The sequence below is a fragment of the Vagococcus sp. AM17-17 genome (assembly GCF_003471765.1).
Classification (GTDB): Bacteria; Bacillota; Bacilli; order Lactobacillales; family Vagococcaceae; genus Vagococcus; species Vagococcus teuberi.
The window spans coordinates 230686-461371 of sequence record NZ_QRJY01000001.1 but is presented as its reverse complement, the minus strand read 5'-3'; the positions used below and the strand labels follow the sequence as shown (position 1 = coordinate 461371).

The following is a 230686-nucleotide window of genomic DNA, read 5'->3' as shown; positions in this document are numbered from 1 at the left end:
GTTATCACAAGATTGGGATGCGATTTTATTAGATTTAATGTTACCTGAGTTAAATGGTTTAGAAGTCTGTCGTCGAATTCGTCAGGTGAAAAATACGCCTATTATTATGATGACAGCAAGAGATTCGGTCATTGACAGAGTATCTGGTTTAGATCATGGAGCAGATGACTACATTGTTAAACCGTTTGCTATAGAAGAGTTACTAGCACGATTGCGAGCGTTACTTCGCCGAATTGATATCGAAGGTGATAAAAATGTGACGAAACAAACGACATTATCTTATCGGAACTTAACAATTGAAAAAGAAAATAGGGTGGTTCGCCGAGGTGACGATATCATTGAACTAACTAAAAGAGAATACGAATTATTACTTATTTTAATGGAAAATGTTAATGTCGTACTTTCTAGAGATGTGTTATTAAATAAAGTATGGGGCTATGAAATTGAAGTAGAAACAAATGTTGTAGATGTCTACATTCGTTATTTAAGAAATAAAATTGATGTTCCAGGTGAAGATAGTTATATCCAAACTGTTCGTGGAACTGGGTATGTAATGAGATCGTGATAAATAAGCTTAAAAGAAAATTTAATTGGCCCACTAAATTTTCTTGGAAATCAATTACGTTGAAATGGACCATTCTAACATCATTAGTGATATCAATTTTATTTGCTGTGTTTGCAGTTATTTCTTATCAAATTAGTTCACGATTAATGATTCAGCAAGAAGAGCTGACCTTTAATCGAACAATATCTGAGGTAACTAGCCGATTATCTAGAGGAACAGAGCCATTAAGTTTTAATAGCTCTGTTTTTTATCTAAAAGAATCAACTGAAGAATATGTCGGTGAGGGGTATTATGGTGCTAATACGTTAGAATCAACTATGATGAATTTAAATAGTTTCATTTCAGAACTCTCACGACCAGAAATGGATTTAAAAGTTTACAATGCAGATGGTGATTTAGTATTTGAAACAAAAAATCGCTATGTACCATTCGATAAAAAAGCTCAATCTGAAACGACAATCAAAACTTATGAATATGTTACAGGTTTGGTTTTATTAAAGCCAGTTTATTCTAATCAAACAGGTAAACTGATGGGTTATGCGCAAGGTTTTTATGATTTAGGATTTTACTACAAATATCGCAAAGAATTACTTAAAAATCTCGTAATTATCGGTATTTGCGGCTTATTAGTTAGTGTGATGATGAGCTTTTTATTATCAAGCTATTTTACAAGCCCTCTTAGAAAAATGGTAAGAACGCTAAATAATATTGAAACGGCACATAAGACCGGTCTTCGAATGCCAGTACCAAAATCACATGATGAAATTTATGATTTAGCTAAAGCCTTTAATGATATGATTGAACGCATGGAGCGATTTATTACGCAACAACAGCAGTTTGTTGAAGATGTCTCACATGAATTAAGAACACCAGTAGCAGTCATAGAAGGACATTTGAATTTACTAAACAGATGGGGAAAAGATGATCCTGAAGTGCTGGAAGAGTCGTTGAGTGCCTCACTACAAGAAATCACTCGTATGAAAAGTTTGGTACAAGAGATGCTCGATTTATCAAGAGCTGAGCAATCTGAGTTTCATTATAAAAATGAAACGTGTTTAGCAAAAGAAACAATCCAAACAACGGTAAATAATTTTCAAATGCTTTATCCTGAATTTGTTTTTAATCTAGATGACGATGATTTAGATAATTCGGTTGAAATTAAAATGTATCGTAATCACTTTGAACAAATACTGATTATTTTATTAGATAATGCGGTGAAATATTCGAGAGATAGAAAAGAAGTGATTATCTCTGCATCAAAATCTTATCAAAATATTGACTTAATGATTCAAGATTTTGGAGAGGGGATTTCTGAAGAGGAAATTGAAAAAGTGTTTAATCGTTTTTACCGAGTGGATAAAGCAAGAGCAAGACACACAGGTGGTAATGGTTTAGGACTATCTATTGCTCAACAGCTTATAGAAAATTATAATGGAACAATTAACGTAAAGAGTCATGTGGGGTTAGGTACGGCATTTTATTTATCTATTCCATATGTAGTCAAACAAAAAAATCCACAAATACCAACTGTTACAGAATAAAAAAGTATCTATCAAGGTCTGCTACTAAAAGCGAGATTAAGATAGATACTTTTTATTTTCATTATCGTAATAAAGAAAGAAAATCGTCATTGGATATTTTTTGATCAAAATCAAACCCATCAACAATTAAAGTTGGAACAAAGTGCACATTGGCGTTTACAGCTTCTTCCATAACGTCTTGTAACATTTTATCATTATGTTGCTTAGTTAAGCCGAGAGTTGTCTCAGCAAACGCTCGTACTTCTTCTGGTGAACCAAGAATTCCCCATTGACTTTGAGTATTGTAGATATCAGTGATGATTTTAATTGCCTGGTCATTATTGGGCACATACTCATGCATCACATTACCTAATGATAAACTAGCAGAATCTTTATTAAAAAGTTTAATCACGTAATGTAGATTATCGTTTTTCACTTCTTTTGAGAGTAAATCTAATTTTTCATCCCACCATTGTTTACAAAATGGGCAACGTAGATTAACAAATTCAAACAACAAATTTGGTGCATCAGCTTTACCAATTTTGATTCCAACAGAGCTAGTTACTTTTGTTGTGTCGATTTTTGTTGTCCCCATTGACTTATCTCCTTATTTTAAGGCAGCACTGTTAACCATTACTTCATCAATCAAGCCGTATTCTTTTGCTTCTTCAGCTGACATGAAGTTATCACGGTCAGTATCTCTTTCGATGATTTGAAGTGGTTGTCCAGTGTTCTCCGATAAGATTTTATTTAATCTTTCTCTTGTATTAAGGATGTGACGAGCTGCAATTTCGATTTCTGTCGCTTGACCTTGAGCTCCTCCAAGAGGTTGATGAATCATGATTTCTGCGTTTGGTAATGCAAATCGTTTACCTTTTGTTCCAGACGATAATAGAAAACTTCCCATTGAGGCTGCCATACCTAAAACAATGGTTTGTATATCAGATTTGACAAAGTTCATTGTGTCATAAATGGCAAGACCTGCTGAAACACTTCCACCTGGCGAGTTGATGTAAAGATAAATATCTTTTTCTGGATCTTGAGCATCTAAAAATAATAACTGTGCAATGACACTATTTGCAACGTTATCATCAATAGGACCGCTTAACATAATAATACGATCTTTTAGTAAACGAGAATAGATGTCATAAGCACGTTCACCTCTAGCAGATTGTTCGATAACTGTTGGTATTAAATTCATATAAATTCCTCCTAATAGTAACGCTACTAGACATATTTTAACATACTCTTTTTAATCTACCTAGAATTTAGCGTAAAAATGGTCAATAAAGGTCAAAAAAATAAAAAGTAAAGAAAAAGGACATTTGTCCCCGAAATAATATGCTAAACTATGATATACTTTTCTTAAAAAGAAAGTAACACGCCCTAAGGGAATCGAACCCCCGTCTCAAGAACCGGAATCTTGCGTGATATCCACTACACTAAGGGCGCATCTACTTTTATTAGTTTACCAAAAATATCTTAAATAGCAAGATGAAAAGGAGGAAAGGTTAATGAAGTTTACTCAGAATTTTAGACAAGCTCAAGCTCAAGTTCAAACTCAAAAATTAGCTATGACCCAACAACTTCAACAATCAATTAAGATGTTACAGTTTGGTACTGATGACCTCCTGTCTTTTTTAAATGATAAAATGTTAGAAAATCCGCTAATTGATGTATCCGTTTCCGATATGGATACTCAGTATTTAGAAAGCAGTCACTATAATAAGTTGCAAGATAATGACACAACAGATTGGATAAATCAAATACCAGAAAATGAGCAATCGCTATTTCATTATTTGATTGAGCAAATTCATCTTAATTATCGAGATACGCCACTTAGGAAAATTAGTTTATTTTTAATTGAGTTCATAGATACGAATGGTTATTTGACAATTTCTATAGAAGAAGCGATGGCTATAAATCGTGTCAGTTATATTGAAGTATTAGATGCATTGACTTTAATACAAATGCTAGAACCAGCCGGAGTTGGTGCACGGAACTTGCAAGAGTGTTTAATGTTGCAAACAGAGCGAGATGATGAAGCACCTAATCAAGCTTACCTTGTATTAGAAGAATATTTTGATGATTTAGCAAATAGAAAATGGCAACGAATTGAAAAAAAATTAGGTCTCTCATTAAAAGAAATACAAGAAATATTTGATTATATTCAAAAGTTACATCCCAATCCCGCAGCAATATTTAGTAGTGATGAGGACAGTTTAATTTATCCGGATTTAGTTGTAAAAGTGGATAAAGAAACGGATACTATTACTATTTCATCTACTAAAGCAGGGAAGCCAGAAGTCAACTTTCAATCAAACTACTTTGAACGAATGTCGCGTCAAGGAGACAAAGAAGTTGAAAAGTATTTAAATGAAAAAAAAGCAGAATATGAATGGCTAAAAAAATCTCTTGAACAACGTGGGGATACTATTTTAAGAGTCGGGAAAGAAATTGTTAAAAGACAATCCAACTTTTTTCTAAAAGATAGTCACCCGCTTACACCCATGAAGCTAAAAGAGATCGCAAACGACCTATCACTTCATGAGTCAACTATCAGTCGAGCTGTAAATGGAAAATACTTAACGACAGAATATGGTGTGTTTGAATTAAGAAGTTTCTTTACTACAGGATTAGAACGAAAGAATTCTTCTGACGTGATCGCAACTAGTGACATAAAAGAAACAATAAAAGAGTTAATAGAGGATGAAAACAAAGCGAAACCGCTTTCAGATCAAAAATTAGTAGACCTGTTGAAAGAAAAAAACATTGATATTTCCAGACGTACAGTAGCCAAGTATCGTGAAGAATTAGGAATACAATCGTCAACAAAGAGAAAAAGATTTGATTATTAAACAAAAACTTGAGTGTCAGGCTTGTATTATTTAGTTATACTTGTTATTATAAGCATGTAAGGGTTGAACGAAATCATGAGTTATTTTGCATCAACCCTATCAAAATACAGCATGTGGGTCATAAAAAGTCTATCATGGACTGAATTTGTCCCTGTACTTAAGGAGTATAATCTATGAGCGATGATTTTGATATTATTGAACAGATTGCTCCTGACATGATTCAAGTGATTGAACAACGATTTCGTATTTTGCGAAATATATATTGGAATCAACCAGTTGGACGCAGAAAATTATCTGAAAAGGTAAATTTAACTGAGAGAATACTTCGAAGTGAAACAGAGGTACTAAAACAACTCAGATTAATCGAGGTCTCTAAAATTGGAATGTCGCTTACTGAAAAAGGATTAAGTCTTTATAGTGATTTAGAAATAGTCATGGCAGAGCAGACGGGCAATCGTGTCCTTGAGAAAAAACTTGCTAGTAAACTTGATATTGAAAGGTGCTTAATAACACCAGGAGATAGTGATGTTGAAAGTAAAGTACTAGAAAAATTCGGAGAGTTAATCTCTGATATTCTTTCAACTCGTTTACCAGATGGTGAAAATATTATCGCCGTCATGGGAGGAACGACAATGGCAACAGTGAGCCAATGCATGTACCGACTAGAAACACCAGAAAGACACAATATATTTGTTCCTGCAAGAGGTGGGATTGGTGAAACCATTCAAACTCAAGCAAATTCAATAAGTGCAACTATGGCAGAGCAAACAGGTGGCGAGTTTAAAGTGTTGTATGTGCCAGAACAAGTGAGTTCTGAGACGTATGAATTACTTCTTCATGAGCCGACTGTTCAACGCGTATTAGAGTTGATATCTAAGTCAAACGTTGTGATTCACAGTATTGGACGTGCACTTCATATGGCAAAACGTCGTAACATGAGTGCAAGTGATTTAGCAATGCTTTCTAATAAAGGAGCGGTCGCTGAATCATTTGGTTACTTCTTTAATAAAGACGGAGAGGTCGTCTATAAAATACCTCGAATCGGTCTTCAAATGAAAGATCTTCAAGAGATACCGTATGTCATTGCAGTTGCTGGCGGGAAAACAAAAGCCAAAGCAATTGAAGCATACATCAAAAATGCTCCTAAACAGACGTGGTTAATCACAGATGAAGGAGCGGCAAAGCAGATTTTAAAAGAGGAAACTCTTTAAAATAAATAAATTTTTTCGATTTTCTAAAGGAGGAAATCTCACATGACAGTTAAAGTAGGTATTAATGGTTTTGGACGTATTGGACGCTTAGCATTCCGTCGTATCCAAGAAGTTGAAGGATTAGAAGTTGTAGCAATCAATGACTTAACAGATGCACAAATGTTGGCTCATTTATTAAAATATGATACAACTCAAGGACGTTTCAATGGTGACGTTGAAGTCCATGACGGATTTTTCAAAGTAAACGGAAAAGAAGTTAAAGTTACTGCTAATTCTAACCCAGCTGAATTACCATGGGGTGAATTAGGCGTAGACATCGTTTTAGAATGTACTGGATTCTTTACATCTAAAGAAAAAGCAGAATTACATTTACAAGCTGGTGCTAAACGTGTTGTTATCTCTGCTCCTGGTGGAAATGACGTTCCAACAATCGTTTATAACACTAACCATGAAATTTTAACTGGAAAAGAAACGGTTATTTCTGGCGCTTCATGTACAACAAACTGTCTTGCTCCAATGGCAGATGCTTTAAACAAAAACTTTGGTATTGTTGAAGGATTAATGACAACAATTCACGCTTACACTGGTGACCAAATGACATTAGATGGACCACATCCAAAAGGTGATTTCCGTCGTGCTCGTGCAGCTGCTGAAAACATCGTACCTAACACAACTGGTGCTGCTAAAGCAATCGGTTTAGTTATTCCAGAATTAAATGGAAAATTAGACGGAGCTGCTCAACGTGTTCCTGTTGCAACTGGTTCTTTAACTGAATTAGTAACAGTTTTAGACAAACAAGTTACGGTTGAAGAAGTTAACGAAGCAATGGAAAAAGCTGCTAACGAATCTTACGGTTACACAATCGACCCAATCGTATCTTCTGATATCGTTGGTATGACTTATGGATCATTATTTGATGCAACTCAAACTAAAGTAATGACAGTTGGCGACAAACAGTTAGTTAAAACTGTTGCTTGGTATGATAACGAAATGTCATACACAGCTCAATTAGTTCGTACTTTACAATATTTCGCATCATTAGCTTAATTTTAATACACCCTATCAAGATTATCGAAGCGGGGAAGCAATCGCGCTTTCTCGCTTTTTTTGTTAATTCATAAGGAGGCGTCAACAAGCATGGCAAAAAGAACAGTTGAAGATTTAGATTTAAACGGTAAAAAGGTCTTAATACGTGTTGATTTTAATGTTCCAATTAAAGATGGAAAAATTACAAATGATAACCGTATTGTTGCAGCTTTGCCAACAATTAATTATGTTATCGAGCATGGTGGAAAAGCAATTCTTTTCTCTCATTTAGGTCGTGTAAAAACTGAAGAGGACAAAGAAGGTAAATCATTACAACCAGTTGCTGCTCGCCTTTCAGAATTACTAGATAAACCAGTTTCTTTCGTTCCTGAAACTCGTGGAGCTGAGCTTGAAAAAGCTATTAGCGAAATGAAAGATGGAGATGTGTTAGTTGTTGAAAACACTCGTTTTGAAGATATTGATGGCAAAAAAGAAAGCAAAAATGATCCAGAATTAGGTAAATACTGGGCTTCTTTAGGCGATTTATTTGTAAATGACGCGTTTGGTACAGCTCATAGAGCACATGCTTCAAACGTTGGAATTGCATCTAACTTACCTTCAGCTGCAGGTTACTTAATGGAAAAAGAAATCAAATTTATCGGTGGAGCTGTTGACGAACCTAAACGTCCATTCGTGGCAATTTTGGGTGGAGCAAAAGTATCTGATAAAATTGGTGTTATCGAAAACTTAATTGACAAAGCTGATAAAATCCTTATCGGCGGTGGGATGACTTATACATTCTACAAAGCCCAAGGGAAAAACATTGGTAAATCAATTTGTGAACCAGATAAAGTTGATTTAGCAAAAGAATTGTTAGAAAAAGCAGCTGGAAAAATTATTTTACCAGTGGATACAGTCTGTGCAGCAGACTTTGATAATGATGCGCCAACTGAAATTCATGAAGGAAATATTCCAGATGACTTAGAAGGATTAGATATTGGTCCAAAAACAATTGAATTATTCACTAAAGAATTACAAGGTGCTAAAACAGTTGTATGGAATGGCCCAATGGGAGTCTTTGAATTACCTACATTTGCTAAAGGTACAATTGGCGTATGTGAAGCTATTGCAAACTTAAAAGATGCTACTACAATTATTGGTGGTGGAGATTCAGCAGCTGCTGCAATCCAATTAGGTTTTGCTGATAAATTTACACATATCTCAACTGGTGGTGGCGCATCACTTGAATACCTTGAAGGTAAAAAATTACCAGGTGTAGAATCTATTTCAGATAAATAAGACTAATGAGGAGTCGAGAACATGCGTAAACCAATTATTGCAGGAAACTGGAAAATGAATAAAACTGTTTCAGAAGCACGTGACTTTGCTGAAGCAGTAAAAAATAAAATCCCTAGTAACGATGTAGTGGATTCAGTTATTGGCGCACCAACTTTATTCTTAACAGATTTAGTTGACACTGCTAAAGGAACTGATTTAAAAATTGCTGCTCAAAACTGTTACTTTGAAGACAACGGAGCGTTCACTGGTGAAACGTCTCCAGCAGCTCTAGAAAATTTAGGTGTTGACTATGTGATTATTGGTCACTCTGAACGTCGTGAGTATTTCCACGAAACAGATGAAGACATCAATAAAAAAGCTAAAGCAATCATCGCACACAACATGACACCAATCGTTTGTTGTGGTGAATCTTTAGAAACTTATGAAGCAGGTAAAACTGCTGAATGGATTAAAGGACAAATTACAGCAGCATTAGAAGGTTTAACAGCTGAACAAGTATCTAACTTAGTTATTGCTTATGAACCAATTTGGGCTATTGGGACTGGTAAATCTGCTGACGCAACGATCGCTGATGATATCTGTGGTGTTGTTCGTCAAACAGTTGCAGATCTTTATTCAGAAGACGTAGCTGGAAAAGTTCGTATTCAATATGGTGGATCAGTTAAACCTGAAAATATCGCTGAATACATGGCTAAAGAAAATGTTGACGGAGCACTTGTAGGTGGCGCAAGCTTACAACCTGATTCATTCTTAGCATTATTGGAGGCATTAAACTAATATGGAAAAAGCACCAGTAGCAATTATTATATTAGATGGTTATGGTAAACGTGATGAAGTTACAGGTAATGCTGTTGCACAAGCGAATACACCTAACTTTGATCGTTATTGGAATAACTATCCTCACAACACACTAAAAGCATCTGGTTTAGATGTAGGATTACCTGATGGTCAAATGGGAAACTCTGAAGTTGGACACACTAATATTGGTGCGGGCCGTATAGTTTATCAAAGTTTAACTCGTATCGACAAAGCAATCGAAGACAAAGAGTTTCAAACAAATGTTGCCCTAAATAGTGGGATTCAACATGCGTTAGACAATGATTCTGCGCTTCATTTATTTGGTCTATTATCTGATGGTGGAGTACATAGTCATCAAAACCATTTATATGCCCTGTTAAAAATGGCAAAAGATAACGGCGTAAAAGAAACTTACGTACATGCTTTCTTAGATGGTCGTGACGTAGCCCCAACTTCAGCTTATGGTTATATGGAAGAATTACTTAAAGTCATGAAAGAATTAGATTATGGAAAAGTTGCGACAGTTTCTGGACGTTTCTATGCAATGGATAGAGATAAACGTTGGGAACGTGTGTCAAAAGCTTATGAAGCAATTGTAGATGGTATTGGCGTGAAAGCGACTGATCCATTGCAAGCTATCCAAGAATCTTATGACAATGAAGTAAATGATGAGTTCTTAGTGCCAGTTGTAATCGAAGAAAATGGTAAACCTGTTGGACAAGTAAAAGACAATGACTCTGTTATTTTCTTTAACTTCAGACCAGACCGTGCGATTCAACTATCAAATGCTTTTACTGATAAAGAGTGGGAACATTTTGAACGTAAAAATCATCCCGAAAATGTTAAATTTGTGACAATGACTTTATATAATCCAAGTATTGTAGCAGAAGTGGCATTTCCTCCAATCGAAATGAAAAATGTCATTGGTGAAGTATTATCAGATGCAGGATTAAAACAATTAAGAATTGCTGAAACTGAAAAATACCCACACGTAACATTCTTCATGAACGGTGGACGTAACGAAGAATTTCCAGGAGAAAGTCGTATTTTAATCAACTCACCTAAAGTTGAAACATATGATTTGAAACCTGAAATGAGTGCTTATGAAGTAACAGATGCGTTACTTGCCGATATTAAAGCAGATAAACATGATGCGATTATCTTAAACTTTGCTAACCCTGACATGGTAGGTCATTCAGGTATTTTAGAAGCAGCGATTAAAGCAATTGAAGCTGTGGACGAATGTTTAGGTAAAGTAGTAGATGCAATTATTGCTAAAGGTGGATCTGCTATCATATTTGCCGATCACGGTAACTCAGAAACAATGACAACACCAGAAGGAAAACCACATACAGCTCATACGACTGTACCAGTTCCTGTTATTGTTACAAAAGCTGGCGCAACTCTTAGAGATGGCGGTCGTTTAGCAGATGTGGCTCCTACAATGCTAGATCTTTTAGGTATTGAAAAACCTGAAGAGATGACAGGTGAGTCATTAATTAAATAATTCACGGGTTTTTAATTGAAAGTATTCGTGAAAATGGTACAATGATTATGGAAGATTCCTTCCATAGCTATAAAAACAATATTCCTAAAGGAGAGAAATGTTAATGTCAATTATTACAGATATTTATGCTCGCGAAGTCTTAGATTCACGTGGTAACCCAACTATTGAAGTAGAAGTTTATACAGAAAGTGGTGCTTTTGGTCGCGGTATGGTACCTTCTGGTGCTTCAACTGGTGAACACGAAGCTGTTGAATTACGTGATGGAGATAAATCTCGTTATTTAGGTAAAGGTGTTTTAAAAGCTGTTGATAACGTAAATAACATCATCGCAGAACAATTAATTGGATATGACGTAAGAGACCAAATGGGAATTGACCGTCGTATGATCGAATTAGATGGAACTCCAAACAAAGGTAAATTAGGAGCTAACGCTATTTTAGGTGTATCAATTGCATGTGCTCGCGCTGCAGCTGACTACTTAGAAGTACCTTTATACCATTACTTAGGAGGATTTAATACTAAAGTATTACCTACTCCAATGATGAACATCATCAATGGTGGTTCTCACTCTGATGCACCAATTGCTTTCCAAGAATTTATGATTGTACCTGTAGGAGCTCCTACATTTAAAGAAGCTTTACGTTGGGGTGCTGAAGTATTCCACGCATTAGCTAAAATCTTAAAATCTCGTGGATTAGAAACTTCTGTAGGTGATGAAGGTGGATTTGCACCTCGTTTTGAAGGAACAGAAGACGGTGTTGAAACAATTTTAGAAGCAATTAAATCTGCTGGATTTGTACCAGGAAAAGACATTATGATTGGATTTGACTGTGCATCTTCAGAATTCTACGAAAATGGCGTATATGACTATACTAAATTTGAAGGCGAAGGTGCTGCAAAACGTACTGCTGCTGAACAAGTAGATTATTTAGAAGAATTAGTTAACAAATACCCAATCATCACTATTGAAGATGGTATGGATGAAAACGACTGGGATGGTTGGAAACTATTGACTGAACGCTTAGGCGAAAAAGTTCAATTAGTTGGTGACGATTTATTCGTTACAAACACTGAAATCCTTTCTCGTGGTATCGAAATGGGCGTAAGTAACTCAATCTTAATCAAAGTTAACCAAATTGGTACATTAACTGAAACATTTGATGCTATCGAAATGGCTAAAGAAGCTGGATTCACAGCTGTTGTATCTCATCGTTCTGGTGAAACAGAAGATTCTACAATCTCTGATATCGCAGTTGCAACTAACGCTGGACAAATCAAAACTGGTTCTCTTTCTCGTACTGACCGTATTGCTAAATACAACCAATTATTACGTATTGAAGACCAATTAGGTGAAGTAGCTGAATATAAAGGTTTAGCTTCATTCTACAACTTAAAAAACAAATAATTAACGTTTAAATATAGCTTATTCTAATGGAATTAAAACTGTTCGGACGTAGAGCACCCTCTAGGAAATTGGAGGGTGTTTTTATTTCTAAAAAAATATTGTTTAAGTACATAACTATTCTGTTAGGTTATAAAGATTATTTTTCAAGAATTAAAATTTTAAAGCTTAGTTTTTAACTATTAGTATATATAATTGATTAAATAGGAGTAGTAAGGGAGGAATGGGAAATGGATTATTATATTTTTTCAGATGAGTCAAATCATGATAATTCGATTAGTAAGAAAAAAGGAATAGAGTATGATGTTTTGAACATTGATAAACCAAATTTATCTCGTGAATATGCAAGGGCTTATTTGATTATTGAATCGCAAAATATAGATAATTTTAGTACTAAGTTTATTGATAGTGAAAATACTCTAAGAAATCCTAAACGAGAAAATAATTATTTTGAAATTAAGGCAAAAGATTGCTTGAAGATTAGTGGTAGTAATAGCGTTAATAAAGTAGAAGAAAAATACGTTAAGCACTTAATAAACTGTTTTAATTTAATAAGTGAATGTAATAGTACCCTTGTACTAGTTAATTATAACAAAATTGAATATGTTATAAATTCATCGATAGATATTAATATATCAAGATTACAAAAGATACATAAATTACTAAATGAAGAAACAGTAAAATATTCTTATGCTAAATATTTTCAAAATCATTACTCTGATAGTCTTTTAGACATAATGTTTAGTGAAAGAAATGATCAAACTAATTATAGATTAAAAAGAGAATTAGGTATAATAAATAAGGGTTTATATAATTACCCTTTAAAAAAAATGAATACAAGGTTGGAAAAAATTTAGTAAAATTGATAGATGAATCATTTGTTTCTTTTAATACAAAAAACTACTATAGTTGGGATTATGAATTAGAAACAGATTTAATTCTAAATAAAATTGAAAATGATACTCGAAATAATTATTCTTTTATTTTTGATGAAGGTACAAAAGCTTCAAAAATATTGAAGAGCAAGTTAGATAAGCAAAATGTACAAGTAATTGAATCAGATTCTAAAAAGGATACGATGATACGATTTGTTGATTGGATGGCAACGTTTTTTGGGAAATTATCTCGTTCATATTCAAACTCTATGAAGATGGATATAAAAAATGATAGAATTATATCTCTGAATACAGTTGCAGATATTGAAAGTAACTGGTTTGATTTAGATGAAATTCAATTTAGTTTGATTAAGCTAATTGGAAAGTTAATAAAAAATAAAAATATTATTTTTTTACAAGGAGTATTAGCAGATAATTCTATAGGATTAAAGAATTATATAGAGTATATCTCTTCATATAAATCATACAATGAATTTAATCAAAAAGATTTGTATGTTCGTGGAAAAGAGAATAATGAACGTCTTGGACAAAATTGGAAAGATTATTACTTAGATAAAAATATTTTATTTGCTGAAGAGGAAACAACAAGTGGGATGACTACAGAATTTTTCAAAAAGAATCCTTTAAATAGAAAATAAACTTTACAGAAAAAAGAAAGTGAGGGAATTAAAGGACCTCCTCTATGGAACTAGAGGTTGTTTTTTTGTTTTGTAACAAAATAATATACATCGTTATATCATTTCATTAAATCATAATAGATACTATGATATACTCATCGTGGATATTAAATTTACGGAGGGTATTATGGATAATAATTCAAACGATATGAATCGATTGCTACAAGAGTTAGCAAATCAAAAAAATAAAGATAGAAAATATCTCTTAAAAATAGAAATAGCAAAGGCGACTGATAGAAGTGTGAAGTTAGCCTTACAAGAGATATTAGATGATATTGAGAAAAAAAAAAAGACCAGCCGTATCATTGGGGTCATTGTCTTAGTTGTTATAATCGGTGCTGTTTTATTTGTATTAGGGACACGAGAATTTAATTCAAAGAATACGGATAAATCACCAATCACGTCATCAAGTTCTAGCGAAGTAGTATATTCAAGTCAAAGTGATTCAACAGAGATAAAAGAAAGTCGCAAGAAAGAAGTCAGTCTAACAAATCATCAAGTAGAAGAATGGGTTAGTGCAGTGTGGGATAAAAGACATCAAAACTATCCTGATTTGAAAGATAAGCGACTGAATATTAGAACTGATGATACAGACAAACTTGTCTACATTGATGTATTACCACCAAGAGATAAAGAGGTAGATAAATATTCTGTTTTTCGTATCAATGCAAAAGGTGAGTTAGAAGAATCAGGCTATTTTAATCAAAATGGAGGAATTAATAATTGGGTGGTTGTTTCAAGAGAATTTATGGATACATCAGAGGTTGATGTTAAACCAAAAATCACAGTTGATCAAAGTAGTTCTAAACAAAGTATTACCTCTGATGAAGCAATAAAATGGGTACAAGATTATTTAAGATCACAGGCTACAGAGCCTCTAGATTTTGAGGAAGTAACTTTTGACACGCAACAAAGTAGTGAGGGATTAACAGAAATCATGATGTACACTTGGAATCCGGCACATACAGCAAAAACTTTTGTCGCTGTATACAGAGTGAATGCTGATGGTAAACTTGAAGAAGGTTCAATATATGGACATGATGACTGGCATGTTGTCAGCGATGAATTTATTAAATAATAAAGAAAGACGAGTCACCTATTTTTTAGGTGGCTTTTATTTATATGGAAAACCATGATAAAATTTACCATAACAACCCAGTGAGTAAGTGGAGGATTTTATGACCATTATAGATGACTTATCCAGATTAACGCATGTTACGCCAAATGAAAAAGCATTAGTAAGCTATATTTTAGCTAATACACAAGACGTTCTAAACTATTCTCCCAAAGAGTTAGCTGATGAGGATTTTGTGTCTATTGCAACGGTTTATCGTTTACTAAAAAAAATAGATCAACCTGGTTTCAATGAATTTAAAGTTGCTTTAGCACAGTCTTTGTCTACAGAACGAGTTGAGTTAACTGACGTAAATATCGACTACCCAATTAAAGAATTAGAAACAACAGATTCCATGATTAATGCTATGGAAAAGTTATATCAAAAAACGCTTTTAGAAACAAAAAAGGTGTGTAATGCTTCTTCTTTGAAAGAAGCCGTAGATTTAGTAATGCAAGCAAAACAAGTTGATGTTTACACATCAGCTGGTAATTTATATTTTGCACAGAATCTTCAGTTTCAATTACAAGAGATTGGTTATGTGATACAAGTACCACAAGAAGATTATCTCCAACGTTTATATGCAGCTAATAGCACATCAGACCATGTAGCATTAGTGATTTCTTATGGTGGTAGAGGACACACGACTCGAGCAGTTGTAGATTTACTAGTGAAAAATCAAACACCGATTATTTTAGTCACCTCAACACAATCAAATCCTTTAACCACGTTTGCAGATATTAAATTATATATGAGTTCAGTCGAAAATCATTACAATAAATTATCCTCTTTTTCGACACGTTTTTCTTTATTGATGGTACTTGACTTACTTTATGCTGAAATATTTAGTCGAGAGTATGATAAAAATTTAGAGTATAAAGTAACTAATTATCAGAAAATGAATGGTGAATTGAAATAGATGTTTCAATATAAGTTAAGCTTTTTAGTTGAAATTGATAACAATGTTCCAACTTGTTTCATAAAGCCTCTTACGTAAAAAAATCGTGGTAGTATTTAATTATAAGGAGATGAGTTTTATGAAAACAATTGTATTAGATATAGATGGAACATTATTAACCACACAAAAAACTATTACGGAAGCAACGAAAAATTGTTTGATTGACTTGCAACAAAAAGGAAATAAATTGATTTTGGCATCAGGTAGACCAACTACAGGGATGCTACAATTATCTGACGAGTTAAAAATGGCTGAATATGATGGATTAATTGTATCTTATAATGGTTCAAAAGTGATTGATTGCCATACAAATATGGAATTATTTAATCAGGCAATGAGTATTGAAGAGGGAAAAGCGGTCTTAGAACACATGAAACAGTTTAAAGTGTCACCTATGATAGATAAAGATGATTACATGTTTGTGAATGATGTTTTTGGGTGCGTGATTGATTATAAAGATGCACCATTTAATGTTATTGAATATGAATCTCGTGGTGGTCATTATAAATTGTGTGAAAAAGATGATTTGGCTGAGTTTCTAGATTATCGAATTAATAAAATTTTGACAGCAGGAGAACCTAATTATTTAGCTGAAAATTATAAAAAAATGATGGAATCTTTCAAAGATACATTAAATTGTGTCTTTACGGCAGATTTTTATTTTGAATTTACGGCAAAAGGTATCGATAAAGCAAAGGCTTTGGATACTGTTTTACGCCCATTAGGAATTTTTCCAGAAGATGTCATTGCTTTTGGTGATGGTCATAATGATAGGACTATGCTTGAATACGCAGGTGTTGGAGTAGCAATGGAAAATGCGGTGAAAGAGTTGAAAGATTCTTCAGACATTACCACAAAATCAAATGATGAAGATGGTATTGTCCATTTTTTTAATGAATTATTTGGTTAGGCAGATAAATAGATAAGGTTTGCATAGTATGATACACTTTCTTTATAATTACTTTTAGTAAGTGAAAAGAGAGGTGTCGTGTATGACAAAAGGTAAACCCCGTTATTTATTGCAACACATAATAATTAAGTCGATATAGCAAAAGTATCGATAAATGCTGGAGTGGATGTTAACAAATAAGTTATATACTGTAGCAAAAGGTAAAGCAGAAATCTTATATCTTGCAACACGCAACGTCTAATTAGATAGTTTATAACCGTTTTGGTGGCAATGTGATTATTTCAGTGGCTGAAAAAGGCCATCTTGAAAATGTTAAACTATTGCTTAAATATGGAAAAATGGAGATCAATCATTAGAATGACTAAGGATACATAGCTTTAATAGAAGCAGCCGCGCTAAAATATGGTTCAAAAGTCTATAAACAAATCGTTTCTGAACTGTTAACAAATGGAGTTTGTAAAACATTAAAAGATAATTTACAACGAATAGCAGAAGATATGCATCACAACTATGTTACGAAATTATTGAAACAGTATTAAAAATGTTATTAAAATGACCGTTTAAGTGCTACTATTTTGCCCTTATAATGGTTATTTTGTTTGAGAATGATAAATTTAAAAAAAATATCTCTTAATCGTCCCTTTTTTTTTTTAAAGAGTTTTATTTTTCATAAACAAATGATAGAATGTATAAGATGACCTTATTATGTAAGATGTCAGTACTTCTAGGAGAATAAGGATGAGAGGGTAGGAAAGAATTCATGGCTAATTTTTTAAAGCAATTAATTGAAAATGATAAAAAAGATTTAAAACGCTTAGGTCATATGGCTGATAAAATTGATAAACTAGCACCACAAATGTCAGAGTTATCAGATGAAGAATTAAAACAAAAAACTGAGGAATTTAAAGCACGTTATGCTAAAGGCGAAACACTAGATGATTTACTTTTTGAAGCTTTTGCCGTAGTAAGAGAAGCAGCAAAACGTGTATTGGGACTATTTCCATATAAAGTACAGATGATGGGGGGGATTGTCTTACACGAAGGCGGTATTCCAGAGATGAAAACTGGTGAAGGTAAAACATTGACTGCCACTATGCCTGTATATTTAAATGCATTATCTGGTGAAGGGGTGCATGTTGTAACTGTAAATGAGTACTTATCAACACGTGATGCGAGTGAAATGGGTGAATTATATAATTTCCTTGGATTAACAGTTGGTTTAAATATTAATTCAAAATCTTCTGACGAAAAACGTGTGGCCTACGCCTGTGACATCACTTACTCAACAAACAATGAATTAGGATTCGACTATTTAAGAGATAACATGGTTGTCTATAAAGAACAAATGGTTCAACGGCCATTAAACTTTGCAGTAGTGGATGAGGTCGATTCAATCTTAATTGATGAGGCAAGAACACCATTGATTATTTCTGGACAAGCAGAAAAATCAACGGCTTATTATACAAGAGTTGATAACTTCATTAAAACATTAGTTGAAGAAGAAGACTATAAAATTGATGTTCAATCTAAAACAATTAGTCTAACTGAGCAAGGGATTACTAAAGCAGAAAAAAACTTTGATGTAAGTAACTTATACGATATTGAAAACACATCATTAACTCATTATATTGATCAATCACTTCGTGCAAACTACATTATGTTACGAGATATTGATTATGTGGTACAAGAAGGAAAAGTACTGATTGTTGATCAATTCACAGGTCGTATCATGGATGGTCGTCGTTATTCGGATGGTCTTCATCAAGCAATTGAAGCTAAAGAAGGCGTTGAAATTGAAGATGAAACAAAAACAATGGCGAATATTACATTCCAAAACTACTTCCGTATGTATAAAAAGTTATCAGGAATGACTGGTACGGCGAAAACAGAGGAAGAAGAGTTTAGAGAAATCTATAACATGCAAGTTATTCAGATTCCGACAAACAAACCAATTATTCGTGATGATAGAGCGGATTTATTATATCCAACTTTATCAAGCAAATTCCAAGCTGTAGTAAAAGATATTAAAGAGCGTCATGAAAATGGTCAACCAGTCTTAGTCGGTACTGTAGCGGTTGAAACATCAGAATTATTATCTGATTTATTAACAAAAGAAAAAGTACCTCATCAAGTCTTAAACGCGAAAAACCACTTTAAAGAAGCGGAAATCATTATGAATGCTGGTCAAAAAGGCGCAGTAACAATCGCGACAAACATGGCTGGACGTGGTACGGATATTCGTTTAGGAGCAGGGGTTCGTGAAGCAGGAGGACTTGCTGTTATTGGTACAGAACGTCATGAATCTCGTCGTATTGATAACCAGTTACGTGGACGTGCGGGTCGTCAAGGAGATCCGGGTATGTCTCAGTTCTATTTATCATTAGAAGATGATTTAATGAAACGTTTTGGTTCTGAAAGAATTAAAGTATTCTTGGATCGCATGAAATTAGAAGACGAAGATGCCGTTATTCAAAGTAAAATGTTATCAAAACAAGTAGAATCAGCGCAAAAACGTGTTGAAGGGAATAACTACGATACACGTAAAAACGTCTTACAATACGATGATGTTATGCGTGAACAACGTGAAGTTATCTATAAACAACGTCGTGAAGTAATCATGTCAGATGTTGACTTAGAACCAGTATTATTAGGAATGGTTGAGAGAACAATTGGTCGTTATGTTGATGGTCACACTCAAGGAGAGAAAAAAAATTGGAATCTTGAAGGTCTAGTTGATTTTGTTGGTTCAACAATCACTCATGAAGATGCGATTAGTTTTGCTGACTTTGAAAATAAAACACCTGAAGAGATGAAAGCATTTATCTATGATAAAGCCAAAGCTATTTACGAAGAAAAAGCTGAAATCTTAAGCAGTGAAGAACAACTGATAGAATTCCAAAAAGTTGTTATTCTAAGAGTAGTTGATACAAAATGGACTGACCATATAGATGCAATGGATCAATTGAGAGAATCAATTGGCTTACGTGCATACGGTCAAAATAATCCATTGGTTGATTACCAAACAGAAGGATATGACATGTTCAACAATATGGTTGGGTCTATCGAGTATGAAGTAACACGTTTGTTCATGAAATCAGAAATTAGACAAAATGTTCAACGTGAACAAGTTGCTCAAGGTGAAGCGGTAAAACCAACTGCTGAACAAGGTCAAGTATCTAACGATGAGAAGAAACAACCGATTCGTGTTGACGAAAAAATTGGACGCAATGATTTATGTCCATGTGGTAGTGGCAAGAAGTATAAAAATTGCCATGGTAAACCATCATAATAAATCAAGGAGCGACTTAGTTTAACTGAGTCGCTTCAATTGTTTACAAAATAAGGAGATTATTTTATGGAAATAAGCGATATAAAAAATGAATTAAGTAAAATAGAGACAAAAATTACTAATTTTAGGGGGTCTCTTTGACTTAGAATCACTTGAGGAACAAATTGCTGAAGGTGAATATGAGATGGCGACTCCTGGTTTTTGGGATGATAACGAATCAGCTCAAGTTGTTATAGATAAAGTCAATCAGTTAAAATCACAATATGATACTTTTAAAAATACAGAAGAAGCCTATGAAGAATTAGAACTTTTACTTGAAATGGTTGAAGATGAAAATGATAGTGAGATGCAAAAAGAATTAGAAGAAAAATTAAATCAAACGATTCAAATTGTTGAAGACTACGAGTTATCTCAATTATTAAATGGTGAGTACGATCAGAATAATGCTGTATTAGAGCTACATCCAGGAGCAGGTGGCACTGAATCACAAGACTGGGGTAGTATGCTTCTTAGAATGTATACTAGGTGGTCTGAATCAAAAGGTTTTCAAGTAGAAACACTTGATTATCAAGCTGGTGATGAAGCTGGTATTAAAAGTGTTACGTTATTGATTAAAGGATACAATGCTTATGGCTATTTAAAATCAGAAAAAGGGGTACATCGTTTGGTGCGTATCTCGCCATTTGATTCAAACTCCAGACGACATACGTCATTTTGTTCAGTAGATGTGATGCCAGAATTAGCGAATGATATCAATATTGAAGTGAAACCGGATGATATTAAAGTTGATACATTTAGAGCAAGTGGAGCAGGTGGCCAGCACATAAACAAGACTGATTCAGCCGTTCGTATTACACATATTCCAACTGGATTTGTGGTTTCTAGTCAGGCTCAACGTTCCCAATTAAAAAATAGAGAACAAGCAATGAGCATGTTAAAAGCAAAATTATACCAATTAGAAATAGAAAAACAGGAACAAGAAGCTGCGGCAATAAAGGGCGAGCAACTAGAAATCGGCTGGGGATCGCAAATACGTTCATATGTGTTTCATCCATACTCTATGGTAAAAGATCATCGAACAAATTATGAAGTTGGAAATACGCAACCAATAATGGATGGTGATATAGATGGATTTATTGATGCTTACCTACGTTGGAAGTTGTAATACTTTATTTGACAGTTAACAAGTAATTGATATATATTTGTAATCAAATTCCAAAGAAGACATGTTATACTGTATGAGAATAAGATTATGTCGTTTAAAATAACAGGTTGGAGAGATAAATCTATGATAGAAATGAAAAAAGTAACAAAAAAATACTCCAATGGGACAACAGCCATTCGTAACTTATCTATCACTATCAATCAAGGTGAGTTTGTATATGTCGTTGGTCCAAGCGGGGCAGGTAAATCAACTTTTATTAAATTGATGTACCGAGAAGAAGTCGCGACAAAAGGGACACTTAATGTGTGTGGCTATGATTTATTAACAATAAAAAATCGAAATGTACCTTACTTACGTCGCGAAATAGGTATCGTGTTTCAAGATTATAAATTATTACCACAAAAAACAGTCTATGAAAATGTTGCCTATGCTATGCAAGTAATCGGTAAAAAACCGCGTGAAGTAAAACGCCGTGTTTTAGAAGTACTAGACTTAGTTGGGTTAAAGCATAAAGTACGTGTGTTCCCAGATGAATTATCAGGTGGGGAACAACAACGTGTGGCGATTGCTAGGGCCATCGTTAATACACCTAAAGTATTAATTGCTGATGAACCAACAGGGAACCTTGACCCAGAAAATTCTTGGGAAATTATGGAATTATTAGAAAGAATCAATAATCAAGGGACTACGGTCGTCATGGCTACGCACAATAGCACTATCGTAAATGAAATCCGTCATCGCGTGTTGGCTATAGAAAATGGACGTATTACAAGAGACCAAGATGAGGGGGATTATGGCTACGATGATTAGTAATTTTTTTAGACATTTAGGCAGTGCGTTAAAAAATTTAAAAAGAAATGGCTGGATGACAATAGCATCAGTTAGTGCTGTAACCGTAACGTTAACACTTGTAGGAATATTTTTGGGTGTCATATTAAATGTGGCGAAAATTGCCGATGATATCAAAGATAATGTCGATGTATCAGTTTTTGTTGATATTGGAACTCCTGATAATGAAGTGAAGGAATTAAGTAATAAATTAAAAGATATCAAGGGTGTGTCTAAAGTAACATTTTCGAGCAAGCAAGATGAATATAAAAAGTTAGTTGATAAATTAGGTGATACGTGGAAATTGTTTGGAGAAGATGAAAATCCGCTATATGATGTGTATATTTTAACTGCAAAAGATGCTGAGGATATCCCATCTATTCAAAAAGCGGCAGCAGCATTACCTAGTGTATCAAAAGCGGATTACGGTGGTCGAAATTCCGATAAGTTATTTAAATTATCTAAAGACATTAGACTTTGGGGAACAATTGCAGCTGTTTTCTTACTAGGTGTAGCAGTCTTCTTAATTTCTAATACCATTCGAATTACCATTATTTCAAGAAAACGTGAGATTCAAATTATGCGTTTAGTTGGAGCTAAGAATAGTTATATAAGAGGGCCATTCTTTTTAGAAGGAGCATTTATTGGTATTTTAGGTTCCGTTATCCCAGTTCTATTAGTAACATTCGCTTACCCAAGAGTTTATGTCATCTTTACGAAAAGTATGATTGCTAATGCTTCCTATGACTTAATTGCGCCAGGTAACTTAATTTGGCAATTAAATACTTTATTAATAGTTGTTGGTGTAGTGATAGGGTCAATTGGATCGGTTATGTCAATGAGACGCTTTTTAAAAGTGTAATAGTAAAATTGTGAGAATAAGGAATGTGTTCCTTATTCTCTTTTTTGTACATTTTATTCACGAATGATACACCAGGTATGCTATAATGTAGAATAGAGAATATAGAAGGAGTGATGTATATGACTGATCACCAGACTGATAGTTTACAATTAGTAGTCATTACTGGAATGAGTGGTGCAGGTAAAACTGTAGCGGTACAAAGTTTTGAAGATATGGGTTACTTTTGTATCGACAACTTACCACCAACGTTAATTCCAAAGTTTTGGGAATTGATTAAAGAGTCAGGTAAAATCACTAAAATTGCATTAGTTATTGATTTAAGATCTCGAGCGTTTTTTGAAGAAATTCAAAGCATGCTAGTTGAAATAGAGAATACAAAATTAGTTGATACGACCGTGATGTTTTTGGATGCGTCAGACCAAGAGTTAGTATCACGATATAAAGAAACAAGAAGAGCCCATCCTCTTGCAATGGATGGTTTAGTAACAGATGGAATCAAAAAAGAGCGTGCCCTTTTAGAAGAGTTAAAAGGGGAAGCACAACTTGTCATAGATACAACTGAACTAGCACCAAGAGAGTTAAGAGAACAAATCATGCAAAACTTTAAAAATCATGATTCTGATACCTTTAGAGTAGAAATGGTCTCTTTTGGTTTTAAATATGGTTTGCCTATTGATGCTGACATTGTCATGGATGTTAGATTTTTACCAAACCCACATTATGTTGAGGAGCTAAGACCGTTAACTGGAAAAGATAAGCCAGTGTATGATTATGTCATGAGTTCAGAGATGACAGAATCTTTCTATAAAAAATACGAAGATTTAATTTTAGATATATTACCAGGATACATTAAAGAAGGAAAAATGAGTTTGACGATAGCGATTGGTTGTACAGGAGGTCAACATCGTTCAGTTGCCTTAACCGAGCGATTAGGAAGCAAAATTTCGGAAAACTATAAGACTAATATTACCCACAGAGATATGATGAAACGTAAGGAATCAATCAATCGTTCATGAAAACGTATCGCATAAGAAAACCTAAAATTGTTGTGATTGGTGGGGGAACGGGCTTACCAGTCATATTACATGGTTTGAGAGATCAAAGTGCTGATATTACAGCAATTGTGACCGTAGCAGATGATGGTGGAAGTAGTGGGCTTCTACGTCAAAGCATTAATATGAGTCCTCCTGGCGATTTGAGAAATGTTCTTGTAGCTCTATCTGATATGCCACAAATGTATGAAGATATTTTTCAGTATCGATTTAAAGAAGAAGATAATTTTTTAGCGAATCATACGATAGGAAATCTAATTATCGCTGCGATGTCTGAGATGAAAAATAGTACATATGAAGCAATTCAGTTATTAAGTAAATTTATGCATGTTGACGGACATATTTATCCAGCAAGTGAGCAGTCAATGACGCTTCATGCTAAATTTTCAGATGGCAGTAATGCTACAGGTGAGAGTGTTATTGCAAAAGAAAGAAAGAAAATAGATTACGTGTACGTAACCAATACAGCAGATGGTAAACCAGTAAAACCTGCTAGAAAAGTTATTTCAAGTATTCGTGAAGCAGATATGATTGTTCTTGGACCGGGTAGTTTATTTACGAGTATTTTACCTAACTTAATGATTAAAGAACTTGGCGAAGCTGTATGTAAGTCTGAAGCTGAAGTCGTTTATATTTGCAACATTATGACGCAAAAAGGAGAAACAGAGCATTTTTCTGATGCGGAACATGTAAAAGTATTACATAATCATTTAGGAAAACAATTTATTGATACTGTGTTAGTTAATACAGAACCAATACCTGAAGATTATATTGATCCTGATGTATATGATGAGTATTTATTACAGGTAAAACATGATTTTAAAGGATTGCGTGATGAAGGATGTCGCGTGATTTCTGCTGACTTTTTAGAATTAAAAGACGGCGGCGTTTTCCATGACCGAGCAAAAGTTGTAGATGAGCTGTTTCGTTTGGTTTTTGGAGCTAAATATTAGAAGAATGGGGTGGTCAACATGTCTTTTGCATCGGATGTTAAAAAAGAACTGACAACACTAGAAGTTCATAAAGAACATGCAAAAGCGGAATTGGCAGCTTTAATTCGAATGAATGGTTCGGTGACATTAGCCAACCGACAATTTGTGTTAAATGTACAGACTGAAAATGCGGCAATAGCTAGACGTATTTATACATTATTAAAAGATCACTATGAAGTAAATAGTGAATTATTAGTACGTCGTAAAATGAAACTGAAAAAGAATAATGTGTATATTGTTCGATTGAAACAAGGGACAAAAGAAATATTAAATGATTTAGAAATCATGGATGGTGTGATGTTTAACACACATGTTTCAGATAATATTATGGGCAATGAACAAAAAATGCGATCTTATCTTCGTGGTGCATTTTTAGCTGGTGGTTCTGTTAATAATCCTGAGACAAGTCGCTATCACTTAGAAATTTATTCGATGTATGAAGAACAATGTCTTGATTTGTGTGAAATGCTAAAGTTTTACGGCTTGAATGGCCGTGTCGTTGAAAGACGTACTGGGTTTATTACTTATTTAAAAGGGGCAGAAGAAATTGCTGATTTCTTAGTCTTAGTTGGTGCGACTAATGCCATGCTTAAATTTGAAGATGTCCGTATTGTTCGTGATCTACGCAACTCAGTGAATCGCTTGATGAATTGCGAAAATGCCAATATGAACAAAACAGCAGATGCGGCAAAACGCCAAATCGAAAACATAAAACTTATTAAAGATACAGTTGGTTTAGAGCAATTACCAGAAAAATTACGTGAAGTGGCTGAAGTAAGACTTGAAAATCCTGAAATTAGTTTGAAAGAACTGGGAGAGATGATTCCTTCTGGTCCAATCACTAAATCTGGTATCAATCATCGTATTCGAAAAATTAATGAATTTGCGAATACTTTAGTTGAAACGACTTAAATAAGTAACCAATGGGATAGCCTTATCTGTAAAATAAATAATGTTATTTACGGATAGGGTTTTTTTATGTTTTTTTCCTCTAAATATCTTTAATTAAATATGGTATAATGTGAAAGTGATTGTATGATATGAATCAGTTGGAGGAGGGGCGATATGGAAATCGAAAAAACAAATCGAATGAATGCTTTATTTGAGTTTTATTCAACTCTTTTAACTGAAAAACAAATGAATTATATTGAATTATATTATGCTGATGATTTTTCTCTAGGGGAAATTGCGGAAGAATATGATGTAAGTAGGCAAGCTGTCTATGACAATATAAAACGTACTGAAAAATTGCTAGAAACATATGAGAAAAAATTACATTTATATTCAAATTATGTGGTTAGACAAGAGATGATTGATGAAATTAAATCATTACTTAAAGAGTCTTATCCCGAAACAGAGAAAATTAAAGCATTATTAGATAATATTCAAGAAATAGAAGAAGAGTAGGAGTTTTAAATATGGCTTTTGAGAGTTTAACAGATCGCTTACAAGTAGCGATGAGCAAATTAAAGAAAAAAGGGACGGTAAAAGAAGAAGACGTTAAAGATATGATGCGCGAGATACGTCTTGCGCTACTTGAAGCCGACGTTAACTTACAAGTCGTTCGTGGATTTGTTAAAAGTGTTGGTGAACGAGCTGTCGGAGTTGAAATTCTAGAGTCTCTTAATCCAACGCAACAAATCGTAAAAGTAGTTGATGAAGAATTAACGAAAGTGTTAGGTTCTGAAGCAGTTGGTTTAAATAAATCACCAAAAATTCCAACAATTGTTATGATGGTTGGGTTACAAGGTGCTGGTAAAACAACTTTTACAGGTAAAATTTCAAACTTTCTGAAACAAAATGAAAAAGCCAGACCTTTACTAATTGCAGCTGACGTGTATCGTCCAGCCGCCGTTGATCAATTAAAAGTAATTGGTCAACAACTTGATATTCCTGTTTTTGAAATGGGAACTGACGTTGACCCAGTGGAGATTGTTCGCCAAGGTTTAGAACAAGCAAAAGAGAATAAAAACGACTATGTATTTATTGATACGGCAGGTCGTTTGCATATTGATGAAACTTTAATGGATGAGTTGAAACGTATAAAAGATTTTGCTCAACCAAACGACATCTTGCTAACAGTTGATGCGATGACTGGTCAAGATGCCGTAACAGTTGCTCAAAGTTTTGACGAGCAGCTAGATGTTACAGGGGTTGTGTTAACAAAACTTGATGGGGATACTCGTGGTGGTGCGGCACTCTCAATTCGAGCTATTACAGGAAAACCAATTAAATTTATAGGTACTGGTGAAAAATTAACAGATATCGAAGTATTCCATCCAGATAGAATGTCTAGTCGTATTCTTGGTATGGGGGATATGCTTACTCTAATTGAAAAAGCTCAAAAAGAATATGATGAAGAAAAAGCAGAAGAACTAGCGCAAAAAATGCGTGAAAATAACTTTGATTTTAATGATTTTATCGAGCAATTAGACCAAGTGATGGGCATGGGACCATTAGAAGATTTGATTAAAATGATTCCTGGAATGAACAATGTACCAGGTCTTGATCAATTACAAGTTGATCCAAAAGATGTGGCTCGTAAAAAAGCCATTGTATACTCAATGACTCCTGAAGAAAGAGAAAATCCAGATTTATTAAACCCAAGTCGTAGAAGACGTATAGCGGCAGGTTCTGGTAACTCAGTTGTTGAAGTAAATAGAATGATTAAACAATTTAATGAATCACGTAAAATGATGCAACAAATGACTAAAGGTAATATGCCAGCTGGACTTGAGAATATGATGGGTGGCGGAGTCAAAGGCAAGCTTGGTAAAATGGCCATGAACAAAATGATGAAAAAGAACAAGAAAAAAATGAAAAACAAGAACAAAAAGAAAAAGAAAAAATAAAAGAAGGTCGTGTAGTGCACCCAAAAAGATAGATTAAAAAGTCTAACTTTTAGGGTATGCAACACTAAGAGCCTTCTTTTTTTATTTAAACAAAATTGTTTTTATACGAAATGAAAATAGGGTGTTTGAAACTATTCATAACTTAATAACGTTTATTTGTAGTAAGAAATAATTCAAATCGATAAACTGTACTTATATAAATGAATGAGGTGAACAGAATGAAGGATGCTACTTATTGGGCAAATGAAGTAAAAGAAAAACGAGTTTCAGTAGATGAATTACTGAATGAAACGTATAAAAAGGCGTTAGAAAACAACGAGTTGAATTGTTTTGTAGATCTTGATTTAGATAGAATAAAGGATAATCTTACAAGAACAGATTATAATGGAGCGTTCTATGGCGTTCCATTTCCTTTAAAAAATATCGGGCAGCAAAAAAAAGACTGGTTAAACACATCAGGTTCAAAATTATTTTTGAATAATCGATCGCATTTAACGGATAACTATGTCAGTCAAATAGAATCTGCTGGATTTATTCCATTTGGTGTTACAAATGCCCCTGAGTTTGGATTTAAAAATGTAACAGATCCAGAATGTCATGGCGTAACAAAAAACGCATGGAATAAGGATTATCATGCAGGGGGAAGCAGTGGAGGAGCAGCATCAGCTGTCGCATCTGGTATTGTTCCAATTGCTGGAGCAAGTGATGGTGGAGGGTCTATTCGAATTCCTGCAAGTTTTTCCGGTTTATTAGGATTAAAACCAAGTCGTGGGGTTATCACAACCGGCCCAAACGAATGGCGTGCATGGCAAGGGGCTTCTGTTAATTTTGTACTAGGTGTATCTGTAAGAGATGCAAGAAGTCTGTTGTCTATCTTGAAACCTAGACAGCAAGTGTCTCCTTTTTTATTCCCACAAGAAAACGGTCATGATACAAAACATTTAAAAATTGCTGTTTGTTTTGATTCACCAGTAGGAAATCAAGTATCAGATGAGGCTAAAAAAGCAGTAAAAAAAGCTATTCGTTTTTTTGAAAAAGAAGGCCATACTGTTACAGAAATAAACTACCCAATCAATGGTGAGCAGTTGATTAGAAGTTATTACACGATGAATGGTGGGGAAACTGCTGCAATGATGTCATCAATTGAAAATAATTTAAAACGTAATCTAACGATGAATGATATGGAATTAATGACTTGGACATTGTATCAATATGGTCAGAAATTATCCGCTTCAGATTATGTGCAAAGTTTTTATCCATGGGATGATTCGACTAAAATAATGGAAGAATTGTTTACTGAATATGACGTGTTTTTATCGCCTAGTGCTACAACTACAGCACCCAAAATAACTGATGATTTACAAAGTGGTACTATTCGTAAAAGTATGTACGCAGCAAACGAATTAGATAAGCATGAATTAGCTAACTTAGTATATGATATGTTTGATAAAAGCTTGCAAATAACACCATATACTCAACTTGCTAATCTGACTGGTCAACCAGCGATTAATTTACCTGTATATATAGCAGATAATGGGTTACCAATTGGTGTTCAGTTAATGTCAGCTAAAGGAAATGATGGTCTGTTATTAGATATAGCAGAAAGATTTGAATTAGAAGAGCAATTTATCCTACCAGCTTATTATAGATAAATAAAAAACTGACTAGTGAGAACTACATCTCGTTAGTCAGTCTTTGTTGATCGAGTAATTGATAATTATTATGATGTTCTTGGTATAAAGCTTTTCTTTTTTCTTCAGCACTGATATTTAATGCAATACCGACAAGTATGGATAGGGTCATTAGGTTTGAACCACCGTAACTCATAAATGGAAACGGTACACCAGTCATTGGCATGATACTTAAAATACCGCCTAAATTGACAAATAGTTGAAGCAAGATAGCCGTACTAATCCCAATACACGCTAGAGAGTTAAACGCATTGGTTGATTTAATTCCAATAGATAAAATTCTGAGAATTAAATAAAATAAAATCATCAGGATAATGATACTAGCAATTAACCCAAGTTCTTCCATAGTAATAGAAAAGATAAAGTCAGTTTCAGCTACTGGTAAAAATCCTTTTTTCTGAATACTTTTTCCTAAGCCTTTACCAAACCAACCGCCATTGTAGATAGCAAAGTATGAATTGACTAGCTGAAATCCATTATTTAACTTATCTTCAAAAGGATTACTCATGACAGAAAATCGTTTGTAGACGTGAGAAAAACGCTCAGGAATTAACATCCCGCCATTAAACATGACGATTTGCCAAACAAGTCCAATGAAAACAACTAGGCCACCAAAACTTAAGAAAGTATATCCCCAAGGAATTCCACTTGCTAATATTAATATGGAAAACAGGAAGAAGATAATTGCAGCTCCACCAACGTTTGGTTGGATAAAAACTAGCAGAATCATGCCACCGATAATGGCTGTTGGCACCAAGACTGACTTAAAAAAATTTTGATTAATTGACTTTTGTCGTTTTGAAAAAATAAATGAACAATATAAAATGGTGGAAATCATGACAAATTCAGACGGTTGAAAACTAAAACTTCCAATTGAAATCCATCGCTGTGCTCCACTAATGGTTTGTCCCAGGCCTAAAATACTTGTAGCAACCAATAAAATGTAGGTGATAGCTAACATAATTTTTTGAAAGACATCGGTTTGATAGACTCGTAATTTGGTTTTATAAATAATGGCTATAAGGATAAGTGAAATAATAAAAAAGATACCTTGCTTTGTTGCAATGGAAAAAATACTTTTTCCTTGTTGGTTTAATTTATAAGAACTAGCACTAAAAATCATCATAATGCCAATAATGTTAAGAATCATATATGGAATTAAAATTTTAAAATCAATAAATTGTAGTTTTTTCCTCATGGAGTTGTCCCCTCTATTGCAATTACATTTTGATACATACTAATTAGTATAACAAAAAATAACATTAAAAAAAGATGATTTAACAAAATATCATAATTTTATCAAACTTTTAAAGAGTTATTAGTCACTAGATAAAGTCTATCTGAAAACAAAGAAAAATGGTATGATAAGGTGTTGATTATTAAGGAGTGAAGTATGTGAGAAAAAAGATTGAAATGAATCCATTAACGAGTATTTCGATTCTATCTATTTCGTTTATTTTAACAAGTGGTGTATCAATAAATGGGACTCTCCCTTTTATCAAAAAATCGTTAGAATTAAGTCAAGTAAAAGCAGAGCTACTCAGTACAATACCAAGTATCACAGTTATTATATTTATTTTACTGTCTTCCAGTATCTCAAAAAAAATTGGCATGAAAAAAACAGTCGTTGTTGGCTTATTATTAGTTTGTACAGGTGGTGTATTACCAAAATTCACACCAAATAGTTATGCATTAATATTTTTAGGTAGATTATTATTAGGTGCTGGTTTTGGGATGTACAATGCATTATCTGTCAGTTTTATAAATGGTTTATATAATGGTAGAAAACGATCAGAGCTTTTAGGCATTAGAAATGCTGTTGAAGGGCTAGGTCAAATGATTCTAACCTTTATTGCAGGAATTCTTATCACAAGTAATTGGACAAATGCATATTTAATTTATTTTTTAAGTTTACCTATCGCTGTTTTATTTTACCGATTTGTTCCGGACATTGCGTCACAGACAAAAAAAGAAAAGGATGCATTCAAGCTGACAGTTCCACTTCTTCTTACAGCATTATTTGCGTCAAGTTTAGTGATGAATTCAATTGCAGTAGCAGTAAGATTTCCATCATTAGCTATAGAAATTAAAGGAGAGCAAGTTAATACAAGTTTATACCTTTCTATCATGCCGATTTTAGGAATTATTGCTGGATTTCTTTTTGAAAAAGTTATTCGTCGCTTTTCATTTAATATAATTTATTTGGCATTAGGAATTAATATATTGTTTAACTTATTGGTTTATTTATCAGATATATCGTTTACATTGTTATTGATTGGTTTGTTTATATCTAGTGTCCCTGTCGCTTGGGTTTTACCATACATTTTTAATCATATTGAACAAATAGCAAAGGACATGGATATTAATCAATCAACTTCTGTTATTTTTATTGGCTGTAATTTAGGTGTTTTATCAGCTCCAGTTATCATGAGTCTATTGAATTCATTGTTTCATTCGATAGATTTAAAATTTCCATTTCTTTGCTTTACCATAATCTATACTTTAGTTTTTGTATTGATTCGTTTTAAACATAACAAGATTGAGAAATTCATGAGTTAATAATGAGAATTTATTCGTCTAAGCTTTTAACTGTAAAAACTGCTTTATAATGAGTCTAGAAAATAGATGAGGTGACATGATGAAAAGAGTTCTTGTTTTACACACAGGTGGTACGATATCTATGACCCAAGGGGATAGTGGTGGGGTTGGTCTATCTGATAAGCATCCATTAGGAGATAAATTTTTACCTTTACCAAAGAACATTGAATTGGTAACAGAAGAAATATTTAATCTCCCTTCACCACATATCACACCTAAAGAGATGTTGATTTTAAAAGAACGCATAGAGCAAGCTGAGTCACAAGATTTTGTTGGAGTAGTGATAACTCATGGGACTGATACACTAGAAGAAACAGCTTATTTTCTTGAATTAACTTTAAAAAATCATTTAGCAATGGTTTTAACAGGTGCGATGAGAAGTAGTAATGAAATTGGATCAGATGGATTGTACAATTTTCGTCAAGCAATAATTACAGCTTCACATGAATCTGCTCGTGATAAAGGCGTGTTGGTTGTAATGAATGATGAAATTCACGAGGCAAGATTTGTTACAAAGACTCATACAACAAGTGTTGATACTTTTCGAGCACCGACTTTTGGACCGATTGGAATATTATCTAAGAACAAACCAATATTCTTAAAAGATGTTAAAGAAGAAGAAGCATATTCAATTAGAACAGTTGAGGGAACCATACCGATTGTCAAAGCCTATGCTGGGATGGATGGGACTTTGTTCCATTTATTATCAGAGACAGAGATTGATGGGGTCATCATTGAGGCACTTGGTGCTGGGAATTTACCTCCAGAAGTTTTACCTAGTTTAGAAAAATTACTAGAAAAGGGTGTTCCGGTTGCTCTTGTATCCCGCTGTTCTAACGGAATTGCAGAAGATATTTATAGTTATGTTGGTGGTGGTGTTGAACTTAAACGTATGGGCGTGATGTTTGTTAGAGGGATTACTGGACCTAAAGCTCGTCTAAGATTACTTGTTGGTTTAAATGCAAAACTGAACAAAGAAAGTTTAAAACATTATATGACTGAAATTTAACATTTTAAAAGTGTTTAATTATAAGTTCTAAAAGAACTATCATAATTAGGCACTTTTTATTTTATGTATATGTTTTTAAAAAAGGTACATTATGTTATAATTTAGTTGCGTAAAAGTAATAAGAAAATGACAATATGAGGTGATTTCATACAAAATATTAAGAAATATAAGTTCAAAAAAACAAACGATTTATTTTTGTGTGGTTATTTATAGTATTTTTTCATAAAAATACCTATAAAAGTTTGTGAAATAAATGCCCTATAAATAGTCAGATTGCACAAATATAGCCACAGATATGTAAGACCACACAATGAAAACGTTTTTTCTTTTGTGTATTATTTGAGTATAAATAAATTTATCAAGGAGGACGTTATGGAAACGGGAAAGAAGGGTATCGCGTTACTTGAAAAAGGGATTGACGTTTCAACCGGTGAAGTCGAAAAGATTTCACAAAGAGGATACAACGAAGACTTGTTACCTAAGACAGAGGATCAACGTTCAATGAGTTGGAAAAACTATTTTACACTTTGGATGGGATCGGTTCATAATATTCCTAATTATGCAGCAGTTGGCGGTTTTTTATTTTTAGGCTTATCGCCTGCTAATATTATGTTTGCATTAGTGTTAAGTAGTTTAGTCGTTGCTGGACTAATGATTTTAAATGGAAAAGCCGGAGCAAAATACGGTATCCCATTTTCAATGCATTTACGATCTACTTATGGGACTCTAGGGGCTAAACTTCCCGGATCTTTAAGAGGGATTGTAGCAGCAATTGCTTGGTTTGGATTACAAAATTATACAGCATCATTGGCATTATTAATTCTTATAGGTAAGTTTTGGCCTGGTTTTTTAACTCTTGGAGGAAATTTTAACTTCTTTGGTATTGGTTTGCCAGGATTAATTGCTTTTACTATATTTTGGGGGATAAATGTATTAATTGGTTTAGGTGGAGGGAAAGTCTTAAATAAATTTACAGCTATACTAAATCCTCTTATCTATATTGTGTTTATCGGCATGACAGTTTGGGCAATAAATGCAGCCGGTGGATTTGGCAATATTTTAGCCTATAGACCTAATTTAGAAGGTGTTACAACGTATTCTCCAATACTTGTTTATCTAATGATAATTAATTCAGTTGTTGCAGTTTGGGCAGCACCAAGTTCAAGTGTTGCAGATTTTACTCAAAATACTAAATCAATGAAAGACCAAGTATTTGGTCAAGGATTAGGTTTATTCATTGGCTATGTTATTTTTGCTGTATCAAGTGTGTCAATTTTAATAGGAGGCTCAATTTATTACGGTGTTGAAGAATGGAATGTTTTAAACATTGTAAATAATTGGGGGAATTTACCAGCAGTGATTTTATGTATTATCGTGTTGTTGATGACGACTATTTCAACAAATGCAACAGGTAATATTGTACCAGCAGCTTATCAATTGTCCGCTCTGTTTCCGAAAAAAATCAATTACAAAAAAGGTGTGTTAATCGCAGGAGTGATTAGTTATGTGATTATGCCTTGGAAATTAATGGAAAACCAAGAAAGTATTTATACGTTTTTAAACATGATTGGTGCGGTTATTGGACCAGTTGTTGGAGTCATGTTAGCTCAATATTATTTTGTTGCAAAACAAAAAATTAATTTAGATGATTTGTATATGGATGAAGAAAATAATAAAAGTAATAATGCGTATTATGGTGTCAATAAAGCAGCGTATATTGCGACTATTATAGCTTTAGTTGTTTCAATCAGTGGTGAATTTATTTCATCATTGAAAATGGTTTCAAGTCTATCATTCATAATAGGATGTGGATTGTCATTTGCTATATATTTATTATTAAAACTAAAAAAATAGGAGGAATTAAAAATGACTTTTGATTTATTAATTAAAAATGGTTTGGTTATTTTAACTAGTGGAGAAGTGAAAACCGATGTAGCAGTAAAGGATGGTAAAATTGTAGCTATTGGATCTCGGTTGGGTGAAGCTAAAGAAGAAATTGATGCAACTGGTTTAATTGTTAGTCCAGGAATGGTGGATGCACATGTCCATATCACTGATCCAGGTGGTGGTTACCGCGATTTATGGGAAGGTTATGTAACAGGAACTAAAGCATGTGCTAAAGGTGGTGTAACATCATTCATGGAAATGCCGTTAAACCAAGTTCCAGCAACTGTTGACAAAGAGTCATTACAAATAAAATATGATGCAGGTAAAGGAAAACTATTATCAGACGTAGGCTCATTTGGTGGATTAGTTCCTTACAATCTTGAAGGAGGAATTCAAGAATTAGATGAGGGTGGTGTAGCAGCTTACAAATGTTTCATGGCAACATGTGGAGATAGAACAATTGATGGTGACTTCATGAATGTTGATGATTACTCATTATATGAAGGAATGAAGCAAGTTGCTAAGACTGGTAAAGTATTAGCTATCCATGCTGAAAATGCAGCGATCACTGATAAATTAGGAGATATTGCATACAAAAACGGAGAAACAACATTAGCAGCTTACGTTGCAACTCGTCCTGTATTTACTGAAGTTGAACCAATTCGTCGTGCGATTTTATTTGCTAAAGAAACAGGTTGTCGTATTCATATTTGTCATATTGCTTGTCCAGAAGGTGTAGAAGAAGTTGTTAAAGCACAAGCTGACGGTGTGGATGTAACGTGTGAAACATGTACACATTATCTATACTTCACAACAGATGAATTAGACGCGATTGGTCCTGTTGTAAAATGTTCACCACCAATCCGTGATAAAAAAGCTCAAGATGGTTTATGGGAATATGTAGCAAATGGAGGATTATCATTTGTTACATCAGACCACTCACCATGTACACCAGATTTAAAAGATAAAGAAAACGCATTTGAAGCTTGGGGAGGAATTTCAGGCGTACAAAACAATGTGGATGTATTATTTGATGAAGGTGTCCAAAAACGTGATTTACCATTAACAACATTCGCTAATATCATTGCAACTAATCCAGCTAAACGTTTTGGTTTGGATGAAAAAGGTGAAATTGCAATTGGTAAAGATGCAGACTTTGTTCTAATTAAACCTAATGCACCATACACATTAAAAGCAGAAGATTTGGAGTATAGAAATAAAATCAGCCCATATATTGGAAGAACAATTGGAGCACAAGTCGACACAACTATTTTAAGAGGTCATACAATTTATTCACAAAAAAATGGTGTGAATGATGAGGCAATTGGAGTATTTATCAAGAAATAGTTTTTTAGAAAATAGAGTCTAGTAATAGATTCTATTTTCTTCGTTAGTTTTGGACAAACGGGAATTATCATTTGGTTAAGAGTAACCAATGTAAATGGTCAAATAGTGTAATAAGATAAGAATATATCGTAATAAAGATTAGAAGGAGGTTTTTGAGTGACGATGCGTACAAACAATTCATCAAGAACAATTCTTCAACCATATTGGAAACAAGTTATATTAATCTCAACTTTAGGATGGATAGTGGTTTGGATTAATCGAACGGCTTTAACACCAATCTATCCTCAATTGAGTATTTTCTTTGACAATGCAAGTGATGCACAAATAGGAGCTATTTCAAGTTTCTATTTTTTAGGTTACGTGTTAATGCAAATACCTTCAGGCTTATTGGTTGATAAGTTCGGTAAGAAAACGGTTTTGATTCCAGGATTTATATTATTCGCGATAGGAACATTACTTTTAGCTACGTCAAATTCATTAAATATCATGTATTTGGGAAACGTTTTAGCAGGTGTTGGTAGCGGGACATTCTATGGAGTGGCGTTCTCTTTAACCAATGAATATGTTCCTTATCAATACCGAAGTATTGCTACAGCAATTGTGAATTGCGGAACGGCGATTGGTAGTGGTATTGGGATGATTGCATCAAGCTACTTTATCTCGCAAAAAGGAATGGATTGGCAAATAATTGAGTATGTTTCTTTAGGTACTATTTTAGCGATGATCATACTATTTCTTTTGTTCTTAAATCGAGACGTCAAACAAAAAAGAATAGATGATACCGTTGTGCCATTAGAAAATAAAATGACGTTTAAAAAGTTAATGGCACCTAAAATGCTAGGAGCGTATACTGTTTATTTTTCAACATGTTATGCTTATTATCTTGTAAATACTTGGTTACCTAATTTTTTAGAAACAGAACGAGGGTTTACAGGAGCAACAATTGGACTTGCTACATCATTAATTTTCATATCGTCTGTACCAGGAGCGTTGATTTTTAGTCGATTGGCAGATAAATATAGTAATCGTAAAATAGATTTAGTGGTTTTTTTAGAAATTATGGCTGCTATCACACTATGTTTAACAGTTATGACAGGAAATAAAATAGTATTACTAATTGGTTTAATACTATATGGTTTTTTTGGGAAAGTGGCGGTTGAACCAATTATTATTTCTTGGCTAGGGGAAAATGTTTCTGTAAAAGGTTTAGCAACAACACTGGGTGTTTTTAATTTTCTTGGAATGAGCTCATCTGTAATAGCTCCTTCCCTTACTGGTGTCATATCAGATACAACAGGTTCGAAAATCACTGCCTTTTATTTATCTATTGTCATATTAATAATAGGTACTGTTTTCTTTTATATAGTCAATCGAAAAAGTAGCAATAATAAGAAAGGATGAAAAATAATGACAGATTTGCAACAAGAAATAGATCAAGAGATTACATGGTTGTCATCTATCGGACTTGACGACAAACAAGGAACAACACGTTTACTTTATGACAATCACTGGGTAGCTGCCCAACATGGTTTAAAAGAAAAATTTGAACAAGAAGGTTTAGAAACATCTTTTGATGTAGTTGGAAATTTATCTGGAAAACTAGTTGGAAGTAAATATCCAAATGAAGTGGTTCTGACAGGATCTCATGTTGACACAGTAGTTAATGGAGGAGCCCTAGATGGACAATTTGGTATTATCGCATCATTTATCGCAATAAAACACTTGAAAGAAAAATACGGTCAGCCATTAAGAAGCTTAGAAGTAATCGCAATGGCTGAAGAAGAAGGTAGTCGCTTCCCATTTGCTTTTTGGGGAAGTAAAAACATTTTTGGGTTAGTTGATCCAGAAGAAGTAAAAGATTCGGTTGATTCAGAGGGCATTGTTTTTGCTCAAGCGATGGAAGACGCGGGATTTGATTTTCCAGAGAAAAAACAACCCGTTCGCGATGATATTCATGCCTTTGTTGAGATTCATATCGAACAAGGAAATGTTCTTGAAAATACGGGTAAACAAGTAGCAGTAGTTGATAGTATTGTTGGACAAAAGCGTTATGACATCACGTTAAAAGGTCAAGCGAATCATGCTGGAACAACACCAATGGGTTACCGAAAAGATACTGTTTATGCAATGAGTAAAATGATTAGTGAAGGCATTGATGATGCTAAAAAAGAAGGCGATCCACTTGTTTTAACATTTGGACATGTTGCGGTTAAACCGAATACTGTAAACGTTGTCCCAGGTGAAGCATTCTTTACAATGGATTGTCGTCATACTGATGGTGGAGCTTTAGATAAATTCACCTCTAATTTAGTGAAAAGGTTTAAAGAAATTGCCAAAGAGTGTGATGTTGAGATTGAAATTGATAATTGGATGGATGAAGAACCAGTTCCTATGTCAAAAGAAATCGTATCACTGTTACAGGAAGCGTGTGCTGAGGCTAATCTAAACTATACAACAATGCATAGTGGGGCAGGACATGATTCACAAATTTTTGCTCAACATGTTCCAACAGCTATGTTATTTGTTCCGAGTATTAATGGCGTGAGCCATAATCCTGATGAATCAACTAAATTAGAAGATTTAACTGAGGGAGTAAAAGCATTAATTGCTTCATTATATAAATTGGCATATCAAGAATAAAAATTGTGAAAGAGGTTATTGATTATGGGTTATCGTACAAATGAGTTGGGGTATCCAACAGATTTATTGCATTCAAGAGCAGTTGTGGAAAGAGGAAACTTTGCGTTGCTTCCACCACAAGGATTAGTTAAAAATATGTTACCAAACTTTGATGACTGTGAAATGACGATCTTAGCCACACCAAAACTTGGAGCAGAATTTGTTGACTATCTATGTCGTGTGCTACCTGGTGGAGGTAATAAAGCAGGATTTGGTGAAAAAGGAATTGAAATATTTTTATATGTTTTAGATGGTGAATTAACGGTTAGTGACGGAGAAAAAACATACGATTTAACAACTGGTGGATATATTTATGTACCAGAAGATAAAACATTAACATTTGAAAATAAAAGCCAAAAACCAACTGAAACATTCCTGTATAAAAAACGTTATCAATTTGTAGAAGGTCTTAAAGCTTATACTTATGTGGGTAATTCAAATGATGTTGAGGGTGTCGATTATGAAGATATGACGGATGTTGATTTTAAAACATTATTACCATCAGATTTAGATTTTGACATGAACTTTCATATCTTAAGCTTTGCAACAGGTGGATCTCATGGCTATATCGAAACACATTATCAAGAACATGGTGCACTTCTTTTAAGTGGAGAGGGTATGTACAACTTGGATAACTACTGGATTCCAGTAAAAGAAGGCGACTATATCTTTATGGGTGCTTATAACTTACAAGCATGTTATTCAGTTGGTCGTAATGCACCACTTAGCTATTTATATTCTAAAGATTGTAATCGTGATGTAGATATTTAAAAAGGGAGGATAACAATTAATGAGTGAAGAATTAGTTTATTTAAAAGCAAAAGACCTCCAAGATTTAATGCAAGTGAAATTTGAGCGTGCAGGTTTATTACCTGAACACGCTCAAGAAGTTGCAAAACATTTGACTTATGCAGATTCAAGAGGTGTTCATTCACATGGAGCCGTTCGTGTTGAATATTATTCAGAACGAATTGCCAAAGGTGGAACAACAATAACACCAAACTTTTCTTTTGAAAAAACAGGACCTAGTACTGGTGTATTTCACGCTGATAATGCGATTGGACATGTGGCAGCAAGAAAAGCGTTAGATTATGCGATTGATATGGCAAAAGAAAACGGTGTTGCTGTAGTCGGTGTATCACAGATGGGACATAGTGGTATGTTATCTTACTATGTTGATATAGCCGCACAACAAGATTTGGTTGCGCTTGCTGTTTGTCAGTCAGATCCTATGTCAGTACCATTTGGTGGAACTAAACCATATTTTGGAACAAATCCAATTGCATTTAGTGCACCAACTAACGGTGAACGTCCAATTATTTTTGATATGGCGACGACCGTTCAAGCATGGGGTAAAATTTTAGATGCACGAAGTAAAGACAATGAAATTCCACCGACATGGGCAGTAGATGAAACTGGGGCTCCTACAACAGATCCACATAAAGTAAGAGGATTGTTACCAATTTCTGGTCCAAAAGGTTACGGATTAATGATGATGGTTGATATTTTATCAGGATCGTTATTAGGATTACCATTTGGTCAACATGTTAGCTCGATGTATGCTGATTTGACAGCTGGTCGAAATCTTGGTCAATTATTTATTTTAATTAACCCTAGTTATTTTACAGATTTAGACAAATTTAAAGCGAATTTATCAAAAATGATTGATGAGTTACATGAGAATAGTCCTGCACCTGGATTTGATCAAGTGTATTATCCTGGAGAATTGTCAGAAATTCGTCATAACAAACATGAAGAAACTGGTATTCCGATTCCAACAGGGATTTATAACTATTTACAAAGTGAAGTTGTTCATAACAATCAATATGATAACTCTGATGCATTTGCAGAGAAATAATTTAATGGAGGGAAGATAATGCTACAAACAATTATCAAGAAAAATAGCTATCAAGATTCAGTAGTATTAATGTTATTAACAAGTAAATTAAATCAATTAGATGAAGTATTACGTGTATCAATTATGATGGGAACACCATCAAATATTGATATTTTTAGGGCAAGTGGGTTTGATACACCAGAATTATCAGACGCTTCTTCTAATGACATGGTAATCATGCTTGAAGTTTCAAGTGAAGATGATAAAGAAAAAGTATTATCAATCATCGACGAAGAGTTAAGTAGCACACAAGATAGTAGTGGAGAGGTAGAAGAAATAATTAATTCTTGGGCAAAAGCCATGAAGAAAGCACCAGATGTATCTGTAGCACTAATCTCTGTTCCTGGAGAATATGCTGCTCTTGAAATAGAACAAGCCCTAGATAACGACTTACATGCATTTGTATTTAGTGATAACGTGGCGATTGAAGATGAAAGACGCCTAAAAGAAAAAGCTCATGATAAAGGATTATTAGTTATGGGACCAGATTGTGGAACTGGCGTTATTCACAGTATTCCTCTAGCTTTTACTAATAATATTCGTAAAGGAAAAATTGGTGTTATTGGAGCTTCAGGAACTGGTATTCAAGAGGTGACAACACTTATTCACCGTTACGGTCAAGGCGTAACAAACGCAATTGGTACGGGTGGACGTGATTTATCTACTGAAGTTGGTGCGATTTCAATGTTAGATAGCATCGTTGCTTTAAATGATAATCCAGATACTGAAGTTATTGTGGTTATTTCCAAACCACCTGCTAAAGAAGTGGAAGAAAAAGTATTAAACGTTTTAAGAAAAGTAGATAAACCAGTTGTCACTTTATTTTTAGGAACAAAACCAACATTTCATGAAGAAAATCTTTATCATGCCTATACTTTAGAAGAAACAGCACAATTAAGTGCTAAACTATTAGCTAAAGAAGAGGTTGTGTACACACCTTCTCCTATTATTACCTTAGAAAATAAACCTACTGGAAAAGGTATTAAAGGATTTTATTCTGGTGGAACACTAGCTTATGAAGCAGCTTTCTTATTAGAAGATGCTTTGGGTATTGAACACGGTTCTTCACCTGAAGGATTTACTTTAAAAACTGATTTACATGAAGTTATTGACTTAGGTGACGACATGTATACAAAAGGTAAACCGCATCCAATGATTGACCCAGAAATCAGAATCAATAAAATTAAATCAGTAGTAGAAGATGCTGATACAGGCGTTGTTGTGTTCGATGTAGTTCTAGGTTATGGAGCACATGACGATATGGCAAGTGCTTTGAAACCAGCAATTGTTGAAGCACAAAAAGAATTAGAAAAACAAAATAGACAAGTTAATTTTGTAAGTGTTCTTGTTGGAACTGATGAAGATCCTCAAGGAATGGATGAACAAAAACGTATTCTAGAAGAAATTGGTGTCACAGTTTGTGAAAATAACGTACAAGCGATTCGCACAGCATTAAATCAAGTTGGCGCTACTCTAGATTTATTAGAAAAAGATGTGAAACCAAAACAAGTGAGTGATTTAGAAAAATTACCCGAAACATCAGCTAAATTAGCAGAATTATTAACAGAAGACCCTAAAATTATCAATGTAGGTTTACAAAGCTTTACTAAATCAATTATTGATAATAAAGCAGATGTCGTGCAATTTGATTGGCGACCAACGGCAGGTGGAAATGTTGAATTACAAAAAGTTCTTTATTTCTTAAATCACTATACTTTTTAATAGGAGGATAAAAGATGTCATTTAAAACAATCGACGAAGCAAATCAAGCAGTCATTGATAAAATTGTACAATCAGCACCATTTTTATTAGATGTAGTACCAGCAAAAAGTGTTATCAAAGAATTAGAAGGTCACATGTTATTACATGCAGGACCACCTATTGCATGGGAAGATATGACTGATCCAATGCAAGGTTCATGTGTGGGCGCTGTTTTATTTGAAGAATGGGCAGATAATGAAGCAGATGCTCGTAAAATGTTAGCAGATGGAGAAATTACCTTTGCACCATGTCATCATTACGATGCTGTGGGTCCAATGGGCGGTATTACTTCTGGTAACATGCCTGTATTAGTTGTAGAAAATAAAACAGATGGAAATCGTGCTTATTGTACGATGAACGAAGGAATCGGAGCAGTGTTACGTTTCGGTGCTTACTCTGATGAAGTCATTACACGTTTACGTTGGATGAGAGATACATTGGGACCAGTGCTCAGCCAAGCATTGCAAACAATGGACGATGGTTTAAACATCAACGTTTTAGTAGCAAAAGCTATTGCTATGGGGGATGAATTCCATCAACGTAATATTGCTGCATCTCTTGCTTTTTACAAAGAAGTGGGACCCATTATTACACGTTTATCAATTGACGAAACTAAAAAAGAAGAAGTGTCACAGTTTTTAGCTGACACAGATCAGTTCTTCCTAAATATCATGATGGCTGCAGCAAAAGCTGTGATGGATGGAGCAAGAATGATTGAAGAAGGAACCGTTGTTACAGCTATGTGCCGTAACGGAAAAGATTTTGGTATCAGAATTAGTGGTATGGGTGACGAATGGTTTACTGGACCAGTTAACACACCTCAAGGATTATACTTTGCAGGATATAGCGGAAAAGATGCTAATACAGATATTGGTGATTCTGCGATTACTGAAACATTCGGTGTCGGTGGGATGGCAATGATTGCTGCTCCAGCCGTAACACGATTTGTTGGTTCAGGTGGTTTCTATGATGCACTCAATACGTCGAATGAAATGTCTGAGATTTGTATTAGTCAAAATACAAACTACCCTGTACCAACTTGGGACTTTAGAGGAATTTGTTTAGGGATTGATGCAAGGTTAGTTGTTGAATCAGGTGTTACACCTGTAATCAACACAGGGATTGCTCATAAACAAGCGGGGATTGGTCAAATTGGTGCGGGAACTGTACGTCCACCATTGACATGCTTTGAAAAAGCAATCACAGCTTATGCTAAGAAACTAGGAATGTCTAATTAATGAGTGCTTACACGTTCTCAAGTGATTATCATGGGGAAAAAGTAGAGACATTGTTATCAGATAGCTCTAAAGACGTGTCATTTCATAGTGAATTTAAATCGGGTGTGAATGTGAAAGTAGGAAATGACTTATTGTATATCAGTTATCCCTACTTTCAAATACCACCATTTGGATTGATGTTAAGAAAAGAAGTAATGGATTATATCAAACCGTTATTTAAAGAAGCTAAACTCTCGTTTCATCAAGGAAGATTAGTCATTGGCGATTTTCAATTAACGATAGAAAATAGTAGAGAAGCATCAAATTATATTCAAAAAAAGGAATTAAAAACAGATTTATTTTTAGAACCATTAGAAGTTTATGTCAAACAGTCACCATTAATAGAATACTCATTAAATGAAAACTTAGAGAAACTTGTAAAGGAGTTAATTGGATTTGGTAAAGGTTTAACACCATCTGGAGATGATTTCATAGTTGGGTTACTTGCTTTAAACAGTCGAATAAATTTTTTACCATCATCTATCTTTTCTGTGATTGAAAAAAAAATTAACGATAAACAAACGACAGATGTTTCTATTGCTTATTTGAAAAGTGCTTTAGAAGGTCAGTATAGTACAGCAGTTGTCGAAGTTATGAATGAATTAGACAATCCTGTGCGATTATCAAAAGCATTAGAATTACTAGCACAAACGGGACACACATCAGGAAAAGATACCATTTATGGGATGTACTATGGATTAACATTAATCCAAAAATAGGAGGAAATTATGGGGAAAAAAGTTGTATTAGCTTTAGGCGGAAACGCGATTTTGCAACCAGGACAAGTTGGAAATTATGATGTTCAAAAAGCAAACGTAGAAACAAGTGCGAAAAGTATTGCTAAAGTGGTAAATGAAGGACATAATGTTGTGGTGGTTCATGGTAACGGACCGCAAGTTGGTCAAATATTACGTCAAAATGAATTATCCAAAGAAGAAGTACCTGAGCAACCGCTACCAGTTTGTAGTGCAGAATCGCAAGGTTTTATTGGATACATGATGCAAGAATCATTAAAAAATATGTTGCCTACTAAACAAGTTGTTACATTATTAACAATGACAGAAGTTGATAAAAATGATGAGGCATTTAATCATCCAACAAAACCAATAGGATCTTTTTATAGTAAAGAGGAAAGTGTTGAACTAGAAAAAAGTAAGGGATGGGTTATGGGAGAAGATGCCGGACGCGGTTATCGTCGATTAGTACCATCGCCTGAACCAAAAAGTATTGTGGAAGTAGATACTATCAAAACATTGATTGATAATGGAACGCTTGTTATTTCAACTGGTGGGGGAGGCATCCCTGTTGTTAGAGATAAAGATAATCAATTATCAGGGGTTGCTGCAGTCATTGATAAAGATTCTTCGGCACTAAAATTATCAGAAGAATTAGATGCTGATGTATTAATGATACTGACTGATGTGCCAAATGTTTATATCAATTATGGTAAACCAAATCAAGAAAAATTAACGATGTTATCAATTGAAAAAGCACAACAATATTTTGACGAAGGTCATTTCTCAGTTGGAAGTATGGGACCTAAAATGCAAGCATGTATTGAGTTTGCAAAACTAGGTAAAACAGCTATTATTTGTTCATTAGAAGATGCTGCACAAGCTTTAGCAGGTAATGCTGGAACACAAGTAATAGGAAAATAAAAAAGGGCTCTATGTCAAATAGGACTGATGAGTTAAATTGGTAAGATGATGATTGTGAGAGCAATCTCACAATCATTATCTTTTTTGTATGTTTTGAAAACCACCTGCTATGCGGGTGGTTCTAGAGAGTTTTCAGCGTGGTATTAAAAAATCCCCTACAATGATAAGATAAATTAAGTTTCTCGACCACAATATATCAATCATATAGGAGGTTCCTTATGAAAAAGGACAATCAAATTTTATCACACACAACATGGAAATGTCAGTATCATATCTTTTTTGGACCTAATTACAGACGACAAATTATTTACGGAAAATATAAACAGAGTATCGGAGAAATTCTGAGATTATTATGTGAGAGAAAAGGTATTGAAATAATAGAAACCAACGCATGTAAAGATAATGTTCATATGTTAGTGAGTATTCCGCCAAAATTGAGTGTTTCAGGATTTATAGGCTACTTAAAAGGAAAAAGTAGCCTCATGATTTTCGATAGACATGCTAATTTGAAATATAGATATGGTAACAGAAAATTTTGGTGTCGAGGTTATTATGTTGATGCAATAGGGCGAAACAAGAAACAAATAGAGAAATACATAAGAAATCAAATTCAAGAAGATTATTTAGCAGATCAATTAACATTATTTGAGGAGTATGATCCGTTCACAGGAGAGAAAAATAAAAAGAAATAAGTAATCCTTTTAGGATTCGTGAGTAAATGTGGTGCATAAGGGAAACCGCTTCAGTGAGCCTTTCAGACTCAGGCCGGTAATAGAGGCTTTCAGCCGAAGAACAAACCTCCAGTTCTCACTGGAGGTTTTGATTTAATTATTTTATTTTTATAAGGCCGTTTATCAAGAAAATCCTTATTCTCATATTGTGAAATGATTTGAATCCGTATGACACTCGTTTTAGTGTTTTTATATGAGTATTCTTGGCTTCAATTTTTCCATTGGAAAAATCATAAAGAAGGGCATTACGAATACCTATTTCATAGGCAAGTAAGTTCTCTAATTTGTCTTTAAATAGCTTATCTAAGTTATTAGGTAAGTTTTTTAACAGGTCAAAAAACGATTGACCGTCTTTATTTCTAAAATGATACGTTAGTAGTTGGAAAATATCATAAGCCTCTTTTAGATTCGTAGAAAATGAGAGTAGTCGATCAATCATCATTGATTCCGTTAAAAGAGGGTACTTTGGAGAAGAGAAACTTCTCCAGGTTTTAAATTCAGAAATAGAGATATTTTGTTGATTTTTTAAAAGGAATTTCCAATTTGATTTTAGTTTATTAGCCTCTGATTTTTTCTTTTGGCGAATCAATACTTTCATTTCCCGTACCCTAAATTAATTAAAAGCAGTATTTAAATGCTTTATAACATGGAATCGATCGATGATGATATTAGCAGTTGGAAAGCCTCTTTTAGTCAATTGAAAATAAGCATAATTCATATCAGTGACTAAAAACTTTACTTTTTTTCGTTCCTCCAAAGGCGTACGATTAAAATAAATAGTAAGTTTATTTAATGTCCGACTAGGTAGTATATCAACTAATTCTCCTGTTTTTCCATCATTATCAATAACGGCTGAGCGACAATTTTTACAAGCCAAAGGCATAGGGGAATAAGTCCCTTTAATAATTAAAGTGTTCCTTCCATTAATGTTAGCTCCTTCTGTACTAGTTAAATCCAAATGATTATCTGTTATTCTTAGCATTTTTTTGATATTATTATTCATGACATGTCGTCCTTTCTACCTAATGTTTTTGTTTGGTACTTAAATTTTACTAGATAGACGATATGTTTTTAAATAAAATAAACTAAAAAGGGCTGATGAATCGAATTTTGATTCATCAGTCCTTTAAATTATAGAGCCATAAAAATGCCGTCACCGATTTCGTGACGATGTTTTTTTATTTTTGTAAACAGATAAGCCAATTCATTAATTGATGGTAGGCTTTTTTTGTTTGTACATCATCCACTAATCGATCAAAATCATGAGGTAAACCGTTAAGAGTATATATATCAGATTTAGTGGCTAAGTCATGTAGATAGATAGATTGTGTATAAGGAACATCTTGATCGTCTTTACTTACAGCAATAAATAAAGGTGGTAAAGTACGGATGTCATCGTCCGTTAACGAATAGTTTTCTATATTTGATACTTGAGCAAGTATTTTGCTAACCCAAATACCACGTTGGCGATAAGATAGGTAAATAGGAAATCTTTGCTCGATGGGTGCATTAAATAAAGGCTGTTTTTGGATAAGAGGGGCAATCATGACATCATCTAATAAAGGATATTGTACATAAAAATCACTTGGTTTTTTAAGTTCTTTATCCATTAGTGAATAGTATCCATAAAAAGAAATAATTGCTTTGGGTCTAATATCTAAAAACTTAGCACTCAAAATCAATGACAGATACGCACCAGCTGAACGACCAAATAAAATAAAATCATCATTAGTTGTAAACTTTGATATTCCCCAATTAATGCCATCTAGTAAACTATTAATCAATGTTTCTAGCGAGCTTTCAGGGATTAATGGATAGTCAAGAGCTAGTATATTAAATCCTAATTGCGTAAATTTTTCAATATGAACTAATGGCAAATCATCTTTTGAACCATAGATTAGTCCGCCACCATGAATATAAATAATAAGTGGATTGTCTTTATTTTGTTTTGTACTTTTATGAAATGTGGCATCTATTTGATTGTTTTCTCTGTCAGTATAAGAATAAACCGTCATATTTTCAACTCCTTTATATAAGATTATATTAAAAAAAGAAAATAATCTTTGGTCGAAAAGTCCAAAGGTTACTTTCTTTTTGTGCACGAATTAAGGTTCAGTTAGCTTCAAAGCTAAACGTAACTTAAAGCTATTTTCAGGAGTATCAATTTTACAATCAAGAAGTTCTTCAATGTTGTCAATACGATATTTTACTGTGTTTCTATGGATAAATAACTCGTTGGCAGTTTTCGTAATTTCACATTGATTATCAAGGAATGCCTTTAGTGTTTTTCTTAATTCGATATCCATTTCACTTTGCGGATAACTTAGTATTTTTAAACAATCTTGACTGAAATATTTTGCTTCTTCTTTTTCTATATTTTCTAGTAAACGTGTGATTCCTTTGGGTTTGTATACGGAAACCATTTCTTTATTATTAAATTCGGTTCGCTCTTTGTCAATGATTTTTGCTTCATTTAATGATTTTGCTAGGTAATCAAGGTGTGAATACGGTTGTCCGCAATTGAATAATACGTTGATAGGTAGTTTTTTTTGAATTAAATGATTAAGCGTTTCTAATTTTTCTTTTAAAGCAGATGGACTGATTTCTTTTTGCAATAAGATAATACTGTTATTGATTATTTTATCTAGAAATACTACGGAACCTGGCAGTTCTTTGACCATATGAGTATCTAACCACTCATAAGTTAATTTTAGTTTTTCTTCATATCGTCTAGATGTATAGACCATGTTAGATGTTTCTTGGACGCGAACGTAAACCACTTGGTAGAAAGGAGATAATTTTATACCAAAATTGGATTCATATTTGAACCATTCTTTTTCGTTAAATAAGCTTCTTTCTTGTCTATCAATGAGTGTTGAGAGATAGTCACTTTTTCTAAGTTTGTTGACTTCATATAGCTTATCATTTTTTAAAATAGTAAAACTTAATACCATTAGACCTTGGTCAATGGCAAATTCTGTTACAGGGTATAAAATATTTTTCGGAAATAAAATAACTAAATAATATGGAAAATAAGTGTGACTTTTTATTGGATACACCGCGATATCCAGTTGATTAACATTTGGAGTATTAATAATAATCGTCGTATTTTTATCACATTGAAATACATCTTTTTCTGATAGGATTTTAATGATGTCTCCAGGAGAATCCTGTAATTTATTCCAATTATCAGAAATGGCAATGTTTTCTTTAAAAGGATTTAATAGCATAATCGGTGTATTTGTTAATTCACCAAATTCTTTTATAATGCGTTGTAATGTCGCGTCATTTAGAAATAAAGTAGAGAATTTACGTTGTATATCAAGAGCATATGCAATTTCGGCTTCTTTTGTTTCACTTAGATAACTCATTATTTCTTTCAATATCGTTCCTAAAGGCTTTGTTGAGGGACATTGTAATATTGGAACGTCTCGTGTATTAGCATAATCGATGATATCTTGAGGTATGCTATTTAAGAATCGCCCTACTTTAATACATAAGCCCGCACATTGTATAATGGAAAGAGAATCTATTAATTGATACAATTCATTTTCTTTATCTTTATAATACATACCAGTAGTTAAAATTAATGTTTGACTAGAAATATAGTTTGCTATATCAGGTGTTTCTGTTATTTCAACATTATTAATCCCTTTTTTTAAATTGGTTTTTTTAGTTAATAAAATTAAATCATTAAACCGTGGAACAGATAGAACTTGTTCTAGCGTTTTCATAAACTGTACCTCCCAATAGCTATTATAGAGAGTTTTATATGAAAAAAAAAGAAAAAGTCTATTTTTGTGCATTTCGTATAACGTATATTTTATTTTGTTCATAATGTATAATGGAATTGTAATAGCAATAGTTCATAATAAAATAAAGGAGAGATAATTATGAGACAACCATTAAATCATCCAATGAGAACCATTATGACACCAGGACCTGTAGAGGCTTATCCATCTGTTTTAAGAACAATGGCAACGCCAATTTTAGGTCAATTTGATCCTGCTTTTGTAGCAATTATGAATGAAGTCAAAGATATGATTAGAGAGACATTTCAAACCACAAATGAAGAGGCCTTTGTGGTGGATGGGACAAGTCGCTCTGGCATAGAAGCAGCATTGATATCGCTAATTAGCCCAGGTGATAAGGTATTGGTACCAGCATATGGGCGTTTTGCTTATTTATTAATCGAAATCTGTGAAAGAGCACAAGCAGACGTTGTGATTATGGAAAAATCATGGGATGGCGTTTTTTCAGAAGAAGAAATAATTGAAGCAGTAAAAAAACATCAACCCAAAATTTTAGCTATGATTCATGGAGAAACAGCTAACGGTCAAATGCAACCTTTAAGTAAAATTGGCGAGTATTGTCAGAACAATAATGTCTTTTTTGTAGTAGACGTTGTAGCGACTTATAGTGGTGTGGAGATAAAAGTTGATGACTGGGGTATTGATATGGCTATTGCTGGGACACAAAAATGTCTAAGTGTGCCATCTGGTTTATCACTTATCACCTATAGTGATCGAGTGAAAAAGGAAATTAATAAACGCTATCAAAAAGAGCTTGGGCTAGGAGATAATTGCAGAAATGATAATCCAATCTCAAGCAACTATCTTGATTTAACTCAGCTTCAAAGGTATTGGAATAAGGACCGCATCAATCATCATACGGAAGCTACTAGCATGATTTATGCATTGCATGAAGGATTACGTCTATATTGTAATGAGGGATTAAGAGAACGCGCTAGACGTCATGAAATTCATGATAGAGCAATCATTGAAGGTATTAAAGCAATGGGGCTTGAGTTATATGGTGATGAAACAACTAAAATGCCAACGGTAACACCTGTCATCATTCCAGAAGGAGTAGATGGTGAGTCTGTGAGACAAATGATGTTAGATGATTTTGGGGTTGAAATTGCCTCTTCATTTGGTCCATTAGCTGGTAAAGTATGGCGAATTGGAAACATGGGATTTAGCAGCCGTAAAGAAAATGTCTTACAAGTGTTAACAGCATTAGAAGCAGCATTAATTCATCATAATGTATCAATTAATCAGGGTGCAGCAGCTCAAAAAGCATTAAATATTTATCATGAATTAGGAATTTAACAGTGTGACTCTTTATCACAAAAAATGTGGTAAAGAGTTTTTTATATAGAAAGTATGATTAACATGATGTTTTGGTAAATATTTTAGGTAAAAACAATGTCTGTTGATTTTTAACTATGTTATAATGGCTAGGTTAAAAAAATTTTAAGGAGTTTTAATTATGAAAAAGTTAAAAGTACAAGATTTAATATTAATAGGGATATATGCGACAGTTTATTTTTTTACGGTCTTTATTGCCACTATGTTAATGAGGTTTACTGTGCCTGTGTTTCATAGTCTATTAATTCCTAGTATGTCAGCATTGATATCTGGTACTCTATATATTATAGTTGTAAATAAAGTTCCCAAATTTGGAGCTATTACATTAGTTGGATCGGTCATGGCGGTCTTTTTCTTTGCTTTTGGGTATTTTCCGCTGGCTTTTTTACCAAGCTTTATTTTTCCATTATTGGCTGATTTTGTGCAAACTAAAACAAAGATTTTAGATAGTTTAAAATTAATGATTAGTTATATAATTTTTAGTTTTGGCTTAACAGGTCCAATTTTGCCATTATGGTTTATGAAAGATGCTTATAGCGAGTCTTTATTAAATAAAGGAAAAGACATGAGTTATGTGAATAGTGTATTTGAAGGTGTAAGTACTGCAAGTTTCTTTATCTCAATGCTTTTAGTTATTATTACTAGTATAATAGGTTTGAAAATCGGGAAAATTATTTATACGAAACACTTTGCTAAGTAAAAAATAAACGAGAGGGGTGAGTTGGCTTTGGAAAATAGATATGTCACGTTTGATCCAAGGAGTAAACTAGTTACAGTCCTTTTTGCTAGTGTGTTACTAATTTCTCGTGCCAATCCATCCATGGAGTTTGTTTTTATAGTATTTATTACATTTTTGTTAAGTATTAGTGGATCGTTTAAAAAAGGCTTTATAATATTAATTAGTTATATGTTCCTAAACTTTTTAACAATGACAGTGTTTCATGAGATTAATGGTATTATCACAGCGATTGTGTCATTTGTCTTAGTGGTATATAAAAGTTTACTCCCATCTATAGCAGCAGGGATATTTGCGACACAACATACTTCTGTGGGCGAATGGGTTTCGGCGATGAAAAAATGGCACATTCCAAACTTTATTGTTATACCATTTATTGTTATTTGTCGTTTTTTTCCGATACTTCGTTCTGATGTGAAGTCGATTCGCCAAGCTATGAAGTTTAGAGGGATTGACTTATCTTTTCCAGAAGTAATACATCATCCTATTCAAGCGATGGAGTATTTTTTAGTCCCTATTTTAAAGCAAGTTGAGTATACCGCTCAAGACTTATCTGCAGCCGCACTTGTGAGGGGGTTAGGTTTTGAAGGGAAACATACAAGTGTAATTCCTATTAAATTAAAAATACAAGACTATTTACTACTTGCTAGTTTGTTGGTATTGTTATTAGGTGAGGGTGGTGGTGTTTTTTGATTCAACTCAATCAGGTAACTCTTATAAGAGATAAAAAAAAAGTATTGGATAATATCAATTTAACCGTAACATCTGGAGAGTTAGTTATACTGACAGGTGAAAGTGGCAGCGGGAAAAGTTCTTTAATTAGTGTATTAAATGGCTTGATCCCTGAATTGTATGATGGAGAGATATTTGGTCAGTTAACAGTGTTGGATACTCGACTGCCGCCTATTGACTTTAATAAGTACGTTAAAGACATAGGTGTCGTATTTCAAAATCCTAAAACGCAATTTTTTACGACGTCAGTATTAAGTGAGTTAGCTTTCTCCATGGAAAATTACGGATTTTCTGCAGAAGATATAAATACAAGAATGAACGATGTTATCGAATTGTTCCATTTAGAAGACTTAATTGGTAAAAAAGTAACAGAGTTATCTGGTGGACAAAAACAACGTATTGCATTTGCAGCTGCCTGTATGTTACCGCATCGTTTTTTTTTATTGGATGAACCATCAAGTAATCTGGATTATGTAACAATCAAACAATTATCAACTTATATTAAGTTATTAAAACAGCGTGGCTGTACGTTGATTATATCTGAACACAGGTTATTTTACCTATCTGAACTGGCAGATAGATATGTTATTTTAAAAAAAGGTAAAATAACATATGATTTATCTGCTGCTCAATTTAAGGCGCAATTTCCGATAATTCAAGAAGAGATGGGATTAAGGAGTTTACAAGAACCAAAATTATTTAAATCATTTATTAAAAAGATAGAGCAAGATGACGCTAGTCGAGTACTTCAAATTAAAGATTTAACTTACCAGTACAGTAACCGAAAATCAGTTCTTAATATTCCTTCTCTTGATATTTGTATAGATAACATAGTTGGATTAGTTGGACAAAATGGTTCTGGAAAAACAACCTTTGTACAATTGTTATCAGGTTTGCTTATAGATAAAAGTTACAGTTTTTCTATTATGGGAGCCAACTTATCTGCTAAAGAGCGTATTAAGCGGAGTTTTATAGTGATGCAAGATGTTAATCTCCAATTATTTTTTGAAACAGTCGAAAAAGAATTACTAGTTCAATCGAAAAGAACAGAATTATTTGATGATGTAGTGGATGCTCTTAATTTAAGAAGGTTATTGAGTAGTCATCCACAAAATCTTTCTGGTGGAGAAAAACAACGATTAGCCATTGCTAGTGCCATACTATCTGGAAAAGAGTGGTTGATTTTAGATGAACCAACAAGTGGTTTGGATTATCAAAATATGTTAGCAGTTAGTAAGTTACTAAAAAAGGTTCAATCACTTGGTATATTTGTCCTTGTAATCAGTCATGATAATGAATTTCTCTCACAAACAGCATCATGTATTTTGAAAATGGACAACGGTGGGGTTATAAGCTGATTTAATAGTCGTTTTTTTGAAAGGAGTGTACTCATTGTTAAATATAACAGTTTTTTTCTATGTCATTTTTTTGATCGTCCCTTTGATATGTTTTTTTTATTTAAATTATTTTCGCCCAACAAGTTTATGGAATGGTTTTTTCTTTCTTGTATCTACGGCGACCTTATATTTTCTATTTATTTTATTAATAGAAAATATAAGTCAAAACCTTGCTTTAGTTTTTTTAATTCCAGCTATATTGGTTATAATATTTATAAGTGTACTAGGTTTGAGTACTAGTATAGTAGGATTATTTTGGAATGAAAAAATTCTTTTAAAAAGAGAAGGGAAATCATTAAGTAATTTGGTTCCGTTGATTGTTGCGTTATGTTTATTAGGGATTCAAGTTCTAATAATTATTGTCACATTTTATTCGCAAAATATATTTTTGACAACTTTATTAAGTTTTACTACAGTTACTTTATCGTATTTAATCTTTTTATTTATTATGTATGCAACAACAACTGTTTTATATAATCATTTTCCTATTTGGAAAAAAGTAGATTATATTATTATTTTAGGAGCTGGATTGATTGATGGTGAACGAGTAACACCATTGTTAGCGAGTCGGATTGACAGAGGTGTTAGCTTATATTTACAGCAAAAAAGAAATTATGGCCATAAACCTACGATTATTTTATCAGGTGGTCAAGGAAAAGACGAAAAAATATCGGAAGCACAAGCGATGAGTCATTATTTAGATTCTTTACCTGTCGTTATTGAAAAAGTATATCTTGAAGAACAATCAACAAATACCAAAGAAAATATTCTATTTTCGGAAAAATTGGCGAGTGCTGTGGATGGTATAAATGATTTTAAAGATAAAAATATTGTGATTTCGACCAATAATTATCATCTCTTAAGAGCTGGTAAAATAGCGTCACATTTAGGTATCCATGCGAGAGGTGTTGGTTCTAAAACGAAATTATATTATTTACCGACAGCCTTTATTCGTGAATACGTGGGTTATCTTGTGATGACAAAGAAAAAACATTTTTTCTTTATTGGATTATTTTTTATAAGTGTATTGATTATATTATTTATTCACGTTATTTTTGGATAATTAAAGGCTCTACGTCAAATGATGTGGATGAATAAAATTAAGTGTACTTAAGCAACGAAAGCCGATTAGCTTTTGTTGCTTATTTATTTGTTTTTGAAACTGAGTAGTATTCTATATTTATAGTTTTGGAAATTTCTGTATCCATACGCTATTCGTTTAATTAACTTGATTTTATTAATTGATCCTTCTGGAGTTATTCTATTGCTACGTTTTTTTTGATATTGGGTTTTAATTTATAATAAGTGCTAAGTATTATTTCATAAATAGGTATAATGATACTATTTTTTATTAAAAAATATCGTTTTATGAAGTGTGGTATACTAGTTAGTATAGAAGGGAATGATTTTATTTGTCTAATCTATTAGTTTCTATTGGTTCAACGATTGAAAGCTCAACTGTCCACCATAAAAAGGTAGTAAGAACGGTAGAGTTGATTTTAAAGCACACAGTATTAATACGAGATGAGTTTGATGAAACCCATTTAGTACTGATTGAAACGCTCGCGAAACACGGTCTTGATGTGGATGATGAAACCTCTATATATAAAACTAAATATAGTAGAAGATAATCGTGATGAAAATGCATAAAAAAATAAGCATCTACCATTAATCTAAAGTTAAAAGGTAAATGCTCTTTCAGTACGAACTGGCTTCATCCATTAGGTCGTTACTCCTTATGCAATTTTTTGTAATTCATGTACTGCATTTTGAATAGTAGTACCTGTTGCAACTTTTGATTCATCATCTTTAAGAAAAACGATAAATAAGTTTAAGTCAGTATCTAGTGTTACACGGTACTCTATTGTTGTGTTATTGAATGTCATATAGCATTCTCCTTTCTTTTGTGTAACGAAAGGCAACTAAAACGTTCATAACGAAATTCCATTGTTAATTATAACATTTAAAAAATATATATGCAAATGAAATCTCATTTGGTTAGTAAAATAATAGAAGCACTAATGAAATGACTCATCAGTGCTTCCTATTATTTTTTATTTTGTTTTCCTTGGTTACGTCCAGTATTACGATTGTTTAGCTTATTTTTAGGAGCATTTTGTTTAACTGTTGTGTTCTTAACAGTCGGCTTAACGATTTTTACTGGATTTTGTTCAAAATGTTCGGCAATTTCACGTTTGACTTTTGGCTTGTGATAGAGATTGGTAATAAGAGATTGTATACAACTAAAAATACCACCAATAACCCAATACAATGTCACACCAGCAGGAGCTTTGAATGAGAAGAAAATAATCATAAGAGGAGACAGATACGTCATCATTCGCATTTGTTTTCTCTGTTCATCACTCATCCCAATCATGCTGATATAACTCTGTAAGAAATAACTAATACCCGCTAAAGCGACTAGTATTAAACTTGGTTTTCCAAGATTGATACCAAAGAAAATCGATTCTGAGATTCCAGGAGTTACTTTGGCTGCGAAAAATAATGCCGTAAAGATAGGCATCTGAATGAGTAATGGTAAACAACCAATTCCTCCCATAATGTTAATATCATTATCTTTATAAAATTGTTGAAGTTCTTGTTGAGCTGCCATTTTATCTTCAGGAGTTGTGGCAGTTTTCATTTTCTCATTGATTACATCCATATGAGGTTTGATTGCTGCCATCTTTTCCTGTTGAATCATAGATTTTTTCATTTGGTTTAAACCAAGTGGTAAAATAATCAATCGAACAATCATGGTTAGTAAAATGATTGACCAACCAAAACCTAATCCCCAGTTTTCGGCAAAAAAAGTAATTAAGTGACTCATTGGTTTTACTAATAAATTATAGATGATCCCTTCACCAGTGGGAGTACCGGTAGAATCAGTTTTGACACATCCGGATAAAAAAATTAGCATTCCGAAAAGACCAGAACCGATCATCCAACGTTTTAAATTTTTCATTTATTTCTTCCTTTACTATGATCTACGTTTATCTACACAAGCAATACTATAACGAATTTTGGGACATAATTCAATTAATTTATGGAAAGAAATTAAGAATAAACCACGTTAAATCGTTTATGCTCTGTAAACGTTGGATTAAAGTCGATTGAGTAATTTGTAACGTTTCCCATTGGTGCAGGAGATTTTTTTACTTCTTCAATAAACTGTTGAACGGCTAGTTTATCACCATTTGCTTCAATATACACACCACCATCATCGAGGTTTTTAACAATACCATGTACGCCTAGTTCATCGGCGACTATTTTAGTCATATACCGAAAAGCCACTCCTTGTACTCGACCATAAACTGTCATCGATATTTTCATAACATCACATCCTTAATGTTTTCTTAACTTTATTATACAGTTTTTACATGGAAATGAGTGAATGAAATAAAAAATCTGATATAATAAAGCAAGTATTGAGAGGAATGAACTAATCATGATGAAACGAATTGAATCATTGACTAATCAATGGGTAAAAGACACGAAAAAATTACATAAAAAAAAATACCGAGATTTAACCAATCAGTTTATTATAGAAGGGGAACACTCTGTCCAAGAAGCGATTGAAAGTCATGCTGATATTGATGTGATTGTGACGACTGATGAGGGGATAGAAACATATCAATCACTATTGGATGACATCAATGAAGATAATCTGGTGATTGTACCAGATGCTATTTTAAAACAACTTTCAGAATTGCCAACACCACAAAAAATTATAGCAGTAATGAATAAACAAGAAGAGTCACAAAGTTTAGGACGAAAAATGTTAGTACTTGATACTGTTCAAGATCCAGGTAACGTTGGAACGATGATTAGAACAGCTGACGCCGCAGGATATGATCAAGTGATACTTGGAGAAGGGTGTGCCGATGTTTATCAATCAAAAGTTCAGCGAGCATTACAAGGAAGCCAATTTCATGTATCTATTTTGACTAATGTGAACTTAATTCAGTGGATAAACGAAGTCAAAGAGAAAAATATTGTGACAATCGCTACTGCGCTAGATGAAACGGCAATGTCATATACAGAAATTGGCGAGCAATCCTCCGTTGCTATTGTGATGGGGAATGAGGGACAAGGCGTGTCACAAAATATATTAACACTTGTCGATAAAAAAGTTTATATACCTATGAAAGGAAAAGCCGAATCTTTAAATGTGGCTGTAGCTGCTGGAATTGTGATGTTTGGAATATAAATTGTTATAAATTTATTAAAGTGACGATTTTTGATATAATTTTTGGAAATTTACTGATATATTGTTATCATTAATACATAAAAAGTTAATGTTTAAGAAAGAAAGTGATGAAAAATGTCATTAAATTGGCAAGAAGATCATGATTATTTAGAGCTTGTAAAAGATCTTATCTATACAGATGACGTTCAAAGTTTAAAAGAATACACACAACACCATTACTCAAATCGTTTGGAACACTCGATTCAAGTATCATATAAAAGCTATCGTTTAGCCAAAAAATGGGGTGGAAATGTCAGAGCCACTGCTAGGGCAGGGTTACTTCATGATTTATTTTTTTATGATTGGCGTCAAACAAAAATGGGAGAAGGTTCGCATGCTTACGTTCATCCAAGAATTGCTTTAGAGAATGCCAAGAAATTAACAGATATTTCTCCATTAGAAGAAGATATTATTGTTAAACACATGTTTGGAGCGACGATTGCGCCACCTAAGTATAAAGAAAGTTATATTGTGACATTAGTAGATAAGTACTGTGCGTGTGAAGAAGTCATTAAACCATTGTTTAAAAAAGTTAAAGTAAAAGCAGTTGAATATTCAAAAGTAGTACATTTTTGAGCTGACAGATAGTATTTGTCAGCTTATTGTTTTATACTATAATTATGGACGAAATGTTATTATAAGGGGGCAGTGTATGAATTCCTGTAAAAAGAGACAATTTGAGTTATGTCCAAAATTCGAAAAGACATTTGATATGCTGGGGAAAAAGTGGAATGGGTTAATTATCGACGTGTTATTGGAAGATGGTACGCAACGTTTTGTTGAGCTCGCTAATAAAATACCAGAAGTCAGTGATCGTGTTTTAGTTGAACGATTAAAAGAGTTAGAAGAAAAAGGTATCGTGATGAGACGAGAGCATCCTGTTGAAAAAAAACGCATTGACTATTCTTTAACAGAAAAAGGTGAGTCCCTTCGCCCAGTGATGGTGGAAGTACAAAAGTGGGGAGAAAAGTGGATGTAAGAATCATCTTGACGAGGCATTTTATTTCTTGTACACTTTAGCTATATAGTAAAAAACGTTTATGGAAACGAGTAATTTAGTATTTTTCTCGCTCAGGGAGGTTTGCCAAAGACTGAAAGCAAACTGTGAAAAAGCTAGACGAAGTTCACTTCCTTAGTTGTTTGGTTATCAAACCGGTGATTATTATCATCGTTAACAAATAAAGATGCTTTAAGCATAAAAATTGGATGGTACCACGAGACATCGTTCCTTTTATAAGGAATGGTGTCTTTTTTTGTTGGATTAAGAAAGGATGAAAAAAATGGAAATCAAAGAAAGATTGGAATCACTACGTAAAGATTTTATCGAAAAAATTGCGCAAGTGGAAACATTAGATCATTTAAATAATATACGGGTTGAGGTAATGGGTAAAAAGGGAAGTATGACTGAAATACTTCGTGGAATGAAAGATTTATCAAATGAAGAGCGACCAGTTGTGGGAAGTTTGGCTAATGAAATTAGAGATGTATTATCAACACAAATTGATGAGAAAAAACAAGAACTTGAAGAAGAAGCACTTAATCAAGCATTATTAAATGAAACAATTGATGTCACATTACCAGGTAAAGTGTCAAGTACTGGTACGCCGCATATTTTAACGCAAGTGATGCAAGAAATTGAAGATGTCTTTTTAGGTCTAGGTTATGAAATTATTGAAGGATATGAAGTTGAAAAAGATTACTATAACTTTGAGCGAATGAACTTACCTAAAGATCACCCAGCTCGTGATATGCAAGATTCTTTTTATATTACAGATGATATGTTATTACGTACGCATACCTCACCTATTCAAGCACGTACGATGGAAAAACATGATTTTTCAAAAGCACCACTTCGTATGATTAGTCCGGGGAAAGTTTACCGACGTGATAGTGATGATGCGACACATAGTCATCAATTCCATCAGATTGAAGGATTGGTTGTTGATAAACACATCACAATGGCAGACTTAAAAGGAACGCTTGAAGTGTTACTTAAAAAATTATTCGGGGAAGATCGTAATATTCGTCTAAGACCAAGTTACTTCCCATTTACGGAGCCTTCAGTTGAGGTGGATATTAGCTGTTTCAAATGTGGCGGTAAAGGCTGTAACGTATGTAAACACACTGGCTGGATTGAAATTTTAGGTGCAGGTGTTGTACATCCAAGCGTCCTTGAAATGTCAGGTGTTGATTCAAACGAGTACAGTGGATTTGCTTTTGGATTAGGACCTGATAGAGTCGCAATGTTGAAATATGGTGTCAATGATATCCGTTATTTCTATCAAAATGACGTCAGATTCTTAGAACAATTTAAGGTAAAGGGGTAGAGATAAATGTTAGTATCATATAAATGGTTACAAGAATTAGTTGATATAAAAGATATTGATGTAAATCAATTAGCAGATAAAATGTCTCGTTCAGGTATTGAAGTAGAAGATGTCGTGATTCCTGAAGAAGGACTGAAAAAAATTGTTGTTGGAGACGTTAAAGAATGTGTTCCTCATCCAGATAGTGATCACTTATCAATTTGCCAAGTAGATGTTGGTGAAGAAGAGTTGTATCAAATTGTTTGTGGTGCGCCAAATATAACGGCAGGCAAAAAAGTGATTGTGGCTTTACCAAACTCACGTATTACTGGAAATGTCAAAATTAAAAAAGGTAAAATGCGTGGTGAAGTGTCTTTAGGTATGATTTGTTCATTACAAGAATTAGGTTACTCAGACAGTGTGGTTCCTAAAGAATATGCTGAAGGAATTTATTTCTTACCAGAAGATGCAGTACCAGGTCAACCAGTATTCCCATATTTGGAAATGGATGATGCGATTATTGAATTATCTGTCACACCAAACAGAGCCGATGCTTTAAGCATGCTAGGGGTGGCTTATGAAGTAGCCGCGATTTATGACAAAGATATCACGTTACCAACAGTGACAATCAATGAAAATCCAGATGAACCAGTTGAACGTTATGTATCAATCAGATTGGAAGATGAAGAAGATGTGCCATCATATGGAATGAAAATTATCAAAGATGTCACAATTAAAGAAAGCCCAATGTGGTTACAAACTCGTTTGATGAATGAAGGAATTCGTCCGATTAATAATATTGTCGATGTAACAAACTATACTTTATTATTATTTGGTCAACCACAACATGCGTTTGATTACGATAAGCTTGATTCAAAAGAAATCTATGTTCGCCGTGCAACAGACAAGGAAGAGTTGACAACCTTAGACGGAGTTGAAAGAGAATTAACTACTGAAGATTTAGTGATTACAAATGGTAAAAAAGCCATCGCTTTAGCTGGTGTAATGGGTGGAGAAAATACCGAAATCACAAATAATACCACAACGATTGCGTTAGAAACAGCTGTTTTTAATCCAACTCGCGTTCGTCGTACAGCAAGAAGACTAGCTTTATCAAGTGAATCGAGCCGTCGTTTTGAGCGTGGAATTAACTGGTCAGTGATTCGTCAAGCTAGTGAATTTTCTGCCAGCTTAATGGCTGAACTTGGTGGCGGGTCGATTGTGACAGGAGAAGCTCTTGTTGAATCAAGTGTTCCAACAGAACCAACTGTTTCAATCACCTTAGACAAAATTAACCATTCACTAGGAACTGAGTTATCAGCAATGGATGTAGAAAAAATCTTCTTACAATTAGGATTTGATGTGTCATTAAGTGGTGAAATATTTGATGTCACAATCCCATTAAGACGTTGGGACATTAAGATTCCAGCAGATTTGATTGAAGAAGTTGCTCGTATTTACGGCTATGACAACTTACCATCTACTTTGCCAAGTGGTGCCTCTTTACCAGGTAAATTATCATTTAAACAACAAATGATTCGTCATATCAGATCATTACTTGAAGGAAAAGGACTAACTGAAGCGGTTAGTTATGCATTGACTTCTCCAGAGTCTGCTACCCAATTCAAATTAGATACAGATAACTCAGAAGACATTGTTGAACTTAATTTTCCGATGAGTGAAGAGCATTCAGTCTTACGTCAAAGTTTAGTTAATGGATTGTTAAAAGATGTCTCTTATAATGTCGCGAGAAAAGCAAGTGGTGTAGCATTTTACGAAGTTGGTCATGTCTTTAATTGGTATGACAAATCAGATTTACCAAAAGAAACAACTCATTTGGGTATGGCTATGACAGGTGTTTCTCGTAAGAAAGACTGGAAAGAATCACAAGAAGTGGTTGATTTTTATACAATAAAAGGTATTGTCGAATCGTTAATTAGTTTCTTAGGACTTGAAAACGAAGTGGTTTATCAACCAAATCAAACACTAAAAGAGATGCATCCAGGACGCACAGCAGATATTTTAGTAGGTGAAACTCGCGTTGGATTTGTTGGACAAATCCATCCTAAACTTTCTAAAGATATGGATTTAAAAGAAACATATGTTGTTGAAATTGACTTAGATAAACTATTTGATTTTGTACCAGAAGATAATGAATACAAAGAAGTTGGTAAATACCCATCAATCAAACGTGATATTGCATTGTTAGTTGATGAAACAGTGTCACATCAACAAATTGTGGATGTTATTGAAGCAAATGGTGGTAAAAACTTAAGATCTATTCATCTATTTGATTTATTCAAAGGAGAAAAATTGGGTAAAGGGAAAAAATCTCTTGCGTATTCTCTTGTATTCCAAAATGATGACTCAACCTTAGTTGAAGATGAAGTAGTTTCTGTTATGAACAAAATAGAAAAAGCGTTAGTTAATGAGTTAAACATTGAAGTAAGATAATATGAAAACAGTTAGTATGTGATAATAATCATGTGCTAATTGTTTTTTTATTTAAAAGGAAAGAAAAATGAATGAAAGTTTGGTATTATAGACAGGAGAATATATTAAAGGAGATTAGGATGGGATTAAAAAAGTATTTGAGAAGATTATTTGTGGGAGTAGTCTTTTTTAGTTTTGTATTTGCAACAAAATCTTCAGCTGAAGAGATGCCAAATATGATGGATTTAATCAAAGAGTCAGGCTTTACGGTAAATGAACTCGATAAACCTAAAGGAGCCGTTTTGATAGATGCGAATACGGGTCAATTTTTGTGGGGAGAAAACCCTGATGCACCACACAATCCGGCCAGTATCATGAAGCTAATGGTTGTCTATTTAGTGTATCAAGCGATAGAAGAAGGAAGACTCTCACTTGATACAGAGGTAGAAGCAACTGAGCGTTATGTTGCGATTTCACAAATTTACCAACTAAGTAACAATAAAATACAGTTAGGTGTATCATATCCTGTTAAAGAATTATTAAAAATGGCAGTAGTACCATCTTCTAATGTTGCAACGGTGATGTTAGCAGACTTGGTTGAACCAAATGCCGTATTAATGTTACAAAAAATGAATGACACTGCTAAAGAATTGGGTATGACAAACACTAAAATAGTAAATATTACTGGAGCGGAAATTAGTGCATTTCAAGGGATGTATGCAGCAGAAGGGGTAGATACATCAACTCTTCAAACAACGGCGTCTAATGTGACAACTGCTAGAGACCTTGCGACATTTACTTACTTTTTATTGACGAAATACCCAGATATATTAACGATAACAAATACGCCAAAAGTAACGACGATGAGTGGAACACCTTATGAAGAAACATTTGATACCTATAATTATTCCCTACCTGGTTTAGAGTATTCCTATGAAGGGGTGGATGGTTTGAAAACAGGGTCAAGCCCGACAGGTGGATTTAATATAGACATGACAGCCAAAAAAGGGGATTTACGCCTTATCGCGATTGTTTTAGGTGTGGGAGATTGGGCAGATCAAACGGGAGAATACAAACGCCATCCCTTTGCTAATGCAATGCTAAATTACGGTTTCAACCATTATGAATACAAAGAATTATTAACAAGTGGCGAGCATGAAATTGATGACAAAACGATTACAATAGAATCACCGTTACTCGATACAGTCAAAAAAGAAGAAGCCTACACACTTAAACTTAATGATGATGGAAAAATTGTGGTAGAAAATGGCCTAGAAAGAGTTTCAGATACCATTCCACAAATTGCAGTGACATACAAAGAAAAAGAAGAACAAAATCCCGTGAAAAAAGTGTTAACTAATTCATCAGTAAACGAAATTACCTCATCAAGTTTTGTTAAAAAAATGTTAAAACACTGGAAATTAATCGCAGGCTTAATTGGTGGTTTAATTTTTTTACTATTTTTAATAATATGGTATATTAGAAAAAGAAACCGACGAAAAAGATTAGAAGCGAGAAATAGATATCGCCGAAGAAGATAAGTTGTCGGTAAAAATGAGGGAGGATGTAATGATGACAGAACAGACTTACTATACTCTAAAAGACGGTAATAAAATACCAGTAATAGGTTTTGGAACATGGCAAGCAGAAAATGGGGATATTGCTAAACAAGCAGTTAAGTCGGCACTAGAATCAGGGTATCGCCATATTGATACAGCCATGATATATGGTAATGAAACCAGTGTTGGTGAAGCGATTAAAGAAAGTGGCATCCCACGTGACGAGTTATTTGTTACCACGAAACTATGGAATCATGATCATTCATATGATAAAGCCAAACAAGCGATTAATGAGTCTCTTGAAAGATTAGGATTAGATTATTTAGATTTATATTTGATTCATTGGCCAAATCCAATTGATTATCGTGACAACTGGAAAGAAGCAAATGCGGGTTCATGGAAAGCCATGGAAGAGGCAGTGGATGAAGGGAAGATTAAAAGTATTGGCGTATCTAACTTTTTAATTCATCATTTGAAAGCACTAGAAGAAACGGCTGTAATTCAACCAGTGATTAATCAAATCTATTTAAATCCAAGTGATCAACAACATGAAATCGTGGATTATTGTAGAAACAATGGGATTATTTTAGAAGCTTATAGCCCTCTTGGTACAGGAGATATTTTTAAATTAAAAGAGTTAGAAAGAATTGCAGACACACATAATAAGACTGTCGCTCAAGTTGTGTTGCGTTGGTCGTTACAAAAGGGATTTTTACCATTACCAAAATCAGTAACACCAAGTCGCATTAAAGAGAATATTGAGTTGTTTGACTTTGAGTTATCAGAATTTGATATGGGATTAATTGATGCACTACAAGGAAAAGCTGGTTCTGCAAGAAATCCGGATGAAGTTACCTTTTAAAAGGCTCTCTAGTGAAGAGCCTTTTTCTTCATTTAGTAAGAAAACAAAAAGATTGGGAGAGATTGATGGAAAAATTAATAAAAATCATATCGAATAGGGCAGTCCTAATAGTCTTATTAATCTTGATACAATTGGGCGTATTATTTGCTATTGTGTTTAGATTTCAGAATTACTTTGTCTATTTTTATACATTCTATTTGCTTATTTCTAGTGCGGTTATCATAAAAATAATCAATAGTCGAAGTAATCCAGCCTATAAAATTGCTTGGATTATTCCTATCATGTTAATACCAATTTTTGGGACAGTCATTTATTTAGTGTTTGGTCGTGTTCGTTTCAGTAATAAAGAAAAAATGAAGATGGCAATGGTTCAAGAACGAGAGCGAATGGCTAACGAGAGTACTGTTGCTAAAACGACGATAGATGATGGGAACCCAAATGCTATTATTCAGTCTAATTATCTTAGCAAACATGGTGAGGCTTCTTTATTTGAGCATACGACAAGTGAGTATTATCCGTTGGGGGAGGAAGCTTTCAAAGCGATGATTGAAGACCTTGAAAAGGCTGAGAAGTATATTTTTATGGAGTATTTTATTGTTCATGAAGGTGAGATGTGGGATACAATACTTGAAATTATGGTTAGAAAAGCAAAAGAAGGCGTAGATGTGCGTTTCATTTATGATGATTTTGGTTGCTTGTTTACTCTACCTCATGGTTATGATAAAAAGTTACGCGAGCAAGGCATTAAATGTTGTGTGTTTAATCCATTTATTCCAGTATTGTCGCCAATTTTTAACAATCGCAATCACCGAAAAATTACCGTGATTGATGGAAAAGTTGCTTATACAGGTGGCATTAACTTAGCAGATGAATATATCAATAGGATAGAAAGATTTGGTCATTGGAAAGATAATTCGATTAAAGTTGAAGGTGAAGCAGCTTGGGGCTTTTCTCTTTTATTCTTATCAATGTGGGATTTTGTGAATTCAACCGAAAGCAACATTGAAGAGTTTATTCCAGAATATGCTCCTGGAGAATTACCAGAGAATGATGGTTATTATCAACCATATGTGGATTCACCTTTTGATAGAGAAACAGTCGGGATGAACGTGTATTTAAATTTGATTAATCGTGCGACTGAATATGTTTATTTTACAACACCTTACTTGGTGATTGATAATTTATTAATGGAAGCGTTATGTAATGCTGCTAAGGGTGGCGTTGATGTTAGAATCATAACCCCTCATATACCGGATAAATGGTATGTTCATGCTGTGACGAAATCCAACTATGCACAATTAATCGAAGCAGGTGTCAAAATATATGAATACACACCAGGTTTTATTCATTCGAAAACGTGTGTTGTAGATGGACTTTATGCAACAGTTGGAACGGTGAATTTAGATTACCGTAGTTTGTTCTTGCATTTTGAATGTGGTGTGTGGATGTATAAAACAAATGGCGTTGATGCTGTGTTACAGGATCATATGGAGATTGAAAAACTAAGTCAACAAATTTCATTGGAGCAAGCAAAAAATGTGTCGTTTCCAAAAAAAGTAGTGCGAGCATGTTTATCTGTTTTTGCCCCACTATTGTAAGAAATTAGAGAGATAAAAAATGAAAGAGTGAAAAAAATGCAAGCAGTTTATTTAGATCATGCCGCAACAACACCAATGGCTCCAGAAGTCATAGAAGAGATGACACGAGTGATGTCAACTATATATGGTAATCCTTCAAGTGTGCACCAATTTGGTCGCCAAGCTGAGTTTGAATTAGATATGGCAAGAGATGTCGTTGCCGCTTCGATTGGTGCACAATCACGCGAAATCGTTTTTAATGGTGGTGGTTCTGAAGGTGATAATACAGTGTTGTTGGATATTTCTAGACAAATGAAACACAAGGGAAATCATATTATCACAACAAATGTGGAACATTCAGCAGTAATCAAACCACTTGAAACATTAGAAAACATGGGATTTGAGATTACTTATTTACCAGTTGATTCAACAGGACATATTAGTGTGACACAATTAGCATCAGCTATTAAACCTGAAACCATCCTCGTTTCAGTGATGTATGGTAATAATGAAATTGGAACGCTTAATCCGATAAAAGAAATAGGTCAATTACTTTTTGATCAAGATATTTTATTTCATACAGATGCGGTTCAAGCATTTGGAACAGAAATAATCAATGTCGATGATTTAAAGGTTGATTACTTAACTATTTCAGCTCACAAAATTAATGGGCCTAAAGGTGTTGGATTTACTTATATTCGTTCAGGTCAACCAACTCCTGTATTGATACAAGGTGGCGATCAAGAAGAAAAAAGACGTGCTGGGACTGAAAATTTAGCGGGAATAGTCGGTTTAAAAAGGGCTGTATCACTTCTTACAGCTGAGAAAAAAGCTGAAAATAAAGAACGATATAATCAATTCGAACGTCTTATTTTAGAAGCGTTAGATGAGCAACAGATAGAGTATCAGATAAATGGAGACAGAGAAAATAAATTACCTCATATTTTAAATATTTGGTTTAAAAATGTTCCTAATAACATTTTGTTATCTCGTTTAGACTTAGCTGGTTTTGCCATATCAATTGGATCTGCTTGTAGTGCAGGAGATGTAAAACCATCACGCATTATTCAAGCCATTTATTCAAACGACAGTAAAGCAACTAAAGAATCAGTCAGAATTAGTTTTGGCTATGGGGTGACAGAAATGCAAATTATTGAATTTGCACAAACCTTAGTATCAACGGTTCAATCAATTTTAAAAAAATAGTTGGTATTTGTAAACAGATTCATTATAATGAGGGTATCAAGTTTATAGGGGGATAAGTATGTCATTCTTAGAAAAAGCAACAGTGGAAGGATGCCCACAGTTGTACAAAATAAATCCAAAGGCAAGAGCCTATACGTTTAAAGATTATGGTTTCCAAGCAACACCTTCAGGAAATTTACAATTGGTGAGACCATTAGATATCACACCTCAAGCAAAACAAAGTCCAAAGTTAAAAATAACAGTGGCAAAAGACTTGAAAACATTAAAAATGTCTTTGACAACGCCAAATGGATTAAAATCGATTAATATTTTTAAATCAGATGATCAAAAAGATAAACAAGAGCAATTTTATTATATCATGGATGATTTAATGTCATTTGATTGTATCGAAAAAGCTTAAACCCAAAGAAAAGAATTGTCTTATGGCAGTTCTTTTTTTGTGTCAAAGAGATGATTTTATTAAGCAAAAACGCTATAATGTAATAACTGAAAAAAATACGACCTTCAAATCGTAGTAGATTTTCAGAATCTATAAAAAGAAATGATGGTGATGAGTTTGACAGATAACAGTCAAATTAAAGTAGTAGTCGGTATGAGTGGTGGCGTGGATTCATCTGTAACTGCCCTAATACTAAAAGAACAAGGGTATGATGTAGTTGGAGTCTTTATGAAAAATTGGGACGATACGGATGAAAATGGTGTCTGTACGGCAACTGAAGATTACAAAGACGTGGCGAAAGTAGCGAATCAAATAGGTATCCCGTATTATTCTGTGAATTTTGAAAAAGAATATTGGGACCGTGTATTTGAATACTTTTTAGCTGAATATAAACGTGGTAGAACACCAAATCCTGATGTCATGTGTAACAAAGAAATTAAATTTAAAGCCTTTCTAGATTATGCCATGCAACTTGGTGCTGATTACGTGGCGACAGGTCACTATGCTCAAGTGGTTCGTGATGATACAGGAACATCTCAAATGTTACGTGGGGTAGACCAAAATAAAGATCAAACGTACTTTTTAAGTCAACTTTCTCAAGAACAATTATCTAAAACAATGTTTCCACTTGGACATATGGAGAAAAAAGAAGTTCGTGAGATTGCCGAAAAAGCTGGACTTGCAACTGCTAAAAAGAAGGATTCAACAGGTGTTTGTTTTATTGGTGAAAAGAATTTCAAAGAATTTCTTGGGAAATATTTACCAGCACAACCTGGAAAAATGATCACGTTAGATGGTGATATTAAAGGTGATCATGCTGGATTAATGTACTATACCATTGGTCAAAGACAAGGATTAGGAATCGGTGGAGGTCAAGGTGAATCGAGTGAACCGTGGTTTGTTGTGGGGAAAGATTTATCAACAAATACTTTATATGTAGGACAAGGATTTCATCATGAAAATTTGTATTCAACACACCTTGAAGCAAGTGAAGTACATTTTACTGTTGATACACCGAAACCAAAAGAATTTAGATGTACAGCTAAGTTTAGATATAGACAACAAGATATTGGTGTACGTGTTGTATTGTCAGATGATCAAACGCAAGCAACCGTTTATTTTGATGAACCAGTGAGAGCAATTACACCTGGACAAGCCGTTGTTTTTTATGATGGGATGGAATGTTTAGGTGGCGGATTAATCGATGTGGCGTTTTATGAAGATAAACAACGTCAGTACATTTAATTAAAAAAGGTGTTGACAGAACGTTTTTAATACGATATAGTTCTGTGTGTAAGAAAAATAGATTAGTTAGGTGAGGCTCCTATACAAACATAGGCTACTGCCCAAAAATGTCGAGAGACGCCAATGGGTATAACAGAGATGATCGATATAAGGTTTTCTTTAACGTAGCTAAAGTTCTTTGTAACTTTTACGTTGTATAGTGCTAAAACTCAACGATTGGATCTCACAAGTTTATTAAATGTGTCTTTATGCCTTTCGTCGAGTTTTGGACGGAAGGTTTTTTGCGTTTTCTAATCAATCAAAGGAGGGGTAACTGTTTTTTTAAAACTATTATTCTTATAAAAAATAACAAACAAAGGAGATGGAAACACATGGAAGATAGTAGTCACGGTCGAAGTTACAAGGGTCATGAAGAGTGGGAAATAAAAAAAGTTTATTATTATCTATCTGTTTCTACCTCAGAGAGATAAGTTGATAGCTTGTAACCACTTCTCAAAAGGACCCAATAAAAAGGGGGAATACACATGATTCATACAAATATGAGTGGCATACTCTTTTTTATGATCGGGTGTTTCTTATGGACACAACACGTGGGAAAGAAGGTTACAACAATGGAAAAAAAAGAAGTAGCAAACTACAAATTTTTTGCACAAACTAGTATTGATAAATTATTTTCAACATTTAAAACAAGTCTTAGTGGTATAAATAACAATGAGGCAGAAGTATTAAGAGATGAGTACGGTGAAAATGTTATTTCACATAAAAAGAAAACACCCTTTATTATTGAAGTGTTAAAAGCATATTTTACACCGTTTACTACCGTATTATTAGCTTTAGCTATTATTTCGTTTATTACAGATTATGTGATTGTTCCAGCTGATGAAAAAGATTTAACTGGCGTATTGATTATTGTAGCAATGGTGTTGTTAAGTGGCACAATGACACTTGTTCAGTCAGTTAAGTCAAATAATGCGGCTGAAAAATTAAGTAATATGGTAAAAGTCACAGCGACAGTTCTTAGAAAAGGTGAAGAAGTTGAGTTACCTATTGAAGAAATTGTGTGTGGCGACATTATTAAATTATCAGCAGGAGATATGTTACCAGCAGACGTTAGATTGATTCGTACAAAAGACTTGTTCGTCTCGCAAGCTGCTATGACTGGTGAAAGTTATCCTGTTGAAAAAAAAGACACATTTACTATGAGAAACAAAGACACAGAAACAGATTATGAAAATATTGCATTTATGGGAAGTAACGTAGTAAGTGGTAGTGCAATAGGTTTAGTTATTGCTGTTGGAAATGGCACATTATTTGGTCAAATCGCGAAAGATGTGTCCGAAAAACACACGATTACTAGTTTTGATGTGGGGATTTCAAAAACATCTTGGTTATTAATTCGTTTCATGTTGGTCATGGCACCAACTGTATTCCTGATTAATGGTTTAACAAAAGGTGATTGGTTAGAAGCATTTCTTTTTGGTCTATCTGTTGCAGTAGGATTAACACCTGAAATGCTACCAATGATTGTGACAACGAACCTTGTAAAAGGTGCGTCAACAATGGCGAAAAAAGGCACTATCATTAAAAATTTAAACTCTATTCAAAACTTTGGTGCAATTGATGTATTGTGTACGGATAAAACAGGAACCTTGACACAAGACAAGATCATTTTAGAGTATCATTTAGATGTTGATGGAAAAGAAGACGACAGAGTATTAAGACATGCATTCTTTAACAGTTATTATCAAACAGGTTTAAAAAACTTAATGGATAAAGCAATTATAGAATCAGCTGAAGAAGAGTTAAATATGAATGTCAATGCGTATAAAAAAGTTGATGAAATTCCATTTGATTTCCAACGTCGTCGTATGAGTGTGGTGATTGAAGATGCGTTTGGAAAAACTCAAATGATTACAAAAGGTGCCGTTGAAGAAATGCTTGACGTATCAAGTTATGTTGACTACCGTGGTAGTGTGGTTCCTTTAACAGAAGAAATCAAATCAACTATTTTAAAAACAGTTGATGAGTTAAATGAAGATGGATTACGTGTGATTGCGGTTTCTCAAAAAACAAATCCAAGTGTAGTTGGTGAGTTTTCTGTCAAAGACGAAAGCGACATGGTATTAATTGGGTACCTTGCATTCCTCGATCCACCAAAAGAAACAACGAAAGACGCTTTAAAAGCATTAAAAGAACATGGTGTCGGTGTTAAAGTATTAACAGGGGACAATGCTTTAGTCACTAAATCTGTGTGTAAACAAGTCGGATTAGAAGATGAGGAGTTAATTACAGGCTCTGAGATTTCTCGCATGAATGATGTGGAATTAAAAGTCATTGCAGAAAAATACAATATTTTTGTTAAATTAACACCGTCTCAAAAAACACGTTTAGTAAAAGTATTACGTGATGCAGGTCACACTGTTGGCTTTATGGGTGATGGTATCAATGATGCACCTGCTATGAAAGAAGCTGATGTGGGTATTTCAGTAGATACAGCCGTTGATATTGCTAAAGAAAGTGCTGACGTGATTCTGTTAGAAAAAGATTTAATGGTGTTAGAACGAGGTATTTTAGCAGGACGTACAACGTTTGGTAACATTATGAAATATGTCAAAATGACAGCAAGTTCAAACTTCGGTAATATGTTCTCAGTTGTTGTGGCAAGTATTTTCTTACCATTTTTACCAATGTTGCCAATTCAACTGCTATTCTTGAATTTAATTTACGATATTTCTTGTATGTCAATTCCATGGGATAATATGGATGCCGATTATTTAGAAGAACCTAAAAAATGGGATGCAAGCCGTATTGGGTCATTTATGAAGTGGCTTGGACCTACAAGTTCAGTGTTTGATATTACTACGTATGCTTTAATGTATTTTGTCATTTGTCCAGCAGTAGTGGGTGGATCATATCACACATTAGGAGCTGAACAACAAGCATTGTTTATCGCAGTATTCCATGCTGGTTGGTTTGTTGAGTCATTATGGTCTCAAACATTAGTTATTCATACATTAAGAACACCAAAATTACCATTTATTCAAAGTAGAGCATCATTTATTTTAACAACGATTACGTCTATCGGTATTGCAATTGGTTCATTCTTACCATTTACAGCGTTTGGTCAAGATTTAGGATTGATGCCATTACCAGGGCAATACTGGATTTATTTAGCACTGACTATCGTTGCATATCTAATGCTTGTAATGGTTGTTAAGAAAATCTATGTAAACCGTTTTGGTGAGTTATTATAATAGAAATTTAAAAAGAAACGAGTGAGAACTTGTTTCTTTTTTTTTAACAAGATAAAATAGATAAGTCGTAAGATTTGTCAATTTAGACATTTTCACATAGTCTATAAGTAAAGTGTAAAAGAAGGGCGGACAAATAGATGTATCAAGTTATTCAGACTTATAGTGAAGATGAGCCTTGGTGGTTTTTTGAAAAATGGGAAAAAAATATAAAATCAGAAGAGGTTTTTGATAAATTTCATGATGCAGAAAAAGCATTTATGAAACAATATGATCAATTAAAACAAAACTACGAAGAAGTAAAATGCAAAGATCCTTATTTAGTCGCTTTTTGGAACGATGAAGAATACGTATATTGTGAAGACTGTGATGAAGATTTACAAGCATACAGAGGATTAATGCTGGTAAGTGAGTACAAAAAATTAGATTTAGGAGATAATAACTCAGATGAAGCAACTGGTAATAGCAGAAAAACCAAGTGTTGCCAGAGATTTAGCCAAAGTGCTAGGGGCAACCAAGAAAACTAAAAATTATATCGAGGGCGATAAATATATCGTGACTTGGGCTTTAGGTCATTTGCTTGGCTTAAAGATGCCTGAAGATTATAACAAAGATTGGGCAGAGTGGAACATGAATACCTTACCAATGATTCCTGAACGAGTAGGGATAAAACCACTACCTAAAACACGTCCACAATTAAAAGCAATTAGTCAATTAGCTAATCGCAAAGATGTATCTGAAGCCATTATCGCAACTGATGCAGGACGTGAAGGAGAGCTAGTTGCACGCTGGATTTTACAATATGTCAAGTTCAAAAAGCCAGTGAAACGTTTATGGATTTCTTCTCAAACAGATAAAGCCATTAAACAAGGATTTAAACAATTAAGACCAAGTAAAGAGTATGATAATTTATATTATTCAGCTGTGGCTCGTGCCGAGGCTGATTGGTTGGTTGGGTTAAATGTGACACGAGCGTTAACTGTAAAATACAAAGACAGTTTATCAGCAGGACGCGTTCAAACACCGACTCTTGCGATGGTTAGACAACAAGAAGAGGTCATTGAGAAATTTAGACCGGAAACCTATTTTACGCTAGACGCTGAATATGATGGTGTCATAGGACATTTGCAATTAAAAAATCCTAGACAGTATAAAGAGAGACAAGCATTAGAAGATTTAGTCGCATCATTTGATGGAAAATCGTTAATAGTTGAAGAGATTCAAGTGAAGGAAAAAACAGAGTACGCACCACTTCCTTATGATTTAACAGAAATTCAGCGTGAAGCAAACCAACGTTACCAATATTCTGCTAAAAAAACACTGTCAATTATTCAACGTTTATATGAAACGCATAAAATTGTCACGTATCCACGAACTGATTCGAAACATTTGACGACCGACATGAAATCAACGATGAAAGAACGTTTGACTGCTGTTACTCAAATGTCACCAGAATTAGTGAAACGACTTGTTAAAGATGGTGCAGTAGTAAAACAGCAAAAAGTGTTCCAAAATGCAAAGGTAACTGATCATCATGGATTGATTCCAACAGAACAATCGGCTCGCCTAGAAAAATTAGACAACGATGAGTTGAAAATCTATCGCATGATTGTAGAACGTTTCTTAGGTTTATTTTTACCGCCGTATAAAGTATCTATTGAAACAATTACAGCTAAAGTAGACCAATCAACCTTTGTTTTTAAGCAACAACGTGTCCTTGAAACTGGATGGAAACAAGTTGAAGAAGCAGCTAAACAATCTGTTGTCTTTAAAAAAGGAACAGCAATCAAAGTAGTTTATAAGATTAATAAACAACTGACAACTCCACCAAATCCATTATCAGAGGGAACGTTACTTGGAAAAATGGAAAAACATAATTTAGGAACACCCGCAACACGTGCCGAAATTATTGAAAAATTAATCAGTTCAGATTTAATTGAACGTCAAACCAATCGTATAGTGGTTACAGCAAAAGGAAAACAACTATTACAATTAGTGAATCCATCACTTGTCACACCAGAGCTGACACAACAATGGGAGCTTTCTTTAGAAAAAATTGCGAATGGTGATCTTAAACATCAAGTATTTATAAAAGACATTGAAAAAGAAACCACTCGATTAGTTAAAGAAATTAAAATGAGTGAAGAAAAGTATGTCGATCATTCATTAACCAATAAAACCTGTCCTGATTGTGGTAGCCAATTAAAAGAAAAAAATACAAGAGATGGCAAAATCTATGTATGTAGCAGTGAGACTTGTCATTACAAACGACGTAAAGATCCAAAAGTATCCAATAAGCGTTGCCCGCAATGTAAAAAGAAAATGATGATATTAGAAAATAAAAATGGATCATATTTCAAGTGCGGTGGCTGTCAATACACAGAAAAAATGCAAAGTGGCTCAAAAGGTAAAAAAAAAATCTCGAAACATGAAGAGCGAAAATTGATTAAAAGATATAATCAAGCAGAAGAGATGGAAAGCCCACTTGCGGCAGCTTTAAAAGCAGCAATGAAAGAAGACTAGTAAAAAAAGGAATGTCACAAGGTTTATCACCTTACTGTCATTCCTTTTTATTATATGTTTAATACTTTATTTAAGAAGTCTTTTGTACGGTCATTTTGAGGATTTTCAAAGACTTGTTCAGGTGAACCATCCTCTAAGAAATTACCCCCATCAATAAACATCACACGATTTGCCACTTCTTTAGCAAATCCCATTTCATGAGTGACAATCACCATTGTCATTCCTTGCTCAGCTAAATCTTTCATAACGTTTAGTACGTCTCCTACCATTTCTGGGTCAAGTGCGGAGGTTGGCTCATCAAAGAGCATAATATCAGGATTCATGGCTAATGCTCTGGCAATGGCAACACGCTGTTTTTGTCCTCCTGATAAAGAGTCTGGGTAGCTATCTTTTTTATCAGCTAAGCCAACTGATTCAAGTAAACTAATTGCTTTTTCATTTGCTTCAGCTTTAGATAATTTACCCAAGTCAACAGGAGCGAGGGTCACATTTTCTAAAATGGTTAAATGAGGAAATAGATTGAAATGTTGGAAGACCATTCCAATATGTTGACGAACTTTATTGATGTTAGTATTTTTGTCAGTCAAATTAGTTCCATCCACGATAATATTTCCACTCGTAATTTCTTCTAATTGATTTAAGCAACGAAGAAACGTGCTTTTACCAGAACCTGATGGGCCAATGATACAGACCACATCGCCTTTTTTGATAGAAACATTAATATCGTTTAATACAGTGTGTTCATCATATTTTTTTACTAAGTGCTCAACTAATATTTTTTCAGCCAATTAGTTCACCTTCTTTTCTAAAACTTTTGCTAATTTTGTTAATGCTGTAATCAAAATCAAATAAATCAATGCGATAGTAAAGTAAACCATCGTACTTTGTAAGTTTCGTGCCACAATAATTTTACCTGATTGAAGTAATTCAATTAAACCAATTGATGATAGAATGGTTGTATCTTTTAGAGATATAACAAATTGGTTAACAAATGATGGAATCATGATTTTAATGGCTTGAGGTAAGATAATCTTTTGCATTGCACGATGATACGAAAGACCTAAACTTCTAGAGGCTTCCATTTGACCCTTAGGAACAGCATTTATCCCACCACGTACGATTTCTGATAGATAGGCACTTGAGTTTAATGTTAGTGTGATGATACCAGCTAAGAAGACAGGAATATTAAAACCTAAAATCCCTGGCATACCAAAGTAAATGAAGAAAGCTAGCACCATAAGTGGAATACCACGAATAATATCCACATAGATTGTTGCGATAAGACGCAGCACTTTTGATGGTGAAACACTAAATAAACCAATTAAGATACCGATAATAAGTGCTAAAACAAATGATACTAGAGTTAACTTAATTGTCATCCATAGTCCATCGAGTAAACTTTTCCAGTTGTTTTTTAAGAAACCAGCAAAACTTGTTTCGTCAACAGCGGTTTCTTCTGTACTTGTATCTTTACCAGTTGAAATATATTTATTGATAATTTTGTCGTACTCGCCAGACGCTTTTAAATTCTTAAGACCAGCGTTGAATTTTTCCAATAATTCTTGATTCTGCCCTTTTTTAACGGCAAATCCATAGGCACTACCAGTCTCTTTTTCACCAACTAATTGAAGAGCTTGCCCATTTGTAATGGCATATCCTAAAACAGGGTAATCATCAAATATTGCAACAGCTTCGCCATTTTCTAATGATTTATACAGTCCAGTGGCGTCATCAAAGTTTTTGATTGTATAACCATATTTTTTTTGATTCTTTTCTAAGAAAGTCGCACTTTCAGTTCCAACTTTTGCAGCGACTGTTTTTCCTTTTAAATCGTCATAACTTTTGATTGAGTTATTTCCTTCTTTAACAGCCATTGAAATACCGCTATCAAAATAAGGATCAGAAAAATCAAATGATTTTTTTCGTTCCTCGGTAATGCTCATACCAGCAACCATACCATCCGCTTGATTTGATTGGACAGCTTGTACCGCACTATCAAATCCTAAAGGTTTTAAATCCACTTTGAATCCTTGATCTTTCGCGATAGCATTGATTAAATCAACGTCAATCCCAATATATGTTCCGCTTGAATTTTGGTATTCAAAAGGAGCGAAGGTTAAATCAGTCCCAATTGTGTATGTTTGTTCTTCTGCTTTGACATTGACTCCAAAAACTAAAACAACTAAAGAGGCAAGTAAAGCTATGAATGAAAATAAAGAATATTTATTTTTCATAAAGTTTCTCCTTTTTTTCTATTTTTTTTATTATAATTTAAAAAAACAGAAAAACACAAATTTTATGTCAGATTATCTTACATGAAATTTGTGTTTTTACAAAAAAATACCAAAAAACGGTTTAATTTTTACACTAATACCTATATACAACTTCTGCACCAAATGGCATCAGTGCTAATTTTGCCAATTTAAAAGATTGTTTTCCAAAAGGAATCCCAATAATGGTGATGCATAAAAGTATACCGCTAGTAACGTGGACAATGGCTAATGGAAGTCCTGATATGATAAGCCAAAGTATATCAACAACAAATGAGATACCACTTCCATTGTAAACAATGTCTTTTCCAAAAGGCCAAAATGAAAGACCAGCAATTTTAAAGCATTGAAGTCCTATTGGAATCCCAATAATAGTAATACACCACGCGCACCCAGCGATAAACCAAGAAATTCCACCAGCAAATCCTCCAAAAATTATCCAAATAATGTTTCCTAAAAAAGTCATTGTCATTCTTCTTTCTAAAATATGATAGATTAATAAAAGCATTTCATTCATCATTCTGATAGAATGTAGTTAGTTGATTATAACATAGACATATAATGTATACAAAAGGGGAAATGATAGTGGAAAATATCTTTATGACATTTATAACCTATTCCATTGTAGGATGGCTGTGGGAAAGTGTTTATTGTTCGTTAAAAGCACGACATTTTGTGTATCGTGGCTTCTTATTAGGCCCATATTGTCCTGTTTATGGGTTTGGTGTGACAGCTGTTTTATTACTTGTCCCAGACAAATCAGGTACACTTTTAAATCTTTATTTTAATTCTGTTGTGATTGTGACTATTATTGAATTTATAACAAGTTGGTTACTAGAAAAATTATTTAATATGTCATTGTGGGATTATAAAAATGTTCCCTTTAATATTGAAGGACGAGTAGCTGTCCCAGTTTCAATGTTCTGGGGAGTGGGATGTTTGTTCCTAATTAAAGTGATTAATCCAGTCATACAAGATGGCATTACAAACTTTATAAATGCAACTAACAATATTGGACCCATTATTTTATTTGTTTTATTTACGGTAGATGTTATCTCAACATTAATTTTTACAGCGACTACCAAAAAAGAAGTTGCTTCATCAATTGATACGAGTGATAAGGAAAATGCTGGTATTAAAGAATATCGTTTAAAACACTTATTTGAAAACAAAGAATCAGACCATAATAGATTGATAGTTTTACAAGACTTGAAAAACAAACCACTGAAATTAAAACATCACAATTTAAATCGTTTGCTTAAAAACTATCCAAATTTAAAATTAAAAAAATAGGGTTAGGCCTATTTTTTTTTTGTTTCTCATAAATGAAGTGGCTATGTTATAATGGTTCTATTACATAAAAAGAGGTATGGTATGAATAACAATGATCGGTTAACGCGTTTAAGATACGCACTTGATATTAAAGATAATGATATGGTCGAGCTTTTTTCTTTAGGTGGCGTGACTGTTACAAAAGAAGAGTATTTATCAATGTTAAATAAAATAGATGACGACTTATATGAAAATATGTTAGAAGATGAAATGTTTGAGAGATTTTTAAATGGCATGATTATTTCACAGCGTGGTAAAAAAGATGATGACAAGGTAGTCTATGAATTGCATGAAGGAAACGCAAATAATGTCTTTTTAAAGAAAATAAAAATTGCCTTGTCTCTTACAACTGATGATATGCTTCATTATTTAGATGAGGCAGGAGTAAGTGTTTCTAAAAGTGAATTAAGTGCTTTTTTAAGAAAAGAAGGACATCGAAATTACAAAGTATGTGGAGACAACTACACAAGACATTTTTTAAAAGGCTTAATGACTGATTATAGATAATGATTATTTTAGGAGGTGACTTATGCGTTTTGTCATTGATGGGGATGGGTCTCCGGTAAAAAATGAAGTGATCCAATTAGGAGAAACGTATCAAATTCCTGTTGTTATCGTGACAAGTATTGATCACTACACAAATAAAATTTATCCAGACTTTATTGAGTTTATTTACGTAGATAAAGGAAGTGACAGTGCTGATTATCGTATCGTAAAAGAAGTAGAGGATCATGATATTATTATTACTCAAGATTATGGTTTGGCTTCTCTTTTACTAACAAAACCAGTGCGAGTATTTCATCATAGCGGACAAGAGTATACAACACGTACGATTGATACGTTACTTAATCAACGTTTTATAGGTAGTCAAATGCGTAAAGCAGGAAAGAAAACAAAAGGTCCTAAAGCATTTACCCAAAAAGATAAAGAGATATTTATTGGGAAAATGTTGGATATTATTAAGAGCAAAAATAACCTTGGCTAAAAAGTTAAGGTTATTTTTTATTTTATGAATATATTTTTGTACTTTGTAAAAAGAATTGAGAATTAACATAATGATAGATTGTTTTAGAAAAATCAAATGCTTCCCCTGACGATAAGTAAAATAACTCATCAATTAATAATCCTGGATCCCCCTCATTTAATTCTAATAAGTCACTTTCATCTTTATTTAATTTTATGACATGGATATATTTATCAGAGAAGCTAATATTCAATTTCAAAGCTGTTTTACAGTAATCAAAAATAGAATGCTCTGCTATTTCAACATTTAAGTAAGGGATGATTGTTTTATTGTAATAGGATTCTTCTATACAGAGAACTTGAGAATTAATATATCGTATTCTTTTAACATAATAAACACTCTCTTTATCATCTAAACTTAAATGCTCTCTAACTTCCAATGGCGGAATTACTTCACTAAGTTCTAATACTTTAGATGTAATATCAAATTCACCTAAATCAGCTGTAAATCCTTGATTTTCACTGAAATTAATATAACCTTTTCTTTTTTTTCTCCTAACAAATACACCACTACCTTGTATTTGGTAGATAATTCCTCGTTTTTCTAATAAATCCAATGCTTTAACAATAGTACTTTTACTGACGTGATAAGTCTCTATCAATTCTTTAAAGTTTGGTAACCTACTACCATGGTTTAAGTTATTTTCAACAATTGATTCCTCAATTAATAATGCAATTTTTTCGTATTTTAACATCATAATAATCCCCTCATTTATATCTCTTAAGTTTTGTTACGATAGTTTTCTTTATTTTATCACAAAAAAATAAAAAAGATAGGTATTGACAAATTGTGCATGCACAATTATTATTTATATATAAAGTTTAGAGAGGAAGGCGAATCATGAGTAAAGTGAGAGACTATTCAAAGTTGGCACAAGATATTGTTGAAATACTTGGTAAAGATAATATTTTAAATGCTACACGTTGTGCAACAAGATTAAGATTGGTGTTAAAAGATATTCCAACTGATGCAAAAGAAAAAATTTCAACATTACCTGGTGTTATATCGGTCGTCATAAATAATGGACAATTTCAAATAGTGATTGGTCCACACGTAGGGGAAGTGTATGATGCGTTTACTGAATTAGTAAATGTTGATATAACTGAGGAAGAACCAAAAGGAAGTATTCTAAATCGTATTATTGCTACAATGTCTGCTGTATTTGCACCGTTTGTTTATATTTTAGCGGCAGCAGGTATTCTACAAGGTGCACTTATCTTGATTAATTTAGCTTATCCTGCCTTTGCGTCAACTGATACTTATCGTGTTTTTAGTTTCATTTCTTGGGCACCGTTTACATTCTTACCAATTTTTATCGCAATTACGGCATCCAAGCATTTTAAAGTAAATACATATATTGCTGTCGCGATATCAATGGCACTTGTGTCACCTGATTGGACAACAATGGCATCAGAGATTGCTTCAGGAAAGCATTTAACATTTTTTAACATTCCATTAAGTGAAACAGTCTATACATCATCAGTTTTACCGCCACTTATTATGGTTTGGTTGTTGTCTTATTTAGAAAAATTTGTAGAAAAAAGATTGCCTGGAGTGGTTAAGCCATTACTTACTCCATTGATTTGTATGGTTATCATGGTTCCTGTGACTATTTTAGTATTTGGTCCGGCATCAGCTTTCCTCGCAAACGGTATCGCAAATGGTTATAACAGTCTAGTACAAGTTGCACCACCTCTAGCAGGTGCATTAATTGGTGGATTCTGGCAAGTAGTTGTTATTTTTGGGGTTCATTGGGGTATTACACCAGTTGTTATGGCAAACTTTGATATGTATGGAAGAGATTCATTCCAAGCGTTTCAAACCATTGCAGTCGTAGCACAAGTAGGAGCAGTTTTAGGTGTATTCTTGAAAACTAGAAACAAAGAACTTAAAGGAGTTTCTTTATCAGCCTTTATTACAGGTTTGTTCGGTATAACAGAGCCAGCCATTTACGGGGTAACACTTCGATTTAAAAAACCATTTATTTTTGGGTGTATATCCGGGGCAATCGGTGCGATAGTTGCTAGTTTCTTCAATCCATACTATTTTGCTTACGCTGGGTTACCAAGTTTATTAACGGTTGTTAATGGAATTAATAGTGAGTTTCCAACTTCATTCATTGGCATCGTAATTGGATGTCTGATTGCACTTGTTGGTTCAGCAGCTTTAGTAATGATTTTCGGATTTGGTGAAACAAATGAAACAGATAAAGAGTTAAGTGAAGACATTGAAGGAAAAGTAAAAAAAGCGCCATTAGTTAATTATGATATGCCAACACCAATTATTGGAGAAGTCATAGCATTAACTGATGTACCAGACGAAGTATTTGCTAGTGGTGCGATGGGATCTGGAGTTGCCGTTAAGCCAACTGATAATAAAGTTTATGCTCCATTTGATGGTGTTGTAACGATGGTAATTGATTCAAAACATGCCATTGGTTTAACGAGCGATACTGGAATCGAATTATTGGTTCATGTTGGATTGGATACAGTTAAATTGGAAGGAAAACCATTTAAATGTCATGTTATTCAAGGTCAATCTGTTAAAAAAGGTGACCTGTTATTAGAATTTAATGCAGAAGAAATCGAAGAAGCAGGTTATTCATTAATTACGCCAGTTATTATTACGAATTCTTTTGAATTTAAATCTATTCAAATAGAGGAAAATAATATAGTCAATGTGAACGATAGTCTTTTAAAATTTAATTAGAGGTGATAAAAATGGATAAAAACTTTTTATGGGGTGGCGCATTAGCTGCTCATCAATTCGAAGGCGGATGGAATCAAGATGGAAAAGGACCAAGTGTTATTGATGTTATGACAGCAGGCGCACATGGTGTACCAAGAGAAATTACAGAAACAATTGAGGTAGATAAATTCTATCCAAACCATGAAGCAATTGATTTTTACAATAGGTATAAAGAAGACGTAGCATTGTTTGCTGAAATGGGATTAAAGTGTTTAAGAACATCCATTGCGTGGTCACGTATCTTTCCAAATGGAGATGAAGACACACCAAATGAAGCTGGGTTACAATTTTATGATGATTTATTTGACGAGTTATTAAAAAATGGTATCGAGCCAGTTATTACATTGTCCCATTTTGAAATGCCATTGCATTTAGCTAAAGAATATGGTGGATTTAGAAATCGTAAAGTGATCGACTTTTTTGAAAAATTTGCGATTACATGTTTTGAGCGTTATAAGAATAAAGTAAAATACTGGATGACTTTTAATGAAATCAATAACCAAATGGATACTAATAATCCTATCTTTTTATGGACTAACTCTGGTGTAAGTGTGGCAGAGGGTGAAAATGCAAAAGAAGTCATGTATCAAGTTGCTCATAACGAATTAGTTGCTAGTGCTAAAGCAGTTATTGCTGGTAAAAAAATAAATCCTAATTTTGAAATAGGTTGCATGGTCTCTCATGTTCCAATCTATCCCTATTCATGTAATCCAGCTGATATTATGGCAGCTGAAGAAGCGATGCGTCAACGATTCTTTTTTGCTGATGTTCATGTACGTGGCTACTATCCAAGTTATGCCATGAAAGAATTTGAACGTGAAGGATATAATCTGGATATTCGCCCAGAAGATTTAGAAATATTAGCTAAGGGAACAGTTGATTATGTTGGTTTAAGTTATTATATGTCAACAGTTGTTAAAGCTGATGTGAATAACGATAACTTAGGTAATGTGGTGAATGGTGGATTACCAAATAGTGTAGAAAATCCATATATCGAAACAAGTGATTGGGGATGGACAATTGATCCTGAAGGCTTGCGTTATGGTTTGAATCGCTTGTATGATCGCTACCAAATCCCATTATTTATCGTAGAGAATGGGTTTGGCGCAATTGATGAACTAACTGAAACAAATGAAGTTCACGATCAAAATAGAATTGATTACTTAGTGAAACATATTGAAGCTATTAAAACAGCGATTGATTATGATGGCGTAGAAATCATGGGTTATACACCTTGGGGGATTATTGATTTAGTATCCTTCACAACTGGTGAGATGAAAAAACGCTACGGAATGATTTATGTTGACCGTGATAATGAAGGAAATGGTTCGATGAATCGTTATAAAAAAGATTCGTTTGATTGGTATAAAAAAGTGATTGAAACAAATGGAGAAGAGCTTTAAATATATAAAACTATTAGTCTGTACTGGCTAATAGTTTTTTTAATAGCTATTAATTAACCTATTTTTTAAAGTGTGTTATCCTACTATATAAGAAGAGCTTCGTATAGGAGGAAAAAACATGGGAGACAATAAATCTGCCAAAACAAATCAGTCTGAAACCACATTTATTAAGTATATCAGTTGGATTGCAACCATTACAGCAATTCTAATGTATGTATCGTACATCCCACAAATAAGTAATAATTTAGCTGGAGACAAAGGTAGTCCTGTTCAACCCTTAGTTGCAGCAATTAACTGCTCACTTTGGGCGATTTACGGATTTAAAAAAACGCCACGAGATTGGCCGATTGTACTAGCAAATTTTCCGGGAGTCATTTTTGGGATAATTACTTTTTTAACCGCTTTGTAGTAAAAAAACGATTATTAAACCAAAAAATTTGAAAATTGACGTAAATTTGCCTTGAAATAGTTATAATATGAAAGAGTCTATGACTTAAGTAGTATTATATTGTTTCAGGGGGTTGGATCAATGGATATTTTAGAGATTACAAGTATCATTGGGACGATTGCTTTTTCGTTTTCTGGAGCACTTGTTGCCATAGAAGAAAAATATGATTTATTAGGGATTGCAGTATTAGGATTTGTCACGGCATTTGGTGGCGGTGCTTTAAGAAATTTGATTTTAGGATTATCAATGGATATTTTTTGGAGTCAGACAACACTGTTTTATGTGTCATTTGCAACAATTGGCATTGTTTATTTATTTCCGAAAAGGCTATCATCAATGAAAATGTTAGAACTTATTTCTGATGCAATCGGGCTAGCGGCATTTAGTATTCAAGGGGCTTTGTATGGATTAGGAATTAATGGTCATATAGGTCCTGTTATTATGGCGGCGTTATTGACAGGTACAGGAGGAGGATTAATACGAGATCTTCTTGCGGGAAAAAAACCAAGTGTCTTATGTGCTGAAATATATGGTAGCTGGTCGATTTTAATAGCAATCGCTCTTTATGTTTATCGTCCAACGCACTCATTAGTATATCTTTTTATCATTGTGTTAACAGTGTTACTAAGAGTTGTTGGGTTAACATATGATTGGAATTTACCGAAGTCTAAATTTAATAAACATGATGATGACAATAGCCACCCAACTCTAAAAATTGACTTATAAAACGTTGCGTGATATATTTTACAGATAATATAGACTAAAGACGTTATATAGAATCATAAAGTGTTAAGTTGAAAACAATTGATTGATTTTTCAATTGTTTTCTTTTTTTATGATGATTTTAGTAAAAAGGAGAGTCAAAAGTGAGTATTTTAGAGATTGATGACTTAAAGTATGAATTACCAGATAAGATGCTTTATGAAAATGGATCACTTCGTTTAAATAAGGGTGAACATCTTGGTTTAACAGGAAAAAATGGGGCAGGAAAATCAACTTTATTAAAAATAATTCAAGGTGAGATTATGCCTGATGAAGGTCGAATTGTTTGGCAAAATAATATGACGATTTCCTATTTGGAGCAACAATTAACCTATAGTGAAGGTGACACAATGTTTGATTATTTAAAGCAAGCATTTAGTCATTTATATAAAATGAGTGATGAAATCCAACAGATGTATGAAGAGTATGCCACAACGTATGATGATGAGTTACTTGAAATAATTGGGAAAAAACAAGAAAAACTTGAAGCCAGTGACTTTTATTCAATAGAAACACAAATCGAACAAGTTGCAAATGGACTAGGATTGACTGCAATTGGTTTAGATAAAGAAGTGGCTAAGTTAAGTGGTGGGCAACGTTCGAAAGTCAGTTTGGCAAAATTATTACTAGAAAAAGCAGACGTCTTTTTACTAGATGAGCCGACAAACTACCTAGATGTTTCACATATTGACTGGCTATCAGATTATTTAAATCAATTAGATAGTACCTATATCGTGATTTCTCATGATAGAGACTTTTTAAATAAAGTAACGACATGTATTTGTGATATTGATTACCATACGTTGACAAAATACAATGGTAATCTAGAAGCTGCGATGAAACAAAAACAAGCAAAAGCAGAACAACATCAAAGAGATTATGAAAAACAACAAAAAGAAATTGATAAATTGGAAGCTTATGTAAGAAAGTACAAAGCCGGAAGTCGTTCGAATATGGCAAAAAGTCGTGAGAAACAATTAAATAAAATTGATAGACTAGCTGCGCCACCAAGTGGTAAACCAGGTAAATTTGAATTTCCGTATGAAATGAGTCATAGTCATTTAGTTCTTGAAACAAATGATTTATCAGTAGGATATGAGTTTCCTTTATTAGAAGACATTAATTTCAGACTTCATAAGGGTGAGAAAATTGCGATTAAAGGATTTAATGGGATTGGTAAATCAACCTTATTAAAAACGTTAATCGGTGAGATAGATAAGCTATCGGGAACGATTGAAATTAGTCGTGACGTGAAGATTAATTACTTTTCACAAGATTTAAATTGGGAACACCCAAACCAGTCAGCAATTGATTGGTTACAAGTTGTTCATCCAAAACTATCTAATAAAGAAGTGCGTCGTGTTCTTTCTAAAAGTGGCATTAATGATGATAATATGAGTAAACCGTTATCCCAACTTAGTGGGGGAGAGCAGTGTAAAGTGAAATTGTGTCACTTGACTTTAATTAAGAGTAACTTATTAGTACTTGACGAACCAACAAACCATTTGGATCAACAAAGCAAAGATGCATTAAAAGAAACACTGAATCAATTTGAAGGAACTGTGTTACTTGTTTCTCACGAAATGGACTTTTTAGAAGATTTAGTAGATCAAGTTTATGATGTTGCGTTAGGAAAAATGATTTAAAAAGGAAGGCTTCGAGAAATCGAGGTCTTTTTTTATGCACAAAATTGTATTTTTTACTAATATTTGTACGGTTTTTGTTTTATCCAAGTGAAATAATTAATTAACAATACATTAAAATACGGTTAGTGTTTGAAATAACTAGTTTATAAACGTTGTATTAACAAAGTTTATAGAACCTATAAATAAAACCAATAGTAAGATAAAAAACAACAAATTGTATGCGTTTACATTAGTTGGTACAGTATGAGTGTAGTCACAAAGAAATAAATGAGGTGAATAAAAATGATAACAGTATCAATCGCCGGTGGTTCCCAACCAGAGATTTTAACGTTGGTAAACGAAGCGAAAAATCGTTTTAAAGAAAGTCTGAATTTTGTTGTGTTTGACCAAACAGAAGATATAGGAAATTCAGATACGTGGGAATATGTCCACTGTAAAGACGAGGCTGAAATAGTTCAAAAGGCAGTGCAATATGTAGCTGATGGACATGCTCAAATTCTCCTCAAAGGTATTATTCAAACACATACATTATTAAAAGAATTACTAAAAAAAGAGTATGGCTTAAAAACGCAATCTGTTTTATCACACGTTGCCATGGTAACAGTTCCTTCCAAAGATAAAATATTTCTGTTAACTGATTGTGCGATGAATATCACGCCAGACACTCAAACAATGATTGAAATTGTTGAAAATGTGAAATCTGTTGCACACAAAATCGGATTAGATCATCCGAAAATCGCGTTACTAAGTGCGGCGGAAAATTACAATCCAAAAATGCCATCATCGGTATTAGCGACTGAAGTAACTGAAGCATTTAAAGACGAAAAAAATGCCGCAATATTTGGACCAATTTCATTTGACTTAGCCATATCTAAAGAAGCAGTTGAACACAAACGATTCGTTGGACCAATTATGGGGGATGCGGATGTATTGGTTGTGCCACAAATAGATACAGGAAATAGTTTGTATAAATCACTCACACTATTTGCTGATGCTACAGTCGGTGGAACAATCGTCGGGACAAAAGTTCCAGTGGTATTGACTTCAAGAAGTGATACAACGGCAAGTAAACTTGATTCTTTAGAGTTTGCCATGAAACAAATTTAGAAAAGAGGTTTTTTGATGGAACATATATTAGTTATTAATCCTGGATCGACATCGACTAAGTTAGCTATTTTTTCAAATCATGAACAAATTGCAGAAGAAACGATTCGTCATACAGTCGAAGAAATTTCGCAGTTTGAAAATGTGATTAGTCAAACGGATTTTAGAGCAGAATTAATAAAAGAATTTATCACAAAACAACAAGTAGAAGACAGTTTAGTTGCTGTCGTTGGTCGTGGTGGGTTATTAAAACCAATACCAGGTGGCACGTATAAAGTAAACGAGGCTCTATTAAGTGACTTGATAGCTGAAAAATATAACACACATGCCTCTAACTTAGGGGCTATCTTAGCCAATGAGTTTGCAAAAGAATACGACATTCCAGCATTTATCGTAGACCCAGTAGTAGTCGACGAAATGGAACCGATTGCAAAGGTGTCAGGACTAAAAGGAATTAATCGTAGAAGTGTTACACATGCCCTAAATCAAAAAGCTGTTGCTCGTGTGACAGCAGAAGAATTAGGTAAAGAATATGAAACTTCATCTATGATTGTCGCTCATTTAGGCGGTGGGATTAGTGTTGGTGCTCATAAAAATGGGAAGATGATTGATGCTGTAAACGGCTTAGATGGTGAAGGTCCTTTTTCACCAGAAAGAAGTGGGGAATTACCACTAGTTGATTTTGCCAATCTGATTGTTGAAGAAAATCTAACATTAGCTGATGTGAAAAAAATGATAGCAGGTAACAGTGGGCTGAAATCATATCTTGGGGAAACTGATTTAAGAGAAGTCGAAAAACGTATTAAAGCTGGCGATACTGAAGCAGCATTTTACGAAGAAGCCATGTCTTATCAAGTAGCTAAAAGTATTGCGGAAATGTCTGTTGTACTAAAAGGTGAAGTAGATAGCATCATCTTAACAGGCGGTGCCGTTTATTCAGACTCAATTCGTAAGCAAATTACTTCTCGTGTTGAATGGATTGCACCAGTTAAAGCTTTCCCAGGTGAGATGGAAATGCAAGCTCTATATGAAGGAGCATGGCGTGTACTAAAAGGAAAAGAAGAAGCAAAAGACTACGCTTTAGTGTAACAAATAGAAGGAGTGAAAAAGATGGCAGAACAAACAGACTTACTAATTTTAGGTGGCGGAACTGGTGGTTACGTTGCAGCAATTAGAGCAGCACAAAAAGGGTTGGATGTCACGATTGTTGAAAAAAGTAAATTAGGTGGAACATGTCTACATAAAGGATGTATCCCAACAAAAGCATTATTAAGAAGTGCAGAAGTATTTGACACAATCAAAGATGCACAGGAGTTTGGTATTGAGAATGTAAAAGACTTTTCTGTCGACTTTAAAAAAGTACAAGAAAGAAAACAAGGAATCATTAATCAACTTCATCAAGGTGTCGAAGGATTAATGAAAAAAAATAAAATCCGAGTTCTTGAAGGTGAAGGGGCAATTTTAGGGCCATCTATCTTCTCACCAGTTTCTGGAGCGGTTGCTGTGACATTTCATGATAAATCAAAAGAAGAAGAAATCATCGTCCCTAAAAATGTCATTATCGCGACAGGTTCATCACCGAAAACTTTACCTAATTTGCCATTAGATGAAGAATTCATTCTTTCATCAGACGGAATGTTAGAAATTGAAACATTGCCTAAATCAATTGCGATTGTTGGTGGTGGTGTGATTGGTGTTGAATGGGCGTCTCTATTAAATAGTTTAGGCGTTGAAGTAACCATTATTGAATTCTTAGATCGCTTGTTAATTAATGAAAGCCCAACCATTTCAAAAGAATTGAAGAAAAGTCTAGAAAAACGTGGTATTAAAGTACTTCTAAGTAGCAAAGTATCTAAAGCAGACATCAAAGGTAAAGAAGTTGTGGTCGATATAGAAGGCCAAGATAGTTTAACAGTTGACAAAGTCATGGTTGCTATCGGACGCAAGCCGAATGTAAATGGTATTGGCTTACAAAACACATCAGTTAAGTTTGATGATAAAGGCATTCAAGTGAATGAGTTCTACCAAACAACTGAAGATCATATTTACGCAGTAGGAGATTGTATTGATACACTTCAATTAGCACACGTTGCAATGAAAGAAGGAGAAATTGCAGTTAGTCACCTTCTAGAAGAAGACGTTGACACAATCAACTACACAAATGTTCCACGTTGTGTTTATACAAATCCAGAAATCGCAAGTGTTGGGTACTCAAAAGATAATGTCCCAGAAGGTGTGAAAGCAAAAGTTGGAACATTTAGTTTTGCTGGAAACGGAAAAGCACTTGTTTATGGTGGTGAAGGTGGATTTGTTGAAGTTATAAGAGATGAAGAAACGGATGATTTATTAGGTGTATCCATTATTGGTCCACATGCAACAGATTTAATTTCTGAAGCAAGTACTTCTATTTATTTGGATGCAACACCAATTGAATTAGGGGAGGCGATTCATCCACATCCAACATTGTCAGAAGCAATTCAAGAAGCAGCACTCGATACATATAAAAAAGCAATTCATAAATAAAGGAAAGGTTGATGAAAAATGAAAACGTTAAAAAAATCAGGTTTAAGTAAAGAAGAAATGATACAAGCTTATTACGAGGTTAAAAGAGGTCGTCGTTTAGATGAACGTTTATGGCAATTAACTCGTATTGGTAAAACGTCATTTAACATTTCAGGACAAGGAGCAGAAGTTGCTCAAGTTGCAATGGCTATGGCTTTTGAACATGATAAAGATATTTTCTTACCATATTACCGTGATATGACTGCTTGTTTAGTATGGGGGATGACTTCTAAAGACATTATCTTAGGTTCATTTGGTAAAGATGCAGACCCTTCTTCACATGGTCGTCAAATGCCTAACCACTATGGTTCAAAAGAACATAACATTGTGTCATTTGCTTCTACTGTAAGTACACAAATGCCTTTAGCAACTGGTGTAGCATATGCAGCGCAATTAGAAGGAAAAGACTATATTGCTTTAACAACAACAGGGGAAGGGTCAGCTAACCAAGGTGAAGTACAAGAAGCAATGAACTTTGCTGGAGTTAAGAAATTACCAGTTATCTTCGTGGTAGAAAATAATAACTATGCGATTAGTGTTCCGATTGAAGAACAATATGCTAACGAGAACATGTCTGATCGTGCTCATGGCTATGGATTTGAAGGAATCACTGTTGATGGAAATGACTTTACAGAAGTTTACTTAACATTTAAAAAAGCAGTTAAAGATGCTCGTAGTGGTAAAGGTCCAAAATTAATCGAATTGAAAGTATACCGTTTAACTTCTCACTCTGCAGATGATGATCAAACGATTTACCGTTCTAAAGAAGACATCGAAAAAATGAAAGAAAGTGACCCAATTGATGTATTTGAAAAACAGTTAATCGACGAAGGTTACTTAACTCAAGCAGAGATGGATAAAATGGATGAAGAAATTCGCGCTGAAATCGACAAAGCAACTGACGAAGCAGAAGCAATGCCAGATCCAGCTCCAGAATCATTATTAGACGAAGTATACGCGAAATAATTTTAGGAAAAAGAGAGGAATGAATGACAATGGCTGAAATGACATATTTAGAGGCAATTAATTTAGGAATATCTGAAGAAATGGCTCGTGACGAAAAAGTTGTAATCTTTGGTGAAGACGTAGGTGGAGATAAAGGTGGCGTGTTTGGTGTAACAAAAGGTTTAGCAGCCAAATATGGAGATAACCGCTGTTTTAACACACCATTAACTGAAGGCTTGATTGGTGGATTAGCTGTTGGTTTAGGTGTTATGGGATACCGTGCAATTGGAGAATTCCAATTTGCTGACTACATTTTACCTGCTACAAACCAAATTTTATCTGAAGCAAGAACAATGCGTTACCGTACTAAAGGTGATTGGACAGCGCCAATTGTTTACCGTACGCCTTATGGTGGGGGAGTTCGTGGTGGATTATATCACTCTCAGTCAACTGAAAAAATCTTTGCAGGTCAACCAGGATTACGAGTGGTAACACCATCAAATCCATATGATGCAAAAGGAATGATTAAGGCTGCAATTCGTTCAGACGATCCAGTTATCTTCTACGAACACAAGCGTCTATATCGTTTGTTAAAAGCGGAAGTTCCAACTGATGATTATATTGTACCAATTGACAAAGCAAACGTTGTTCGTGAAGGTAGCGACATCACAGTAATTAGTTATGGAATGATGTTACAATACGCTATTTCTGCAGCTGAAAAACTTGCCAAAGAAGGCATTGATGCAGAAGTTGTTGATGTTCGCTCATTGTATCCGTTAGATAGAGAAACACTAGTTAATGCAGCTAAGAAAACTGGAAAAATTTTATTAGTAACAGAAGACAACAAAGAAGGAAGTATCATGAGTGAAATCGCAGCAATGATTTCTGAAGATGCGTTATTTGATTTAGATGCACCAATCAAACGTTTAGCTGGTCCTGATGCACCAAGTATGGGATACTCTTTAACATTAGAACGTGAATTCTTGGTAAATGAAGACCAAGTAATCGAAGCAATGATAGAATTGGCAGAGTATTAAAAATTTAGGAGGAAGTTAGTTATGGCTATTAAAGAAATTAAAATGCCCAATTTAGGGGAAAGTGTTACGGAAGCAAGTGTTGTTTCATGGATTGTTAAACCAGGTGACACAGTAAAAAGATATGACCCATTAATGGAAGTTGTATCAGACAAAGTAACGACTGAAATTCCTTCAGACTTTGCTGGTGTTGTGAAAGAAACATTAGTTGAATTAGATGTAGATGTTCCAATCGGTACCTCTTTAATGACGCTTGAAGTTGAAGGCGAAGATGATTCAACACAAGAAGTTGAAGAAGTGAAAGAGGAAGTAAAAGAAGAAGTAATCGCATCTTCACCTGAGCCAAAAGCGAAAAAATCTGTTAATAAAGCAGCAGGACGTTTCTCTCCGGCGGTGGTTCGTTTAGCGCAAGAAAAAGGCATTGATTTAAATGACGTTGAAGGTACTGGAAAAGATGGACGTATCACTCGTAAAGATATTATGAACTTTGATCCAGCTAAAGTAGTTAAATCAGAGCCAGTTGTTGAAGAAACAGTTATTAAAGTTGAAGAAACAACAACAGCACCAAAATCAGAAACAACAGCACCAGTTGCAACATCAACTGCTTCTCAAGACGTTGTACCGGCTGATGGTGTAAGAAAAGCAATCGCTAAGAAAATGGTACAAAGTGTTAATGAAATTCCTCATGCTTGGATCATGGTCGAAGCTGATGTAACAAATATTGTTAATTTACGTAACAAAACAAAAGATGAGTTCAAGAAAAATGAAGGGATGTCTTTAAGCTTCTTCCCATTCTTTGCTAAAGCTGTTGTACAAGCAATGAAGAAAAATCCAAAAATCAACACATCTTGGGATAATGGAAACATTGTTTACCATAAAGACATTAACTTATCAATTGCTGTGACAACTGACGAGCATTTATATGTTCCAGTAATTCACAATGCTGATAATTTATCTCTAGCTGGTATTGCCAAAGAAATTAACCGTCTAGCAACTGATGTAAGAGATGGCAAATTGCAAGGAAAAGATATGCAAGGTGGCACATTTACATTGAACAATACTGGTACTTTAGGATCAGTTCAATCAATGGGAATCATCAATCACCCACAAGCAGCTATCTTACAAGTTGAATCAATTAATAAACGTATTGTTCCAACTAAAGATGGTGGATTCAAAACAGCAGATATGGTTAACCTATGTCTGTCAATCGACCACAGAATTTTAGATGGACAACAAGCAGGTCAATTCTTAAGAGATGTGAAAGAAAACCTAGCTAACTTCTCATCTGCATCTGATATCTACTAAAAAACTATCATTATCTATTAAACTGTCATGTAAAGAATTAGATTTCTCAATTTACTTTGGGAAATCTCCTTCTTTCTTTAAGTAAGTGCAATCATTCTCAAACTAATTTAAAAATAATACTAATAGGAGTTTTTGATATGACAAAAACAGAAGAAACAAAATTAACCCCACGCCTATTTCTTAATAAGGTTTTAGCAGGTACAGCTCAAGGTACGATTATTGCCTTGATTCCAAACGCGGTATTAGGAGCAATTTTAAAATATTTCTCACAATATGACATTATACAAATGATTATCCATGCAGGACTTATTTTCCAATTAGCGACACCACTAATTATTGGGGCGTTAATTGCTCATCAATTTGGTCTTAGTCCGGCAAAAATGATGATAGCAGGTGGTGCAGCATTTGCTGGATCAGGTGTGATTAAATTTAATACTGAAGTGAGTTCGTATGTTGGAGCTGGAACAGGTGACATCATTAATATTATGATTACAGCTTCTGTTGCTGTTTTAATGATGCTATATATTGGAAGTAAATTTGGTTCTGTTGAAATTATTGCGATGCCTATTGTTGTAGGGATTGGTGCTGGTTTAATTGGTATGTTAACTTATCCATTCGTGACACAAATCACTGTAGCAATTGGAAAATTAATTAATAACTTTACTGATTTCCAACCAATCGTGATGAGTATTTTAATTGCGTGTTCTTTTGCGGCACTGATTATTTCACCAATCACAACAGTCGGAATTGGTTTAGCCATTGGATTAAACGGCGTATCAGCCGGTGCAGCCGCTATGGGAATAGCAGCTACAACGATTGTATTAGTTATCAATTCATGGAAGATTAATGAGTCAGGTGTGACATTAGCTATTGCATTAGGTGGAATGAAAATGATGATGCCTAACCTATTTAAATACCCAATCATATTAGTGCCAGTATTATTTACAGCGGTGATTTCAGCAATCCCAGTTGCATTATTAAATGTATCTGGTACACCACAATCAGCTGGTTTTGGTTTAGTTGGTCTTGTTGGACCATTAGCATCACTTGATTCAGGGTTAAACATATTCCTATTAATTATTTGCTGGTTCTTAGTTCCAATTGCTGCTGGATTGTTATCTAAATTTATCTTTGAAAAAGTTTTAAAACTTTATGATAGCAAAGTAGTCTTTGCTTACCAAGGTTAGTTTTGCTTAATTGCTTGTATGAAGTCTTCTATATCAGAAGTGATATTAAAGTCTTTTCTTAAAGCAATACCAATTGGAAAATGAGCATATCTATCTTTAAGAGGAATCCACTTAACATTGTCACTTTTTCCAACAATTTCATATTCAATTGGTAACAAGCAGATGGAGTCGTTTTTTTGCAAACTATGGATTAAAACTTGCAGATCATCATTTTGCAAAATAATGTTAGGTTCGTATCCAAAGAAACGACTTCTTTCTAGTAGTAAACGGCCAATCATATACTTCGTTGATAGAGATGAAAAACGTTGGCCTTTTAAGTCATTGAACGTCAATTCATGTTTCTTAGATAATGGATTATTTTCAGGAACAACGACATAAACGTTATAACCTTTTGTTGTTGTTTCTAATGGCTCTATATTTATTTGTTCTGGATGATTATTTGGAAAAGAGATTAAACCAATATCAATTTCCTTATTTTTAAGTTTAGTTTGTAATTCAGGTGATCCATCTTGAATGATATTTAAATCTATGTATGGATGCGTTTGCAAAAATGTTGAAATTTCTTTCATAAACTGTACAGAGAATAGGGTCGTTAAACCAATCTTGATTCGTTTTTGTTCAGTTCGATCATTCATTTGATGAATGTCTTCAATCAATTGGTCGAACTGTTCAACGATATCAACCCCTTTTTCATATAAGTAAGCCCCAGAAGTTGTTAATTGGAAGGGTTCATCAGTATGAACAAATAATGATGTATTTAATTCGCTTTCAAGTTTTTTTATAGAAAGTGACAAAGTTGGTTGTGTGACAAATAAGTTTCTTGCCGCACTTGATAAGTTACGGGTTTGTGTAATCTCAATAAAATACTTTAATTGTTGAATATTCATAGTTGGACCTCTTTTCAAAATAGTGTTCATATTATTAAGTATACGTTTATTATATTAAATAAATAATACAAAACAATACATTTGTAAACGATTTATACTTATAATAACATAAAGATTGAAAAATATTAATAAGAATAATTGGAGGAATTATAGATGAATATAGTTATTGCAGGTGCTGGAGCAATGGGAAGTCGTTTTGGTATTATGTTAAAACAGGCAGGAGAAAATGTGATCTTAGTTGACGGTTGGCAACAACACATTGACGAGATTAACCAAAATGGATTAAAAGCTAATTTTAATGGTCAAGATGTAACAGAATTCATTCCTGCATATAATCAAAATGATTTATCAGATGTTGATTTCTCAGCAGATTTAGTTATTTTATTTACAAAAGCAATGCAACTAGATAACATGCTTCAATCACTTGATAACATGTTAGGCAAAGATACAATTGTACTATGCTTATTAAATGGTGTCGGTCATGAAGATGTGATTAAAAAATATGTTGATTATGACAATATTCTACTAGGTAATACAATGTGGACAGCTGGAATGGAAGGTCCTGGTAAAGTGACTCTCTTTGGTAATGGAAGTGTTGACTTACAAAACTTAGGTGAAGGCAAAGAAGATGTGGCACAAAAAGTAGCTGATGTGTTAACGAATGCTGATTTAAATGCACGCGTATCTTCAGATATTCTAACGTCAATTTATCGTAAAGCTTGTGTGAATGGTACGATGAATGGTTTATGTACAATCCTTGACTCAAATATGGCAGACTTTGGTGATACATCAGTTGCTAAACCAATTGTACAAAAAATTGTATCTGAATTCTTAGCTGTAGCAAGAGCAGAAAATGTCTTTTTAGATGAAGAAGCAGTGATCGAACAAATCAATGGTTGTTTTAACAGAGAAACAATTGGATTGCATCACCCATCAATGTATCAAGATTTGATTATTAATAATCGTTTAACTGAAATTGATTACATCAATGGTGCGATTGTACGTAAAGGTAAAGAATACGGTATTCCAACCCCTTACTGTGAGTTTTTAACGCAATTAATTCACTCGAAAGAAGAAATCGTAGAAGCAAAATAAAATATAATGCATCCTAAACTTTTAGTATAATATAAAGGACTGATAAATCAGATTTTGATTCATCAGTCCTTTATCATCTCATAGAGCCATATAAATAATTCAGATTATATCTTGATGCGTGTTTATTTTAGCTTTATTAACAATATACTATTTTGTTTTAAAGTCTGATTTTAACAGACTGTATTTATTCATCGTCACAAATTTGTTTTGTCTAAATAGATCTTCTCGCTCAATACCATCTAAGTAAAATCCTACCTTTTTAGCAACTAAGTTACTTGCCGTATTTGTTTCCTCAGCAAGAATAATCAATTTGTTAAGTTTTAATTTATCGAATGCTAGTTGGCAAATTTTATTTACGCAGTCACTGGTAATATTATTTCTCGTGTAATCTTTATCTAACCAATAGCCAATTTCAGCTTTTTTATGTGTCATATCAATATTATGTAAATCAATACAACCGATTATTTTATCATTATCAGTTATAAAAAAGACATTTTCTTTTCCTTGTGCTTCCTGGGAAATAGATCGTTTTATAAAATTCTCGCTATCTTTTACTTCTTTAGTAAGACTAACAAAATCTAAAAATTCAGCTAAATGTTCACTATTTTTTTGAACTAAATTGAAAAATTCGTTAGACATATTGATTTCTGGTTTGACTAAACTAACTTTATGGTTAACAGGTAACTTGAAATATAGCATAGGCACCACGTCCTTTTCTTTTTTGTCATTATACCATAAGTTTTATTTAACAAATAAATAACTAGCTGATGATTTATAGAGATTAAATTCTTTATTATTTTATTAAGAAACTAATATATTAATAGTAAAAAAAAACTTAATTAACGAATGGTTTATCCTTGTAAAACGCTTATAAACAGATAGTTCGTTTTATAACTGAACGTTTTTAGGTATAAAAGCTAGTTTCGTTAAACTTTACATATATTTTACATAAACTTTACAAATGGAATTTATACTTTGATTAGTCAGTAAAATAACTGACAAAGAAAAGGAGAGAAAGAAATGAGAAAGTCTAGGTTCACTTCGCGTTTGTTACTAGTTCTAGCAAGCGCAATGTTTGTTTCTGTTTCAGTTGGAGCTGAAACAGCACTTGATAAAGCACCGGAGATAAACGCTTCAAGTGTGGCAATCAATCATAAGAAAGTGTTGTTTGATAACACACATGGTCAAACAGCAGGAGCGGCAGATTGGGTAATTGATGGTGCTTTTTCTGATTTTGCAAACGCTTTAGCAAATAAAGGGTGTTTTGTGAAAGAATTAAGAAAAACAACCCCTATTACTTTAGATGACTTAAAAGAATATGATGTCTTTGTTTTACCTGAAGCTAATATTCCTTATAAAGTTGGTGAACAACAAGCTATCGCAGATTACGTGAGCCAAGGCGGGGCAGTATTTTATATAGCTGATCACTATAACGCCGATCGAAATAAAAATCGTATTGATTCAAGTGAGGCTTTTAATGGTTATCGTCGTGGAGCATATCATGATATGACAAAAGACATGAGTGCAGAAGAAAAAAATTCTGACACAATGAAAGATGTTAAAAGTAGTGATTGGTTAAGTGATACGTTTGGTATTCGTTTTAGATATAATGCTTTAGATAATATAGATAACAACAAACAAGAGTGGATTATTGAAGAGGCATTTGGTATTACAAAAGATGTGAAAAAGGTTGGTTTGCATGCTGGAAGTACGCTAGCCATTACAGATAATACAAGAGCAAAAGGTTTAGTCTACCCACCAAAAGGCTTAACAAGTGCTCATAAATGGGGACACGCAGTTGACGATGGTGTTTATAATGGTGGTGGTATTGAAGAAGGTCCATATATTGCTATTAGTAAACGTGATAATGGTAAAGCGGCCTTTTTAGGCGATACATCATTAGTTGAAGATGCTTCTCCAAAATATTTAAGAGAAGAAAACGGTAAATCGAAAAAAACATATGATGGGTTTAAAGAAGCAGATGATGCCAAAGTTTTAATGCAGTTGGTTGATTGGTTAGCTGAAAAAGAAACATATAAAAACTTTACTCAAAGTGATATTGTTTTATCAGAAATGACTAAGATACATGACTATGAACAACCAGAAAAAACGACTGAACCCCAAAATGAACCATGGGCGGCTCCACAAGCTGGATATAAATGGTTTGATTCTTCGACGTTTGCACCTGGAAGTTTTGGTTCAGCTGATAAAGCACCAGCACAACCAAGAACAACCGTTGTCTTTACAGATAAACCTGTTGCTAATCAATTAAACAAAGCGACAATCACGATGGAAGGTTTAACACCAAATTCAGAAGTTAAAGATTATCAGTTTGGTGTTTATACACCAATAGCTCAGAATGGGTTTGAACTTGGAAATCAAGTAGCTAAAACAAAAATTGCTGACGGACAACTAAGTGAAAAAATTGGTTATTCTGATAAGTTCTCAGTGAAAGCTGATAGTAAAGGAACAGCAAGCGTTGAGGTTTCTTATTTTGTTGAATTTGACGGAGAGTATAATTTCCGAGTAAAACTTGGTAAAAACAATGTTCTAACTCAAAGTATCAGAATAGAAAAAGAGTCGGACACGCCACCAACGCCAGAAGATAAACCATCACTTGATTATAGTATTATTGGACAAATTACGTTCAATAAATCTGATGGTGTAGTGAAACCAGTTGACCCTGAAAATCCTAATGACACCTTAACACCAGTCAATCCTGATGGAACAGATACTAAATCAGGAACAGGTGGATTATTATCAATTGATTATGCATCTAATTTTTCTTTCGGTCAGCCAATGATTGAAACAACATTAAAAAATTACGGTGCATTTGCACAACGCTTTAAAAGTAGTGATGTATTAAGAGGTAATTACGTACAAGTCAGTGATAAACGTGGCACACAAGCTGGATGGGTGTTACAAATTGCACAGGATAATCAATTTAAATCATCTAGCAATGATGAATTAACGGGTGCAAAATTAGTACTTGGTAATGGAAATATCCAATCTCCAAATATGTTACAAGAAGGTTTTGATGTAAAAACAATGCCAGTACATACTGCATCATCTCTAAAAGCAACTGACTCCAGCTTAACAGGTGGGCTTGAATTAATTCCAGGGCAAAGTCATATCGTCTTAAAAGCTGATAAAGGTCAAGGTATGGGAACATGGGTACTTTCTTACGGACAGTCGAAAGATGGAAATATTGGGTTGTTAAACGATAACAAACCACATAAATCATCTGTTATCTTAAGTGTGCCAAGTACAGCTAATCCTAAAGAAGCGTTGTATGAATCAAGTATTACTTATAAATTATCAATGGTGCCAACACCATAATGATACTATAATTCGATGGAGTAAGATTATTCTTATTCCATCGAATTTAAGTTTATTGTAAGGAGAGTTTTAATGAAACATGTACTAAAAAAAATCTTTGTCTTGCTATTATTTTTTATGATTACGTTGTCTTTTTATGACACAACAGAGGCAAATCAGGTAGGGTTCTCCGTTGATCCAAAGTTTCCTTCCAATCAATTAGATAAAGATAGTGGGTATTTTCATATTCAGTTAAAACCAGGGAATAAACAGCAATTAAGTATCGAATTAAAAAATTACACTGACAAAGAAATTACTTTAAAAACAACAGTTGCAAGTGCCACTACTAATGTAAATGGAGTGGTTGACTATACACCAACTACTAACAAAACGGACAATAGTTTACCAGTTGATTTATCAAAGTTAATAAAAATTGATAAGGAGATTGTATTAGCAGCTAATGAAACAAAACAAGTACCTGTGTTTGTTTCAATGACCAATGAATTTGTTCCAGGTGTGATTGCTAGTGGGATTTCATTTGAAGAGATTAATTCAACCAATCAAAAATCATTGACAAACCAAACAACGGTGAATAATAAATTTTCGTATGTCTTAGCGTTGTTAATGCAACAAGAAGCAAGTTTGGATGTTCAACCTGAACTTAATCTTGGTAAAGTGATGGCAAAGGGTATAAATACCAAAACAAGTATTTCAGCCTATATTAGAAACGTTGCTCCTGCGTATTTGAATCAAGTGAAAATTGAAAGTACTCTAACAAAAAAAGGTGAGGACAAACCTTTTTATCAATACAAAAAAGAAAATATGCAACTTTCACCAAACTCAGTTTTTGAATTTCCAACATTTTTGAATGGTAAAAAACTAGAAAGTGGTGAGTATACGTATAAAGCAGTGATTTCAGGTGTGACGGCAGAATTAAACAATGAAGAAAGAGAAAAATTGACATGGGAATTAGAAGACGTGTTTCATGTTGAGAAAAAGCGAGCGAAAGAATTAAACGATCATGATTATCAAGTTGACACAACTAAAAAGACATCAACAAAATGGTTAATGTTAGCAATTGTTCTAAATATCGTTTTAATTACTTCTTTTGTTAGTTATATTTTCTTTAAAAAGAAAATATCGTCAAATTAGCATAAAATCGTTCTTATTTTTCCTTTTAATGTGGTAGGATACGTTAAAGACGATATAAAGTTTAAGAGGAGAAAAGAAATGAGATTATGGCATGAACGAATCATTCCCAAATTGCCAAGACAACAATTATTAGGGCAACATAGAGAGTGTTGTGCGTTAAGAGGAAAAGGATGGGGAAAACCTCATTCGACTGTTAACTATGTTTTTGATTATTCACCTTATAAATTGTTTCAATATCATTGGTTAATCATGGAAGAAATGAAACATCGAGGATACAAACCTGATGAAAGTTGGGAAAGCCCACTTTATCGCGGTAAATCAATAGAAGCATATACTTTTCTACCAGAAGTAGAGCTTGAAACGCCTATTTACCCGGAACACAACGAAGACTATTTGAAAGAATGTCTTGATAATCTGGCACAAAAAGATGTTTATCTATAAAAAAGAATCGACTAAGATTTTTCTTAGTTGATTCTTTTTATTGTTTTGAGTCCATTCCAAATATCAGACCTAAAGCTAACATGGTTGATACAAGAGCAGTTCCACCTTGACTTAAAAACGGTAGAGGAATACCTGTTAATGGAAGTAATCCAATTGATGCTCCAATGTTCTCAACAGTTTGAAAAACTAACATGAATACTATGCCGACGCATATGTAAATATTAAAGGTTGAGTTACTTCGAATACCTGTATAGAAAATTTGGAAAAATAGATAGAAGTACAATAGTATTACTGCGGTTGCACCGACAAATCCGTATGCCTCTCCGATAAAGGTAAAGATCATATCAGATTCTCTAACGGGAACATAAACTTGTACCCCTGTCGTTCCAGTTCCAAACATCCCACCTGAGCCAATAGCAAGTAATCCTTGTACTTGTTGATACGCAATAGACGTTGCATACTCAAAAGGATCTACCCACGCTCTAATACGGTTTAATTGGTATTCTTTGAAATGCAGTGAAGATAGAATCGATTGTCCGAACTCAGTGAATACTAAAAAGATAAGTGTTCCACCTAGTAAAGCAGAAATCCCACCTAATACGGCGACAATACGCCAATTAATTCCAGATGCTATTATTAGTGCACCCAGAACGCAAATAAACACAAGACTTGTACCAAAATCTTTTTGGACAAACATTAAAAAGAAAAGGGGTAACGAATATAAAAAGAGTTTTTTTACCATATTAATATCGCTATGTAAGTCTTTAACAGGAACATTTTTATTATATTTTACCAACTCTTTTGACATAAACAGGATATAGGCTGTTTTAGCAATTTCTGATGGTTGGAATTGAAATCCGAAAATATCCAACCAACGTTTGGTGTTTGTTAACTCATACATATGTGGATCATAGAAAAAATACAGTGACCCCATCAATAGAAGAGAAAAAACATAAAACCAAGGGACGGCCTTCCAAATAAAGTCTCTCTTAATGTACTTAACGCTAAACATTAAAACAGTCCCTAATCCAACAAAGGTGAGCTGTTTAAGTGCTTGTTTTACCGGATTATTTTGATCATAGTACGCTACCCAATACTGAACCCAAATACTTAAAATAAGCATTAAAAAAATTGGCAGTAATAAGGCGTAATTAAAATTATTTTTTTGTTGATATTCTCGTCGCTTCATGCCATCATCTTGTCCTTTATTAAGTTATATTAATTTATGAAATGATTCATACTTGTAATAAGCTACCACTTTTGATTTGATTAGTATATAGTAAAAGTGAAATTAAATGAATTTTTAACTTTTTCATTGTTATTTGGTCGAAGTTGTTGATAAAAGTTCTTGTTATTTTAATAGTTAAGACGAATAAATAGACAACGAAAAAAGAAAAGGTTAAAGTATGAATAGAAAACGATAGGGGGTATTAATTATGTATGATGTAATTATTATTGGGGCTGGACCAGGAGGGATGACTTCTGCTTTGTATGCGTCACGTTCTGGATTGTCTGTTTTAGTCATAGAACGCGGAGCTCCTGGAGGACAATTAATGAATACTGATGAGGTTGAAAACTATCCGGGATTCAACTTGATATCAGGCCCAGATTTAGCATTAAAAATGTTTGAAAACTCGTCAAATTTTGGTGCAGAACATGTTTATGGTAATGTGGTAAATATTGAAAACAGTGGTGATGTAAAAAAAGTTGTGTGTGATGATGCAACTTATGAAGGTAAAACAGTGATTATCGCCTCAGGTAGTGAACATCGTAAAATCAATATTCCAGGAGAAGAAGAGTATTCAGGTCGTGGTGTTTCTTATTGTGCGGTTTGTGATGGGGCATTCTTTAGAGATCGTCATTTAGTGGTAATTGGCGGAGGAGATTCTGCAATTGAAGAAGGAATGTATTTAACACAATTTGCCAGTAAAGTAACAATTGTGCATAGAAGAGATAAATTAAGAGCACAGAAAATATTACAAGACCGCGCATTTAAAAATGAAAAAATTGAGTTTATGTGGAATAAAGTACCAATTGAAATTAATGGAAATGATACAAGTGTTCAATCAATCAAATTAGAAGACACTAAAACAGGTGAAGTAGAAGACTTGCTAGCAGATGGTGTGTTTATCTATATTGGTCTTGATCCATTAACGGACTTTGTTAAAGATTTAGGTATTACTACTGAACATGGATGGATTAAAACAGATGCCCATATGTCTACAGATATCCCTGGTATCTATGCTATTGGAGATGTTCGTGATACAGTTCTAAGACAAATAGCTACAGCTGTTGGTGATGGAAGTATCGCTGGTCAAGAAGTTTATAACTATTTAAGTAGTCTAGATGATTAAGTAATAGAATAAATAAGATTCCCTTTGATAGAAGTAAAAGTATCAAAGGGATTTTTTATCGTATATATTTCACTAGTTTTTTGTAATTTTCAAAACTTTTCATGAAAACGACTATAAACCGCTTGCAAAGTGAATAGTTTTCTGATAATCTATGTGTGACTTATAAAATGACAGTATTCTATTAAAGGAGAACATAGACATGGAAAAACAAACCATCACAATTTATGATGTGGCAAGAGAAGCAGCTGTTTCTATGGCGACGGTATCTCGTGTCGTTAATGGAAACCCAAATGTAAAACCAGCAACTAGAAAAAAAGTTCTTGAAGTAATTGAGAGACTTGACTATAGACCAAATGCTGTAGCAAGAGGATTAGCAAGTAAGAAAACAACAACAGTGGGTGTTATTATCCCTGATGTAAGTAATGCTTATTTTGCCTCATTAGCTCGAGGTATTGATGACGTGGCAACAATGTATAAATACAATATTATCTTAGCTAACTCTGATGGCAATGATGTAAAAGAAGTAAACGTATTGAATACATTACTAGCTAAACAAGTAGATGGTATTATCTTCATGGGACATCATTTAACTGAACAAATTAGAGGAGAATTTTCTCGCTCGAAAACACCAGTTGTGTTAGCTGGCTCAATTGATCCGGATAATCAAGTTGGCTCAGTTAACATTGATTATGAAGCAGCAACAAAAGATGCCACAACTCAACTCATTCAATCAGGAAATAAAAAAGTAGCCTTTATTTCTGGTTCTTTATTAGATCCAATTAATGGTATCCAACGCTTAAAAGGATATAAAGATGCGTTGAAAGAAAATAACGTAGACTTTAATGAAGGGTTAGTATTTGAAGCTGAATACAACTATAAAGCAGGCCTTGCGTTGTATGAACGTGTTGTGAATAGTGGAGCAACTGCAGCTGTTGTAGCTGATGATGAATTAGCAGTTGGTTTATTAAATAGTTTAACTGATAATGGTGTAAAAGTTCCGGAAGAATTTGAAATCATTACAAGTAATAACTCACTATTTACAGATATTGCTCGTCCAAGTGTGACAAGTATTTCTCAACCTTTATATGATATTGGTGCGGTATCTATGCGTCTATTAACAAAATTAATGAACAAAGAAGATATTGATGAAAAAAATATTGTTTTACCTTATGGATTAATTCAAAAAGGTTCAACTAAATAAAAAAGCACTGACCAAAATGTCTTAAAATAGAAAAATCCCATGCAATTAGGTTATTAAAACATTGATTGCATGGGATTTCTGTTTCATTAAAGCAGTGATTTTCCTTTAGGTCATCTGTTTTCTAAGTATAAAGATAGACAGAAAAGAAAATGAATATAGCACCTGCTAACACGAATAAGTGCCAGATAACGTGCATAAATTTTAAATGTTGTTTGCTATAGAAAAAAGTTCCAGCAGTATAAGATACCCCACCTAGTACCAATAATAGGAGGCCGTTAAATCCAAGTCCTTCATATAGTGGTTTGATGGCAATGACACATAACCAACCCATCAATATATAAAGAAAATAATCTGCTTTTCCTCGCTTTTGTAGGAAGATAGATTTATAAACAATTCCTGATATGGCAAGTACCCATATAATGATAAACATCGTCCAGCCAAGCGTTCCACCAATCGTAACTAAACTATAGGGAGTATAACTTCCTGCAATTAATAAATAAATTGAACTGTGATCAAACACTTGAAAAACTTTTTTAGCTTTAGTAAAAATTAAACTATGAAATAAAGTTGAAAATAAAAATAGAAGGATCATAGATGCACCAAAGATAGAGTAAGAAACAATACGAATTGGTGAATTCATTTGAACACCCTTTATAATAAGTAAAACAAGGCCAGCAATACTAAGGCCAGTCCCAATACCGTGAGTGATAGCATTGAATACCTCGTTTACAATTAGGTATTTTTTTGAAAAAGATGGATTGTGCATACTGTATACGTCCTTTCGTTTTTTAGTGAAAAATATTTTTTTTTCTGTTATACTAAATAAACAGAAAACATTAAATTAATTGTACATGAATATTGTTGGTTTTGAAAGAGGTTTGATGATGACAAAAATTAAAATAGTGACAGACTCATCTTGTATTATTCCAGAAGAGAGACTAAAACAAATTGATATCCACACCATTAGTTTATCAATCATGATTGATGGTGTCATTTATGCAAATCAAAATGAACTAGATCCTTTTGAGTTTATGACGATGATGTCTAATTCGAAAACATTGCCAAAAACAAGTCAACCGCCTATTGGTGAATTTGTTGAATTATACGACAAATTAGGAGAAGACGGCAGTGATATTATTTCCATCCATTTGACTGAGAAATTGAGTGGTACAGTCAATACTGCAAGACAAGCAGCTCAATTATCTAAATCAAATGTTACAGTGATTGATAGTGATTATATTGATCAAGGACTGGGCTTCCAAGTCTATCAAGCAGCTAAAATGGCAAAAGAAGGCACATACAACGTTGATGAGATTGTAAAAGCTGTTGAACATGTGAAGGATAATACACAGTTGTATATTGGTGTTGCCACACTTGAAAACCTTGTAAAAGGTGGACGTATTGGAAAACTAGTTGGAGCAGTATCAGGTTTTCTTAATATGAAACTTTTAATGCAATTAAAAAATGGTGAGTTAGAAGTTGTCAGTAAAGGACGAGGAAATAAGACGTTTATTAAGTGGGCAAAAGAACTAGAAAAGAAACTTTCTAGCATGTCTGTTGAGTACTTAGGTATGTCAGAGGCATCAGGAGTTGAAATATGTGAGGAAATGAAAACAATTTTTAAACAAGCGTTACCAAATTTAACCCTTCCAATTGTACATACCACACCACTTGTTGCGACACATACTGGTAAAGGTGCATTTGCGGTTATGTTTTACACAGATTAAGATAACGATAGCAGATCAACAATGGTCTGCTTTTTTGAATGAGGGATTAGGATGAAGCATTTTACGCATCAATTGAAATATGTAATGTTTTTTGTGGTAATGGTTATTATTTTTAGCATACTTGGATTAGTCTTAGTTCCAAGAGCCGATAATATCCATCTAAATAATGAAACGAAAGAAACGGAAAAGCGTATTGAAATGATTCGCTTAAGTGCAGTAGGGGATTCTTTAACAGAAGGGATTGGCGATACGACAAAGTCAGGAGGATACCTACCTTTACTTCAAAAAAATTTAGCAGATATGTATCCCGTTGATGTGTTTCAAATTGAAAACTTCGGAAAATCTGGTGATCGAAGTGACCAAATACTGAAGCGTCTAAAAAAGAATGAAGAAATGCAACAGTCTGTTCAACAAGCTAATGCTATTCTCTTGACTGTTGGAGGTAATGATTTACTGCAAGCTATACAACCTAAAATATTTAGTAAAATGACAACGAAACGTTTGGAAAGTGAAAAAGAAACATATTATGGTAGACTAGAAAAATTGTATGCTGAACTTAGGAAACTTAATCCTGATGCTCCGATTTATCAATTAGGTATTTACAATCCATTTTACTTAAATTTTTCAGATATTACAGAACTTCAGGAAATGGTTGATTTTTGGAATAAAAGCTCACAAAATTTTGTAAACGAGCAAGAAAATGCTTATTTTGTGCCTATAAATGATGATATTTATCAGGGAATTCCAGAAATTGAAAAAAGTGATGATAAAAAGAAAGAATTAAAGTCAAGTGATAGTTCATCTCTTAATGATTTGATCTCCTCCGAAGATACATTTCATCCAAATAATTTAGGTTATCAAATTATTGCCAATGCATTCGAATTAAAAATGTCAGCAACGAAGAATAAATGGTTAAAGTAGGAGATGTGTGTTCAGTGATAAATAAACAAACAGATAAAAAAAAGGTAAAAATAAATAATTTTTTTCATAATCCTTGGAAGATAGCTTTTTTAGTTCTTTTATCCATCGTGTTGGCTTTTGTGTTAGTTATTGGGTACCGTGTTAGTACACCTAGAGTGACCTATGATTCTAAAACTGAAATAAAAACTAATTTTAAGGATCCAATTTTGGAAGTATCTATGACTAAGGATCAAGTGAGTCGAGCTATCAATTTTTATATCAAAGATTTATTTGATGATTCAGGTGTTGATTACGTTTTTCACCTTGATAAAGATGCCTTGATTGATGGAACTTTTTCATTGCTTGGACATGATACTCACTTTTATTTATATTTTGAGCCATTTGTTCTAGCGAATGGCGATATTCAACTTAAAGCAAAAGATTTAACTGTTGGCACTTTAAATGTCCCAATATCTGCTATGATAAGCTATATCTCCCATTCAGTTGATTTTCCTAAATGGATAGAAATAAATGCTGATGAAAAGAATGTAGTGTTACATTTACAGCAACTAAAATTAGCAAATGGAATGCGTGTAAAAGCTGAACAAATTAATCTAATAAATGATCAAATTCGCTTTAATCTCTATCTATCTGAGAACAATAAGAAATAAAGGAGACGTTTATGAGTTTTTATCATTATGTCCAAATTCATCGAGGTAAATTAGAACCATCAGATATTTCAATGCTGGCGGAAAATATATTTGAAGATTTACAGTTTCCAAAGCAAGAAACCACGTATCATAAATTATCTGATTACCTAGAAACAAATGCTTATTATGTTACAAATATGGATGTGTTTGATGAACTCTGGGAAATGTATGTGGAAGCAACTAGATAAGGATGTGTGTAAATGACAGGAAATAAACAAAAAAAAGGAACGATATCTATCACAAAATATATCGTGACAAACATTATTGTCGCTCTTTTAGCAGTTGGTGGAACGGTATTTATATATGAATCAAAAAATGGTATCTCTTCTTCATCACAGCAAGATCAGTTAGATAACTTAGCTGATTTGGCAACACTAATTGAGCAAGGTTATATCAAAGATACCGATTCGAAAAAATTATATGAGGGTGCAATGAAGGGAATGGTCGCAGCTATTGATGACCCTTATTCAACTTATTTTACTGCCGAAGAGGCAAAAGGATTTGAAGAAGATATCAATGGTAATTTTGAAGGAATTGGTGCTGTCATGACCATGACGAATGACTTACCAACTGTAGCAGAACCACCTATTAAAGATTCCCCAGCTGAAAAGGCAAAACTTCAAGTTGGTGATGTTATTTTAAAAGTTGATGGAAAAAGTATTGAAGGACAAAGTTTAAGTGACGTTGTTAAAAAAGTAAGAGGTGAAAAAGGAAGCAGCGTTAAGTTAGATATTAAACGTGGCTCTGAAACATTTCCTGTAACGATTACTCGTGATGTTATTCCAGTTGATTCTGTAACAGGTAATATTGATGAGAAGAACAAAGATATTGGGTATATAAATATCAGCAGTTTTAATTCGACAACGTCTGAAGAATTTGACAAGATGGTAACAAAATTAAGAAAAGATGGTGCAAAAACGTTTGTCATTGATGTTAGAGGCAATCCTGGTGGGATGTTAGATCAGGTAGAAAAAATAACAAGTCGATTCTTAAAAGATGGTAAACCAATTGTTAAATTTGAGAGCAAACTTGAAGATGATGAAGAACACGTAGCCAGTAAAAAATTAGATAGTGGCGAAAAAATCACTGAACCAACTGTGTTACTAGTGGATGAAAATAGTGCTAGTGCTTCTGAAATTATGGCTGGAGCATTTATTGATTCAGCTAATATTGAGGTAATAGGGACTAAAACATTTGGTAAAGGAACGGTTCAAACTGTCATTCCGATGAACGACGGTGGAGAAATTAAATTAACCATTAAAAAATGGCTAACACCAAAAGGTAAGTGGATCCATAAAAAAGGGGTCGAACCAACTATTAAGGTAGACAAACCAGACTATATTCAACACAAATTGATTGATGCCACATTAGATTATAAACTTGGTGCAGTGAACGAAAATGTCAAAGTCATTAATGAGTACTTAAAAGTTTTAGGTTACGATGTTGATGTAATTGACACTTACAGTGAGAAAACAGAAGCAGCAGTCAAAGCTTTCCAAGAAAAGAATAGACTAGACGTAACAGGAAAAGCTGATGAAAAAACAATTAATGTATTAGAAAAACAAATTGTAGAATATTGGAAACTACATGATAATCAATATGACAAAGCTGTTGAAACGTTAGTAAAAGAAAGGACTAGTGAAAACTAGTCTTTTTTCAGGCAAACGAGAAAAATCATAAATTGTTATGGTATTTTAGGTAAAATTTTTATATCATAGACTTTGGAAAGGTAGGTGGGACTTTGGAGAAAAAGATAGTTGAGACCATTTGGCATTGGCTAAAGATGTTTGTTTTATGTACTGTTGTGATATTTATTATGCAAGCATTTATTTTTGTGCCGCTAGAAGTAACAGGAAACTCGATGTCCCCTACTTTAAAAGAGCATGATTTTGTGGTCGTTGAAAATATTTCAAGAGTCAAGCGATTTGATATTATTGTGTTTCACGCACCTGATGGGAATACATATGTTAAGAGAGTCATCGGACTTCCAGGAGATCGTATTTCTTATAAAAAAGATAGTCTTTATATAAACAACCAATTGATAGATGAGCCCTTTCTAAAAGACATTAAAAAAAAGAAAAATGAATATGTTTTAACTGCTGATTTTGACACAAGCGAGTTATTAGGTGTTAAGACGATTCCAAAAGATCAGTACTTTGTGATGGGAGATAATAGACGGGTGAGTAAAGATAGTCGCTCATTTGGCACCATATCATCTTACTCTATCATTGGTAAAGCGAGATTAGTCTATTATCCAATTCAGGATATGAAAATTATTAAACATTAAAGGAGTAATAGTATGACAATTCAATGGTTTCCAGGTCATATGGCCAAAGCCAGACGTGAAGTGGCGGAAAAGTTAAAATTAGTTGATATAGTATTGGAGATTGTTGACGCGAGACTTCCTATTTCAAGTAGAAATCCTATGTTGGATTCGTTAATTCAGCAAAAACCACGCTTGATGCTATTAAATAAGTCTGATTTAGCAGACGTCAAAGAAACACAAAGATGGCATGACTATTTTGCCTCTCAAGGAATTCATTGTTTAGCAATTAATGCGAATCAAGGAAAAGGGATTAATAAAATCACACCAAAAGTGAAAGAAATACTAGCTGAAAAAATCGAAAGACAAGCTGCTCGTGGAATGAAACATAGGCCAGTTCGTGCAATGTGTATTGGGATTCCCAATGTTGGTAAATCAACGTTATTAAATCGCTTGGCTAACAAAAATATGGCAAAAACTGGTAATACACCTGGTGTGACAAAAGGGCAACAATGGCTTAAAACTGGAAAAGATTTAGAACTCTTAGATACGCCAGGAATTTTATGGCCAAAATTTGAAGACAAAGAAATTGGTAAAAAATTAGCTTTAACAGGAGCTATAAAAGACGCATTGCTACACATGGACGACTTGGCTTTATATGGTATCGAGTTTTTTAAAGAGTATTACCCAGAGCAATTAGCCGAGCGTTATAAACTAACAGATGAAGACATGACATTAAATAACGTAGATATGTTGATGTTAATCACAAAAAAACGAGGTTTCCAAGAAGATTATGAACGTGGAAGCGTGATGATAGTTCAAGAAGTACGTGATGGTAGACTTGGCAAATACACACTAGACAGAGTTGAGGACATGACTCATGAGTGAAACGATTCAATCCATAAAAGAAAAATTTTCTCATGTTACTAATTTTTCAGATAACTTATTCGAAGAATATTCATCAGACGAACGAAAAGGTGTACAAAAGATTATTGAACAAACAAAAAAACGATTAGAAAAAGAAGAGTCTCTTAGAATAAAATTTGAAGAGATGACGTCTTATGAAAAACGAGCTCGAAATAACGGGTATCAAACAATTGTTGGAATTGATGAAGTTGGTCGAGGGCCTTTAGCAGGACCTGTAGTCGCAGCAGCAGTAGTCTTACCAACTGATTTTGATGGTGTTGGAATCAATGATTCAAAACAATTGTCCCTGAAAAAACGTGAAGAATTTTTTGATAAAATTATGGCAGATGCTTTGTCTGTCGGAATTGGTATTATAGATGAGGAAACGATAGACCGCGTTAATATCTATGAAGCCACAAAACTAGCTATGGTTGCTGCAATCAATCAATTGGATGTGTCACCTGATTATTTATTAATTGATGCGATGACTTTACCAGTTGATATTGCACAAGAAAGCATCATAAAAGGAGATGCTAATAGCATCTCAATTGCTAGTGCGAGTATTATCGCGAAAGTGACACGTGATAGAATGATGGTAGAATACGATAAAGAATTTCCTGGTTATGGCTTTGCTAATAATGCTGGTTATGGAACAAAAGAGCATTTAGACCAATTGAAAACCAATGGAATCACGAGAATTCATCGAAAATCATTTGAACCAATTAAAAGCATGATAAAATAAATAAAAGCTCTTTTGCGTATGTTAATTAAAAACATATAGCAAAGGAGTTTTTTATGCGTCAATTAATTATATTTCGTTTAAAACACGTCAAAGGGATTGGCAATATTGGAAGGTTAAGGTTGTTAAATTATTTACTAGAAAATAACGAAGATGTTTGTTTTCAAACTATGATTCATTTAGCTAAAGTAAAACCAACACATCGGTCAATTTTTATTGAAAGCTTTAAAGAAAGTCAAAAAATAACCTCTCAAGACTTAGATTATTTTTTGGAACAATATGGTTTGTTAACTTATTTAGATGAGGATTATCCAAAACTATTATCTGAAATCTACAATCCGCCAATTGCGCTATTTTATAAAGGAAGAAAAGAATTATTAAAAACTAAAATGATTTCAATTATTGGGTCAAGAGAACAAACAAATTTTGGAAAAAGTATCATTGAAACCATGGTTCCACCTATTGTCGATGAAGGGATTACTGTAGTGAGTGGTTTGGCAAAAGGCAATGATACCTGTGCACAAAAATTGGCTATTAGAAGACAAGGAAATACTATTGGAGTTTTAGGATTTGGTCTTGATAGAGTTTATCCTAAAGAAAACTTTCGCTTACAAGAATACATGTATGACCATCAACTTGTCGTGACTGAATATTTATCTCATGAAGCACCACTAGCGTATCATTTTCCTGAAAGAAATCGAATTATTGCAGGACTGTCTTCTGCGACACTTGTTGTCGAGGCGAAGAAAAAGAGTGGGACTTTTATTACCGCACACCTTGCACTAGAGGAAGGGAGAAATGTTTTTGCTATTCCAAATAGTCCGTTAGTAAAAGAATCTGAAGGGTGTTTGTCGTTGATTCAAGATGGGGCAAAATGCATCAGTCATGTGAAAGATATTTTAGAAGAAATGTAGAAATCCTTGACAAATACTATATCAATAGATAATATGATAAACGATTGCCGAAATGGTATATATAGAGAAGTATAAATTGTAAAAAAAGAGAGGAAGAGGGGCATGAGTTACAAATATTTAGTGATTGTGGAATCCCCTGCTAAAGCTAAAACGATCGAGAAATATCTCGGTAAAAATTATAAAGTCGTAGCAAGCGTTGGGCATATTAGAGATTTGCCTAAAAGTAAAATGGGTATTGATATAGAAAATAATTTTGAACCTCACTACATAAACATTCGAGGAAAAGGACCTGTTATTAAGGATTTAAAAAAACATGCAAAAAAAGCTCAAAAAGTTTATCTCGCAGCCGATCCGGACCGCGAGGGGGAAGCGATTGCATGGCATTTGGCTCATATATTAGAGTTAGATTTAGAAGATAATAATCGAGTGGTGTTTAACGAGATTACTAAAGAAGCGGTAAAGCAAGCGTTTAAAGAACCACGGAAAATAAATATTGATTTGGTTGATGCACAACAAGCTAGACGTATATTAGACCGCTTAGTTGGTTACTCAATTAGTCCTTTACTATGGAAGAAAGTTAAAAAAGGATTGAGTGCAGGTCGTGTGCAATCTGTTGCCCTAAAAATGATAATTGACCGTGAAGAAGAAATTAGAAACTTTAAACCTGAAGAGTACTGGAGTATCCCAGGAACATTTTTAAAAAATAAGGCAAAATTCTCTGCTAACTTTTACGGTGTCGACGGCAAAAAAGTAAAATTATCTACTGAAAAAGATGTTAAAGAAGTCACTGAAAAGTTAACTGGAAGAGATTATGACGTCGTAAAAGTAACCAAAAAGGAACGTAAACGAAATCCAGCGAATCCTTTTACAACAAGTAGTTTGCAACAAGAAGCTGCTCGTAAATTAAATTTTAGAACTAGAAAAACAATGATGGTAGCGCAACAACTTTACGAAGGAATTAAATTAGGTAAAGGACAAGGAACAGTCGGTTTGATTACTTATATGAGAACGGACTCAACTCGATTATCAGACACAGCAAAAAATGAAGCATATGATTTCATTGTGAAAAAATATGGTCAAGAGTTCTTTGATTCAAAGAAAAAACCTGCTAAAAAAGCAGAAGGCGCGCAAGACGCACATGAGGCAATTCGTCCATCAAGTGTGATGCGTACACCTGAATCAATTAAAGACTACTTGGATAAAGACCAATTTAAATTGTATTCATTAATCTGGTCACGTATGATAGCAAGTTTAATGTCACCAGCAGTTATGGATACGATGCGTGTTGATTTAGCGCAAAATGGTGTGACGTTTGTTGCAAACGGATCGAAAGTTAAATTCCCTGGATTTATGAAAGTCTATGTTGAGGGAAAAGATGAAGGCAAAGAAGAAAAAGATAATATTCTTCCTGAGTTAGAAGTTGGCGATGTTGTCAAATCTGTTGATATCGAACCAAAACAACATTTTACTCAACCGCCAGCACGATACAGTGAAGCAACACTAGTTAAAACATTGGAAGAGCAAGGTGTGGGACGTCCATCAACATACGCACCAACGCTTGAAACGATTCAACGTCGTTACTATGTAAAATTAAATGCTAGACGCTTTGAGCCAACTGAGCTTGGTGAAATTGTGAATACGATTATGTGTGAGTACTTCCCACAAATTGTTGATACAACCTTTACCGCTGAGATGGAAAAAGAACTCGATGCGATAGCTGAACATAAAGAAAAATGGGTCGATGTTATCAGTCGTTTCTATCACCCATTTGAAAAAGAGTTGGCTACAGCAGAAGAAAAAATGGAGAAAATCCAAATTAAAGATGAGCCGGCCGGTTTTGACTGTGAAGAATGTGGCTCACCAATGGTTATAAAACTAGGTAAATATGGAAAGTTTTATGCATGTAGTAATTTCCCTGATTGTCGAAATACAAAAGCCATTGTGAAAAAAATCGGCGTGACATGTCCAACTTGTAAAAAAGGTGATGTCATCGAGAAGAAAACGAAAAAGAATCGTATTTTTTATGGATGCGACCGATACCCTGATTGTGAATTTACATCATGGGATAAACCAATCGGACGCGACTGTCCTAAGTGTAATCACTATCTTGTACAGAAAAAAGTTCGTGGTGGTATGCAAATTATTTGTAGTAACTGCGACTATCAAGAAGACGTGCAAAAATAAAGATAGGTTTCTTTTTATAAATTGTGTATAATGCTTAGGAGGACAAGAGAACTCACTCTTGTCCTCTACTTAATTACTGAGAAAGAGGTAACTAAATGACAGAGAATAGAGTAACGGTTATTGGGGCAGGACTAGCTGGAAGTGAAGCGGCATGGCAAGCAGCAGAGTCAGGAGCCCAAGTTGATTTATATGAAATGAGAAAAATAAAAAAAACACCAGCACACCACACAGATCAATTTGCTGAATTAGTTTGTACGAATTCATTAAGAGCAAATGGTATTACAAATGCTGCTGGTTTATTAAAAGAAGAGATGAGACAATTTGGTTCAGTTATTATCGCTGCTGCGGATAAAACTCAAGTTCCTGCTGGTGGTGCCTTAGCTGTTGACAGAGAAAGTTTTTCTGAAGAAGTAACAAAACAAGTATCAAATCATCCAAATATTACTGTTCATCATGAAGAAATTACTGAAATTCCAACTGAAGGCATTACAGTGATTGCGACTGGTCCTTTAACAAGTGAGCCTTTAGCGGAAAGTATCAAAGAATTTACTGAGTCAGAAGGATTATATTTTTATGATGCAGCAGCACCAATCATAGAAAAATCGTCTATTGATATGGATAAAGTGTATTTAAAATCTCGCTATGATAAAGGTGAAGCAGCTTACCTTAATTGTCCTATGACAAAGGATGAGTTCTATGCGTTTAGAGAAGCGCTGGTTAATGCAGAAGTAGCGCCTTTAAAATCATTCGAAAAAGAAAAATTCTTTGAAGGATGTATGCCAATTGAGGTTATGGCAAATCGTGGTGAAAAAACAATGACATTTGGTCCGTTGAAACCAGTTGGATTAGAAGATCCAAAAACAGGTAAACGTCCGTATGCAGTTGTTCAACTTCGTCAAGATAACGCAGCAGCATCACTGTATAATATTGTTGGATTCCAAACGCATTTAAAATGGGGCGAACAAAAACGTATTATTCAAATGATTCCAGGATTAGAAAATGCAGAAATCGTAAGATATGGTGTGATGCATCGAAATACATTTATGAATTCACCTGAATTACTTGATCCAACTTACCAATCACGTAAGAAACCAACGTTATTCTTTGCTGGTCAAATGACTGGTGTAGAAGGTTATGTTGAAAGTGCAGCAAGTGGTATCTTAGCAGGACGAAATGCTGCAAGACTTGCCCAAGGTAAAGAACCAATCGTACTACCACAAGAAACAGCGATTGGTGGTATGGCACACTATATCACACATACATCTGGTAAACATTTCCAACCGATGAATGTAAACTTTGGTTTATTCCCAGAGTTACCAGAGAGAATTCGTGATAAAAAAGAACGTTACACACAAATTGCTAATAGAGCACTTGAAGCGACGAAAGAGTCGTTAACATTATTTGAGAAATAGTATGTCATTTGACATGCTATTTTTTTATGGTTTGTTTAAAAATTTGTATAAATTACTTAAAACATATAAATATATTGGTAAAAAAAAAATTTGTATGTTACATTAATTTTATAATTTGTAATGAAAGGGGTTGATTTCGATTGATCACTTAGTGTTATTTTTAAGATATTTAGTAGATGAGCGACATTATTCATTACAAACAAAACACGCCTATGAGGATGATGTCACACATTTTTTTGAGTTTTTGGAAGAAACAGGAAATTCTGACTATTTAAACATCACGTTTCAAGATGCTCGAGTGTATCTAGCTTATCTTCATGATAAAGAATATAGTCGTAATACAATTAGTCGGAAAATTTCGAGTCTTCGGTCATATTATCATTTCTTAATAAAAAATGAGTGGATGACAGACAATCCTTTTAGCTACATACAGATGAAAAAAAAGCAAAGTAAGTTACCAAGCTTTTTATATGAAAAAGAATTGGCTATCTTATTTGAATCGGTTTCTGGTGAAGCACCATTAGATAAACGTAATCGAGCGATTTTAGAGTTACTTTATGCTACAGGAATTAGGGTGTCCGAGTGTGTGTCGATTGAATTACGTGATATAGATATGGAAAATTCAATTGTGTTAATAAATGGTAAAGGTGGCAAGCAACGTTATGTGCCGTTTGGTTCGTTTTGTCACGATGCTATTTCTGATTACCTATCAACTACACGTAAAGACTTGATGGAAAAATATCACGAAGAACATGATATTTTATTTATTAATCATCGAGGACAGCCACTAACAGCAAAAGGCGTTCAATATATTTTAGATAATTTAATTAAAAAAAGTAGCTTAACAACGAATATTCATCCGCATATTTTTAGGCATACATTTGCCACACATTTATTAGATAATGGAGCTGATATGAGAACGGTCCAAGAGTTATTGGGTCATTCAAGTTTATCCTCCACACAGATATATACGCATGTGACAACTAGTGCGTTACAAAAGAATTATCGGAATTTTCATCCGAGAGCTTAATTTAGAATAGGAGAAAAAATTATGGGATATACAACATTTCATTCAACAACAATTTGTGCAGTAGAAAAAGACGGAAAATTCGCAATGGCTGGTGATGGCCAAGTAACAATGGGCGAATCAGTCGTGATGAAAGGGACTGCCAGAAAAGTTAGACGTATCTATAACGATGAAGTGGTCGTAGGATTTGCCGGTAGTGTGGCAGATGCGTTTAACCTTGAAGGGAAATTTGAAGAAAAATTAAATCAATATAAAGGGAATTTAATGCGTGCGGCTGTGGAACTTGCGATGCAATGGAGAAGTGATCGTGCGATGCAAAAATTAGAAGCGATGCTAATCGTAATGAATGATAAAGAGATGCTAGTAGTGTCAGGTACAGGTGAAGTAATCGCACCAGATGACGGTATTTTAGCGATAGGTTCTGGTGGTAACTATGCATTAGCTGCTGCAAGAGCACTTAAACGAGATGGCCGTGAAGATTTAACGGCTGGTGACATCGCAAAAGCTGCGCTAAATGTCGCAGGAGATATTTGTGTTTACACAAACCACAACATTATTGTAGAAGAAATATAGGAGATGACTTTAATGAGTACAGTAACAAAAACACCAAGACAAATTGTAGAAGAATTAGACCAATATATTATTGGACAAAATAAAGCAAAAAAATCTGTAGCGGTGGCATTACGTAATCGTTATCGCCGTATGCAATTAGACGAAGTGATGCAACAAGATATCACGCCTAAAAACTTGCTAATGATTGGACCAACTGGTGTAGGTAAAACAGAAATCGCAAGACGACTTGCTAAAATTGTTAATGCACCATTTGTAAAAGTTGAGGCAACGAAATTTACAGAAGTCGGGTACGTTGGTCGTGATGTTGAGTCAATGGTTCGTGATTTAGTTGAAGCAAGTATTACCATTGTGAAAAAAGACCAATACAGCCAAGTATATTCACAAGCTAAAAAAGCTGCGGAAGATAGATTGGTTAAATTATTAGTACCTGGTATCAAAAAAGAAAAACGTCAATCAACGAACCAATTTGATATGATGATGCAAATGATGAATGGTTTCCAACAAAACAATGACGAAGAAAAAGAAGAAGTGACTGATTCTATCAGAGTAAGCCGTGAAACAGTTCAATCTCAACTTGAAAAAGGTCAACTTGAAGATAGAGAAATCACGATTGAAGTCGAAGAGAAAAAACAAACACCAACCATGAATAATGGATTAGAACAAATGGGAATTGATTTAGGAGACGCCCTAAATTCATTAACACCTAAGAAAAAAATTAAACGCTCAGTGACTGTGAAGGAAGCACGTGAAATCTTAATTAATGAAGAATCTGAAAAATTAGTCAATAGTGCTGACATTCATAGTGAAGCAATTAAACTTGCTCAAAATCATGGGATTATTTTTATTGATGAGTTTGATAAAATTACATCTAAATCTGAAAGTAATGGTCAAGTTTCTCGAGAAGGTGTCCAACGTGATATTTTACCAATCGTTGAAGGCTCAATTGTTAATACTAAATATGGTACGATTGAAACAGATCATATTCTATTTATCGCTTCAGGAGCATTCCATTTAAGTAAACCAAGTGATTTAATTCCTGAATTACAAGGACGTTTCCCAATTCGTGTTGAATTAGATGATTTAACAGCGGAAGATTTTGTTCGTATCTTAACTGAACCAAACAACGCGTTAATCAAACAATATATTGCGTTACTTAAAACAGAAAATATTGATGTAACATTCACCAAAGAAGCAATCGAACGTTTATCTAATATAGCGTATAATGTGAATAGTGAGACAGATAATATTGGAGCACGACGTTTACACACTATTTTAGAAAAACTGTTAGAAGATTTATTATTTGAATCTCCTGATATGTCGATGGGTGAAATTACAATTACTGAGCAATACGTAAATGAAAAACTTGGAGAAATATCTGAAGATGAGGATTTAAGTCGTTATATTTTATAAGAATCGTTTAGGAGTGGTGGTATGAATGATTTATTGCAAAAAACACGTATGATAAATGAATTGCTACAAAAAGAAAATACCATTCAAGAAGAAAAAGAACTACCTTATTTACAAATGGCACAAGTATTATCGGATATTATGGAGTGTAATACCTATATTTTGTCAAAAGATGGTGAATTATTAGGATATTCTGTGGTACATGATTTTAATAATGAACGCATAAATCAGATGATTTCAAATCATCAATTTCCACATTCTTATACGACATTGTTAAAAGATATTCAGCAAACGGTGGAAAATATTCCGATTGAAGAAGAGTTAACCACGTTTCCATTTGAATTAAAAGCGGAGTTGACCAATGCCTATACAACACTTGTTCCAATTTTTGGGGCAGGTGCTAGGCTTGGCACAATTCTTTTAGGGCGTATTAATAAAAAATTTAATACTGAAGATTTTATTCTTTGTGAGTATAGTGCAACAGTGGTTGGAATGCAGATGCTTTATCAAAAATCTGGTGATATCGAAAAACAAGTGCGTGAAACAAGTATGGTTCAAATGGCGCTTAAATCATTGTCATTCAGTGAATTAAAAGCCATTAAAGCTATTTTTGAAGAACTAGATGGTGATGAAGGCATTTTAACGACATCAAGTGTTGCTGATAGAATCGGTATTACACGTTCTGTGATTGTAAATGCACTAAGAAAACTTGAATCTGGTGGGGTTATTGAGACACGTTCTCTTGGAATGAAGGGTACGTTTATCAAAATAACAAATCAACAGTTAATTGACCTACTTGATAAAGAAACGGTCGTTTAGGAGGTTTTTCATGACGATATATTTAGAATCAGATACGGCTAAAGTCAGCATAAATGAATTTGGAGCCGAATTATCAAGTTTTATTTTAAAAGAAACAGGTGTTGAGTATATTTGGCAAGCTAATCCAAACTATTGGGGACGTCATGCACCAGTATTGTTTCCGATTGTTGGCAGATTGAAAAAGAATACATACACATATAAAAGTCAACCATATTGTATGAATCAACATGGATTTGCTCGAGATATGACGTTTGATGTCATTGAACAAGACGCTTCTTCTGTTGTCTTTGAATTAAAAAGTAATCAAGAAACATTAGAAAAATACCCATTTGAGTTTCGTTTGTTGATTGGCTATAAACTTGTAGATAATGAGCTAACAACAAGTTATGAAGTATCTACACTTTCTGATGAGATGTATTTTTCAATCGGGGCCCATCCAGCATTTAATGTTCCATTAATTGAAGGAACAACAATCGAAGATTATTATTTGCATTTTTATCCGTTGAAATCAAGAATTAAAATTCCGCTAGAAGGTGCTTATATTAATAGTGAGAGTAAAACGTTAGCACAGACAAACACATCGATTCAGCTAAATCACGGATTGTTTAAAGAAGATGCACAGATTTTAGAAACAAAAGGGAAAAACACTTTTTCAATTTTATCTGAGAAGCATCCTCATGGGGTAAGAGTTAGTTATGAGGATTTTCCATTTGTTGGCTTTTGGAGCCCGAATACAGTTGACGCACCATTTATTTGTATAGAACCTTGGTGTGGTATTGCAGATGATGTTTCAGCTTCAGGTGCCATTGAAGAAAAAATAGGGATAAATAAATTATCAAAAGGTGACATATTTAATCGAAGTTATACAATTGAAATTATATAAAAAACAAGACGAGAACCGTCTTGTTTTTTTAACCAAAATAACTGGTATCTTCAATATTTAATTCACTTAATATAATAGAAGCTGTTTCTTCGATAGAAAGTTGAGCCACATTGATAACGACGCATCCGAGTTTTTTATATAAATCATTAGCAAATTCTAACTCACGTTTAATTTTATCAATATCAGAATAGGCCGTGTCGGGATTTAATCCATATGATTTCATTCGTTCACGTCGAATACGATTTAAGACTTTTGGATTATTTGTTAGACCAACAATTTTTTTGGGGTCAACTTCCCAAAGTTGTGGTGGAATGTGAGCTTCTGGAATGAGTGGCAAATTAGCCACTTTCAAGTTTTTATTTGCTAAAAATAAACTTAGTGGTGTTTTTGACGTACGTGACACCCCTAAAAGAAGAATATCTGCTTCTAAAAAACCTTTAGGATTTTTACCATCGTCATATTTAACGGCAAATTCCATCGCACTAATTCGTTCGAAGTAATTTTTACTTAAAAAATGCATTGCACCAGGCAAACGACTTGGTTCTAATCCCGTTCTATTTGATAACTCATCAACTAGTCCAGATAATACATCAATGGTAAATAAATTATGCTCTTTTCCGTAGTTGTTGGCTATGTTAACTAAATCTTTTGAAACAAGTGTATGTAAGACAATAGCATTCACTGCTTTTGCTTCTTCGAGTGCTTGTATTAGTTCATCTTCATGATAGATGAAAGCTCTTTTGACAATTTGGATTTTTATTTGAGCATCTTCATATTGCGCCATTGATGCTTGTGCTAACTTTGACGCAGTTTCACCGGCAGAATCAGAAATAATAAATATACTAATGCGTTGATCTGTCATAAATGATTCACATCCTTAATGTTTTTACTTTACTTAAATTATAGCATATAATATAACTCAAACGATGATTATTATGAAGAGAGGGAAAAGATTTTGACAAAAGAATTAGATCACGCAATCGCAATAATGAAAGACAATGGACTGAAATATACAAAAAAACGTTCGGATATACTTTCTTTTCTTATTAATGAAAATCGTTATGTAGCAGCTCTTGATGTGTTTAATTTTATGAACGATAAATACAAAGGAGTCAGCTATGATACTATTTACAGAAATTTAAGAGACTTTGCAGATTTGAATATTTTAGAAGAAACAGATTTACAAGGTGAGAAGAGATACCGATTCCATTGTGATGTTCACGGCGAACACCATCATCATTTTATTTGCACCTCGTGTGGAGCGACGCGTGAAATTCATATGTGCCCGATGGATATGTTTAAAGAGCAATTACCAGGATGCTCAATTGAAGGGCATCGGTTTGAAATACTAGGTAAATGCGAGAATTGTTTAAAAAATTAACATTAGGTAGTTGACGAGAAAAACTCAATTAGATATAATATATTGTGAACAGTTTTTTGTTTAATATTACTTTATATAAAAAACGGTTACCAAAAGTTTGGAGGGAGGGATTTATATGTCAAAAACTGTTGTTCGTAAAAACGAATCATTAGATGACGCTCTTCGTCGCTTCAAACGTTCCGTTTCAAAAACTGGTACTTTACAAGAGTACCGCAAGCGTGAATATTACGAAAAACCAAGTGTTAAACGTAAGAAAAAGTCTGAAGCTGCAAGAAAACGTAAAAAATACTAGTTTTAATGAATGGATCTGATATTATGACTCTACTCGATAGGTTAAATAATGATATCAAAGTAGCGATGAAAGCAAAAGATAAAGAAACCTTATCCGTTTTAAGAATGATGAAATCTTCTATTCAAAATGAGGAGATTAAAAAAGGTGAGTCTTTATCATCAGATGAAGAATTAACTGTATTATCTAGAGAGATGAAACAACGTAAAGATTCTCTTCAGGAATTTAAAGATGCCAAGCGTGATGATTTGGTTGAAAAAGTTTCTGCCGAAATTAAAATTGTAGATAGATATATGCCTGAACAATTTTCAGAAGATGAATTGCGTTCAATTATTGAGTCTGCAATAGATGAAACGGACGCGTCATCAATGAAGGACTTTGGTAAGGTTATGGGGATTGTCATGCCAAAAACTAAGGGGAAAGCTGATGGACAAAAAGTTAATTCTTTAGTAAAAGAAAGTTTAGCTAGTCTGTAAACATGTCTTTATTGGTCATTTTAATTTTTCGTTACTTATTTTTGAAAAATTAAAATGTTAAAATTCGGAATCTAGAAAATTAGATGGATGAGTCAAGACTAAAAGATGATAAATTTGAACGTAAATTCAAATTTATCATCTTTTTTCGATTTTTTTGGCTCTTTGTCAACTACTGTTGGTAAGAATTGATGGTTTTAAAGTTTGTATCAAAGATTAGAAGAAATATTTCATTAAACAGATAGTATCCTAAAAAAGAGGCTAACTTAAAAGTAATTATTAAATGAAAATCACTAAACTAGCAATATAGAAATCCCATGAAGTCAGTTTTTAATAAACTAATGTCATGGAATTTTCTTATTGTACGATTTTTGGAATCAGTGTCTAAAAATGATAGAGTCTATTTGTTAAACTAATTTTTGAGCTTCTCTTACGCGTTCATTTAAATCAATGGTTTCGCCAGCTTTTTTCTTATCATAAAATTCAGCTGTGGCTGCAAATAAAAGATCGGCTGCAGAGTTAAGAGCTGTTTCAACAGAATCTTGCACCACACCAATGATGAACCCAATCCCAACAACTTGCATGGCAATATCATTTGAGATATTAAACAAACTACATGCTAGAGGGATAAGTAATAAACTTCCGCCTGCAATACCAGATACACCAGTTGATGAAATGGCTGCTAATAAACAAAGTAGAAAAGCAAGAGGAAACGGAACATCCATCCCCATTGTATAAGCAGTGGCTAGTGTCATAATTGAAATGGTAATGGCAGCACCCCCACTGTTAGCAGTTGCTCCAAGAGGAATAGAGATAGAGTATGACTCTTTATCTAATCCTAATTTCTCACACAATTCCATATTGATTGGAATATTTACCACTGAACTACGCGTGAAGAAGGCAGGGATACCACTTTCCTTCATACAGAACATCGTTAAAGGATACGGATTTTGTTTTAATAGTAAGAATACCATCAGTGGGTACACGATGAATGACACAAACAACATCGTTCCAACTAATAATAAAATTAACTTACCGTACTCAGCTAAACCTTTGATTCCGATTTCTGAAATAGAGTTAAATACCAACCCAACAATCCCAAGTGGAGCAAATTGAATAATGATTTGAATCACTTTAGAAATCGTTCCAGAAATATCCGCGATCACATTTTTAGTTGTTTCAGAAGCACTTCTCATACATGCCCCAATGACCGCTCCCCAGAATAGTAATGATAAATAATTTCCTTCAATAATTGCTTGAACAGGATTCATTACTGCCCCAATAATAATGTCAGACAAAATCTTCCATAAATCATCAGGCGCTTGTTGATCAACGACCACATCAGGTAATACTAGTTTAACTGGGAATAACTCAGAAGTAAATACAGCGATTAAAGCCGCAATAAAAGTGGCACTTAAATATAAAATAATGACGGTTTTCATATGCGTTTTGATGCCTTTTTGATGCTTAGATAATGATTCGATGATTAGAAAAAATACCAATAATGGCGCAATTGCTTTCAATGCTCCGATAAAGAGATCACCTAATATTTTAATCCAAGTCCAGGAAGGTACCAACATCCCTAAAATTGCTCCGACGACAATGCCGATACAGATTTTCTGGATTAATGATAATTCTCTAATCTTTTTCATAGCGTTCTCTCCTTTTTGTAATATTAATATAATATACTTTAAAAATTCACAAAAAGAAATACCCCTTTTTAAAATAATTTAAATTTTTTTAAAGGTGATTTTTTGATGTGTCATGTTATCAGTACCAATCTATCTTAATCAGCTTGATTTATTAAAGTTTATCAGAGTAAAGAGAGGACTTTGTTCAATTAGATTAGTGATTTAATTTTAAAAAAATTTTTTCGATTTTCAGAAAAAAGATTGTGATTTGATCAAAAAGAACCAAAAGGGAAGAGATGAACGTATGTTTGTTTGAAATTTTAAAAGGACAAGAAAAACTGAGATAAATATAGTATAATGTGAATGATGAATTAAAGGAGAGAGATTATGGCAAAAAAGAAAACAAAAAGAGCTCCTACTAAAAAGCAACAAGCACAACAAGAGCGAACAACCTATTTCTTAATCGGTCTGTCATTTATCGTATTTGGTATTTTAGGAGGATTAAGATTAGGATTTTTAGGGATGCTGATGACTAATGTGTTTCGTTTTTTTGTTGGGAACATGCACTTAGTAATGGCTCTTTATTTAATAGTATATGGTGCCCTATTGATGTTGATGGGCAAAGACCCAAAGTTTAAACGAAAAAGTCTAGTAGTGGGATTACTGGTATTTTTCTTAGGGTTACTATTATTCTTAGAGATTGGTTTGTTCAAACAAATCAGTCGTGACACAAATATTTTAGGGATGACGTGGCAAAAAATATCTTCAGACATAAAAGCAAGCAGTGTGACGCAATCAGTTGGTGGAGGGATGATTGGCGCCTTACTTTACACAGTGACTTACTTTTTAGTGTCAAAAGCAGGTTCATACGTCGTCGCTGTTTTAGCAATGATTGCTGGAGGATTGTTGGTATCAAATATTGGTATTTCTCAAGTTGCTGATAAGGTGGTTGAGTTTGGTACAAACTTTTTTCATTCGCTTAAAGAAAAAAAGGTAGAGCGAGATGAAAAAAAAAAACTGAATGAGAAAAATCGATCAAAAGTTTCTGAAAATCGTGTCCGAGAATCAACAGAGCATGAGAAAAAAGAACAAGAACTCGTTGTCAATGAAGACGACGAAGTGGAGAAAGAACAGTTAACACTTGAGATTGATAGTTATCAAGATCATTATAAAAAACGCGATCAACAAACTGTTGAAAGACCTAAGAAAGAACCAAAACAAAAAACTGATGACGTGGAAAAAGACCAACCCTTGTTTTTTGACTTGCCTGAAGGGGAAGAAAACGAAGATTATGAGTTACCGCCAGTTGAGTTATTAAATGATATTCCATTAACTGACCAGAGTGCTGAATACAAATTAGTTGAAAAAAACGTCAAAGTGTTAGAACAAACTTTCGATAGTTTTGGCGTAGATGCAAAAGTGGTTCGTGCAAGTCTTGGACCATCTGTGACGAAGTTCGAAATTCAGCCGGCTGTGGGGGTTAAAGTAAGTAAAATTGTGGGACTAACAGATGACTTAGCACTGGCACTTGCTGCTAAAGATATCCGAATGGAAGCACCAATTCCTGGAAAATCATTGATTGGGATTGAAGTGCCAAACCAAACAACTAGTATGGTATCATTTCGTGACGTGGTCGAATCTGAAAACAATCATGATGATTTATTACTTGAAGTGCCACTTGGTCGAAGTATTTCCGGTGAAGTGATGACGGCAGATTTAACGAAGATGCCCCATCTATTGATAGCTGGTTCAACAGGTAGTGGAAAATCGGTGTGTATTAACACGATTATTTCCAGTATTTTAATGAAAGCTAAACCACATCAAGTTAAAATGATGATGATTGATCCAAAGATGGTGGAATTAAATGTCTATAATGGTGTGCCCCATTTGTTGACACCTGTTGTGACAAATCCTAGAAAAGCCGCGCAAGCTTTGCAAAAAGTTGTGGAAGAGATGGAAAGACGTTACGAACTGTTTGCTAGTTTTGGTGTACGAAACATGAATGGCTACAATGATATGGTCAAAAAACATAACCAAGCAACCGGAGAAAATAAATCTAGTTTACCTTATATTGTGGTAATCGTTGACGAGTTAGCTGACTTGATGATGGTCGCAAGTAATGAAGTCGAAGATGCTATTATTCGTCTAGCGCAAATGGCAAGGGCAGCAGGAATTCATATGATACTTGCCACTCAGCGACCTAGTGTGGACGTTATTACAGGGATTATTAAAGCGAATGTTCCGTCACGTATTGCATTTGCTGTATCAAGTGGGATTGATTCACGTACGATTATTGATAGCAACGGTGCGGAAAAATTGCTTGGACGTGGAGACATGTTGTTTGTTCCAATGGGAGAAAATAAACCCATTCGTGTTCAAGGTGCGTTTATTTCAGATGATGAAGTCGAACACATTGTGGAGTTTGTGACAAATCAACAAGGAGCAGACTATCAAGAACACATGATGCCGTCTGAAAGTCCAACAAGTAGTGCATCAACTGAAGAATTGGACGAATACTTTGATGAAGCAAAAGCGCTAATCATTGAAATGCAAACAGCTAGTATCTCGCTACTTCAAAGACGATTTAGAATTGGGTATAACCGAGCAGCACGATTAATTGACGAACTAGAAGAACATGGTGTTGTCGGCGCTTCAGAAGGTAGTAAACCAAGAAAAGTCTTAATGACATATAGTGATGATGAGGTAATAGAAGAATAAAACAAAACTCCCTTATTCGGCTAAACGAGTAAGGGGATTCTATATTGACTATGAAAAAAGAAAATAATTTATGTTAAAATAGGTTGTTTTATTGTATCATGAACTTTGGGTGTCTTTTTAAAATAAATTTAGCTTGATAGTTATTTGGTTGAAATAGACTTTATAAATCGTTTGAGATATGATATCAAAGGTATAATACTAATAGAAGAGATTGTTCATGTGAAGAGAATTACGATATGCATTCCTATGTATAATGAGGCAGCAAATTTAAATGAGTTGTATACTCAATTAAATGCATTATCAAATCAATATACAAGGAATTATGAATTTGAGTTTTTATTCGTTAACGATGGGAGTGTTGATCAGTCCATTGAAATTATAAAGACTCTTTCTAATAGCGATAGTCGAGTTAAATGTGTTGACTTATCAAGAAACTTTGGAAAAGAAATAGCTATGTTAGCAGGGTTTGATCATGCAACTGGTGATGCAATTATCATTATGGACGCAGATTTGCAACATCCGCCAAGCACTATACCTAAAATGATCACTGAATGGGAAAAAGGTTATCAAGATGTGTACGGTAAGAGAGTGACAAGACATGGCGAATCTTTTTTCAAAAAAGAATTTTCAAAGCTTTATTATAAAATACTGACACATTTTTCTTCTGTTCCAGTGATTCCAGCAGTTGGGGATTTTAGGTTATTAGATAGGAAATGTATTGATAGCATCAAAATAATAAGAGAAACACAACGATATACTAAAGGTATTTATATGTGGATTGGATTTAAAAAGAAAGAAGTAACATTTGAAGCTAATGAACGATTTGCAGGCGAAACAAAATGGCAATTCAAATCGCTAGTTAAATTAGCTATCGATGGTATTATATCGGATTCAGTTGTACCATTAAAGCTTTCTTTATATTCAGGAATTATTATTGCATTGTTTTCGTTCTTATATTTGATATATATGTTAATTACTACGATATTATATGGTAGTACTACACCGGGATTCCCTACACTAACTATATTGCTTTTATTTTTAAGTGGGACTCAATTATTTTTTATTGGAATCATTGGAGAATACATTGGGAAAATATTTATTGAAGTAAAAAGACGTCCACCATACTTAGTTCAAGAATTTATTTCAAAAGAAGAAACACATAAACATATAGAAAGAAATGAGGAAACGAATATTGAAGATTAACTATAAAAAAATTAGTCCGATTATCAGCATATTGGTGATTGCAGCAGCAGCATTTTTAATGTATAAACTGAATGTTCTTACGACATTTAGGTCAGATGATTTTAATTACCATTATTCCTTTGCAGATGGAACAAGAATTAGTAGTTTTATGGAGGTTGTAAAATCTCAAGCAGCTCACTACAAAGTTATGAATGGACGCATACCAGCTCATTTTTTAATGCAGTTTTTCACAATATATGGAAAACCAGTTTTTAACGTCGTAAATACAATAGTTTACATATTTTTTATCTTATTAGTGTTATACATGATTAAGAAAAGTTGGAAAGTTAATCCGTTAACGTTTATGACAATGTTTGTAGTAATGTGGTTTTATTTACCGGCTTTTGGTTCAACTGTTTTATGGATGGATGGTTCATTTAATTATCTTTGGACGACTGTCATTTGTTTATTAGTTTTTTTACCGTATCGTAATCCTAAGTTGTTTGATTATAAAGTCAATCAATTTATTTTCCCCATTGTTGGATTAATCGCCGGATGGTGTAGTGAAACGACATCGGCAGGAATCGTATTCTTCCAATTTTGGTTTATTCTATACTGGATGTATAAAAAGCGTCCACATGTCATTCCATATATTATTACCATGTTGACTTCTTTTGCTGGATATTGTTTGATGACTTTCGCTCCAGGTCAAATGCAAAGATTAGACCGAGTAAGTGGAGGAGAAATTCCTATTTTAAAAAATATGTATCATTTCATCGTTACGATGGGAACTAGATACTATATTGAAATATTTGTCTTTATATTATTAATAAGTATTTCAATATTTTTAAACCGAAATAAAGAATTAAATTACTTGGCTGTTTTATTTTTTATGACAGCTGTTCTTGCTGCTTGTACATTAATTATGGCAGGGATTCAAAATATTAATGAAAGAACATACTTTGGTATCGAAACGTTGATAGTCATTGCTATGGGAATATTAATTAAAAATATTTTTGAAGATCAACTATCTACATTCCAAAAAATGAATTTAGCCTATGTCATTATTCTTGTACCACTGTTTTTAATTAATTATCGTGCAGCGTATGTTGATGTTAGACGAACTCATAATGAATATACAAAACGTGAAGCATACATTGAAGAATTAAAGTCAAAAGGTGAAAAAGAATTGAACTTAAAAGCGATTAATAGTACAAATGATCATAGTCCATATTATTTGACACCTGATTTAAGTCCAAATCCAAATCATTGGCAAAACGTGACGAAGTCGAAATACTATGACGTAGATAAAATTAACAAAATCAACTAACAAAAACTCCCTTATTCGGTTAAACGAGTAAGGGAGTTTTTGTATTTAATCCACCAAATAGATGGATGTATCAAAGTATTGTTCGATAAAACGGACTTTGTCACTTAGTTCTTCTGTTGTATATGTTTCACCAGGAGCGGAGATAATCCATTTGGTTTCATTGTTGTCATGTCGTTTAACGATTGCAATCAAGACACCTTCAAATGATTCAATCGGTCCATTGACTGTGTTTGAGATGACATAAGCATCTTGTTCTTCACCATCTCCGGCAATAATATTTTCGACATGGCCATAATTTATCGGATAAACAGTCCCTTGCTCATTCTTGTAGCCAATGGGTCTATCTATGGTTACGTTTATTAAGCGACTCATTATTACTCTCCTTTTTTCATAAATTGTAATCTATATTAACGAATTAAGCAATTCAAAAAGAAAAATAGAAAGAAATTATCTTAAGAATTTGCTATAATAGAAAAGGATTTGATCAGAAAGGGTGTTCGTACCAAATGACGCAAAAACATAATTTATTGGCAGGTCTAAATGACAAACAACAAGCTGCCGTTCAAACGACACAGGGCCCGTTATTAATCATGGCTGGTGCAGGTAGTGGAAAAACAAGAGTACTAACACATCGTGTGGCTTATTTAATAGATGAAAAAGGGGTTAATCCTTGGAATATTTTAGCTATCACTTTTACAAATAAAGCGGCGAAAGAGATGAAGGAACGTGTGGTTTCGATTCTTGGTTCGGTCGGTGAAGATGTGTGGGTATCCACGTTTCACTCAATGTGCGTCAGAATGTTACGACGTGATGCCGATTTGATTGGTTACAATCGTCAATTTACCATACTTGATGCTAGTGACCAACAGACATTGATTAAACGGATTTTAAAAGAAGAAAATATTGATCCAAAAAAACATGATCCACGCAGTATTTTATCGCAAATTAGTCAGGCGAAAAATGAGTTATTAACGCCTGAATTATATGAAGAACGCTACACTGGTTATTTCGAGCAGATTGTGGCAACGTGCTATAAGCGATACCAAAAAGAACTTCGCAACAATCAATCAATGGATTTTGATGATTTGATCATGTTAACGATTCGTTTGTTTAAGGAAAGTCCTGAAACGTTGTCTTATTATCAAAATAAATTCCAATACATTCACGTTGATGAGTATCAAGATACAAACCATGCTCAATATACGCTGGTTAATTTACTAGCGAAACGTTTTAATAATTTATGCGTTGTGGGGGATGCTGACCAAAGTATTTATGGTTGGCGTGGAGCTGATATGCAAAACATTTTAGATTTTGAATCAGATTATCCTGATGCTAAAACAATTTTACTAGAACAAAATTATCGTTCAACTAAACATATTTTGCAAGCGGCAAATAGTGTGATTAACCATAACCAAAACCGTAAGAAAAAAGAATTATGGACGGATAATCAATCAGGTGAAAAAATTGTGTATTATCGTGCTAACTCTGAACGAGAAGAAGTGCAATACATTGTGACCACCATTCAACAATTAAAACAACAAGAACAACGCTCATATGGCGATTTTTGTGTGTTATATCGTACGAATGCCATGTCCCGTGTGATTGAGGATACGTTCTTAAAAGCAAATATTCCTTATAAAATGGTGGGTGGACATAAGTTCTACGACCGTAAAGAAATCAAAGACATTTTAGGTTACTTAAAAGTGATTTCAAATGAAATGGATTCATTAAGTTTTGAGCGTGTGGTGAATAGTCCAAAACGAGGCATTGGACCTGGAACCATTGAAAAAATCAGAGAGTTTGCTGATATGCATGGTTGGTCGTTACTTCAAGCAACAGTTGGCATTGATTTGACACCAATTACGGGAAAAGCTAAAAAAGAGCTTGGTAATTTTGGGCAAATGATTATGCAATTAAGAAAGATGATTCCGTTTTTAACAATTACGGAATTAGTCGAACAAGTTTTAGATAAAAGTGGTTACCAGGAAGATTTGGTGAAACAAAACTCGCTTGAATCTCACTCACGTTTAGAAAACTTGGAAGAGTTTTTAACTGTAACCAAAGAATTTGACAAGCGTTATGAAGCGGGAGATTATGAAGACGAAAGTGAAAATGATGAAGATAAACTCGCGTTATTCTTAAATGATTTAGCACTTGTTTCTGATATTGATTCATTAGAAGAAGACCAAGGTCAAGTTACCTTTATGACACTTCATGCGGCGAAAGGACTTGAGTTTCCTTATGTCTTTTTAGTTGGGATGGAAGAAAGTATATTCCCACTATCTCGTGCGGTTTTAGAAAGTGATGAACTAGAGGAAGAACGTCGTTTAGCTTATGTGGGGATTACCCGGGCTGAAAAACAATTATTCTTAACGAACGCATCAAGTCGTATGCTGTATGGACGTACGCAATACAATCGTCCGTCACGTTTTTTAGAAGAAATTGACGATGACGTGTTAGAAAAAGTTGGAGCTGTGCATAAAGTAGCTAGCCAAAAACCGATTGGTGAAAAATACCGTCGTGCAACGTATCAACAGCCAACGACAACAGCCGTTACGGCGAAAAAACAAACAGGTGGCGAAAAAGCACCATGGCAACCAGGTGATAAAGTCGAACACAAATCGTGGGGCGTTGGAACGGTTGTTAAAGTGAGTGGGGACGCCAAAGATATGGAGTTAGATGTGGCATTTCCTTCTCAAGGGATTAAACGTTTATTGGCCGCTTTTGCACCAATTACAAAAGTAGATTAAAAAGAGGTGACCATTTTGGGTATTGATGAAGCAACAAAACGTGTGGGCGAGTTACGTCACACGTTAAATGAATGGGCACGCGCTTATTATGTGAAAGATGCGCCACTCGTTAGTGACCATGAATATGATAAGTTATACAAAGAATTAGTGAGTTTAGAAGAACAGTTTCCAGAACTTGTAACAAGTGATTCTATCACACAACGAGTGGGCGGAAAATTACTAGACGGGTTTCAAAAAGTTGAGCACACGACACCAATGATGAGTTTAAGTAATGCCTTTAACGAGAAAGACTTACGTGATTTTGATAAACGCGTGAGAAAAGGCACGAGCAAACCCATTAGTTACATGGTAGAATTGAAGATTGACGGCCTGGCGATTAATTTGACTTATGATAATGGACAATTTGTTCAAGGTGCAACTCGTGGAGATGGTGTTGTAGGGGAGGATATTACGCAAAATTTGCGTACCGTTCACTCTATTCCACTATCACTACAAACACCTGTGACACTTGACGTTCGTGGTGAGTGCTTTATGCCAAAAGAGTCGTTCGTTAGACTAAACGAGGAACGTGACAAAAACGGCGAAAGTGTGTTCGCGAACCCCCGTAATGCAGCAGCAGGGAGTTTACGTCAACTTGATTCATCTGTGACAGCCAAACGTCAGTTAAGTACGTTTTTATATACGATTGCTAATCCTGAAGAATTAGGGTTAACAACCCAAACAGACGCATTAGATTATTTAGATAGTTTAGGATTTAAAACCAATCATCAACGTGAACTTTGTGCCACAATTGATGACGTGTGGCAATACATTGTCCAATTTAGCGATAAACGTCACACGCTTGATTATGAAATTGATGGTATCGTGATTAAAGTCAATGATTTTGATGCACAAAATGAATTAGGTTATACGGTAAAAGCACCTAAGTGGGCGATTGCGTATAAGTTTCCGGCTGAAGAAGTTCAAACAGTCTTACGAGACATCGAGTGGACAGTTGGACGAACGGGCGTTGTAACGCCAACTGCGGTGATGGATCCGGTGCAACTAGCTGGAACAACCGTCTCACGAGCTAGCTTACATAATTGTGATTTGATTGCTGAAAAAGACATTCGATTATTGGATACAGTTGTGATTCATAAAGCTGGAGATATAATTCCTGAGGTCACTCAAGTTGTGTTGGATAAGCGACCTGAAGACAGTCAGCCGTATGAGTTTCCAACACATTGCCCAGCATGTGATGCTGAGTTGGAACGCATTGAATCAGAAGTTGCTTTAAGATGTTTAAATCCAGCTTGTCCAGCTCAAATTAAAGAAGGATTGAATCACTTCGTGTCGCGAAATGCGATGAATATTGATGGTTTAGGTCCTCGTGTGTTAGAGCAAATGTATGAAAAAGAATTGATAAAACAAGCCGCTGATTTATACTATCTAACACAAGAGCAATTATTAACGCTTGATAAAATCAAAGAAAAATCAGCGAATAATATTTTAGAAGCCATTGCTAATAGCAAAGGCAATTCATTAGAGCGATTGTTGTTTGGTTTAGGAATTCAACATGTTGGATCAAAAGCTGCTAAAATTATTTCAAGTGAATTTGGTACGATTGATAAAATTATCGAAGCAAATAAAGAAGATATTTTTGCGATTGACACGATTGGACCAGTGATGGCTGATAGTATTACCAAATATTTCTCGATTCCAGAAACATTGGAACAAATTGACAAACTAAAACAAGCTGGGGTGAATATGACGTATCTTGGTGTGACAAAAGAAGACATCACATCAATCGAGTCCCCATTTAAAGATAAAACGATTGTCTTAACCGGAAGTTTGACACAATTTAAACGAGCTGAAGCCAAACAAAAGATTGAGTCGTTAGGTGGAAAAGTGACGGGTAGTGTGTCGAAAAAAACGGATATTGTTGTTGCTGGAGAGGAAGCTGGTAGCAAGTTAACCAAAGCACAAGAATTAGGAATTGACGTTTGGAGTGAACAACAAATGGTTGATGCCATAAACGCGTCACATAAAACAGAGTAAAAGGAGAATTTTGATGACAATTTCAAAAGAAGAAGTACTACACGTAGCAAAATTATCGAAATTACGTTTTTCAGATAGTGAATTAGATGAGATGACAAAACATTTAGGGAAAGTCACTGACATGATGGCCAATCTAAGCCAAGTCGACACAACAGATGTACCATTTACTTCAAGTGTGACAGAAGAAACAAATGTCTTTAGAGAAGACATCGCCATTAAAGGTGAAAGCCGTGACGAATTATTTAGCAATGTCCCTGAAACACAAGATGGTTACATTAAAGTGCCAGCAATTATGGATAACGGGGAGGCAGGAGCATAATGACTGAGTTACAACAATTAACAGTAAAACAACTAAGTGAGGCGTTAAATAAAAAAGAATTAAGCTCACAAGAGGTTGTGAAAAGTGGTTTTGATTACATCAAAGAAACAGAGCCAACGATTGATGCCTTTATCACATTAAGTGAAGAAAAAGCATTAGCAGAAGCGAAAAAAATTGATGACTCACCACGTAGTGAATTAACACCTTTAGCTGGTATTCCAATTGGGATTAAAGATAATATCGTGACAAAAGCCGTGTTAACAACCGCAGCAAGTAAAATGTTGTACAACTTTAACCCAATCTATTCTGCGACGGCAGTAGAAAAATTAGAATCAGCTGGACTGGTGTCTATGGGTAAATTAAACATGGACGAGTTTGCGATGGGTTCTTCAACTGAAACGTCGTACTTCAAGAAAACAAAAAATGCATGGGACCAAACAAAAGTACCTGGTGGCTCTTCAGGTGGGTCTGCTGCGAGTGTGGCAGCTGGACAAGTTCCTGCTTCTTTAGGTAGTGATACAGGTGGAAGTATCCGTCAACCAGCGTCATTTAACGGCATCGTGGGGATGAAACCTACTTATGGACGCGTGTCTCGTTATGGGTTAATTGCCTTTTCATCAAGTTTAGATCAAATTGGTCCGATGACTCGTACAGTAGAAGACAATGCGATGATTTTAAATGCGATTTCTGGTCATGATGCAAAAGATAGCACAAGTTCTCGTCGTGACACACCAGATTTTACAAACTTAATTGGTCAAGACATCAAAGGAATGAAAATTGGTGTACCGAAAGAATTTATGGGTGAAGGGGTTCATCCTGATATTCGTCAAGCAGTAAAAGAAGCGGTGAAAACATTTGAAGCGCTTGGTGCAACTGTAGACGAAGTTAGTTTACCAAATGCGGTTTATGGCGTGGAAGTTTACTATATCATTGCCTCATCAGAAGCATCATCAAACTTACAACGTTTTGATGGTATTCGCTATGGTTACCGTTCAGAAAATATTTCAAACTTAGAAGACGTATATGTTAACTCACGTTCTGAAGGATTTGGTTCAGAAGTGAAACGTCGTATTATGCTTGGAACATTCTCTCTAAGTGCCGGATTTTATGATGCATACTTTAGAAAAGCTGGACAAGTTCGTACCTTGATTGTCAATGACTTTAAAAAAGTCTTTGAAAACTACGACTTGATTTTAGGACCAGTATCACCAACTGTGGCATTTGAATTTGGTGCCGCTCAAGATGATCCAATCACAGCATATATGCGTGATATCTTAACCATTCCAGTTAACTTAGCTGGTTTACCAGGTATGAGTGTTCCTGGCGGATTTTCTGAAGGATTGCCAATTGGAATTCAATTAATCGGAAATCATTTTGATGAAGAAAAAATGTATCAAGCAGCGTATGCGTTTGAACAAGCAACTGATTTCCATAAAAAACAACCTGTTATTTTAGGAGGTAAAGCATAGTGAATTTTGAAACAGTCATTGGGTTAGAAGTCCATGTGGAATTAAAAACCGAATCAAAAATCTTTTCAACGTCTGCCGCTCACTTTGGTGCAGACCCAAATACGAATACAAACGTGATTGATTTTTCAATGCCAGGTGTTTTACCTGTTTTAAATAGAGGCGCACTTGAATATGGTATGAAAGCCGCTTTAGCACTTAACTGTAAAATCAACCGTCACACAAATTTTGATAGAAAAAACTATTTTTATCCAGATAATCCAAAAGCCTATCAAATTTCTCAAGATGACAAACCAATCGGCTATGATGGTTGGGTTGAAATCGAAGTAGAAGGTAAAAAGAAAAAAATACGTATTGAACGCGTGCATTTAGAAGAAGATGCGGGTAAAAATATTCATGGTACTGATGGTTATTCATATGTCGATTTAAACCGTCAAGGCACACCACTTATTGAGATTGTATCTGAAGCAGATATGCGCTCACCTGAAGAAGCTTATGCTTATTTAGAAGCCATTCGTTCAATCATCCAATTTACTGGTGTCAGTGATGTGAAAATGGAAGAAGGGTCAATGCGTTGTGACGCGAACATTTCTCTAAGACCTTATGGACAAGAAAAGTTTGGAACAAAAGCAGAACTTAAAAACTTGAACTCACTAAACTACGTGAAACAAGGACTTGCTTTTGAAGAACAACGTCAAGCAAAAGTTTTAATGTCAGGTGGTATTATCCAACAAGAAACACGTCGTTATGATGAATCAACTAAATCAACTATCTTGATGCGTGTTAAAGAAGGAGCAAGTGATTACCGTTACTTCCCAGAACCAGATATTCCATCAACTGATATTAGTGAAGAATGGGTGGAAGAAATGAGAGCATCATTACCAGAGATGCCAGCTGCTAGACGTATTCGTTATGTAAGTGAACTTGGTTTACCTGAATATGATGCAATGGTATTGACTCTATCTAGTGATATGTCTGACTTCTTTGATGCCACAGTGAATAACGGAGCAGATGCCAAACAAGCCTCTAACTGGTTAATGGGTGAAGTATCAGCTTACTTAAATAGCGAGCACTTAGAGTTACTTGAAACAAAACTAACACCAGAAAATCTTGCTGGTATGATTAACTTAATCGCTGATGGAACAATTAGTTCTAAAATTGCGAAAAAAGTCTTTAAAGAATTAATCGAAAACGGTGGCGATGCTAAAGAAGTTGTTGAAGCAAAAGGATTAGTCCAAGTGTCTGATCCATCACAATTATTACCAATGATTAACGAGGTATTAGATAAAAATGAACAGTCAATCGAAGACTTTAAAAATGGAAAAGATCGTGCCGTTGGTTTCTTAGTCGGTCAAATTATGAAAGCAACAAAAGGAAAAGCAAATCCAGGAGTCGTGAATAAATTATTAAAAGAGGAATTATTGAAACGTTAAATTGACAACGTTCGATATGAAGGAGTAAGTTAAATGAGAGCAAGATTAATTTATAATCCAACATCTGGCAAAGAGTTGTTAAAACGAAATTTAGCAGATATTTTAATGGTGATTGAAAAAGCTGGATATGAAGCCAGTGCCTTTGCGACGACACCGGAGCCTTTTTCTGCCAAAAAAGAAGCAGCAAGAGCCGCGAATGCTGGTTTTGATTTGATTATCGCAGCAGGTGGTGATGGCACGATTAATGAAGTGATTAACGGTATTGCTCCACTAGAAAAACGACCTAAATTAGCAGTTATTCCTGGTGGAACAACCAATGATTTTGCTCGAGCGTTGCAAATTCCGCGTGATAATGTGGTGAAAGCTGCAGAGGTGATTTTAAAAAATCAAACCATTAGATCAGATATTGGAAAAGCTGGGAACACATATTTTATGAATATCGCAGCAGGTGGTTACTTAACTGAATTGACCTATGAAGTACCATCTCATCTGAAAAGTGTTTTTGGCTATCTTGCCTATTTAGCAAAAGGAGCAGAGATGTTGCCACGAGTGAAAACAATCAAGATGCGTCTGAAATATGACGATGGTGAATTTGATGGCAAAGCATCCATGTTTTTCTTAGGGCTAACCAATTCAATTGGTGGCTTTGAACAAATTGTTCCCGACGCTCAGTTAGATGATGGGAAATTTTCACTGTTAATCGTGAAAACAGCCAATGTATTAGAAATCATGCATTTGGTGGCTTTGATGTTAAACGGTGGAAAACACATTGACGATCCTAGAATAGAATACATTAAAACGTCAAGATTACACGCTGAAGCCTTTGATGATGATTATCGTATGATGATTAATTTAGATGGGGAATATGGTGGAGATGCCCCAATGGAATTTATAAATTACAAACAACACATAGAAATTTATGCTAATCTGGATGCAATACCTGAATCGGCTATTTCAATTGATGAAGAAGAAGCGTCTGATCGATTTATCGAACAAGTCGAACAACTCACTCAAGAAGATATTAATGAAGATGGCACTATTTTTGGCAATAAAGAGTAGTACGTGCACTGTTTAAAAGAGAAAGAGGATTTTATGAAAAAACAAAAAATAGAAGCACCAGTGAAAAAAAATGAACGTTTAGTTGTTGATATCGTCGATATGACTTATGACGGACGTGGAGTAGCAAAAGTGGATGGTTTCCCCATTTTTGTTGAAGAAGGGATTACAGGCGAGCGAGTAAAAATTCATGTGATGAAGGTCATGAAAAAATTTGCCTTCGCAAAAATTATGACGTGGGAAACAACAAGTGAAAATCGTGTTGAAACGGTGGAAAAAGATTTAATTCGTACAGGGATTGCCCCACTACATCATATGAGCTATGACGCGCAACTTGATTTCAAGAAAAATCAAGTGACTCAAGCGATGAAACGTATCGGTGGCTTTGATGAATTAAACGTTGCGGACGTTTTAGGGATGGAACACCCATTTGCTTATCGTAATAAAGCCCAAATTCCAGTACGTATGATTGGAGCTGACATTGAACTTGGTTTCTTTAGAAAAAATAGTCATGACTTAATTGTGGTAGAAGACTTTTTAATTCAAGATAAAATGATTGATGAGATTTTATTATTCTTGAAAGAAAGACTTAGAAAATATTCAATCAAACCATATGATGAAAGCCAACATTCAGGACATCTGAAAAGCATCGTGATTCGTAAAGGTCATTACTCAAATGAAGTGATGGTAACTTTTGTGACACGTAAAAAGAAAATTTTCTACTTACATGATATTGTGACTGAACTTGTGGCAGCTTATCCAAACGTGGTATCTGTGATGCAAAATATCCAACCAAACGTAACAAACAAAGTCTTAGACGAACGTTTGAACGTGTTATACGGTAAAGATAGCATTAGTGATGAGTTATTAGGTAAAACATATCATATCTCAGCACAGTCATTCTACCAAGTGAACACTGAACAAGCTGAAAACCTTTATAAAAAAGCGATTGAATTAGCTGATTTAAAAGAAGATGACGTGGTTCTTGATGCGTATTGTGGTATTGGAACAATCGGCTTGAGTATGGCTAACAAAGTGAAGAAAGTGTACGGCGTGGAAATCGTGCCAGAAGCGATTGAAGATGCGATTCATAATGCTGAAATCAATGACATCACAAATGTTGAATTTAAATCCGGAGCAGCCGATAAAGTTCTAAAAAATTGGACAGCAGATGGCATTAAGTTTGATGTGATAGTCGTTGACCCACCAAGAAAAGGGTTAACAGAAGATTTTATTAAACAATCAGTCGAATTAAAACCAGAAAAAATTGTGTACATTTCATGTGATCCAAGTACTATGGCACGTGATATGAAATTATTTGCTAGTTTAGGTTATGCAACTGATACCGTTTATCCAGTTGACATGTTCCCGCAAACAACACATATTGAGTGTGTGACAGTGTTGACGAATTAAATATTATTTTGTGAGATTTAGGGAGTATCCTAAGTCTCTTTTTGTATAAAAAATTCTTAATAGTTACAATTCAATTATATTTAGCCTCTATAGTAAAGGTATGAAAAGGAGGAACATAAAATGACAAATATAATTGAAATAAAAGAGGTATCAAAACAATTTAAACATCAAACTGTTTTAGATAATATCTCATTAACGATAGAAGAAGGCACAGTCTATGGCTTATTAGGACCAAATGGGGCTGGGAAATCAACCTTATTAAAAATTATTACTCAAGTAATTAAACCAGATTCTGGAACGATTTACTTTGACTCACATGAATTAAACCAATCTGATTTACTTGAGATAGGAGCGATTATAGAAAGTCCAGCTATTTATCCTAACTTAACAGCTTATGAAAATTTAGACGTTTTAGCGACCTTACTTAATATCGAAAAAACACGTATCAAAGAGGTTCTATCCGTTGTGTCGTTAGAAAACACTGGAAAAAAGCTAGCAAAAGATTTTTCTTTTGGGATGAAACAACGTTTAGGCATTGCGATGGCATTGATTCATCAACCAAGGTTATTGATTTTAGATGAACCAACAAATGGTTTAGATCCTGTTGGGATACAAGAATTAAGAGAGTTAATCAAATCATTTTCAAAACAAGGAATAACCGTGATTTTGTCCAGTCATATTTTAAGTGAAGTACAACAAGTTGCTGATAAAGTAGGGATCATCAATCATGGACATTTACGTTACGAAGGGAAAAATGATATGACGGATACTCATCTTGAAGACTTGTTTATGACTATCATCAAAAAGGATGGTAAGGATTATGAATAACTATATAAAGGCAGAATTCATTAAAGACAAACGTTCTGCTAATGCGACCTTGATGAAACTTGTTCCAGTGATTGTTGTAGTGTTTAATTTATTGATGGTCAGTCTAATGGGAGTAGCACCAACTGGTAAAAGTTATGTGATGGCAACGACCTTTAATTGGTATCCAATTTTGATTTTACCTGTCATATTAAGTTTATTGGTAGTCAATAGTTGCAGTAAGGAAACATCATCACACCTTGTTAGTCAAAAGAGTTTGGGACTCAGTGGTAGTAAAACGTTATTTGCGAAAAATGTGGTGGTATTAGTTGAATTATTGGTTATGTTAATTTTATCTTCTGTACTGGCAGATGGATTAGGAATATTTATTTTTAAGGAAACGATTCACATTAAGACATTAATCATGGCTACCATCACACTTTTTATAGGTAGCTTACCTGTAGTTGGGATGTCGTTTTTATTATTTTATGTCTTTCATAAAAAAGTAGTAGTTATCTTGATAAACTTTTTATTGGTTTTTCCGTCAGCATTAATAGCAGTTCAATCAAAATGGGTCTTTTTCCCATGGGCTTATAGTTTACGTATGCTTGCACCAATTATAGGGGTCCATCCAAATGGCACATTTTTAACTGAGGAGAATCCACTGATGACTACTCATGCAACTTATTTAGGTATTTTGCTAAGTTTAATGGTTTATCTACTTGTTTTAATTACTTTGAACATTCTTATTAGGAGGAAAAATCATGACTAATCTCTTAAAATCATATTGGCTACGCACTAAAAGGACTCCAGTGAGAGTGTTGATGATCCTTGCCCCAATTTTATATTCACTTATCATGTGTCTGTATTTCTTTTCTACAAATACTTTGAAAGGACAGGAAGTCCTCTCGTTTTATGCGATGTTAGCCATTATATCGACTTTTACATTAAGTCTTCTTGTCCCAATGATTTATGACCCTGATAAAACAGCCAGTCATTATGCCAATGATTTACGAATCGGAATCAATAGACGACGAGTATTTTTTACCCGATTTGTTTTTATCACACTGATTTGTCTAGTGATTATTCTTTTAGCAGTGAGCTTTTTTATTCTTTTCTTATGTGTTACAAATAGTGAGTTTAACCTGATACAAGTTATTACCTTAACAGTTATCCTGTTAATGACATTACTGCCCATGATTGCTATTTATCAGTATTTATCTTTACGATTTAATTATACTGGTAGTATTTTGGTAGGATGCTTGATAACATTAGCAGCAATCTTACTTGGGACAACGAATTTGGGTGAGAGAGTGTGGCTGTTTTTACCCTTTACTTGGCCAATTAAATTAACTTTTGAAGTAGGCAAAGGAGAAATGAGTCTTGGTATTGTCAGTCTAGTGTTAATAGGGACAATTTTAGTAACGGCAATCACACTCTGGATATTGTCACTTTGGTATAATAAGTGGGATGGTGTCACACGATTGGAGGAATAGTGATGAAAATATTAATCATTGATGATGACGAGGATTTATTAAAGCTAATAGAAAATACGTTAAGTAAAGAGTACATAGTTGAGACTATATTAGGTGCAAATAAAGTTAATCCTGATGAGTTAAAGCATTATGATCTAGTGATATTAGATGTGATGATGCCAGAGATGTCAGGATTTGACTTTTTAAAACATTACAGGGAACTGATTAATGCACCCATCATTCTTTTAACAGCAAAAGATTTTGAAAAAGATAAGCTTGAAGGATTTGCTTTAGGGGCGGATGACTATGTGACCAAACCCTTTTCTATCAAAGAAATAAGAGCACGAGTTGCCGCTCATCTAAGAAGAGAGCAACGACAAAAGCATCATCGACTGATTGATTATCCGGTGTCCTGTGACTTGATTGCCAAGCAGTTTTTTTACGAGGAAACGGAAGTATCACTTACCTCAAGTGAATATGAGTTATGTGAATTGCTATTAAAAAATAAAGGACAAGTTTTTTCAAAAGAACAGCTTTATACGTCTGTTTATGGATTAAAAGCAGTGGGAGATAGTCAAACAACGATTACAGAGCGAGTGAAACAGATTCGAGCAAAATTTGATTTAGTTGGCATTAATCCAATTAAAACAGTATGGGGAGTTGGGTATAAATGGCAAATCGAAAAGGACTGACTCGTTTAATAACAACATATGCTGTAATGGAGTTGCTTTATACGTTTTTCGTGATGATTTTTTTCTTTTTATTACTAAATATATTGGTCAATACTGGTATTGTTTACCCAGCTAATTACCCTGAAAGTCAGTTGGGTAAAGTTGAAAAAGACTTTAAATCTGAGAGTTGGACACCAGATCAACTTCCATTTTTTTATGAGTATGAATATATGAAAAATGGGCAAGTGGTGAGTAGTAACATCAGTGAGACTTATCAACCTTATGTCAAAAAAGCACAAGAAACAGCAAGAGCGTCAAAAGATAGTTTTATTGGGGCAAGAGTGTTTCGATACTACACTACAAATGATAAAGAACTAGTTGTCAGCTACAAATTAAGTCCATTCTTTGCATCACAAAAACTTAATCAGTTGATTCCACATTTTGAAGGAGTTTATTTTCTCGTTGTTTTTTTTGTTTGGATAAGTGGTTTTTTATTTTTGATTATGAGATTAACCAAGATACTAAAAAGAGAGATAAAAAAAATATCAACAGCCAGTGTCTATATTCAACAACAAAATCTTGATTATCCGAGAATAAACAGTGACTATAAAGAAATTAATGACGTATTATCTACCATTGATTTATTGGCAAATGATTTAAAGAAATCTCTGCAAGAACAGTGGCAAATGCAAGAAACGAAGCGAGACTTAATTGAGTCAGTGACTCATGATATTAGAACACCCATTACGTTAATAAAAGGGAATCTTGAATTGTTAAATGAAGAAGCGTTGACCGCTAGTTCAAGTGAACGGGTGAAAGATATTGAAAAAGGTGTATCACGATTAGAAGTTTATGTTGAAAGATTAAAACAAATTTCAAGTCATGTCACTGAAGAAAAAATGCCAGTAAGTGAAGAGGTGTTAAGTCGTTGGATTGATGTCGCACGTTTATTATGTGACACTCATCAACGACAACTTAGCCTAATGGAAACTGACACAAGTTCTATTCCACTAGAAACTGAAAATGTCACGATGGCGTTACAAAATATAATAAGTAATTCAATCGATCATTCTAACCTAAATTCAACGATTACATTAGATTTTAGAGATTTAGAGACAGAGTATCGAGTGACCATAACAGATGAAGGGACAGGATTTTCGGATTTATTTTTAGCCTCATCACCTAGCAAATATGTATCAAGTAAGCTAGATAATACAGCTTCTCATGGTTTAGGTTTGTATCATGTGAAAGAAATGGTTAAACGACATAATGGAACATTGCTCATCGAAAATCGTCCAGAAAAAAATCAAACAGGTGCGAAAGTGACGCTAGTATTTAAGAAATAACATCATGAAACAAGTTAGTTGTGCTGGATTATTTTTCGTAGTATAGTTACTTACATAAAGTAAGAGTTATACAAAAGAAAGAGGTTGAAGCATATGTTATTTCATAAAAATCCAGTTACCTTTGTTAGTCATGTTGAAATTAAAGTGAGCGACTTAACACAATCCACACGTTTTTATACGGAAGTATTAGGATTAAACATAAAAGAACAGACATCAAACAGTGTGTCATTTACGACAAATGGTCAGGATGTTTTGTTAACGATTACCCAACCAAAAACTATCAACAAAAAACAAGAACAACGAACAGGGTTGTATCATTTTGCTTTGTTATTACCAAAACGATCAGACTTAGCGCAAGTCGTGAGACATTTTGTTAATCTAGGTGTCCGATTTGGTGGCGGAGATCATTTAGTTAGTGAAGCCATTTATTTAAATGATCCAGATGGCAATGGGATTGAAATTTATGTCGACAGAGATGCGAGTGTTTGGCAATGGTCGAATGGTGAAGTTTCGATGACGACTGACCCAGTTGATTTTGATGATTTATTAAAAGAATCAGTTGTCCCTTTTTGGAATGGTTTGCCAAAAGAAACGGTGATGGGGCATATTCATTTACAAGTAAATGATTTAGCAAAAAATAAAGAGTTTTATGTTGATGGACTTGGGTTTGATGTGGTCAGTCGCTATGGAAGAGAGGCATTATTTTTATCTGATTCAAACTATCATCATCATATTGCTTTAAACACTTGGTCAGGGACACAAATTAAACACGCTGAAAAAACAGAAACAGGCATCGAAAGTTATTCAATTGTCTTTCCAAGCGAAGAAAAACGACAAGAGACTGTGGCGTCATTAAGAGAATTAGGTGTTCCAGTAATGGAAGAAGAAAATGAGGTTACTGTATTTGATCCGTCAGGTATAAAACTAAAATTGATGATTGGTTAAGAAAAAACATCTATCCAAATGAGGGTAGATGGTTTATTTAGATGAGAAAGTATAAATGCTAGGTTCATACTCATCTAATGTGCCGTTTAAAACTGTTGTGACAATAGATCGTGGCACGTTGTACTCTAAAGAAATAAAAGAGTCAGTTGATTTTGAGAAACTGACTTTATACGTATAAGTGTTATCAAACCAACTATAAGATAAAGAGGCTTTATCAACTGAATTCTTATCGACTATTTTTGTTGAAACATAATTCGACATATTTTTCTCGACAAGTTGGTTGAATTGATACTTTTTGAAACCAAATAGGCATCCAACCATCAGTATTACCAAACCAAAACTGATAACTACTTTCTTCATAGCATGACCTACTTTCAAAAGGTGATATTTTGTACTAATACCATATAAAAAACAGTTCCTAATCCTATGCTTAAAAAGGTGCTGTGTTTCCACTTGTGGATGATGACAATAAATAAAATAGCGAGTAATTCGGGAAACGCAAAGGCTCTTGTGACGGTATCTTTCAGACAAAATACAACTAACAATCCTATTGTGGCATAAGGTAGGACATTTCCTAAATAAGTAATATAAGCAGGGGGTGTTTTATTTTCTGGAAATAAAATAAATGGTAGAAAACGAGTTAACATCGTGCCAAATACCACAACACCAATCGTTATCACTTGATGAGGAAAAGACATCGTTGTCATAATGTCGTCACCTCCTGTTTATCTAGATTTTTTCTATCTAAAGTAAAAATTAAAATGATTAACGCCATGGCAGGCAACATAAAATTGTCAGCACCTAATAAGATCAAACAAATAAACGAACTAATGAGTCCAATAAGAGCTAGTCTATGGTCGGATGATTCTTCCCATTGATTGATAAACATGACAACAAATAAAGCAGTCATCACAAATTCAATGCCAGTTGTATCAAATGTGATAACTGAACCAAGTAACGCACCAAGTGTTGCGCCACCTACCCAATAAATCTGATTTAGCAATGTTACAAAAAACATAAACCATCCTTTATCGACATCTTTTGGTGGTGTCACGGTACAATTTATCGTGAATGATTCATCACACATCCCATAGATTAAATAAAACTTTTTCCAACCAGTATTTTTATATTTATCTAACATTGAAATACCGTAAAACATATGTCTAGCGTTGACCAAAAGCGTTAAAACAAAGGCATAAAGTGGGTTGTAAGCTGACATGAGTAAATTAGCTGTGACAAATTCCATTGAACCAGCATAAATAAAAAAACTCATTAGCATTGGATACCACACACTAAACCCCATACTACGCATCAAAAAACCATAAGACATTCCTAAAAACAAAAACCCAACACAAATTGGCAGTGTGTAGGGCAGAGCTGTTTCGAACGCTTTTCTTTTCATTTAACTCCCCCTAATGAATGAAACTTTTTCCCATCATACAGTTGTAAGAATTATCTGTCAAGTCAGTCAATTAAAGTGAGTTGTCAAAATAAGCCACGTCGTGTTATAGTTGTCTTAACAATTTAAGAAAGGGTGACCCAAATACATGTACAACTAAATCCTATTTATAAGCAAAATGAAGAAAACGATCGAACAAGCTTTTTTGTTATGCGTTTGTCTTTATTTGTGGAATAGGAGTGGTTGTATGAGTGTGGGTTAATGTCTTTTTGAGCATACCCTAAACACGTTTAATCCCTCCTATTTCAAACAATAGGAGGGATTTTTTTCTCCTAAAATTAAGGAGATGGTAAGATGAAACAAATTGAAATACAAACATTTAGTTATCAAATAAACCCAGATTTAGAATTAACGATAGACAACCTAAGTGTGAACAGGGGAGATAAAATTGGGTTAATTGGAAATAATGGTAGTGGGAAAACGACGTTACTACATCTTTTAGCGCAAAAAATTTCGTTAGAGATACCAAGTGTCCAACATTATTTATCTGTCACACTTGTTAAGCAATTTAAAGACGGATTTGATGATAAAAGTGGGGGAGAAAAAACGCAACGCTATTTGCAAGAAGCCTTTAAACAAGATAGCGTGTGGTTACTTGATGAACCAACAACCCACTTAGACAGTCGTCATGTTGAGTGGGTTGAAAAACAAGTGTTGACTCATCACGAAGGTGTAGTGGTCGTATCACATGATCGCCATTTTTTAAATCAAGTGTGTAATAAAATTTGGTTTTTAAAGGATGGGGAAATAACGGTTTATAAAGGAAACTATCAATCATTTTTAACGCAATATGAGGAGCAAGAAAGACGACACAAAGAAGATTATGACATTTATCAACGTGAAAAGAAAGAATTAGAACAAGCGATTCGTGTTAAAAAACAACAAGCAAATGGGGCCATGTCTGTTCTTAAAAATAAAAAGCAAGCTGGAGAAAAATTTAGTATTAGCAAACCATACTATGCTAAAAAGCAGAAAAAACTAGATAAATCAGCCAAAGCACTGGAAACAAGATTATCACAATTAGAACGAGTGGAAGCGCCAAAAAAAGAAAAATCACTCACTATGGAAACCTCTCTTTCTCATATGTCAGGTGACCATATTATGATAAGAGGGATGGATGTATCAGCTGAAATAAATCATCAAGTGCTTTTTTATGATAGCAATTTTTATATTAAAAATAGAGAAAAGGTCGCAATAGTTGGGGACAATGGTGTAGGAAAAACGACGTTACTAAAAATGATGTTAGATAAAGAAAGTTCTATTAAAGTGTCACCATCAATTGAGTTTGGTTATTTCTCACAAGAAGTTGATTTACTAGATGATAACGAAACAGTTTTAGAAAATGTTTTATCAAGTATGCGTGATTATAACCAGACATTAGCAAGAACAGTGTTGGCACGAATGCAGTTTTTTTGACCGTGATATAGAAAAGCCTGTCAGTGTATTAAGTGGAGGAGAGTGTGTCAAAGTGACTTTAGCAAAACTATTATTAAGCGATATTAATACGTTAGTGCTAGATGAGCCGACAAATTACCTAGACATTGAAGCAATGCGAGCATTAGAAGAATTATTACAAGAATTATTACAAGCGTTTGAAGGCACAGTTGTTTTTGTGTCGCATGACCGGGAGTTTATTAACTCGGTGGCAACAAAGTTATTAATCATTGAAAATAAAAAGATAAATATGTTTGAAGGACGATTATCAGATTACAAAGCAAGTAAAGTGGTTAAGAATAAGTCAAAGGAAAAGGATAGTTTATTAGTGATTGAAACAAAAATTAGTGAAGTACTAGGTAAGCTAAGTATTGAGCTCAGTGAAGAGTTAGAACAAGAATTTCAGTCGTTAATAACACAAAAAATGTCGTACAAAAAAACACACAAGAATTAATGTCTTGTGTGTTTTTCGTTTATTTTGTGGTTGTAGAAGATGTTTCAGTGGTTCCACTACTTTGAGTCGTCACACCTTTTTCTTCTTGAATTTCTTTATAGGTCTGTGTTTTAAATAAATCAACGGTTGATTGGTTATTGTGTAGTGAGTAAAGACTTGTTGATTTATCTCCTTTTTGTTGTTCAACTTGAAGGAGTTTATCTAACTCATTTTTATAATCAAACTTAGCAGGATCAAGAGGTTTTAATCCACTGTTTGTGTTAAATCGTAATAAGTCACCGTTTGTAATAGCATCAGACATATTAAGTTGTGTGGTTCCTTTTTCTTTAATGTCCGCTATTTCAGTCAATTGTTCTTCTGTTGGTGAATCAATCAATTCACCCGTTTTTGTATCATAGACGGTTTCACCTAAGATTGTGTATTTTGGTGTGACAATAGTTCCATTTCTAAAGGCGACAATTTGGTCTTTGTCTTTAGAGAAGAAATCTTGTCCTAATTGAATATATGATTGAGTATCAACACCTAATAAATGTAATAGAGTAGGTAAGACGTCAACTTGTCCCCCAAATGTATGATTAATCCCACCTTTAGTTTGACCAGGAACATGGAACATTACAGGAACACGTTGAACAGCTGTGTCATCAAAGTCGTTCCATTCTTCTTTTGATTTACCAAGTAACTCAGCTAAAGATTTGTTACGAGAATTTGAAATACCATAGTGGTCACCGTATAACACAATGACTGAATTATCATAAAGTCCAGATGCTTTTAAGTAATCGAAAAACTCTTTAACAGCTGTATCTAAGTAGTTTGCTGTTGCAAAGTACCCATTAATTGTGGCATCCGATGTATTAGCCATTGGGAAACCAGCATTATCATCTTTAAATTTCGCATATGGGTAATGATTTGATACTAAAATAAATTTAGAATAAAACGGCTGTTGAACATGCTCTAAGTATTTAATAGATTGTGCTAAGAATGGCTTATCATGTAATCCATATTGGAATGAATTGTTTTCATTCACATCATAGTAGCTACCATCAAAGAAATAGTTATAACCTAAATGTTTGTAAGTTTCATTACGATTCCAGAATGAGCCACCATTACCATGGAAGGCTACGCTTGTATAACCTTGTGTTTGACCTAAAATGTTAGGTGCGGATTGGAATGTGTTTTTATCTCCCAATTGAGTAAATAAAGGGCCTTGGCTTAAACCAAAGAATGAATTTTCTAACAAGGTTTCAGCATCACTTGTTTTACCTGATCCCACTTGATGGAAGGCATTATCAAAACTAAATGTTTCATTTGAATGGAATAAACTGTTTAAGAATGGCGTTACTTCGTGTTCAACACCATTTTCATCTTTTAATTTGTAATCAATTAAAAATTGTTGGAAACTTTCTAAATGGACATAAATGACATTACGCCCTTTGGCAATTCCAAACATGTCATCATTTGGTTTAGCATAATGTGTTTTCACATATTTTTGAACATCAACTAAATCATTTTGACTCGCTTGAGCACGTCGTTGTGTCGCGTTATACGTCTGTACGCCATCATAAACAGTAAAGACGTTCATCCCTAAATATTTCACGATATGATCTCTTGAGAAAGTACGTTTTAATAATTCAGGTCGATCTGTTTCCGCTAAAGTTAAGTTAGCAGAAAATAGAAGGATAGAAAAACTTGTTACAGCAAATGCTGAGCGAATAGCAATTGGTCTTTCATCAATTTTGATTTTTTTTGTTGCAAGTAAGACAATCACAACAATAATATCAATCCAATACAATAAATCATATGGTCTAAACATACGAAGAGCACTTTCACCAAGACCAGAAGCTACTTTACCGGCACCAAGCATGGTGTTAACGGTAATAAAATCTGTAAATTCTCGGTAATAAATGACGTTAGAAAAAAGTAACAAGGTGGTTAATGATGAGATAATCAGTAACGTAATGTAGGCTTTTTTCGGACTTTTTATATAGAGTGCAGCAGAGAATAAAAAGACTGTTGTTGCCACAGGACTAATAAATAAGATAACGTATTGGAAAAAACTTTCAATTCCTAAATTAAAGTCAACTGTATAAGCTAGTAGGTTTTTTAACCAGAATAACACAACCATCAGGGTGAAAAACCCCATCCTGGTGTTGAGCCAGTTTTTATTATATTTATGTTTCAAAATAAACATCCTTTCTTAACAACTTAGTGTCACTAGACTACCAAGCTGAATATTCCATGTTACATTTTACATATTCCTTACATGTCTGTCAATTATGGTCATGTTTCTTAAAAAAAAATATAGAACTAACATCTTTAAAAAGGGAGAAAAAAGACGTAAAAACTGATATAGTAGTATCATACAATAAATGAATAGAAATTAAAGGGATTGACTGCATGAAAAAAGTATATATAAAACAAAACAGAAGTCAAAAATATAAAGGGCACTACCCACTCATAAAAGCAGAAGATTTAGTGGATTCGAAAATGTCTTGTAAAGAGTGGGTAAGCTTTTATTCTGAAAAGCAAGAATTTTTAGGATATGGTTATCTAGGACAACAACACAAAGGATCAGGGTGGATGATTAGCTTTGCTGAACAACAACCAATCGACACCACATTTTTAGTCAACTTATTTAATGAAGCAAAAGCATATCGTGCGACATTTTTTGCTGATGAGGCAACGACGGCATTTCGTTTATTTAATGGTGAAGGTGACGGTCTTGGTGGAATGACGATTGATTGGTATGACCGATTTTTAGTTGTGTCATGGTATAATGAAACCATCTACGCGTTAAAAGAAAATATCTTAAAAGCCTTGATATCATCTGATATTGAGATTTGTGGTATGTATGAAAAAATTCGTTTCCAAGCGAAAGGTTTACCAGAGTCTACCTATGTATATGGTGACCAAGCACCAGAACCATTATTAATAAAAGAAAATAATGTAACGTATGCCACTTATTTAAATGAAGGTTTAATGACAGGTATCTTTTTAGATCAGCGAGAAGTCAGAAGCCGATTAACAGATGCTTATGCGATTGGTAAAACCGTATTAAATACGTTTAGTTATACCGGTGCTTTTTCTGTAGCTAGTGCAATGGGTGGTGCGATAAGTACAACGAGTGTTGATTTAGCGAAAAGGAGTCGAAAAAAAACACAAGAACAGTTCGCTGTGAATGGACTTACAACAGACAATCAGTCTATAATAGTAATGGATGTGTTTGATTATTTTAAATATGCTTTTAAAAAACAGTTAACTTTTGATATAGTAGTGATGGACCCGCCGAGTTTTGCAAGAAATAAAAAGAAAGTCTTCACCGTAGCAAAAGACTACCAACAACTGACGACTGAAGCAGTTGAGTTGTTAAACAAAGACGGATTATTAATTGCCTCAACCAATGCGGCCAATGTGTCATTAGATAAATTTAAACAAATGGTAGAGATGGGAATAGCTGATACTCATCGTTCATTTGAGTATTTAGAATTATATCAACTACCAGAGGATTTCCGTGTGAAGAAAGAATTTAATGAAGGAAATTATTTAAAAGTACTCTTTTACCGAGTGAAATAAACGTGATTATGAAATGATAGGTGGGGTTTGATGTCTAAGTTAAAAGTACGTAACCTTGAATTAGGGAAAGGAAAACCAAAAGTATGTGTACCTCTTGTTGCTAAAAACTTTGAGGAATTATTTTCCGAGGCTCTTCGGATTAGTCAATTAGATTGTGATGTGATTGAATGGCGTGCTGATTATTTTATGTATGCTCATGACGAGCGTTTTATGAAAAAAGCCGCTTATTTTGTACGTTATGCTATTGATGATAAACCGCTGATTTTTACTTATAGAACGTTGCAAGAAGGTGGTGGACAACATATTGGTTTAGACGATTACATAAAATTAAATCGGATGATGATGGACACTGGATTAGTTGATGTGGTGGATTTAGAACTTGAAATGGTGTTGGAAAAGCCATCTGATATAATGGTGCATGCAAAAGAAAAGAATGTCAAAGTGTTGTTATCCAAACATAACCATTTGTTGACGCCAGAAAAAAATCAAATGTATGAAACGATTAAAGACATGTATCAATTAGGCGGAGATATATCTAAATTATCAGTCACACCAAATAGCCAACAAGATGTCTTAAATGTTTTAGAAATTTCAAATAAAGTAAAAGAAAATCATCCAGAGATTCCGTTTGTGCTGATCAGTATGGGAGAGATGGGACAACTATCTCGTATGACAGGTGAGTTGTATGGTTCGGTCTTAACGTATGCTTCAAATGGTAAGTATCTATCAGCCCCAGGTCAATTACCAATTTCAGTGGTGAGAGAAGGCATGGAAGTGATTGGATACAAACGAGGGAGCAAATAAGGATGTCAAAGAAAAAAGCAAAAACCAATGCAGTAAGACAACTAGAACAAAAGAAAATTCCATTTGAGACACGAGAATATGAATACAGTGACTCTCATGCAGCAGCACTTGAAACGGCGCATGCGTTAGGCATTGATGAAAATCAAGTGTTTAAAACGCTCGTCACAGTGGGAAATAAAACAGGCCCGGTTGTTGCAGTTATTCCAGGAAATAAAACACTAGATTTAAAAAAACTAGCTAAAGCAAGTGGCAATAAAAAAATAGAGATGCTACCAATGAAAGAGTTAGAAGAATTAACTGGCTATATTCATGGTGGCTGTTCTCCAGTGGGAATGAAGAAATCATTTCCAACATTTTATGCGAATGAAGCACAACAATTTGAGATGATTCATGTGTCAGCAGGTCGTCGAGGCTTGCAGATGAGTGTGTCACCAACTGATTTAATCAATGTGACTAGTGGCGCTTATGCTGACTTAACAGAAGATAATACGATTTTAGGATAACCCTAGAATCGTTTTTTTTGTTGTGAAAAATGAAAGATTTTATTAAATTTCAGAAAGAAACATTTAAAAGTAGTTAACTATTATGATTTATTTGATATATTATGTAAGTTAAATTAAATGCCTAGTAATCGTTAAATCAATTAATGTTTTATATGTGAAGGCAGAAGAAGGAATTAAAATGAAAAGAAAACGCGTGTTTATCATCACTAGTTGGCTTGTTTTATCATTGCTATATTTATTGCCTATGGTTGATCTGAGCGGCTTACATCTTGCAGTTATTCGTGGCGATGATTACCCATTTCATTTTGCCAGGATATTTAGTGCGATTGAGCAATTAAATACAACAGGACACATTCAACCTATCGCAAGATTCGGGGAACATGATATTTTTTATGGTGCCAATATATTTTATCCTACACTGACAACAGTGTTACCCATTGCACTCATTGCGATGATTGTTCACTCGGTTATTTCCGGCATGTATGTGTATTTATTTTTAGTCAATCTGCTCACTTTTTTTATTGCTTATCGTTGCGCCGATTATATCAGTCAACTATGTTTTCCAAAAGAAAATAACCGACTTAGAATATTTGCGCCTTATGTGTTTTCATTTTTCTATGTTTTTTCTCATTACCGGATGATTTGTTTTTATCAGCGATTTGACTTAGGAGAGTTTTTTGTTTTAACACTGTATCCATTAGTTTTTGCTGGTTTTTATAGCATTTTAAAAGATAAGGGATTAAAGAAACATTGGTTGATTATTGGCTTATCACTCATTGCTTATTCTCATTTATTATCTCTGATGTTAGTGGTCGTTGTTTTAGCTGTATTATTTTTAGTTAGTTTAATAAGAAAAAATATAACAATCAACATGTTTAAACAATTTCTATTTAGTGCTGTGATGACTGGCCTTTTATCAATAGGAGCACTACTCCCAATCGTTTATGAGATGCTGACGTTTCCTATTCGTTCGGTTAGTGTCCATGACTTAGCACGAGAGGCGAGTGGTCTAGGAACAATGTTAGTGACGTCCAGCGTGAATTATCTAAACTACATGAGCATCGGCTTGATTTTACTGTGCTCGTTGGTTGTGGGCGTTTATCAGGTTATTTGGAAAAAAGATTCTGTTATTAGACACATTCCATTGTTAAAACAATCTCTGATTCTCTCACTTGTGTTTATGATTATGATGACAACACTTTTTCCCTGGCGATTATTACAACATACACCGTTATCCATCATTCAATTTCCATTCCGACTAATGCCGTTTCTGACAATTTTCGGGAGCTTTTTAGGTGCGTCTTTATTAGCGGATTATTTAAGTCAGGTAAAAGGATTATCTGTGAAAAAAATGACGATTGGCTTAAGTGTAGGTGTTGTTATTCTTTCAACGATTAGTGTGAATGTGTTGATGATTCATCGCTCTCTAGACCGTTTGATGTTTAGTAAACATGATGTGGTGGCAACTGAACGGTATCAAAAATCAGTCAACAAAGATTATTTTCCAGCCAGACTATCTAGCGATCAAACAAAACGAATTCGAGATAAAATCGGCTTAATCAATCAACGAGAAGTATCCATGCCTTATAGTTTTGATAAAGATACAGCTGTTATAAACGTTACGACAAAAGAAAAAATAACAAGTGTTGAAACGCCAATCATTGGGTACAGTGGACTTATCGTAAGAGATGAGACAGGTAAAAAATTAAAAAGTACCTTGTCTTCATCGCGAACGCTAGTTGTTCTTTTATCAAAAGGTCGCCATCAGTTGACTGTTTCTTATGAACCACCGTTAGCCATTAAATACAGTGGAATAATTTCTAGTTTAGTGGCGTTGTGTTATGGTTTTTATTTAGTTAAAACAAGAAAAAAAGACTTACCTTGTGATTAAAAGCAAGGTAGGTCTTTTTCGATTTAATAATTAAAATAACTGGCAATTTCTGCGGCATGTTCTCCAGCAACATGTCCCGTACAAAACGCCGCGGTAATATTAAACCCACCAGTGTAGCCATTAATATCTAGTAACTCACCACAGAAAAAAAGGCCATTAACACATTTACTTTCCATTGTTTTTGGCTTCACTTCTTTTAGACTAATCCCACCACCAGTGACAAACGATTTATCAAGTGGGTAGGTTTTATAAACTGTAAACGTAAGGTGTTTGATTTCACCAACAAGAGCATCAATCTCTTTTTCTATTACTTGTTTGAAAGGTGTTTGTGTGTCAATCCCACTGCGAGTAAGTAAAAACTCTAGATACCGTTCCTGCATCAATGGTTTTAACGCATTTTTAATGGATTTATTTCCATCTTCTTTTTGAATGGAAATAATTTGCTGTTTGATATCTTGCTCAGAATTTAATGGAAACAAATCGAGAGACAACGTGACATTTTTTTGTCCTTTTTCAAGGAGTTGATTAACAAACATACTACAACGAAGTGCTGCAGGACCAGAAATACCAGAATGGGTAAATAATGCATCCATTTCATGAGTGACAACTACTTTTCCTTTTTCATCAATTACCGATAACCCAATATCTCGTAACGATAAGCCTTGAAGCTCGCGACTTTGGATGAATGGTTCTTCTGATAAAAGAGGTGATTCAGTGGGGAATAATTTCGTAATAGTGTGCCCAACTTTTTTAGCTAACGTGTACCCATCCCCAGTCGAACCAGTGTATTGATATGTTTTACCACCAGTGGCTAAAACGACACAAGGAGCGTGAATTTTTTCTTTTGTATCAGTCACAACGCCAGTGATATTGTCATCAGTTACTAATAATTTTTTAACGGTTGTTTTCATTTTTAACTCAACATTTAACTCAGCTAAACGGTCAAATAGCCCATTAACAATCGCTTTTGACGTATTGGCAACAGGAAACATTCTCCCGTGATCTTCTTCTTTTAAGTGCACACCGTGGCTTTCAAAAAATTCCATGATGTCATAATTGTTGAATTGTGAAAAAGTACTATATAGAAATTTTCCATTACCAGGAATGAACGAAATAATTTCTTCGGGTGGTCTGTTATTTGTAACATTGCATCGACCTCCGCCGGTTAAACGTAATTTTTTTCCAAGCATTTTATTTTTATCGATAATCATGACGCGAGCGCCTTTTTCTGCGGCAGAAACGGCAGCCATCATACCACTTGTTCCTCCACCAATGACAATGACATCTATATTCATCTATTGCCACTCCTTTCATTATTAAATGATAGTTTAGCATACTTTTTTTAAAATTTGATGAGAAAAGATTTTTTTTATTTATTTAAATATTATATAATACTAATTAAGTTTAAGAAGGGAATGATACAATATGTCACCACAAGATTATGCAACAAAAATATTAGATGAAGTAAAAGAAAAATATGGTTACCAATCAGAGTATATTCAAGCAGTGGAGGAATTTTTAATCACAGTCACACCATTTTTAGAAAAAAATCCGGTTTACTGTGAGAAAAACATTTTAGGTCAATTAATTGTACCTGAACGTTTAATTGAGTTTCGCGTTCCATGGATGTCGGATTCAGGTGAGTGGATGGTGAATATTGGTTACCGCGTTCAATACAATTCAGCGTTAGGACCTTACAAAGGTGGATTACGTTTCCATCCTTCTGTCAATCAAAGTATCATGAAATTCTTAGCGTTTGAACAAATTTTTAAAAACAGTTTAACCTCATTACCAATCGGTGGCGGTAAAGGTGGAAGTGATTTTGATCCTAAAGGTAAATCTGATGGTGAAATCATGCGTTTTTGTCAAAGTTTTATGCAAGAATTACAAAAACATATTGGCCCAAGTATGGATGTGCCAGCTGGTGATATGGGTGTTGGAGGCCGTGAAATTGGGTATTTATACGGAGAATACAAACGTCTAAATGGTTATCAAGCAGGTGTTTTAACTGGTAAACCATTAGCTTTCTGGGGAAGTTTAGCTCGTACAGAAGCAACAGGTTATGGTTTAGTGTATTTTGTTAAGTATTTATTACAAGACAAAGGCGACTCATTAAAAGGCAAACGTGTGATGGTGTCAGGTAGTGGTAATGTTGCCATTTACGCGATTGAAAAAGCACAAGAATTAGGTGCGACAGTTCTTGGCTGTTCTGATTCTTCTGGTTACATCATCGACGAAGATGGTATAGACTGTGAGTTAGTTAAAGAAATCAAAGAAGTGAAACGTGGTCGTTTAAGTGACTATGCTGCAGCAAAACCAAATGCTAAGTACGTTGAAAATGCGTCAATTTGGACAGAAAATATTGCCTATGAAGTAGCTTTACCATGTGCCACTCAAAATGAAATTGGATTAGACGAAGCAGCTATCCTCATCAAAAACGGGGTAAAAGTCTTAGCTGAAGGGGCAAACATGCCAACTAAACTTGAAGCTCTACACAAATTAACGAATTCTGGTGTTATATATTGTCCAGGTAAAGCATCAAACGCTGGTGGTGTGGCAGTATCTGCTTTAGAAATGGCTCAAAATTCGCAACGGTTACCATGGACTTTCGAACAAGTTGATGCAGAACTTGATAACATCATGAAAAACATCTACGAAACATGTGCGACAACGGCAAAAAAATATGCACAAGAAGATGATTTATTAACTGGTGCAAACATCGCTGGATTCGAGCGCGTTGCTAAAGCAATGTTAGCTCAAGGACTTGTGTAATAAAAATTCTCCACGTTTTGTTATAAACTATCTGAAAAAGATGTGAAATAAACAAAAAAATGGTAGAATAGGTATGTATTCTTGTACGAAGAATCACATATTACTAGGAGGATGATTATGTCACATATTCGTTTTGATTATTCAAATGTCGGTACATTTATTGGTGAGCATGAATTAGGTTACATGCAAGCAGAAGTTTCTGCTGCCCACAAAACATTGCGTGAGGGAACTGGACCAGGAAATGATTTCCGCGGTTGGATTGACTTACCAGAAAACTATGATAAAGAAGAATTTGCTCGCGTTAAAAAAGCAGCAGAAAAAATTCAATCAGATTCAGATATTTTAATCGTCATCGGAATCGGTGGATCATATTTAGGAGCTAAAGCTGCTATCGACTTTTTAAACCACTCATTCTACAATCTTTTAGACAACGAAGAAAGAAAAACACCACAAGTATTCTTTGCTGGAAATTCTATCAGCTCAACTTATTTAGCTGATTTAATCCAAATAATTGGCGACAAAGACTTCTCAGTGAATGTTATTTCTAAATCTGGTACAACTACTGAACCAGCAATTGCTTTTAGAGTCTTTAAAGATTTATTAGAGAAAAAATACGGTAAAGAAGAAGCAAACAAACGTATCTATGCAACAACTGATAAAGCACGCGGCGCTGTTAAAACAGAAGCTGACGTTGAAGGTTGGGAAACATTTGTTATTCCCGATGATGTTGGTGGACGTTTCACTGTTTTAACACCAGTTGGATTACTTCCAATCGCTGTAACAGGTGCTAACATTGATGAGTTAATGAAAGGTGCTGCTGACGCGCGCGTTGCTTACAGCTCTGATGATTTAACGAAAAATGAGGCATATCAATATGCCGCATTACGTAACATTTTATACCGTAAAGGAAAAGTAACTGAGTTATTAATCAATTACGAACCAAACTTACAATACTTCTCTGAATGGTGGAAACAATTATTCGGCGAGTCTGAAGGGAAAGACCAAAAAGGCATCTACCCATCAAGTGCGAACTTCTCGACGGACTTACACTCATTAGGTCAATACATTCAAGAAGGACGTCGTAACATTTTTGAGACAGTTATTAAAGTAGATAAACCTCGTAAAAATGTAGAAATTCCAGTACTTGATCAAGACTTAGATGGTTTAGGTTACATTCAAGGAAAAGAAATTGATTTTGTTAACACAAAAGCATTTGAAGGAACACTTTTAGCACATACTGATGGTGGTGTACCAAACTTTGTGGTAAATATTCCTGAAACTGATGCTTACACATTAGGTTACTTAATGTACTTCTTTGAAATCGCAGTTGGTATTTCTGGTTATTTAAATGGCGTAAACCCATTTGATCAACCAGGTGTTGAAGCATACAAGAAAAATATGTTTGCTTTACTTGGAAAACCAGGTTTTGAAGAGTTAGCAACAGAATTAAACGAACGTCTTAAATAAGACTAATATAAGTGTCTGGCAATTTTGCCAGGCACTTTTTTAATGCCAGACACGATTTACAAGGTATTAAATGTAAAATTCATTCATATAATTAGTTAAGACAAGAAGATACCAAAACTAAGAAAACAAGCTTAAGAGATGATTAAAAATAAAATATAACCCACTTTTAGTTAGAGTTACTTTACACATTTTAAAAGGAGAATGTATATATGTTGATTATCTCAAGTACAAAAAAGTACCTGAAAACAGTAAAAAACCTTCCAATTAATTGGAAGGGATGACTAGGGTGCTTTAGTCCCGAACATATTCATTTTTGGTTTTGGAATTTCCTTATTGTGCTGAGCGGCTAACTCCATTGCCTTGACGTACAAATCTAACTTTTGTTCAAGAGTCAAATCTTTTTTTTCAGACATTAAAACAGATTGAGCAAATTTTTCTTTATCAATATAAATCATACGTTTCACCCACCTTTAGTCATTCTACCATTATATTATAGCAAAAGGTGAACAAAAAAAGTGTTTGAAATATGAGAATATTTTGTGAAATATTTTTTATTAGTGATAAAAGATGGTATAATATTGAGATAGGAATAATTAGACTATTAAGGAGAAAGAGTTTATGATGGCTAAAGATTTTGTTGATGAACTATCCCATTTAAAGGCTATACTCGTTTTAGAAGAAAACGTTGATATGGGTCGTTTTAATCAGTTGTATAACACTGCAATTGATCAGATGATTCGAGGTGGGCGAGTTAACAAAGAGATGATGGAAGAATTATTCTATTTTAGAAATTTAATTAATCATTAACAATTAATGATTATAACAAAAAGTTTTTTTGGGGGGGTGAAGAGATGAAAAATATTATACGATTTATTAGTGTGTTTATAATTATTGGTGCATATAATACACGTTTTTCATTTTTATCATTAAATATCTTCTTGGCTTATATTCCACTAGAACTATCATTTCAGTTTTTTCGTGTGAAACATTCTTATGTAAAGTTAGGTATAGTAGCATTATTTATGCTCTATTTTCCTAATATACCATATTTAGTGACAGATATTATTCATATGCATATGTTAAATATATATAATCAATTTACCGGCGATAGTATTAAAAACTTAAGTGATTGGACGTTGACAATCGTTCTTTTTTTATCGATTTTTAGTTTTGTTCTTTTAGGATTTGGTCAACTTCTTAAACTCATGATGTATACTAAAAAACGATATGAATTATCAACAGTACAAGTCAATCTAGCTTTAACGTTAATTTGTTTCTTATCGTCACTAGGAATTTACGCTGGAAGATTTCCACCACGATTTCATTCGATTGATGTTTTCAGTAGACCGTGGTATGTGTTTAAAACTATCTTCCTTGATTGGTCAGTTGTAAAATTAGAAATAGTGTTACTATTTTTATTTTTACATTTATGTATTATAGGTGTGATGACCATGAATCGACAGTTATCAAAATTGAACTAAAAAACTCATCGACAACTTATGAAAATAAGTTCGATGAGTTTTTTTAATAGTTTTCTGCTCCTTTTTTAAGGAACATTAAAGATACAGCAGCTAAAATACCCAGTGCTAGGAAATAAATGAAAGCTGATAAATACGAATCTGAACTATCAACTAAGGCACCAATGATAATTTGAGCGGTCGCGCCACCTAAAATACCACCAGTTGAAATGGTCGAGTAGCTTGGTGCGAAATTTTTTCCAGAAAATACTTTTAACGGAATGGTCATCAATGTAACAAAGGCAACAGTCATACTTAATGTTGCTAAACCTAATATAAGGATGAACAAAGCTAAAGAGTGAACATAATAAGATAAAAAGACAAGAGATGAACCGATGATAGCCATCATTTTAATCACAAGCGTATCTTTATCAGCGAAAAACTTGCTGACAACAAAACTACCACCAATTGCTCCAACCAAAGCAAAGACACCAACGCATGAGCTGACAAAACCTGATTGTGTTAATGTAATCCCACGTTGACTGGTTAAAAAACTAGGTAACCAGTTGTTAATACCATAAAGTAAACTATTAACAAAAAAAGCAGCAGCAAATAAAGTCCAGATGTTACGGTTTTTCCAGATTTTTAGTAAGGAGATTTTTTCAGCATCTTCTTTCATCATTGCTTTTGTTTGTTTTTGTGGAGCTGGAATTCCTTTTGCAATAATGAATGATGCCACAATGGCTAAAATAGTTAGTAACATATAAGCGAATTTCCAGTTGTATTTATCAATGATTGGTGAGAGTAAAACAGGACCAATTACTCCAGCAATACCAGAAGAGGAAATTAAAATTCCTTTAGCGAATGTACGTCGTTCTATCGGGAAATGATCGATGATTTCTTTACTTGATGCTGATGGGTAACCAGAGTGAGCTAACATCCCGGTTAATAGACGAATAGCCAACAACATCGTGACCGTTTGGCCAAAACTAAAAACTAAATCAAATACACCAATCATAAAAATTGACCAGATAAGCACTTTCTTTGCACCAAATTTATTAATGGCAAAACTCATTGGGACTTGCATGATAGCATATCCAATAAAAAAAGCACTCAGAATAAGTCCTTTTTGGCTTTCTGTCATAGGGATGTCTTTACTAATTGAAATAATTGAAATACCAACAGACAATTTATCTATATAGACTATTACATAGCCTAAAAATAGTGTTGAGAGTAAAAGAGATAAATTTACTTGATTTTTTGTGTTATTCATAAGCGTGTCCTTTCTTACTAACGATATTAGTATTTATTAAATATACAGGTTTTTTAAAATATTGTAAATTAAATTTAAAAACTTCATATAATTTTCGGAAAAAATGTGACTTTGCAAGATGTCTTGTTTTATTATAGAATAAGTGATGTTGCAAAAGAATAGGGGAATACCTGTTCTTTACATCGGAGAAAAGATAGCCTATTATTGATAAAGACAAGCACACAACTTGTTTACGTTATGATGCTAGAAAAGGAGTTTACCTATGTCAAAAGAAATAAATAGACAATACGATGATTCATCCATTCAAGTATTAGAAGGTCTAGAGGCGGTAAGAAAACGTCCAGGGATGTATATTGGTTCAACAGACTCTAAAGGATTACATCATTTGGTTTTTGAAATTTTTGATAATGCAGTTGATGAGGCGTTGTCAGGATATGGGACGGAAATTGATGTCACCATACATAAAGATAATAGTATCAGTGTGAAAGACTATGGTCGCGGTATGCCAACTGGTATCCATGCTTCAGGAAAACCTACTATAGAAGTTATTTTTACTGTATTACATGCGGGAGGAAAGTTCGGTCAAGGTGGTTATAAAACATCAGGTGGTCTTCATGGTGTTGGGGCAAGTGTCGTAAATGCCTTATCAAGTTCACTTACGGTAGAAACAATAAAAGATGGCCAAATGGCGACCCTAGCTTTTAAAGATGGTGGACACACAGATGGTAAATTTAAAAAGAGTAAAACATCAAATAAACAAAATGGCTCAACCATCACATTTAAACCAGATGCGTCAATTTTTTCGACGACAGTGTTTTCATATGATGTGTTATCAGAGCGTTTAAGAGAGTCAGCTTTTTTACTTAAAGGCATTAAAATCACGTTAACAGATGAACGTGAAGGCCAAGAAAAAGAAGACGTCTTCTTATACGAAGATGGAATTAAAGAATTTATTGCTTACTTAAATGAAAGCAAAGATGATTTGTCACCAATTGTTTATTTTGCTGGCGAAAAAGAAGGCATAGAAGTTGAATTTGCTTTCCAATATAATGATGGCTATTCTGAAAACATTTTATCTTTTGTAAACAACGTGCGAACAAGAGATGGCGGAACGCACGAAGTAGGAATGAAGACAGCTTTAACCAAATCCTTTAATGAGTATGCTAGAAAAACAGGTTTATTAAAAGAAAAAGATAAAAACCTTGAAGGTAGTGACTTTAGAGAAGGATTATCAGCGATTATTAGTGTGCGTATACCAGAAAATTTACTTCAATTTGAAGGACAAACAAAAGGTAAATTAGGGACACCTGCTGCTAGAACGATTGTTGAAACAGTTATTAGTGACCAATTAGGATTTTACTTACTCGAAAACAATGATTTATCACAAATGCTTGTCAAAAAAGCTCTAAAAGCTCGTGAAGCTAGAGAAGCCGCACGAAAAGCTCGTGAAGATAGTCGTAATGGGAAAAAGCGTCGCAAGGGTGAATCATTACTATCTGGTAAATTAACGCCAGCACAGTCACGTAATCCAAAGAAAAATGAATTGTACTTAGTCGAAGGGGACTCTGCCGGAGGATCTGCTAAACAAGGCCGCGACAGAAAATTCCAAGCGATTTTACCACTTCGAGGGAAAGTCATTAATACTGAAAAAGCAAAACTACAAGACATATTAAAAAATGAAGAAATCAATACCATGATTTATACAATCGGTGCTGGTGTTGGTCCTGATTTTCAACTAGACGATGTCAATTACGATAAAGTCATCATCATGACAGATGCGGATACAGATGGGGCACATATTCAAGTGCTTCTACTGACATTTTTCTATCGCTACATGAAGCCTCTTGTCGAAGCAGGAAAAGTTTATATCGCCTTGCCACCACTTTATCGAGTGAGTAAAGGTCGCGGTAAGACTGAACAGCTTGAATACGCATGGACAGATGATGAAATGGTTGATATCACAAAACGTATGGGGAAGGGCTATTTAATCCAACGTTACAAAGGTCTTGGTGAAATGAATGCAGACCAGTTATGGGAAACAACAATGAATCCTGACACAAGAACCTTGATTCGTGTGACCATCGACGATTCTGCTCGTGCCGAAAGACGTGTGACAACCTTGATGGGAGATAAAGTAGAGCCACGTCGTAAATGGATTGAAGAACATGTTCAATTTACGTTAGAAGAAGATGGTAGTATTTTAGAAAACCATGACATCATTGAGGAACAGACAACTCATGACGTAGAAGACATTGAAGAAATAAATTTGTTTGATTAGTTAGTACCAATAAAAGGAGAGAACAAGAATGAATCAAGAGCATGGGATTCAAAATCTTAGTCTGGAAGATGTAATGGGGGACCGATTTGGTCGATACTCAAAATACATCATCCAAGATAGGGCCTTACCTGATATAAGAGATGGATTAAAACCTGTTCAACGTCGTATACTATTTTCGATGAATAAAGACGGTAATACTTATGAAAAGAGTTTTAGAAAATCGGCAAAATCTGTTGGAAATATTATGGGGAATTATCATCCTCATGGGGATAGCAGTATTTACGAAGCAATGGTGCGTATGAGTCAAGATTGGAAGTTACGTGAGCCGTTAATCGAAATGCATGGGAACAACGGGAGTATGGACGGTGATCCACCTGCTGCGATGCGTTATACTGAAGCACGTTTATCAAAACTTAGTGGCGAATTATTAAAAGATATTGAAAAAGAAACCGTGGATTTTGTTTGGAACTTTGATGATACAGAAAAAGAACCAACCGTTTTACCTGCAGGATTTCCTAACCTATTAGTTAATGGATCAACAGGAATTTCAGCCGGTTATGCGACAGAAATTCCGACACATAATTTAGGTGAAGTGATTGATGGGACAATCTATTTAGTCGATCACCCAAATGCTAGTGTGGAAAAATTAATGGAATTTATTCCGGGACCAGATTTTCCGACAGGTGCGATTCTTCAAGGGAAAAAAGAATTGAGAAAAGCCTACGAAACTGGAAAAGGTCGCGTGATTATTCGTTCTAAAACAGAAATTGAACCACTAAAAGGTGGACGAGAGCAAATCGTGATTACTGAAATTCCTTATGAAGTCAATAAAGCCAACTTAGTGAAAAAAATGGACGAGCTACGTTTAACAAAACGTGTAGAAGGTATATCAGAGGTCAGAGATGAAACAGATAGAACTGGATTGCGTATTGTTGTTGAGTTACGTAAAGAAGTGGATGCAGAAGGTATTCTAAACTATCTACTGAAAAATACAGAACTTCAAGTGAATTATAACTTCAATATGGTGGCGATTAACCAACTAAGACCACAACAAGTGGGATTAAAAGATATTTTAGAAGGCTACATCACTCACCGTAAACAAGTAATTATTGACCGCAGTCAGTTTGATTTAAATAAAGCGAAAAAACGAGAGCATATTGTATTAGGTTTAATGAAAGCTTTGTCTATTTTAGATGATGTGATTCGTATTATTCGTCAAAGTAAAGACAAAAAGAATGCCAAAGACAATTTGATTTCATCACATGATTTTAGTGAAGAACAAGCAGAAGCTATCGTGTCATTACAATTATATCGCTTAACTAATACAGATATCACAGCTCTTGAGCAAGAAGCAGCTGAGTTGGATGAGCAAATCAAAGCACTTAAGTTAATCATTAATAACCCAAGCGAGTTATTAAAAGTCATGAAAAAAGAGCTTCGAGAAGTGAAGAAAACCTATGATACTGACAGACGAACTTTATTAGAAGATAAAATTGAAGAAATCAACATTGAAACAGCTGTCATCGTGCCACAAGAAGATGTGATGGTCAGTGTGACACGGGAAGGTTACGTGAAACGTAGTAGTTTACGTTCATATGGGGCTTCTAAAGAAGACGACATCGAAATGAAAGACACCGATGAATTGATTTATTCTGGTCAATTAAATACCCATCATCACGTGTTGTTTGTTACAACAAAGGGGAATATAATTTATCGACCTGTGCATGAATTAACAGACAAGAGATGGAAGGATGTTGGTGAACATTTTTCACAAACGTTGAGTACGCTCTTACCAAATGAGCAGATTTTAAAAGTGTTTCCATATGAAACCCTAGACGATACAAAAGAATTTGTCTTTGTCACAAAAGAGGGAATGATTAAACGCACATTGATGAATGAATTTGCTAGCTGGCGAACATATAAGAGTCGTCCGTTGATGTGTATGAAGCTTAAAACAGAGACAGACGAGTTGATTAGTGCTAACTTAATTGATTCTACAAAAGCGTATGACGTCACATTAATTAGTCATTTAGGCTTTGGTTTACGTTATGATTTAGGCGAGGTACCAACAGTTGGTGCAAAAGCATCAGGTGTGAAAGCTATTAACTTAAAAGAGGGAGACTATTTAGTTTCCACCCATATTTTCTTAAGTGATGCGAAAGAGCATTTCGTGACACTTGTGACACAACGAGGTTCGGTTAAGAAAATGAATATTCTTGAGATTAATAAATTAGGTCGTGCCAAACGTGGCTTGATGGTTTTAAGAGAATTGAAAAATAATCCGCATCGTGTCTATGCAAGCCTTTCAACAAATAATCAAAATGAGTTATTAATGGTGGAAACTGAAAATGGTGCAAGTTATACATTAGATGTAAAAAACATACCTGTCAATGATCGGACGTCTAATGGATCGTTTGTGACAAATGAAAAAACAGATGGCGAAATCACAAAGATAAGTATTTCACAAAAAGAGAACTTAGATTAGTTAAAAAGAAGAAATCGTTTAACGGTTTCTTCTTTTTCTGTTATATGACACAATATAAAATGTAACCGCTGTTATAATACAGATGAGACAGTAAAGTAGAACAGTTGTGGCACTTTGGCTTTCTTAATAAAACCTTAAGAAACTGTATAAACACGCGATTAAAAGCATATTGTGTTTTTTTTAACAAAAATTGTATTTTTTTTCACTATAACACTTGCGTGAATCTGTTTTTGTGTTATACTGAACATGTAAAGAAATTAAAAATAAAACTTTGAAACAACTAACTTAAGGAGGTTCTCATATTATGGGATACTGGGACGGATTTAAAGGTAGTAAATGGCGCACAACTGTGGATGTTAGAGATTTTATTCAAGCAAACTACACAGAGTACAAAGGTGACGACAGTTTCTTAGAGCCAGCTGCTGATAGCACAGAAAAATTATGGACAAAACTACAAGAATTATTTGAAGTGCAACACGAACAAAATGGTGTTTATGACATGGATAACAACATCCCTGCTACAGTAACATCACATGAACCTGGATACTTAATTAAAGAAGAAGAAAAAATCGTTGGATTACAAACTGATGTTCCATTAAAACAAGCATTCATGCCATTTGGTGGTATTAACATGGCAAACAATGCTTTAGTATCAAATGGATACGAAGTTGACGACGAAATGACTAACATCTTCACTAACTGGAGAAAAACACATAACCAAGGTGTATTCGATGCTTACACTCCAGAAATGAGAGCCGCTCGTAAAAATAAGATTATTACAGGTCTTCCAGATGCTTATGGTCGTGGACGTATTATCGGTGACTACCGTCGTTTAGCGTTATACGGAATTGACTTCTTAATTGCTGAAAAGAAAAAAGACTTATCTAACGTAGGGAACAAAGTGATGACAGATGATGTGATCCGTTTACGTGAAGAAGTGTCTGATCAAATTAAAGCATTAGTTGACATTAAAGAAATGGCGACTTACTACGGATTTGATATTTCTAAACCTGCTAAAAATGCTCAAGAAGCGATCCAATGGGTGTACTTCGGTTACTTAGCAGCCATTAAATCTCAAAATGGTGCCGCTATGTCAATCGGTCGTATCTCTGCATTCTTAGATATCTATATCCAACGTGATTTAGAAAATGGCGTAATCAACGAAGCGGAAGCACAAGAATTAATTGACCACTTAATTATGAAATTACGTATGGTTAAATTCGCTCGTACGCCTGAATATAACCAATTATTCTCTGGATACCCAATTTGGGCAACCTTATCAATTGCTGGTATGGGAATTGACGGACGTTCATTAGTAACTAAAAATGATTTCCGTATCTTACATACATTAACAAACATGGGACCATCTCCAGAACCAAACTTAACCGTATTATATTCTTCTCATTTACCAGAAGGATTCAGAACTTATGCAGCTAAAATTGCGAAAGAAAGTTCTTCAATCCAATTTGAAAATGACGATTTATTACGTGCTAACTGGGGATCAGATGACTGTGCGATTGCTTGTTGTGTGTCTGCCACTGTTATGGGTAAAGACATGCAATTCTTCGGAGCTCGTGCTAACTTAGCTAAAGCTGTGTTATATGCAATTAACGGTGGGGTTGACGAAGTGACGAAAGCACAAGTTGCACCTCGTTTCCGTCCAATGACTGGTGATACATTAAACTATGATGACTTCATCACTCGTTACAAAGATATATTAGATTGGTTAGCAGAATTATATGTAAATACATTAAACGTTATCCATTACATGCATGATAAATATGCTTATGAAGCGCCACAATTAGCATTCATGGATACTGACTTAAAACGCACATTCGCAACTGGTATTGCGGGTATCTCTCATGCGGCTGATAGTATCATGGCTATCAAACATGGTAACGTACAAGTAATCCGTGACGAAGATGGATTAGCAGTTGATTATGTACCACAAAATGAGTTCCCAACTTACGGAAATGACAATGAAGAAGCAGATGCAATGGCAAACTGGATTTTAGACTACTTCATGACTCAAATTAAACGTCAACATACTTATAGAAACTCAACACCTACAACATCATTATTAACGATTACTTCTAATGTTGTTTATGGTAAAGCAACTGGTAACACACCAGACGGACGTCGTGCAGGTAAACCATTAGCACCAGGTGCTAACCCAAGTTACCAAGATGGTAAATTCTTAGGTGAGAAAAATGGTCTTTTAGCATCATTAAACTCAACTGCAAGACTTGCTTATACATCAGCTTTAGATGGTATCTCAAATACTCAAACAATTAACCCTAATGGTTTGGGTAAAGATGATGATACTCGTATTAACAACTTACGTAACGTAATGGATGGTTACTTCGATAGAGGAGGATATCACTTGAACGTGAACGTCTTTACAACAGATTTATTATTAGACGCTCAAGCTCATCCAGAAAAATATCCCAACTTAACTATCCGTGTATCTGGATACGCAGTTAAATTCCGTGATTTGACTCCAGAACAACAAGCAGACGTTATTTCTCGTACTGCTCATGATAGAATGTAATTAAACAATTCGTAAAATAAGAGGATGGCTGTTTTGGCGGTCATCCTTTTTTAAAAGCAAAGTTAGGAAGTGACAATAATGACAGAATCAGTAACAGGAAGAATTCACTCAACAGAAAATTTAGGGACAGTTGACGGTCCGGGTGTACGTTTTATAGTCTTTATGCAAGGGTGTAAAATGCGTTGCCAGTTTTGTCATAATCCTGATACATGGAAAATCGGTGGAGGACGTGAAGTGACAACTGATGAAATATTAGAAGAAGCTCTACGTTATAAATCTTACTGGGGCGAAGATGGCGGCATTACAATTAGTGGTGGTGAGCCGTTACTTCAACTTGATTTCATCATTGATTTGTTTAAAAAAGCGAAAAAACATGGAATTCATACAACGGTAGATACTTGTGGTAAACCATTTACGTTTGACGAACCCTTTTTTAGTAAATTTAATGAAATGTTGAAATACACTGATCTGTTTTTATTTGATATCAAACATATCGATCCACAAGGTCACAAAGAACTAACGATGCATACTAATGATAATATTCTTGAAATGGCGAAGTATTTATCTGATATTGGTCAACCTGTATGGATTCGACATGTTTTAGTACCGCAAAGAACAGATTATGATGAATTTTTGATTCGTCTAGACGATTTCATAAAAGAATTAAAAAATGTCGACAAAGTTGAAGTGTTACCATATCACACAATGGGTCTTTTCAAATGGCAAGACTTAGGGATTGATTACCCATTAAAAGGCATTGATCCACCAACTCAAGAGCGAGTAAAAAATGCCCAAGAATTACTTCATACGGCAGACTATAATAAGTACAAAGAAAAACGTGCAGTGAAATAGATTGGCTCTATATCAAATCGTGTTGATGGACAATAATGTAGATAAAAAAGTCTCAAAAATGAAATAGAATTAAATGAAGTGAGGGAAGAAATTCTCTCGCTTTTTTATTTAACCTGAAAAATTGATCTGGAATCAAAAAGAGACGTCGTTTGAATAGTAGAAAGTTTCAATAGATATAGGCCGCATATAATCACTTTAATATTATTGTTAATGCCGTCCTTCTAATAACCGTATTTTCAGATACACTGTGGCATTCTGTAATTGGGTTACGTGATTGTTTCTCTTTTAAGTCAAAAGCAATTTGGTATTTAAGTTGTTTAGAAACGTGACAATAGTCATCTGCTAGAGAAGTAGAAGCACTGAAAGTTGATCAACAGCTTCTATAAAGGGTTTTTTTATGTGAAGTGTCAGATAAGTTGTGCGATGTTCAACTTCAGACAATTGACTAATGGTTTGATACATTCCGTTTTTAATGGATTGGTAAGATACACATTTCTTGTATTGTTTATCTTTATTCACTAATCTTCCTATCATCATGTTAACCGAGCAGTTGTTTCTCGCTTGGCGAGACAACTAATCCTCATTAAAAATAAGAGAATCATCTGTTAAATTGATTAGTTTTCTTGTGTTATTATCCATAGGGGTATTATCCTTTGTAATGTCAGTTATAGTCGACTTGATTTTATCAATAAGAATGCCCTTTTTTCTATTCTTAAAACAAAAAATCGCATTGACAGCATTTAAGCTATCAACACGATTTAGTCTACATCCAATAGATTTAAACCTGAGAAAGCTATATATATCAGTTTTTTTCTTTTATTAGAACGCGTTCAATAAAGGGGCTGAATAGAAATCATCCTTAAGTAGGATTTTAATTTCATAAAACATCCTTTATAATGAAATTATGTTAAATAAAGAAAAGGAGAATTTAAAAATGAAAAAAATAATTTTATTAAGTGGGGCAGTATTATCACTAGGTTTTTTTGCAGGATGTTCATCACAAAATACAGATTCGGGTAAGACGATTAAGTCATCAAGCTCACAAGTTTCAGATTCAAGTAACGCAGTGAGTTCAACAATGAGTGAATCAAGTACAAGTGAAACAGTTTATAATGTGAGTTTATCAGAAGCGATAGAAACATATAAGGAAACTTATCCAAATGCTGATATCATATCAATTAGTTTAAATACTAGTTTTGGGCAAACAGTTTATGATATTGAAGGAATAGATGACAATAAAGAATATACAATAAAAATCAACACTGATACAAAAGAAGTGAAAAAAGAACGTGAAGAAAACTTAGACCGTGATGAGAGAAATGGAGTGAAACGAAAAGAGAACAGACTAGATTTAACTAACTTAAAAGATATGAAAGAAATATTTGACATTGCATTAAACGAAGCAGGTTCGGGTAAAATTGATGATTGGAAAATCAAAGAAGACATGGGTGTAACTTATTGGGAAGTGTCTATTAAAGATGGTATGACAAAAGAAATTGAGTATAAAATCAATGCTCAAACTGGTGAAATCATCGAAACAGACGTAGATTAAATAAAAAGGTAGATTAGTTTTTGGCTAATCTATCTTTTTTTACTACATTGTTTGATTACAATATTTCTTGGGACGTTTGCTTCTATTTCGCATACTTTTGCATACTGAGGATTATTGACAAATTTTTTGTGTTTTATAAAATTAACAACTGCTTCACCAACAAAGCCAGATCATACCCCTATTGAAATGGGAGATAGGTCGGAGTCGACTAGTAAGCTAAAAAATAGTAGGGAAATTCTTGCGATTAGTAATAATAGGCTAGATGTTTTTTTATGGTGTTTCTCTCCTTTGGTTATTCGTCATCATCTTCAAGTAAAAGATGTCTTCAATTGCTATATTAAAAAATTTTCCGATTTTTAAAGAAATGATGGTCTATCGCGAAATATCTAAAGCGTTAGCGATATCTTGTTTTGTCAAGCATACTTTACATTTTTGAATGATAAATTTTTGAATGCTCTTTTTTAAAATTATGATATAATGTTAAATGTATGACATTAACTGGAGGGATATATCACTATGACAAAGGTATTAATTTTTGGTCATCAAAATCCGGATACAGATGCGATTGCTTCTGCAATTTCATTTGCTCATCTACAAAATAAACTGGGTGTAAACGCCGAGGCAGTAGCTCTTGGAGAACCTAATGAAGAAACAGCTTATGCGTTAAATCACTTTAAAGTTGACGCGCCAAGAGTTGTTGAAAATTGTGCGAATGAAACAACACAAGTCATGTTAGTCGACCACAATGAAGCACAACAAAGTGTGAGCGATATTAAAGAGTTAGAAGTACTAGCAGTGGTAGATCATCACCGTATTGCAAACTTTGAAACAGCAAATCCATTGTACTATCGTGCAGAACCTGTAGGGTGTACAAATACAATTATCTTGAAAATCTTTAAAGAACATGGCATTGACATTCCAAAAGAGATTGCCGGAATGATGTTATCAGCTATTGTATCTGATTCATTACTATTCAAATCACCAACATGTACTGATGAAGATGTTAAAGCAGCAAAAGAATTAGCTGAAATTGCTGGGGTTGATATGGAAAGTTATGGCTTAGAAATGCTTAAAGCAGGAACAAACCTTTCGACTAAAACAGCAGTAGAATTAATCAATGCAGATGCTAAAACATTCCCAATGGCTGATAAGTCAGTTCGTATTGGTCAAGTAAACACAGTTGATGTGAATGACGTATTAGCTCGTCAATCAGAATTAGAAGAAGCGATGGCAAAAGAAAATGCTGATAACGGATTTGACTTATTTGTATTAGTGATTACAAATATTTTAGACAGTGATTCAGTGATTCTTGTTGTAGGAGAGCCTAAAGAAAAAATAGAAGCAGCATTTAATGTGACGCTTGAAAACAATACAGCAGAATTAGCTGGTGTTGTGTCACGTAAAAAACAAGTGGTACCACCATTAACAAACGCATTTAATGCATAAAACAACAAAGAGGAAAATCTCTGAGGAAACTTGGAGATTTTTCGATTAAGGGGGCTAGTGCATGTATAAGATGTTAACATTAGAAACAGAACCGGCCTTTAGACAATTAATGCAAGATGAAATGTATATAAGAGTTGCAAATTTCTTTATATCACAAAAATCTGACGTCACGCTAAGAGAGATAAAACGTAATCTTCCTGATCAGAAGAATATCGAGAGAAAAATGGAATCATGGATTGATATGGGGGTTGTCTCTCGTTGCAATGGTCGTTATCAACTAAATGGCGAAATCTTATCAAAGGATGAACAAAATCATATACAAAATATTTGTGACGAATCTTTCAATCATTATTTATCAGATTTGAAAAAAAGTATTTTCAGTCTAAATGTATCTATGAAAGACCAATCCTTTTACCTTACTCATGCTTTATTTAATCTGTTAAGCAAACAAATGGCAAAATTATCTTATATAGAAGACGTCGAAAGTTTAAACGACATAACTCATTTGCCATTCTATCTTCAAAAATTGTCCGGAATTAAAACGACATTTATGTCATACGAAAGTTTGAATGGGTTAGGCGAGTGTAAGAGTTTGTCTTCTTATTTTTTTGAACAACGTTATCATTTAAATACAGAGTCATCAAATTTTATAGAATTAAATAATAAAATAGGTGATGTTAACAAAGTTTATTTTATGACGTATATTGATCGGAAATTACGGCGTATTGATAAAGGGCGGCATGTATCGTCTACTTCACCGGATATCTTTTTAGAGGCGTTAGAGATTTTAAATTATCTAATGATTGAAAATGATAGCTATAGACTAAGTCTAACTGTTATTGAAAAGGATATTGAACAGATGGTGTTAGAGATATTGAAACCAGTTATCGATAGAATGAGACAACATTTAGCTAAAGAGTTTGGGGTTTATGAACTATTAGTTTGTCTGGATAACCTAAAGCGATATGAGTTGATGATTGAGTCGGACTCATTAACTGGATATTATCGTGTGAAAGCATAAAAGTTGGACATGGCTGTTTCTCTTTATATAATAATGATGAGAAAAGAGGGATAGAGATGTTCAAACAAGTAAAGGAATTGAATGAATTAAATGACTTAGTATCAAGTCAGGGATTGGTTTTGGTTTATTTTAGTCAACCCAATTGTAGTGTGTGTCATGGGTTGAAACCTCAAGTAGAAGCTAAATTAAAAGAATTTAGTGATGACATCGCATTTCTCGATGTGAATACTGAAGATATTCCAGAAGTGTCTGGAGAGTATCAAGTGATGACAGTTCCTGTAATTTTACTATTTTTAGATGGTAGAGAATATATGCGGAAAGCTCGGTTTGTTCCAATTGCAGAGTTGTATGCAGATGTTAAGAAAATTGTCACAGGGGTTAACAGTATGGCATGACCTTAAAAGGAGAGAATAAATGAAATTATTAAAACGAATTGTATCTATTTTAATTTTATTAGTTATTATTGGTGGGGTAGGCTACTACTTTTATACCGAACAAATTAAGGGAGGATCACCTGATATTGTTGCTAAAGACACAGGTAGCATTGATCTATCGAAAATAGAACAAACAGTTGAATCGAATACTGGTGAAGGGAAATATCAAGTGACATTTGATTCATGGGATGCTTTAGACGAGAAGGCTAAGGACGGTGTTTACAGTGTAGACGAGTATCCGAATACGTCGCTATATCTCGTGTCAGCAACTAAACAAGCAGATGGAAAAATCTTGGCCGTATTTGATGACGCACCTATTAAAGATAAATAAGTTAATTGGCAATGTTACATTTAAACATTGTCTTTTTTTTATGAATTTATAACTATACCATTGTTCCTAAATTGGATTCGATAGTGTGGTTCAGATAAAAACAAATCTGTTTACATTGTTGAATAAATGAAATAAGCAAGTATTCATCCGGCTATGAAATGAATACTTGCTTTAATAATTGGATTTGTCCAATGCTATTACTCCTTAATAAGTTGATTTAGTTTATTTTTAGCTTCTTCAATTGTTATGCCAGTAGCAAATATTTCGTCGTTTGTTGCATCGGATACAATGAAGATGTTATCGTCTGTATTTAATGTGACACGATATGAAATAGCATGTTGTTTATAAACCATAGTGTTTCCTCCTTTTCATAAAAATTGTGTGGATTACTTAAGTATCATACTCTAAATTTAACATATACCATTTTTGTAATCAACTGATTTAGCGTGAAGTTTATGAATAGTTTGTAAAAAAATTGTAAAATGTTGAATTAGGATGGAAATGTTTCTATTTTTAAAGTTTATTTTTAAAAAGTATTTACAAGATGTCGTTCGTTATCTATACTTTAAATTATCGATTTTTTAGGAGGGATTTTATGGAATGGATTAAACTAATCGGCATTTTGATTATTTTAGTCGGATTTATTTTTAAATTTGATACAATTGCTGTTGTTATTGTTGCGGCTTTATCGACAGCTTTGGTATCAGGTATGTCGTTTTATGAATTTTTCAGCATGTTGGGAGAGGCATTTGTTAACAATCGCTTGGTCACTATTTTTTTACTAACATTGCCTATGATTGGTTTGTCTGAACGCTTTGGATTGAGACAACAAGCAGTTATTTTAATCAAAAAAATCAAAGGCCTCACTCCTGGTAAATTCATTACATTGTATACGGCATTACGCGAATTGGCAGGATTGTTTGGTATTAGATTATCTGGTCACCCACAATTTGTGCGTCCAATTGTCAATCCAATGGCACAAGCATCTGCCGAACATGCATACGGCGATATATCAAAAGAGGATGAGGATAAAATCAAAGCAAAAGCAGCAGCAAGTGAAAACTTTGGGAATTTTTTCGCCCAAAATACATTTATTGCCTCAGCTGGTGTATTGCTAATCTATGGAACATTAAAGGATTTAGGTTATGAGGTGACAGATGCAAGTATTGCGCGTATGGCACTTTTAATTGCAGTGATTGCACTAGTATTATCCGCTATTTCAAACTGGTTATTTGATAAAAAATTAGCAAAAAAATATAATAAAATGAAAGGAGTAGACAAATAATGGCACAATATATTCCGGCAATTTTAGAATTCTTTTATATTTTGATCGGTCTACTTTCTATGATGACTGCTGTGCGTTGTTTCAGAGATGAAACCAATGACACGCGTATTGGAACGGGACTATTTTGGTTAATCCTTGGGGTTATTTTTGCGGCAGGAAAATTGATGCCTTATGTTGTATCAGGTGTATTATTAGCTCTTATTGGGATTTTAACATTATTCAAACAAGTAAAAATTGGGAAATTAGCTGAGATTAGTGAAGAAGAAGGTCAAAAATCAGCTGAAAGAATTGGCAGTTGGGTCTTTTTCCCATCAGTTTTATTAGCCATTATAGCAGTTGTGATTTCTTATACGCCACTTGGTGGACAAGTTGGAATTGGGATTGCTTCTATTGCAGCGTTGATTGTGGCAATGATTATAACCAAAGCACCGCCAAAAGTTGTGCTTGATGACACAGATCGCATGTTTCAATCGGTCGGAACAACGGGTATTTTACCACAATTATTAGCAGCACTTGGTGTGGTGTTTAATGCAGCTGGTGTAGGTGACGTGATTTCGCAAGCTATTTCAGGTGTTGTCCCAGAAGGAAATCGTTTGGCTGGTGTTATAGCATATTGTTTAGGTATGATGATATTTACCATGGTAATGGGAAATGCGTTTGCGGCGTTTACTGTGATTACAGCAGGTATTGGTGTGCCATTTGTGATGATGCAAGGAGGAGACCCTGTTGTGGCCGGAACACTTGCGATGACAGCTGGTTTTTGTGGGACACTCTTAACACCAATGGCCGCAAATTTTAACGCGTTACCTGTTGCGTTGCTTGAGATGGACGATACAAATGGTGTCATAAAAGCACAAGCCCCAATGGCGATTGCGATGATTATGATTCACATCATTTTGATGTATGTGTTAGCTTTTTAATAAAGAGAGGAAGATATTAGATGAAAATATTAGTAACAGGTTTTGATCCATTTGGTGGAGAATCAACTAACCCAGCTTTAGAAGCTGTTAAAAAATTACCAGAAACTATTTTAGATGCAGTTATTATAAAACTTGAAATACCCACTGTTTTTAACAAATCAGCAGAAGTAGTGAAAGAAGCAATGATAAAACATCAACCAGATGTTGTCGTAAATATTGGACAAGCAGGTGGCCGTTTTTCGGTGACACCAGAACGTGTTGCAATCAATGTTGATGATGCACGCATTCCAGATAATGAAGGCAATCAACCAATTGATGAAGTCATTCAACCAACAGGTCAGGCAGCTTACTTTACCCAACTACCTGTGAAAGCCATGGTTCAAAGAATGAAAGATGCTGGATTTCCTGGTTCGGTATCCAATACAGCAGGTACATTTGTATGTAACCATATCATGTACCAAGTTCAGTACTTAATTGATACACAATTTCCTAATGTTAAAGCAGGGTTTATCCATGTTCCTTTTATTACGCCGCAAGTGGTTGATAAACCAAATCAACCAAGTATGAGTTTAGATGATATTGTGCAATCTTTAGAAAAAGCATTAGAAGCTATCGTGTTGTTTAACAATAAAGAAGATATTCGAACAATTGGTGGAGAAACACATTAATCGTAGAACTAGCAGAATGGGAAGAAAACGTGAAGGACATTTGCGTTCATCTTCCTATTTTTTATGATTTAAACTTAGAATAAGAAAGAAAATAAACGAAAATATGAAGAATAAATAGAAAGTTAAATATTTATTTAAAAGAAGCCAGTTGTGATTGAAATAATTAAAAGATTTTTGTAAAGTTATTTAGGTGCTTATTTAATAATTATGTCCATTTTAGTTTCATATATGTTCTAAAAAGAGTATACTATTAGAAGGAATGTAAGGTAGGTGTTAGTTTGATATTTAGTTTTGTTGGAATGATTATGACAATCTTAGGTGTTATTTATTTGATTTTTCCTTCGAAAAAGCGCGAAAATAAATACGGGTACCGCACACAAAGAGCAAGATACACAGATGCCTCGTTTAAGTATGCTCAAAAAGTGGCTGCCAAAATGTTACTCTTAATAGGATTAGGCACTTGGGTGATAGGGCTTATTTTAAAGAGTAATGGAGTATCACAATTCTTTATGTTAGAAATATTTTTGATAGCAATACCTATTATTAGCGTATTCTATCAGATTGAACGTCGTCTTGAGATATTCAATGATGACTTCGACCGCAAGATTGGTAAAAATGAAATGGGGGATACACATGAAGTTATTAATGATTGAAGACAACGAGTCTGTCTCAGAAATGATGAAAATGTTCTTTTTGAATGAGGAGTGGGATGTCACCTTCAAGTATGATGGAAAAGAAGGATTAGATACATTTCTTGAGGATCCATCATCATGGGATATGATTACACTGGATTTAAATTTACCAACAATGGATGGGGTGACTGTCTGTCGTGAAATTAGAAAAGAATCTTCTAGTGTACCGATTATTATGTTAACGGCTAGGGATTCTGAAAGTGATCAAGTTATTGGTCTTGAGATGGGCGCTGATGATTATGTGACTAAACCGTTTAGTCCAATTACTTTAATCGCTCGAATTAAGGCGTTACATCGTCGTTCACAAATAAAAGAAGGTAGCGATAGTACTGCTAATGGTAGCAGTGAAGACTTCGATGTTAAAACAGAGCATTTTAAAATTAATGTTAATACCCGTGAAGCTTATTTTGACGATCAAATTGTTGGTGGCTTAACGCCTAAAGAGTTTGATTTATTATTAACTTTAGCTAAAAAACCAAGACAAGTATTTTCACGTGAAAAATTATTGGAATTAGTTTGGGATTACCAATATTTTGGTGACGAACGTACAGTTGACGCACACATTAAAAAATTAAGACAAAAAATTGAAAAAGTTGGGCCACAAGCGATTCAAACAGTTTGGGGAGTTGGATATAAATTTGATGATTCAGGTATTAAAGTGTAGATAACGATGAAATATCTACTTCAGCAGATGCTGGCTTTTGTCGTCATAATTTTGACAGTATTAATCATTTTCGGTATTTCGTTTCGCTCGTATACAAAGCGAACTGTGACAGAGACCTCTTATGCTCAGCTAAAGGGGTACTCTGATACCGTTATTGATAATATCAAACAACAAAATTGGACGCTTCAGCAATCATTAGACACTTCTCAATCTGTTTTGAAAAAACAAAAAGTGGCATTTACTGTCTTGAATCCAGACTTAACAGTGAGTTATCCTATTGAGTTTGAGGGGCAAAGTGGCTCAAGTTATGTAACAAAGAGTGAATTGGAATCGTTAAGAAATGGTAACACGATCAAAAAAACAGTGAAAGACACAAAACTTTCTGTAGGTAGTCAACCAACCTCACTGTTTATCCAACCGATTTTCTCTTCACCTGACTTGCAGTTTATTGGATTGATTCTTGTATCCAGACCTGATAGCAGCATAGATGCCAGTTTAAAATCACTAACCAACGATTTATTTAAAGGATTTTTAATCGCAACCATTATCGCTATTTGGTTAAGTTATTTTTTAGCGAAATTTCAAGTAAAACGAATCGATCGTATGAAACAAGCAACCAACCAATTAGCTAATGGAAATTATGATGTGCAAATCAAGGTAAAAGATAAAGGTGATGAGTTGGATGAATTAGCATCTGACTTTAATTTACTGGCCATTGCGCTAAGAGAATCACAGGAAGAAATCGAGCGTCAAGAAGAGCGAAGACGTAATTTTATGGCAGATGTTGCTCATGAAATGCGTACGCCATTGACAACGATAAATGGCTTATTAGAAGGTATAGCTTATGGTGCTATTCCGAAAGATCAAGAAGAAAAATGTATCACATTAATGCAAAATGAAACAAAACGATTGATTCGGTTAGTTAATGAAAATCTTGACTATGAAAAAATTCGAACCAATCAGATAAAGATGATTATCCAGAAATTTAATGCCACAGAAGTGCTTGAGTTGATTGTTGAACAGCTTAAAGGTAAGGCGACCGACAAAAATGATAAACTTATTTTAGAGACAGTTGAACCGATTGATGTATACGCTGATTATGACCGCTTCGTGCAGGTAGTGGTGAATATCACAACAAATGCGATCCAATTTACCGAAGATGGTGAAATTAAATTAGGTCTTGAACGTCTTGATGATGCGACTGTTGTCACGATTTCTGACAATGGTATTGGAATGGATAAAGAACAGCAAAAAAATATGTGGGATCGCTACTATAAAGCTGACCCATCACGCAAAAACACAAAATACGGTGAATCAGGACTAGGTCTATCGATTGTTGACCAATTAGTCAAGCTTCATAAAGGAACCATCCAAGTATCTAGTGAGCCTGGTGTAGGGACAACTTTTAAAGTAACATTTCCAGATCATGAGTTACCAAAATAAAAATAAAGCCAAGAAAGATGTTTGTTTAAGTCTTTTTTGGCTTTTGTTCGTTTTTACTATCTCTTTACTTGTTTTTTTGATACACTTTTAACTAGACAAGATATTATAAAAAGAACAGGTGAGTATGTGAAAGAAAACTTTACGTATCCAATGAATCCAGATTGGACGACAGATGAATTGATAAAAGTAATGGGGATTTGGCAAGCAGTTGAGAAGGCCTACGAATCAAAAATAGACGTGGATGAATTTTTTGATACCTATAAAGAATTTAAATCAGTGGTAAAAAGTATCGGAGAAGAACGTCAATTAGGGCGAGACTTTGAGGACGTTAGCGGGTATTCGTTATACCGGGTTGTAACTGTCGCAAAGAAAAAGCAAACAGGAATCATCAAAAGAAAGGACCTAGTCAATGGAAAATAGAGAATTAATGCAGCAAGTTAAGGGATGGGTTGAAGAAGCTGGTGAATACATAAAAACTGAATTAAAACAAGTTGTTAAAGTGGAACAAAAATCAAATCGCAGCGACCTAGTTACTAATGTCGATAAAGGTACCGAAGCCTTTTTAGTAAATAAAATCAATGAAACTTATCCAGATGACTTGATTATTGGAGAAGAAGGAACAGGAAGAGATGTGTCGACAACTGATGGACGTATTTGGATTATCGATCCAATCGATGGCACGTTGAATTTCGTAAAACAACAAGAAAATTTTTGTATTATGGTTGGGATTTTTGAAAATGGTAAACCACTTCTTGGGTTTATTTATGATGTGATGAAAAATGAATTTGCTTATGGTGGACTAGAAACCGGCGTTTATCTAAATGGAACAAAATTAGATAAACCAGAAGATTTATCTTTGGCAGATGGCTTGATAGGATGTAATGTTGGCATGTATTCGGAGAACTACAAGCACAGTAAAGAGATTGCTTCAGCAGCTATTGGTGTTAGAATGTTAGGTTGTGCCGGATTAGACTTTTTAAGTGTCATTCGTGGCAAACAAAATGGCTATATATCAAACTTAGCTCCTTGGGATTTTGCAGCTGGTACAGTTTTAGCTGAGGCATTAGGATTTGTTTGTCGGAAATACCCAGATTCTGATTATGATATTTTAGGCGATCGCCAGTATTTTGTTGTTGCCACACCACAAACATTTAATGATATGCAAAAATTTTTTTAAAAATAAGTGAAAAATGAAAAACTTTCACTTTTTTTCATGTAATTTTTTTGTTATACTGAATAGTCGGTTAATTTAAGCGAGGATTAATCGCTTATGTTTTTTAAACAGTAAGGAGAGTATATAATAGTGAAATTAAGAGAAGATATTCGTAATGTGGCCATTATCGCCCACGTTGACCATGGTAAAACAACTTTGGTAGACGAGTTGTTAAAACAATCTAATACATTGGAAGGCCATACACAGTTGCAAGAACGTGCAATGGACTCTGGTGATATTGAAAAAGAACGTGGTATTACGATTTTAGCTAAAAATACAGCCATCAACTATGCTGGAAAACACATCAACATCTTAGATACACCAGGACATGCGGACTTTGGTGGAGAAGTTGAACGTATTATGAAAATGGTAGATGGTGTTGTACTTGTTGTCGATGCTTATGAAGGAACAATGCCTCAAACACGTTTCGTGTTGAAAAAAGCGTTAGAGCAAAAATTAACACCAATCGTGGTTGTAAACAAAATTGATAAACCAACTGCTCGTCCAGCTGAAGTAGTGGATGAAGTGTTAGAATTATTCATCGAGCTTGGTGCCGATGATGACCAATTAGAATTCCCAGTTGTTTACGCTGCAGCTGTAAACGGAACATCAAGTTTATCTGATGATCCAGCTGATCAAGAACACACAATGAATCACGTACTTGACTCAATTATCGAGCATATTCCAGCTCCAGTTGATAATAGTGATGAGCCATTACAATTCCAAGTATCGTTACTTGATTACAACGATTATGTTGGACGTATTGGGATTGGTCGTGTATTCCGTGGAACAATCAAAGTTGGGGACCAAGTTGCCTTAATGAAATTAGATGGTTCTGTTAAAAAATTCCGTGTCACTAAATTATTAGGTTTCTTAGGCCTAACTCGTGTGGAAATCAATGAAGCTAAAGCGGGAGATTTAATTGCGGTTTCAGGTATGGAAGATATCTTCGTTGGAGAAACTGTTACACCCGTTGACAACCAAGATGCGTTACCAATCTTACACATTGATGAGCCAACATTACAAATGACTTTCTTAGTAAACAACTCTCCATTTGCAGGTCGCGAAGGTAAATACGTGACTGCTCGTAAAATCGAAGAACGTCTACAAAACCAATTACAAACAGATGTGTCTCTAAAAGTTGAAGAAACTGAATCGCCAGATAAATGGATCGTTTCTGGACGTGGAGAATTGCATTTATCTATCTTAATAGAAAACATGCGTCGTGAAGGATACGAGCTACAAGTATCTCGTCCAAGCGTTATTTATCGTGACGTTGATGGCGTATTATGTGAGCCATTTGAACGTGTGCAAATTGACACACCTGAAGAATACATGGGTGGGGTTATTGAGTCATTAGGTCAACGTAAAGCAGAAATGCAAGATATGATCAACTCAGGTAATGGTCAAGTCCGCTTAATCTTCTTAGCTCCAGCTCGTGGATTAATTGGTTACTCAACTGAATTTATGTCATTAACTCGTGGATATGGTATCATGAACCACACGTTTGATTCATACTTACCAGTTATTTCTGGTTTAGTAAGTGGTCGTCGTAACGGTGCATTAGTATCTATCGACCAAGGTAAAGCAACAACTTACTCTATCATGAGTATTGAAGAACGTGGTACTGTCTTTGTTGAGCCAGGTACAGAAGTATACGAAGGAATGATCGTAGGTCAAAACTCTCGTGAAAATGACTTAGGTGTTAACATCACGAAAGCAAAACAAATGACTAACGTGCGTTCTGCAACAAAAGACCAAACATCAGTTATTAAAAAACCAAAAATCTTAACATTAGAAGAATCATTACAATTCTTAAATGACGATGAATACTGTGAAGTAACACCAGAAAGCATTCGTTTAAGAAAACAAATCTTAAACAAAGCTGAACGTGAAAAAGCAGCGAAACGTAAAAAACAAGCAGACAATGCTTAATTAAATTGAAAAGACTGGCAAGTTTACTTGTCGGTCTTTTTTTATAAATAACACAAATCATACAGTTAATATTATTTAAAAAAATACGATTAGTGTTATAATAAGATTAATGACAAAAAGTGAGGCGAATATATGGATTATCAACAATTATCAAACCGTTTGGAAGCAGTAGCGAAGTTAGTACCACAGGGTAGTTTTTTAGCTGATATCGGCTCTGACCATGCTTATTTGCCTGCTCATTTAATATTAAATAATCAGATTACAGGAGCTATTGCCGGAGAAGTCGTCAAAGGTCCATATGAATCTGCTGAAAAATTAGTCAATGATTTATTACTGACAGATAAAATAGATGTTAGATTAGGAGATGGCTTGGAAGTCATCAAACCTCATGATAACGTGAGTGCTATCACGATTTGTGGGATGGGAGGCACATTAATTCGAGATATTTTAGAACGAGGTAAAAACAAAAAATGTTTAACCCGCAAAGAATTATTAATCTTACAACCAAACGTTGGCTCTCATGTCCTAAGACATTGGTTAGTTGAAAATCATTACATCATTCAAGATGAAAAAATATTGAGTGAGAATGATAAAACATACGAAATTATGGTCGCTGAAGCATCTGATAGAAAAGTAGAGCTAACTGAATCAGAAGAATTATTTGGTCCATTTTTAATGAAAGAGTCATCAGATATCTTTAAGAAAAAATGGCAATTTGAACTAGAACAATATGAACGTGTGAAAAAACAACTATCTCAATCTAAAACAAATCAAGACGAGAAAATCGCGCAAATCAATCATCAATGTGATTTAATCAAGGAGGTACTGTCATGAAAATAACAGGAGCTGAATTTATTAAACAATTTGAATCAGTCGTACCATTAGATCTAGCTGAAGATAGCGATCCAGTTGGCTTGCATATTGGTACACTGAATAAACCGATTAACCGTGTGATGATGACATTAGACGTGAGACCAGATGTGGTGCAAGAAGCAATTGATAAAAAGATAGATTTAATCGTTGCCAAACATCCACCGATTTTTCGCCCAGTGAAGCATTTGTTGGTCGATGATTTTCAAACCAAAATGTATGCTGATTTATTAAAGCATGACATTGCAGTGTACGCAGCACATACTAACATGGATATTGTCGACAATGGGTTGAATGATTTATTTTGTGAGATGTTAGATATTGACGCGACGGATTATTTACGTCAAACTCACGAATATTTTTACCGCAAGTTAGTAGTTTATGTTCCGACAACTCATGCAGAGTCACTACGAGAAGCATTTGGTGGTGCAGGCATTGGTGCTTATCATGATTATGATTACACAAGTTTTTCTTCTCATGGAACAGGTCGTTTCCGTCCACTTGAAAAGGCGCAACCGGCAATTGGTGGGAATAACGAGCTGACAAGTGTTGAAGAAGAAAAAATTGAAGTGATGTTTTTACCCCAAGAGTACCCAACAGTGCTGTCAATTATTAATGAGTATCACCCATATGAAGAACCGATGTTTGATATTTTCCCACTAGAAAATATATCGAAAACATATGGAATCGGTCGTATTGGTACTCTACCACAACCAATGCCTTTGCTTGATTTTGTTGAAAAAGTTAAACAGACATTTGATTTAAATGCTATTCGTTTAACGACTGATACAAAAGATAAACAAGTAAAAACAGTGGCTATTTGTGGTGGTAGTGGTGAGAAGTTTTATAAAGACGCCCTTAAAAAAGGGGCAGATGTTTATATTACCGGAGATGTGTATTACCATACAGCTCACGATATGATGGAAGAAGGGTTATCAGTGATTGACCCAGGACATTATATTGAGTCAGTATGTAAAAAATACTATGTTGATTTATTTAATCAATGGAAACAACAAAATGATTGGGATGTCACGTTCATCGAAAGTGACGTGAATACTAATCCATTTGAAATAATATAAGGGAGTGTCAATTATGTATACAAATTTAGTACCAAGATTTATCAAGTATGTTAAGACAGAAACAAGATCGGACGCAACAAGCAAGACAACACCATCAACACCAACTCAAATTGCATTTGCCAAAGAGTTGAAAAAAGAATTAGAAGAGATTGGTATGTCAGATGTATTCCATAACGAAGAAAACGGGTTTGTGATTGCGACATTACCAAGCAATACAGACAAAGACGTGCGTAGCATTGGATTTATTGCACATATGGACACAGCTGATTTTAATGCAGTTGGTGTGAACCCACAATTTGTAGAAAATTATGATGGTCAAAGTGATATTCCTTTAGATAAAGAAGGCAAATTTAAGTTAACCGTTAAAGATTTCCCTAACTTAGCTAACTACAAAGGTCAAACATTGATTACAACGGATGGTTCAACTCTTTTAGGAGCAGATGATAAATCAGGTATTGCTGAAATTATGACTGCGATGGAATATTTAGTGAATCATCCAGAAATTAAACATGGTAAAATCATGGTAGCGTTTGGTCCAGACGAAGAAATCGGTGTTGGAGCGGATAAATTTAATGTCGAAGAATTCCCAGTAGACTTTGCTTATACGATGGATGGTGGACCAGTTGGTGAATTACAATTTGAAACATTTAGTGCTGCTCAAGCAGAAATTTCAATTGAAGGTAAAAACGTTCACCCAGGTACAGCGAAAAATACCATGATTAATGCCTTGCAAGTAGCCATTGACTTACATAATAAATTACCACAAGATGAAGTTCCTGAAAAAACAGATGGATATGAAGGATTCTTCCATTTATTACAATTAGATGGTGTGCCTGATGAAGCAACGATGACTTACATTATTCGCGATCATGACCGTGAAAAATTTGAAGCACGTAAATCACTACTTGAATCCATCGTAAAAGAATTTAACGACAACTTTGGTCAAGAACGTGTGTCATTAAACTTATTTGACCAATACTACAACATGCGTGAAGTTATCGAAAAAGATATGAGTATCATTGATTTAGTAGACGAAGCAATGCGTAATTTAGACATTGAACCAAATAAAGCACCCGTACGCGGTGGAACAGACGGTTCTAAAATTTCTTACATGGGATTACCTACACCAAATATTTTTGCTGGTGGGGAAAACATGCATGGACGTTTTGAATATGTGGCAGTTGAAAGCATGGAAAAAGCGACTAGCTTAATCGTAGAAATTGTTAAACTTAATGAAGAAAAATCGTAAATAGTTTGAAGACTCGGTGATAATCGAGTCTTTTTTATGTCTTTCGATGAAAACTGTCGTTTTAAAGACCTAAAAAGTGTGGTTTTAATCACTTATATATATTAGAATAAACTTATCAGTTTGATGTCGAGTCTTTTTATTTGACCTATTTTGACCTATGATGTAAAATATATTTTGTAGTTAAGAATAAGGGGGTAATGATATGAATATAGAAAAAATGACTACGACATTGCAACAAGCAATCGCAGAAGCGCAACAAGTTGCAATCACTCGAAAAAATCAAGAGATTGATATTGTCCACTTATGGAAAATATTCTTACAACCCAATCATTTTGCTAGAAACTTATATGCCGGTATTGGTTTAGATGTTGATGCATTTGAAAGAGAAGTCGATAATGAATTAGATAAATTACCAACCGTTAGTGGAAATGTCCAATATGGACAAAACTTAAGTCAAAACTTGTTTCACTTATTGCAAGAAGCAGATAAAATTAGAGAATCATTTAATGACGACTATTTGTCAACTGAAGTAGTGGTTTTAGCCTTAATGAAACTTAAAAACTTTAGTTTAACCCGTTTCTTAATGGCACAAAAAGTGACCGAAGCTGAACTAACTGAACGTATTAAAGATTTGAGAGGAGGAGAACGTGTGACTAGTCAAAATCAAGAAGAACAATATGAAGCACTAGAAAAATACGGAACAAACCTTAATGAAGCAGTAAAATCTGGAAAACAAGATCCAATCATTGGACGTGACGAAGAAATTCGTGATGTGATTCGTATTTTATCACGTAAAACAAAAAATAATCCTGTTTTAATCGGTGAACCTGGTGTTGGTAAAACAGCCATCATCGAAGGATTGGCACAACGTATCGTGAAAAAAGACGTTCCTGAAAACTTAAAAAATAAAACCATCATCTCATTAGATATGGGATCATTGATTGCTGGGGCGAAATTCAGAGGTGAATTTGAAGAGCGTCTAAAAGCAGTCTTAAAAGAAGTCAAAAATAGCGATGGCGAGATTATTTTGTTCATCGATGAAATTCATACAATAGTAGGTGCGGGTAAAACAGAAGGTAGTATGGATGCCGGAAACTTACTTAAACCAATGCTTGCTCGTGGTGAGTTGCATTGTATTGGGGCAACAACACTTGATGAATACCGTGAATACATGGAAACAGATAAAGCCTTAGAAAGACGTTTCCAAAAAGTATTAGTTAAAGAACCAACTGTAGAAGACACTATTAGTATTCTACGTGGGTTGAAAGAACGTTTTGAAATTCATCATGGGGTAAACATTCATGATAATGCGTTAGTCGCTGCAAGTACGTTGTCTAACCGCTACATCACTGATCGTTACTTACCTGATAAAGCGATTGACTTAGTCGATGAAGCGTGTGCGACTATTCGTGTGGAAATGAATTCAATGCCAACTGAATTAGACCAAGTAACCAGACGTTTAATGCAATTAGAAATTGAAGAAGCGGCTCTTAAAAAAGAAGATGACGACGCAAGTAAAAAACGTTTAGACATTCTTCAAGGTGAGTTGGCTGAATTAAGAGAAGAAGCCAATACACTAAAAATGCAATGGGAAACTGAAAAAGAAGAATTAAATAAAATAAATGAAAAACGTTCTGAGTTAGATCAAGCCAGAACACAACTTGAAAATGCAGAAAGCAACTATGATTTAGAAGAAGCTGCTGTATTACGTCATGGAACAATTCCAAAACTTGAAAAAGAGTTAAAAGAATTAGAAGAAAAAGAAAAACATGACGGCCGTATGGTACAAGAAGTGGTAACTGAAAAAGAAATCGCAGTTGTTGTGGGTCGCTTAACTGGTATTCCAGTGAAACGACTTGAAGAAGGCGAAAGAGAAAAAATCTTACGCTTAAACGAAACACTCCATAAACGTGTGATTGGTCAAGATGAGGCAGTCGATGCAGTATCTGATGCGGTGATTCGGTCTCGTGCCGGATTGCAAGACCCTAATCGTCCACTTGGTTCATTCTTATTCTTAGGACCTACCGGTGTGGGTAAAACAGAGTTAGCGAAATCATTAGCTGAAAACTTGTTTGACTCTGAAGACCATATGGTGCGTTTGGATATGAGTGAATACATGGAAAAACATAGCGTGTCTCGTTTAGTCGGAGCTCCTCCTGGCTATGTTGGTTACGAAGAAGGTGGCCAATTAACAGAGGCAGTAAGAAGAAGTCCCTACACCATTGTTTTACTTGATGAAATTGAAAAAGCTCATCTAGATGTGTTTAACATTTTACTTCAAGTGTTAGATGATGGCCGTTTGACTGACTCTAAAGGTCGTGTCGTTGACTTTAAAAACACTGTGTTAATCATGACAAGTAATATTGGGTCTCAACTATTGCTTGATGGCGTAGATGAAGAGGGGAACGTATCTGAGAGTGCTAAAGAAGGGGTTCTTGACATGTTACGTGGTCACTTCAAACCAGAATTCCTAAACCGTATTGATGATACTATCTTGTTTAGTCCGCTTACTCTAGACAATGTGAAAGATATCATCGTGAAAATGACTGAAAGCTTAACAAGACGTTTAGCTCATCAAGATATCAAATTAACAATCTCTGAGGATGCGAAAACTTGGATTGCTGAACAAGCATACGATCCAATTTACGGTGCTCGTCCAATCAAACGTTTCTTAACGAAAGAAGTGGAAACACCTCTTGCTAAAGAAATTGTGGCTGGAAAAATCGGTCCTAAAACAGACGTCATGATTGAAGTAGTAGATGGTAAATTATCATTTACTGCATTACAAACCGAAGAGTAGTATAATAAAAAGCAAAGATGTTACATCATCTTTGCTTTTTTTTAGTAAGGAGAGGAGCTAATCATGAAACATAAAAAACAATTATTAGTAGTGGGATTATTAAGTATAACAGTGATTATGTTATCAGGTTGCCAAGATATTATGAATTCTTTTAAGCAGTTTGAACAAAGTTTTAAAGGCTTAGAGATGACTGTTAGAACGTATGATGAACAAAGCCAAGTGATGGATAAAGTTCAAGGAAAATCTGTCAAAATTGAACGGGATAATACCTTCGATACAGATGAAGACAGTAAAGACTCTAGTGTCATTCAAATTACTGTCGGTAAAAATGAAATGCATCATGTTGGCTCATCAATGATTATTGAGGAAAAAGGACTAACCAACGTTTTTGATGAATATGCTGACAAAGTAGATATCAACAATACTAAAAGAAGTGTGCCAATGATTAACTCAATGGTGAATGATTTTAGTAATTCGTTTAAAGGAAAAGACAAAGTGATTTTGATAAGAAGTCAAAATGGAACCCCGCTAGCAACTTATGCTGGAAATAAAGTATCAATGTATTCAACGGATGTGCCAAAAAGTACGGGGATTTTAATTGATGGAAAATATTTGTTTATTTACCGATGTGATTACACGATTTATGATAAAGCATTAGTTGATTAATCTTTAATATTGAAAAGAAGCGATTATTATGGCTTCTTTTTTTAGTTAATCTGATAGGTTTCATTGTATGTATAAAGCAATCATATTGATTTTTTATGTTATTTTCCAATTATATTACTCTTTTAAAGTAATGATGAGTGAAATAATAGGATTGAGAGCGTTTTTAAATGATAGGATTTTAGTAAAATAATGTCATTTGAGTTAAAAAATACTTATTTTGTGATACCATGAGAGGTATATTAGATTAGGAGAAAGTTAGTATGACAGTTCGAACATTTAAAACAGTAGCAGAGAATACTCAAGGAGTACAAGTTTCCGTAAAATCAAGAGGTTTTGAATTTATATTAGATGAACCTAAAAATCTAGGCGGAAATGATACTGGAATGAATCCAGTGGAAGCGTTATTAGGTGCATTAGGGGCTTGTAAGGTCATTGTAGCTAAAAGCTTTGCCGCTTTTCATAAAATTAATCTTAAATCTATTCGAGTTGAAGTAGAAGGGGAGCTAGATACTGACGGATTTTCTGGTAAAAATCCAAATGCTAAAGTTGGTTTTTCAAAAATTGTATCAACCTTCTACATTGATGCAGACAACACAGACGAAGAAATTGCTGATTACGTGCGTTTTATCAACGAAACATGTCCAGTAGCCGATACAATTGAAAACACTCCTGAAATGGAATCGTATATTATTAAATAATGTTTTCACTAGACTAGTCCTTAGGGCTAGTTTTTTGTTGTTTGGTAGTTAAATAAGATTAACAAAAGCCATTTAGTTTGGTATAATGCGTATTGTGCTATGTAGAAGGGAGGAGTGAATTAATGGCAAATAATCAGTCAAACAATAAATATCGCTTATTATTAAAAGGGTTTTTGGTTGTTTATGTGATTGAATTAATTTGGTTTTTATATTCTCAAATTATTAAACCACTAATGAATGGAAATACTTTAAATATGGGCTCAGTTGAGCTAGCTATTTTATTGGTAGTTGCTCTTATTGTTGTATTAATCTTTTATATGTTGAAAAAATCGCATAAAGTTAGCGGTATTGTGTTATCTATTTTTGGTGTTAGTTTAATTCTTTTTGGTATTCTTGCCCCACTGTTAGATGTGTATATACCATTTCTATGGCATTTATTCCACTAAATAAACAATGAAAGTACAAAGTGAAGACTTTGTACTTTTTATTTATTTAACGTTAAATTAGTGTTTTATCACTAGAGGTATGTTAGAATAAATAAAGTGAATTTAAAGGAATGATGAATGATGAATTTTTCAGATAAACGTAAACATTTTCGATTTCCTGCTTATGATGATGAGACAGGAGTCAAATTAAATAGACAACAACATTCAATAGATAATCCTAATCGTACCTCTGAGAGCTCACAAGCTGATAAAGTGATTTTAGATCCAGTTGAGATGGTATCAGAACCAAAGTATTTCGGTGAGGATGGATTACCTGAGATTGAAATTGAACGTGCTGAACCAACTCGTTTGGTGCAACAAAAAGTTGAAATCAAAAAACCAAAACAAGTCGTAACGCCAACCCAAGCTATTCCTAAAAAGTCAGTAGACAAAAATGTAAGTTTAAATAGCGAAGATGTGGCGATTAAACAAATGAATAACCAAGTCTACGCAGAACCGGTTGAACAAGAATATAAAGCACCACAATCATCTTTTTCAAATAAATTATACGAAACAGACCGAAATGGCCAAGCAAAGTATCGTAAAAAATACAATAGCCGCAAACCATTTGAATCATCGTATCATTTGCCAGGTGAGAATTCACAAGAGCTTTTTAAACCAAAATATATTCCTGCCTCTCTAATAGAAGATAAGATAGAAAAAAAGAATGAAGTCGATTCTTCCCAATTGATTCAAGACTTGAGAAAAGCCTCAGAAGAAAATCTGCTATTGATGGATGAAATAGATCCAGTTGAAATGGTTGATGAAACATTGGCTAGTTCATCTAAGAAAAATAATCGACTAGAAAAATCGTTGTCAGGCATTATGAAAGATGAATCAAGTCAACACTTAGACAACTATTATTTTGACTAAGGGAATACTTACAAGAATCTAATGATTTAAGTAAGTATTTTTTATTGAATTGTTTTCTTAATTGTAAGATAATACATGTTAGTGATAATTAATGAATAGAGGAGTTTTTTTATGGAACTGCAACAAAACAAAATATACCATTTTGTCGGAATTAAAGGAACAGGGATGAGTGCTTTAGCTTTAATCTTGCATCAAAAAGGTTATAAAGTACAAGGTTCTGATATAGCAAAATATATTTTTACTCAGAGAGAACTTGAGTTAGCGAATATTACTATTGAGCCATTCCAAGAAGTAAATATTCAAGAAGATATGGTTGTTATTGCAGGAAATGCGTTTCCTGATAGTCATGTCGAAATAAAAGCAGCTCTAAAAAAAGGCTTGCCAGTGATTCGTTACCACAAATTTTTAGGTGAATTTATTAAACATTTTACAAGTATTGCTGTAACAGGTTCACATGGAAAAACAACCACAACAGGTTTACTATCTCATGTATTCTCTGGTATTGAACCGACAAGTTACTTAATCGGAGATGGAACTGGACACGGAGAACCAAATGCAAATTTTTTCTGTTTTGAAGCATGTGAGTACCGTCGCCATTTCTTAGCATACTCACCAGATTACGCCATCATGACAAATATCGATTTTGATCACCCGGATTATTATCATGGCATTGAAGACGTATTTGATGCGTTTCAATCATTTGCTAATCAAGTCAAAAAAGGCATTATTGCGTTTGGAGATGATAAAAACTTACGTCGTTTGAAGACTAAGGTACCAATTTATTATTATGGTTTAAATGATACAGATGATTTCCAAGCAGTGAATATCAAAAGAACAACAGAAGGATCTTCTTTTGATGTGTTACATAAAGGTAGTAATATCGGTTCATTCAAAGTCCCTACTTATGGTGTTCATAATATTTTAAATGCGTTAAGTGTCATTGCAATTTCACATCTTGAAGGATTCGATATGACATTAGTCGCACAAGAGATGTTGACATTTGGTGGCGTGAAACGTCGTTTTAGTGAAAAACGTGTGTCTGACATGATCATTGTTGATGACTATGCGCATCATCCAGCTGAAATCAAAGTAACGATTGATGCAGCAAGACAAAAATACCCTGATAAAGAAATTATTGCAGTATTTCAACCGCACACTTTTACTAGGACCATTGCGTTACTAGATGAGTTTGCTGAATCTCTTGATCATGCAGACTATGTTTATTTATGTGATATCTTTGGATCAGCTAGAGAAGAAGTTGGCTCTGTTAAAATAGAAGACTTAGGCGTTAAAATTTCTAAAGGTGGCGATTTAATTACATTAGAAAATATGTCACCATTGCTTGACTACCAAGATGCTGTTGTCATTTTTATGGGAGCAGGAGACGTACAGAAATTTGAAGTGGCGTATGAAAGTTTATTAGGAAGTACACGTCCAAACACAATGTAGTTGGTGATGTTTTTTAAATATGGTAAGATAACAAACGAAGGGAGAGATAACCATCGACTCATCAAAAAATAAAATTAAAGCTATTACGGAATTTCATGAAGGTGAGATTTTAAGCATCACAGAAACGCTTGAAGATAGTCAGATATTACTCTATCTAGGGCTTACAAAAGATGCTAACCCATTGTTTATCCAAACAGAATTTGCCGAAGAAACGATCAATGATGCACCAATCGTCCCTAGTATTATGCTGATGGGAATTATATCAAGTAATATCTCAAAGCATTTACCAGGTCCTGGCTGGAATATCGTGAACGTGACGTTTAATTTACTTCGAAATGTGTATCACGGTGAAACACTGACGTTCCATTTTGAAATCATTAATATCGATGAATTAAAACGTACGATGACTCTTTCTGTTAAAGCTTACGATTATGACGATGAGCGAATTTTAAATTCAGTGGTTATTGTCGAACTTAATACAAAAGAGAAAGTGAGAGATGTCAATGGATCAACAACATCAGACAATTGAAAATACAACAGGTTTAGCGAAGTTTTATAGTAAAGTTTACGGCTATTTAGGAGTAGGGTTAGGAATTAGTGCCTTGATTTCTTATCTAGTACTGAATGTATTTGCGGAATCTGTTTTACCAGTCATTTTTGGAAACCCATTACTATTTTGGGGTATGTGGATAGCGCAACTTGTGCTGGTTGTCTATCTTGGGAAAAATGCGTTTAATGACTCTGCAAAATCATTAATTGGGTTTATTGCCTACTCTGCTTTAACTGGTGTCACTATTTCTGTTACCCTTGCTATGTACAACCAACAAGCTATCGTTCGTGCGTTTGTTACGACAGCGATTATGTTTGTGGGTATGTCATTGCTTGGTGTGTTTATCAAAAAAGATTTAAGTGCGATTGGTCATGCTTTATATAGTTTAGTCATCGGAGTTATTATTGCGACGTTGATTAACATCTTCTTCTTGAAAAGTGCACCAGTTGATTACTTTATTTCATACTCAATGGTCGTGATTTTTTCTGGCTTAATTGCGTATGACAATCAAAAAATAAAATTAATCTATCAAGAAAACGGTGCGAAAACAGCATCAGGTTTAGCTGTGTACTGTGCATTAAGTTTATATCTTGATATCGTAAATTTATTCTTAGCATTAGTAAGAATTTTTGGAAGAGATTAAGCGTATTTAAGAAGTCCTTTATAGGGCTTCTTTTTTTATCTGTTTATTTTTGTTATAGTTGACATAGAACGAAAATTGTTATACTATAACTATAACAAAGAGGTGATGGAACGTGATAGAAATAGATACAAAGAGTTTGGTTCCAATATATAGCCAGTTAATATTTCAAATAAAACGAGCTATTGTCTTAGGTCAGTTAGCTCATGGGCAATCTATGCCAAGCGTTCGTGCGTTAGCTGGTGATATTGGGGTGAATATGCACACCATCAATAAGGCGTATAAACTTTTAGTTGATGAAGGTGTGTTGGTACAGGAGAAAAAAGGATTTAAAGTAAGTGAAAAAGAAGTGATTCGAACAAGTGTTGAAAACTGTCAACAAATTCAGCAAAAAATTGATGAGCTATTAATTGATAGTTTAATATTTGGTATTGATCTTGATGCGCTCATGGAAACAAGATTACATGTCATGAAAGGATGTGACACAGATGATTTTGATGATTAGTTTATTGCTTTTGTTTTTAGGTTTTTCTATGGCAATGACACCATATATCGCGCAACGTGGGATTGTTTTTGGTGTAACAATGCCAGAAGAAAATGATGAGATAGCGAAGTTAAAGAAACACTATTTTTTACAAAATATGACTGTAACTGTAATATTTATTATTTTGTCTGTCGTGTTTGATAGAGGGTTTAAAGTAACAGACGAGGTACTGAGTATTTTAATGACTGTTTTTATTTCGTGTCAAATTGTCTATGGTATTATGAGTTACTTTGTGTGCAATCGTCGTATGCTTCGCTACAAAGAAAAAATGATTGCTGAAGGTTACCAACCTAATAAAAAAATAACACTTGATTTATCGTTCCGTGAAAATATGTCGATATTTCCAACGTGGATTTTAATTGCAATTCAATTGATTATTATCGCATTTGAAATAGTTATTACCATTAAAAACCAAACAATTATCCCGAATAAAATTATCATGCAATGGGATTTTCAAGGCAATCCAACACGAATTGTTGATAAAACATGGTTAAATATTTATTCTGCACCTATTATTCAGCTAGTATTAGTATTTATATTAAGTTTTACCAATGAATCCTACAAACGTGGGAAACAACGTGTGATGGACAAGCAGTCAGTGAAATGGAGTCAGTCTTTTAGAAAGATGTCATCTTACATGGGAGCAGTGATTGCCGTGTTGGTCCAAATTATGATGTTTGTCATCCAAATGACAAGTGTGGTTCCATTTCTAACTGAAAAAACAATGACAAAAATATTAATGATTACCATTGGATTGATGCTTCTAGCTATTATAGGACTGATGGTTATATATGGACAAAGTGGGGCGAGATTAAATCAAGAGAGTGCTACACCTGCAAGTTACGATGATGATAAATATTGGAAAGGGGGCATGTTTTATTTTAATCGGGAAGATCCATCCTTTTGGGTAGAAAAAAGAATGGGAATTGGTATGACGATTAATCTAGCAAACTGGAAAGCAGTTGTGTTTGTTGTGGCGCCTATTGTAGTTATACTAGGCATTACTTTTTTTATAGGATAGTAAAAAGACGCAATTTCAATCGAAATTTGCGTCTTTTTGTTTAATCTGAAAAAATTAGTTTTATGCCGAAAAATACTAAAATAGCACCAGCTGATTTATTGATGATATTTTGTGTGGTGTCTTTTTAAAAAACATGTCTAATATGATTTAAAAGTAAGGTATACAGACCAAAAATAGTAAACGTCACGACAATGTATGTTAATCCGAGTACGCCAAAATGCGGAGTAGAGCAGATAGGCCGATAATCGAAAGAAACGTGTGACATATAAGAGCGGTACACGTACCAAAAATTATTTTAAATCCAGCATGATCGTTTTAGGCGTTTTCGATTTATTTATAACAATTAAGATAAATCACTACGATTCACAGTACTTATATATGGATTTCCAAAAGAAGCAATGACATCAGATATTGAGTCTGTTTTTAAACATGACGAGAATGCAACATATTATGTTTTAGAACCAACACCAGTTAGCAATCAAACTGGCCCAACCAATGCTTGGAAAGTGAAACAAGTTGGCCTATTTTACTTTGCGAGTTGTTATGGGGCATAATATTTAGCAACTATTATCGCAAACAAGATAATTAATTAAAAGTTAAGCAGCTAGACAAAAATAAAGCCATCAACGATTTTTTAATTTCGCAATAGCACTCAAAATTTGATAGAATATTAAAAGAAGAACAGAAATGGAGTGTCATAATGGTGAAGAAAAAATTATTATTAGTCGATGGAAATAGTATTGCATTTAGAGGATTCTATGCACTCTATCAATCATTGGAACGTTTCAAAAACAACAATGGCTTACATACAAACGCATTATATGCGGTGAATAATATGCTAGAAAATATTTTAGCAAAAGAAGAACCAACACACGTATTAGTGGCATTTGATGCGGGGAAAACGACTTTTAGACACGCATTTTACGACGATTATAAAGCTGGACGAGCGAAAACACCCAGTGAATTTAAAGAGCAAATGCCTTATTTAAGAGACTTAATTGAAGGTCTTGGGATGAAGCATTTTGAATTAGATAATTATGAAGCAGATGATATCATTGGAACTCTTGCGACAAAATATGGCTCACAAGACGTAGACGTCGTTGTTTTATCTGGCGATAAAGATTTGACCCAATTAGCAAGTGAGTATACGACGGTTGATGTTACAGTAAAAGGTGTCAGTGAAATTGAAAGCTACACACCAGAACATATTATGGAAAAATATGGCTTAACTCCACCACAAATTGTTGACATGAAAGGTTTAGCTGGAGATCAGGCGGATAATATTCCAGGTGTGACTAAAATCGGTGAAAAAACAGCGATTAAGTTATTAAAAGAATACGGCACAGTCGAAGGTGTCTATGAACATGTCGATGAGATGAAGAAAAGTAAGATGAAAGAAAATCTTATCAATGAAAAAGACATTGCCTTCTTAAGTAAAAAATTAGCCACTATCGACACCAATGTACCACTTGATATGACATTAGATGATTTAGCTTATGATGGAAAAAATTTAGAAAAATTGATACCATTTTATAAAGAAATGGATTTTAATTCCTTTTTAGCAAAACTTGATACAAGCAATGTTGAAAGTGATTTAGTAGAGAAAGTTGCCATTCATTACGAAGTGATTTCTGAAATAACTGAAGACATGTTTGAATCAGATATGTCCTTATATGTTGAGATGTTGGGTGAAAACTATCATACTTCACCAATTGTGGGTGTTGCGTTTGGTAACAAAGAAAAAGTATATGTGTCAGATGATATTGAGTTATTGTCACATCCATTGATGATTCAGTGGTTGGAAGATAATGAAAAAACTAAAAAAGTATTCGATGCAAAACGACAATATGTGGCACTAAATCGTTATGGTATTAAACTCAATGATATCAAGTTTGATATGTTATTAGCTGCTTACTTGGCTGATTCGACAAACAATAGTGAAGACTTGGCCCAAATTGCTCATTTCTATGATTATTATGATGTGGACCGTGATGAAGTGGTTTACGGAAAAGGAGCAAAAAAAGGGTTACCTGAATCAGTTGATACATTGTATCAGCATTTAGCTCGTAAAGTTGTGGCAATTGATGTGCTTTATGAAACAATCATGACAGACTTAGATGATAAAAATCAGTCAGACCTGTTTTATGATATTGAGTTACCAATTGCGCTGATTTTAGCTGATATGGAAATCGAGGGCATCACAGTTAATGCCAGTCGTCTGCAAGAAATGAAGGGCGAGTTTGCTGAGAGATTAGGTGAAATCGATCAAACAATTTATGAGATTGCAGGAGAAGAGTTTAATATTAACTCACCGAAACAATTAGGCGTCATTTTATTTGAAAAGATGGGCTTGCCAGTGATTAAGAAAACTAAAACAGGTTACTCAACAGCAGTCGATGTGTTAGAAAAATTAAAAGGTGAGTCGCCGATTATTGAGAGTATCTTATCATATCGCCAACTTGCTAAAATTCAATCAACTTATGTTGAAGGGTTACTAAAAGTGATTTTTGAGGATAATAAAATTCACACACGTTATATTCAAACATTGACACAAACAGGTCGACTAAGTTCAGTTGATCCGAACTTACAAAATATTCCAATCCGATTGGAAGAAGGACGTAAAATTCGTCAAGCATTTGTCCCACGTGAAAAAGGATGGAAATTATTCGCTTCAGATTATTCTCAAATTGAGTTACGAGTTTTAGCCGCTATTTCAGATGATGAACATTTAAAAGAAGCCTTTATTGAAGGGTTAGATATCCACTCTAGTACTGCAATGCGTGTCTTTGGCATAGAAAAGGCTGAGGATGTCGACAGTAACATGCGTCGTCAAGCAAAAGCTGTTAACTTTGGGATTGTGTATGGTATTAGTGATTACGGCTTATCGCAAAACTTAGGAATTACACGAAAAGAAGCACAAGAATTTATCGACCGCTACTTTACTATGTATCCAGGCGTTAAGACGTATATGGAAGATATTGTACGTGAGGCAAAAGATAAAGGATACGTTGAAACATTATACCATCGCCGTCGTTACTTACCAGATATTAATGCTAGAAACTTTAATTTGCGTTCATTTGCTGAAAGAACAGCGATTAACACACCAATTCAAGGTAGTGCTGCTGATATCTTGAAAATTGCGATGATTAAAATCAACAAACGCTTGAAAGAAGAAAACATGCAAGCAACCATGCTGTTACAAGTACACGATGAGTTGGTCTTTGAAGCTCCAGAAGGAGAAATTCCAGCTTTACAAAAATTAGTTGAAGACACAATGAACCATGCTGTTGAGTTATCTGTGCCATTAAGAGCAGATAGTAGTTATGGTGACACATGGTATGATGCAAAATAACTTAAAGGGGTAGAACCAATGCCTGAATTACCAGAAGTTGAGACGGTCAGAAAAGGTCTTGTCCAACTTGTTAAAGATAAAGAAATAAACAATGTGATTGTTGACTGGGGAAAAATTGTCGAGTCTCCTGAAGTAGATGATTTTATTCATACACTTGTTGGTCAAAAAATATTAGACGTCGACCGACGAGGAAAATTTCTAATATTTAAACTAAGTCAAAATGATATGATTAGCCATTTGCGAATGGAAGGAAAGTTTGAATATCATAATCAAACAGACGACATTCAAAAACACACGCATGTCCGTTTTCAGTTTACTGATGGGACAGAGTTGCGCTATTTAGATGTCAGAAAATTTGGTCGTTTATCACTTGAGCCAAAAGGTCTTGGTGAAGAGTATAAAGGAATTAAAAAACTTGGACCTGAGCCAGTGGTACCAGATTTTGATTTAGAAGTATTTAGAGAACAACTGAAGAAAAAAAATCGTGCAATTAAGCCTTTATTACTCGATCAAACGCTTGTGACAGGATTAGGAAATATTTATGTAGACGAAGCATTGTATCAGTCATGTATTCACCCAGAACAAGTCGCTTCGAAATTAACCAAAACAGAAGTTGATGCACTACATTCAGCGATTATCGACGTACTTGCTACAGCTGTTGAGGCTGGTGGTACGACGATTCGAACATATAAAAATGCCTTAGGAGATGCTGGGCATTTCCAAGTGTATTTATCGGCATACGGCAAGCAAGGGGAACCTTGTAAGCGATGTGGCCATTCAATCGAAAAAATAAAAGTTGCCCAACGAGGTACGCATTTTTGTCCAGTTTGTCAAGTCACACACGATTAGGAGGATGAGCATGACGTATTTATTAGGCTTAACAGGAGGCATTGCTTCCGGAAAATCAACCGTTACGCAAATGTTTAGATCAAAAAATATTCCAGTTATTGACGCAGATATTATCGCAAGAGAAGTCGTTAAACTAGGAAAACCAGGACTAGAAAAGATTGTGTCACACTTTGGTAAAGATGTGTTGTTAGAAGACGGCACGTTAGATCGAAAAAAATTAGGAACGATTATTTTTAATGATGATGCCAAACGAGCATTACTCAATCATATTTTGTCTGATGAAATTCGTACGCGTATTTTGGAAATGATTGAACTTTGTAAAAAATCTGATCCGTCACTCATCGTTCTTGATATTCCACTTTTATATGAAGGTGGTTATGACGAAATAGTGGATGATGTTATGGTTTGCTATGTACCAAGAGACATTCAGCTAAAACGTTTGATGGCTCGTGATCATCTCAAAGAAAATGATGCGATTAAACGAATTGACAGCCAAATGAGCCTAGAAGAAAAGAAATCACGGGCTGATGTGGTGATTGATAATAGTGGACGAATAGATGAAACACTGAAACAAGTACAAACTTGGTTTGATACAATTATAAAAGAAAAATCACCTGAATAATCTTTTCAGGTGATTTCTTTTTTTATTTTGTTGCGTTGTTTTTTCGTTTATATAAACCGAACGTTAAAACAAAACTAATTAACATAATGATTGATGCAATACCAATTGTTTTGACCACACTATTAGTAAAATTATTGTCTAATTTTTTAACGATATCATTTTGAATATCTTTTGTTAAGTGCCACTCTTCTGGATTAGATTGTTTTAATACTCTAATAGAAGAACCGGCACTACCAATAACACTTGATTCAAGTGATTTTTGGACTTGTGTTGGTAGGCCAACATTATCTAAAGTATGTGGGATATCATGTTGTAATTGTAATCCAAAAATTGTTCCGATAATCGCAATCCCTAAAGCAGAACCAATTTGACGAACAGTTGATTGGATACTTGATCCTTGACCAGATTGAGCAGGTGGCACGTCTTTTAAGACGATAGAGGTTAATTGAGCAGAAGCAAAACCTAACCCAATACCATAAACTACTAACCAGACAATAATCCATGTTAAGCCATTATTTGGATCAACCGTTTTAAAGAATCCAAAAAAGCCAAGTGTTTCTAAGAATAAACCAAGTGACACAACAAATGATGACGATGTTTTCTCAACGATAAATGACGCCATCCCGCCAGCTAAGAATGCACCAAGTCCCATCATTGCTAAAATTGCACCTGATTTAATTGGACTTAATGTTAAGATGTTTTGTAAGAATAAAGGCAATAGGAATAGTAATCCTGATTCACCAATTGCCACAATCCCAGCAATCGTATTTCCCAATGAAAAACTTTTGAATTTGAATAAAGATAAATCAAGTAAATGAGATTTTTTATTTTTAATCAAATGAGCTTCCCAAACTAAGAATAATGCAAAGAAAAGAGCTCCTACAACAAGTAACGTTGGGATAATGGATAAGTTAAAGAGTGTTGGGTGATCGCCTTTTACATGCCACCAACCATAATTACGGCCTTCAATAATACCAAATACTAATAAAATTAAGCCGATAGTTGATAAAATAAATCCAAAAAAGTCAAACCCGCTTGTCATTTTTTCGCCATATGTTTCTGGTAAATATTTTAATGACGCTAAAATAATAAATAACCCAATAGGTAAATTAATCCAGAAAATCCAATGCCATGTCATGTAAGTGGTGAAATAACCACCAAGTAATGGTCCAATCGCTGCCATACCAGAAATCACAGAACCCCATACGGCAAAAGCGACAATCCGATCTTTACCGAAAAAGAGTGAATTAACAGCGGATAATGTGGTTGGAAGAACTGTTGCCCCACCTAAACCTTGAATTGAACGGGCTGCTAACATAAAGGTGATATCTTTAGAGAAACTTGCCATAATAGATCCTACTAAAAAGATGGCAATCCCTATAATCAACATTTTTTTTCGTCCGAAATTATCGGCGATGCGTCCCATTGTAATCAAAAGGGAAGAAAAAATTAAAGAATATAGCGTGATAATCCACTCAGCATCGGTAAAGGATAATTTTAAATCTTTCATAATAACTGGAATAGATACATTGACGATTGTTCCGTCAATAACAACTAATGAAACAGATAAGGCTAAAATCGCTAATGCCCACCATTTGTGTTTCACTGTTTTTGGTTGTGCTGCTGTTGTGTTTGTCACTTAAAACACCTCACTTAAATTTTTATTACGACTGTATCTTACACCTAAAGTGACAATCTGTCACACGATTTGCGAGAAAATCAAACTTTTTTTACAAGTGACTTCAAAATTGCTTTTTTTTGGTGAAAAAATTCATGAATAGTCATAAAATATCCTGAAAAGAGTCGAAAAAGTGTGATGAATATTTGAGTAAGGAATTTCTAGAAAATTGTTTATCTATACCAACAGCAGTATTACATGTTATAATAGTCCTACTATTTAGTCTATCAAGACGTCTTTAAAGAAGAGGTGAAAAGAAATGCAATGTCCAAGATGTCACTATAGTGGATCGCGAGTGGTAGATAGTCGTCCAGCAGATGACAATCGTGCTATTAGACGTAGGAGAGAATGTGAAGATTGTGGCTTTCGTTTTACAACGTTTGAACGCATAGAAGTGTCGCCATTGCTTGTAGTAAAGAAGAATGGTGCAAGAGAAGAGTTTAATCGTGAAAAAATATTAAGAGGCTTAGTCCGATCAGCGGAAAAACGTCCAGTGTCAATGGATCAAATGGAACAAGTTGTTGAGAAAGTTGAAAATAGGATTCGAAGTATCGGAGAAAACGAAGTCTCAACGAATTTAATTGGTGAGTTTGTAATGGAAGAACTAGTTAATCTTGATGAGATAGCTTATATAAGGTTTGCCAGTGTCTACCGTCAGTTTAAAGATATGAGTGTCTTTTTGAAAGAGTTACAAGAAATTATTGATAAAGAGCAAGTAGATTAATAGATAGAGAAAGTGATGTGAGAATAGGTGACTAAAACACAGCCCCATTTAAAGCCTAAAGATACATTTGAGGTACATTACTGTAGCTTGTTAAATGGAGAAGATACACGTGTTTTAAACCTACTGTATCAACCAATTGTTGGTGGTAATGCGTTAGTGTTGTATCATAATTTAATCATTAACAAAGACAGTTTTAAAAAACCAACCAGGCATTTTATTTTACAAGATATGATGAATAACGGGCTTCAAGAATTGTATCAAGCAAGAACTAGACTTGAAGCAATTGGGTTATTAAAAACATATGTCCGAAAAAAAGATGAGGGGTATCATTATATCTACTCTCTTAACAATATATTATCTCCACAAGTTTTTTTATCTGATGAGACACTATGTTTGTTGTTATTAGATAGAGTAGGTGAAGATCGATTTAATTACTTAGTGGAATTATTTAAACCGGAAAAACTTGATTTATCTGAATACACAGATGTAACAAGTAGTTATGTTGAGGTATTTCATATTGCATCAGAACGTTTGGTACAAGCCAACGAACTTTTATCAGACACGACGCAACAAATGAAAGAAGCGCCTGTGGGTAAAAAACCTGAAATAGAGCCAAAAACATTTGATTGGGATTTTTTCTTTGATAGTTTGGCTGGATTAAATATTGATGAATCGTTCTTAGTTAATGAGTTTAAACCAATTATTTTAACGGTTCATGGGTTATATGGCATTAATGAACTTGATATGATTAATCATGTTAAGTATTGTTTGGACTATGTGACTAATCAAGTTGATGTCAAAGAGTTTAAGAGACGTATCTATAAGACGTATCATCAAGCTAAAAAGCCAACTGGACAAAATACGGTACAAGCTCAACCAACGATAAATAGTGACGAACAACTTAGCCGACATAAAAATGATTTAAAACATCAAGGATTCACTCAACAAGAGATTGATGTTATCGTCTCTTGTGAGAAGATTCCCCCACTTGTATTTTTGAAATCAATTAAAGATCAGAAAAACGGGTTTGTCTCACAGAATGAACGGTGGACGATAGAAAACTTGAAGAAACAGTCAAACTTACCTGTTGAGGTTATTAACATGTTGATACACTATTGTTTAGTTGTTTTGGGTAATTCATCTTTAAACCAGAATATGGTAAATACTATAGCCAATGACTGGTCACAGCATAAGATTACAACGGCATCTGCAGCACTCATTCAAGTAAAGAACTTTAAAAAAGAGTCTGAAAATAAAAAAGTGAAGAAAACATATAATCGAAACTACACAAAACAACCTGCTAGAAAAGAAACCTTACCAGAATGGGCAAGTAGTGCTACTGTGAGAAAAGAAACACCTTTAGCAGGAGATGAGTTGAAGAAACTAGAGGCGCAACTCAAACAATTTAATCAAGGTGGTGGATCATCATGAAACACATAAACCAGCATTTAAATCGAACGGTGAATAACCAAAATATTAACGATCGATTAATTCAACTGATGGAAGTTGTACAAAAAGATAAAGATGTACAAGAATTTATCGCATCAAATAGAGAGTATTTATCTGATGAAGATATTTTAAAAAGCTCAGCAAAGCTTTATGAATATGTAAAAGAAAAAGAAAAATTTTTAACCAATGATGCTTCTATGATTGCTCCTGGCTATGAACCAAAATTGTTTTTAAATCATCACTTTATTGATGTAACGTATGTACCGACAGAGGAATTGATTCGCAAAAAAGAATACGAAACAGTTCGTAATAGGGTAAATGCCATTTCCATGCCTAAAGACATTAAAGATGCTTCCTTGGATTCGTTCAACATTACCTCTGAGCGAAAAGAAGCATTAAGTGCTTCTATTACATTTATGAATGATTATCTAGACAATCCTAAAGAATTTCATCAAGGTTTATATTTGTATGGAACTTTTGGCGTCGGAAAAACGTATTTATTAGGTGCAATTGCAAATAGTTTAGCAATCAAAGGCGTGAAGAGTACAATTTTACATTTCCCAACGTTTTGTGTGGAAATGAAACAATCAATCAAAGATGACAGTGTGGCTTCTAAACTAGATAGTGTAAAAAAAACACCTATCCTAATGTTAGATGATATTGGAGCAGATTCGATGAGTACATGGATAAGAGACGATATACTGGGTGTTATCTTACAGTACCGTATGCAAGAAAAATTACCAACGTTTTTCTCATCTAATCTAGACATGAAACAACTCGAAGAAGAGCATCTACGCTTCTCACAAAAAGGAGACGATGAGCCGCTTAAAGCTAAGAGGATTATGGAGCGAATCAAGTACCTCTCAAAACAAATCACCATGATTGGTGAGAACCGTCGTTTAGATAACGAGTTTTAACGTCAGTCTGTTATCAAAAACTGATTGACAAAGGGATTACAGACTAGTATAATTATTTTTGTTGCTTAAGGAGTGATAGAATGAAGTGGGCTTTATCAGAACTAAATAAGTTTCGTGGAAGTCAAGTTGATTTTGAAGAAACGATTGATTTAAACGCCTCTTTAGAACAAAGAGAACCATCTATTATTGATATTTCTCCGATTAAAGTAAATGGGTTTTTAAAAGTTGATGAGTTGGGTTATTACGCTCATATGACGGTTGAAACCATTCTTACTGTACCATCATCTCGTTCGCTTGAACCTGTTGAGTTGCCACTAGACCTCATCATTGATGAAGAATATATGACACCAAGGCAGTATGATGCATTGAAAGATGTACCAGAAGATGATAAAAACTTGATAATTGTATTGGAAAAAGATTTGATTGATTTAACAGAAGCAATTGAAGACTTTATCCTACTAAATTTACCATTACAAGTCTTAACAGAAGAAGAAAAGCAATCAACAGAATTACCAAAAGGAGACTTTTGGCAAGTTGTTTCAGAAGATGATATTATCGAAGAGTTAGAATCTGAAACACAATCAACCATTGATCCTCGTCTTGCTAAATTATCTGACTTTTTCAAGGAAGATGAGCAGTAGGATTGGAATATATGTGACTTGTCACGTATTTAAGTTAGTAGGGAGGTGTATCTAAATGGCAGTACCAAAAAGAAAAACGTCAAAAGCTCGTAAAAATAGACGTCGTACTCATTACAAATTGTCTGCACCAGGTTTAACAGCTTGTAGCAACTGTGGTGAAATGAGAAAATCTCATCATGTGTGCCCTTCATGTGGTCATTATGATGGAAAAGACGTTATGACTAAAGAAGCATAATTTACATTTTTAATAGAAAATGTAAAACCGTTAGACTAACCATGGAGTCTAACGGTTTTTTGTTTTTCTTAAACCAAAATTTATTTTGCTTTCTGTACCTGATTTAATACGTTTAATGTTATCTTTATGACGTAAAATAATAAATAGCGTAATCGCCACAGCCAGTGTGGTTAATAACCAGTTCTGTTCTGCTAAAACAAATGGTGCATAAATTGGTAGTAATATAGTAGAGATTGTAATAATAATGGCACTAATCATACTAGCTAAACTCACTGTACTCGTTAAAAACAAGAATAAAACAAACAGACTAGCTGAATAGATAAAAAATGTTGGTGAATAGGCTAATAACATCCCTGCACTTGTCGCAACGGCTTTGCCACCTTTGAAATGGCCAAATATTGGGAATGTATGTCCAAAAATAGCTGCAACACCAAACCACAATGGGTCAATTGATAAACCAAACCACATCGGTAAACTCGTTGCTACCGTTCCTTTTAGTATGTCCATAAATAAAACGGCTGTTCCGGCACGTTTTCCCAGTACACGGAAAGTATTAGTCGTTCCAGTGTTACCACTACCAAATTCTCTAATATCTTTATGGTAAAAGATCTTGCCAATCCAAACCCCCGATTGTATCGAGCCTAACAAGTAGGCTAATATAAATAACGAAATAGTTTTCACGTTGTATCCTCCTTAAGGTCAGTCATTATTTTACCATGAAATAAACGAGTGAACAATTGAGATAGGCACATTATGGGAAGTAAATAGCAAATTTTGTTATAATTGACGTATAAAATAGGGAGGTCATTAATATGGCATATAAAGATTTAGGCGACCAAAAAGTAAAAGAGATTTTAACTAATGCAAAGACTATCGCAGTTGTTGGTCTAAGTGATAATCCTGAAAAAACAAGTTACCGTGTAGCAGAAGTCATGCAAAATGCTGGATATAAGATTATTCCAGTTAACCCAATGAAAGAGGGTAAAACAATTTTAGGTGAAAAAGTCTATCCTTCTATTGAATTAGTTGATCAACCAATTGATATTGTCGATGTCTTTAGACCAAGTGCAGCTTTAGTAGATGTGGCGAAAGATTTTTTAAAATCAGAAGCACCTGTTTTTTGGGCACAATTAGGGATTGAAAATGATGAAGCAGCTGACCTTTTATATGATAATGGTATAACAGATGTTATCATGAATCGCTGTATTAAAATCGAATTACAAAAGTAATCAACAAGTGCAAAATTGCACTTGTTTTTTTAATCTTCCTTTAAACGTAAAATTAGTATAAAAAATAGATAAAACGTTCGTTTTTAAGACGAATTTTAATAAATGTAATTGCTTTTATATTGTTAAATGCTATAATTTAAGAGTATTCAAGTATGTGAATACAGACGATTAAAAGGAGGAACGAGTGTTGTTTAAAAAAGTTGTGAAGTATACAGGTCTAGTTGCATTGGTAGCAACTTTAGGCGCATGTGGTAGCGATTCTGCTAAAGATAAAGGTAGCGAATCAAGTAAAGGTAAGGATGACAAAACCATTGAAACATTATCAGTTGGTTTTGTCCCATCAAGAGATCCAGAGGAAATTGTTTCAGCAACAGAACCTCTGAAAGAATTAATGCAAAAAGAGTTAAAAGAACAAGGATACGATGTTAAAAAAATCGATATCACTGTTGGAACTAACTTTGAAGCTGTTGGTGAGTCACTAGATTCAGGTACACTTGACATTGGATTTATTCCAGGTGGTACATATGTATTATATGATCAAGGGGCAGAACCTATCTTAACTGCAACACGTTCTGGATTGTCAATCGACTCAGACGAAGCAAAAGTTTGGAATGAAAATAAACCAACTGAGCCAACTGACAAACAAGTTGATTCTTACCGTGCGTTAATGATTGCTGGACCATCTTCAAAAGGCCAAGCAGTTGCTGATAAAGTAAATAAAGGTGAAAAAGTATCATGGGATGATTTAAATAACCTTTCATGGAGTGTGATGAGTTCATCTTCTCCAGCTGGATATATTTACCCAAGTCTATGGTTAAACGAAAACTACGACAAAAAAATCACTGATTTAAAAAATATCGTTCAATCAGATTCTTACGGTAGTGCCTTTGCTCGTTTAGCTTCAGGTCAAGTTGATGTGGTATTAACTTATGCTGATGCTCGTCGTGACAATGAAGAAAACTGGAAAAAAGAGTTTGGCCGTGACAAATCTATCTGGGATGAAACAAACGTTATTGGTGTAACACCAGCGATTTATAACGATACTATCTCAGTAAGTAAAAACTCAAAAACAATGACAGATGATTTGAAAAAAGCGTTACAAAAATCATTTATCAACATCGCTAAAACAGATGAAGGTAAAAAAGTTATCGGTATCTACAGTCATGAAGGATATGTCGAAGCAAATCCTAAAGACTATGATAATGAACGAAAAGCACAAAAATTAGTTCAAGACGCTAAATAAATTTAAGAAAAACGACACGTCAAACTGCGATCATCTCTTTTGATGATGGCAGTTTGTTTTTAGAAAGGATTTTAAGATGATAAAGTTTGATAATGTCCAAATGGTTTATCCAAATGGTTATGTGGGATTAAAAGATATTGATTTAGAAATTGAACAAGGTGAGTTTGTTGCAATCATCGGACTATCAGGAGCAGGTAAATCAACCTTAATTCGTTGCGTCAACCGTATGCATGACATTACAGAAGGAACATTGATGGTTAATGAGACAAACGTTGGCAAAATTAAAGGAAAAGAAATTAGAGCGTTTCGTCGTCAAATTGGAATGATTTTCCAATCATTTAATTTGATTACTCGTGCAACTGTATTAAAAAATGTCATGATTTCGTCTGTTCCAGAACTTCCTTGGTGGAGACGTGTGTTTGGTATTTTTCCAGAAGACGTCAAAGTGACAGCTTTAGAGTCTCTTGATAACGTTGGAATTTTAGACAAAGCGTTTGTCAGAGTGGATCAACTATCTGGTGGGCAACAACAACGTGTGGCCTTAGCTAGAACACTCGCCAGTCATCCTGAAGTGATATTAGCCGATGAGCCAGTTGCCGCTCTTGATCCTGTCACAGCAAAAACGGTCATGGATGATTTTAAACGCATTAACAAAGATTTAAATATTTCCGTATTAATTAATATTCACCATGTTGATTTGGCATTAGAATATGCTGATCGAGTGATTGGAATTAGACAAGGACAAATCGTGTATGATGGTCCATCAAAAGACGTGACAGAAGATGTGTTATCAACCATTTATGATGGGGATAAGAAAGGAGAGTAACCATGCGTAAAAAAACGATCACTTTGCCGAATGGAAAACAAGTCGTTCAAAAAGCATCTTACACTCCGCTCATTGTGTTATTGGTTCTTATTTTCATGTACATCTCTATACAAGTAACACAATTTAACTTCACGCAATTAATAACTCGTGGCGATCAGTTTTTTGTGATGCTAAAAGCTATGTTTCCACCTAAAATGGACTTTTTAAGTAAAGTTTGGACACCACTGTTTGACACGATTAAAATGTCACTCTTAGGGTCACTTATTGGGGCAATTTTGGCTGTTCCATTTGCTATATTGGCTTCTAATAATATTGTAAAAAATCGCTTTGTTTCTTCTTTATTCAAACTGATTTTAAGTTTTTTAAGAACTCTACCAACAATCGTTATCGCGTTAATCGCAACTTTCGTATTTGGTCTTGGAACAATGGCCGGTACCGTTGCTATTTTCATCTTTACGATTTCATATGTAGGAAAACTAACTTACGAACAAATCGAAGCACTGGATATGTCGACATTTGAAGCACTTGAATCGATGGGACTAACTCGTTTACAAGCCTTTCGTTATAGTGTGATTCCAGCTATTTTACCATCTTATCTATCGACATCTTTATTTAACTTCGAAGGAAACTTACGATATGCCTCCATTTTAGGGTATGTTGGAGCCGGTGGGTTAGGTATCTTGTTGAATGAACAATTGGGTTGGCGTGATTATGGAAATGTTGGGACGATTTTAGTGGTCTTAGTTATCACTGTTGGCATCATCGAAACAATCAGTGAATATTTCCGCAAAAAATTACAATAGAAAAGGAAGACATATATGAATCAACGTATTTTAACTGAATTAAACAAAGAACCAAATAAGACAAAGCAATACGTTATTTTAGTAGCTGTCTTGCTTGGGGCGTTTATCTGGTCATTGTCAGCGTTAAATTTTAACGCGATGGACGAAGGTGGCGGCAAAATCGCTGCAAACATCCTTAAAGGGATTGTTCAACCAGATACCAATCTATTATTTAACGGCACAAAACAAGGTGTCCCTTACTTATTATTTGAAACCATCTGTATTGCCTTTTTAGGAACGATCTTCGGGGCGATTTTATCAATCCCGATTGCCTTTTTAATGGCACCAAGTATTATGCCAAAACCAGTTTATCTATTCATGAGAGCTTTTGTAGTTGTCATTAGAACGATTCCAGCATTAGTCTATGGGTTAATGTTTATCCGTGTGACTGGACCTGGTCCATTTGCCGGTGTGATGACTATGTCTCTTACCTCGATTGGAATGGTATCAAAATTATATGTAGATGTTATTGAAGAAATTGATACAGGTATTTTAGAATCAATGGATTCTTTTGGGTGTACAACGTTTGAAAAAATTCGTTTTGGGATTATCCCACAATTAATTGCTAACTTTACCTCAATTACTATCTATCGTTTCGATATGAACTTACGTGATGCAACTATTCTTGGTTTAGTAGGAGCTGGAGGTATTGGAGCGCCGCTTATTTTTGCGATGAACTCATATCGTTGGAATCAAGTTGGCTCAATTTTAATTGGATTAATCGTGTTAATCTTAATTGTTGAAGTCGTATCAAATTATTTGAGAGGAAAATTAGTCAATGGATAAGATAACAATTCTTTCTACCAGTGATACACATGGTTATTTATACCCGACAGATTTTAGAGCAGTCAATCAAGATTTGTCATTTGGGTTATCAAAAGCTGTCACAGCCATTAAAGATGAACAGGCTAAACAAGATGGGACTGTTGTATTAATCGACAATGGCGACTTTTTACAAGGCTCACCGATGAGTTACTATCTGTCGAAACAAAAGAATAGTAAACAAGTCGCTGATATCATGAATTCAGTTGGCTATGATGTGGGTGTTCTTGGTAACCACGAATTTAATTATGGGGTTGAGTACTTACTTGATACAGTGAGTCAACTGAACTACCCAATCGTTTGTGCGAATATTTTAAATGATAAAAATGAGCCACTAACAGGGCAGGCCTATGTGATTCTTGAAAAAGATGGGTTGAAAATTGCGGTGTTAGGACTGACAACACCCTATATTCCAAATTGGGAGCAACCTGAAACCATAAAAGGTCTGACATTTTTATCTGCTCTTGATACAGCAAAACAATATGTGCCGAAACTTAAAGAGGAAGCAGATATTGTCATTGTGAGTTATCATGGTGGATTTGAAAAAGATTTGCAGACTGGTGAAGCAACTGAAAACTTAACAGGGGAAAACGAAGGTTATGATATCGTGACCCAAGTTGAGGGAATTGACGCGTTTGTTACTGGTCATCAACACCGAGTGATTGCAGAAAAAGTCAACGACACACCTGTGACTCAACCAGGGGACAAAGCCAAATACGTTGGAAAAATGACGTTGATATTAGATGATTATAAACAAGTGACAGACTCAACAGCTGAGTTATTATCTATGACTGACTATGAGGCGGATAAAGAGATTGTAGACACATTTAAACCAGTTTTAGATACTGTCGAAAATTGGCTGGATCAACCACTTGGACACATTGAAGGCGACATGACGATTACTGATCCGATGAGTGTGCGAATCAATGGACATGCCTATATTGAATTCATTCAAGACGTACAGATGGATGCGACAGGCGTTGATATTTCTGGAACAGCATTGTTTGATAATGACAGTAAAGGATTCCAGTCTGATGTAACCATGCGTGATATCGTGACAAATTATATTTATCCGAATACTTTAGCTGTTCTCACTGTTTCAGGGCAAGATTTGAAAGATGCCCTTGAACAAAGTGCGGAGTATTTTACTCTTAATGAGGATGACGAAATTGTCGTGAGTGACAAATTTTTATACCCTAAAACAGAACATTACAACTATGATATGTATAGTGGTGTTGGCTATAAAGTTATCGTATCAAATCCTGTAGGCCAACGTGTTGTTGAGTTGACTTATAAAGGTAAGCCAGTTGATATGACAGACGAACTTGACATCGTGATTAATCAATACCGCGCAGTTGGGGGCGGAAATTACGCGATGTTTGATGCGTCAAAAATTATTAAAGAAGTGACAGTTGATATGACTGAACTTATTTCAAACTTTTTACAAACACACCCAACTTATCAAGCAAAAACGAAATTTGATTTCAAAGTCGAAAAATAAAACTAAACCTTATCATTCTTAAAACTTTAATGATACTTCTTTACCGGCTAGCTAACACTAGTCGGTATTTTTGTGTTAATCACTTATTTTGACACGATTGTTAAATTTAGTTATACTTAATTTAACAAACCATTAGGAGATGAGAATCATGGAAACAGTTGCTAGGAAAATAGGTAATTCTGTTGGCGCCATCTTTCCTAAAGATATTTCGCCTGAAGTTGGCGAAACATTTACCATTTCAAAAGTAGGAGATGCCTATATTTTGAAACCAAAAAAAGAAGACATTTTTAAACATGCAGATGATTGGGTAGGATTTAGAGAATCAGTGACAGATGAGGACACTGAATGGGACATCATGTCTTCTCAAGGAGACGAGCATTAGATGGAAGCACCGAAACAAAAAGATATTGTCTGGATGGATTTTGATCCGTCAAAAGGAAAAGAAATCAAAAAACGTCGTCCAGCGTTAGTTGTGAGTCGCGATGAATTTAATCAGCATACGGGTTTTTGTTTGGTGTGTCCCATTACATCAACAAACCGGGAATATTCGACTTATATCAGTATCAAACACCCACAAAAAATTGAAGGTGAAGTGGTCGCACATCAATTGCGCTCGATTGATTACACAACCAGAAATCTAGAAATTATTGAGCAGTGTGACATGTTAACGTGGATCGAAGTAACTGAAGTCATTGATATGTTTATATAACTAATAGATAGATACAACTCTTAGACTGGCGCTAAGAGTTTTTATTATGCCAACATTTCTCGTTGGATTATCATTTTCGTTATTAATCGAAATAGGGCAGATTTTTACGATGTATTGTCAAACAGATGTGAATGACTTATTGATGAATACATTAGGAGTGATGATAGGCTAGGTGATTGGGAAATATATTTTAAAATGGCGTATCCAAAGAAATGATGGAAAAAATGTTGACTGGATTGTTTACTTGCTGATTTCTGTGTGTTGTGCATTTATATTTTGATTAGATTAAATATGGTATAATAATTAAAAAAAATGAGGGTTTGATTATGACAGATAAAAAGCTCTTAAAATCAGAAAAAATACGATTAAAAAATGATAAATTGCGTGCAAAAGGTAAAGATCCGTTAAAAGGGTGGGGCAAGATGGTTGATACTGGATTAGGTGGTATTAATAAAGGAGCTTCAGTTGAAAATAGAGCAAGTATGATGGATACAAAGGATTTCATTAAGGGCTTGCAAAAAGAGATAGCTAGTGAAAATGAAAAGAAAAATCTATAATAATAAAAGAGATGAGATTATTTTTATAGCAGGAGGTAAAAAACATGGATCAAGCGAATTATAAAAAATATGTTGAAGAAACATTTAATAATGTTAAGAAAGAAAATAAAGAGCTAAAAAAGGTGAATCTTTTGATTGCTGGAAAAAGTGGCGTTGGAAAATCCACACTGATTAATACGGTATTTGGTGAAGATTTAGTAAAAACGGGCGTTGGTAAACCTGTTACAGAGGATATTCATTTGATTGAACAGAAAAATTTTCCTGTTAGAATTTATGATACTGTAGGATTTGAAATTAGTAAGATGGGATTTGATATAAAAAGCGTGGTCAAATCACTCAAACGAAATCCTATCCAACAACTAATAAAAAAAGTTCAAGCAACTGAAACAACAGACGATGATGTCCATGTTGTGTGGTATGTTATTTCTGGATCAGGTGCTAGAATTGAAGAGGCTGAAATATCATTTATCAAGTGGTTAGTTGATCAAAAGTTACCTGTTATTATTGTATTGACAAAATGCTTTGACCTAAAAGAAGCCACTCTTTTAAAAAATGAAATAGAAAAATTAATCGACTCTTCTTTTGATATTATATTAGTGCTAGCAAAGCAAACGGAATATCAAGATATCTTTGGGGTTGAAGAATTAATCGATGCTACTGTTGAAGTGTTACCTGAAGGGTTACAAGCGTCGTTTATCCATTCACAAGAAGCTTCTATCAAAGTCAAACATAATGAAGCTGTTAAAGTTGTGACCGCTACTATGGCCGCTAATTTTGGAACGGGATTTGCTCCCATCCCTGGGGCAGATGCTCCGATAATGATGACATCGCAAACAGCGATGATGACTAAAATTACCTCAATTTATGGTATTGAGCTTGATAAGCAAAAAATAGAAACAGCTTTAACTAGTATGTTAGGGGTCTATGCTGCAATGATATCAGGAAAATCATTAGCTGGTAATATTGCTAAACTAGTACCAGGTGTTGGAACACTTGGTGGAGGCCTTATATCTGGTGGTGTCGGAATGGTTATTACTGGTGCGTTGGGATATGCCTACATAGAATTAATGGAACTTGTTATTAAAGGACAGGTTGATTTAAGTACTATGACACCTGATGCTTTAACAGACTTATTATTAAAGCTGTTACCAAATTATTTACCGAAATAATATAATATTTGACTAATTGTTAAGTTGTTTTACAATGGAAAAATGGGAGGTGATTATATGATAAAAGCCTATAAAGAATATTGGAGTAATATGACAGTCATGAATGCTTCATCTACAAGAGCTCAATATTGGTGGCCACAAGTGATTAATTACTTTGTTTTAGCTCTCTACACTGTTCTGACAAGGGCCTACAAGTACATTGATTTTATGCCTGACGGATCAAGAGTGATAAAAGAATGGAATTCGGTAACGATTGTTTTTGTTGTGCTAACTTTTCTAATTTGGTTAGCTAACTTTACTGTCAGAGCAAGAAGGTTGCATGACAGAGATCATAGCAATTGGTGGATTTTGTTTTATCTTTTACCTTTTATTGGTAGTTTCATTATTTTGATAACATTGATTTTACCAAGCAAACAACAAACTAGATGGCCAATAAATCAATCCGATGTATAGGAAAAAGGACTTAACAAGACATGATTCTTGCTAAGTCCTTTCTTATGAAATCCAACACGCTATCAAAAATAATCACTAAAGTATGCTTCTTGATCAGGAATGATTCTCTCAAGTGTTCTAAGTGTTTCTTTATCTGTTTTTAATCGCTCAATACGGTACAGATAAGAGGGACGTTTATAACTCATCAGAAGAGCGGTTAATGTTTGAATATCAATATAGACTGGATTTCCAATGGCTTCGTTGGTTACGGTCAATTCATTGTCTTCATCCCACATCAAACTGAACGTATTATTGTTCCATTCGGCAATCGGATCTGTCACGACAAAATGGAAAGGTTTTCCCGTGGTGATAAACGGATACTGTTTGATAAATTGTTCGACGTCCACAATGCGTGCCATAAAATACGGTTCAATCAATTCTTTGATCTCACTGTCTTCAAATAAAAAGGCAATTGGCTCATTTTTATAGGTAGCACCAACAACACGGTCAATCATTGAAAAATGGGCAGACACAAAATTCCAAAGCCCTTTTCTAGCTTCTTGGTTTAAATAAAACATCTCTTTGATATGAAACACTTCTTCTGCTATCCAGTAAAAACAAACCCCACAAGGCTCGCCATCTGCGCTATAATAAATAGCGGCTGTCCTTTCTTCTTCATTTTCCCAACGCCAATATTCTTCCCAGTTTAAATCAGAACGAATCATTGCACCATGGTTTTGTTCAGCAAATGCATCATAGACTTTGTAAACATCTTCATGGTCAATATCTTCACGCTCAACATAACCAGGCACGTCAACTGTTTTTGGAAGTTGCGTGTCCTTAATTTCAAATGATATTTTATCGGACATAATTTCCCAGCCCTTGCGACGGTAGTAAGGGATATTATAAGGGTAGAGATAAGAAATCCATTGTTTATTATCACGCATTTTATCTAAACCTAATTTAATCAACTCGCTCATTAATCCCATGTTTGTGTATTCTGGGTACGTTCCAACACCAGTCAAACCAGCCATTTCATAAACAGTATCATGTATGTTAACTTCACACGGATAGATGGCAAGTTGGCTGATCAGTTCATCATCATCTGTAAACCAACCATAAACGTCAGCTTCCCTTAAAACAGGACGTTTGGCACGAATGATTTCTGACTCGTCTTCGTAACCACTTTCCTCAATATCCGAGTCAGTGACTTGAAACACATAGCGAAGAAGTTCATTAAATTGTTTCAGGTATTTTAGTTCCACTTTCTTTAATGTTAAATTCTTATGTGCATCTTTTGGTTCCATATATCTTTCTCCTAATGTTTAATAATTTTTATTATATCAAACATATTTTGAAAATACTTTAAAAACACTCAAAAGATTGGTATAATTGAAAATGCTGATTAATAGAAAGTGGGAGATAACGATGAATTTTGATGAAATGAAAAAGAGACAAGAATCTATTCGGAATTTCTCCATCATAGCACATATTGACCATGGAAAATCAACACTGGCTGACCGTATTTTACAACAGACAGAAACAGTTTCTGATCGTGAAATGCAAGAGCAGTTACTTGATTCAATGGACTTGGAAAGAGAACGCGGTATTACCATTAAACTAAATGCCGTTGAGTTAACTTATAATGCGAAAGATGGAAAAGAATATATTTTTCACCTAATTGATACACCAGGACACGTCGATTTTACTTATGAAGTGTCACGTAGTTTAGCCGCTTGTGAGGGGGCTGTACTTGTGGTGGATGCTGCGCAAGGTATTGAAGCTCAAACGTTAGCAAACGTGTATTTAGCGGTTGATAATGATTTAGAAATTTTACCAGTTATTAATAAAATAGATTTACCAGCAGCCGATCCAGAGCGTGTGAGAAAAGAAATCGAAGACGTGATTGGGATTGATGCAAGTGAAGCAGTTTTAGCAAGTGCAAAAGCGGGAATTGGGATTGAAGATATTCTAGAACAAATCGTTGAATATGTTCCAGCGCCCGATGGTGACTTGAACGCGCCACTAAAAGCACTGATTTTTGACTCAGTTTATGATTCATATCGTGGGGTTGTATTAAATATTCGTGTCTTTGATGGGGTCGTAAAACCAGGAGATACGATTCAATTAATGAATAACGGCGTACAATACGAAGTAAGTGAAGTTGGAATCTTCTCTCCAAAAGCCGTTCCAAGAGATTTCTTGATGGTAGGGGACGTTGGTTACTTAACTGCAAGTATTAAAAATATTCAAGATACACAAGTTGGGGATACGATTACATTAGCGGATAATCCAGCGAGCGAGCCATTAGATGGCTACCGTAAAATGAATCCAATGGTTTATTGTGGGTTGTATCCAATTGATACATCAAAATACAATGACTTACGTGAAGCACTTGAACGTCTGCAATTAAATGACTCTGCTCTTGATTTTGAGCCAGAAACGTCTCAAGCATTAGGATTTGGCTTCCGTTGTGGGTTCTTAGGACTACTACATATGGACGTTATCCAAGAGCGTTTAGAACGTGAATTTAATTTAGACTTGATTACAACGGCACCGTCAGTTATTTATCATGTGAATCTAACTGATGGTTCACAAATTATTGTCGACAACCCGGCAGAATTCCCAGAGCCGGGCGTGATTGATAGTGTGGAAGAGCCTTATGTTAAAGCACAAATAATGGTACCAAATGATTATGTTGGGGCTGTCATGGACATTTCTCAACGTAAACGTGGTGAGTTTGTGACGATGGATTATTTAGATGATTACCGTGTAAATATCGTCTACAATATTCCATTATCTGAGATTGTCTTTGACTTCTTTGACAAATTAAAATCAGGGACAAAAGGCTATGCCTCACTTGATTATGAATTGATTGGTTATCGAACAAGTAACTTAGTTAAGATGGACATTTTACTAAATGCTGAAAAAGTTGATGCCTTGAGCTTTATCGTGCACAAAGACTTTGCATATGAACGTGGGAAAGCCATCGTTGAAAAACTACGCAAGTTAATTCCAAGACAACAATTTGAGGTGCCTATCCAAGCCGCAATTGGTGCGAAGATTGTTTCTCGTACGGATATTAAAGCCTTACGTAAAAACGTATTGGCGAAATGTTATGGTGGGGACGTCTCTCGTAAACGTAAATTACTGGAAAAACAAAAAGAAGGTAAAAAACGGATGAAACAAATCGGATCAGTTGAAGTCCCACAAGAAGCCTTCATGGCCGTTCTTAAAATGGACGATGACGAGCCGAAGAAGAAATAATAAACTTAAAAAAAACCAGAAAGATATAAATTCTTTTTGGTTTTTTATATATAAACTCTTTTCCATTGATAAACTATCTCTAAAATGATATATTTGTATCATTAAGAGATAAATATATCACTTTAGGAGGAGAAAGAAATGAAGAAAGAACTAACAAATAAAAGTTGGTTAATTGGTTTTTTAGGCTGTATAGGTATATTAGGGGTTAAAGGAGAACCAAATTTTTTATTGTTCTTTTCTTTTTTTTCAGGGTTTCAATATATTTGGCTATACAAACTAGGGACAATGTATGATGAAAGACTGATTGAAAATAAAAACAAAGCAGCAGGGATTGCTCTAAAAATAGCTTTAATATTTGGATTAATTTCGAATTTAGCAATCAGTTTTTTATTTACTGATTACGAAATTCTATATAGATGGACTCTTGGAATTTTTTCATTTACCTTTGCTATTGGTCTAAATAGCTGGGCTTTTCTAACTTATAAGTATGATAAGGAGGATTAATGATGGCATCTTTTGAGTCACATGTGAAAAAATACCGCTTATTAAAAGACATGACACAAGATGAATTAGCAACAGCTGTTGGCATACGCCGAGAAACGATAGGAAGGCTAGAACAAGCAAAGTACAACCCATCTCTTGAACTCGCTGTTAATATTTCAAGAGTCTTAGATGTTCCAATCGAAACATTATTTGAATTTGACAGATAAAAAGTTTTATCAAAAAAACACCTTTCCTTTTGGTCTTATGTCAAAAGGGAAGGTGTTTTTAGTTAACTAAGTGGTACTCTCTGGGTGATGTGCCATCATTATAGTCAATTATCATTTTTTCATTTGTGATGACATGTATCTGAGCAGCCTCACCCCCGATTGTGATATATAAAGTATCACTCATCGCATTATAGGAATCAATTTTCACATCTAATTGTCTTGGCTCACTTAGCCCCGCGGTTGTTGCTGACCAAGAACCATCTTCATGAATCATTAGAAAACTATCTGTTGATGGTACTGCCCATTTACCCTGTAAAGAAATCATTTTGTTTAAGGCAGTATCTTTTTGACTCATTGAGTCCTTGGAGTGTTGTGACTCATAGGTAGTAGAAGAAACGTTGGTACTAACAGCTGTTTCCTTTACTGATGAAAGGGTACTACTGTTTAATGTTGACGAAAAAGAAGACCTTTCCTTTGTTGTGTCACTTTTTTCTCTATTTTGTGTTCCTAAAAAGTAACCACCACCAGCAAAAATAATAACCACTAAAATAACAATAATCAAATCCCGCTTATCCTTCATATTACCCTCCAACACAATTTTTTAGGACTTTATTGTACCATGAAAAGCTCTTATGTTCCTTGATTTTTTATCTATCAATTTGAACAGTGTATAGGTTCACTATGTTGTTTTAACATGGTATCATTAGAAAAAATTGAAAGAGGTATCGGAATGAAAAAAATAATAAGGGTGATGGTGACGTTGATTACGGGAACCGTCTTGTCTACTAATTTTTTCGAAAAATCATTACATGTCAAACCAGTTGATGGTCAACCTAATTGGTATCTGTGGCTTTATCAACTAGGAATGGTCTTCATTATGGGAGGACTACTTTTAGGGGTAAAAGAATTAATTAGGTATTTATCACGAAAAACAAGCTTCCCTTTTTATCAGTCTCTCACTTATTTTGTACTTGGAGGCGCTACTTTTGTTGCAACTTACAATGGACTTATGAAAGTGAAGCTACTAAATTTCTTAATTGATCCCTATTTTCTGTTGTTTCTTTTTAGCTTAGCTACTTTAGCATGGGCACTGGTATTATTGATTAGTGAACTATTTTCACTATATAAAGATAGACAAACAAAAAATTAAAGTTTATCCTTTGTCCCATAGGAAGTCATCCTCCAACAAGATAGACTGTTATGAGATACTTAATTACCCTAATGATGTTGACAGCAATTGTGTTGAGTTATTATGGTGACCATGATACGAAGCCATTTAATATAATTGATGCAAAAATCATTTATCATTCATTGTAAAAAATCGTTTCAATTAATTTTTAACTAGTTTAATATAAATTAACATAAAAAATAGTTTAGTCATATCAATCCTTTTTAATTAACATAAAATACCATTTAGTGGTATTCTAGTACCAAAAGGAGGTTTTATCATGTCTAACAATCAAAATAATAATCATAATATGCATGATATGCGACATGATTCTATGAAGCATACTGATCACGATATGTCACATATGTCAATGGATCATTCTAAGATGGATATGAGTAATCATCAAATGGCAGGTATGGATCACTCCATGCATATGGGAAATTTTAAAAAGAAATTTTTTGTTTCTCTTATTTTAGCTATCCCTATTATATTATTATCACCTATGATGGGAATGACACTTCCAATTCAAATTAGCTTTACTGGTTCTGAGTGGATTGTCATGGTTTTATCAACTATCTTATTTTTCTACGGTGGCCAACCATTTTTAAGTGGAGCACGTATGGAATTAAGTCAAAAGCAACCAGCAATGATGACACTCATCGCCATGGGGATATCGGTTTCTTATTTTTATAGTTTATATGGGTTTATCATGAATCTTGTTAATCCAACTACTCATGTCATGAACTTTTTCTGGGAGCTTGCGACGTTAATTGTCGTTATGCTACTCGGTCATTGGATTGAAATGAATGCAGTAAGTAACGCCAGCAACTCATTAAAAAAAATTGCGGCATTATTACCAGATAATGTCACAAGAATCACACAATCAGGAAAAGAAGAACAAGTCTCTTTATCTGATGTTCATATTAATGACCAATTGATTGTACGCAGTGGGGATAAAATTCCAGCAGATGGAACGGTTATTAAGGGGAATACCATGGTCAACGAATTTATGATTACAGGTGAATCACAAGGTATTGTAAAAAACATCGATGACAACGTAATCGGCGGGACCATTAATGGAAATGGAACAATTGAAATAAAAGTGACTGGCACTGGAAAATCCGGCTATATTTCAAAAGTAATGGACATGGTACAACAAGCTCAAAACGAAAAAATTCCACTAGAATCTTTATCAGATAAGGTAGCTAAATGGTTGTTTTATGTGGCATTAGGTAGTGGAATCATTAGTTTTATCATTTGGCTTATCATTAGTAAAGATGTTGGGATAGCATTTGAGCGTATGGTAACAGTTTTAGTTATTGCCTGCCCACATGCACTTGGTTTAGCCATTCCTTTGGTTATTGCTCGTTCAACTTCTCTTGCTGCTCAAAATGGTTTATTATTAAAGAATAAAAAAGCACTTGAAGCAACTAACCATATTGACTATGTTTTCTTAGATAAAACAGGCACCTTAACTCAAGGGCAGTTTGCTGTAACTGGTTTTAACATGATTTCTGATCAGCTATCTGAAAACGAGGCATTAAAAATTATAGGGGCGCTAGAAAAAAATGCTAACCACCCTATTGCTACAGGTATCATGGATTATATTAATCAAAAACAATTGACGCCTTATGATTCATCAGATACTCAAGCTATTTCTGGTGTTGGAGTTACAGCTGTAGTCAATGGAAAAACAGCAAAAATAGTAAATGAAAAAGGATTAACAGATGTGTCTAGTCAATTTAATCCTTCAATAAAAAAAGAGTACCAAGAACAAGGAAATACATTGAGTTTCCTAATATATGATGGCTTACTTATTGCCATGATTGCTCTTGGTGATACCATTAAGCCTGAATCTAAAGAGTTTATTGCTAAATTAAAAGAGCAAGGTATCACACCTGTTATGTTAACTGGTGATAATCAACAAGCAGCTGAAACAGTTGCTAAATATCTTGGACTTGATCATTATTATAGTGAGTTATTGCCAGGTGATAAAGAAAAAATTGTGAAAGAATACGTTAATAAAGGTGATAACGTGATGATGGTAGGCGACGGAGTGAATGATGCTCCTAGTTTGATTAGTGCAACAGTTGGTGTGGCTATTGGTGCTGGAACTGACGTGGCTATTGATTCAGCCGATATTGTTTTAACTAATAGTAATCCTGAAGACGTATTAAAATTACTTAACTTGGCTAAGCATACTCGACGTAAAATGATTCAAAATTTATGGTGGGGAGCAGGTTATAATATTGTGGCTATTCCATTAGCTGCTGGAGTCCTTGCTCCAATGGGCATTTTACTAAACCCAGCTGTCGGTGCTATTTTGATGTCATTGAGTACGGTTATTGTCGCTATCAATGCTTTAACGTTACGGATTGGAAAAGAATAATTAAGAAAAAGGTTGGGTATTCAATAACAGAAATCCAATCTCTTTTATTATAGTATCAGAAGTCGCAAGTCATCGACGTCTGACCAATTAAATCTCACAATTTTAGTAAACCAATTTTTGAAACATCAGCTATTTTAGATAAATTATTAAAACTAGTAACAACTTTGAATAAATCAAATAATCTAATTGTTTTAGATGAACCAATTAATGGACTTCACGTGTCAGATGTTGATTTTTTGATAGATTTACTGAAATCACTAGTAAGAGATGGTCACACTGTGATTGTGATTGAACACAACTTACAAGTGATTGGGTAATCGACATTGGACCTAGTGGTGGAAAATTTGGTATCCTTACTGCTACACTTTCTTCATTATTTATCCTTAAAAGAAGAAACTTACAATCTCATACGTTTTATTTTTACAATATTACATATTACTAGCCCCAAAGTTTGTTGAATTTAGCTGATACTGTCACAATGATTTAGCTAGCTTAACCCTAAGAAATCCATATTTTTAAGTCCATATCTGCACCAAATAGCCTGAATTACCAAAGATAAACGTCATTTATTAAATTGTTGTACTTAGTTATGACTCATTCGCTTGCATTACCCATTAAATTTATCGTAATTATCATTTAAAAATGACGTTTAATCAATAAAATCATCATATAATTACCATAAATTATTAAATGTTTTAAGTTATTATAAACGAATTGAAATATACTAGGAGGAATACAGAATGTGCACAAGTATAACATTACAATCAGAAGATAAAATAAACTTTTTGGCTCGTACCATGGATTTTGGATTTGAATTAAATGGATTACCGATCGTTATACCAAGAAATTATGCATCAACCTTTCATTTTGAAGGTACTTCAAAAACAACCTATGCTTTTGTTGGGACAGGGCAAAAAATCGGTTGTAATTACATGTTTGCTGATGGGGTGAATGAAAAAGGACTTGCTATTGCAGAACTTTATTATCTTAATGAGGCATCTTATCAAACCAGTCCTGTTGAAGGGAAAATTAATTTAACTCAAGACGAATTTTTAACATGGGTACTTGGACATGTTGCAAGCATTGATGAATTAAAAGAAGTCATAAAGCAAGTAGAGATGATTGGAGTAAGCAACCCCTTATTATCTGTTATGTCACCACTACATTTTATCGTGTCAGATAAAACCGGAAAATGCGTTGTGATAGAAACAAATAATGAGACGCTAACCATCAAAGATAATCCAGTTGGAGTCATGACAAATAGTCCAACACTTGAATGGCATTTAACGAATTTAAATAATTATTTATTTATCAAACCAACAAATTATCAACCAAAAAAATTTGAAGACTATACCATTAAACCTTTTGGACAAGGATCAGGAACATATGGTTTACCAGGTGGGTTAACATCACCAGAGCGATTTGTGCGTGCAACTTATATGAAAACATACGCAGAAAAAGGAAAAAATGAATCCCAAGCTCTAAATAGCATCTTTCACATTTTAAACACTGTGACCATTCCTAAAGGAGTAAACATTGAAGACGATGGTCACTATGATTATACGCAATATCGCGCGGCATTTAACTTAAATAGTGCCACTTATTACTTTAATCCATACTATACACAGGAAGTATTTTCAGTAGAACTAACGGAAGATTTGTGCTCAAAAGATGATGCTACTGTATTTTCAGTATCACAAGATTTTTCTATCACAAAATTAAACTAAAGACGAAAGAGCGTTTAAAAATAACGCTCTTTTTATGATGAAACGAAATCAATTAAGAAAGAGGAGGAAGATGAACCATGCATTTAGAGCATGCGGCAAGGTATGTTAATGATGTAGAAACAATGAGAGCGTTCTATGAAAGCTATGTTAATGCCACAGCAAACGAAAAATATCATAACCCAAAGACAGGATTAGCAACTTATTTTCTCTTATTTGAAACAGGTGCATGATTAGAAGTAATGACAAGATCTGATAAAGTAGACATCTTAACGTCACAAATGGATACAAGGTATTAAGCGGTACGCAAATAACAGGGGACGGTTATTATGAAAGTGTGGTACTAGATCCTGAGGCCAATCAAATTGAAATCACATGCTAAAAGCCAACAAAACATGTTGGCTTTTTTTATATTCCTAATCTGAAATCTGCTAACGTATTGCCAATTTCATCTGTTGTTATGCCAATATATCGTTTCGTCACTTTTTCAGAACTATGATTAAATATTTCCATTAATGTTGCAATATCTCGTGTTTTTCGGTAATAATGATAACCAAATGTTTTTCTAAGAGAGTGAGTGCCAATATCTTTTCTTCCTAAATTATCGGCAATTTTTTGGTATTGCTTATAGACGGTATTAACTTTTATATGTCCACCTTGCTGGCGACTAGGGAATAACCACTCATCATCCTCTTTTCCCTCGATGTATTCGGCAATAACATCTTGCAAATTATCCAAATACAAGACTTTTCGTTTGCCGGTTTTACGCTCAATGATAATCGGTCGTTTTTCATATTTGATATCTCGAACTTTTAGTTTCACAATATCTGACATCCTTAATCCATTGTTAATCCCAAAAATAAATAGAAAGGTATCGCGTTCTGGATAGTTTGTTCTTCTAAGCCAAAATAAAAAATCATCTATCTCAGTTTGACTGCGTAACGGTTGAACATTGTACGACATTTTTACCACTCTTTTCTCTAAAATTTACAGTTCACTATTTTTATTATATAATAACATAATAATGAACTTAATAATATAGAATTTTAAACACTTGATAAATCAATACTTAAGTTCATGATTTTACATAATATAGTGAACTCAATATTATTAAAAAGAAAAAGATAATTTTTCTTAGGACGATTTTAAGCACTTTAAAATTATTTAAGAAGGTAATTATCCATTAAACGCCTTTAAATCACTTTTAGAAAAATAGGGGATACGACTATGAGATTAATCAATTTAGATGATGTTACTATTGAAACAATCAAATCATTTAAAGATTCTTTTAAATATGAAAAAGAAACCATTCATGGATCACATCAACTTCAACAAGCGAATGATTTGCATAAGTGGATGAAGGAAATCATTCGCTTAAAAGAAAAAAATTATCAGCAAGCAGTTCAAACTAGTCACTTTGCCTTAATCACAGATGATAATGTAATGATTGGCATATCTGATGTCAAACATCATTTAACATCTTACCTTCAAAAAGAGGGAGGACATATTAGCTACACAATTTCACCTAATTACCAAGGACAGGGATTTGGTACAGCTCTTTTAAAGGAAACATTAAAAGAGGCTCAAAAAATTGGACTAACCTCCATTCATCTAACAGTCAAAGAAACAAATGAGGCTTCTCAAAAGATTATTGAAAAAAATAACGGAAGAAAGATAAGAGAAATAAAAGTGAACCACTATAATGTGTGGCATTATCAAATCAATATAGATTACAATAATAATATTATGTAAACTTTATATCGTATAAGAGTTGATACTATAAAAATAATCCCACGATATTTTAATTATTTTATTGACATATTCTCATTTAGCGACTATACTTAATTCAATCTTACATCAGTTTGGAGCGAAAAATCTTATGAACATAAAACATATTATTAAAAACCCACAACTGAATAATTACTACTTTAGCTATTTTAGATAGGTTTGTGTTCATCAAGGTATGGATACAAACAACCCAAGTTTGTATCTATGATGGCTAAGGAAATTTAGATTGATTTCAAAACCCACATAGATCTTAAGAAAATCTATAGTGGTGTTTTACATATACTGTATATTAAGTATAAGGATGTTCACTGTAGAGATTTTTAAGTCTACGTGAGCATCTTTTTTATTTAGGAGGAATGTGAAAAACATGACATGTATTGAAGTAAATGGACGTACAAGACTTGCCGGATTTTTTGCCAGTCCAGCAAAACATAGTTTATCGCCAACTTTACACACGTCTTCATTTGAAGCAGCTGGAATCAACGCCGTTTATCTTGCGTTTGATATAGCACCAGATAAACTAAAAGATGCCATCACATCTATTCGAACGTTTAACATGATGGGTGTTAACTTATCCATGCCACATAAGGTAAACGCGTTGTGTTATATGGATGAGTTATCTAAATCAGCTCAACTGATTGGGGCGATTAATACAATTGTTCATACAAATGACAAGTTGATTG

At 34.2% G+C, this 230686-nt stretch carries 217 protein-coding genes, 1 tRNA gene, 4 pseudogenes and 1 riboswitch (2 of these 223 running past the window's edge); of the genes and pseudogenes, 186 read left to right on the top strand and 36 right to left on the bottom strand.

The genetic code is table 11. The features are described from left to right. Nucleotides 1–565, top strand: the 3' portion of a protein-coding gene (locus DW196_RS02200; RefSeq protein WP_071457857.1) for a response regulator transcription factor. Its footprint begins 125 nt before the window's first position; 565 of the gene's 690 nt are visible here — the last part of the coding sequence; the start codon falls outside the window, past its left edge; the stop codon is at nucleotides 563–565. Between the two features lie 59 nt (nucleotides 566–624). Beyond that, nucleotides 625–2106: a HAMP domain-containing histidine kinase gene (locus tag DW196_RS02195; RefSeq protein ID WP_233541901.1), complete on the top strand. Its 1482-nt coding sequence runs from the start codon at nucleotides 625–627 to the stop codon at nucleotides 2104–2106. A gap of 61 nt (nucleotides 2107–2167) precedes the next feature. Here the strand turns inward: DW196_RS02195 and DW196_RS02190 are convergent, their stop codons facing one another. From DW196_RS02190 to DW196_RS02180, 3 genes are all read right to left on the bottom strand, one after another. Next, nucleotides 2168–2680, bottom strand: a complete 513-nt coding sequence (locus DW196_RS02190; RefSeq protein WP_118249773.1) for a thioredoxin domain-containing protein — start codon at nucleotides 2678–2680, stop codon at nucleotides 2168–2170. Nucleotides 2681–2692: 12 nt separating this feature from the next. Further along, complete coding sequence (gene clpP, locus DW196_RS02185) at nucleotides 2693–3286, bottom strand: ATP-dependent Clp endopeptidase proteolytic subunit ClpP (protein ID WP_118249772.1); 594 nt, start codon at nucleotides 3284–3286, stop codon at nucleotides 2693–2695. 179 nt (nucleotides 3287–3465) lie between these two features. Then, nucleotides 3466–3537 (bottom strand) — tRNA-Arg (locus DW196_RS02180). Nucleotides 3538–3599: 62 nt separating this feature from the next. Here DW196_RS02180 and rpoN point away from each other — a divergent pair. The 22 genes from rpoN (at nucleotide 3600) to DW196_RS02070 (ending at nucleotide 29433) form a co-directional block, all read left to right on the top strand. Next, a complete protein-coding gene (rpoN, locus tag DW196_RS02175) occupies nucleotides 3600–4943 on the top strand; it encodes an RNA polymerase factor sigma-54 (RefSeq protein WP_118249771.1) in 1344 nt (447 codons plus the stop codon). A 173-nt stretch (nucleotides 4944–5116) separates the two neighbouring features. Beyond that, nucleotides 5117–6154, top strand: a complete 1038-nt coding sequence (locus DW196_RS02170) for a sugar-binding transcriptional regulator (protein ID WP_118249770.1) — start codon at nucleotides 5117–5119, stop codon at nucleotides 6152–6154. Nucleotides 6155–6196: 42 nt separating this feature from the next. Further along, the gene (gene gap, locus DW196_RS02165; protein ID WP_118249769.1) at nucleotides 6197–7201 is read left to right on the top strand and encodes a type I glyceraldehyde-3-phosphate dehydrogenase; all 1005 of its coding nucleotides are present in this window, start codon (nucleotides 6197–6199) and stop codon (nucleotides 7199–7201) included. Nucleotides 7202–7291: 90 nt separating this feature from the next. Further along, nucleotides 7292–8479, top strand: a complete 1188-nt coding sequence (pgk, locus tag DW196_RS02160) for a phosphoglycerate kinase (protein WP_118249768.1) — start codon at nucleotides 7292–7294, stop codon at nucleotides 8477–8479. A 21-nt stretch (nucleotides 8480–8500) separates the two neighbouring features. Continuing rightward, nucleotides 8501–9256 (top strand): triose-phosphate isomerase, encoded by a 756-nt coding sequence (tpiA, locus tag DW196_RS02155; RefSeq protein ID WP_118249767.1) that lies wholly within the window; start codon nucleotides 8501–8503, stop codon nucleotides 9254–9256. A 1-nt stretch (nucleotide 9257) separates the two neighbouring features. Further along, complete coding sequence (gene gpmI / locus DW196_RS02150; protein WP_071457114.1) at nucleotides 9258–10784, top strand: 2,3-bisphosphoglycerate-independent phosphoglycerate mutase; 1527 nt, start codon at nucleotides 9258–9260, stop codon at nucleotides 10782–10784. Between the two features lie 103 nt (nucleotides 10785–10887). After that, nucleotides 10888–12189, top strand: coding sequence for a surface-displayed alpha-enolase (gene eno / locus DW196_RS02145; RefSeq protein WP_079348017.1), 1302 nt, complete (start codon nucleotides 10888–10890; stop codon nucleotides 12187–12189). Between the two features lie 227 nt (nucleotides 12190–12416). After that, a complete protein-coding gene (locus tag DW196_RS02140) occupies nucleotides 12417–13043 on the top strand; it encodes a hypothetical protein (protein WP_118249766.1) in 627 nt (208 codons plus the stop codon). 5 nt (nucleotides 13044–13048) lie between these two features. Next, complete coding sequence (locus DW196_RS02135) at nucleotides 13049–13720, top strand: hypothetical protein (protein ID WP_118249765.1); 672 nt, start codon at nucleotides 13049–13051, stop codon at nucleotides 13718–13720. Nucleotides 13721–13886: 166 nt separating this feature from the next. Next, the gene (locus DW196_RS02130; RefSeq protein WP_118249764.1) at nucleotides 13887–14837 is read left to right on the top strand and encodes a hypothetical protein; all 951 of its coding nucleotides are present in this window, start codon (nucleotides 13887–13889) and stop codon (nucleotides 14835–14837) included. Nucleotides 14838–14937: 100 nt separating this feature from the next. Then, nucleotides 14938–15792 carry a MurR/RpiR family transcriptional regulator gene (locus DW196_RS02125; protein ID WP_118249763.1) on the top strand — a complete coding sequence of 285 codons (855 nt, stop codon included), beginning with the start codon at nucleotides 14938–14940 and terminating at the stop codon, nucleotides 15790–15792. Nucleotides 15793–15910: 118 nt separating this feature from the next. After that, nucleotides 15911–16741, top strand: a complete 831-nt coding sequence (locus DW196_RS02120; RefSeq protein ID WP_199566556.1) for a Cof-type HAD-IIB family hydrolase — start codon at nucleotides 15911–15913, stop codon at nucleotides 16739–16741. 760 nt (nucleotides 16742–17501) lie between these two features. Next, a complete protein-coding gene (secA, locus tag DW196_RS02115) occupies nucleotides 17502–20030 on the top strand; it encodes a preprotein translocase subunit SecA (RefSeq protein WP_118249761.1) in 2529 nt (842 codons plus the stop codon). Nucleotides 20031–20096: 66 nt separating this feature from the next. Continuing rightward, a protein-coding gene (gene prfB / locus DW196_RS02110) for a peptide chain release factor 2 (RefSeq protein ID WP_118249760.1) occupies nucleotides 20097–21195 on the top strand; the annotation gives its coding sequence in 2 pieces (ribosomal slippage) (nucleotides 20097–20168 and nucleotides 20170–21195; 1098 coding nt in all). A 123-nt stretch (nucleotides 21196–21318) separates the two neighbouring features. Continuing rightward, entirely contained in the window at nucleotides 21319–22005 is a 687-nt protein-coding gene (gene ftsE / locus DW196_RS02105; RefSeq protein ID WP_071457108.1) for a cell division ATP-binding protein FtsE, read from the top strand. Beyond that, the gene (gene ftsX, locus DW196_RS02100; RefSeq protein WP_118249759.1) at nucleotides 21998–22885 is read left to right on the top strand and encodes a permease-like cell division protein FtsX; all 888 of its coding nucleotides are present in this window, start codon (nucleotides 21998–22000) and stop codon (nucleotides 22883–22885) included. The genes ftsE and ftsX overlap by 8 nt, the downstream gene beginning before the upstream one ends. 119 nt (nucleotides 22886–23004) lie before the next feature. After that, nucleotides 23005–23901 carry an RNase adapter RapZ gene (gene rapZ, locus DW196_RS02095; RefSeq protein ID WP_071457107.1) on the top strand — a complete coding sequence of 299 codons (897 nt, stop codon included), beginning with the start codon at nucleotides 23005–23007 and terminating at the stop codon, nucleotides 23899–23901. Next, a complete protein-coding gene (yvcK, locus tag DW196_RS02090) occupies nucleotides 23898–24890 on the top strand; it encodes a YvcK family protein (RefSeq protein WP_071457106.1) in 993 nt (330 codons plus the stop codon). The genes rapZ and yvcK overlap by 4 nt, the downstream gene beginning before the upstream one ends. An 18-nt stretch (nucleotides 24891–24908) precedes the next feature. Further along, nucleotides 24909–25841 carry a DNA-binding protein WhiA gene (gene whiA, locus DW196_RS02085; protein ID WP_071457105.1) on the top strand — a complete coding sequence of 311 codons (933 nt, stop codon included), beginning with the start codon at nucleotides 24909–24911 and terminating at the stop codon, nucleotides 25839–25841. Nucleotides 25842–25994: 153 nt separating this feature from the next. Further along, nucleotides 25995–26336: a putative DNA-binding protein gene (locus tag DW196_RS02080; protein WP_071457104.1), complete on the top strand. Its 342-nt coding sequence runs from the start codon at nucleotides 25995–25997 to the stop codon at nucleotides 26334–26336. A gap of 11 nt (nucleotides 26337–26347) precedes the next feature. Then, complete coding sequence (gene ffh, locus DW196_RS02075) at nucleotides 26348–27781, top strand: signal recognition particle protein (RefSeq protein WP_118249758.1); 1434 nt, start codon at nucleotides 26348–26350, stop codon at nucleotides 27779–27781. 218 nt (nucleotides 27782–27999) lie between these two features. Further along, a complete protein-coding gene (locus tag DW196_RS02070; protein ID WP_118249757.1) occupies nucleotides 28000–29433 on the top strand; it encodes an amidase family protein in 1434 nt (477 codons plus the stop codon). 22 nt (nucleotides 29434–29455) lie between these two features. Here the strand turns inward: DW196_RS02070 and DW196_RS02065 are convergent, their stop codons facing one another. Continuing rightward, nucleotides 29456–30670, bottom strand: a complete 1215-nt coding sequence (locus tag DW196_RS02065; protein WP_071457101.1) for an FtsW/RodA/SpoVE family cell cycle protein — start codon at nucleotides 30668–30670, stop codon at nucleotides 29456–29458. Nucleotides 30671–30867: 197 nt separating this feature from the next. On the opposite strand from DW196_RS02065, the gene DW196_RS02060 reads away from it, so the two are divergent. The 13 genes from DW196_RS02060 (at nucleotide 30868) to tnpA (ending at nucleotide 46277) form a co-directional block, all read left to right on the top strand. Next, nucleotides 30868–32031 (top strand): MFS transporter, encoded by a 1164-nt coding sequence (locus tag DW196_RS02060; RefSeq protein ID WP_084657198.1) that lies wholly within the window; start codon nucleotides 30868–30870, stop codon nucleotides 32029–32031. A 79-nt stretch (nucleotides 32032–32110) separates the two neighbouring features. Then, the gene (locus DW196_RS02055) at nucleotides 32111–33079 is read left to right on the top strand and encodes an asparaginase (protein WP_071457100.1); all 969 of its coding nucleotides are present in this window, start codon (nucleotides 32111–32113) and stop codon (nucleotides 33077–33079) included. A gap of 372 nt (nucleotides 33080–33451) precedes the next feature. Then, complete coding sequence (locus tag DW196_RS02050; RefSeq protein WP_118249756.1) at nucleotides 33452–34933, top strand: putative allantoin permease; 1482 nt, start codon at nucleotides 33452–33454, stop codon at nucleotides 34931–34933. Between the two features lie 12 nt (nucleotides 34934–34945). Next, nucleotides 34946–36313 (top strand): allantoinase AllB, encoded by a 1368-nt coding sequence (gene allB / locus DW196_RS02045; protein ID WP_118249755.1) that lies wholly within the window; start codon nucleotides 34946–34948, stop codon nucleotides 36311–36313. A gap of 162 nt (nucleotides 36314–36475) precedes the next feature. Further along, nucleotides 36476–37714: an MFS transporter gene (locus DW196_RS02040; protein ID WP_118250202.1), complete on the top strand. Its 1239-nt coding sequence runs from the start codon at nucleotides 36476–36478 to the stop codon at nucleotides 37712–37714. A 6-nt stretch (nucleotides 37715–37720) separates the two neighbouring features. Next, a complete protein-coding gene (allC, locus tag DW196_RS02035) occupies nucleotides 37721–38953 on the top strand; it encodes an allantoate deiminase (RefSeq protein WP_118249754.1) in 1233 nt (410 codons plus the stop codon). Between the two features lie 24 nt (nucleotides 38954–38977). Next, a complete protein-coding gene (gene allE / locus DW196_RS02030; protein ID WP_118249753.1) occupies nucleotides 38978–39763 on the top strand; it encodes a (S)-ureidoglycine aminohydrolase in 786 nt (261 codons plus the stop codon). Between the two features lie 19 nt (nucleotides 39764–39782). Beyond that, nucleotides 39783–40850, top strand: a complete 1068-nt coding sequence (gene allD, locus DW196_RS02025) for an ureidoglycolate dehydrogenase (RefSeq protein WP_118249752.1) — start codon at nucleotides 39783–39785, stop codon at nucleotides 40848–40850. An 18-nt stretch (nucleotides 40851–40868) separates the two neighbouring features. Then, the gene (gene fdrA / locus DW196_RS02020; RefSeq protein WP_118249751.1) at nucleotides 40869–42611 is read left to right on the top strand and encodes an acyl-CoA synthetase FdrA; all 1743 of its coding nucleotides are present in this window, start codon (nucleotides 40869–40871) and stop codon (nucleotides 42609–42611) included. Between the two features lie 14 nt (nucleotides 42612–42625). Continuing rightward, nucleotides 42626–43888: a DUF1116 domain-containing protein gene (locus DW196_RS02015; RefSeq protein ID WP_118249750.1), complete on the top strand. Its 1263-nt coding sequence runs from the start codon at nucleotides 42626–42628 to the stop codon at nucleotides 43886–43888. Continuing rightward, nucleotides 43888–44646, top strand: coding sequence for a DUF2877 domain-containing protein (locus DW196_RS02010; protein ID WP_118249749.1), 759 nt, complete (start codon nucleotides 43888–43890; stop codon nucleotides 44644–44646). Before DW196_RS02015 ends, DW196_RS02010 begins: the two co-directional genes overlap by 1 nt. Nucleotides 44647–44655: 9 nt before the next feature. Beyond that, on the top strand, nucleotides 44656–45585 hold the full coding sequence (gene arcC, locus DW196_RS02005; protein ID WP_118249748.1) for a carbamate kinase: 930 nt from the start codon (nucleotides 44656–44658) through the stop codon (nucleotides 45583–45585). A gap of 218 nt (nucleotides 45586–45803) precedes the next feature. After that, on the top strand, nucleotides 45804–46277 hold the full coding sequence (gene tnpA, locus DW196_RS02000; protein ID WP_118249747.1) for an IS200/IS605 family transposase: 474 nt from the start codon (nucleotides 45804–45806) through the stop codon (nucleotides 46275–46277). A gap of 136 nt (nucleotides 46278–46413) precedes the next feature. Here tnpA and DW196_RS01995 read toward each other — a convergent pair. The 3 genes and pseudogenes from DW196_RS01995 to DW196_RS01985 all read right to left on the bottom strand — a co-directional run. Next, nucleotides 46414–47154 (bottom strand): annotated as a pseudogene (locus DW196_RS01995) (ISL3 family transposase); the annotation flags it as partial. Nucleotides 47155–47494: 340 nt separating this feature from the next. Beyond that, the gene (locus DW196_RS01990; RefSeq protein WP_118249746.1) at nucleotides 47495–48331 is read right to left on the bottom strand and encodes an alpha/beta hydrolase; all 837 of its coding nucleotides are present in this window, start codon (nucleotides 48329–48331) and stop codon (nucleotides 47495–47497) included. 90 nt (nucleotides 48332–48421) lie between these two features. Next, nucleotides 48422–50050, bottom strand: coding sequence for a PucR family transcriptional regulator (locus DW196_RS01985; RefSeq protein WP_158563495.1), 1629 nt, complete (start codon nucleotides 50048–50050; stop codon nucleotides 48422–48424). A gap of 159 nt (nucleotides 50051–50209) precedes the next feature. Here DW196_RS01985 and DW196_RS01980 point away from each other — a divergent pair, with 159 nt between their 5' ends. The 5 genes from DW196_RS01980 (at nucleotide 50210) to DW196_RS01960 (ending at nucleotide 55394) form a co-directional block, all read left to right on the top strand. Then, complete coding sequence (locus DW196_RS01980) at nucleotides 50210–51427, top strand: alanine--glyoxylate aminotransferase family protein (RefSeq protein WP_118249744.1); 1218 nt, start codon at nucleotides 50210–50212, stop codon at nucleotides 51425–51427. A gap of 160 nt (nucleotides 51428–51587) precedes the next feature. Next, the gene (locus tag DW196_RS01975) at nucleotides 51588–52166 is read left to right on the top strand and encodes an MptD family putative ECF transporter S component (protein ID WP_118249743.1); all 579 of its coding nucleotides are present in this window, start codon (nucleotides 51588–51590) and stop codon (nucleotides 52164–52166) included. Between the two features lie 27 nt (nucleotides 52167–52193). Next, nucleotides 52194–52895, top strand: a complete 702-nt coding sequence (locus DW196_RS01970) for an energy-coupling factor transporter transmembrane component T (protein ID WP_071456708.1) — start codon at nucleotides 52194–52196, stop codon at nucleotides 52893–52895. Continuing rightward, the gene (locus tag DW196_RS01965; RefSeq protein WP_118249742.1) at nucleotides 52892–54292 is read left to right on the top strand and encodes an ABC transporter ATP-binding protein; all 1401 of its coding nucleotides are present in this window, start codon (nucleotides 52892–52894) and stop codon (nucleotides 54290–54292) included. Before DW196_RS01970 ends, DW196_RS01965 begins: the two co-directional genes overlap by 4 nt. 34 nt (nucleotides 54293–54326) lie before the next feature. Further along, nucleotides 54327–55394, top strand: a complete 1068-nt coding sequence (locus DW196_RS01960; protein ID WP_084657171.1) for a YdcF family protein — start codon at nucleotides 54327–54329, stop codon at nucleotides 55392–55394. 83 nt (nucleotides 55395–55477) lie between these two features. On the opposite strand, the pseudogene DW196_RS01955 reads toward DW196_RS01960, so the two are convergent. Further along, nucleotides 55478–55600 (bottom strand): annotated as a pseudogene (locus DW196_RS01955) (transposase); the annotation flags it as partial. A gap of 143 nt (nucleotides 55601–55743) precedes the next feature. On the opposite strand from DW196_RS01955, the gene DW196_RS11240 reads away from it, so the two are divergent. After that, nucleotides 55744–55962: a hypothetical protein gene (locus DW196_RS11240; protein ID WP_147408662.1), complete on the top strand. Its 219-nt coding sequence runs from the start codon at nucleotides 55744–55746 to the stop codon at nucleotides 55960–55962. Nucleotides 55963–56067: 105 nt separating this feature from the next. Here the strand turns inward: DW196_RS11240 and DW196_RS11455 are convergent, their stop codons facing one another. From DW196_RS11455 to DW196_RS01945, 3 genes are all read right to left on the bottom strand, one after another. Then, nucleotides 56068–56217: a hypothetical protein gene (locus tag DW196_RS11455; RefSeq protein ID WP_169817662.1), complete on the bottom strand. Its 150-nt coding sequence runs from the start codon at nucleotides 56215–56217 to the stop codon at nucleotides 56068–56070. A gap of 161 nt (nucleotides 56218–56378) precedes the next feature. Further along, entirely contained in the window at nucleotides 56379–57296 is a 918-nt protein-coding gene (yidC, locus tag DW196_RS01950; RefSeq protein ID WP_118249741.1) for a membrane protein insertase YidC, read from the bottom strand. 92 nt (nucleotides 57297–57388) lie between these two features. After that, nucleotides 57389–57664, bottom strand: coding sequence for an acylphosphatase (locus tag DW196_RS01945; RefSeq protein ID WP_071456713.1), 276 nt, complete (start codon nucleotides 57662–57664; stop codon nucleotides 57389–57391). A 115-nt stretch (nucleotides 57665–57779) separates the two neighbouring features. Between DW196_RS01945 and DW196_RS01940 the strand changes: the two genes are divergently transcribed. From DW196_RS01940 to DW196_RS01875, 14 genes are all read left to right on the top strand, one after another. Continuing rightward, nucleotides 57780–58541 carry an RNA methyltransferase gene (locus DW196_RS01940; RefSeq protein WP_233541900.1) on the top strand — a complete coding sequence of 254 codons (762 nt, stop codon included), beginning with the start codon at nucleotides 57780–57782 and terminating at the stop codon, nucleotides 58539–58541. Between the two features lie 114 nt (nucleotides 58542–58655). Further along, nucleotides 58656–59156, top strand: coding sequence for an HD domain-containing protein (locus DW196_RS01935; RefSeq protein ID WP_071456714.1), 501 nt, complete (start codon nucleotides 58656–58658; stop codon nucleotides 59154–59156). 76 nt (nucleotides 59157–59232) lie between these two features. Further along, entirely contained in the window at nucleotides 59233–59559 is a 327-nt protein-coding gene (locus DW196_RS01930) for a helix-turn-helix domain-containing protein (protein WP_118249740.1), read from the top strand. Between the two features lie 301 nt (nucleotides 59560–59860). Next, nucleotides 59861–60907 (top strand): phenylalanine--tRNA ligase subunit alpha, encoded by a 1047-nt coding sequence (gene pheS, locus DW196_RS01925; RefSeq protein ID WP_071456716.1) that lies wholly within the window; start codon nucleotides 59861–59863, stop codon nucleotides 60905–60907. Nucleotides 60908–60913: 6 nt separating this feature from the next. Beyond that, nucleotides 60914–63340, top strand: a complete 2427-nt coding sequence (pheT, locus tag DW196_RS01920; protein ID WP_118249739.1) for a phenylalanine--tRNA ligase subunit beta — start codon at nucleotides 60914–60916, stop codon at nucleotides 63338–63340. Between the two features lie 119 nt (nucleotides 63341–63459). Next, nucleotides 63460–64860, top strand: coding sequence for a DUF1958 domain-containing protein (locus tag DW196_RS01915; RefSeq protein ID WP_158563494.1), 1401 nt, complete (start codon nucleotides 63460–63462; stop codon nucleotides 64858–64860). Nucleotides 64861–64891: 31 nt separating this feature from the next. Further along, nucleotides 64892–65740 (top strand): aldo/keto reductase, encoded by an 849-nt coding sequence (locus DW196_RS01910; protein WP_071456719.1) that lies wholly within the window; start codon nucleotides 64892–64894, stop codon nucleotides 65738–65740. Between the two features lie 65 nt (nucleotides 65741–65805). After that, nucleotides 65806–67338: a cardiolipin synthase gene (cls, locus tag DW196_RS01905; protein WP_118249737.1), complete on the top strand. Its 1533-nt coding sequence runs from the start codon at nucleotides 65806–65808 to the stop codon at nucleotides 67336–67338. Nucleotides 67339–67374: 36 nt separating this feature from the next. After that, nucleotides 67375–68523 carry a cysteine desulfurase family protein gene (locus tag DW196_RS01900; protein WP_071456721.1) on the top strand — a complete coding sequence of 383 codons (1149 nt, stop codon included), beginning with the start codon at nucleotides 67375–67377 and terminating at the stop codon, nucleotides 68521–68523. A 58-nt stretch (nucleotides 68524–68581) separates the two neighbouring features. Continuing rightward, nucleotides 68582–68923, top strand: coding sequence for a cysteine desulfurase (locus tag DW196_RS01895; RefSeq protein WP_071456722.1), 342 nt, complete (start codon nucleotides 68582–68584; stop codon nucleotides 68921–68923). Nucleotides 68924–69079: 156 nt separating this feature from the next. Further along, nucleotides 69080–70207 (top strand): tRNA 2-thiouridine(34) synthase MnmA, encoded by a 1128-nt coding sequence (mnmA, locus tag DW196_RS01890; RefSeq protein ID WP_118250198.1) that lies wholly within the window; start codon nucleotides 69080–69082, stop codon nucleotides 70205–70207. A gap of 55 nt (nucleotides 70208–70262) precedes the next feature. After that, nucleotides 70263–70435: riboswitch (M-box (ykoK) riboswitch) on the top strand. A 383-nt stretch (nucleotides 70436–70818) separates the two neighbouring features. Beyond that, entirely contained in the window at nucleotides 70819–73461 is a 2643-nt protein-coding gene (gene mgtA, locus DW196_RS01885) for a magnesium-translocating P-type ATPase (RefSeq protein WP_118250196.1), read from the top strand. A 137-nt stretch (nucleotides 73462–73598) separates the two neighbouring features. Further along, nucleotides 73599–73985: a DUF1033 family protein gene (locus DW196_RS01880; RefSeq protein ID WP_118249736.1), complete on the top strand. Its 387-nt coding sequence runs from the start codon at nucleotides 73599–73601 to the stop codon at nucleotides 73983–73985. Further along, nucleotides 73906–75981 (top strand): DNA topoisomerase 3, encoded by a 2076-nt coding sequence (locus DW196_RS01875; protein ID WP_118249735.1) that lies wholly within the window; start codon nucleotides 73906–73908, stop codon nucleotides 75979–75981. Before DW196_RS01880 ends, DW196_RS01875 begins: the two co-directional genes overlap by 80 nt. Nucleotides 75982–76031: 50 nt before the next feature. Here DW196_RS01875 and DW196_RS01870 read toward each other — a convergent pair whose 3' ends face one another. From DW196_RS01870 to DW196_RS01860, 3 genes are all read right to left on the bottom strand, one after another. Beyond that, nucleotides 76032–76769 carry an amino acid ABC transporter ATP-binding protein gene (locus DW196_RS01870; protein ID WP_118249734.1) on the bottom strand — a complete coding sequence of 246 codons (738 nt, stop codon included), beginning with the start codon at nucleotides 76767–76769 and terminating at the stop codon, nucleotides 76032–76034. Continuing rightward, entirely contained in the window at nucleotides 76770–78215 is a 1446-nt protein-coding gene (locus DW196_RS01865; protein WP_118249733.1) for an amino acid ABC transporter substrate-binding protein/permease, read from the bottom strand. A gap of 133 nt (nucleotides 78216–78348) precedes the next feature. After that, nucleotides 78349–78717: a YccF domain-containing protein gene (locus DW196_RS01860; protein ID WP_118249732.1), complete on the bottom strand. Its 369-nt coding sequence runs from the start codon at nucleotides 78715–78717 to the stop codon at nucleotides 78349–78351. Between the two features lie 134 nt (nucleotides 78718–78851). On the opposite strand from DW196_RS01860, the gene DW196_RS01855 reads away from it, so the two are divergent. From DW196_RS01855 to DW196_RS01845, 3 genes are all read left to right on the top strand, one after another. Next, nucleotides 78852–79544 (top strand): hypothetical protein, encoded by a 693-nt coding sequence (locus DW196_RS01855; protein WP_118250194.1) that lies wholly within the window; start codon nucleotides 78852–78854, stop codon nucleotides 79542–79544. A gap of 81 nt (nucleotides 79545–79625) precedes the next feature. Then, entirely contained in the window at nucleotides 79626–80090 is a 465-nt protein-coding gene (locus DW196_RS01850; protein ID WP_071456727.1) for a DUF1456 family protein, read from the top strand. A gap of 22 nt (nucleotides 80091–80112) precedes the next feature. Further along, nucleotides 80113–80568 carry a YaiI/YqxD family protein gene (locus DW196_RS01845; protein WP_071456728.1) on the top strand — a complete coding sequence of 152 codons (456 nt, stop codon included), beginning with the start codon at nucleotides 80113–80115 and terminating at the stop codon, nucleotides 80566–80568. 22 nt (nucleotides 80569–80590) lie between these two features. On the opposite strand, the gene DW196_RS01840 is transcribed toward DW196_RS01845, so the two are convergent. Further along, nucleotides 80591–81304: a GntR family transcriptional regulator gene (locus DW196_RS01840; RefSeq protein ID WP_233519173.1), complete on the bottom strand. Its 714-nt coding sequence runs from the start codon at nucleotides 81302–81304 to the stop codon at nucleotides 80591–80593. A 143-nt stretch (nucleotides 81305–81447) separates the two neighbouring features. Here DW196_RS01840 and DW196_RS01835 point away from each other — a divergent pair, with 143 nt between their 5' ends. The 13 genes and pseudogenes from DW196_RS01835 (at nucleotide 81448) to DW196_RS01780 (ending at nucleotide 95751) form a co-directional block, all read left to right on the top strand. Then, on the top strand, nucleotides 81448–83316 hold the full coding sequence (locus DW196_RS01835; protein WP_118249731.1) for a beta-glucoside-specific PTS transporter subunit IIABC: 1869 nt from the start codon (nucleotides 81448–81450) through the stop codon (nucleotides 83314–83316). Between the two features lie 11 nt (nucleotides 83317–83327). Continuing rightward, on the top strand, nucleotides 83328–84758 hold the full coding sequence (locus tag DW196_RS01830; protein ID WP_199566555.1) for a 6-phospho-beta-glucosidase: 1431 nt from the start codon (nucleotides 83328–83330) through the stop codon (nucleotides 84756–84758). A gap of 118 nt (nucleotides 84759–84876) precedes the next feature. Beyond that, complete coding sequence (locus DW196_RS01825) at nucleotides 84877–85167, top strand: SemiSWEET family transporter (RefSeq protein ID WP_071456731.1); 291 nt, start codon at nucleotides 84877–84879, stop codon at nucleotides 85165–85167. A gap of 120 nt (nucleotides 85168–85287) precedes the next feature. After that, on the top strand, nucleotides 85288–85932 hold the full coding sequence (locus DW196_RS01820; protein ID WP_079348138.1) for a trimeric intracellular cation channel family protein: 645 nt from the start codon (nucleotides 85288–85290) through the stop codon (nucleotides 85930–85932). 140 nt (nucleotides 85933–86072) lie between these two features. Continuing rightward, on the top strand, nucleotides 86073–87614 hold the full coding sequence (locus DW196_RS01815) for an ABC-F family ATP-binding cassette domain-containing protein (RefSeq protein WP_233541899.1): 1542 nt from the start codon (nucleotides 86073–86075) through the stop codon (nucleotides 87612–87614). 282 nt (nucleotides 87615–87896) lie between these two features. Next, nucleotides 87897–88721: a phosphate acyltransferase gene (locus DW196_RS01810; RefSeq protein ID WP_118249729.1), complete on the top strand. Its 825-nt coding sequence runs from the start codon at nucleotides 87897–87899 to the stop codon at nucleotides 88719–88721. Between the two features lie 15 nt (nucleotides 88722–88736). Further along, nucleotides 88737–89807, top strand: a complete 1071-nt coding sequence (buk, locus tag DW196_RS01805) for a butyrate kinase (RefSeq protein WP_118249728.1) — start codon at nucleotides 88737–88739, stop codon at nucleotides 89805–89807. A 21-nt stretch (nucleotides 89808–89828) separates the two neighbouring features. Then, a complete protein-coding gene (lpdA, locus tag DW196_RS01800) occupies nucleotides 89829–91241 on the top strand; it encodes a dihydrolipoyl dehydrogenase (RefSeq protein WP_118249727.1) in 1413 nt (470 codons plus the stop codon). 18 nt (nucleotides 91242–91259) lie between these two features. Beyond that, a complete protein-coding gene (locus DW196_RS01795; protein ID WP_118249726.1) occupies nucleotides 91260–92246 on the top strand; it encodes a thiamine pyrophosphate-dependent dehydrogenase E1 component subunit alpha in 987 nt (328 codons plus the stop codon). Between the two features lie 29 nt (nucleotides 92247–92275). After that, complete coding sequence (locus tag DW196_RS01790) at nucleotides 92276–93262, top strand: alpha-ketoacid dehydrogenase subunit beta (RefSeq protein WP_071457830.1); 987 nt, start codon at nucleotides 92276–92278, stop codon at nucleotides 93260–93262. A gap of 21 nt (nucleotides 93263–93283) precedes the next feature. Continuing rightward, nucleotides 93284–93746 (top strand): annotated as a pseudogene (locus DW196_RS11735) (biotin/lipoyl-containing protein); the annotation flags it as partial. Next, nucleotides 93740–94564: a dihydrolipoamide acetyltransferase family protein gene (locus DW196_RS11730; protein ID WP_370447140.1), complete on the top strand. Its 825-nt coding sequence runs from the start codon at nucleotides 93740–93742 to the stop codon at nucleotides 94562–94564. The pseudogene DW196_RS11735 and the gene DW196_RS11730, both read left to right, overlap by 7 nt. Before the next feature lie 137 nt (nucleotides 94565–94701). Then, on the top strand, nucleotides 94702–95751 hold the full coding sequence (locus DW196_RS01780) for a PTS sugar transporter subunit IIC (protein WP_071456739.1): 1050 nt from the start codon (nucleotides 94702–94704) through the stop codon (nucleotides 95749–95751). Here the strand turns inward: DW196_RS01780 and DW196_RS01775 are convergent. Further along, nucleotides 95748–96638: a LysR family transcriptional regulator gene (locus DW196_RS01775; protein WP_118249724.1), complete on the bottom strand. Its 891-nt coding sequence runs from the start codon at nucleotides 96636–96638 to the stop codon at nucleotides 95748–95750. The two genes, DW196_RS01780 and DW196_RS01775, sit on opposite strands and share 4 nt — an antisense overlap. 153 nt (nucleotides 96639–96791) lie before the next feature. Between DW196_RS01775 and DW196_RS01770 the strand changes: the two genes are divergently transcribed. Next, nucleotides 96792–97733 (top strand): 2-dehydropantoate 2-reductase, encoded by a 942-nt coding sequence (locus DW196_RS01770; RefSeq protein ID WP_118249723.1) that lies wholly within the window; start codon nucleotides 96792–96794, stop codon nucleotides 97731–97733. Nucleotides 97734–97880: 147 nt separating this feature from the next. Here DW196_RS01770 and DW196_RS01765 read toward each other — a convergent pair whose 3' ends face one another. After that, nucleotides 97881–98432 (bottom strand): GNAT family N-acetyltransferase, encoded by a 552-nt coding sequence (locus tag DW196_RS01765; RefSeq protein ID WP_079348157.1) that lies wholly within the window; start codon nucleotides 98430–98432, stop codon nucleotides 97881–97883. A gap of 321 nt (nucleotides 98433–98753) precedes the next feature. Between DW196_RS01765 and DW196_RS01760 the strand changes: the two genes are divergently transcribed. From DW196_RS01760 to DW196_RS01750, 3 genes are all read left to right on the top strand, one after another. Then, nucleotides 98754–101072, top strand: a complete 2319-nt coding sequence (locus DW196_RS01760; RefSeq protein ID WP_118249722.1) for a WxL domain-containing protein — start codon at nucleotides 98754–98756, stop codon at nucleotides 101070–101072. A 72-nt stretch (nucleotides 101073–101144) separates the two neighbouring features. Continuing rightward, the gene (locus tag DW196_RS01755) at nucleotides 101145–102203 is read left to right on the top strand and encodes a DUF916 and DUF3324 domain-containing protein (protein ID WP_118249721.1); all 1059 of its coding nucleotides are present in this window, start codon (nucleotides 101145–101147) and stop codon (nucleotides 102201–102203) included. Nucleotides 102204–102281: 78 nt separating this feature from the next. Further along, nucleotides 102282–102644 (top strand): TIGR02328 family protein, encoded by a 363-nt coding sequence (locus tag DW196_RS01750; protein ID WP_118249720.1) that lies wholly within the window; start codon nucleotides 102282–102284, stop codon nucleotides 102642–102644. Nucleotides 102645–102681: 37 nt separating this feature from the next. Here DW196_RS01750 and DW196_RS01745 read toward each other — a convergent pair whose 3' ends face one another. Then, nucleotides 102682–103833, bottom strand: coding sequence for an FtsW/RodA/SpoVE family cell cycle protein (locus tag DW196_RS01745; protein WP_071456746.1), 1152 nt, complete (start codon nucleotides 103831–103833; stop codon nucleotides 102682–102684). A 247-nt stretch (nucleotides 103834–104080) separates the two neighbouring features. Here DW196_RS01745 and trxB point away from each other — a divergent pair, with 247 nt between their 5' ends. Continuing rightward, nucleotides 104081–104998 carry a thioredoxin-disulfide reductase gene (trxB, locus tag DW196_RS01740; protein WP_118249719.1) on the top strand — a complete coding sequence of 306 codons (918 nt, stop codon included), beginning with the start codon at nucleotides 104081–104083 and terminating at the stop codon, nucleotides 104996–104998. A gap of 199 nt (nucleotides 104999–105197) precedes the next feature. Then, a complete protein-coding gene (gene ccpA / locus DW196_RS01735) occupies nucleotides 105198–106199 on the top strand; it encodes a catabolite control protein A (RefSeq protein ID WP_118249718.1) in 1002 nt (333 codons plus the stop codon). 121 nt (nucleotides 106200–106320) lie between these two features. On the opposite strand, the gene DW196_RS01730 is transcribed toward ccpA, so the two are convergent. After that, nucleotides 106321–106965, bottom strand: a complete 645-nt coding sequence (locus DW196_RS01730) for a hemolysin III family protein (protein WP_071456749.1) — start codon at nucleotides 106963–106965, stop codon at nucleotides 106321–106323. Between the two features lie 118 nt (nucleotides 106966–107083). Between DW196_RS01730 and DW196_RS01725 the strand changes: the two genes are divergently transcribed. The 16 genes from DW196_RS01725 to DW196_RS01650 all read left to right on the top strand — a co-directional run bounded on the left by DW196_RS01725 (nucleotide 107084) and on the right by DW196_RS01650 (nucleotide 122663). Continuing rightward, nucleotides 107084–107926 (top strand): DegV family protein, encoded by an 843-nt coding sequence (locus DW196_RS01725; protein ID WP_071456750.1) that lies wholly within the window; start codon nucleotides 107084–107086, stop codon nucleotides 107924–107926. 51 nt (nucleotides 107927–107977) lie between these two features. Further along, nucleotides 107978–108847, top strand: a complete 870-nt coding sequence (locus tag DW196_RS01720; RefSeq protein WP_118249717.1) for an SGNH/GDSL hydrolase family protein — start codon at nucleotides 107978–107980, stop codon at nucleotides 108845–108847. A gap of 14 nt (nucleotides 108848–108861) precedes the next feature. Next, nucleotides 108862–109497 (top strand): YpmS family protein, encoded by a 636-nt coding sequence (locus DW196_RS01715; RefSeq protein WP_158563493.1) that lies wholly within the window; start codon nucleotides 108862–108864, stop codon nucleotides 109495–109497. 11 nt (nucleotides 109498–109508) lie between these two features. Beyond that, nucleotides 109509–109724 carry a YozE family protein gene (locus DW196_RS01710; RefSeq protein WP_079348178.1) on the top strand — a complete coding sequence of 72 codons (216 nt, stop codon included), beginning with the start codon at nucleotides 109509–109511 and terminating at the stop codon, nucleotides 109722–109724. A 12-nt stretch (nucleotides 109725–109736) separates the two neighbouring features. Beyond that, nucleotides 109737–111185 (top strand): S41 family peptidase, encoded by a 1449-nt coding sequence (locus tag DW196_RS01705; protein ID WP_118249715.1) that lies wholly within the window; start codon nucleotides 109737–109739, stop codon nucleotides 111183–111185. Nucleotides 111186–111277: 92 nt separating this feature from the next. Further along, on the top strand, nucleotides 111278–111823 hold the full coding sequence (gene lepB / locus DW196_RS01700; RefSeq protein ID WP_233541898.1) for a signal peptidase I: 546 nt from the start codon (nucleotides 111278–111280) through the stop codon (nucleotides 111821–111823). A 12-nt stretch (nucleotides 111824–111835) separates the two neighbouring features. Beyond that, a complete protein-coding gene (gene ylqF / locus DW196_RS01695) occupies nucleotides 111836–112687 on the top strand; it encodes a ribosome biogenesis GTPase YlqF (RefSeq protein WP_071456755.1) in 852 nt (283 codons plus the stop codon). Then, nucleotides 112680–113447, top strand: coding sequence for a ribonuclease HII (locus tag DW196_RS01690; protein WP_118249714.1), 768 nt, complete (start codon nucleotides 112680–112682; stop codon nucleotides 113445–113447). Before ylqF ends, DW196_RS01690 begins: the two co-directional genes overlap by 8 nt. Before the next feature lie 53 nt (nucleotides 113448–113500). Continuing rightward, nucleotides 113501–114358 (top strand): DNA-processing protein DprA, encoded by an 858-nt coding sequence (gene dprA / locus DW196_RS01685; protein WP_118249713.1) that lies wholly within the window; start codon nucleotides 113501–113503, stop codon nucleotides 114356–114358. 102 nt (nucleotides 114359–114460) lie between these two features. After that, a complete protein-coding gene (topA, locus tag DW196_RS01680) occupies nucleotides 114461–116542 on the top strand; it encodes a type I DNA topoisomerase (protein WP_118249712.1) in 2082 nt (693 codons plus the stop codon). 95 nt (nucleotides 116543–116637) lie between these two features. Next, entirely contained in the window at nucleotides 116638–117954 is a 1317-nt protein-coding gene (trmFO, locus tag DW196_RS01675) for a methylenetetrahydrofolate--tRNA-(uracil(54)-C(5))-methyltransferase (FADH(2)-oxidizing) TrmFO (RefSeq protein WP_079348189.1), read from the top strand. Between the two features lie 130 nt (nucleotides 117955–118084). Then, nucleotides 118085–118984, top strand: a complete 900-nt coding sequence (gene xerC, locus DW196_RS01670) for a tyrosine recombinase XerC (RefSeq protein ID WP_118249711.1) — start codon at nucleotides 118085–118087, stop codon at nucleotides 118982–118984. A gap of 21 nt (nucleotides 118985–119005) precedes the next feature. Continuing rightward, a complete protein-coding gene (gene hslV, locus DW196_RS01665) occupies nucleotides 119006–119554 on the top strand; it encodes an ATP-dependent protease subunit HslV (protein ID WP_118249710.1) in 549 nt (182 codons plus the stop codon). 12 nt (nucleotides 119555–119566) lie between these two features. After that, a complete protein-coding gene (gene hslU / locus DW196_RS01660; protein ID WP_118249709.1) occupies nucleotides 119567–120964 on the top strand; it encodes an ATP-dependent protease ATPase subunit HslU in 1398 nt (465 codons plus the stop codon). 21 nt (nucleotides 120965–120985) lie between these two features. Beyond that, nucleotides 120986–121780: a GTP-sensing pleiotropic transcriptional regulator CodY gene (gene codY / locus DW196_RS01655; RefSeq protein ID WP_118249708.1), complete on the top strand. Its 795-nt coding sequence runs from the start codon at nucleotides 120986–120988 to the stop codon at nucleotides 121778–121780. 10 nt (nucleotides 121781–121790) lie between these two features. Beyond that, nucleotides 121791–122663, top strand: a complete 873-nt coding sequence (locus DW196_RS01650; RefSeq protein WP_118249707.1) for an aldose 1-epimerase family protein — start codon at nucleotides 121791–121793, stop codon at nucleotides 122661–122663. Between the two features lie 28 nt (nucleotides 122664–122691). Here DW196_RS01650 and DW196_RS01645 read toward each other — a convergent pair whose 3' ends face one another. Continuing rightward, the gene (locus DW196_RS01645) at nucleotides 122692–123525 is read right to left on the bottom strand and encodes a pyruvate, water dikinase regulatory protein (RefSeq protein WP_071456765.1); all 834 of its coding nucleotides are present in this window, start codon (nucleotides 123523–123525) and stop codon (nucleotides 122692–122694) included. Nucleotides 123526–123651: 126 nt separating this feature from the next. Between DW196_RS01645 and DW196_RS01640 the strand changes: the two genes are divergently transcribed. From DW196_RS01640 to DW196_RS01630, 3 genes are all read left to right on the top strand, one after another. Beyond that, a complete protein-coding gene (locus tag DW196_RS01640) occupies nucleotides 123652–124044 on the top strand; it encodes a Fur family transcriptional regulator (protein WP_118250190.1) in 393 nt (130 codons plus the stop codon). 115 nt (nucleotides 124045–124159) lie between these two features. Continuing rightward, entirely contained in the window at nucleotides 124160–124336 is a 177-nt protein-coding gene (gene rpsU / locus DW196_RS01635; protein WP_071456767.1) for a 30S ribosomal protein S21, read from the top strand. Between the two features lie 23 nt (nucleotides 124337–124359). Next, nucleotides 124360–124809 carry a GatB/YqeY domain-containing protein gene (locus DW196_RS01630; RefSeq protein ID WP_071457832.1) on the top strand — a complete coding sequence of 150 codons (450 nt, stop codon included), beginning with the start codon at nucleotides 124360–124362 and terminating at the stop codon, nucleotides 124807–124809. 404 nt (nucleotides 124810–125213) lie between these two features. Here the strand turns inward: DW196_RS01630 and sstT are convergent, their stop codons facing one another. Continuing rightward, entirely contained in the window at nucleotides 125214–126458 is a 1245-nt protein-coding gene (gene sstT / locus DW196_RS01625) for a serine/threonine transporter SstT (protein ID WP_118249706.1), read from the bottom strand. Between the two features lie 366 nt (nucleotides 126459–126824). Here sstT and DW196_RS01620 point away from each other — a divergent pair, with 366 nt between their 5' ends. From DW196_RS01620 to DW196_RS01610, 3 genes are all read left to right on the top strand, one after another. Next, the gene (locus DW196_RS01620; protein WP_118249705.1) at nucleotides 126825–129155 is read left to right on the top strand and encodes a DNA translocase FtsK; all 2331 of its coding nucleotides are present in this window, start codon (nucleotides 126825–126827) and stop codon (nucleotides 129153–129155) included. A 219-nt stretch (nucleotides 129156–129374) separates the two neighbouring features. After that, on the top strand, nucleotides 129375–130358 hold the full coding sequence (locus tag DW196_RS01615; RefSeq protein WP_118249704.1) for a glycosyltransferase family 2 protein: 984 nt from the start codon (nucleotides 129375–129377) through the stop codon (nucleotides 130356–130358). Continuing rightward, nucleotides 130348–131667 (top strand): DUF6056 family protein, encoded by a 1320-nt coding sequence (locus DW196_RS01610; RefSeq protein WP_118249703.1) that lies wholly within the window; start codon nucleotides 130348–130350, stop codon nucleotides 131665–131667. Before DW196_RS01615 ends, DW196_RS01610 begins: the two co-directional genes overlap by 11 nt. Nucleotides 131668–131712: 45 nt before the next feature. On the opposite strand, the gene DW196_RS01605 is transcribed toward DW196_RS01610, so the two are convergent. After that, on the bottom strand, nucleotides 131713–132039 hold the full coding sequence (locus tag DW196_RS01605; protein WP_118249702.1) for an inorganic diphosphatase: 327 nt from the start codon (nucleotides 132037–132039) through the stop codon (nucleotides 131713–131715). A gap of 134 nt (nucleotides 132040–132173) precedes the next feature. Between DW196_RS01605 and pcrA the strand changes: the two genes are divergently transcribed. The 13 genes from pcrA to DW196_RS01540 all read left to right on the top strand — a co-directional run bounded on the left by pcrA (nucleotide 132174) and on the right by DW196_RS01540 (nucleotide 147382). After that, nucleotides 132174–134417 carry a DNA helicase PcrA gene (gene pcrA, locus DW196_RS01600; RefSeq protein WP_118249701.1) on the top strand — a complete coding sequence of 748 codons (2244 nt, stop codon included), beginning with the start codon at nucleotides 132174–132176 and terminating at the stop codon, nucleotides 134415–134417. A gap of 6 nt (nucleotides 134418–134423) precedes the next feature. Further along, nucleotides 134424–136454, top strand: coding sequence for an NAD-dependent DNA ligase LigA (gene ligA / locus DW196_RS01595; RefSeq protein WP_338115225.1), 2031 nt, complete (start codon nucleotides 134424–134426; stop codon nucleotides 136452–136454). Nucleotides 136455–136467: 13 nt separating this feature from the next. Continuing rightward, the gene (gene gatC / locus DW196_RS01590) at nucleotides 136468–136773 is read left to right on the top strand and encodes an Asp-tRNA(Asn)/Glu-tRNA(Gln) amidotransferase subunit GatC (RefSeq protein WP_118249699.1); all 306 of its coding nucleotides are present in this window, start codon (nucleotides 136468–136470) and stop codon (nucleotides 136771–136773) included. Continuing rightward, nucleotides 136773–138242 carry an Asp-tRNA(Asn)/Glu-tRNA(Gln) amidotransferase subunit GatA gene (gene gatA / locus DW196_RS01585; RefSeq protein WP_118249698.1) on the top strand — a complete coding sequence of 490 codons (1470 nt, stop codon included), beginning with the start codon at nucleotides 136773–136775 and terminating at the stop codon, nucleotides 138240–138242. The genes gatC and gatA overlap by 1 nt, the downstream gene beginning before the upstream one ends. Then, nucleotides 138242–139672, top strand: coding sequence for an Asp-tRNA(Asn)/Glu-tRNA(Gln) amidotransferase subunit GatB (gene gatB, locus DW196_RS01580; RefSeq protein WP_118249697.1), 1431 nt, complete (start codon nucleotides 138242–138244; stop codon nucleotides 139670–139672). The genes gatA and gatB overlap by 1 nt, the downstream gene beginning before the upstream one ends. A gap of 33 nt (nucleotides 139673–139705) precedes the next feature. Then, nucleotides 139706–140731: a diacylglycerol kinase gene (locus DW196_RS01575; protein ID WP_118249696.1), complete on the top strand. Its 1026-nt coding sequence runs from the start codon at nucleotides 139706–139708 to the stop codon at nucleotides 140729–140731. Nucleotides 140732–140764: 33 nt separating this feature from the next. After that, on the top strand, nucleotides 140765–142141 hold the full coding sequence (gene rlmD, locus DW196_RS01570) for a 23S rRNA (uracil(1939)-C(5))-methyltransferase RlmD (protein WP_118249695.1): 1377 nt from the start codon (nucleotides 140765–140767) through the stop codon (nucleotides 142139–142141). Between the two features lie 120 nt (nucleotides 142142–142261). Then, the gene (locus tag DW196_RS01565; RefSeq protein ID WP_118249694.1) at nucleotides 142262–142969 is read left to right on the top strand and encodes a lantibiotic protection ABC transporter ATP-binding protein; all 708 of its coding nucleotides are present in this window, start codon (nucleotides 142262–142264) and stop codon (nucleotides 142967–142969) included. Continuing rightward, nucleotides 142962–143717 (top strand): ABC transporter permease, encoded by a 756-nt coding sequence (locus tag DW196_RS01560; protein WP_118249693.1) that lies wholly within the window; start codon nucleotides 142962–142964, stop codon nucleotides 143715–143717. The genes DW196_RS01565 and DW196_RS01560 overlap by 8 nt, the downstream gene beginning before the upstream one ends. Beyond that, the gene (locus DW196_RS01555) at nucleotides 143710–144441 is read left to right on the top strand and encodes a hypothetical protein (protein ID WP_118249692.1); all 732 of its coding nucleotides are present in this window, start codon (nucleotides 143710–143712) and stop codon (nucleotides 144439–144441) included. The genes DW196_RS01560 and DW196_RS01555 overlap by 8 nt, the downstream gene beginning before the upstream one ends. Before the next feature lie 2 nt (nucleotides 144442–144443). Then, nucleotides 144444–145112 (top strand): response regulator transcription factor, encoded by a 669-nt coding sequence (locus tag DW196_RS01550; protein ID WP_118249691.1) that lies wholly within the window; start codon nucleotides 144444–144446, stop codon nucleotides 145110–145112. Continuing rightward, nucleotides 145091–146437, top strand: coding sequence for a sensor histidine kinase KdpD (locus DW196_RS01545; protein ID WP_118249690.1), 1347 nt, complete (start codon nucleotides 145091–145093; stop codon nucleotides 146435–146437). Before DW196_RS01550 ends, DW196_RS01545 begins: the two co-directional genes overlap by 22 nt. Before the next feature lie 93 nt (nucleotides 146438–146530). Continuing rightward, nucleotides 146531–147382, top strand: a complete 852-nt coding sequence (locus tag DW196_RS01540; RefSeq protein ID WP_118249689.1) for a VOC family protein — start codon at nucleotides 146531–146533, stop codon at nucleotides 147380–147382. A 33-nt stretch (nucleotides 147383–147415) separates the two neighbouring features. On the opposite strand, the gene DW196_RS01535 is transcribed toward DW196_RS01540, so the two are convergent. The 3 genes from DW196_RS01535 to DW196_RS01525 are packed head-to-tail and all read right to left on the bottom strand — an operon-like array spanning nucleotide 147416 to nucleotide 148784. Next, nucleotides 147416–147742, bottom strand: a complete 327-nt coding sequence (locus DW196_RS01535) for a hypothetical protein (RefSeq protein ID WP_118249688.1) — start codon at nucleotides 147740–147742, stop codon at nucleotides 147416–147418. Nucleotides 147743–147756: 14 nt separating this feature from the next. Continuing rightward, nucleotides 147757–148089, bottom strand: a complete 333-nt coding sequence (locus tag DW196_RS01530) for a branched-chain amino acid transporter permease (RefSeq protein WP_118249687.1) — start codon at nucleotides 148087–148089, stop codon at nucleotides 147757–147759. Continuing rightward, nucleotides 148086–148784 carry an AzlC family ABC transporter permease gene (locus DW196_RS01525; RefSeq protein WP_118249686.1) on the bottom strand — a complete coding sequence of 233 codons (699 nt, stop codon included), beginning with the start codon at nucleotides 148782–148784 and terminating at the stop codon, nucleotides 148086–148088. Before DW196_RS01525 ends, DW196_RS01530 begins: the two co-directional genes overlap by 4 nt. A gap of 351 nt (nucleotides 148785–149135) precedes the next feature. Here DW196_RS01525 and DW196_RS01520 point away from each other — a divergent pair, with 351 nt between their 5' ends. After that, nucleotides 149136–150257, top strand: a complete 1122-nt coding sequence (locus tag DW196_RS01520; RefSeq protein ID WP_118249685.1) for an ATP-binding cassette domain-containing protein — start codon at nucleotides 149136–149138, stop codon at nucleotides 150255–150257. Nucleotides 150258–150264: 7 nt separating this feature from the next. Further along, a complete protein-coding gene (locus DW196_RS11685; RefSeq protein WP_118249684.1) occupies nucleotides 150265–150729 on the top strand; it encodes an ATP-binding cassette domain-containing protein in 465 nt (154 codons plus the stop codon). Nucleotides 150730–150748: 19 nt separating this feature from the next. Here DW196_RS11685 and DW196_RS01510 read toward each other — a convergent pair whose 3' ends face one another. Beyond that, nucleotides 150749–152917, bottom strand: coding sequence for an LTA synthase family protein (locus tag DW196_RS01510; RefSeq protein ID WP_118249683.1), 2169 nt, complete (start codon nucleotides 152915–152917; stop codon nucleotides 150749–150751). Between the two features lie 206 nt (nucleotides 152918–153123). Between DW196_RS01510 and DW196_RS01505 the strand changes: the two genes are divergently transcribed. The 4 genes from DW196_RS01505 to DW196_RS01490 all read left to right on the top strand — a co-directional run bounded on the left by DW196_RS01505 (nucleotide 153124) and on the right by DW196_RS01490 (nucleotide 157497). Then, nucleotides 153124–154299 (top strand): class I SAM-dependent rRNA methyltransferase, encoded by a 1176-nt coding sequence (locus DW196_RS01505; RefSeq protein WP_118249682.1) that lies wholly within the window; start codon nucleotides 153124–153126, stop codon nucleotides 154297–154299. A gap of 30 nt (nucleotides 154300–154329) precedes the next feature. Further along, a complete protein-coding gene (aroD, locus tag DW196_RS01500) occupies nucleotides 154330–155103 on the top strand; it encodes a type I 3-dehydroquinate dehydratase (RefSeq protein ID WP_118249681.1) in 774 nt (257 codons plus the stop codon). A 2-nt stretch (nucleotides 155104–155105) separates the two neighbouring features. After that, the gene (gene ybaK / locus DW196_RS01495; protein WP_071456791.1) at nucleotides 155106–155606 is read left to right on the top strand and encodes a Cys-tRNA(Pro) deacylase; all 501 of its coding nucleotides are present in this window, start codon (nucleotides 155106–155108) and stop codon (nucleotides 155604–155606) included. Nucleotides 155607–155784: 178 nt separating this feature from the next. Further along, nucleotides 155785–157497, top strand: a complete 1713-nt coding sequence (locus DW196_RS01490; protein WP_118249680.1) for a hypothetical protein — start codon at nucleotides 155785–155787, stop codon at nucleotides 157495–157497. 23 nt (nucleotides 157498–157520) lie between these two features. Here DW196_RS01490 and DW196_RS01485 read toward each other — a convergent pair whose 3' ends face one another. After that, on the bottom strand, nucleotides 157521–158792 hold the full coding sequence (locus DW196_RS01485; RefSeq protein WP_118249679.1) for an NAD(P)/FAD-dependent oxidoreductase: 1272 nt from the start codon (nucleotides 158790–158792) through the stop codon (nucleotides 157521–157523). A 130-nt stretch (nucleotides 158793–158922) separates the two neighbouring features. On the opposite strand from DW196_RS01485, the gene gdhA reads away from it, so the two are divergent. Together gdhA and DW196_RS01475 are read left to right on the top strand one after the other, a co-directional pair. Beyond that, nucleotides 158923–160269: an NADP-specific glutamate dehydrogenase gene (gene gdhA, locus DW196_RS01480; protein ID WP_118249678.1), complete on the top strand. Its 1347-nt coding sequence runs from the start codon at nucleotides 158923–158925 to the stop codon at nucleotides 160267–160269. Between the two features lie 117 nt (nucleotides 160270–160386). Further along, nucleotides 160387–161736: a glucose-6-phosphate isomerase gene (locus DW196_RS01475; protein WP_118249677.1), complete on the top strand. Its 1350-nt coding sequence runs from the start codon at nucleotides 160387–160389 to the stop codon at nucleotides 161734–161736. A 281-nt stretch (nucleotides 161737–162017) separates the two neighbouring features. On the opposite strand, the gene DW196_RS11300 is transcribed toward DW196_RS01475, so the two are convergent. Further along, on the bottom strand, nucleotides 162018–162191 hold the full coding sequence (locus DW196_RS11300) for a hypothetical protein (protein ID WP_157093631.1): 174 nt from the start codon (nucleotides 162189–162191) through the stop codon (nucleotides 162018–162020). Nucleotides 162192–162354: 163 nt separating this feature from the next. Here DW196_RS11300 and DW196_RS01470 point away from each other — a divergent pair, with 163 nt between their 5' ends. Both DW196_RS01470 and DW196_RS01465 read left to right on the top strand, forming a co-directional pair. Then, nucleotides 162355–162543: a hypothetical protein gene (locus tag DW196_RS01470; RefSeq protein WP_118249676.1), complete on the top strand. Its 189-nt coding sequence runs from the start codon at nucleotides 162355–162357 to the stop codon at nucleotides 162541–162543. Between the two features lie 44 nt (nucleotides 162544–162587). After that, a complete protein-coding gene (locus DW196_RS01465) occupies nucleotides 162588–163217 on the top strand; it encodes a DUF1361 domain-containing protein (protein ID WP_118249675.1) in 630 nt (209 codons plus the stop codon). A 43-nt stretch (nucleotides 163218–163260) separates the two neighbouring features. On the opposite strand, the gene DW196_RS01460 is transcribed toward DW196_RS01465, so the two are convergent. Further along, nucleotides 163261–164466 (bottom strand): MFS transporter, encoded by a 1206-nt coding sequence (locus DW196_RS01460; RefSeq protein WP_118249674.1) that lies wholly within the window; start codon nucleotides 164464–164466, stop codon nucleotides 163261–163263. Nucleotides 164467–164728: 262 nt separating this feature from the next. Between DW196_RS01460 and parE the strand changes: the two genes are divergently transcribed. The 4 genes from parE to pflA all read left to right on the top strand — a co-directional run bounded on the left by parE (nucleotide 164729) and on the right by pflA (nucleotide 172632). Next, nucleotides 164729–166744: a DNA topoisomerase IV subunit B gene (gene parE, locus DW196_RS01455; protein ID WP_118249673.1), complete on the top strand. Its 2016-nt coding sequence runs from the start codon at nucleotides 164729–164731 to the stop codon at nucleotides 166742–166744. A gap of 28 nt (nucleotides 166745–166772) precedes the next feature. After that, on the top strand, nucleotides 166773–169229 hold the full coding sequence (gene parC, locus DW196_RS01450) for a DNA topoisomerase IV subunit A (protein WP_118249672.1): 2457 nt from the start codon (nucleotides 166773–166775) through the stop codon (nucleotides 169227–169229). A gap of 304 nt (nucleotides 169230–169533) precedes the next feature. After that, nucleotides 169534–171780, top strand: a complete 2247-nt coding sequence (pflB, locus tag DW196_RS01445; protein WP_071456799.1) for a formate C-acetyltransferase — start codon at nucleotides 169534–169536, stop codon at nucleotides 171778–171780. A gap of 78 nt (nucleotides 171781–171858) precedes the next feature. Then, nucleotides 171859–172632 carry a pyruvate formate-lyase-activating protein gene (pflA, locus tag DW196_RS01440; RefSeq protein WP_118249671.1) on the top strand — a complete coding sequence of 258 codons (774 nt, stop codon included), beginning with the start codon at nucleotides 171859–171861 and terminating at the stop codon, nucleotides 172630–172632. A gap of 342 nt (nucleotides 172633–172974) precedes the next feature. On the opposite strand, the gene DW196_RS11235 is transcribed toward pflA, so the two are convergent. Beyond that, nucleotides 172975–173205, bottom strand: coding sequence for a hypothetical protein (locus tag DW196_RS11235; protein ID WP_147408661.1), 231 nt, complete (start codon nucleotides 173203–173205; stop codon nucleotides 172975–172977). A gap of 361 nt (nucleotides 173206–173566) precedes the next feature. On the opposite strand from DW196_RS11235, the gene DW196_RS01430 reads away from it, so the two are divergent. The 5 genes from DW196_RS01430 to DW196_RS01410 all read left to right on the top strand — a co-directional run bounded on the left by DW196_RS01430 (nucleotide 173567) and on the right by DW196_RS01410 (nucleotide 177416). Beyond that, the gene (locus DW196_RS01430) at nucleotides 173567–174184 is read left to right on the top strand and encodes a PepSY domain-containing protein (protein WP_158563492.1); all 618 of its coding nucleotides are present in this window, start codon (nucleotides 173567–173569) and stop codon (nucleotides 174182–174184) included. Between the two features lie 516 nt (nucleotides 174185–174700). Next, complete coding sequence (locus tag DW196_RS01425) at nucleotides 174701–175630, top strand: manganese-dependent inorganic pyrophosphatase (RefSeq protein ID WP_118249669.1); 930 nt, start codon at nucleotides 174701–174703, stop codon at nucleotides 175628–175630. Between the two features lie 61 nt (nucleotides 175631–175691). Continuing rightward, nucleotides 175692–176651, top strand: coding sequence for a DUF1803 domain-containing protein (locus DW196_RS01420; protein ID WP_118249668.1), 960 nt, complete (start codon nucleotides 175692–175694; stop codon nucleotides 176649–176651). A 56-nt stretch (nucleotides 176652–176707) separates the two neighbouring features. Further along, a complete protein-coding gene (locus DW196_RS01415) occupies nucleotides 176708–177046 on the top strand; it encodes a co-chaperone YbbN (RefSeq protein WP_071456804.1) in 339 nt (112 codons plus the stop codon). Nucleotides 177047–177065: 19 nt separating this feature from the next. Beyond that, nucleotides 177066–177416 (top strand): hypothetical protein, encoded by a 351-nt coding sequence (locus DW196_RS01410; protein ID WP_118249667.1) that lies wholly within the window; start codon nucleotides 177066–177068, stop codon nucleotides 177414–177416. 197 nt (nucleotides 177417–177613) lie between these two features. Here the strand turns inward: DW196_RS01410 and DW196_RS11450 are convergent, their stop codons facing one another. Next, a complete protein-coding gene (locus DW196_RS11450) occupies nucleotides 177614–177769 on the bottom strand; it encodes a hypothetical protein (RefSeq protein WP_169817664.1) in 156 nt (51 codons plus the stop codon). Between the two features lie 242 nt (nucleotides 177770–178011). On the opposite strand from DW196_RS11450, the gene DW196_RS01405 reads away from it, so the two are divergent. The 26 genes from DW196_RS01405 to coaE all read left to right on the top strand — a co-directional run bounded on the left by DW196_RS01405 (nucleotide 178012) and on the right by coaE (nucleotide 203983). Next, nucleotides 178012–178701 (top strand): DUF969 domain-containing protein, encoded by a 690-nt coding sequence (locus DW196_RS01405; protein ID WP_118249666.1) that lies wholly within the window; start codon nucleotides 178012–178014, stop codon nucleotides 178699–178701. Continuing rightward, nucleotides 178701–179621 (top strand): DUF979 domain-containing protein, encoded by a 921-nt coding sequence (locus DW196_RS01400; protein ID WP_118249665.1) that lies wholly within the window; start codon nucleotides 178701–178703, stop codon nucleotides 179619–179621. The genes DW196_RS01405 and DW196_RS01400 overlap by 1 nt, the downstream gene beginning before the upstream one ends. 20 nt (nucleotides 179622–179641) lie before the next feature. Continuing rightward, nucleotides 179642–180289 (top strand): pyroglutamyl-peptidase I, encoded by a 648-nt coding sequence (gene pcp, locus DW196_RS01395; RefSeq protein ID WP_118249664.1) that lies wholly within the window; start codon nucleotides 179642–179644, stop codon nucleotides 180287–180289. Between the two features lie 329 nt (nucleotides 180290–180618). After that, complete coding sequence (locus DW196_RS01390; RefSeq protein WP_158563491.1) at nucleotides 180619–180942, top strand: SdpI family protein; 324 nt, start codon at nucleotides 180619–180621, stop codon at nucleotides 180940–180942. Further along, complete coding sequence (locus tag DW196_RS01385) at nucleotides 180923–181645, top strand: response regulator transcription factor (RefSeq protein ID WP_071456810.1); 723 nt, start codon at nucleotides 180923–180925, stop codon at nucleotides 181643–181645. Before DW196_RS01390 ends, DW196_RS01385 begins: the two co-directional genes overlap by 20 nt. 6 nt (nucleotides 181646–181651) lie before the next feature. After that, entirely contained in the window at nucleotides 181652–183088 is a 1437-nt protein-coding gene (locus DW196_RS01380) for a HAMP domain-containing sensor histidine kinase (RefSeq protein ID WP_118249662.1), read from the top strand. Nucleotides 183089–183214: 126 nt separating this feature from the next. Then, nucleotides 183215–183508 carry a UPF0223 family protein gene (locus DW196_RS01375; RefSeq protein WP_118249661.1) on the top strand — a complete coding sequence of 98 codons (294 nt, stop codon included), beginning with the start codon at nucleotides 183215–183217 and terminating at the stop codon, nucleotides 183506–183508. Beyond that, the gene (locus tag DW196_RS01370) at nucleotides 183498–184265 is read left to right on the top strand and encodes an inositol monophosphatase family protein (protein ID WP_118249660.1); all 768 of its coding nucleotides are present in this window, start codon (nucleotides 183498–183500) and stop codon (nucleotides 184263–184265) included. Before DW196_RS01375 ends, DW196_RS01370 begins: the two co-directional genes overlap by 11 nt. A 126-nt stretch (nucleotides 184266–184391) precedes the next feature. Continuing rightward, nucleotides 184392–186236, top strand: coding sequence for a translational GTPase TypA (gene typA / locus DW196_RS01365; RefSeq protein ID WP_071456813.1), 1845 nt, complete (start codon nucleotides 184392–184394; stop codon nucleotides 186234–186236). A gap of 132 nt (nucleotides 186237–186368) precedes the next feature. Then, complete coding sequence (locus tag DW196_RS01360; protein WP_118249659.1) at nucleotides 186369–187070, top strand: tRNA (adenine(22)-N(1))-methyltransferase TrmK; 702 nt, start codon at nucleotides 186369–186371, stop codon at nucleotides 187068–187070. Beyond that, nucleotides 187067–188185, top strand: coding sequence for a Nif3-like dinuclear metal center hexameric protein (locus tag DW196_RS01355; RefSeq protein ID WP_118249658.1), 1119 nt, complete (start codon nucleotides 187067–187069; stop codon nucleotides 188183–188185). Before DW196_RS01360 ends, DW196_RS01355 begins: the two co-directional genes overlap by 4 nt. Nucleotides 188186–188198: 13 nt before the next feature. Further along, nucleotides 188199–189434 carry a peptidase T gene (gene pepT / locus DW196_RS01350; RefSeq protein WP_118249657.1) on the top strand — a complete coding sequence of 412 codons (1236 nt, stop codon included), beginning with the start codon at nucleotides 188199–188201 and terminating at the stop codon, nucleotides 189432–189434. A 202-nt stretch (nucleotides 189435–189636) separates the two neighbouring features. Further along, nucleotides 189637–192234, top strand: a complete 2598-nt coding sequence (gene clpB, locus DW196_RS01345) for an ATP-dependent chaperone ClpB (RefSeq protein WP_118249656.1) — start codon at nucleotides 189637–189639, stop codon at nucleotides 192232–192234. Between the two features lie 63 nt (nucleotides 192235–192297). After that, complete coding sequence (locus DW196_RS01340; RefSeq protein WP_071456818.1) at nucleotides 192298–192900, top strand: DUF5052 family protein; 603 nt, start codon at nucleotides 192298–192300, stop codon at nucleotides 192898–192900. Nucleotides 192901–193160: 260 nt separating this feature from the next. After that, nucleotides 193161–193598: an OsmC family protein gene (locus DW196_RS01335; RefSeq protein WP_118249655.1), complete on the top strand. Its 438-nt coding sequence runs from the start codon at nucleotides 193161–193163 to the stop codon at nucleotides 193596–193598. 122 nt (nucleotides 193599–193720) lie between these two features. Further along, nucleotides 193721–194044, top strand: a complete 324-nt coding sequence (locus tag DW196_RS01330) for a hypothetical protein (protein ID WP_071456819.1) — start codon at nucleotides 193721–193723, stop codon at nucleotides 194042–194044. A 117-nt stretch (nucleotides 194045–194161) separates the two neighbouring features. Further along, the gene (locus DW196_RS01325) at nucleotides 194162–194956 is read left to right on the top strand and encodes a hypothetical protein (RefSeq protein ID WP_147408660.1); all 795 of its coding nucleotides are present in this window, start codon (nucleotides 194162–194164) and stop codon (nucleotides 194954–194956) included. A gap of 111 nt (nucleotides 194957–195067) precedes the next feature. Further along, nucleotides 195068–196405, top strand: a complete 1338-nt coding sequence (murC, locus tag DW196_RS01320; RefSeq protein ID WP_118249653.1) for a UDP-N-acetylmuramate--L-alanine ligase — start codon at nucleotides 195068–195070, stop codon at nucleotides 196403–196405. Between the two features lie 46 nt (nucleotides 196406–196451). Continuing rightward, a complete protein-coding gene (locus DW196_RS01315; protein ID WP_071456822.1) occupies nucleotides 196452–196934 on the top strand; it encodes a MaoC/PaaZ C-terminal domain-containing protein in 483 nt (160 codons plus the stop codon). Continuing rightward, nucleotides 196909–197598: a Bax inhibitor-1/YccA family protein gene (locus DW196_RS01310; protein WP_118250188.1), complete on the top strand. Its 690-nt coding sequence runs from the start codon at nucleotides 196909–196911 to the stop codon at nucleotides 197596–197598. The genes DW196_RS01315 and DW196_RS01310 overlap by 26 nt, the downstream gene beginning before the upstream one ends. Before the next feature lie 112 nt (nucleotides 197599–197710). Continuing rightward, complete coding sequence (locus tag DW196_RS01305; protein WP_118249652.1) at nucleotides 197711–198100, top strand: GntR family transcriptional regulator; 390 nt, start codon at nucleotides 197711–197713, stop codon at nucleotides 198098–198100. Next, nucleotides 198084–199160, top strand: a complete 1077-nt coding sequence (locus DW196_RS01300; RefSeq protein WP_118249651.1) for a DUF1648 domain-containing protein — start codon at nucleotides 198084–198086, stop codon at nucleotides 199158–199160. Before DW196_RS01305 ends, DW196_RS01300 begins: the two co-directional genes overlap by 17 nt. A 398-nt stretch (nucleotides 199161–199558) precedes the next feature. After that, nucleotides 199559–199714 carry a hypothetical protein gene (locus DW196_RS11295; protein WP_158563490.1) on the top strand — a complete coding sequence of 52 codons (156 nt, stop codon included), beginning with the start codon at nucleotides 199559–199561 and terminating at the stop codon, nucleotides 199712–199714. A 146-nt stretch (nucleotides 199715–199860) separates the two neighbouring features. Further along, nucleotides 199861–202512, top strand: coding sequence for a DNA polymerase I (gene polA / locus DW196_RS01295; protein WP_118249650.1), 2652 nt, complete (start codon nucleotides 199861–199863; stop codon nucleotides 202510–202512). 18 nt (nucleotides 202513–202530) lie between these two features. Beyond that, on the top strand, nucleotides 202531–203361 hold the full coding sequence (gene mutM, locus DW196_RS01290) for a DNA-formamidopyrimidine glycosylase (protein ID WP_118249649.1): 831 nt from the start codon (nucleotides 202531–202533) through the stop codon (nucleotides 203359–203361). Between the two features lie 10 nt (nucleotides 203362–203371). After that, a complete protein-coding gene (coaE, locus tag DW196_RS01285) occupies nucleotides 203372–203983 on the top strand; it encodes a dephospho-CoA kinase (RefSeq protein WP_118249648.1) in 612 nt (203 codons plus the stop codon). A gap of 22 nt (nucleotides 203984–204005) precedes the next feature. On the opposite strand, the gene DW196_RS01280 is transcribed toward coaE, so the two are convergent. Beyond that, a complete protein-coding gene (locus DW196_RS01280; protein WP_233541897.1) occupies nucleotides 204006–205622 on the bottom strand; it encodes an MFS transporter in 1617 nt (538 codons plus the stop codon). A 298-nt stretch (nucleotides 205623–205920) separates the two neighbouring features. Between DW196_RS01280 and nrdR the strand changes: the two genes are divergently transcribed. From nrdR to rpmF, 5 genes are all read left to right on the top strand, one after another. After that, nucleotides 205921–206385: a transcriptional regulator NrdR gene (gene nrdR / locus DW196_RS01275; RefSeq protein ID WP_071456829.1), complete on the top strand. Its 465-nt coding sequence runs from the start codon at nucleotides 205921–205923 to the stop codon at nucleotides 206383–206385. 27 nt (nucleotides 206386–206412) lie between these two features. Further along, complete coding sequence (locus DW196_RS01270) at nucleotides 206413–207816, top strand: replication initiation and membrane attachment family protein (RefSeq protein WP_147408659.1); 1404 nt, start codon at nucleotides 206413–206415, stop codon at nucleotides 207814–207816. Continuing rightward, nucleotides 207813–208751, top strand: a complete 939-nt coding sequence (dnaI, locus tag DW196_RS01265) for a primosomal protein DnaI (protein WP_118249646.1) — start codon at nucleotides 207813–207815, stop codon at nucleotides 208749–208751. The genes DW196_RS01270 and dnaI overlap by 4 nt, the downstream gene beginning before the upstream one ends. Before the next feature lie 80 nt (nucleotides 208752–208831). Continuing rightward, on the top strand, nucleotides 208832–209392 hold the full coding sequence (locus tag DW196_RS01260; protein WP_071456832.1) for a DUF177 domain-containing protein: 561 nt from the start codon (nucleotides 208832–208834) through the stop codon (nucleotides 209390–209392). 55 nt (nucleotides 209393–209447) lie between these two features. Further along, nucleotides 209448–209627, top strand: coding sequence for a 50S ribosomal protein L32 (gene rpmF, locus DW196_RS01255; RefSeq protein WP_071456833.1), 180 nt, complete (start codon nucleotides 209448–209450; stop codon nucleotides 209625–209627). Between the two features lie 48 nt (nucleotides 209628–209675). Here rpmF and plsY read toward each other — a convergent pair whose 3' ends face one another. Beyond that, the gene (gene plsY / locus DW196_RS01250) at nucleotides 209676–210308 is read right to left on the bottom strand and encodes a glycerol-3-phosphate 1-O-acyltransferase PlsY (RefSeq protein WP_118249645.1); all 633 of its coding nucleotides are present in this window, start codon (nucleotides 210306–210308) and stop codon (nucleotides 209676–209678) included. Between the two features lie 131 nt (nucleotides 210309–210439). Here plsY and DW196_RS01245 point away from each other — a divergent pair, with 131 nt between their 5' ends. The 12 genes from DW196_RS01245 to DW196_RS01190 all read left to right on the top strand — a co-directional run bounded on the left by DW196_RS01245 (nucleotide 210440) and on the right by DW196_RS01190 (nucleotide 218978). Then, nucleotides 210440–210856, top strand: coding sequence for a CoA-binding protein (locus DW196_RS01245; protein WP_118249644.1), 417 nt, complete (start codon nucleotides 210440–210442; stop codon nucleotides 210854–210856). A gap of 187 nt (nucleotides 210857–211043) precedes the next feature. Next, nucleotides 211044–212099 carry a phosphate/phosphite/phosphonate ABC transporter substrate-binding protein gene (locus DW196_RS01240; protein ID WP_118249643.1) on the top strand — a complete coding sequence of 352 codons (1056 nt, stop codon included), beginning with the start codon at nucleotides 211044–211046 and terminating at the stop codon, nucleotides 212097–212099. A 76-nt stretch (nucleotides 212100–212175) separates the two neighbouring features. After that, on the top strand, nucleotides 212176–212925 hold the full coding sequence (gene phnC / locus DW196_RS01235) for a phosphonate ABC transporter ATP-binding protein (RefSeq protein WP_117972308.1): 750 nt from the start codon (nucleotides 212176–212178) through the stop codon (nucleotides 212923–212925). Between the two features lie 2 nt (nucleotides 212926–212927). Next, entirely contained in the window at nucleotides 212928–213728 is an 801-nt protein-coding gene (gene phnE / locus DW196_RS01230) for a phosphonate ABC transporter, permease protein PhnE (RefSeq protein ID WP_118249642.1), read from the top strand. Between the two features lie 15 nt (nucleotides 213729–213743). Then, nucleotides 213744–214553, top strand: coding sequence for a phosphonate ABC transporter, permease protein PhnE (phnE, locus tag DW196_RS01225; protein ID WP_118249641.1), 810 nt, complete (start codon nucleotides 213744–213746; stop codon nucleotides 214551–214553). Next, nucleotides 214546–216090, top strand: a complete 1545-nt coding sequence (locus DW196_RS01220) for a bifunctional UDP-sugar hydrolase/5'-nucleotidase (protein WP_118249640.1) — start codon at nucleotides 214546–214548, stop codon at nucleotides 216088–216090. Before phnE (DW196_RS01225) ends, DW196_RS01220 begins: the two co-directional genes overlap by 8 nt. Nucleotides 216091–216238: 148 nt before the next feature. Next, on the top strand, nucleotides 216239–216472 hold the full coding sequence (locus DW196_RS01215; RefSeq protein ID WP_071456841.1) for an antitoxin MazE: 234 nt from the start codon (nucleotides 216239–216241) through the stop codon (nucleotides 216470–216472). Further along, nucleotides 216473–216799, top strand: a complete 327-nt coding sequence (locus DW196_RS01210) for a type II toxin-antitoxin system PemK/MazF family toxin (RefSeq protein ID WP_071456842.1) — start codon at nucleotides 216473–216475, stop codon at nucleotides 216797–216799. It begins immediately after the preceding gene. Nucleotides 216800–216845: 46 nt separating this feature from the next. Further along, complete coding sequence (locus DW196_RS01205; protein ID WP_118249639.1) at nucleotides 216846–216971, top strand: VanZ family protein; 126 nt, start codon at nucleotides 216846–216848, stop codon at nucleotides 216969–216971. A gap of 154 nt (nucleotides 216972–217125) precedes the next feature. Beyond that, nucleotides 217126–217356, top strand: coding sequence for a hypothetical protein (locus tag DW196_RS01200; protein WP_071456843.1), 231 nt, complete (start codon nucleotides 217126–217128; stop codon nucleotides 217354–217356). 44 nt (nucleotides 217357–217400) lie between these two features. Further along, on the top strand, nucleotides 217401–218525 hold the full coding sequence (locus DW196_RS01195; RefSeq protein ID WP_118249638.1) for a GTPase: 1125 nt from the start codon (nucleotides 217401–217403) through the stop codon (nucleotides 218523–218525). A gap of 57 nt (nucleotides 218526–218582) precedes the next feature. Further along, on the top strand, nucleotides 218583–218978 hold the full coding sequence (locus DW196_RS01190; RefSeq protein WP_118249637.1) for a DUF805 domain-containing protein: 396 nt from the start codon (nucleotides 218583–218585) through the stop codon (nucleotides 218976–218978). Nucleotides 218979–219040: 62 nt separating this feature from the next. Here DW196_RS01190 and eis read toward each other — a convergent pair whose 3' ends face one another. After that, nucleotides 219041–220264, bottom strand: a complete 1224-nt coding sequence (gene eis, locus DW196_RS01185) for an enhanced intracellular survival protein Eis (RefSeq protein WP_071456846.1) — start codon at nucleotides 220262–220264, stop codon at nucleotides 219041–219043. 121 nt (nucleotides 220265–220385) lie between these two features. Between eis and lepA the strand changes: the two genes are divergently transcribed. The 3 genes from lepA (at nucleotide 220386) to DW196_RS01170 (ending at nucleotide 222934) form a co-directional block, all read left to right on the top strand. Next, nucleotides 220386–222224, top strand: a complete 1839-nt coding sequence (lepA, locus tag DW196_RS01180; RefSeq protein ID WP_071456847.1) for a translation elongation factor 4 — start codon at nucleotides 220386–220388, stop codon at nucleotides 222222–222224. Nucleotides 222225–222362: 138 nt separating this feature from the next. Beyond that, nucleotides 222363–222728: a DUF3796 domain-containing protein gene (locus tag DW196_RS01175; RefSeq protein WP_118249636.1), complete on the top strand. Its 366-nt coding sequence runs from the start codon at nucleotides 222363–222365 to the stop codon at nucleotides 222726–222728. A gap of 2 nt (nucleotides 222729–222730) precedes the next feature. Continuing rightward, nucleotides 222731–222934 carry a helix-turn-helix transcriptional regulator gene (locus tag DW196_RS01170; protein ID WP_071456850.1) on the top strand — a complete coding sequence of 68 codons (204 nt, stop codon included), beginning with the start codon at nucleotides 222731–222733 and terminating at the stop codon, nucleotides 222932–222934. A gap of 58 nt (nucleotides 222935–222992) precedes the next feature. Here the strand turns inward: DW196_RS01170 and DW196_RS01165 are convergent, their stop codons facing one another. Further along, nucleotides 222993–223514: a hypothetical protein gene (locus DW196_RS01165; protein WP_118249635.1), complete on the bottom strand. Its 522-nt coding sequence runs from the start codon at nucleotides 223512–223514 to the stop codon at nucleotides 222993–222995. 150 nt (nucleotides 223515–223664) lie between these two features. On the opposite strand from DW196_RS01165, the gene DW196_RS01160 reads away from it, so the two are divergent. The 5 genes and pseudogenes from DW196_RS01160 (at nucleotide 223665) to DW196_RS01145 (ending at nucleotide 228597) form a co-directional block, all read left to right on the top strand. Beyond that, nucleotides 223665–224084: a hypothetical protein gene (locus DW196_RS01160; RefSeq protein WP_118249634.1), complete on the top strand. Its 420-nt coding sequence runs from the start codon at nucleotides 223665–223667 to the stop codon at nucleotides 224082–224084. 298 nt (nucleotides 224085–224382) lie between these two features. After that, a complete protein-coding gene (locus DW196_RS01155) occupies nucleotides 224383–226491 on the top strand; it encodes a heavy metal translocating P-type ATPase (RefSeq protein WP_276528559.1) in 2109 nt (702 codons plus the stop codon). 164 nt (nucleotides 226492–226655) lie between these two features. Next, on the top strand, nucleotides 226656–226808 hold the full coding sequence (locus DW196_RS11290) for a hypothetical protein (RefSeq protein WP_158563489.1): 153 nt from the start codon (nucleotides 226656–226658) through the stop codon (nucleotides 226806–226808). A gap of 423 nt (nucleotides 226809–227231) precedes the next feature. Continuing rightward, complete coding sequence (locus tag DW196_RS01150) at nucleotides 227232–228218, top strand: choloylglycine hydrolase family protein (protein WP_118249633.1); 987 nt, start codon at nucleotides 227232–227234, stop codon at nucleotides 228216–228218. Between the two features lie 77 nt (nucleotides 228219–228295). Then, nucleotides 228296–228597, top strand: a pseudogene (locus tag DW196_RS01145) (VOC family protein). A gap of 26 nt (nucleotides 228598–228623) precedes the next feature. Here DW196_RS01145 and DW196_RS01140 read toward each other — a convergent pair. Next, nucleotides 228624–229178, bottom strand: coding sequence for a tyrosine-type recombinase/integrase (locus DW196_RS01140; protein ID WP_071456855.1), 555 nt, complete (start codon nucleotides 229176–229178; stop codon nucleotides 228624–228626). A 264-nt stretch (nucleotides 229179–229442) separates the two neighbouring features. Between DW196_RS01140 and DW196_RS01135 the strand changes: the two genes are divergently transcribed. Then, complete coding sequence (locus tag DW196_RS01135; protein ID WP_118249632.1) at nucleotides 229443–229967, top strand: GNAT family N-acetyltransferase; 525 nt, start codon at nucleotides 229443–229445, stop codon at nucleotides 229965–229967. Between the two features lie 403 nt (nucleotides 229968–230370). Next, nucleotides 230371–230686, top strand: partial view of a shikimate dehydrogenase gene (gene aroE, locus DW196_RS01130; RefSeq protein ID WP_118249631.1) — the beginning only. 551 nt of this gene lie beyond the right edge of the window; the window shows 316 of its 867 coding nt (coding positions 1–316); the start codon lies at nucleotides 230371–230373; its stop codon lies off the right edge, out of view.

Coding starts and splice junctions, on each gene's coding strand:
- DW196_RS02190 (WP_118249773.1), bottom strand. CDS start 2,680: ATGGGGACAACAAAAATCGACACAACAAAAGTAACTAGCTCTGTTGGA.
- clpP (WP_118249772.1), bottom strand. CDS start 3,286: ATGAATTTAATACCAACAGTTATCGAACAATCTGCTAGAGGTGAACGT.
- rpoN (WP_118249771.1), top strand. CDS start 3,600: ATGAAGTTTACTCAGAATTTTAGACAAGCTCAAGCTCAAGTTCAAACT.
- DW196_RS02170 (WP_118249770.1), top strand. CDS start 5,117: ATGAGCGATGATTTTGATATTATTGAACAGATTGCTCCTGACATGATT.
- gap (WP_118249769.1), top strand. CDS start 6,197: ATGACAGTTAAAGTAGGTATTAATGGTTTTGGACGTATTGGACGCTTA.
- pgk (WP_118249768.1), top strand. CDS start 7,292: ATGGCAAAAAGAACAGTTGAAGATTTAGATTTAAACGGTAAAAAGGTC.
- tpiA (WP_118249767.1), top strand. CDS start 8,501: ATGCGTAAACCAATTATTGCAGGAAACTGGAAAATGAATAAAACTGTT.
- gpmI (WP_071457114.1), top strand. CDS start 9,258: ATGGAAAAAGCACCAGTAGCAATTATTATATTAGATGGTTATGGTAAA.
- eno (WP_079348017.1), top strand. CDS start 10,888: ATGTCAATTATTACAGATATTTATGCTCGCGAAGTCTTAGATTCACGT.
- DW196_RS02140 (WP_118249766.1), top strand. CDS start 12,417: ATGGATTATTATATTTTTTCAGATGAGTCAAATCATGATAATTCGATT.
- DW196_RS02130 (WP_118249764.1), top strand. CDS start 13,887: ATGGATAATAATTCAAACGATATGAATCGATTGCTACAAGAGTTAGCA.
- DW196_RS02125 (WP_118249763.1), top strand. CDS start 14,938: ATGACCATTATAGATGACTTATCCAGATTAACGCATGTTACGCCAAAT.
- DW196_RS02120 (WP_199566556.1), top strand. CDS start 15,911: ATGAAAACAATTGTATTAGATATAGATGGAACATTATTAACCACACAA.
- secA (WP_118249761.1), top strand. CDS start 17,502: ATGGCTAATTTTTTAAAGCAATTAATTGAAAATGATAAAAAAGATTTA.
- ftsE (WP_071457108.1), top strand. CDS start 21,319: ATGATAGAAATGAAAAAAGTAACAAAAAAATACTCCAATGGGACAACA.
- ftsX (WP_118249759.1), top strand. CDS start 21,998: ATGATTAGTAATTTTTTTAGACATTTAGGCAGTGCGTTAAAAAATTTA.
- rapZ (WP_071457107.1), top strand. CDS start 23,005: ATGACTGATCACCAGACTGATAGTTTACAATTAGTAGTCATTACTGGA.
- yvcK (WP_071457106.1), top strand. CDS start 23,898: ATGAAAACGTATCGCATAAGAAAACCTAAAATTGTTGTGATTGGTGGG.
- whiA (WP_071457105.1), top strand. CDS start 24,909: ATGTCTTTTGCATCGGATGTTAAAAAAGAACTGACAACACTAGAAGTT.
- DW196_RS02080 (WP_071457104.1), top strand. CDS start 25,995: ATGGAAATCGAAAAAACAAATCGAATGAATGCTTTATTTGAGTTTTAT.
- ffh (WP_118249758.1), top strand. CDS start 26,348: ATGGCTTTTGAGAGTTTAACAGATCGCTTACAAGTAGCGATGAGCAAA.
- DW196_RS02070 (WP_118249757.1), top strand. CDS start 28,000: ATGAAGGATGCTACTTATTGGGCAAATGAAGTAAAAGAAAAACGAGTT.
- DW196_RS02065 (WP_071457101.1), bottom strand. CDS start 30,670: ATGAGGAAAAAACTACAATTTATTGATTTTAAAATTTTAATTCCATAT.
- DW196_RS02055 (WP_071457100.1), top strand. CDS start 32,111: ATGAAAAGAGTTCTTGTTTTACACACAGGTGGTACGATATCTATGACC.
- DW196_RS02050 (WP_118249756.1), top strand. CDS start 33,452: ATGGAAACGGGAAAGAAGGGTATCGCGTTACTTGAAAAAGGGATTGAC.
- allB (WP_118249755.1), top strand. CDS start 34,946: ATGACTTTTGATTTATTAATTAAAAATGGTTTGGTTATTTTAACTAGT.
- DW196_RS02040 (WP_118250202.1), top strand. CDS start 36,476: ATGCGTACAAACAATTCATCAAGAACAATTCTTCAACCATATTGGAAA.
- allC (WP_118249754.1), top strand. CDS start 37,721: ATGACAGATTTGCAACAAGAAATAGATCAAGAGATTACATGGTTGTCA.
- allE (WP_118249753.1), top strand. CDS start 38,978: ATGGGTTATCGTACAAATGAGTTGGGGTATCCAACAGATTTATTGCAT.
- allD (WP_118249752.1), top strand. CDS start 39,783: ATGAGTGAAGAATTAGTTTATTTAAAAGCAAAAGACCTCCAAGATTTA.
- fdrA (WP_118249751.1), top strand. CDS start 40,869: ATGCTACAAACAATTATCAAGAAAAATAGCTATCAAGATTCAGTAGTA.
- DW196_RS02015 (WP_118249750.1), top strand. CDS start 42,626: ATGTCATTTAAAACAATCGACGAAGCAAATCAAGCAGTCATTGATAAA.
- DW196_RS02010 (WP_118249749.1), top strand. CDS start 43,888: ATGAGTGCTTACACGTTCTCAAGTGATTATCATGGGGAAAAAGTAGAG.
- arcC (WP_118249748.1), top strand. CDS start 44,656: ATGGGGAAAAAAGTTGTATTAGCTTTAGGCGGAAACGCGATTTTGCAA.
- tnpA (WP_118249747.1), top strand. CDS start 45,804: ATGAAAAAGGACAATCAAATTTTATCACACACAACATGGAAATGTCAG.
- DW196_RS01990 (WP_118249746.1), bottom strand. CDS start 48,331: ATGACGGTTTATTCTTATACTGACAGAGAAAACAATCAAATAGATGCC.
- DW196_RS01985 (WP_158563495.1), bottom strand. CDS start 50,050: ATGAAAACGCTAGAACAAGTTCTATCTGTTCCACGGTTTAATGATTTA.
- DW196_RS01980 (WP_118249744.1), top strand. CDS start 50,210: ATGAGACAACCATTAAATCATCCAATGAGAACCATTATGACACCAGGA.
- DW196_RS01975 (WP_118249743.1), top strand. CDS start 51,588: ATGAAAAAGTTAAAAGTACAAGATTTAATATTAATAGGGATATATGCG.
- DW196_RS11455 (WP_169817662.1), bottom strand. CDS start 56,217: ATGACATTCAATAACACAACAATAGAGTACCGTGTAACACTAGATACT.
- yidC (WP_118249741.1), bottom strand. CDS start 57,296: ATGAAAAATTTAAAACGTTGGATGATCGGTTCTGGTCTTTTCGGAATG.
- DW196_RS01945 (WP_071456713.1), bottom strand. CDS start 57,664: ATGAAAATATCGATGACAGTTTATGGTCGAGTACAAGGAGTGGCTTTT.
- DW196_RS01940 (WP_233541900.1), top strand. CDS start 57,780: ATGATGAAACGAATTGAATCATTGACTAATCAATGGGTAAAAGACACG.
- DW196_RS01935 (WP_071456714.1), top strand. CDS start 58,656: ATGTCATTAAATTGGCAAGAAGATCATGATTATTTAGAGCTTGTAAAA.
- DW196_RS01930 (WP_118249740.1), top strand. CDS start 59,233: ATGAATTCCTGTAAAAAGAGACAATTTGAGTTATGTCCAAAATTCGAA.
- pheS (WP_071456716.1), top strand. CDS start 59,861: ATGGAAATCAAAGAAAGATTGGAATCACTACGTAAAGATTTTATCGAA.
- pheT (WP_118249739.1), top strand. CDS start 60,914: ATGTTAGTATCATATAAATGGTTACAAGAATTAGTTGATATAAAAGAT.
- DW196_RS01915 (WP_158563494.1), top strand. CDS start 63,460: ATGGGATTAAAAAAGTATTTGAGAAGATTATTTGTGGGAGTAGTCTTT.
- DW196_RS01910 (WP_071456719.1), top strand. CDS start 64,892: ATGACAGAACAGACTTACTATACTCTAAAAGACGGTAATAAAATACCA.
- cls (WP_118249737.1), top strand. CDS start 65,806: ATGGAAAAATTAATAAAAATCATATCGAATAGGGCAGTCCTAATAGTC.
- DW196_RS01900 (WP_071456721.1), top strand. CDS start 67,375: ATGCAAGCAGTTTATTTAGATCATGCCGCAACAACACCAATGGCTCCA.
- DW196_RS01895 (WP_071456722.1), top strand. CDS start 68,582: ATGTCATTCTTAGAAAAAGCAACAGTGGAAGGATGCCCACAGTTGTAC.
- mgtA (WP_118250196.1), top strand. CDS start 70,819: ATGGAAAAAAAAGAAGTAGCAAACTACAAATTTTTTGCACAAACTAGT.
- DW196_RS01880 (WP_118249736.1), top strand. CDS start 73,599: ATGTATCAAGTTATTCAGACTTATAGTGAAGATGAGCCTTGGTGGTTT.
- DW196_RS01875 (WP_118249735.1), top strand. CDS start 73,906: ATGAAGCAACTGGTAATAGCAGAAAAACCAAGTGTTGCCAGAGATTTA.
- DW196_RS01865 (WP_118249733.1), bottom strand. CDS start 78,215: ATGAAAAATAAATATTCTTTATTTTCATTCATAGCTTTACTTGCCTCT.
- DW196_RS01860 (WP_118249732.1), bottom strand. CDS start 78,717: ATGACTTTTTTAGGAAACATTATTTGGATAATTTTTGGAGGATTTGCT.
- DW196_RS01855 (WP_118250194.1), top strand. CDS start 78,852: ATGACATTTATAACCTATTCCATTGTAGGATGGCTGTGGGAAAGTGTT.
- DW196_RS01850 (WP_071456727.1), top strand. CDS start 79,626: ATGAATAACAATGATCGGTTAACGCGTTTAAGATACGCACTTGATATT.
- DW196_RS01845 (WP_071456728.1), top strand. CDS start 80,113: ATGCGTTTTGTCATTGATGGGGATGGGTCTCCGGTAAAAAATGAAGTG.
- DW196_RS01840 (WP_233519173.1), bottom strand. CDS start 81,304: ATGATGTTAAAATACGAAAAAATTGCATTATTAATTGAGGAATCAATT.
- DW196_RS01835 (WP_118249731.1), top strand. CDS start 81,448: ATGAGTAAAGTGAGAGACTATTCAAAGTTGGCACAAGATATTGTTGAA.
- DW196_RS01830 (WP_199566555.1), top strand. CDS start 83,328: ATGGATAAAAACTTTTTATGGGGTGGCGCATTAGCTGCTCATCAATTC.
- DW196_RS01825 (WP_071456731.1), top strand. CDS start 84,877: ATGGGAGACAATAAATCTGCCAAAACAAATCAGTCTGAAACCACATTT.
- DW196_RS01820 (WP_079348138.1), top strand. CDS start 85,288: ATGGATATTTTAGAGATTACAAGTATCATTGGGACGATTGCTTTTTCG.
- DW196_RS01810 (WP_118249729.1), top strand. CDS start 87,897: ATGATAACAGTATCAATCGCCGGTGGTTCCCAACCAGAGATTTTAACG.
- buk (WP_118249728.1), top strand. CDS start 88,737: ATGGAACATATATTAGTTATTAATCCTGGATCGACATCGACTAAGTTA.
- lpdA (WP_118249727.1), top strand. CDS start 89,829: ATGGCAGAACAAACAGACTTACTAATTTTAGGTGGCGGAACTGGTGGT.
- DW196_RS01795 (WP_118249726.1), top strand. CDS start 91,260: ATGAAAACGTTAAAAAAATCAGGTTTAAGTAAAGAAGAAATGATACAA.
- DW196_RS01790 (WP_071457830.1), top strand. CDS start 92,276: ATGGCTGAAATGACATATTTAGAGGCAATTAATTTAGGAATATCTGAA.
- DW196_RS11730 (WP_370447140.1), top strand. CDS start 93,740: ATGAACTTTGATCCAGCTAAAGTAGTTAAATCAGAGCCAGTTGTTGAA.
- DW196_RS01780 (WP_071456739.1), top strand. CDS start 94,702: ATGACAAAAACAGAAGAAACAAAATTAACCCCACGCCTATTTCTTAAT.
- DW196_RS01775 (WP_118249724.1), bottom strand. CDS start 96,638: ATGAATATTCAACAATTAAAGTATTTTATTGAGATTACACAAACCCGT.
- DW196_RS01770 (WP_118249723.1), top strand. CDS start 96,792: ATGAATATAGTTATTGCAGGTGCTGGAGCAATGGGAAGTCGTTTTGGT.
- DW196_RS01765 (WP_079348157.1), bottom strand. CDS start 98,432: ATGCTATATTTCAAGTTACCTGTTAACCATAAAGTTAGTTTAGTCAAA.
- DW196_RS01760 (WP_118249722.1), top strand. CDS start 98,754: ATGAGAAAGTCTAGGTTCACTTCGCGTTTGTTACTAGTTCTAGCAAGC.
- DW196_RS01755 (WP_118249721.1), top strand. CDS start 101,145: ATGAAACATGTACTAAAAAAAATCTTTGTCTTGCTATTATTTTTTATG.
- DW196_RS01750 (WP_118249720.1), top strand. CDS start 102,282: ATGAGATTATGGCATGAACGAATCATTCCCAAATTGCCAAGACAACAA.
- DW196_RS01745 (WP_071456746.1), bottom strand. CDS start 103,833: ATGAAGCGACGAGAATATCAACAAAAAAATAATTTTAATTACGCCTTA.
- trxB (WP_118249719.1), top strand. CDS start 104,081: ATGTATGATGTAATTATTATTGGGGCTGGACCAGGAGGGATGACTTCT.
- ccpA (WP_118249718.1), top strand. CDS start 105,198: ATGGAAAAACAAACCATCACAATTTATGATGTGGCAAGAGAAGCAGCT.
- DW196_RS01730 (WP_071456749.1), bottom strand. CDS start 106,965: ATGCACAATCCATCTTTTTCAAAAAAATACCTAATTGTAAACGAGGTA.
- DW196_RS01725 (WP_071456750.1), top strand. CDS start 107,084: ATGACAAAAATTAAAATAGTGACAGACTCATCTTGTATTATTCCAGAA.
- DW196_RS01720 (WP_118249717.1), top strand. CDS start 107,978: ATGAAGCATTTTACGCATCAATTGAAATATGTAATGTTTTTTGTGGTA.
- DW196_RS01710 (WP_079348178.1), top strand. CDS start 109,509: ATGAGTTTTTATCATTATGTCCAAATTCATCGAGGTAAATTAGAACCA.
- DW196_RS01705 (WP_118249715.1), top strand. CDS start 109,737: ATGACAGGAAATAAACAAAAAAAAGGAACGATATCTATCACAAAATAT.
- ylqF (WP_071456755.1), top strand. CDS start 111,836: ATGACAATTCAATGGTTTCCAGGTCATATGGCCAAAGCCAGACGTGAA.
- DW196_RS01690 (WP_118249714.1), top strand. CDS start 112,680: ATGAGTGAAACGATTCAATCCATAAAAGAAAAATTTTCTCATGTTACT.
- dprA (WP_118249713.1), top strand. CDS start 113,501: ATGCGTCAATTAATTATATTTCGTTTAAAACACGTCAAAGGGATTGGC.
- topA (WP_118249712.1), top strand. CDS start 114,461: ATGAGTTACAAATATTTAGTGATTGTGGAATCCCCTGCTAAAGCTAAA.
- trmFO (WP_079348189.1), top strand. CDS start 116,638: ATGACAGAGAATAGAGTAACGGTTATTGGGGCAGGACTAGCTGGAAGT.
- hslV (WP_118249710.1), top strand. CDS start 119,006: ATGGGATATACAACATTTCATTCAACAACAATTTGTGCAGTAGAAAAA.
- hslU (WP_118249709.1), top strand. CDS start 119,567: ATGAGTACAGTAACAAAAACACCAAGACAAATTGTAGAAGAATTAGAC.
- codY (WP_118249708.1), top strand. CDS start 120,986: ATGAATGATTTATTGCAAAAAACACGTATGATAAATGAATTGCTACAA.
- DW196_RS01650 (WP_118249707.1), top strand. CDS start 121,791: ATGACGATATATTTAGAATCAGATACGGCTAAAGTCAGCATAAATGAA.
- DW196_RS01645 (WP_071456765.1), bottom strand. CDS start 123,525: ATGACAGATCAACGCATTAGTATATTTATTATTTCTGATTCTGCCGGT.
- DW196_RS01640 (WP_118250190.1), top strand. CDS start 123,652: ATGAAAGACAATGGACTGAAATATACAAAAAAACGTTCGGATATACTT.
- rpsU (WP_071456767.1), top strand. CDS start 124,160: ATGTCAAAAACTGTTGTTCGTAAAAACGAATCATTAGATGACGCTCTT.
- DW196_RS01630 (WP_071457832.1), top strand. CDS start 124,360: ATGACTCTACTCGATAGGTTAAATAATGATATCAAAGTAGCGATGAAA.
- sstT (WP_118249706.1), bottom strand. CDS start 126,458: ATGAAAAAGATTAGAGAATTATCATTAATCCAGAAAATCTGTATCGGC.
- DW196_RS01620 (WP_118249705.1), top strand. CDS start 126,825: ATGGCAAAAAAGAAAACAAAAAGAGCTCCTACTAAAAAGCAACAAGCA.
- DW196_RS01605 (WP_118249702.1), bottom strand. CDS start 132,039: ATGAGTCGCTTAATAAACGTAACCATAGATAGACCCATTGGCTACAAG.
- pcrA (WP_118249701.1), top strand. CDS start 132,174: ATGACGCAAAAACATAATTTATTGGCAGGTCTAAATGACAAACAACAA.
- gatC (WP_118249699.1), top strand. CDS start 136,468: ATGACAATTTCAAAAGAAGAAGTACTACACGTAGCAAAATTATCGAAA.
- gatA (WP_118249698.1), top strand. CDS start 136,773: ATGACTGAGTTACAACAATTAACAGTAAAACAACTAAGTGAGGCGTTA.
- DW196_RS01575 (WP_118249696.1), top strand. CDS start 139,706: ATGAGAGCAAGATTAATTTATAATCCAACATCTGGCAAAGAGTTGTTA.
- rlmD (WP_118249695.1), top strand. CDS start 140,765: ATGAAAAAACAAAAAATAGAAGCACCAGTGAAAAAAAATGAACGTTTA.
- DW196_RS01565 (WP_118249694.1), top strand. CDS start 142,262: ATGACAAATATAATTGAAATAAAAGAGGTATCAAAACAATTTAAACAT.
- DW196_RS01560 (WP_118249693.1), top strand. CDS start 142,962: ATGAATAACTATATAAAGGCAGAATTCATTAAAGACAAACGTTCTGCT.
- DW196_RS01555 (WP_118249692.1), top strand. CDS start 143,710: ATGACTAATCTCTTAAAATCATATTGGCTACGCACTAAAAGGACTCCA.
- DW196_RS01550 (WP_118249691.1), top strand. CDS start 144,444: ATGAAAATATTAATCATTGATGATGACGAGGATTTATTAAAGCTAATA.
- DW196_RS01545 (WP_118249690.1), top strand. CDS start 145,091: ATGGCAAATCGAAAAGGACTGACTCGTTTAATAACAACATATGCTGTA.
- DW196_RS01540 (WP_118249689.1), top strand. CDS start 146,531: ATGTTATTTCATAAAAATCCAGTTACCTTTGTTAGTCATGTTGAAATT.
- DW196_RS01535 (WP_118249688.1), bottom strand. CDS start 147,742: ATGAAGAAAGTAGTTATCAGTTTTGGTTTGGTAATACTGATGGTTGGA.
- DW196_RS01530 (WP_118249687.1), bottom strand. CDS start 148,089: ATGACAACGATGTCTTTTCCTCATCAAGTGATAACGATTGGTGTTGTG.
- DW196_RS01525 (WP_118249686.1), bottom strand. CDS start 148,784: ATGAAAAGAAAAGCGTTCGAAACAGCTCTGCCCTACACACTGCCAATT.
- DW196_RS01520 (WP_118249685.1), top strand. CDS start 149,136: ATGAAACAAATTGAAATACAAACATTTAGTTATCAAATAAACCCAGAT.
- DW196_RS01510 (WP_118249683.1), bottom strand. CDS start 152,917: ATGTTTATTTTGAAACATAAATATAATAAAAACTGGCTCAACACCAGG.
- DW196_RS01505 (WP_118249682.1), top strand. CDS start 153,124: ATGAAAAAAGTATATATAAAACAAAACAGAAGTCAAAAATATAAAGGG.
- aroD (WP_118249681.1), top strand. CDS start 154,330: ATGTCTAAGTTAAAAGTACGTAACCTTGAATTAGGGAAAGGAAAACCA.
- ybaK (WP_071456791.1), top strand. CDS start 155,106: ATGTCAAAGAAAAAAGCAAAAACCAATGCAGTAAGACAACTAGAACAA.
- DW196_RS01490 (WP_118249680.1), top strand. CDS start 155,785: ATGAAAAGAAAACGCGTGTTTATCATCACTAGTTGGCTTGTTTTATCA.
- DW196_RS01485 (WP_118249679.1), bottom strand. CDS start 158,792: ATGAATATAGATGTCATTGTCATTGGTGGAGGAACAAGTGGTATGATG.
- gdhA (WP_118249678.1), top strand. CDS start 158,923: ATGTCACCACAAGATTATGCAACAAAAATATTAGATGAAGTAAAAGAA.
- DW196_RS01475 (WP_118249677.1), top strand. CDS start 160,387: ATGTCACATATTCGTTTTGATTATTCAAATGTCGGTACATTTATTGGT.
- DW196_RS11300 (WP_157093631.1), bottom strand. CDS start 162,191: ATGATTTATATTGATAAAGAAAAATTTGCTCAATCTGTTTTAATGTCT.
- DW196_RS01470 (WP_118249676.1), top strand. CDS start 162,355: ATGATGGCTAAAGATTTTGTTGATGAACTATCCCATTTAAAGGCTATA.
- DW196_RS01465 (WP_118249675.1), top strand. CDS start 162,588: ATGAAAAATATTATACGATTTATTAGTGTGTTTATAATTATTGGTGCA.
- DW196_RS01460 (WP_118249674.1), bottom strand. CDS start 164,466: ATGAATAACACAAAAAATCAAGTAAATTTATCTCTTTTACTCTCAACA.
- parE (WP_118249673.1), top strand. CDS start 164,729: ATGTCAAAAGAAATAAATAGACAATACGATGATTCATCCATTCAAGTA.
- parC (WP_118249672.1), top strand. CDS start 166,773: ATGAATCAAGAGCATGGGATTCAAAATCTTAGTCTGGAAGATGTAATG.
- pflB (WP_071456799.1), top strand. CDS start 169,534: ATGGGATACTGGGACGGATTTAAAGGTAGTAAATGGCGCACAACTGTG.
- pflA (WP_118249671.1), top strand. CDS start 171,859: ATGACAGAATCAGTAACAGGAAGAATTCACTCAACAGAAAATTTAGGG.
- DW196_RS01430 (WP_158563492.1), top strand. CDS start 173,567: ATGAAAAAAATAATTTTATTAAGTGGGGCAGTATTATCACTAGGTTTT.
- DW196_RS01425 (WP_118249669.1), top strand. CDS start 174,701: ATGACAAAGGTATTAATTTTTGGTCATCAAAATCCGGATACAGATGCG.
- DW196_RS01420 (WP_118249668.1), top strand. CDS start 175,692: ATGTATAAGATGTTAACATTAGAAACAGAACCGGCCTTTAGACAATTA.
- DW196_RS01415 (WP_071456804.1), top strand. CDS start 176,708: ATGTTCAAACAAGTAAAGGAATTGAATGAATTAAATGACTTAGTATCA.
- DW196_RS01410 (WP_118249667.1), top strand. CDS start 177,066: ATGAAATTATTAAAACGAATTGTATCTATTTTAATTTTATTAGTTATT.
- DW196_RS11450 (WP_169817664.1), bottom strand. CDS start 177,769: ATGGTTTATAAACAACATGCTATTTCATATCGTGTCACATTAAATACA.
- DW196_RS01405 (WP_118249666.1), top strand. CDS start 178,012: ATGGAATGGATTAAACTAATCGGCATTTTGATTATTTTAGTCGGATTT.
- DW196_RS01400 (WP_118249665.1), top strand. CDS start 178,701: ATGGCACAATATATTCCGGCAATTTTAGAATTCTTTTATATTTTGATC.
- pcp (WP_118249664.1), top strand. CDS start 179,642: ATGAAAATATTAGTAACAGGTTTTGATCCATTTGGTGGAGAATCAACT.
- DW196_RS01385 (WP_071456810.1), top strand. CDS start 180,923: ATGAAGTTATTAATGATTGAAGACAACGAGTCTGTCTCAGAAATGATG.
- DW196_RS01380 (WP_118249662.1), top strand. CDS start 181,652: ATGAAATATCTACTTCAGCAGATGCTGGCTTTTGTCGTCATAATTTTG.
- DW196_RS01370 (WP_118249660.1), top strand. CDS start 183,498: ATGGAAAATAGAGAATTAATGCAGCAAGTTAAGGGATGGGTTGAAGAA.
- DW196_RS01360 (WP_118249659.1), top strand. CDS start 186,369: ATGGATTATCAACAATTATCAAACCGTTTGGAAGCAGTAGCGAAGTTA.
- DW196_RS01355 (WP_118249658.1), top strand. CDS start 187,067: ATGAAAATAACAGGAGCTGAATTTATTAAACAATTTGAATCAGTCGTA.
- pepT (WP_118249657.1), top strand. CDS start 188,199: ATGTATACAAATTTAGTACCAAGATTTATCAAGTATGTTAAGACAGAA.
- clpB (WP_118249656.1), top strand. CDS start 189,637: ATGAATATAGAAAAAATGACTACGACATTGCAACAAGCAATCGCAGAA.
- DW196_RS01340 (WP_071456818.1), top strand. CDS start 192,298: ATGAAACATAAAAAACAATTATTAGTAGTGGGATTATTAAGTATAACA.
- DW196_RS01335 (WP_118249655.1), top strand. CDS start 193,161: ATGACAGTTCGAACATTTAAAACAGTAGCAGAGAATACTCAAGGAGTA.
- DW196_RS01330 (WP_071456819.1), top strand. CDS start 193,721: ATGGCAAATAATCAGTCAAACAATAAATATCGCTTATTATTAAAAGGG.
- DW196_RS01325 (WP_147408660.1), top strand. CDS start 194,162: ATGATGAATTTTTCAGATAAACGTAAACATTTTCGATTTCCTGCTTAT.
- murC (WP_118249653.1), top strand. CDS start 195,068: ATGGAACTGCAACAAAACAAAATATACCATTTTGTCGGAATTAAAGGA.
- DW196_RS01310 (WP_118250188.1), top strand. CDS start 196,909: ATGGATCAACAACATCAGACAATTGAAAATACAACAGGTTTAGCGAAG.
- DW196_RS01300 (WP_118249651.1), top strand. CDS start 198,084: ATGATTTTGATGATTAGTTTATTGCTTTTGTTTTTAGGTTTTTCTATG.
- DW196_RS11295 (WP_158563490.1), top strand. CDS start 199,559: ATGACATCAGATATTGAGTCTGTTTTTAAACATGACGAGAATGCAACA.
- polA (WP_118249650.1), top strand. CDS start 199,861: ATGGTGAAGAAAAAATTATTATTAGTCGATGGAAATAGTATTGCATTT.
- mutM (WP_118249649.1), top strand. CDS start 202,531: ATGCCTGAATTACCAGAAGTTGAGACGGTCAGAAAAGGTCTTGTCCAA.
- coaE (WP_118249648.1), top strand. CDS start 203,372: ATGACGTATTTATTAGGCTTAACAGGAGGCATTGCTTCCGGAAAATCA.
- nrdR (WP_071456829.1), top strand. CDS start 205,921: ATGCAATGTCCAAGATGTCACTATAGTGGATCGCGAGTGGTAGATAGT.
- dnaI (WP_118249646.1), top strand. CDS start 207,813: ATGAAACACATAAACCAGCATTTAAATCGAACGGTGAATAACCAAAAT.
- DW196_RS01260 (WP_071456832.1), top strand. CDS start 208,832: ATGAAGTGGGCTTTATCAGAACTAAATAAGTTTCGTGGAAGTCAAGTT.
- rpmF (WP_071456833.1), top strand. CDS start 209,448: ATGGCAGTACCAAAAAGAAAAACGTCAAAAGCTCGTAAAAATAGACGT.
- DW196_RS01245 (WP_118249644.1), top strand. CDS start 210,440: ATGGCATATAAAGATTTAGGCGACCAAAAAGTAAAAGAGATTTTAACT.
- phnC (WP_117972308.1), top strand. CDS start 212,176: ATGATAAAGTTTGATAATGTCCAAATGGTTTATCCAAATGGTTATGTG.
- phnE (WP_118249642.1), top strand. CDS start 212,928: ATGCGTAAAAAAACGATCACTTTGCCGAATGGAAAACAAGTCGTTCAA.
- phnE (WP_118249641.1), top strand. CDS start 213,744: ATGAATCAACGTATTTTAACTGAATTAAACAAAGAACCAAATAAGACA.
- DW196_RS01220 (WP_118249640.1), top strand. CDS start 214,546: ATGGATAAGATAACAATTCTTTCTACCAGTGATACACATGGTTATTTA.
- DW196_RS01215 (WP_071456841.1), top strand. CDS start 216,239: ATGGAAACAGTTGCTAGGAAAATAGGTAATTCTGTTGGCGCCATCTTT.
- DW196_RS01210 (WP_071456842.1), top strand. CDS start 216,473: ATGGAAGCACCGAAACAAAAAGATATTGTCTGGATGGATTTTGATCCG.
- DW196_RS01205 (WP_118249639.1), top strand. CDS start 216,846: ATGCCAACATTTCTCGTTGGATTATCATTTTCGTTATTAATCGAAATA.
- DW196_RS01200 (WP_071456843.1), top strand. CDS start 217,126: ATGACAGATAAAAAGCTCTTAAAATCAGAAAAAATACGATTAAAAAAT.
- DW196_RS01195 (WP_118249638.1), top strand. CDS start 217,401: ATGGATCAAGCGAATTATAAAAAATATGTTGAAGAAACATTTAATAAT.
- DW196_RS01190 (WP_118249637.1), top strand. CDS start 218,583: ATGATAAAAGCCTATAAAGAATATTGGAGTAATATGACAGTCATGAAT.
- eis (WP_071456846.1), bottom strand. CDS start 220,264: ATGGAACCAAAAGATGCACATAAGAATTTAACATTAAAGAAAGTGGAA.
- lepA (WP_071456847.1), top strand. CDS start 220,386: ATGAATTTTGATGAAATGAAAAAGAGACAAGAATCTATTCGGAATTTC.
- DW196_RS01175 (WP_118249636.1), top strand. CDS start 222,363: ATGAAGAAAGAACTAACAAATAAAAGTTGGTTAATTGGTTTTTTAGGC.
- DW196_RS01170 (WP_071456850.1), top strand. CDS start 222,731: ATGGCATCTTTTGAGTCACATGTGAAAAAATACCGCTTATTAAAAGAC.
- DW196_RS01165 (WP_118249635.1), bottom strand. CDS start 223,514: ATGAAGGATAAGCGGGATTTGATTATTGTTATTTTAGTGGTTATTATT.
- DW196_RS01160 (WP_118249634.1), top strand. CDS start 223,665: ATGAAAAAAATAATAAGGGTGATGGTGACGTTGATTACGGGAACCGTC.
- DW196_RS01155 (WP_276528559.1), top strand. CDS start 224,383: ATGTCTAACAATCAAAATAATAATCATAATATGCATGATATGCGACAT.
- DW196_RS01150 (WP_118249633.1), top strand. CDS start 227,232: ATGTGCACAAGTATAACATTACAATCAGAAGATAAAATAAACTTTTTG.
- DW196_RS01140 (WP_071456855.1), bottom strand. CDS start 229,178: ATGTCGTACAATGTTCAACCGTTACGCAGTCAAACTGAGATAGATGAT.
- DW196_RS01135 (WP_118249632.1), top strand. CDS start 229,443: ATGAGATTAATCAATTTAGATGATGTTACTATTGAAACAATCAAATCA.